Source organism: Leptolyngbya sp. BL0902 (assembly GCF_016403105.1).
In the GTDB taxonomy this organism is placed as follows: Bacteria; Cyanobacteriota; Cyanobacteriia; order Phormidesmidales; family Phormidesmidaceae; genus Nodosilinea.
Genome location: NZ_CP046155.1, coordinates 3,725,322 through 3,956,007 on the forward strand (window position 1 = coordinate 3,725,322; position 230,686 = coordinate 3,956,007).

The window sequence follows — 230,686 nt, forward strand, 5'->3', positions numbered from 1 at the left end:
CTTTGTGGTGCGGATGCTCACCAACCTCAAGATGATTTACCTCCAACAGCGCAACGTGCCCAAGGCACTGGATGCCATCAACCGCATTCTGCTGATCTACCCCAATGCCGTGGGGGAATGGCGAGATCGGGGCCTGATCCACTACCAGCAGGGCCACCTTGACCAAGCCTGCCTAGATTTAGAGCGCTATCTCTACGAAAGCCCCGACGCCAGCGACGCCTACGAAATCCGCCGCGTTCTCCAGCAAATTGAGCAGGTGCAGGACGACTAACGTTCCCTGGCTGGGCGTTGGGCGCATCTCGGCTAAGTGGTGTGAATTTTGCCCCTAAAACGTGTGCATTGGCAACGAAATGGATATATTAGAGGCGGATTTCCCGGATCTGGGTGCTTCCTTTGTTTTGTCATTGCTTTTCCGTTGTTACTTGAGGTGCGGCTTTGACCATGGCCAGCGCAGCGAACATTCCCTACTTCCCCGAAAGCGATCATCGCCTGGTGCAGTCGCTCCAGCACCTGAGTGATCGGGAATTGGTGAGTCTTTTTCAGCGGCACCCCGAAGCTGGGCGCTACTTTACCGCTATCTTCTGTCGCTATAGCCCCATGGTCTATAGCCTGATTCGCCACTCGGCCCGGTCTCCGGTGCAAGCAGACTACCTGTTTGCCCTCACCTGGCGACACATTCTCCACGAACTGACGGGGCTGGCTTGCCCCACCGCCGAAGCCACGGAGGACAGCCAAAAGCCCTTTACGCTGCAAAACTGGTTGATTAACGTTACGGCCCTGTGCATTAACCAGGCCGTTATCCCAGAGGTAGAGTCGATTCACTATTCCTTGGCCCAGGCATCGCCGCCCTTCTGGTGCTACCTAGAGCAAGCCCTAGATCGGTTGCCGCCCCTAGAGCGTTTGGTGCTGGTGATGGCCCTCACCTTCCGCTGGAGTGAAGCGCGGATTGTGGCCTACCTGCGGGCGGAGGGCGACCAGATTTCCGCCGCCGATGTGCGCCAAACCCTTGACCAAGCCTATCGCCGCCTAGAGGAAGCCCTGCCCGAAGACATTCGGATTATCTACCTCAACCACCAGCCTCCCCAGGAGAGCGAGGTATCCGGGGCCGATGCCCTCGATGACGACCTGCTAGAGGGCGTCTTTGACTGGCCCGACGCGGTGGCCGAGGCGCTGGCTCCCTCGCTATCTGCCCCAGCCCGACGCGAGTGAGGGGACGCTGATGAACCTTCGGCCTTTGAGCCTATGCCTTCTGATTACAACCCTGCTGGCGGGGGCTAGCCCTGGGCTGGCCTCCAACCTCAACCAACAGTTGGATATTCAGCCCCGCAACGCTACTCAGGGCGCAGCCCGCGATGTGGCCGACCAGTGGGCACAGTTGGGCCATCAACAGGCCACCGAGGGAGACCTGGCCCAGGCTACCCAATCCTGGACTGAGGCCGTCGCCATCTATGCCCTGCTGGGCGACACCCAGGCCCAAGCCCAGATCTACAGTGCCCTGGGCAATGCCTTTGTGGCCCTAGGACAATTTTCGGAGGCCGAGCGCGCCTTTCAGCGCCGGGTTGGCACCGCCCGCGTGAATAACGATGCCCTGGGGGTGGTATTTGGGCTGAACAACCTGGGTTCCCTGCACCTCAGCCTAGGTCGTTTGGAGACGGCCCAAACCTACTTTGAGGAAGCCCTGACCGTAGCCCAGCCCACCCGCGACGCCAACGCCATCGGCCTCTCCCTCAGCAATTTGGGCCTGGTGGCCCTGCGGCGCGAGCAGTGGGAACAGGCCATTGCCCTACTAGAACCTGCGACCAACTATCGCCTGTTGGGGGGCGACAATCTGGGCGAAGCCAATAGCTCCAATCACCTAGGGGAAGCCTACCTGGCCGTGGGCCGAGAGTCCAACGCCATTGGAGCCTTTCGGGTAGGGCTGCGGCTGGGGGCAGAGGCCGCAGACCGCGCCACCCAACTGCGAGCCATCGACGGCCTGCTCACCCTCTACTTTGGCCGCGAAGACTTTGCTACCGCCAAGCCCTTCCTCGACCGCCGTGCCGCCCTTACCCTCAACACCCCCAACCCCGATGCCCAAGCGGCCCTCACCCTGCGCTGGTTGGGAGACTATTACCGCGCCACCGGGGCCACAGACAACGCCAGAACGGCCTACACCCAAGGGCTAACCATTGCCCGTTCCCTCTCCCTCAAAAGTCTTGAGGCAGAATTTTCCAACCGTTTGCTCCGGCGCTAGCCCAGCCTCAGATCGAAAACCGTTTGAAAACCATCCGGGGAACCGGGGGGAGTTAAGGGGCTGGAGGCTCTAATCCTTTAGCTTTTCGCTCATCCCCAACTCAGGTGATTCATGCGAAATCCGAATAGAGCACCCCGATATAAACCGAGGCTTTGAAAAGATCAGTTTGGGTGCAATCGATTTTCAAATCGGGGGTAAACGCCTAGGATCTGGTATCAGGCCAAATCTCTATGGAGTACCCCAAAGTGGCAAGTGGTCGAAACGCAGGGGAATTTGGGTGTCGGGGCATCAGCCCAAAAAAAGCGGATGGCACAGACCACCCGCTTCCTTGCTAGCCGGAGCAAGCCCTAGGGCTAAGCTCTCATATCAGTCAACCCGGTCTTATTTGCCTTCGGGTTCCGAGAACTCAGCATCAATTACGTCATCGTCGCCGCCGGAGCTGCTAGAGGTGCCAGCATCCGCCGCGCCCGACGCATCGCCCCCGGCCTGTTGGTACAGGTTGGTGCTAATGCCGTAGAGGGTTTGCTGGAGCTGCTCGGTGAGGGTTTTGATCGTATCGAAGTTTTCGGCGGCAATGGCGTCCTTCAACTCCTTGATCTGCCCCTCGGCTTTCTCCTTATCGGCAGCGGGCACCTTGTCGCCCATGTCGGCCAGTTGCTTTTCGGCCTGGTAGGCGAGGGAGTCGGCCTGGTTCTTCAGGTCGATGCGCTCCCGACGCTCTTTGTCAGCGGCAGCGTTGACTTCAGCATCTTTGACCATTTTCTCCACATCTTTTTCATCCAGGGTGGAGGCACCGGAAATGGTGATGGTCTGCTCTTTGCCTGTCCCCTTGTCCTTGGCGGTGACGTTCAGGATGCCGTTAGCGTCGATGTCGAAGATGACCTCGATTTGGGGCACGCCACGGGGAGCGGGGGGAATGCCGGAGAGCTGGAAGTCGCCCAGCTTCTTGTTGTCGGCGGCCATTTCCCGTTCGCCCTGGAAAATCTTAATTTCCACGTTGGTTTGGCCATCCTGGGCCGTGGAGAACACCTCAGACTTCTTGGTGGGGATGGTGGTGTTGCGGGTGATCAGCTTGGTCATCACGCCGCCCAGGGTTTCCACACCGAGGGATAGGGGGGTGACATCCAGCAGCAGGATGTCCTTCACTTCCCCAGCCAGCACGCCGCCCTGAATCGCCGCACCCACGGCCACCACCTCATCGGGGTTGACGGTTTCGTTGGGTTCTTTGTCGAGGGTGCGCTTCACCACCTCTTTGATGGCAGGAATCCGGGTAGAACCGCCCACCAGCACTACTTCGTTGATGTCGCTCTTGCTTAGCTTGGCATCCTTCAGGGCTTGCTCCACGGGGATGCGGCAGCGGTCGATCAGGTCGGCGCAGAGTTCTTCAAACTTGGCGCGGGTGAGGGTCGTTTCCAGGTGCTTGGGGCCGTCCTGGGTGGCGGTGATGAAAGGCAGGTTGATTTCCGCCTGGGTAACGCTAGACAGCTCGATTTTGGCCTTTTCCGCAGCTTCGGTGAGGCGCTGGAGGGCTTGCTTGTCTTTGCGCAGGTCGATGCCTTCCATTTTCTGGAATTCGCCTGCCATGTAGTCCACGATTTTTTTGTCGAAGTCGTCGCCGCCCAGGTGGGTGTCGCCGCTGGTGGCCAGCACTTCAAACACCCCGTCGCCCACTTCTAGGATGGACACGTCGAAGGTACCGCCGCCAAGGTCAAACACCAGGATGGTTTCGTTGCTCTTGCGGTCGAGGCCGTAGGCTAGGGCGGCGGCGGTGGGCTCGTTGATTATCCGCAGCACTTCTAGACCCGCGATTTTCCCGGCGTCCTTGGTAGCTTGGCGCTGGGAGTCGTTGAAGTAGGCGGGGACGGTAATTACCGCCTGGGTGACTTTTTCGCCGAGGTACTTGCTGGCGTCGTCGGCCAGTTTCCGCAGCACCTGGGCCGAAATTTCTTCGGGGGCAAACTGCTGACCCGCCTGGGGACAGTCAATTTTCACGTTGTTGCCCACGTTCAGCACTTTGTAGGCCACTTCGGTGGATTCGGTGCCTACTTCGTCGTAGCGGCGACCGATGAAACGCTTCACCGAGTAAAAGGTGTTTTCGGGGTTCATCACCGCTTGGCGCTTGGCGATTTGGCCCACCAGGCGATCCCCATTTTTGGCATAGGCCACCACCGAGGGCGTGGTACGGAACCCTTCGGCGTTAGCAATTACGGTGGGTTTCCCCCCTTCCATCACGGCAACCACAGAGTTTGTGGTACCTAGGTCAATCCCAACAACTTTTCCCATCGTTTTTTGGCTCCGGCTTAAGAACTACATCTATAGTGCGGGGTTCCTCCATTTACCTAAAGGAGAGGATACCGAACCACCTAAGGCGGGGTTTGCGCTGTGGCCCGGTTGTGTCAGGCCAAAATGGGGTGGATAGGCACCCAGTTGGCCCGAACTAAAGTACACAAATATGGCTGCAACCCTGCCCTTGGATAGAGATGGCTTAGGATAAACCTAGGTCGCCGTCCTGTTCCCCCAATGCCGCCATGACTAGCACCCTATCCCCCAAGACGCTACTCACCTTCGAGGACTATCTGGCCTATGACGACGGCACCGACACCCGCTACGAACTGGTGGATGGAGAGCTGGTAGCCATGCCCCCAGAATCCCAGCGAAATAACGCTATTGCCAGACGACTATGGGCTGTGTTGCTTCAGCATCTTCCCTTAGAACGCTTGGCCTACAAAGATACCGAAGTGGCGGTGATGGGTCGCCGTGCCCGCTGCCGGATTCCAGACCTGCTGGTGCATTCCGAAGAGTCGCTGTTGGCGATTCAGAATCAGCCCCGCGCCACCCTCACCCATGAGATGCCGCCCCCGGCCCTGGTGGTAGAGGTGGTGAGCCCTGGGGAGGCCAACCGCAGCCGCGACTATCGCCACAAACGCACGGAATACGCCGCCCGTGGCATTGCTGAATATTGGATTGTTGACCCCGAAACTCGCCAGGTAACGATCTGCCAGTGGGTGGATGGCCAGTACGAAGATAGGGTATTTCAGGGCGATCAGGCGCTTCAATCCATCGTGGTGCCCCAAATTGCCCTCACCGCTGGTCAACTCTTCGTGCATCCATAAAGGGCAATGCCCACCCCACCCCTGTCCCCTCCTCGCTGTGCCGCTATGATCAGCACCTTATCCCCCAAGACGCTACTCACCTTCGAGGACTATCTGGCCTATGACGACGGCACCGATACCCGCTACGAACTGGTGGATGGAGAGCTGGTAGCCATGCCCCCAGAATCCCCGCAGAACCTCAAACTGGCCCGATGGTTGATGGTGCAGTTCCTAAAATATCTACCCCTAGATCGCGTGACCTACAATACCGAAGTGGCGGTGATGGGTCGCCGTGCCCGCTGCCGGATTCCAGACCTGCTGGTGCATTCCGAAGAGTCGCTGTTGGCGATTCAGAATCAGCCCCGCGCCACCCTCACCCATGAGATGCCGCCCCCGGCCCTGGTGGTAGAGGTGGTGAGCCCTGGGGAGGCCAACCGCAGCCGCGACTATCGCCACAAACGCACGGAATACGCCGCCCGTGGCATTGCCGAATATTGGATTGTTGACCCCGAAACTCGCCAGGTAACGATCTGCCAGTGGGTGGATGGCCAGTATGAAGACATCATCTTTCAGGACGCAGCCCCCATTAGCTCTACCGTGGTGCCCGAACTGACGCTCACGGTTGATCAACTGTTTTCGATGGGCGGCTGATCCAGTTTTTTCGGTGGGCGGCTGAGCGGTTTATGACACTGGCCGTTGATGAGTTGGGGCCAGCTTCGCGGAGGGAGCCATTATTGGATTGTGGGTCTGTCTGGATGATGGGTCTGTCCCTTAGCCATTGTGTTGAGCATCGTCCACCTCGCAAGCCCCAATGCTGACCCAGGTGCTAGAGAGGGTGCCGTCTGGGCCTTGATACCATTCTTTTTTCCAGATGGGGGCGTTGTGCTTGAGGGTATCAATGGCGAACTGGCAGGCGGCAAAGGCTTCGGCGCGATGGGGACAGCCGACCGCGACGAGGACACTGATTTCTCCTACGGCCAACTTTCCGGTGCGGTGGTGAATCACAACGCGGGTGGCCTCGGGCCAGGTTTGGCGAATTTGGTCGGCAATCTGGCGAAAAACCGCTAGGGCCATGGGTTCGTAGGCTTGGTATTCCAACGCCACTACCGGAAAACCGTCGGTCTGGTTACGCACCATGCCGCTCATCACCACCACCGCCCCATTGGCCGGATCGTCGGCGAGGGCATAGACCTCTTCCAGGCTGAGGGGGGCAAAAGTAATGCGAAAGGAATTGGGAGCCGAGGCCACCGGAGCAGGACTAGGGGCAGCAACCATAGACATAGACAGAGCTGGGGATGTGTTTAGGATATCCTGTCTGCCCCGGTCGCAGCTGGCCTGCACGGCTAGGGGGGATCGCGGTAGACTGAAGACCGAACCGAGACACACGACTAAGACACTTTAAGGACGGCACCACACCACACCATGGCGACTACTGGGTTAATTTTGCTGGCGGCAATTGCAATTTTAGTTTGGGGCTACCGCCGCGCCCTGCCCTACGGCACTATCGGGATTTTGGCCTGGTTGCAATCCGTGGTGTTGATGGCTCCTTGGCTGTTGTTTTTTGGCCTGTTTGCCGTTGGGGTATACATCAACCTGGCTGGGGTGTTGGTGCTGCTGCTGGTGTCCACAGGCATTTATATCTACCTGGGCCGACGACTCCGCACCCTTGGTCAAGCCGCTTTCATCGCCGAACAAACTGCCAACGCCCTCAAGGCAGACGCTGCTCCTAGCCCAGAGCCTGAGACCATCGCTGAAGCTCCGGTGGCCCCCGCCGAGGTGAAGCCAGAGGAAGCGGCCAAAATTGTGATTCCTGCCGAAGATTTAGCCAAAATTGAGGGTATTTTCGGCATCGACACCTACTTCCGCACCGAAACCATTCCCTACGACCAGGGGGCAATCTTTCGCGGCAACCTGCGCGGCAATCCGGCGGAAACCCGGGCCCGCCTGAGTGCCCTGCTGACGGAACGCCTCGGCGACCGCTACCGCCTCTTCCTGGTCGAAAGCCTGGAGAAAAAGCCTACCGTGGTGGTGCTTCCGGCCTCGATGGATCCGGCTAAAACGACGCCGACCCAGTGGGCCATTGCCGGGGTGTTGGGGCTGGCCACAGTGTTCACCAGTCTAGAGGCCGGGGCCATGCTGCAAGGCTTTGATCTAGTGCAAGAATTTTCCCGCTGGACGGCGGCGCTGCCCTTGGTGCTGGGGCTGTTGGTGGTGCTGGTCAGCCATGAAATTGGCCATTGGGTGCTGGCTCGTCGCCATGGGGTGCGCCTCAGCCCGCCCTACCTGTTGCCCACCTGGCAGATTGGTTCCTTCGGTAGCCTCACCCGGTTCGAGTCGCTGTTGGCCAACCGCAGCGTGTTGTTCGACATTGCCCTGGCGGGGCCAGCGGCGGGGGGGCTGGTGTCCTTGGGAATGCTGGTGACGGGTCTGGTTTTGTCCCATCCTGGGAGCCTGTTTCAGTTGCCTTCCACCTTTTTCCAAGGCTCTGTTCTGGTGGGCACCCTGGCCAAGGCCGTGCTGGGGTCGGCCCTGCAAGAGCCCCTGGTGGATGTGCATCCCCTCACGGTCTTTGGCTGGCTGGGTCTGGTAATCACCGCTCTCAACCTCATGCCCGCTGGTCAGTTGGATGGAGGCCGCATTGTGCAAGCCATCTATGGTCGTAAAACCGCTGGCCGCACCACGGTCATCACCCTAATTTTGCTGGCCCTCGTCACCCTGGCCAACCCCCTGGCCCTCTACTGGGCGGCGATTATTCTTATCCTCCAGCGCAACCTAGAGCGTCCCTGCCTCGACGACATTACTGAACCCGACGACGCCCGCGCTGCCCTGGGTCTGCTGGCGCTGTTTTTGGCCCTAGCGGTGCTGATGCCCCTCACCCCCAGCCTAGCCGGACGGTTGGGCATTGGCGGTTAGGGGATTTTGCCCACAGCCGGGTCAGTCCTGGGCTAGGGGTGAGCTAGGAGCCCCTCCACCACGCCCATGTGCCAACCCAAGCGCCAAACGCTGTGAGGATTGAAGCCAGATCCCAACACTCGCAGCCCCCACAGAGGAATCAGGACTAGCCGTGGTGGCAGCCCGTATAGTTTCATGCCCTGGTTTCGGTAGCGGAGATATAGCGTGGCTAGCCCATACCCCCAGTTGTGGGCTTTGCGGTAATTTGCTCGACACGTCCCCAACAGGGATGATTTTCCCTCAGCGTAGCGATAGTGCACCACCGCGTCAGGGACAAACACCAGAGGATATCCGGCCATCTGCACACGAATACAGTAGTCGGCGTCTTCTAAGTAAAGAACGCTTTCATCAAACCCACCCACTGCATCATGGATGGCTTTGCGAATGGCGAGGCCACATCCTCCCGCAAAGGGATAGAAAGGGGTTCTAAAATTTTGCAGATCGTTCGTTTGGGCCGTGTTGGTTGTGTCGTGATTGAGCTTTTCGTAGTCGAGGCGGCAGGCCAGAAAATCATGGCTCCTAAAGGCCAAATCTAGCGCCTCCATCCATCTCTTACCAACAACATCATCAGCATCACAAAAAGCCAGACAGTCGCCCGTCACTGCTATGGCTCCTCTATTGCGGGCATGGGAAGCACCCTTTACCCCCGCCGCATCAATTACCTTGAAACCTGGTAGGCGATCTCTATATTGCTCGGCTATCGCTTGACTATTATCCGTGGAGCCATTGTCAGCTACGATCACTTCATAGGGAGAAACGGTTTGCTGGGTCAGGGCTTCTAGCTGTTTATCAATCACAGATGCTCCATTGAAACAGGGAATAACGACACTGATTTTCATGGTGTAAAACTCCAAGCAGTTTTTAGATTCGTTTTTTAGATAAAGATTGAAGGTGAGCCATCTATCCAAATGAATACCAGGGAGGCTTTCAATAATTTTTTTAAGTTGCACAAACTAATTATTAGTTGCGATTTAGGTTGCAAGTCGTCTCTTGCAGAACAACCTAGATATTCTTAGGCATGAAGAAAGAGTCTCGATTTAATCTTGGCTCTCTAAGTCAAGATTTATCACAGACTGAAAACGCTGATTTAGTGGATCAGCAGAGTTTTAGGGAGAATAATTTAGATCTAGTCCTAATGCGCTTAAGGCTTGTCTAGGAAAAATGAAGCTGTGCTAGTTTATGCTGGATAGATTAAAATGCTACGCTAGCTAACACGCCGGAAACAGAAGCTCATACTTGATTTGAATGAGCTTAAGGTCTACTTTTCTGAACATCAAGTAGATATCAGGATGAGGTGTGAGAACTTGATCAGTATAGTTCAGATAATTGAAGGCTTAACTCCTCTTACGACCTTCCTTCAGATCGTAGAAGCCTTGAGATTCTGATTAAGCCTGACGCTGGATTCTCAGGGGATCATCTTGAGTTTATTATTACCTAAGACCCTTGTAGCGGAAGGATTCTCAAGGCATTTTATTCTGATTGCCCAATGTTCTAAAACCATAGGCATAACTCTTTGCCTAAGCTGTAAATCAATGGAAACGTGGTGGATTCTGATGAAGGGAATCTAAGCTGATGATGACGATTAGCCATGATTCAGTTTAATTATATCTGCGGAGAGGTGACGATTCTGGGTGCGCGATAAACCGTAACAAGATAGTTATATTCTGTAACTCAGGCTGTGTCCAAAAACCAGAATATATTGAGGCTCTTATTCGTAGGTTTTCCCTAGTGATTTTCCTAGGTTTTTGGCTCAGGCCATGGGGGAATTGTTCTAGCTGTAGCTTGTATCTCATCGCAGGCAAGCTTGGCCCGATGACAGGTATCCTAGAGCCTGCGCGGCTGGCCTTGTCTTCGGTCGTGTCCCATGGCTAGCGTGCTGGGAGACATGCCGCACTGGGCTAAGCACCTTGCTTGGTGTCTCTGGATCTGGCGGCATCCTAGGCCAAGGTGGCCTTGAGGTGATCCCCCAGGCGCAGGGCCAAAGCCACAATGGTGAGGGTGGGGTTGGCATAGCCCCCGGTGGGGAAGACAGAACTGCCTGCGACAAAGAGGTTATGCAGTCCGTGGACGCGACAGTCGGCATCGACCACGCTGGAGCGCGGATTTTCGCCCATGCGGGTGGTGCCCATCAGATGGTGGGCACCGGAGGGACGCCCCAGCACGGGCAGGCCATCTTCCTGGGCAATCTGAAACTCGCCTAGGCCAGCCTGCCGGAAGGCTTGGGCAAAAATAGCTTGGGCGCGACTAATGCGATGGGCATCGTCGGGGCTCCAGCGCCAGTGGACTTCGAGCTTGGGACAGCCGAGGGAATCACGATTTGGGCTGAGGGTGACGCGGTTTGCGGGGTCGGGAGATTGCTCAATCTGGTGAATCACCTCGAAAGTGCGAAACCGCCGATCATTTCTAGCCACCGACGACCATCCGCCCTGGGAGAAGCCCGTCAGCCAAGGCTGCTGCTGGGTTTTGACGCGATAGGCCGTTTGGATAATGTGGTCGGATCCCCGTAAGACATGGCCAAGATGACCAACCGTGGTGCCTGAAATCGGTTGGGCTTTGATCTGACTAGCCAAAGCCTGGAGGGAAATCACCGCCTGGTGCCGTCGCTGGCTAGGTCGAGGAAACAGTGAGGCACTGATGTTTAACAGCTCCTCCCGCGCTAGAACAGCCCGCGCTAGCTTGAGATGGCCCATGGCCGCCACGTTGCCTATCCAGCGCTGATCGTACAGCCCCGTTTGGTTAAACAGCGTTCGCTGTGTAGGAAGGATATGTCCACCCAAAACAAAGGGATGATCGTGGAAATAACGCCCTACCACATCGTAAAGATTGCCTAGGCCCTGGGGCTGCTGGCGATTTGAGTTCAGCAGCAGGCGGGCATTTTCAAACCCACCACAGGCCAGCACAAACTGCCGCGCCGAGACCCAATAGTCTGGTTGGCCAGGGCGAGCAACCCGCGCACGGGTGACGGTGTGGCCATCCTCAGCGGTTTCCAGTTCTACCACTGTGGCATGGTGGTGGAGGGTGAGGTTGGGCGATGCGGCGATGGCTTCTCGGTAGCCCACAAAGAAGGCGGCGCTGGGGCCAAACTGAAAGATTCCGGTCTCCACCAGGGCAGGATCGAGGGCCAGTTGAGGGGTGGCAGGGCTCGTCCAAGCATCGGCGCAATAGTTAAAGGGGCCCGATTGGCAAACCTTCTGCGCCCGATGGTAGTAGGGCAGCAGATCATCATAGGTGAGGGGCCAGCCGCTGTGGGGTAGCCCATCTCGCTGTTCAAAGTCGATGGGGTCTAGGGCGGTGTAGCGCACGCCAAGGATTCCCGGTTTGATCCGCACTACCCAGGCATTGGCATTTCCCCCCACTTGGCGGCGACAGACCTCCACCGGAGGATGGATGGGATCGCCGACGGTATCGCCTTCGGCCAAAGCCTGGGCGGCTGGGTCGGGGGCGAGGCCACCACTTTCTAGTAGGCACCCCGTGACTGAGTGATTCAAAAATTCCTGGGCTAGGCTCAGCCCCGCTGGCCCGGTACCGATAATACAAATATCCGCAACGACGGCATCGCCATCAAATTGACGACTATCAAGCAGCATTATGATCCTTTTGATTTAATCTGTAGGAGCTGAGGGTTCACCCATCATCACTAGGATGAATCTGATAGCCCTAACCACCGTCTTTGTTGATCGAAGAAATCAGTCAAACCTACCTAGGCTGGAGCCATCGACTATGACTGTTCTGCCATAGCTTGATGACTACCATGGGTATCGACAGAAAAGACCGTGGCGGCTGACGCTGCTTCGATAGAACCGGGGGGAAGCGCCGTCATGGGAGTCTTGGAATTAGAAGCTTTCCAACTCAGAAAAAACATCACAGGCGGCACGAGCAAACTGGGGTCGAAAGCAGCAGCCTTGAGTAAAAACTTCATCGCTGGGCCGGGGCGCTTAGACACCTTGAATCGCCAGTAAGCTGCTTTCCAAACATCGCGCCGAAAAACGGTTTTGGAGGTGCGGTGTAATTTCCATATCTGCCGTAGCGACAGGTCGGAGGACTGAAGCAGATGATCGACCCGCATTCGGTAGTGAGACCAGCCAAACCAAATGGCAGGCAGCGAAACAGGGGAGTGATCCTGACCTGGTACAGCAAACAACTCTAACAATCCCGTTCGCACCATTTCGGCATCGGTCACGGTTTCCGTCACCAGACAGTCAGGCAGCGTGGCAATGGATCCTAGCGTAGACAGACGCAGCACAAAGGCATTGTCGTCTAGGGGTTCATCCCGTGGGTCAATGGATAGGCTATGGAGGGCTTCACGCCGCATCAAAACCTGCGGCAGCCCGCCCGGAGCCTTATCAAAGGCATTGGGCAGATAGGTCGCCCGGTCTTCAATGGTGAAGGTGGATCGCCCCACGGCCCCTGGTTCGCCATTGCCCTCAGCGTCGCGCCGCACCACCGAGGAAGTTACGGCAATCACCTCTGGGTGAGCATCTAGCACTTGCCCCTTGCGTCGCAGGTTATCGGCCAGCATCTCCTCATCGTCATAGAGGATCGCCACGTACTGCCCTGTCGCGGCCCGTAGTGCCGTCATAAAATTTTGAACCCGGGGCACCCGGTGAGCCTGGGTGATCACCCGCGCCCGGTCATAGGGTGGGGTCGCCAATAGTGTCTGGGTGTCGTCCTCGCTGGCATTATCCACCACTACGATTTCAAGCTCACCATCGAGGGGCTGGGCCAGTACGCTATCGAGGGTGCGCCGCAGGGACTGCGACCGATTTAGCGTAGGAATAACAACCGAATACTTCACCATGATTTTCCTTCACTTTCAAAAGGTTAGAGGCTAAAAAATAACGCCTGATACTCAATCCAGATAAATCACTCTCTAAACTAATAAAGGCTTCGACAAGCTCCGCTTGAGCAAAATCAGCCCTTGAATAGAGGGTCAGCCATCAGGATTTAGGCTGAATAGACGTGATGCGTCGTCAAAATGCCCAACGATGGAGCATTAAAAATCACGATAATTTCACTAAGCAGGAAAAATCATCGACCTATAGCGATTTTCTCAGAGCTAACCTAAGAGCCATAAAGCCTAGGCTTGTCCTCTTTGTCTCCCTTCGCGATTAACACAATAACTAGAATTGCTTAGCCAATTCAGCCTTCATCACTAGCTCAGCGAACTATCCCAAAACAGTAAATTTTTGATCTTATAAAAGTGAGCATTGTGGAGTAAATCCAGCCTTCATCGGCCTTACTATATCGGTGAAAATGTGAGGATACTGTGTGCGATATCGTCTCTCTTAACCGTTGGGCTAGCGGATAGCCCATGAAAATCGTCCCCAAACCCGCTAGAATGCCCCTCAATACAGGCGTTCTGTAGGATTATGGGGTATGCCAGTGAGTCCGGCCCACATCAAAGCGCTGCTCGACCAAAAGCGAGAGGCGTTTAGCTCCTTCAACAAAGCCAAGTTTGAATTATTGACCGCCTATCACCAGGCCTGGGCGGAGTTTTCGGCCCTGACCCTACCTCAGCAGCAGGATCGTTTAGGCGGTTCCTACCCGGCAGGGGCACTGCCGTTAGAATCGCCAAAGCTGGCCCACAAGGGCGTCATTCCCTTTTTCTTTGCTGAATCTGCCCCAGCCTCAGAGCGCTGGTCAAACCGGGAGTCGAGCGCCCAGTGGGTGCAGGCGGTGCTGTCGGATGTCACCACCTTTGCGGTGGATGGCTCCCAAATTTCACCGGGGAAGGATTTGTCGATTCCCATTGCGCTGATTCAAATCGGCTGGTTTGAGAACCCCCACAGCAAAACTCGGCCCTACCAAAAGGATGTGCGGGTAGACCTGCTGACGCCCAAAGATTTGGGGCCAAACCCCGCCCAGCCCGTGGAGCGCCGGGTGAATGTTCGCCGCTTTCAAATGGAAACCGAACGCCTAGTGGAGTACATCAATGCCTGCGAGGAGCCGGAGCGCACCCTAGTCTTCTTTGATGGGGCGTTGGTTGTTACCTTTGCCGAAGCCTTTGACCCCGACAGCCAAAAAGCCTATGTTCAGGCCATGCTAGACCTGCTGCGGGCCAGCGAAGAACGGCGGGTGCCCTTGGTGGGCTATGTGGACACTTCCTATGCCCACGACCTCACCACCATGCTGCACCACGGCTGCGGCCTAGAGGCCACCGAGGGCATCCACGATGCTCAGCTCTTGGCACGGCAGATGGACTGGGGAGATCGGATTCCCCTGTTTCGCTGCGACCGAGGCGGCATCCTGGAGCAGTACGAAGAACAGCGCCACCAAATCGCCTTCACTTACCTCAAAACCACGCGGGACGGCTACCCCGTGCGCCTCGAAATGCCTCTATGGATGTGGGAAAACGGCCACCTCCCTCGCTACCTCAACTGGGTGCGCGGCGAGGTAATTGTCGGTGGCGGCTACCCCTACGGCATCGAAACCGCTGACCAAACCGCCGTGCTGCAAGGGCCAGACAAGCATCTCTTCTTCCGTGTGCTGCAAGATTGGGCCGACAAGGAAGACATTAATCTGCGCCTCTCTCGCAAAATGGTCAGCAAACAGCGGCGACGGTAGCCATGGGCAAACGGTTCGATGCGGAAGGTTTAGGGCTGTGAGCCAAAATCCTCCTTTCGACGGAAATAAGCAATTATGCTTACCGAATGCCAAGTCGCTCAAACCGCTGAAAGCCTTTCCCATCAAGGAATCAAGGCACTTATGAGAATTGATACATTGGAATAACCCCGCCATGCACATAAGTCTTGTCAATGATGATTCGTTACACAAATTGTAATTTTTTGTTACGTTGGGGATGTGAAGGCTAATTATTCATTACACGGAGGTCCCCATGACCTACACACTCAACGCTCCTGCTGCCGTCTCCGCTGGCTTGGCCGCTCCGGTATCGAACGCGATTGCTGCCTTCAAAGGCTTGACCACCGATGAGCAACTCGGCCTGCTCTGGGTGCTCTACGACAACATGGGCCGTTCCATTACCCCGGCGGCTCCGGGGGCGGCTCGTCTTCAGTTTGCCGAAGGGTTGCTGGCCCAAGTGAAAGCTCTATCCCACACCGAGCAACTTCAGTTCATGCGTGACCTGGTCAACCGCACCAGCACCTCCCTCACCCGTGCCTACGGCGTGCTGAGCAACAACACCAAGCTGGCCTTCTGGTTCCAATTGGCGGAAGAAATGCGCGGCGGCACCATCGTCCCTGTGCCCATTACCTACCAGCTCGGAGCCGCTGGCCAAGCCGTCTTCGGCCAAATCTCCAAACTTGACTTCAACCAGCAAATCACCATCATGCGTCAGGCCGTCGTCACCATGGGCGTCGATCCTCTGGCCTAGGCTAGGGAACCTGTCCAGGCCATGATGTCTAGCGAATGAACCAGGGGATGGTTATCCGGGAGCGCCCACAGCCTCTGCCAGGATACCCATCCCTTTTCCACATTTAGGCAACGTCGGTGGATATCGCCCACCCTACCCCTTGTTCCTAATCCCGGATTCCAGATCCCTAACCCCAGATCCCCAATCCCTAATCCCTAATCCCCATGGTTCAAACCCTTTCCCAAGCCGCTCTCACCCTAGATCCGTTGATAGCGCAATACTTCGAGCATTTTAACCAGGGCAACTATGCTGCTGTGGCCACGCTATTTAGCGATGAAGGGTGTCTTGTCCCGCCCTTTGAGGGGGCCATTGTGGGGCCACCCGCCATTGCCACTTATCTCGCCCAGGAAGCGGCTGGTATGCAGGCCATTCCCAAGGAAAGTCGCACCCAAGCGACGGAGCACGGTCGCCAAGTGACGGTAAAGGGTCGGGTGAAGACGCCCCTCTTTTCCGTGAATGTGCAATGGGTTTTCGATATTACCGACACCGATCAGGTTAAGCGGGCCGAAATTAAGCTGCTGGCCTCTCTGCAAGAGTTGCTGTCGTTTAACCGGGGCTAGGCCGCTTTGGCCGCAACGGGTTGGCCCCAGGCAGCGGTGAGCACCGATTGCCCCAGGCGAAGGTGTTGGGGCGCACACTGCCAATCGGGATGGGCCGTCATCAGCAGCGATTCGAGGGACTCGCGATCAAACAGGTGCCACACGGGGGCCGCAGAGTGGTCAGCAAGGGCATAGGCGTTTTCGGCAACGCAAATAATCGTCACCTGCTCGCCTAGTTCGGCGGGGAGGGTTAGTTCTTGGCCAATGTCTAGCCCTCGAAAGCCGCGAATGGCCTGCCGGAAGCTGTCAAAATCTGGGGCGCTGAGACCGGGAAGCCGCCGCACCAGGGCTTCTTCACCATTTACCATCACCCAATAGCGCCGCAGGGGGTCAATGCCCTGCAACCAGACAGACTCGTCATCGAGGCGATACCGGGGCGCTAGGGAGAGTTGGGAGAACATCGCTTTCTCAAGGAAAATACCTATCCTTAGCTTGGTCTAGGTGCCCAAGCTTTCTCAACGTAGCGCAACAAAAGTATAGAAAATCTGAACACACTGTTAACATTTCGTTATAGATAAGTGTTGCGGTGGGGCTAGCGATGACCGTCGGGATTTGGGTGCTGGGCAATCAACTCTGGGCAGAGCAGGCGGCACTGGCCAGTGTGGCAGGGCGGGATGTGCCTGTGCTGCTGGTGGAATCGACCCAATTTGCCCAGGATCGGCCCTATCACCCGCAAAAACTGATCCTAGTGTGGTCGGCCATGCGGCATTTTGCCGAAACCCTCAAGACCGAGGGGTGGCCCGTTACCTATGCCATCACTGACGACCGGGAAGCGGCCTTACACCAGTGGATTCAGCAGCACCACATCCACGAACTGCGGGTGATGGATCCGGTGGATCATCCCTTTTTGGCTTGGCTGCAAGGGCTGGATTTGCCCTGTGCGTTGACGATTGTGGAAAACAATCATTTTCTGTGGAATACTGCGGAGTTTGAAACCTGGGCCAGGGGCCGCAAGGGGCTGCTGCTGGAAAGCTTTTATCGAGAAGGGCGGCGGCGATGGGGGGTGCTGATGGCCGGAAATCAGCCGGAGGGGGGCCAGTGGAACTTTGATAAGGACAACCGCCAACCGCCCAAGGGCAGGCTCAAACCGCCCCAGCCCCGATGGTTTGAGCCGGATGGCATCACCCAGACTGTGATCGAAAAGGTCGAAAACCTAGACATCCCCACCTTTGGCCAAGCGACCCCCTTTCGCTGGGGCGTCACCCGCGACCAGGCACTCCAGGTGCTCGAAACCTTTGTGGCCGAACGCCTGGAGACCTTTGGCCCCTACCAAGATGCCATGGTGACGGGGGAGGAAACGATGTGGCACGCCCTACTGTCGCCCTACCTCAACCTGGGGCTGTTGCAGCCCATGGAGGTGATTCAGCGCGTTGAGGATGCCTATCGCAGCGGCGAGTTTCCCCTCAGCAGCGTGGAAGGATTCCTTCGCCAAGTGCTGGGCTGGCGGGAATATATGCGCGGGCTGTATCACTACTTTGGGGCCGACTATGCCCAGAGTAACGGGTTCGGCCACCATCACCCCCTGCCCGATTTCTTTTGGACGGGGGACACCCCCATGAACTGCCTGCACCAGGTCATCGACCAAACCCAGCGCACCGGATACGCCCACCACATCCAGCGGTTGATGATTCTCAGCAACTTCGCCCTAATTGCCGGACTGAACCCCCAGGAAGTGGAGTCCTGGTTCCATGCGGCGTTTATCGACGCCTACGACTGGGTCATGCAAACCAATGTGCTGGGCATGGGCCTATTTGCCGATGGCGGACGACTGGCCTCCAAACCCTATGCGGCCTCCGCCAACTACGTCAACCGCATGGGCGACTACTGCAAAGGCTGCCGCTACAACCCCAAAGAACGCACCGGGGAAAACGCCTGTCCGTTCAACTTCTTTTATTGGGATTTTCTCCATCGCCATCGCGGCACCCTACAAGCCCAGGGCCGCATGAGCTTTATTCTCAAAAACCTCGATAAAATGGGGGCGGAGGAATTAGCCGCGATTCAACACCAGGCTGAGGCTTGGTACCAGGCTGTCGAGGGGTGAATCGACCAAAACCGAGGATCTGTAGGATGGGCACTCAGCATGCTATCAAGGGCATCGGCCTGATCGTGGTGTATGCCTCCCTGAGCTGGCTCGCCTGGGGGTGCAACCCAGCGGATCAACCCCCTCGCGACAGTCATCAAGGCTTCGAGCAAAATGGTCAGCTAGCTCTCTACCAGAGCGAGGCCTTGGGCGTTAGCTTTCCCCTGCCAGAGAGCACCTACGTTCAGGCCCAGGGCCAACGGCTCACCCTCTGGACAAAGGCCGACTATCAGCGCCGGGAGGAATTTATCGAAGCAACACCGCTCTCGATAGTGGCGGAGGAAAATCCAGACCGTCTCACGGTTCAAGCCTGGGTCGCGGCCCAAGGCTATCAACTCCTAGGAGACCTTGAAGACCAAGCTGTTGGGGGGTATCCAGGGCTGCGATTTACCTGGCTAGGGATGTGGCCATACACCTCCGTCGTCGTGGCCCACCCAAACCGAGGAACCATCATTACCATCACCTGGGACAACGACAGTTTGGACTATCAAGATTGGTTTGAAGCCATCATTGCAGGGTTAGCGTTGAGGTAATGGCCCCTATGGATCTAGCCCGCCTTGGATAGCCAAGGGCGCTAGGGCAGGGTGAGGTCAATCCCGTCGGGGAGTTGTGCCTCTGTAAGATCAGCTTGGGTGAAGACAGCCCCCGTGAGGTCGGCCCCCCGCAGGTTAGCCCCTTGCAGGTTGGCCCCCGTAAAGTCGGTGTAGCTGAGGTCGGCCCCTTGCAGGTTGGCTTGGCGGAGGTCGGTTTTGGGGGCATCGGGCCGGAAGCCTTGGCCTAGGCGGGCGCGGCAGAGCTTGGCCCCTTGCAGGTTGGCCCCTGTCAGGCAGGCTCCGCTGAGGTGGGCATAGCTGAGGTTGGCCTCACTCAGGTTGGCCCCGTTCAGGTTGGTGGCTTGGTCAGAACTGGGGCGCAGATCAGCTTCGATCAGCAGGGCGCGGGAGAGATCGACTCCCTGAAAATTCACGCCGCAGAGGATGGCCTTGACTAGGTTGGCCCCCGCCAGGTTGGCCTGGGTGAATACCGCCCCGCTGAGGTCGGCGTCCCGCAGTTGGGCCTGGGGACATTGGGCCTGGGTAAAGTCGGCCCCCCACAGCAGGGCTTCACTGAAATCTGCCTGGGCAAAGGTGCTACGAGCACAATGGGCACGGCCCAACCGAGCCTGCCGGAAATCGCAGCGGCTAAAGTTGGCCTCGCAGAGGATGGCCTGAATCAGGTCAACCTCCAGCAGATTCAGCCCTGCAAAGGTGCGTTCCCCAGCCCGATACTGAGCTAAAAGCTCCCCAGCGTCCATGGTTCCCTGTGGCAAAAATACTTCAGCAGTGTACTGTATCCGCACCCTCAAGATATCAATGGTATGAATTAATCTCCTAACCACCATGGCCCCACCTCCGAAGAAGCAGGGCCATGGTATCAAGGGTAGGGGGTTCTGTATAGAAAGCTGGAAGTCTGAGGCTATAGAAGGTTCTGTCTAGGGGGTTCTACATAACGGCCCGGTGGCTTGAATTCAGAATAGGGGATGTTCCGTGAAGACGTGATAAGGCGTGGGTAAAGGTTTCCCCAAGAATGGTGGAATTCACCCAGGGGGCTGAGCCTAGCGTCTGCCACCCGCTGGAGTATCGTTACCCGCACCCCGTCATCTGCCCCTAGCGCACCAGCACCCCAGCCGTTTGTTGAATGGGCACCACGTTCAACACATCCATCTGGGCGCAGTATTTCAAATCGGCCTCGTTGTTCAACCGCAGTAACCGCTGACCATGGCTAGCGTGGTGCATCAGCTCTAGCAGTCGATCCTGCCAGTGCTGGTAGAGGCTGACCGCACCAATCACAGCATCATTACCCGCGATGTCTTTGAAGCTGTGCCCAGTGGCGTCTAGGATGCCCTGAATGATCGCCCCAGCACAGACCGTATCCTCTAGGGAATAGGTGCCTTCCCAGCCAGAACCCACTAGCCACACGGTTTCGGGCCTACGCTCCAGCAAAAAGTCCACCACGGCCTTGCGGGTAGTCAGGGCGGCAGTAATCACCGTAGGCGCGTGCTCAATGCGCTTCAGACAGCGAGTGCCATTGGTGGTAGACATAAACAGCCGTTTGCCTCCGGTCTTTTCTGCCGAGTGATCCAACGGAGAGTTACCTAGGTCACAGCCTTCCACCATGCCGCCGCCTCGCTCTCCCGCCCGCAGGCGTTGATCCCTGGGCCACTGCTCGCTCACGGTTAGAAGATCGTCAATGTTGCTAAACACCTGAATAGCTTCAGCGCCAGCCTCCAGGGCCGCCGCCATGGTGGAAGTAGCCCGCAACACGTCAATGGCAATGGCACAATCGGGCGTGGCACCCTGGGGCACTTCTTCGGGAATGTGATAGAGAAATAGCTTCACGGCAGGGAGATCTCAACTCAGTAGTTACAGCAAAACCGTCGGGATAGAGGGGATCGGGCTAGGAAATGAGAGGACTGGGATACACGAATTCAGCCATGGAGTTGTCATTCATGGTGGGCAAGCAGTATCTCAGTTTATGACGTTTCGCCCTGTGCAACAGCACAGAATTAGCATAGAAAAGCTGAGGGGCAAGCCCAAGATAAAGGACTAAAACCTAGAAAAAAGGAGCCCCACCGGGGCTCCTACCTTGTGATTCTGTCCGCAGACAAACTGACTAGGCGCTATCGACCTAGGATAACCACTCCAGCGTGGCCTCTTCCTTGGTGTTGGTACGGCGGTCGAGGGTAGTCCGGTCGAAGGTCATGTGGATGGTGCGGGTTTGCTCACCATCGGCGGCCACGGCCATGATCGGAAAGTCGAGGTTGCCGTCCTGGAAGGACATCTGGAACCGGAAAGTGCCGTCGGGGTTGAGCTTGATCGGCTTGCCGCCAATGGTGACGGTGGCGTCGGGTTCGGTGGCCCCGTAGACGATCAGCTCGGCGTCGGCAATGAGCCAGAACTTGCGGGGGCGAATGGGGGGCGCAGAGGCCGAGAAGCCCAGGCCAAAGCCCGACATGGTGAGCCCCGACATGGTGAGGGGATAGCCCGACATCGTGGGCACCGACCCCATCGGCACCGCCGCCGTGGCCCACAGGCCCGCCCCAGAGGGGAAGACGTAGGAACTCACGGCTTGTTCGGCCATCAGGGAACCGGGCACATGCTGGATGGAACCCGCCACATGGACGGCACCGCCCACCTGCTGAATAGATCCGGCGACGTGCTGCACCGAACCCGCCACGTGCTGAATGGAACCGGGCACCTGCTGAATCGAACCCGCCACATGCTGACCGGAACCAGGAACGTGCTGCATGGAACCATACAGAGAACCTGCGACTCGCTGGGCTTCGGCATCCTGGGCCATGGCATACATACGGTCGTAAACGCCCTGGGCAGCGGCTCCGGTACGGCTGGGGTGGCGCAGGGCCATCAGGGTCTTGCCGCGCAGATCGGCCTGCCAATCCACGGTCATAAAGTGGTCTTCAATCCAATCCGACGGATAGACCGGGGGAATGTGGACGGGCAGGGAACGGGCCAGCACCAGCCAGCGGCCATCGTTGCAGATATAGCCAATTTCCGCCACATAGTCGCGGTCGCTAACGGGGATGGGCAGGTACCAATCCCGCGCCATTTCGTCGCATTCGTACTGTTGCAAGCTGTGGGGGGCTTGGTAGTTGAGGTCAATGTCGGTGACATCGTAGAACCGCAGGGCCAACCGCACCCCGCCCTGGCGGCGCAGGTCGTCCTTATGCTCGGCAGGGATATCCCAATAGGCGTAGGCCCACTGGGGATCGCGGGGCATCAACACAATGCGGCTCTCGCCATAGCCGCTGGGCAAGTCGGGCAGCCCCTCATCTACCGAAGTGAGCGCCTCCAAAGGGGGCAGATCAGGGGCCATGTACTTTGACGCTTCAACCTGGGTTTGGGCCGCAGCGGCGGACGTGACCACGCTAGGGGCCGGAATTTGCCCCCGCTGGGCATCAATGCTCCGAATCGCGTCGATTAGCTCGGTTTTACGCATCCGGCTATAGCGAGACACCTCATATTCGCTGGCAACCTTGCGGAGTTGCCGCAGGGTCATGTCTTCTAAGGGAGGGCGTTGCTGGGACATAGGCCAATTTTCTCCTTAGGAAAATTATTAAAACAGAGGTCTCTGCCAATCTTGAAATCCACCCCCCTAGGAGGTGTGGCCTAGGGCAGAGCCTCCAGTCAAGGACGATGGGGATCAAGACTTGCCCGTCACTATGACAAAAAAGAAATCGGGGATCAAGCCTGTAGTAAGGCTTTTTGGGCTTTTCTAGCGACGGAATCAGGGTTTGGGGATCAACTTTGTCAAAATCTCCTGACATATTGATCCCCATAAGCACAATTACGTCATGAATTTCTGATGTTTTGATCTCCGCTGGCATCAAAACCAAGGCCGCAGGGGCACCACTTCCCCGTGCTGGCCGAACCCATCCCCACAGGTTGGAACGAGGGTATATGCTGATTGAGGTTTGTTGCGGTGGTCTATGCAGCCAGAATCCCCAGAGATAATGGATCCAATTTTCCCGGAGGAGGTAGCGTCGGAGGCGACCTCTCCAGGGGCAGGGCGAGGGGTGATTAGTCGCCTATTGCCGCCCGCCATTCGCCTGTGGCTGCACACCCAACTGGATCACATCGAAGGGCTAGAGTTTCGCCTAGAGGGCAAGGATCGGCAAATTCTGTCGGGCCACATTCCCCAGGTCAGTTTGTCGGCCCAGCAGGCGGTGTATCGGGGGCTGCACGTCAGCCAAGCGGCAGTGGCGGCCAAAGAGATTCGCGTCAACCTGGGCCAAGTGGTGCGGGGCAAACCCCTGCGGCTGCTGCAAGCTTTCCCGGTAGAAGGACGGGTCTACCTCAGCACCGAAGACGTGCGGGCCTCCCTCCATGCGCCGTTGCTAGAGCAGGGCTTGCAGGACGTGTTTCAACGGTGGGCGCAGACCTCCCCAGATTCCACCGTCGAGGACGATGTGCTGGAACACTTGACCACCCTGCCTCCCGCCACCCAACTCACCGACATCGCCCTGGGCCAGGGCACCCTCACCCTCACCTGGGCGCTGGAGGCCGACAAGCAACTCCGGCTGTGTACTCACCTCACTATGAAGGAGGGGCGCTATTTGTCCCTAGGGCAAACCGAGGTGCAGGTGGGTCAATCGGGCGTTTGGTCGGCCCCAACCTCCCTGGAAGATGTGGTGATGGATTTGGGCGCTGAGGCCCAGATTCACCATCTCGCCGTCACGCCCCAAGCCATTACCATGGAAGGTCTGGTGCGGGTGATTCCCTAGCGGGCACACTGGCCGAACACCCTTGACAGGACGAGACGGTTCTGCCCCGACGGTGCTGGGGGAAACGAGCGACACACCACGCAAATTTGGCCTGGAAGTCTCCTATTTAGGCAGCTTCTGGCGGATTTTGGTGATTACCTTTTTGAGGTAAAGACAGCGGAGGCGGGAGGGGGTAAGCCCAGGGATATCGCTGGGATGGTTGGCTCGGTGGTCGAAAAATTGGTTGAGTTCCGCCAGAATGACCCGAAGCCGGGGAATCAAGGCTTCCTCGCGGTAAGGCTGCAAATCCTCAGGAGCCATGAGTTTGGGCGTTGGGGTGGTGAGGGCGGCGAGGATGCGTTCGACATCGTAGGCCGTGGAGTAGACGCCAATTTTCTGGCAGTTGAAGCCCGGATCGAGGTAGTCGGCCAGGGCACCGTTGACGCTGGAAAACACCTGACAACCGCAGGCCATCGCTTCCATGGGCGGCAGGCCAAAGCCTTCGCTCACCCGACTGATCGCCCAGTATTCGGCGGAATCGTATAAATACACCCTGCTGCGGTTGAAGAGTTCGCCGAGGTCGTCCACAAAGCTATCCAGACAAACTACGTTGCAGTGGGGTTTGAGGGCGGGAACCAGGATGTTCAGCAGGTAGCTGGAGGACTTGCGAACCTGCACCAGCACGTCAATGTCGCGGGGGATCTGGCGGTTGGTGAAGGATTCATCAATGTGGTTGGGCAGGTAGAACAGGGGGGCATTGGCGCTGCGCTGGCCCCAATAGCCTAGGGAGTTGCGGCTAACGGTGATAATCGGCACATCCCCCGGCAGCGAGAAGCCGTAGCCGCTGCTGTGGGCGTGGTAGACCAGGTTGTGCCCCCGCAAACGCTTGGCCAACTTGGGCACATGGAAGCCCCAGCTCATCACCAAAATGTGGTTATCGAGGTCGGGCCGTTGCAGCAGGTCATCCAAAAATAGGGTGTCTGGCTCCCGCTGCTCGTAGGTCACAACCTCAGCCGTGCAGAGCTTTTGGGCCAGTTTGAGGGTTTTGAGTTCGGCAAACAGCCCGCCACAGGCGTAGCGCTTACTGGTGCCCGGTAGAAGAAAGTAGAGATGTCGCATGGGGGCATTTTAAACGGCTTGGGCGCGGCTAAATTCTCCCGTTTCTCGCAGGGCATCTAAAAAGGCGTAGAGGGCAGGAGTATGGAGGGCATCTTTGAGGATGGTGGCTCCAATGGGCCGACAAATGGGGAAGGGGAGGGAGAAAATCCGCACATCGGGGGGCACAGGTTCGGCGGCAAGGCGGGGCAAAATGGCTAGCCCCAATCCCTGCTGCACCATCGCCACCATGGAAGAATCGTGGCGAATGCAGTAGGCGAGGGTGAGGAGGTCATCCTGGGCACTCAGTTCTCGGCGAATGCGCAACCCACAACTGCTGTGGGAGGAGCCAATGAGCGGGATAGATCGCAGGTCTTCGAGGCTCAGCCGTCCGGTCTGGGGCTGGAAATCGGGGGGCAGCAGGGCCACGTAGGGATCGTCAAAAATGTGCAGGCTCTCAAATTCTTCACCCTCAATAGTTTCGGCGACGCACACATCGGCCTCCCCTTTGCGGAGGGCTTCCTTGAGTTCGTGCAGTTCATCCATTTCGATCAGGCTGATGGCAATGGCCGGATAGCGGCGGTGCAGGCGGGCCATGGCCCCCGGCAGCACATGGGTGGTACAACTGCGAAAGCTGGCAATACGCAACTGCCCCCCTTGCAGCCCCTTCGCTTGGTTGGCTTCGCTGGCGATGGTGTCTAGCAGCCCCAAAACCTCCCTAGCATGGTGGGTGATGCGTTCACCCACGGGGGTTAACCGGGCTCCATGACGGCCCCGTTGCAGCAGCAGCACCCCCAGTTCTTCCTCCAGGGTGGCAATGGCGTGGCTAATGGTGGACTGGGACAAATTGAGTTCTAGCGCGGCCTCGCTAAAGTTGCCGCAGTCGGCAATGGCCACCAGCGCCCGCAATTGAGACAGCTTAAGTTTGCCAGGGTTCATGGCATCCCCCAGAAGATGGGTGTTGAACAGGAAATACGGGAAATAGGCGTTATACCAATGCTCCTAGGCTAGCCGATGGCGCTGACGGCAACGTATCGATTTTTTGCATAGAACCTATCTATCCCATGCGTTGGCGGTTTTTGGCAGGGCCAGTACATTAAACGTATCCGCCGTTACCGATACCCAATTCCCTAGCCGCCGCGCAACGGCGGTCATCGGGTGGTCTTTGACTTCAGGTTTCTTCCTCGCCGAATCCTTGCCTTGGCTCCCTCTTGGGGGGAGTTCCGTCGGTGTTGCCTCCCTGGGGGCAGGATTTGCCAACCGAAGCATGGCCCTGAATCTCCCACAGCGCACGTTATTTTCCCGGAGGAACGATGATGAACAGCACCCAATACTCTAACTACGACCTCGAGCAGCAACGGCAACAGCTTGAAGCCCTGGTTCGGCCCCGGCCCTCCGCTCTCCTGCGCCAAACGCTACTCCGGTTAGGCCATGCCTGCCTGGGTTGGATGCTGCCTAACAACAGTCCTCGCATCCAACAGCGGTGGCAAAACGACTGTACCTACTGGACAGTCTACGATCCTGTGACCAACCGAACCCAGCGGTTCTACTCCGAAAACGACCTGCGAGTTTGGCTTGAAGGACGCTACTACGAGTGAGTGGTGCGACGGCTGGGGCCGGGGGTCTGCTACCATCCACCCGAAAGCGTGCAAGGTCTTCGGCTGAATGTCTTCGGCTAAATCGCGTTGCCCTTGCACGTCCCTTCGTTCCCCATCCCTAACATCGGACTCATGCCGAAGCCCAAGAGTTTTGGTAGGATAGTCGCAGACCTTCGGGGAATTAGCTCAGTTGGTAGAGCGCTGCGATCGCACCGCAGAGGTCAGGAGTTCGAGTCTCCTATTCTCCATGCTCTTGAACCCATGTCGCTCAAGGGCGGCATTGATCCACGGTGCAGGGACAAAACTTGAGGTAAGGGGCTGAAGGCTGGTTCCGTCTAGGGTTGACAGAATCAGGTTTGGATTGGCTCACTGCTATCGTTTGATGCGGGGTAGCCTGTCCCCGGTTCTGGGCGATGCTGAACCAGCCGGAGAACAGCCACAGCAACGAGCGCATCATGAGTATCAGCGAGTTGCAGCTTGGGCCAGCAGGACGGTAATCCGTTGGCAGAGGTGCTTCAGGTGAACGGGTTTGCGGAGATATTGGTTAGCCCCGGCAATGAGGCAGCGTTCTTCGTCGATGGGCATGGCGAGGGCGGTGAGGGCGATAATGGGCACTGCGGTTAGGGTTGGGTGTTGGCGGATTTGGCGGATGGCATCTAAGCCGTCGAGGTCAGGCATTTGGATGTCCATCAAAACCACATCTGGCTGGGCGGTGATGGCTAGGTTGACGGCTTCTAAGCCATTGCGCGCCACGATTAGTCGGTAGCCCCTAGCCTCCAGGTAGGAGGTGATGGTGCTGATGTTAGCTTCGTTATCTTCGGCAAGCAAGACCAGGGGGGCGGTGGTGGGTGCCGTTGGGGCCGGGGCGGCGATGGCGGCGACGGTATTCTGGCCTAGGGAGGCTGTGCCGGAAAGGGCGATGATGGGAAGCTGCACGGTAAAGCAACTGCCCTGACCCACATCACTGGTGAGCGTTACCTCACCGCCGTGGGCATCCACAATTCGTTTGACCAGGGCAAGCCCCAGTCCGGTGCCGTCGTGCTGACGATTAAGGGCCGCATTGATCTGAACAAAGGGTTGAAACAGCTTTTTCGCATCTTCGGGGCTAATGCCAATTCCGGTATCAGTTATGGAGAGCGACAGCACCCCCAGGGTATCTCCCTGACCAGCGTGGGGATGAATTAGGGCTGGGCTTTGGGCCTCAGTAGAGAAGGGGAGGGCGACGTAGCTGGCCGCGAGGGTGATTTGGCCTCCTTCGGGGGTAAATTTGACGGCATTGGTGAGGAGGTTAATGAGTACCTGGCGCAGGCGGCGGTCGTCGCCATAGAGGTCGGGCAAGCTATCGGGGATCAGGGTCTTGATCTGCTGGCGCTTTTTGTGGGCCTGTTGTTTCACAAAGGCGATGCTGGTCGTGCACAGTGGCCTAACGCCGATGGCGCTGAAATCTAGATCTATCTGCCCTGCTTCAATTTTGGAGAGATCCAGAATGTCGTTAATCAACGAGAGGAGGTGCTGTCCACTGCCCTGAATTGTGTCTAGGCTGCGCTGCTGGCGCTCATTCAGGGGGCCAAAAATTTCCTCTTGTAGCCCTTCGGCCATGCCCAGAATCGCGTTGAGGGGCGTCCGCAATTCGTGGCTCATGTTGGCTAGAAATTCATCCTTGAGGCGGGTGGCGCGTTCCAGTTCGGCATTGGTGCGGCGCAGGGCGGCTTCGGTAGCTTTGCGCTCTGTGATGTCTTCGACCAGTCCCTCAATGGCCAGGGGGTTGCCCTCCCGATCCCAAACGGCGTGCTGCACAACATGGAGGGTGCGCACGTCCCCGTCTGGCCGGGTGAAGGACATCTCAAATTCCTGGGAGGGCACCTTATCGGTCAGTAGTTTTTGCACTTTGGCCTGGGCCAGATCCACAGTTTCGGGGAACCAGTTGATGGTGGTTGCCCATTCTTTCCCCAACACGGCCTCTGGGGGAATGCCAAAAATAGACTGTAGTCCGCCGCTGACGTAGGTTAGCACCGTTCCGGTGTGGCTAAAGATGACAAACCGATCCCCAATATCATCCACCAGGCGCTGGAACTTGGCTCGGCTCTCCTGAACATCCTGTTCGGCTTGCTTGCGGTGGGTGATGTCTTGGTGAATCCCCACCATACGCCGGGGCTGACCTTGGCCATCGCAGTACAGCTTGGCCGTAGACAACACCCACCGTACCTGGCCATTGGGGCGGCGGATGCGAAATTCCGCATTGAAGGGAATGGCGGCCTGGAGGTCGGCCTCTAGCTGTGCCTCTACCCAGGGCAGATCGTCGGGATGAATCGCCGCCCGCCAGTCGTGGTAGGTGACGGGTCGTCCTAGATCTTGTAGTCCGTAGTCCTGATAAATTTGATCGTCCCAGAGGAGGTCGTGGCCCAGGTTCCATTCCCAAATGCCGTAGGATCCCGCTTTCAGGGCTAAGGTGAGGCGGCTGGACTGTTCCTTGAGGGCTAGTTCCGCCTGTTTGCGGACGGTGATGTCTTGGTTAATGCCAATCATGTGGATGGGCTGGCCCCGCTTATCCCGCTGCACATGGGCCGAGGACTGAATCCACCTCAGTTCGCCATCGGCCCGATAAATCCGAAACTCCGCCCCTTCGTAGGGCTCACCCTGAATGGCGGATGCCAGCAGTGCCTCTACCCGGTCGATGTCTTCCGGGTGAACCAGACTGCGCCAGGTTTGCCAGTCGGTCGTTTGCGCCGTTTCAGACAGGCCATAGATGCGGCAGAGGGAGGCATCCCAGAAGAGACCTTGGCCTAAATCCCACAGCCAAAAGCCAATGTGCCCCGCCTGCAAGGCCAAGGACAGGCGACTCGCCAAGCGCTGGAATTCTGATTCAGCGCTTTTGTGCTCGGTAATGTCTCGGCTGATCCCCACCACCCGCAGGGGCTGGCCTGCTGCATCACGCTCCACCTGGGCAAAGACTTGCACCCACCGAGGCTCCCCATCCGAGTGGCAGATGCGATAGTCTGCCCTGAAGAGGGTGTTGCCGTGATGCTCTAGCGCTTGATGGAGTTGGGCTTCTAGGGCAGGCCAATCCTCCGGGTGAACCCGGTGACACCAGTCGTCATAGGTCATGGGTTCTCCCTGGGGAAACCCGTAGATGCTGTACATCCGGCTATCCCAGGATAGATTGTTCACAAAGTCCCACTCCCAGGAACCAAAGCCCCCCGCTTCTAGGGCTAGGGTGAGACGGTTGTTGAGGGCTTGGGCAGCGGCTTCGGCTTCGGCTCGGGCTAGGCAGGGGAAGGTGCGCTGGGTGATTTCTTCAATGAGGGCAATTTCGTCCTCGCGCCACGTCCGGGGCACAGCATCGTTGACGCTCAAGAGGTAGCTCCAAGTGCCCTCGCGGTGGAAGGGTACGCTGACATAGGCTCGAATTTGAAGGGCGGCATAGCGATCAGTATCAATGCGAGGATCTTGATAGGCATCGTTCACCACAATGGTGTTGCCATCCCGTGCCGCCTGCCGAAAATCATCGGTGATGAATTCTGACAGCCGATGCACCCCAGCGACATCGGGCGTATCCACGCTGTGCCAGGTGTAGTGGATGGTGATCTGGTCGGCCACTTCGTCAATGTGGGCAAACAAACAGAGGGTCGCTTGCAGATAAGCCCCCACCTTGGTTCCCACAGTGCGCATAATGGCATCGGCGGTGGACAGGCGGGAAAGATCGCTAGTCAAGTCTGCCAAAAAGGCGAGGTTGCGTTCGGTGCGCTTGCGAGGGGTCACATCCTGGATCACGGCCAGCAACCGATAGCCTGCCCTATCCCCCACGCGGGTGAGAAATACCTCAAAGACCTTGTGCTGAGAGGCTAGGGCATGAGGGGCTTGCCCCTGACAGGCTTGGCCCTGGGGCTGGGCTTCCCACTCCAGCCGCATCGAAGCTCCGGTTTCTAGTACGCGGTCATAGTGGTTGTGCCACGCCTTAAATTCCTCTGGAAAGTGGGCGTGGATAGATTCACCACTGAGATCCGCAATGCCAAACATCGCCTGCATTGCCGGGTTCATGGCTACATAGGTGTAGTCGTGCCAACCATCGGGCCGCAGGGGGCCTCGCTCAAAGAGACACACGCCCTCCTCCATAGCCTCAAACAGGGCGCGATACAGGGTCTCGGCATCCTTCTGCGAATTGGGTTCTGGAAACATGGGGTGGGCCAATGGCATACTGAACTCCCCCTTAACCCGCTAGGGAATTCACGGAATTCTAGAAGCAATCTCCTCACTCCCATCAGGATAACCCCTTGGCTCTCTCGTCGCGGCTTTTATCGTCAAGCGAGTCAGAACGCAGGAATCGGGTCTGGACATAGGACAAAAAGCGCCCCTTTTCCAGGGGCGCACCTTGCCAATAGCCGTCTGTTAGCTTGAGTCCTAGCTTCGACAGCCGTATCCGTATCCGTAGTCGTATCCGTAGTCGTATCCGTCGCAACTAGGCTCAATCAAAACGGTCGGCATTCATTACCTTCGTCCAAGCGGATACAAAGTCTTGGACAAACTTGCCATGGCTGTCGTCCTGGGCATAGACCTCGGCGTAGGCCCGTAGGATGGCGTTAGACCCAAAAACCAGATCCACCCGGGTGGCCGTCCATTTCACCTGTCCGGTCTGGCGGTCGCAGATCTCGTACAGGTTTTTACCAGCGGGCTTCCACTCGTAGGCCATGTCCGTCAGGTTGACGAAGAAATCGTTGGTCAGCGCCCCTTCTCGGTCGGTGAACACGCCGTGCTTGGTGTTGCCGTGATTGGTACCCAAAACCCGCATTCCGCCTAGCAGTACGGTCATTTCTGGGGCGGTCAATCCCATCAGTTGGGTACGGTCGAGCAACAGTTCTTCGGGCTGCACGGCGTAGTCCTGTTTGAGCCAGTTGCGGTAGCCATCGTGGACAGGTTCCAGCGGCTCGAAGGACTCGATATCGGTCATCTCTGCCGTGGCATCGCCTCGACCCGGGGAAAAGGGCACGGTGATCTCCACCCCAGCCGCCTTAGCCGCTTGCTCAATGCCGACATTGCCCGCCAGGACAATCACATCCGCCACGCTGGCCCCGGTTTCGGCGGCGATGCCCTCCAGCACCGACAGCACCCTGGCCAGTTGATCCGGCTCGTTGCCCACCCAGTCCTTTTGGGGCGCAAGGCGAAGGCGGGCACCGTTGGCCCCTCCGCGCTTATCGGAACCCCGGAACGTCCGGGCGCTATCCCAAGCCGTACACACCATCTCGCGGATGCTGAGACCACTGGCGGCGATCCGATGCTTCACCGCTGGCACGTCGTAGTGGGCATGTCCGGCGGGCACCGGATCTTGCCAAATCAGGTCTTCCTGGGGCACGTCGGGGCCGATGTACCGCGCCTTTGGCCCCATATCCCGGTGGGTAAGCTTGAACCAAGCCCGTGCAAAGACCTCTGAGAAGTAGGCCGGATCCTGGTAGAACCGCTCGGAAATCTGGCGGTATTCCGGATCCATCTTCATCGCCATGTCGGCGTCGGTCATCACCAGGTTGCGGCGAATGCTGGGATCCTCCACATCTAAGGGCAAATCTTCCTCCTTGGGGTTGATCGGCTCCCACTGCCACGCCCCGGCGGGACTCTTCTTCAGTTCCCAGTCGTAGTTCAGCAGCATATGAAAATAGCCGTTGTCCCACTGGGTGGGGTGGGGTGTCCAAGCCCCTTCAATACCGCTGGTAACGGCATCTCGGCCAATGCCGCGCCCGTTTTTTTTGTTCCAGCCGAGGCCCTGTTCTTCGACCTCAGCCCCCTCCGGTTCTGCCCCCAGCAGCGCCGCATCGCCATTGCCGTGGCACTTGCCCACCGTATGCCCCCCAGCGGTAAGGGCCACGGTTTCCTCGTCGTTCATGGCCATGCGGGCAAAGGTGACGCGCACATCATGGGCGGTCTTCAGCGGGTCGGGGTTGCCGTCCACGCCTTCGGGGTTGACGTAGATCAGCCCCATCATCACCGCCGCCAGGGGATTGTCCAAATCCCGCTCGCCGGAATAGCGGCTGTGGGGATTGTCGCTGGGGGCCAACCATTCCTTTTCAGAACCCCAATAAATATCTTTTTCGGGATGCCAAATGTCCTCCCGACCAAAGGCAAAGCCAAAGGTTTTGAGGCCCATCGATTCGTAGGCAATCGTACCCGCATAGGCGATTAAATCGGCCCAGCTCAGTTGGTTGCCGTACTTCTTTTTGATTGGCCACAGCAGCCGACGAGCCTTATCCAAATTGGTATTATCGGGCCAAGAATTGAGCGGCGCAAACCGCTGATTTCCGGTGCCTGCCCCGCCGCGTCCGTCAGCAATCCGATACGTACCTGCCGCGTGCCAAGTAAGGCGAATCATCAGCCCGCCATAGTGGCCCCAATCCGCTGGCCACCAGGGTTGGCTATCGGTCAGCAGGGCGTGTAAATCCTGCTTAAGGGCCTCAACGTCAAGTTTCTTAACTTCCTCCCGATAGTTAAAGTTAGTGCCTAGGGGATTCGTTTTGCTATCATGCTGGCTCAAAATATCCAGATTTAGCGCCTTGGGCCACCAATCCATCTGGGCCATGCTGGGTGTAGTGACAGCACCGTGCATTATCGGGCACTTTCCACGAGAAGTGCTCATAGTTTCATCCATATTGAATATCCTCTAATGAGTGATTGATGAGTATTTTTATCGCCACCATTTTCCTATGAATAGATCCGGCAATCTTAGGTTTTAAGGAAATCATCACAGTTGAGACAAATAGGCTCTCAATTCTGCCAGAAGTTCTTACGAAAACAGCGCTTCCTCGGCAAGGAAGCGCTGTTTTGAAACACCGTCAAGGACTAAGTCACTAGAAACTAGCCGTTGATCACAGGGGCTTGGAGGGTGACGGGGGTAACTTCACCCGCAGAGGCCAGGTCGAGGGGGAAGTTATGAGCATTGCGCTCGTGCATCACTTCCATGCCCAGGTTGGCGCGGTTGATCACGTCCGCCCAGGTGCCAATCACGCGGCCTTGGCTGTCCAGGATGGACTGGTTGAAGTTGAACCCGTTCAGGTTGAAGGCCATGGTGCTGATGCCCAGGGCGGTGAACCAGATGCCAACCACGGGCCATGCGCCCAGGAAGAAGTGCAGAGAACGGCTGTTGTTGAAGCTGGCGTATTGGAAGATCAACCGACCGAAATAGCCGTGGGCGGCCACGATGTTGTAGGTCTCTTCCTCTTGGCCAAACTTGTAGCCGTAGTTCTGAGATTCGGTCTCGGTGGTTTCACGCACCAGAGAGGACGTCACCAGAGAGCCGTGCATGGCGGAGAACAAGCTGCCACCGAACACAGCCGCCACCCCCAGCATATGGAAGGGGTGCATCAGGATGTTGTGCTCTGCTTGGAACACCAGCATGAAGTTGAAGGTACCGGAAATCCCCAGGGGCATCCCGTCAGAGAAGGAGCCTTGGCCGATGGGGTAGATCAGGAACACAGCGGTGGCAGAGGCCAGGGGCGCGGAGTAGGCCACGCAAATCCAGGGGCGCATCCCCAGACGGTAGCTCAGTTCCCACTGACGACCGAGGTAGCAGAAGCAACCGATCAAAAAGTGGAAAATGATCAACTGGTAGGGGCCACCGTTGTACAGCCACTCATCCAGGGAAGCGGCTTCCCAGATGGGGTAGAAGTGTAGACCAATGGCGTTGGAAGAAGGCACAACCGCGCCAGAAATGATGTTGTTGCCAAACATCAAAGAACCCGCTACGGGCTCACGAATGCCGTCGATGTCAACCGCAGGGGCCGCGATGAAGGCGATTACAAAGCAGATGGTTGCAGTTAGCAGGGTGGGGATCATAATCACACCGAACCAGCCAATATATAGGCGGTTTTCGGTGCTGGTAATCCACTGACAAAACTGCTCCCAGATGCCCACGCTATCGCGGGAACGAAGGGAAGTCGTCATGATTAAAAAGCCAATAAATGAATAAGAGCCGAACAGGATAGAGAATGATTAAGGATGCCTATCCTGTTGGCCATCGTAAAGTTTCCCTCGCAATTTCAAAAGCCCCGATCAGAAAAGTTTATTTCGTTGTACAAAAGTAAATAGCCTGTTGTAAAACGAAATATTTTTGCGATCACAATCTGTATTTCCGTTGCAAAAGGTAACGCATCAGCCCGGTGGCCAATGCATACCCCGCCCACCCATCAGGTGAAAATGTAGGTGGAACACGGTTTGTCCGCCCTCTTCGCCAATGTTGGTAACAACCCGATAGCCCTTTTCGGTCAGCCCCTCTTGGTCAGCGATCTGCTTGATGGTGATCAAGATATGCCCCAGCACGGCTTTATCCTCGGCGGTGACATCGGCCAAACTGGGGATAGGCTGCTTGGGAATAACCAGAATATGGGTCGGGGCCTGGGGGACAATGTCTCGAAAAGCAAGGCAGAGATCGTCTTCGTAGACGATGGTGGCGGGAATTTCCCGGCGAATAATTTTGCCAAAAATGGTGTCGCCGCTCATGGAAAGCTCGATAAACAACCGTTGCCATTCTCCCACAGGACTTCCGATCCCTTGCCCTGGGGAGGCCAGAATGAGGGACACCGCTGGCCTGAAGTCTGGCATTGCTCCCACGGATTTCCTAGGGCGCGATTTTCCCAGGCCGTTCGCCTCCCCCAGCCTTCATGCCCCTAACGGGAGCCCAGATGGGATAGATCCAGGGTGCCAAAGTTGATACTAAGGGCGATGTTGACGTTTTCCAGCACTTTCACCAGCCAGTCTACCGCTTCGCTGGAGGCGGTTTCGTAGTGGTTGAAGAGGAGGGAGAAGCGGCGATCTAGGAACGGTCGCACCTTTTGGCAAATCAGCAAAATCCGCAGTAACAGCCCAGTGGTGTTGATGGGGCCGAGGTTGTTGATGAGATCGATAAAAACGTAGTGCTGCTTGCCTGCGTTGGGATCGACCACCAGGAAGTTAAATAGGTTGCTACAGGTTCGCACCCGCAAAAAGTCATCCACGGGCTTGTTGTCGCTGTCGGAGAAGGTGCCGAACAGGTGGTCATGCAGCATACTCTTAAACTGGCGCTGGCCATAACCGGGTTCCACGTCGGCCATGATGTAGTCAAATAGGTCGGCCTTGAAGTCTCGGAAAGTGCTGCCCTGGGGATGATTGGTGAGAAACCGCTGGGCCGTGTCTCGGTAGCTGAGGCTTTGCCCCGGATCCCGGTGGCGGGCAAACTGTTTGAGCGACGTCACCAGTTCTCGATCCGTCAGCAGGGTGGGATTTTGGATCACCCGCAGCCGATCAATGGCCTGAACCTGCCCCAGCCGATGGAGCTGCCGCTGGCGCATCCGGTAGGTGACGTAGTGGGAGAGGTCTACCTCAAACTGATGCTGGGCTTCGGCCTGCATCGTTCGCACAATCTGCTGGTGCTGGAGGTCGCTATCCTCGGTGACGAGGCAGTGCTCATAGAGGTAGGGGTAGCGATTGATGAGAGACCCAAGGGGAACCACAGCATCGGCTTCGTCTGGCTTGGCCTTGGCGGCTTGGCGAGACTCAATGATGCGGGCCAAACGACGGAGAGCTAGGTATTGCTCGGTTTCCCGAAATTCCTTCGCCGCTTGCCGAATTCGGCGCATAGAGCGAGAACGAGACATTTCAGAAACCCGACTGGTGGCGGCGGGCTCGGCCTCAAAGAGGTTGACGAGGTTGAGGATAGCGGGCTGAAGCTGGGGGTGGGTTTGCCAGCGGTTAATAAAAATATGGCAGCAGCGGTTGAGGACGAAGCGGAAGTATTCCTCAATTTCTGGAGACGCCAAAATATTGTCTAGAGCGGTGAGGACGTCGCGGTCGGGGTAGCCAAAGCCATCAATAAACAGCGACTGAAATCGCCCAACCAGAACGTCGGGCGATTCGGATCCAACACAACCCAGCAGATGATTGTACAGGAACTCCTCATCTGCGGTAGTGATGCGGTGGTTGTGGGTTGCTTTAGTTTTCACGGGTTTACCGCCCTTGCCTGGGGATTACGACCCTGATTGGGATCTAGAGAGACGAAAACGAGACCATGGTGGAGGACTGAGGGAAATAGGGGACAGGTGGAAGATGCACAGGATGGCAGTGGAAAACCTCTAACTCTATCTAAGCGGAAAGTAGGGAACGGCTGCGTCAGTTTTTACACCAGATCACAGAGGCATCACACTCTAGGAGATTGCGTATTTTTTCGAGCAAGGTGAGGAAAGCATCCTATCCATGACGTCAAGGTTAGCCCAACACGAGGGTGGCTAGGACGACGGGGATGGACGACACCACGGGGAGTACCTGCGGTAGGTCTAAAACTCCGGTCGTTTCTGGTGTGCCCCCGTCAAACTTAACGCCCTATTCGTCTCTACAGGGGAGAAAACACGAATTCGAGATTGAGACCGTGATAACTTTACAATTAATCTGCTTTCTTTGCTAGCAATGTAAAGCACTGTGCCTTGGTAGGGAGAATCCCTGAGGATAGGATTAGGAATGACCGACGTAGCCTCCGTGGGCAGCTTAGCAAAGATTTTACAATCCCCCCTTCACGCGCTATCTCCAGCTATCTGGGAACAGAAGGTATCTAGCATTACTACGGATACCCGCGATTTACGGAAAGGAGCGCTATTTGTCGCCCTAGGGGGGGAACGCTTTGACGGCCATGATTTCCTGGAAACCGCCATGGCCCAGGGCGCGGTGGCAGCGGTGGTGCAGGTAGGTCGGGAACGGGCAGACTTTCCCTGCCTTGCGGTACCGGATACCCTAGCGGCCTATCAACGCCTAGGCCAGTGGTGGCGCGGTCAACAACGGGCCAAAATCGTGGCGGTAACGGGCTCCGTCGGCAAAACCACCACCAAGGAACTGATTGCCGCTGCCCTGGCCACCCAAGGCTCCGTCCTCAAAACCCAGGCCAACTACAACAACGACATCGGCGTGCCCAAAACGCTGCTCCAACTTCAGCCCGACCACGACTTTGGCGTGATTGAAATGGGTATGCGGGGGCCGGGGGAAATTGCGGTGCTGGCCCAGGTGGCTCAGCCCGATGTGGCGGTGATTACCAACGTGGGGACGGCCCACATTGGGCGACTGGGCTCAGAGCAAGCGATTGCCAATGCCAAGTGTGAGCTCTTGGCGGAGTTGTCTCCCCAGGGCATCGCCGTCCTCAACCACGACAATGATCGGCTGATGGCAACGGCGGCAGCGGTCTGGCCCGGTCGTACCCTCACCTTTGGCCTGGAGGGGGGGGATGTGCGCGGCACCCTGCGGGATGGCGATGTGCTGGAGGTGGACGGCGTAGCCCTGCCCCTGCCCCTGCCGGGACGGCATAACGCCCTCAACCTGCTGGCGGCGGTGGCGGTGATGCAAGCCCTCAACCTGGATTGGCGCGTGCTTCAGCAGGGGATGACCGTTGACCTGCCCCAGGGCCGTGCCCGCAGGATTGACCTCGGAAATGACATCCTGCTGCTGGATGAAACCTACAACGCCGGGTTTGAGTCCATGACTGCTGCCCTCCATCTGCTGGCCGAAACGCCGGGACAGCGGCACATTGCGGTACTGGGCACCATGAAGGAACTGGGCGATCAGTCTGTGTCTCTCCATCGGCGCGTGGGCGAAACCGTCCAGCACCTCAAAATTGATGCCCTGATCACCCTGGCGGATCCCGATGAAACCAGCGCCCTAGGGGCCGGAGCTGACGGTGTACCCACCACAGCCTTCGCCGACCATGATGCCCTGACGACCCACCTGCGAGACGTCTTGCGCCCTGGAGATCGGGTGTTGCTGAAGGCGTCCCGTTCCGTGGCCCTCGACCGGGTGGTAACGGCCCTTACCGCCAGCGCTATCTCCGCCTAGTCCTTGACCCCAGAATAGCTAACTTTCGCCAATCTCCCAGGGACAACCGCTAACCTAGCGCCGGAAGCTATCGGCATGGTTGAGGAACCAGGCGTAGGTTTTTTCGATGCCTGTTTTGAGGTCGATCTGGGCTTGCCAACCCGCTGCCCCCAGGCGGGACACATCCAGCAGCTTGCGGGGGGTGCCATCGGGTTTGGTGGTGTCAAACACCAGTTCCCCTTCGTAGCCCACCACGGCTTGAATGGTTTTTGCGAGTTCCTGAATGGACACTTCTTGCCCAGTGCCGACGTTGATAAATTCCATGTCGTTGTAGGTGTTCATCAAAAACACCAGGGCATTGGCCAGATCATCGACATAGAGAAATTCCCGCAGGGGCGTGCCCGTGCCCCACACCGTCACCGTGGGCTGATTCTGGAGCTTGGCCTCGTGGAATTTCCGCATCAGGGCGGGGAGGACGTGGGCATTTTCTAGGTGAAAGTTGTCGTTGGGGCCATAGAGGTTGGTGGGCATAGCCGAAATAAAGTTTGCCCCATACTGGCGGCGATAGTTTTCGCAGAGCTTGAGCCCCGCAATTTTGGCGATGGCGTAGGGTTCGTTGGTGGGCTCCAAAAAGCCCGTCAGCAGGTAGTCTTCCTTCATTGGCTGGGGGCACAGTTTGGGGTAAATGCAGGACGATCCCAGAAACAGCAGCTTTTTGACCCCGTGGCGGTGGGCGCTGTGGATCACATTGGCCGCCATCATCAGATTGTCGTACAAAAACTCGGCCCGGTAGATGTTGTTGGCCTGGATGCCGCCCACTCTAGCCGCCGCCAAAAAGACGTACTCCGGCTGTTCCTGGGCAAAAAAGGTCTCCACCGCTGCCTGACTTCGCAAATCTAAATCCTGGCTGGTGGGGAGCACCAGGTTGTGATGTCCCTGGGCCTGGAGTGCCCGCACCACCGCACTGCCTACTAATCCTCGGGCTCCGGCCACGTAGATTTTGGACGAGGCATCCATGGGCGTTGGGGCAAGGGAAGACGACATCGGCACATCCAAACAATACACTTTAGTTCAACTTTAAACCTCAAGCCCTATCGCCGTCGATTCACGAAGCTGGCGCTGGTTGGGGGTGATGGGGCTGTCCGCTGCTTCAAAAAATGGGCAAACTGCCTCACTAAGGCCGGATCTCGCCAGCCCCGTTCTACCTCCTGGGCCAGGATGGCAAGGGACTCTTCGATGGAAAAGGCGGGTTTGTAGGGGCGGGCATGGGTAAGAGCATCAAAAATATCAATGAGTTGAAACACCTGGGCTAGCCGAGGGATGGCGTCTCCCGTGAGGCCATCGGGGTAGCCGCTGCCGTCCCAGCGTTCGTGGTGGTGGCGAATGATGGGCACCACGCCGCCCAGGGTGCGGAGGGGCTGGCAGATGGACTCACCGATCAAAACATGCTGCTCCATGATCGCCCGCTCAGCCGGGGTGAAGGGGCCAGCCTTCAGCAAAATGTCATCGGGAATGCCCACCTTGCCGATGTCGTGCAGATACCCCGCCCAGGCTAAATTGCGAATGTGCTGGGGCGGCAGCTTTAGATATTGGCCAAATTCCTGGGCGAGAGTCACCAGTCGTTCGCAGTGATCGCCCGTATTGGGATCGCGGCTTTCGATGGTGCGGGCAATGGAGAACAGCACCTTTTCCGCATGATCGAGGTCTTCGTTTAGGCGCTTTTGGTGAATGAGCGACCTAGCCCGTGCCGACAGTTCCAGCGCATCAAAGGGCTTAGTAATAAAGTCATCGCCGCCCGCCTCAATGCCTTTCAGTCGGGCTTCTCGATCCTCCAAGGCCGTGACAAAAATAATCGGAATCAGCCGGGTCGCGTCGTTGCGCTTCAGCCGCCGACACACCTCATAGCCGTCTAGCCCCGGCATCATCACATCCAGCACAATCAAGTCTGGAGGGCACTGGGCAATTCGGCTGAGGGCCGCGTGGCCACAGTCGGCCTGCTCTACGTGGTAGCCATCCACCGCCAACAGCGCCACTGCCGTCATCCGACTGGGAACATGATCATCGACGACAAGGACGCAGGGCGGAGAGGGATCGATGGAGTAGGGCATGGCTGAGAAGGTGGCTAGGGAGAGTCGTGGAGCGTTGGAGTGATAGATCAAGGGGACATTAGAGCCAGCGTTTGCGCCATTGAGAGGTAGGGGCCAAGCCAGACTGAGCCTGTTCCTGCTGGCGACGCTGACGAATGGCGTCGGCGCTGTCTTGCAGGCTGGGGTCTCGGTAGGGCACGGCGGCACGGGTTTGCAGGTGTTCCTGCTCTTGTTGAGAAAGGGCATCTAGGCCATCGGGCGACCAGCGCACCAGGGTTCCGGGCCAGCGACGACCCGCCGCTGCAATGGGGCCAAGGTGTAGGCCCACCTCCAAAAACGCCGCCCGCACCGCCGCCGCGCAGGAATAGGTCGCCAGTTTGCCCTGGGGGGCCAAGCAGCGGGCCACCTGGCCCATAAAGTCCACCGTCCACAGTTCGGGGCAGTGGGGCGGCGAAAAGGGATCGAAGAAAATCACATCCGCCTGAAAGCCTCCCTCGGCCAAGGTTTGAATCGTCTGACGGGCATCCCCTAGGCGCAGTTCCGCCTGTAAGGGAGGCGCATTCACCTGCCCAACCTCGGCCAGTTGAGCCAACATGGCCTGAATTTCCGGCAACCACCGATCCACCAGCCCCGCATCGACCGCCTGTTTGGGCACCCGACCATCCAGTTCTAGGCCCATCAGATGTACCCGGCACTGGGGATTCACCTGTCGTACCGTGGCCAGGGCGGCTGCGGTGTTATAGCCCAACCCGTAGCAGACATCCAAAATCCGCAGGGCGTCGGCCTGGGCGAGTTGGGTAAGATCGGTGGCCTCCACGTAGGTGGTGTAGGCTTCGGTATAGGCCCCTTCGCGGCTGTGGAACCACTCGCCAAAGTCTTCGGAAAACAGGGTAAAGGAACCGTCGGCGGTGGGCTCTGGGGTAAGGGCTCCCTGAAGCAATGGGGGTAGTGCTGGGGCGAGAATAGGGTCAGACATTTTACATGGTTGATTTCAGGAAGGCGACGACTAGATGCAAACGCCCGACGAGCAGGCATCAGGTGGGGTATAGATTAGATCATGCCATTGCTGCCATTAGCAATAGTGACCCCGCTGGCTAACGTTTTACGTCAAAATAGTTACATTAGAAACAATCCAGTTGCTAAAGGCTACAGGACTTCAGCAACCGTTACCCTGGCCCTGGGGTTTACCCCGCCCCTGGCTCCAAGGCGTCGGGCTAGGGACATAGGATAGGTTTAGTCTGGCGTGTTTAGTCGTAGGGAGAAGGTATCCATGGTTGCAGCCGTCGCAAATCCTCAACAGAAGCGCCTCACCATTGCGGTGGAAGCCATCGCCGAAGAGGTGACGACGATTCGGTCGCTGGATTGGGATCGAGATCGCTTCGACATCGAGTTTGGCCTGCAAAACGGCACCACCTACAACTCCTTCATCATTCGCGGCGACAAAACCGCCCTGGTGGATACCTCCCACGCCAAGTTTCGGGAGCTTTACCTCAAGACCCTGACCGGGGAAATTGACCCCAAAACCATTGATTACCTCGTCATCAGCCACACCGAACCCGACCACAGCGGCCTAGTGCGCGATGTGCTGGAACTGGCCCCGCAGGCCACCGTTGTAGGGGCCAAGGTCGCTATTGCCTTTTTGGAAGACCTGGTACACCGTCCCTTCGAGCGGTTGATTGTCAAAAATGGCGACACCCTAGAACTGGGCAACGGCCATACCCTGGAATTTGTCAGCGCCCCCAATCTGCACTGGCCCGACACGATTTTTACCTACGACCACAAAACAGGCATTCTCTTCACCTGCGATGCCTTCGGGATGCACTTTTGCAGCGATGCCACCTACGACGAAGACCTGGAGGTGCTGTCTCCCGATTTTCGCTTTTACTACGAGTGTTTGATGGCTCCCAACGCCCGCTCGGTGCTGGCGGCGATGAAGCGGATGGACGCCCTGCCCCCGGTAAATATGATCGCCACCGGGCACGGCCCCCTGCTGCGCTACAACGTCGCCGAACTGACCGGACGCTACCAGCGCTGGAGCCAGGAGAAAACCAAGGCCGAAGACCTGGTGGCCGTGTTCTACGTGTCGGACTACGGCTATAGCGACCGCCTCTCCCAGGCGTTAGCGCGGGGCATCACCAAAACCAGCGTGGCGGTGGAAATGATGGACATGCGCTCCGCCGACCCCCAGGAGGTGACGGAACTGGTGAACCGGGCCAAGGGCTTGGTGATTGGTCTGCCCCCCGCCTCTGGCCCCATCGCCAACGAAACCCAGGCCACCCTCGGCACCATCCTGGCGGCGGTTAACGGCAAGCAAACCGTCGGCCTGTTCGAGTCCTACGGCGGCAACGACGAACCCATCGACCCCCTGGCCAACAAGTTCCAAGACCTGGAACTTGCTGCCGCCTTTGCGCCCCTGCGGGTCAAAGACACCCCCAGCGAAGCCCTCTACCAGCGCTGCGAAGAAATGGGCACCGACCTCGGCCAAGCCCTGGCCCAGGCCGGAAAAATGAAAAAGCTCAAATCCCTCGATGCCGACCTAGAAAAAGCCCTCGGTCGCATCAGCAGCGGCCTCTACATCATCACCGCCCAAAAAGGCGAACGCTCTGGGGCCATGTTGGCCTCCTGGGTGTCCCAGGCCAGCTTCCAGCCCCTTGGTTTCACCGTGGCGGTGGCGAAGGATCGGGCCATCGAATCCCTGATGCAGGTGGGTGATACCTTTGTGCTCAACGTCCTAGAAGAGGGCAAGCACCTGCCGCTGATGAAGCATTTCCTTAAGCGCTTTGCCCCCGGTGCCGACCGTTTCGCCGGAGTCCGCACCCGCCCCGCCACCAATGGTTCCCCCATTTTGGCCGATGCCCTGGCTTACCTAGAATGCGACGTCACCAGCCGCATGGAGGTGAGCGACCACTGGATCGTCTACTGCACCGTCCAGGATGGCAAGGTGTCTCACCCCGATGGCCTCACAGCGGTTCACCATCGCAAGGTGGGCAACTATTACTAAAGCCTATAAGGGCTGTAGCCATGCGGTAAAGATCCACATATTGCCCTGGATTTCTGTCCAGTTGCCGACCACCTGGCCCGTGGTGGTGACAATGGTGCCATTGGCAAAGGTAGCGACTTTTCGATACTCTGGCTCTGGCCCCGGCCCTGAGAAGGCGTCGGCCTGGATGGAATCTCCCGCATTGACGCGCATCTGGCGGCTGACCGGGCCGGGGGGTTGGGGTTGGGTGGCGTTGTAGAGAGCTTGCCAGGTGGCGGCGTCTACAATGCCTGTCTCTGCTAAGCCGTTGACCCGCTGAAAGGTGCGTACAGCCGCCTGGGTTTCGGCGTCGTAGAACCCGCTGATGACGAAATTGGGCGGCAAATAGCCCAACTGCCTCAGCCGTCGCTGCAAATCCTGCACGTAGGGATCCGGCGTGGGCGTTGGGGTTGGGGTTGGGATGGGCGTTGGTTGGGCGGGTGGGCCTTGGCCGGGGGCAAACTGGAGAAAACTCCCATCCACCCAGGTGCCGTCCGTGAGTTCCGTCCAGTTGCCGTTGAAGCGCCCGGTAAAAGGGAGGCGGCTGCCGTGGACGTACTGCCCAACCAGGGGATAGCTTGTACCAGGGCCGCGCCGAATATTGAGGGCATAGCCCGGTGGCGTGGTCACAATGGCCACGGTTTGGCGACTGGGAAAGCTCACGCAGGCCATCCGTTCGCGAGGGGGCGTGGTTGTCACCCAGTTGTTGGCCACCCAGGTGCCGTTGGTGAGCTGTAGCCAACCCCGACGGCTGGTGCCCGATAGCTCTAGGGGACAGCCCCGCATATTCTTTTGGTGAACGCCGAAGGTTGTCCCTGGCCCCCAACGGCTATTGAGGGCATAGCCCGCTGGCGTATTGACATAGACCACGCTGCCCCAACGGCCATTGGCCCAGGCCAGGGAGGAGAGGGGCGCACCGAGGCACAATCCGCTGACCAGCACCAGAACACCGCCGCGCTGCCAGCAACCGCGCCACAGTGCCCGCCGCCGAGGAAAAGGGGAAGCGATAGACGGTTGAGACAACCCGGTTTCTGAGGGCTGTGCAGACCCCGGCATGGCCATGATCAATCGTGTACAGTGACTCCTCAATCATAGTCACGATCTCGGTTTCGGCACTAGGTTTTGGCGAGATAGAAGCCCCCGCCGCAACAGAACGGCTCAATCCGGGACTAGGAATCCTGGTTTTGGTGGACTTGAATGAAAATGGCTTGACTATTTTGGCGATGTAGAGAGCCGCTCACCTAGGCCGCTGGAATGCTAGGGGGATGCTAAACCGCTCTATCCTTGCCCCAATTGCCTCCAATAGACTGATTAAGAAGGCCCAGGCCATCCCTCGACCGCATGACCATCGTTGCTGCTGTTGGGTGCCGCTAGGATTTTCTCGCCAACTCCTGCGGAAATTTTGGTTTATAATACTATAAATATTCCATTTAACGTTGCCATGGCCTCCCCTGCTGCGCTGGCCCCACCGATGATCGTTAGCCCCCCCGACTATGGTCTGCTGACGGATCTCTATCAGCTCACCATGGTGGCCTGCTACGCGGGAGAGGGCTTAGATCAGCGGCGGGCCAGTTTCGAGCTTTTTGCCCGTCGGTTGCCGCAAAACTATGGCTACCTAGTGGCGATGGGGTTGGCCCAGGGGTTGGAATACCTCAGCCAACTGCGGTTTTCGGAGGAACAGATCGCCGCGTTGCAGCGTACGGGGCTCTTTACCCAAGCTCCAGAGGCATTTTGGGAGCTATTGCGGGCAGGGCGCTTTACGGGCGATGTCTGGGCCGTGCCAGAGGGAACGGTGGTGTTTGCCCAGGAGCCCTTCCTTCGCGTTGAAGCGCCCCTGTGGCAGGCCCAACTGGTAGAAACCTACCTCCTCAACACCCTCAACTACCAAACCCTGGTGGCCACACGGGCAGCGCGGCTGCGGGAGGTGGCGGGGCCAGCGGCGCGACTGCTAGAGTTTGGCACACGGCGGGCCTTTAGCCCCCAAGCTTCTCTGTGGGCGGCTAGGGCGGCTTTGGCGGCGGGGCTAGATGCCACCTCCAATGTGTTGGCGGCGGCGCAGTTGGGGCAGATCCCAGCGGGCACCATGGCCCATGCCCTAGTGATGGCCTTCAGCGCCCTCGAACAAGGCGAAGAGGAAGCCTTTGCGGCCTTCCATCGGTATTTTCCGGGGGCGGCGCTGCTGATCGACACCTACGACCCGGTGGTGGCGGCGGCACGGTTGGCGGCTCAGGCGCGGCCAGGTCAGCCCCCGGTGGCGGCGGTGCGGCTTGATTCGGGCGACTTGGCCAAGGTTTCCCAGGCGGTGCGCCACCATTTGCCCCAGGCGTTGATTATGGCCAGTGGGGATGTGGATGAATACGAAATTACTCGGCTGCGGCGGGCGGGCGCTACCATAGATGGCTACGGCCTGGGCACCAAGCTGGTGACGGGGGAACCTGTGAACGGCGTCTACAAACTGGTGGAACTAGACGGCACCCCTGTGATGAAAGAGGCCAGCGGCAAAGCCACCTACCCAGGCCGCAAGCAAATCTTTCGGCGCTATGAGGGCACCCAGGCCGTGGCGGATCGTTTGGGGCTGATGACGGAAGCCCCGCAGCCCGGAGAGCGGCCCCTCCTGCAACGGGTCATGCACCAAGGCCAGCCTGTGTTTGAGGTCGAGCCCCTAGGGGAGATTGCCACCCGCACGGCCCAGTCCGTTGCGGCCCTGCCCCAGGCCGTGCGCTCCATCGATCAGCCCCCGGCCTATCCTGTTGAGTTGTCCCCTGATTTACAAGCCTTGACGGATAGCACCCGTCGCCCCATGGCTCATCCTGCTCCCTCGCCCATTTCCTCCCGACGCCCATGACCTCCATTGCCCTATTTGGTACCAGCGCCGACCCACCCCACCGGGGCCATGCTGCCGTGCTCACCTGGCTGGCCGAGCGGTTTGACCATGTGGCGGTTTGGACGGCCAACAACCCCTTCAAGCCGCAACAAACGGAACTCAGCCACCGCTTTCGGATGCTGGATCTGCTGGTGAGCGACGTGGCTGCGCCCCCCGGACGGGTGCAGGTGCATCCCGAACTCAGCCACCTCCGATCCATCGTCAGCATCGAGCGGGCCAAGCAGCATTGGCCAGAGGCGCGTCTATCCCTGGTGATTGGGTCGGATTTGGTGGCGCAACTGCCCACCTGGTATCGGGCGGAGGACATCTTTGCGGCGGTGGATCTGCTGATCGTGCCGCGTCCCGGCCATCCCTGCGATGCGGCGGGGCTTGAGTTTCTGCGCCAACGCACCGGGGTAACGGTGGCCCACCTGCCCAACCCTGTGGATACGGCCTCCTCCGACTATCGCCAAACCTGTGACGACCTCGCCCTCACCCCCGCCGTGCAAGCCTACCTTGACCAACACCACCTCTACCCATGCCCGGAAAACTCCAGAAAAACGCTAATCCCCTCCTCACAAAACCTGCCCTAGCCGACTTTAAGGTGGGCGTAGACAACGTGATTTTTTCCGTTGATACCCACCAAAATCGACTGCTGGTGCTGGTGGTGATGCGCCACCAAGACCCCTACATGGGCTACTGGAGTTTGCCCGGAACCCTCGTGCGTCAGGGCGAATCCCTCGAAGCTGCCGCTTACCGGGTGCTGTCCGAAAAAATCCGGGTCAACACCCTCTACCTAGAACAGCTCTATACCTTTGGTGGCCCCCAGCGCGACCCCCGCGAGGCCCCCACGGCCTACGATGTGCGCTACCTCTCGGTGAGCCACTTTGCCCTGGTGCGGTTTGAGGACGCTGAGCTGATTGCCGATGGCGTCAGCGGCATTGCCTGGTATCCCCTGGCCCAGGTGCCCCAGCTCGCCTTCGACCACAACGAAATTCTCACCTACGGCTATCAACGCCTACGCAACAAGCTGGAATATAGCCCCATCGCCTTTGATGTGCTGCCAGAATTGTTTACCCTCGGCGATCTCTACCAACTGTATGTCACCGTGTTGGGGGAGGGGTTTTCCGATTATTCCAACTTCCGTACCCGCCTGCTCAAGCTAGGATTTCTGCAAGATACCGGACAGAAGACCTCACGGGGAGCCGGACGCCCCGCCAGTCTCTACCGCTTTAACGCCGCTGCCTTTGCCCCCCTCAAGGATAAGCCTATGGTCTTTATCTGAGCCTTGGGATTGCCACGGCGGAGGCCGATGATGCCCCGCATAGGCCGCAATCGAAGCAGTTCCCAAAGGGCCGCCGATTGGTCTTGTCCTCAGTACGGGGACAAAAGTTGCAGAGCCTGGTCGAACTCGGCAGATCGTAGGGCCAAATCGCAGCAGATGCGACGGAGGAAGTCGCACCCGTAGCGGAACAGACTCTTGGCCCTGCGGCCATGGGACTGGATAGGAATCGGGTGGTGCTGATGGTGCCAGAGCCCAGTGAGCATGGCCCAACAGAAGCCCAAGGCAAGGAGCGCGACGAGTTTACTGAGCCGCTCGGGATGGCAGAAGTGGGTGGATTCGAGGTTGAAGCCTCGGGTTTTGAGGGCGGAGAAGAGGGTCTCAATGCGCCAGCCATAATGCCCTCATAAATCGGTCATCGACTCAGTATCCGAAGATCAGTCTGGCGGGTTTACAGCGATTGGTTGACGTTGTCGCCAAAATAGAGGCAACCGAATCACCCTCAGAGGACGCTCTACCATGCCCGAGCGATACGAGCCCCCCCGTCTGCTTGCCCGCTGAATCAGAGTCGGTGGGCACGCCTGCCCCACCCAAATCGCCAACGTCTAATTTGTGTGGTCAGCCAGATGTTGGAGCAGCACCTGAGCGCCCAATCCAAGCCGGAGGTGCCTCATGACTCCTCCCACTAATCCTGGATTCGGGCTGTCAGACAAAATTCAATGGCCGCATCTCGACCGATTAGCTGTGGTGTATGTGCGCCAGTCCACGCTGCAGCAAGTGAGCGACCATCAAGAATCCACCCGTTTACAATATGGCTTAGTAACGCGAGCCGAAGCGCTGGGCTGGCCCCCTGAGCGCATCCTCACCATTGACGAAGATTTAGGGAAATCCGGCAGTAGCGCGGCAGGGCGTTCGGGCTTCCAACGACTGGTCAGCGAAGTGGGGCTGAACCACGTCGGTTTGATTCTGGGCGTTGAGATGTCGCGGTTGGCCCGCTCCTGCAAGGACTGGCATCAGCTGCTGGAAATCTGTGCCCTCTTCGGCACGTTGATAGCGGATCTCGATGGCATCTACGACCCGAGCCAGTACAACGACCGGTTGCTGTTGGGCTTAAAAGGCACCATGAGTGAAGCCGAATTACATCTCCTGAAACAACGGATGATGCAGGGAAAACGGACAAAGGCCCAACGCGGCGAGCTGGGGTTCAACGTTCCCATTGGCTACATTTGTCGTCCATCGGGGGAAGTGCAATTTGACCCGGATGAGCAGGTGCGTCAGGTGGTGCGATTAATCTTCCGCAAATTTGAGGAATTAGGCACCCTCAATGCCACCCTACGGTATTTGGTCAGTCATGACATTCAAGTGGGGGTGCGGGTGTTGTATGGCCTCGACAAAGGGGAGTTGCAGTGGCGACGTCCGAATCGCCCGACCTTACAAAATCTGCTAAAAAATCCCGCCTATGCCGGAGCCTATGCCTACGGACGTAAACAAGTCGATGCCCGCAGAAAGCAAGCCGGTCGTCCCCATACTGGCTGTGTCGTCAAACCCCCTGAAGAGTGGCTGGTCTTAATCCAAGACCACCACCCGGCCTACATTTCCTGGGAGCAGTACCAGCGGAATGGGGCTCAACTGAAAGCGAATCGGAATCGAGCGGATGAACTCGGCCATGCGCGAGAGGGAGTGGGTCTTTTGAGTGGGCTTCTGGTGTGTGGGCGATGTGGATGCCGTCTGCAGGTTCAATATCACCGGGCAGGCGGCTATCACCGCTATGTCTGCAATCGGGCGATGAGCGATTATGGGGGCCAATTTTGCCAGCACGTGTCGGGCACCTGTCTGGATGAGTATGTCACGGGACAAGTGCTGCGCGCCTTGGAGCCGGCTGCTTTAGACCTTTCCTTGGCGGCTGCCGCTCATCTGGAGCAAGACCGAGCCGAGCTTGATATTCTATGGCAACAGCGATTGGAGCGGGCTCAGTTCGAAGCCGATAGAGCCCAGCGGCATTACCAGTTCGTTGAGCCGGAAAATCGCTTAGTCGCCCGACAACTGGCTCAAGCATGGGAAGCTGCATTGCAGGCTCAGCACACCCTGCGGGACGACTACCAGCGGTTTTGTCATGACCAACCGAAAGGCCTCTCGCCTGACGAAAAGCAGCAGATTCAGCAACTCGCAGACAGCCTGCCCCTACTCTGGGCCGCGCCCACGACCACGATGGCGCAACGCAAAGACGTGATTCGACAGATGATTGACGGCATCCTCATGACCGTGGTGGGCGATACCGAACAGGTACAGGTGACGATTAAATGGGCGGGCGGCGATTCGAGTCAGGCTCAGATCACTCGCCCGGTCGCCAAATGGACTCAACTGAGTGACTACCCGCAACTGTGTCAACGGCTTGAACAACTGACCCAGGCCAATCTCACCACCCGCGACATCATTGACTGCTTGCATCAAGACGGGTTTCGCCCCCCAAAGCGTCGTCAAACCTTCAATCCAGAAATGGTGCAAACGTTAATTCGCAAGCTTGGCTTAAGATCTCACGCAGCGACTCCGGCAAAAGCACCGTTGCCGCCCCCCGAATGGTGGTTGCCGGACTTGGCTGCCAAACTGGACATGCCGACGATGACCCTCTATAACTGGGTGCAACGAGGGTGGGTGAAGGCCAGACAACCGGCAGAACCCCCTAAACACTGGATCATTTGGGCCGATGAGGCCGAACTGGAACGCCTCAGAACTCACCGTCAATGCCCCACCCGGGAGATCCTCAGGCAACGCTGGCAAGGGGAAACACCCAGCATTGCTTGTCCTCCTGACTAGACGGTTTGACCGGTATAAACTCAAATTTTTGACTGGAGAAGACCCATGGCAAAGCACACACCTTCGATTCCACCACCTCAGCATCCGCCTGAAGATGACTATGGGGGTATTGAGGCTGGAGTATCTCGATGCCCCAGCGCTGGCGGTAGTCGGCGAGGGCCGTCTGAGGGGCATGGTCGGTGGCGAGAATCAGGAGTTCGCCATCGGCGAGGCGGGTGGCGATGACGTAGACCCGTCGGCCCCAGACCCATCGTTTTCCCGATAGAATCCGAGTCTCCCCAGATCTCAGACTGGCGAAGACCCGTTCCCCCGATTGACGAGACTTTCCAGAGCGGGAACGAATCTGGTCACTATGCCGCAACCGGAGACGGAAGGGCATCGTTTTGGGCAACAGCAGATAACTGCACCACTCCTTGCCCACAAACTCCCGGTCGCCCGTCAGACACCGCACCTTGGCCTTCGGAAACACCCGCTCAAAGCGCTCCAGCAGGTCAATACGCTCGTCGCTGTTGCTGTTGCCCCGCTTGTCCAGCATCGTCCAGAACAGCGGGAAGGCCACCCCTTCATGGACAATCCCCAGCATCAAGATATTGAAATGAACCGCCCCAAACGACCAGGTCGTGCGGTCGAGGCTCAAGGTCCAGGGTTGAGGAATCTGGCTCCAACTCACCACCGCCCGCGCAATATCGTCAAAATCCACCGGAAACCCCCGCAAAAACCGCGTCAGACGCTTGTAACTCGACCCCGGTTTGGCCCGGTTGGCAAACACTGACGCCAGTTTGTCTAAGTTCACCGTCTCGACCCGGAACAACGCTACCAGAAACAGGGCCAGGAAGGTCAGTCGAGCACCATGCCACGGCAGATGAGCACGCAGGGCCCCTTGAAGTCGGTTAATCTGAGTCATGGGGAGGATCTGGCTAAGGTTGTGGTAATCCCTAGCTCACCTCCCTATTCCTGATTCTGTCAACCCCCTACGGGACAAGGCTTCAGCCCTCTCTCCTCAAGTTTTGTCCCTGTACCGTGGGTCTTGTCAGCATTGCCGAGCGAATTGTTCGAGCCCCTGGGATGGCGGTGTCTATGTCCTAGGTCATCTGCACCGAGCCGCTGTTCAGGGTTTGCTAGGAAAATACCCAGGGAGGAGGGCAAAATAGTAGGATCGAGAAACCTTAAACCTTCAATTCTGGCAATACCGATCCTATGGGCAGTACTTTTGGGCAGCTATTTCGCATTACCACCTTTGGCGAATCCCACGGTGGCGGCGTGGGCGTGGTGATTGATGGCTGTCCACCCCGGCTGGAGATCAGCGTTGAGGAAATCCAGGCGGAGCTAGATCGGCGGCGACCGGGCCAAAGCAAAATTACCACCCCCCGCAAGGAAAACGACCGCTGCGAGATTCTTTCCGGCGTGTTCCAGGGCAAAACCCTAGGGACGCCCATTTCCATCCTGGTGCGCAACCAAGACACCCGTCCCCAGGACTATAGCGAAATGGCCACCACCTATCGCCCCTCCCACGCCGACGCCACCTACGACGCCAAGTACGGCTTCCGCAACTACCAGGGCGGCGGACGATCCTCGGCGCGGGAAACCATTGGCCGAGTGGCGGCGGGGGCCGTGGCCAAGAAAATCCTTCAGCAGGTGGCCGGGGTAGAAATCATCGGCTACGTCAAGCGCATTCAGGATTTGGAGGGCACCGTTGACCCCGAAACCGTCACCCTAGAGCAGGTGGAGAGCAACATCGTGCGCTGCCCCGATGCCGAAGCCGCCGAGCACATGATCGCCCGCATCGAAGCCATCCGCGACCAAGGGGATTCCATCGGCGGCGTGGTGGAGTGTGTGGCCCGTGGCGTACCTATCGGTCTGGGGGATCCCGTGTTCGACAAACTGGAGGCCGATCTCGCCAAGGGCGTGATGTCCCTCCCGGCTAGCAAGGGCTTTGAGTTGGGTTCTGGCTTTGCGGGCACCCTGCTAACGGGTAGCGAACACAACGATGAATACTACACCGACGAAAACGGCCAGCTCCGCACCCGCACCAACCGATCCGGCGGCACCCAGGGCGGCATCTCCAACGGCGAAACCATCATTATCCGCGCCGCCTTCAAGCCCACGGCCACCATTCGCAAGGCCCAAAACACCGTCACCAACAGCGGCGAAGCCACCGTCCTCTCCGCCCGTGGTCGCCACGATCCCTGCGTGTTGCCCCGCGCTGTGCCCATGGTGGAAGCCATGATGGCCCTGGTGCTGTGCGATCATCTGCTGCGTCACCACGGCCAATGCACCCTGTTCTAAAGGATGAGGAGCACACCGCAGGCTAGGGCTGAAGGGCCGCTACATACTGGTTTACCAGGCTGTCGATACCCGTGAGGGCGGTGCCTACCACTACGGTAAAGGCCCCTGCTTCGAGGGCGGCACGGGCCATCTCCGGCGAGGCAATGCCCCCTTCACAGATCACAGGTACGGCACAGTGTTCCACCATAGCCCGCAGCAGATCCAGGCTGGGGGGTGTTTCCCCCTGGGTGGCTTCGGTATAGCCAAAGAGGGTGGTGCCCACGCAGTCGGCCCCGGCTTCGATGGCCCAGAGCGCATTATTGAGGTTGTCCACATCCGCCATCACGGGTTTGTTGAGGTGGGTGTGGATGTAGTCAATCAACTCTGCCAGGGTTTCCTGCCCCGGACGAGGCCGCTGGGTGGCATCGACGGCGATGATGTCGCTACCCGCCTCGGCCACGGCCTCGGCATGGTGGCGCTGGGGCGTAATATACACCGAAGACGGCGGCAACACCTGCTTCCACAGGCCAATAATGGGCTGATTAACCCGCTGCCGCACCGCCTCAATGTGGCTGGGAGAATCAATCCGCACCCCCACCGCGCCCTGCTGCACCGCCGCCGCCGCCATGGCCGCGATCACCTGGGGATGGTGCAACGGTGATGTAGCCGGAGCCTGACAGGACACCACCAATCCACCCCGCAGGGCCTTCAACCTTATATCCATAGGCATTGTTTGCAGGGCATCCTTCACCGTAGAACCGCCCCCATTCTATCCCCTGGGGGCAGCGTCATCCCCCTGGGCAGAAAGACCCGCCAGGAGAAACCACCTACCGGGCGGTGGCTTAGATCAGGGAAGCAATCACTCACCGCCGAAGTTCCACATCACCGGGTCGGTATCCACATAGTCGGTGACGGTGCGGCTAATGGCGTCCATATCTTCCAAGTCTTGGGGGGAGAGGTGGAGGGTGGCGGCTTTGGCGTTTTCCTGGGCCTGGAGAGCATTGCGAACCCCCACAATGGCGGTGGTTTGGGGCTGGGCCAACAGCCAGGCGAGGGCCAGATTGCCAATGGTGGTGCGGTGGCGATGGGCAATGGGGCGCAGTTCGGCCAAAGCGGCGAGGGCCGTGTTGTAAAGGGGCGGACGAAACAGCTTGTTTTTGCTGCGAATGTCGGCATCTGGAAAACGATGGGCCGCATCAAATTTGCCTGTCAGCAAACCTTGGGCCAGGGAGGAATAGGCCATGATCGTCAGGCAATGATCGATGCAGTAGGGCTGTTGATCCACTTCTACGCCGCGCCAAAAGAGGGAGTAGGGCGGCTGAAGACTGTCAATACGGCCATGCTGAGCTGCCTCCTCAAGCTGGGCTCGAGAGAAGTTGGAGACGCCGATGGCCCGAATTTTTCCCTGATCTTTTAAAGCATTGAGGGCGGCCATGGTTTCACCGATGGGCACCACCTCGCTACCAAAGGAGCCAGAGGGCCAGTGGATTTGGTAGAGGTCAATCACCTCCGTTTGTAGCCGCCGCAGGGACTGTTCGCACGCCTCCATCACCTGGTTGAACCGGAGATGGTGGGGAAATACCTTGGTCGCAATCACCACCCGCTCCCGCCGATTAGCGAGGGCCTTGCCGACGAGGGTTTCGGAGTAGCCATCTCCATAGATTTCGGCGGTGTCAAAGGTGGTGATGCCTGCCTCCAGAGCCGCCTGCATGGCGTGGATCACGGTCTCATCATCGATGTTGACCCAGCCTTTCTTCCCTGCTTGCCAGGTGCCCAAAATGATGGGGCTAATCGCGATATCTGTGGTGCCCAACAGGCGGGTTTCCATGGCAACACCTTCCTTTGGGCGTCCATTGTGTGGGGCTTATTATGCCCTGAACCGATGCGGGTCGCCAGGGGGCTGCTAGGGGGTGACGATCACGCTCATTCCCATGTGAACCTGGTCAAATAGCGCCACCACATCTTCGTTGCGCAGGCGAACACAGCCGTTGGAAGCCGCCTGCCCGATGGAGGACACCGTAGGGGTGCCGTGGAAGCCAATAATGCCGTTGTCTAGGGTCAAAAAGCCAATCCAGCGCAGCCCCAGGGCACTGTTGGGGCCAGGTTCATGGATTTCCCCCGTCCAAGGGCTTTGCCAAATGGGATCGACAATCATCTGAAAGATTTGGTACTCCCCGACGGGGGTGGGGGTGGCCGGGGCACCGATGGCTACGGGGTAGCTGTCGAGCACCGTCTCGCCGCCGTAGACATACACCCGCCGTTCTCCCAGGCGCAGAACCAGGTGGGTAGCCCCCTGTTGAGGGGCCTCAGGTAGGTGGTCTTCGGGAAGACCCAGAGGGGGCATGGAGAGGGCTGGCAGCACGGGCTCTGGAGTAGCGGCGAGGGGCAACGCCGACCGCGAGGGCTGTGCCAAGCCTGGAACTGCGCCTAAGCCTAGGCCAACGGTGGCCACCACCATGCCCAGGAGGATTCCCAGACCAGGGTTACACCATCGGGAAGCGGGCTGATGTCTGGATGCGTCAGTTGCCGTTCGGCTACGGCAGGGCCTTGTGCGATACATTGTCCCCAGGGCTGTTGTCATGGCGGCGGCTTTGCTTAACTCCCAACGCGATGGCCCCTAGGCTTCTGGCAAACCCACCACAGATCCAGGATGAATCCAGCGTGGGTTTTGTTGAGCTAGGGGCCGGGTTTGCTCTACCAAAGCCCTTGGACGGGCTCAGAAACGGTGGGGGCGGTGGTGGCCGGAGCCGTGGTCGGCGTGGGGGCTGGGGTCACAACGGCTTCTTCCACAACAGGGGTTTCGGACACTTCCGCCATCTCCGCTTCTGCCATGCGAGCCGTCAGAGCATCGACCAAACCCGCCGGGATCAGCACGGTATCGATGGCATGGATGATGCCATTGCTAGCCTCCACATCCGCCAGCACCACGTTGGCATCGTTGACGATGACTTCATCAGCGCTAGAGCGCACGCGCACGGGGCCGTTGAGGGTTTCAATCTCGCCGGGGCTAACTAGGCTGTCGGAGGTGACAATGTCGGGCACCACGTGGTAGGCCAGCACATCCGTCAGCAGATCTTGGTTTTCGGGCAGCAACAGAGCTTCTAACACCTCGGTGGGCAGGGCGGCAAAGGCGTCGTTGGTGGGAGCAAAGACGGTGAAGGGGCCTTCCCCAGACAGCACATCGACCAAATCCGCTGCTTGAACGGCGGTCACTAGGGTGCTGAAGGCGCTATTGCCAGCGGCGATATCCACGATGGTGTCGCCAGCCTGGGCCAACTGGTCGGCGACTGCCTCGGCGGCCACGGGGCTATCGGTAGCTGAGGCGGGCATCAACTCGTTAGCCAGGACTGGAGTGATCGTGAACACACCAAGGCCAGCCACGCTGAACAGGGCAGAGAGAAGCTTGTGCATCGTGGGGTAGGTCATGATTTTCAAATCGGTTATGAAGTTTTGCAAACAGACGGAATTATGGCCGATTCTAGTACACTTCCGTCAATTTAGGCAGGGTTTAGTCAGGATTTAGGTGGTCTAACCCTGACATCTTGCCCCTGTGTCCTGCTCGCTAGTGCAGCGTCACGCTAGCCCCGTGGAAGACCAAAATCGACAGAAAAAAGTCCACCACAAACAGCCCCACCCAGGTGGTGACGACGGCGGCGGTGGCGGCTCGGCCCACGGATTGGCTACAGGTGGTGGTCAGCCCCCAGGTGCAGCCTGCTAAGCCCACCATGGCTCCAAACAGCACAGATTTAACCAGTACCGCCACCAAATCTTCCAGCATGAGCAGGGTGCGGACGGACTCCAAAAATTGCTGGGCAGGCACCTGGTAGAGCTGGGCGGCAATGGCAGCTCCCGATAGAATGCCCACGACTAGGCCCAAAACCGTCAGCACGGGCAGCATGATGCAGCAGGCCACCACCCTAGGCACAACCAGGTAGTTCACGGGGCAAGTGTGCAGCATTTTCAGAGCATCGATCTGGTCTGTCACCTTCATGCAGCCAATTTCCGCCGCAAAAGCAGTGCCCACCTGCCCCGCCAATACTGCCGCCGTGAGCAGCGGGGCCAACTCCCGACAAAAGGCCAGGGCAAAGGCTCCCCCCAGGGCAAAGGTGGCCCCAAAGCGATCCAGTTCGCGGGCGGTTTGGATGGTAAAAATCATCCCCGCAAATAGGTTAATCATCAGAACGGGCATCAGGGTGCCGAGCCCCACCAGGGCCATTTGGGCCAGGGTGAGTTGACGATTAATCCGTCCCTGCAACACCCGTAGCAACACCTGGCCGCCCAGCAAGCCAGCTAGACCACAGTGGTACAGCCAGGACTTTTGCCGCAGATCCTCCGTGGGGGTGGGTTCCAGCCAGGGATCGGGCCAGGGGCGATTTGGTGAGCGGGGGCCATTTCTGACCCAGGACTTGGGAAACAGTGCTTTCACCATGGCTGAGGTCACAAGTAACGGGTTAAAAGCGGCCAGTTGAGAGATGATCCACGCAGATGGCCCGCGTAGTCGCCTATATCTTGCCATCTAGGCCATGTCTGTTTTGTCGTCTAGGGTATCCCTAGGAGGCGGGTTGCCCAGGGGGGTCAGGCTTGGGTATTGTGTCTTGGTCAATCCCACCATCTAGCGTCCGTAGGGTGCAAACCCAAGGCCATGCCTTAGACTCAACTATTTAGACTCAATTTGTGCCCGATGAGTTCGGTCGGTTCATAGATCTTTGTCCTGTCTTTGTCCTGCTGATCTCGGTAATTCGGTGATTTGGTGATGCGGAAACAACGCCAGCGGTTCGGCAATCCGAGCGCAGCCGCCCCGGTCGATGGAGCCCAAGGCCGATGCGGATCAAGCCTGCGGTGGCATGTCGGGGAGCGTAGGGCGGGCCGGGAGAGCCCCGCCTTGGGATAGTTTTGGTAAAGTGGTACTGAGTACGATTTATGTGCGTTGCCATGGATGATCCTGCCCTTTCCCACCCGCCCATCCGGTCTTTAGAAGACGCCCTAGAGCGCTGTCAGGTCTTGGGAATGCGGCTCAGTCGCCAGCGGCGCTACATCCTAGAACTCCTGTGGCAACAGCAGGGACACCTCTCTGCCCGCGACATTTATCACCGCCTCAACCAGGAGGGGCGAGAAATTGGCCACACCTCCGTTTACCAAAACCTAGACGCCCTCTCCGAGCAGGGCATCATTGAATGTGTCGAGCGGGCCGATGGCCGCCTCTATGGCCACAGCAGCCGCTCCCACAGCCACGTCAACTGTCTGGACACCGACGACATTATTGATGTGGATGTGGTGTTACCCGCCGAGTTAATTCAGCAAATTGAGGCCCAAACTGGGGTTGCGATTACCGACTATCGCATTGACTTCTTCGGCACGAAGGCCGTGTCTGCCTAAGCCTCCGAAATCCTCCCTGGGGATCGGGCACAAAACGGCCTGAACGACCTCAACCTCGGCGTAAAGATACCCTATCAGCCCTGTGCTCTGGCTCTCCATTGGCCCCTGCTCCAACCGGATTGCCCAGGCCCAGGGTGGCGCTGTTTCTGACCGCAGCCCAGGGCTGCAAGGTGGTCTATGCTACGACGGTTTTTGTCCCTAGGTGTGATGTCTGGGCTGTTGGCCTTCTCGCTGCCAGCGGCGGCTCGTCCAGAATTGGCCAGTGGCGATCAACTGCTCAACACTGACGTGGCTGGGTGTTTGGCCACCGCCGATCAATTCATCCAGAGCTTGAATATTGAGTCGTCCCAAGGCTCGATGGATCGCACCGGATACTTTGAGGATGGGGTCTTTCGCATTGTGTGCTACAGCGCAGGTGAGGATCACAGCTTGGCGGTGGTGGTTGTCAGCCATGCGGGGGATCGAGTGACCGTGGCCGATTTCGTTCAGTTTGCCCTCACCTCCCTCCATCAGATCGATACCCCCACCGAACCCATGGCTCCATCGGCCCAGGCTCTCCCCTAACCAACGGCCCCATTGATCGGTACACTACCCCCATAGTGGCGGGGAACGATCATGGAATCCAGTGCATTAACGACCCTGTTTTTACCGCTGGCGCTGTTTGCAGTCATGCTGGGTATGGGGTTGGGGCTACGGGGCGAAGACTTTAGGCGGGTCGTGGTCTATCCCAGGCCCGTAGTGGTGGGGCTGGTGGCCCAGTTGGTAATGCTGCCTCTGCTGGGGTTTGCCCTGGCCTCCAGTTTGCCCCTGCGGCCCGAACTAGCGGCGGGGCTGGTGCTGTTAACCGCCTGTCCGGGGGGGCCAACCTCTAACCTCATCACCTATCTGGCGCGGGGGAATGTGGCCCTGTCTGTCTCCCTCACGGCCTTCAGCAGCGTGGTGACGGTGTTCACCATCCCCCTGGTGGTCAATCTGGCCCTGGGACGCTTTTTGGGCACTGCCACAACCCTGCGACTGTCCTTGGTGTCCACGGTGGCGCAAATCGCCGTGATCACCCTCCTGCCCGTAGGATTGGGGATGCTGGTCAACCACTATCGCCCGCGCACCGCCGCCCAAATCGAACGGGGGGTGAAGTGGCTGTCGCTCTTTTTGCTGGGGGTGATCATTGCCGGACTGCTGATTCAACAGCGGGCGAACCTGCTGGAGTTCTTGCTTCAGGTGGGTGGGGCCATGCTGGGGCTAAACCTGTTGGCCATGGGGCTGGGCTATGGCCTAGCGCGGGTAGCGGGCCTCGATGACCCCAGTAGAACGGCCATCACCGTGGAGGTGGGCCTTCAAAACGGCACCCTAGCCATCACCCTAGCCAGTTCGCCGCTGTTTTTGAATCAGCCGGATCTGGCAATTCCCGCCGCCATCTACAGCCTGCTGATGTTTGGTACGGGCTTGGCCTTTGCCGCCTGGAAGCACCAGCGTCGCCCGGTTGCCGCCGTCTCCGTTCCCCAGTCCGATGGCGATCCGGTTAGCGAGCGCAAGTAGGGTCTGTCCGCGCCTAGGGCAGTTCCACAGACGTCGGCTTGGCGATGTGGGGCAAGCCCCAGCCCAGCTTTTCTCGCAGCACCTTAAAAAATTCGGGCGACCGCAGCCGAATGAACCGGGCTACGTAGGGAGCGCGACAGGTGCTCACCCAATCTCCTGGCATGACGTAGCATCCGGCATTGCCGTCTACAATCATCACCAAAGGATCGGTGTTGGCGGAATGGATGGCAACAGGCTCATGGTCGGGGAAGACTAGCCCCCGCGAGGCCAGGGAATGGGGACAAATGGGGATGAGCTGCGTCACCGAAACCCCAGGGGTAATCACCGGGCCACCCGCTGATAGGGCATAGGCCGTAGACCCCGTGGGGGTGGAGACGATGATGCCATCGGCGGCAATGTCTACGGGGGAATGGCGACCAATACCCACCTCGAAGTGGCACATACTGGTGAGGGGTTCGCGGTGCAGCACCATTTCGTTGAGGCAGAGGGCTTCCCAAATTAGGGTGTCTCCATGGCAGAGCTTCACTGCCAGCATGGATCGATCTTCAATTTCGTATTCCCCCGCCAGCACTTGGTCGATGGCCTGGGGCAGTTGGTTGAGGTAGGCTTCGGTGAGAAAGCCCATGTGGCCCGTGTTGATGGTAAGCAGCGGAATGCCAATGGGGGCTAACTGCCGAAACGCTGCCAGCACCGTGCCATCGCCGCCCAACACTAGGGCAAACAGCATATCGGCGTCAAAGTGGGGTGGCACCAGGCTATCTAAGGGCGTGTGGCACATGGGCCGCTCTGGGCTAGAGTAGCCCAAAATACCGCCCGCCCCGGTGGCCAGGACAACGTCTAAGCCTTTTCCCTCCAGCTTTTCCTGCCATTCCAAGGCGACCTGCTGGGCAACGGGCTTAATGTCGTTATAAATAATGCCGACCTTGGGCACAGGCAGTTTCCAGTGTTAAGCGAAGGGAAAAAGCCGCGATAGTTCGGCCTGGGGCACCCATGCGTGAGGCTGGGCACGGCAAGCCGACAGTAGGGCTTCACCCTAGGCTACCGTTTTTTCGTCGTGGATTAAACGCCTGCCCAAAATTCCGTTACCTCAGGTTGGGGCAGGTTAGGGCAAATCCAGCCTCGCCCTAACCTGGGCCTAGGGGTTATGGTACCTATGGAGCAGGCCCGTTCTGCATCATTGGTCTGCCTGCTGTCCTTGGCCTGCGGCCTGCTGTACTGTTCTGAGTCCTAAGTCCTGTGTCCAGACGCTCCTCCGAAACCACGGCCTATGTGCGCATCACCCACCAGTCCTGGAGCCAGGGCCGCATTGAAGGGGAGGTGCGGGCCAGTGACTACGAATGGCAGTTTCAATGGCGCTTTCGCCAGGGCCAATTACGCATTGAACCGTCCCTGGGGCGAGCGCTGATCTGCGAACCCCTCAGTCGGTTTTTAGAGCGCTGTGACTATCAACTGGAACCGGGCGGCGACTACTCCTTCACCATCCGCGCCAAACTTTAGCCAAACCTTAACCGACAGGGCTCAGGGATTTCCCATCAAACCATGGCGACCTAGGGTTCACCGACCCCGCCGCATCTCGGTGCGGATCGATTTGCCCTGGGTGGCCCCGGAAGTGCACAAAAGATTGGGCCAGAACCCGCCTATACTAATACTTTGGTGTTTGTGGCAAATCCGAGGAATTCCATGTCTGTCATCCGCGAACTGCATCAACAGTTGGTCAGCAAAGAGCGATCTGCGGTGGAAATCGCCCAGGGATACCTCGACCGGATGACGGCTTTAGAACCCAAGCTCCACAGCTATCTGACGGTGACGGCCGATGTGGCCCTGGCCCAGGCGGCGGCGGTGGATGCCCAAATTGCCGCCGGAGAAGCCATTGGCCCCCTCGCCGGAATTCCCATCGCCCTCAAGGACAACCTTTGCACCGAGGGTATCCGCACCACCTGCGCCTCCAAGGTGCTAGAAAATTTTGTGCCGCCCTACGAATCCACCGTCACCCAAAAGCTGAAAGACGCAGGCATGGTGGCCCTGGGCAAAACCAACCTGGACGAGTTCGCCATGGGCAGCTCCACGGAAAATTCCGCCTACCAACTGACGGGCAACCCCTGGGATGTGGAACGGGTGCCCGGTGGCTCCTCTGGCGGGTCGGCGGCGGCGGTGGCGGCGGGAGAATGCGCCGTGGCCCTGGGCTCGGATACGGGCGGTTCCATTCGTCAGCCTGCGTCCTTCTGTGGCGTGGTGGGCCTAAAGCCGACCTATGGCCTGGTGTCTCGGTTTGGGCTGGTGGCCTATGCCTCGTCGCTGGATCAAATTGGGCCGCTGACCCCCACCGTGGAAGACGCCGCCCTGCTGCTGGGGGCGATTGCGGGCCATGATCGCCGCGACTCCACCAGTTTAGATATCCCCGTACCGGACTACACCCAATACCTCAAAACCGACCTGAAGGGCCGCAAAATCGGCATCATCACCGAAACCTTTGCCGCCGAGGGCATCGACCCCGCCGTGAGATCCGCCACGGAAAAAGCCATCCAACAACTCAAAGACCTAGGGGCCGAAATCCAGGAAATTTCCTGCCCGCAGTTCCCCTACGGCCTGCCCACCTACTACATCATTGCCCCCTCGGAGGCCTCCTCTAACCTAGCCCGCTACGACGGCGTGAAATACGGTGCCCGCAAGGACAACGACAGTTTGATCACCATGTACACCAAAACCCGCGCCGAGGGCTTTGGGGACGAGGTGAAGCGGCGGATTATGATCGGCACCTATGCCCTGTCGGCGGGCTACTACGATGCCTATTATCTGAAGGCCCAAAAGGTGCGAACCCTGATTAAGCAGGACTTTGAAAAGGCCTTTGGTCAAGTGGATGTGCTGGTGTGCCCCACCGCGCCGACGACGGCCTTCAAAGCCGGGGACAAGGTGGACGACCCCCTCAGCATGTACCTGTCTGACCTGATGACGATTCCCGTCAACCTGGCGGGTCTGCCGGGGATGAGTTTGCCCTGTGGGTTCGATGATCTGGGCTTGCCCATTGGCCTGCAACTGATTGGCAACGTGCTGCGGGAAGACCTGCTGTTTGAGGTGGGCTACGCCTACGAACAGGCCACCGACTGGCACAAACAGCGGCCCCAACTCGGCTAGCCAAGGGCTAAAGATGATGATGATGTAGGTCTGCCCCAGCGGTTGTGCCCCAGCGATTGCGCCGAGAGGGAATCCGGAGGCCAAGCCGAAAGTCTATCCTCGCCGCCCCTAGATGCCCTAGAACACTAAATCTAACCCCAGATGGGCGAGGTCGAAGTTGTAGAGGCGACTGCGCTGATCATCTTCAGGAACGCTCCAAATAAACTGGCTGGGGGATCGCTGCACCATGGCGGTGGGGCAGGGCAAATGGCTGATGCGGTTAATGACTTGCCCCTCTTCATTCATCAGGGAGAGGTGGCCCTCAGCATCGAGCAGGCCATAGCCAACGGCGGTTTCAAAGATCCAGCGGGGGTGGATATCGGCCCGGTAGCGCACCATCCGCAGCGGCTTCAGATCCACCACCAGGAGCGACTGGGGTTGATCCACCTCCAGGGCCAGATAGCGGTAGGGTCGCCGGGTAGGTACCAGGTTGTGGAGAGCAACGGGCAGCGGCATTGGCCCTAGGTATTGGCCTCGCCGGGTAATCAGATGCACGAGGGTTTTCTGGGGCTGTTGCACCACTAGGCCCAGGTGGTGGCTGTCTAAGGCCAGCAGCGCAATAATGCGGCCCTCGGCGATGGGAATGGAAACCCGACAGGCGGCAGAAATTTTGACCGGGGTCTGAGGCTGGTTCCGCAGGTGGCGAATCAGCAGGTCGGCGGTGGCCGGGTGGGGTTGCTGCACCGTGGCAAACCAGCGGCCATGGGGGGCTACCGCCATCTGAATAGGGTCGGCCTCTTGGGCAATGCGGCCCAAACCGTGGGGAATAGCCAAGAGATGGAGGGAGGTGGTCGTAGCCAAAATACCGCCCTGGGGCAGCGGCACAAAGCGCTGGACTGGCCCCGGTAGGGTAAAGCCCTGGGTGGGGCCGGGAGGGGTGGGCATTCCTTGATTGGGCCAATGGTAGAACCAAACGTGATTCTCAGCGGCGGTGATGAGGAGATTGGGGGTGGCTGGTGACAGATTGGACGCCGCCGCCGGAGACCAAGCCCCATCCTTTGTGGTGGGCTTGGACGCTAGCGGCGGGGCAGCGTGCGGCAAGGTGACTAGGCCCATCACCTGAATTGGGTGGGGCATGGCGACCCAGGGCAGGTCAGGGGCTACCACCGGGTCGGGCAGTACCTTTCCCCCGAGGGGCACGGCAGCAAACTCTCCGGTGCGGCAGTCTTGGTAAATTTGCCCAATGGCTTGGCGCATGGCCTGGGCACTCTGGAAACGCTTAGGAGCCAGCTTTTGCAACGCCTTGGCCACCACGGCCCGAATTGGATCCGGCAGCTCCGCTGGAATCTCTGGGGATTGGTTCATGTGAGCCACCATCAGCTCCATGGGCGTGCCAGAAAAGGGCCGTTTCCCCAACAGCATTTCGTAGAGAATAATCCCTACCGCATAGAGATCAGAGGTGAGGGGGTGCTGGTTATAAAACCGCTCCGGGGCCATGTAGGCGGGGGAGCCAGAATGCCCCATTTCCGACTCGTTCACCTCCTGGCTAAGGCGGGCGATGCCAAAGTCAGAAATCCGCGCCACCCAGCCCCTAGGTGTGAGGGTGAGCAGAATATTTTCCGGCTTGATGTCGCAGTGAACGATGCCCTGCTGGTGGGCATGATCCAACCCCGACAGGATATCCAACACCAGCCCCAGCATTTCCTCCCAAGACAGGATGATGTCGCTTTCCAGGATGGATCGCAGGGTGCCGCCTTCGCAGTAGTCCATCACCAAGTAGCGGCCATTGGCGGAATGCTCTAGGGCTTGGCAGGTAACAATGTTGGGATGTTCTAGGCTCAGCAAAAACCGTAGTTCCCGCAGAAACTTGTGGGTCGGAAACCGATCCTTGTGCAGATATTTCAGCGCCACCAGTTCCCCCGTTTTGCGATGGATGGCGCAATAGACCTGACCAAACTGCCCATGGCCCACCAGCCCAAGCAGTCGATAGTGGGAACGTCGGATCGGTCGGCGTATAGCCACTAGGCAATCATCCCTGCTGCACTAGGGCCTGCATAATACTCTGGTGAGATTGGCCATTGGCCACCAGCGCGGTAGCCGCTTGCAGCCGCTTCCCGAGGCCAATGACAAAGCGATTAGCATCGTCGCCCCGCGTCGTGCAGCTCGTTTGCACGCACACCAGTTCGCGCCCGGTAAGCTGGCTAAAGAAAATCTCTAGGATGCCCCGCTCTAGATCGCCGGAGGGGCTTTGGCTGTCGGGGGCGGCGGCGGTAAAGGGCGAGTGGTCAATTTCGAGGCAGAGGAAGCCCTGATCCCGGTAGGTAATATCTAGGGTGATTTGGCCCCAGCCGTGGGTTTTCCAGCACTGCTGAAGGGACTGCAAGAACTCCGCCATGGAGAGGTTGGCCAGGGGCTGGCTGTAGTAGTCGGCCAGTTCTTCACAGAAGCGGGCGTAGAAGTTTTTGCCCCACCAGCGGCCACAGTTGTACAGCACCAGCTTCGAGGCTTGGCCCGTTTCCTTTTCCAGTCCGGCGTAGATGGCTTGCAGGAGGGGATTGGGAATGGCCAACAGGCGATCCCCTCGGCGATTTTCTAGCAGGCCAAGCTCGGTCGAACCGCGCACATAGAGATCCTGGGCAAAGTAGTTGCCCGGTAGACGGCCATCAACGAGTAAATCAGCAACGGAGACCATAGAGTGATGTCCTCACGGGTACGGTAGTGGGCGAAGGGAGGCCGAGGCGGGCCGAAGTATGAGTCTGGAGGGTGAGCCTGAACGGCAGGGCTAGAAGGTCAGTCTAGAGGGCAAGACGCTGTCTGGATAGAGCAGCGCTAGGCGGTATTCCTCGATTGAGCGGCCTAAAACAGGTTCGCTAAGGAATCCATCTCTGCCGCAGGGGCCGTGGGGGCGGCGGCGGTGCCCAACAGCAGATCTTTCGCCTTGGTCAGTCCCGGCTTCAGCAAGTTAAGCTGGGCCGGGGTAAAGACCTTGGCCAGTTGTTGATCCAGCAGTTGAAACAGTTGCTGATCGAGGGCTTGGGTTTCGTGGGCCTTCACCAGTTCTGGAAGCCAGCCCTGCAACCGCCCCTCCACAAAGGCGCTGTCGTCCAGCAGCATCGACATGGCCACATAGCGCAGCACCATCAGGCCATTGCGAACACTGCGCTCCACCTTGGCTTCTGGTTCTTGGGTGCGTTGTTGGAGGGCATCGGCAATGGGCTGCATGATGGCCACTTCCTGATCGCGCAGGGTGCGATAAACCGCGATGCGCTCGGGAATCGAACTCACGTACTGGCTCAGCAGGGTGAGATCGTTGGCATCGAGGTAGGGTTTATCTGCACTTTCAAACAAGCTATCGAGTTTGAAGGTCATAATCCGAATCCTTGGGAAAGCGTTGCAGGGCAGCAGAAACGGGCTACGAAGACGGTCACGGGCCTAGGCTTTTCTAGCCAAACAAGCTAGAGAAGTCGTCGAGGGTGAGATCATCGCTAGGCATATCCGTGGTAGACGACGGAGCCTCTAGGGGCGCAATGGGCACACCAATGGTGGGCTTACCCTCCCAGGACATCGTCTCAAAGAACTGGCCCACGGTCAGGTTGAGGGGCATCTCTCCACCCAGGCTGGGGTCGCCGATGGCAGTGGCGCTAGCGGCAGAACGCATCGCCACGCCGCTCCAGTTCACCCCCTCAAAAAAGGCTTGAACCGTTTCCCGCATCCAGGGCTGGTTGGCCGACTGACTGGCTGAACTGTGGCCATTGGTGGCCGATAACGTTGCGGAGATCATGCGCCACCTTCCCCGGCCCGCAGCCGTTTTTCAATGTCGCGGGCGTTGGCCCCTTCGTTCATCCAAAAGGCGGCGGCGTCAATGCGCTCCCGGCCCCCCAGCAGGAATTTGCAGTAGGTTTCGCCCATGGAGTAGCACTGAATTTCGATGCAGCTCAGTTGTTTCCGCACCATTTCGGTGAAAAATCCGGCAAACAGCCCCGCATAGAGGTGGCACACGGGCTTGCCTACGTCCCCTAGGGTACGGGCCACCGCCGAATCAAACAGGTTGATGAACATAAAGCCCTGCTTGCGGTCGCTCATGTCCACCTCCCAACGGCCCCAGCCCTGGGAGATAAAGGGCCACCACCAGGTTTCTAGCAAAAACATCAGGTTGGCGCGGCGAGGGCTCATGGAAAACTCCTTCTCAAACCAGCGCTCGAACTGGAGGGAGTCAAACTTGCCCCACTCTAGGCCCACGGTGTACATGATGGCGGCGGAGGCATCCCCCACCTCCTCCTGAAGCCCTTCCAGCAAGCCAATGATGAAGTCTTCACTGGTCAACACGTTGCGGGTGTCGTTCCAGTCGGTGATGGTGCCGCGATCCGTATTGAACTGGAAAAAATCCTTGAGGGCATAGTGGTTATGCTTCTTCGGGAACTTTTGGTGCAGGCGATGGGCGGTCTCTGGGGTCATAACCATGATCTATCAAGCCTTGACGGTTCTCACTGCTATACGTAATGTGCCCACGCCACGCCAGAATTAACCGTTTTTTTAATCATTATTGACGCTAAATTCTGGCCAGCTTGGGGCACCTATTCCCTAGGGTATCGAGGATCCGGCGATCCCGCCCTTTGGTCGGGTCTTCAAATAGACACAAAACTTATCTCAACCCACCCCAAACGGGCCACTCTTCCGGGCAGACGCTTGACCTTGACCCTCCTTGACAGACTTCCCTAGGGTTTTCTGTCCTTCAAGATCCCCTCTCCCCTGTCTGACCCAAAAGCCTGGATCCCAATCGAGCCAACGCAACAAAACTTAAACCCCGCCCCCCCACGGGAACTGTGCAGTCGTAGTAATCTGTTGAACGTGGAAGTCAACCCTATTGAGGTTCTTGCTCGGTTCTTGTTAATAGGACAAGGCCACGGAAGGGTCTGGGCCTTAATAGATTGTCATAAATACTTGGTTTTCAAGAGGGCATGATTTATGGTTCAACGCGGTTCTAAGGTTCGGATTCTCCGCAAAGAGTCCTACTGGTATCGGGATGTGGGTACCGTGGCCACCATTGACCAAAGCGGCATCAAATATCCCGCCGTGGTTCGCTTTGACAAAGTGAACTACTCTGGCATCAACACCAACAACTTTGCACTTTCTGAGCTAGAAGAAGTGGAAGCGCCCAAGGCTAAGAAGTAAGCCTATCTCCTGGACAACGCCACTTTCTGACGGTTAGCCCACACAATACCCCTGTTGCCTACACTCTACCCCATGCTTGACCGTTGGTCTCGGTGGGGCTGAGGAAGGGTAATGGGGGTGTTGTTTTTGGGAGTGGGGAGTCGGGTTAGGATCGGGCTGTATCATTCCGCTTTCTGGAGAACTCTGTGCCTGAACTGCCCGAAGTTGAAACCGTCCGCCGGGGGCTAAACCGCGTTACGCTGCATCAGGCGATTGTGGGCGGTGAGGTGTTGCTAGCCCGCACGGTGGCTCATCCTCCCAGTGCCGATGCCTTTTGGGCTGGACTCCGTCAGACTCACCTGGTCGAATGGCAGCGACGGGGCAAGTATTTGCTGGGTCAATTGGCGAACGAAGCCGATCAGCCTGCGGGCTACCTGGGGGTGCATCTGCGGATGACCGGGCAATTACTGTGGGTTGATCCTACCGAACCCGTGCAGACCCATTGCCGGGTGCGGCTTTTTTTGGAGGGTAATCGCGAACTGCGCTACGTTGACCAGCGCACCTTTGGCCGTCTGTGGTGGGTGCCCCCCGGTCAGGATCCGGCCTCAGTGATGACGGGGCTGCAATCCCTAGGGCCAGAACCCTTTGACGACGCCTTCTCTCCGGCTTACCTAAAGGAACGCCTTGCCCGCAGCCAGCGCCCCATCAAAAACGCCCTGCTGGATCAAGCCCTCGTTGCCGGAATTGGCAACATCTACGCCGACGAAGCGCTGTTCCTCAGCGGTCTGCGCCCCACCACCCTGGCCCACAGCATTAGCCTGCCCCGCCTAAAAAAGCTGCACCAGGCCATCCGCGACGTCCTCACCACCAGCATCGAATCTGGCGGTACCACCTTCAGCGACTACCGCGACATCTACGGCACCAACGGCAACTACGGCGGCGTGGCCTGGGTCTACGACCGCGAAGGTCAGCCCTGTCGAGCGTGTCAGTCCCCCATCCATCGGCTCAAGCTGGCCGGACGTTCCGCCCACTATTGCCACCAATGCCAGCGGTAGAGGCGATACAATCAGCATAGTTAACCTGTTGTTCACGAACGTCATCCACACCATGGCAGCAACCCTCAAACGCGGCGATTTGGTCAAAGCCCTGCGGGACAAATTAGAAAACAGCCTAGAAATCAAGGCCAGCGACCCCCGGCTTCCCCCCTACCTGTTTGAAACCAAAGGGGAAATTGTCGATCTTACCGATGACTATGCCCTGGTGAAATTTGGCCATGTGCCCACCCCCAACATCTGGCTGCGGCTAGATCAACTGGAGAAAGTCTAGATCCCTCACCCCGCCTAGGAGATCGGCCCACCCATGACGACGGATACTCCCTTTCCCCCCAGCCTGCTCAAGGACGACCTGTTGCGCCTCGTGCCCATCGACCTGGCCACGGCAGACTCCCTCAGCCCCATCACCGAGGTTTGGGTGGATCCTCGGCGTCATCAGGTTATTGGGGTGGGCTGCGGGGGCGGATTAGGTCGTCGCAGCCAGCGCTTCCCCTGGAGCCAAGTGGTCTCCATTGGGCACGATGGCCTCGTCCTACGAGCTTCGGAACCTCCATCGAGTCTTTCAGAAGAAAACCGTCTTCCAGAGGACAGCCCCTTTGGCGAAGGCATTGCCCTCAGCGACGTGGAGGTGTGGTCAGACTACGGGGATCGCCTCGGCACCCTCACCGACTACCGCCTTGTGCCTGCCACGGGCGAAATTGTGCAGTACCACTTCACGACCCCAACGACAACAGCTTCGACAGCACCTTCTGAGGACGCCAACAGCCTGCCGCCGGGGTGCTATGCCCTGCCGCCCCAGGCTGTCATCAGCCTAGGCCGTCGCCGCATGATGATCGCCCACGAAGCCCTCGCCCAGGCCGAACGTTTGGGAGATCCGGCTCCCCCCCGTCCCGCTGGCCCCCGGTCGGCCCTTGATGCCCTGCCCTTAGATCAAGTCTTCGACCACATCCCCGACCCCAAACAAACCTGGGACGCCACCCTAGACAAAACCCGCCAAGCCCGCACCCAGTTCTCAGAACAGTGGCAGGAGCAGGGCCAACGGTTCCAGTCTGAGGCGCAACAGCGCTTAGGCCACTGGCTGGGCGACGTGAAAAAACGCACCCGCCGCCTGCGCCATCAACTGCGGGAAACCGTTTCTGATGTCACCGCTGGTCTGCCCGAACCGCCCCAACGACGACGCCCCGAACCGCCCCCCGTCATCGACGTAGACGCCACCGAACTCTGGGGCGACGACGAGCCGCCACCGCCGCGCCGCTAAACTGATAGCTCTGCCTCAATACTAGAGCTACCTGCTCCCTTGTCCTGAGAGCAGGTCAGACGTGGGCGGTACGAGGAATGGGCCAAAGTTAGGGGGCTTACCGTGCCGTAAAGCGCCTAGACCACCACAGCAGTGCTCCATAGACCAGCACCAAGTAGGCCACAGCCAGGACGGGAATAATCAGGGTAGGGGTATCGAGGGCCATGACAGTCACAACGGGTAGGAGCGAAGGGGACGCAAAGGAAGCCGTTCAATCCTCAATCCCAAAAACGTCCCTAGGCAAAGATATAGGGGAAGGTGGGTGAGGGTCACTTCACCGCCCTGCCGGATTTTTTAGAGCCCAAAACCTTCCGGTCTTTGGGGCCAAAAACCAGCGAACGACGATAGCAATAAGGCCCATAGGCGCAGGGATTCAGCCCCAGCATTCCGGCGATAAACACCAGAACCAAGGCGACCTTGAGCAACCTACTCCTATGGGTGGCAGCGGCGTTGATTCACTTTGCACAACCCTGGCGAATCTAAGGACAGTCTGCACTGCTGCAAGACGGCCGAGACCGACGAGCACTTAGACACCGCAGCTTAAACACCACAGAGAACCTTACTAAATGATTCCCAGCCGTGGCTCTATGCCAAACCAGAGGCAACGGAAAAGTGAAAAATAAGAGACCTTGGCCGCTTACCTGAGAAAAGTCTTAGCTGTATCCTAACACGCCATTCCCTGACTGGGAGCGGCATTGAAGAATTTCATTGCAGGTATTGATCGGCCATTTCCCCCGCTGGAGAGCCCGCATCTTTGTGCCCTTTGGAAGCCCCATTGAAGTCCGTTTTTAGGTCGATTTATCTGATTTTCGAGGAAATTTATCCTAGGCTGGGACAGGTGGATCGGGTCTAAAACCGTGGGGCGATTCTGCCACATCTCCAGGGGTTAGCTTAAAATAACGGTAGACTATGTTAAAAAACGTAACCATAACTGCCTCCCTGGCTGTCCATGACTTCAGTAACCTCCCTTTTCGCGCCGGTTGAGACCGATCTTGACCTCCTCACCCAAAACCTCAAGGGGTTAGTGGGGGCACGGCATCCCATTCTGTCCGCCGCCGCTGAGCATCTCTTTGGGGCCGGGGGCAAGCGCATTCGTCCGGCCATTGTGCTGCTGCTGGCTAGGGCCACCATGCCCGATCAGGACATCTCGCCCAAGCACCGACGGCTGGCGGAGATCACCGAGATGATCCACACCGCCAGTTTGGTGCACGACGACGTGGTGGATGAGGCCAGCGTGCGCCGGGGGGTGCCCACGGTTCACAGTCGGTTTGGCAACCGCATCGCCGTCCTCGCCGGAGATTTTCTATTTGCCCAGTCCTCTTGGTACTTGGCCAACTTGGACAATCTGCGGGTGGTGAAGCTGCTGTCCCAGGTGATTATGGATCTGGCTGAAGGGGAGATTCAGCAGGGGCTGAACCGCTTTGATACTAGCCTTTCCATCGATGCCTATCTGGAAAAAAGCTACTTCAAAACGGCTTCCCTACTGGCCAACAGCGCCAAGGCTACGGGGGTGCTGAGCGATATTTCCGAAGTGACCATCAACCAGCTCTATGCCTACGGGCGCTACCTGGGGTTGGCCTTCCAAATTGTGGATGACATCCTGGACTTCACCAGTTCCGATGAGGTGTTGGGCAAGCCCGCCTGTTCCGACCTCCGCAGCGGCAACCTGACGGCCCCCGTCCTCTACGCCATGGCCGAACAGCCCTTTCTGGCCACCCTGATTGAGCGAGAGTTTTCGGAAGCGTCGGATTTTGACCAGGCCATTGAGTTGATTCACCGCAGCAACGGCATTCAAAAGTCGCGGGATTTAGCCGCCGAACAGTCGCGCCTAGCGGTGGAATGTTTGGCTTCGTTGCCCCCCTCCGCCTCCAAGCAAGCCCTCCAGGATATTGCCGACTACGTGCTGCGGCGAGTATTCTAAGCCCTAGGGTATTTTCGACCACCATTCGCCATGGCCCCACGGGTAATTTGTTTGGGCGAGGCGCTGATCGACCGCATTTTTGATCGGCGTGAGAATCAGGAGACGTCATCTTCCTTTTGGACGGATTACCCCGGCGGGGCTCCGGCTAATGTGGCCACGGCGTTGGCGAAGTTGGGCACGCCCACGGCCCTGATCGCCTGCCTGGGCAAAGACCCCCAGGGGCAACAGCTTGATTTAGCCCTCAAAGCCGCCGGAGTCGATATCACCGCCCTGCAATGGACAGCAGCCCATCCCACGCGGGTGGTGTTGGTCAACCGCGACGCCCAGGGAGAGCGCACCTTTGTGGGCTTTAGCCTGCCCGACCCCAGCCGCTTTGCCGATGCTCACCTGGAGGCGGATCAGATTGAGTTGACCCAGTTTGAATCTGCTCAATACTTGGTGATGGGCACGCTGGGGCTGGCCTATGATGCCCTAGGCCGAAGTATGCGATCCGCTAGGGAATGGGCACACCAGCACGGGCTAACGACGGTGGTTGACCTCAACTGGCGGCCTAGGTTTTGGCCTCAACCAGAGCAGGCGATTCCCATCATTCAAGACTTTTTGGCCCAGATAGACGTTCTTAAACTCAATCGTGAGGAAGCCATCGCGCTTTTTGACACCAGCGCCGCCGCCGCCATTCGGGAGAAACTATCGGCTTGCCTAGTGCTGCTGACCGATGGGGATAAGGGTTGCGATTACGCGACCGCTGACTTCCAGGGACACGTGCCTGCCTTTGTCGTCGATTGCGAAGACAGCACCGGGGCCGGGGATAGCTTCCTGGCCGGGTTTCTGCACCAGTTGGATCGCCAGGGCTTAGACCTCTTGGCGCACGAGGATTCCTTGCAGAGTGCGGTGCAGTATGCCAGTGCCGCCGGAGCCCTCACCGCCACGCAGCCCGGAGCCATGACCGCCCAGCCCGACGCGAGGGCCGTGGAGGCGTTTTTGTATTTACACAATCAGTTGATGTCCTAGGGGCCAGGTATCCCAGGGGCCAGGTATCCCAGGGGCCATGCGTCCTAGGGGGAGCCTGCTCCGTGGCCGTCGGGACGGGGCTCTTGTCAGCGTTCTATCATCGACGTCCCATAATGGAGAGGAACACGGTGGGAGAACCTCATGGGGCAGGAGATTGAGCGCAAGTTTCTGGTCACGAATGATCGCTGGCGCAGTGAAGACCCAGGTCAGCGGCTGTGCCAGGGATATATTCCCACCCAGGATGCCCGGACGGTGCGGGTGCGGGTGGCAGGAGACCAGGGCTACCTCACCCTAAAGGGGCCAGCGGTGGGGCTGGTGCGTCCAGAGTTTGAGTACGCCATTCCCCTAGAGGACGCGGAGACCCTGCTGTCTACGCTCTGTCAGCCGCCCCTGATTGAGAAAATTCGCTACCGGATTCCCATCGACGATGTGGTGTGGGAGGTGGACGAATTTTTTGGCGCAAACGCAGGGCTGATTCTGGCGGAAGTTGAGCTGACGACGCCCAATCAGCCCGTCAACTTGCCTGATTGGGTGGGGGAAGAAGTGACCTACGATCTGCGCTACAGCAACTCTAACCTGGCGCTCCATCCCTTCACGGCATGGAGCTAATCGCGGAGGGGTGTTCATCCTGGGCGTCACCCATCGTCAGTGGCGTCATCCTTCTGGGGGGTTGCCGGGGGCGGGCGTTGGCGATGACGGGCGAGAGAACCAGCGCCGTACCCAGCGGTAAGGCCACCGGAGGACAGATCGAACGCGCCGCCGAAGATAAGCCCCCAGTCCCTTCGAGATTTTTTCAAATCGATAGTCAAACAAGATGGCCACCACTTCTTCCAGGGAGAAGGGGGCGAGGTAAGTGACCACCTTATCCACCAGGCGATCACTGTCGGCGAGATATTTTTTCAGGGCCAAACGTTCTGAAATCGTCCAAGGGGCCAAAAACTGGCGGTGCATGGCGTCTCGATAGCCAGAGAAATCTGTCCGAGTGCCTTTCAACCGCTCAACAATAAACCTCTGGGCAATCTCAGCGCTGACCATGGCATGGCGAATGCCCTCCCCTCCCAGGAAGTTTACGGTGGAGACCGTATCGCCGATGGCAATCACCCGACCGTCGGCATAGCGGTCGCGCAGCCCCAACCGATAGCGCAGGGTTTCCCCGTGCACATCCAGCACTTCGTAGTGGCTGGGCTGGAGGTAGTCCCGAATCAACAGCTCGACGTAATACTTTAGGGGCTCTACCGTAGCAACCACCTGATGTGCCCGGTTCACCACCCCCGCCCCTACCTTGAGCTGGCCGTCGCCCATGGGAAACACCCAGGAATAGCCCCTCGGAATCCAGCGATGGCCCAATAGGAAGACCAGCGATTCGGCGCAGCGTTGATAGGTGTCATCATCCACGCGGATCAGGTACTCAATTCCCGTACCCGTCAGCAGATTAGCGTCTTTTTTGCCCAGTTGGCCCGGTTCCATCACCGCCCGCGCAGGCCCGGTGGCATCCACCAAAACCTGAGCCTGCACCACCCGCTGCCGCTGCCCCAGGTTGTCTTTGAGGGTGATCACCACGCCGCCGTCGGTCTCGTGATGGCTGACGTAGCGACATCCCATCCAGACCGTTCCCCCCAGGCGCGTCACCTCATCGGCTAAAAACTGCCGCAATCGGGCGAAATCTAGCACCGCCCCCTGGGTCTGCGTGGATGTCCAGCGGCCATGCTTTTGAGAGGTGACGATTTCGAGCTGCCGCCACCAGCTACCCACTACCGTTTCGGGCAAATCAAAGCGGCGCAGGGTTTCTAGGGGGGTGCCGCCGCTCGAAAAATTGTTGCGATAAAAGTCTCGAAACCGCTCGATCAGCAACACCCGGTAGCCTTGCTGGGCCAACACCCGACCGCATTGCCCCCCCGCTGGGCCAGCCCCCACAATGACCACATCAAAGGTCTCCTCTGGGGCCATCTCGGTCGCTGAGGTTGAAGCTTGGAGGGGGATGTCTTCAGTGGGCATGGGCGTCATGGAAGGTCTCGGTGGGGAATCAGCACAATCACGTCCACCCCAGGGTATCGCGCTCTGTAGACCGATGCGATGAAGCACCGCGCCATCACGATCCAGGGGCAGGATATTGTCGTCCGCGCCACTGGGTTGGGCGTTGCCATGCCGATTTAGCAATGCGATACACCGCCGCCAAATCCGCTAAGGGCGAGAGCCAAAACGCCCATTGGCCCTGAGCTTGGCTGAGATCATAGGCGGACAGAACAGCGGCCTGCATCCCCACCCGCATCAATAGCAAAACGCCATTCATCACCAGCAGCAGTTGCAACGCCAGCGACCATTCCCCTAGGTTCAGAAATTGGAGGCCCAACAGCAGCGGCGTCAGCAGCCACGGGAGACCTTGCACCAAGGCCAAAAAGGCCACATCCCACCAGGTTTGTTCTGGGGTGGCGGCGTCTTTGAGATCGAGGGATCGGCCCCATTCTTTCCAGGTTTCGGCAATGCCTTCGTACATCCGCACCTTCAGCAGGCGACTGCCATCCCAGAAGCCCACCTTGGCCCCCTGAAGCGCCGCATTGCGGGCGAGGGTGACGTCATCACAAAAGGACGACCGGGCAGAGGTGTAGCCGTCCAGAGACTCCAGCAGCGACCGCCGCACCATGAAGCATTGCCCGTTGGCCATCACCCGCTGGGGCTGGGCACCGCGATTGCCAGCGGGGCCAAAGCGGTAGATCAGGGTCATCAGCAGGGCGGGCTGGAGCCACAGTTCCCCAGGGGTTTTGAGGATGAATCGGGGCGCGAGGGACACCAGATCGTAGCCCTCCCGCTCCATGGTTTGTACTAGGGCGGCGATGAGTCCGGGCTGGGGCTGGGTGTCGGCGTCAATGCCCAAGACCCAGGTGCTGGCGGGGGAGGTTTGGCGAAAGCCGTAGTCCAAGGCCCAGGGCCGCCCCACCCATCCCGGCGGCAGTGGATCGTCGGTGAGTACCCGAATCCGAGGATCCTGTCGCTGGTAGGTGGCCACCACGTCGGGGGTGCCATCGGTGGAGCGGCTGTCCACCACCAGCACCTCCCGCAGCTCGTAGCCCTGGCGAGTGAGCCCTTCCATACAGGGGACAATGCGCTGGGCTTCGTTGAGGGTGGGCACCACCACGGAGACTGTCCCCAACTCCTTCAGCGTGGCGGAGTGGGGGGCCAAGGGCGGACGACGTAGGGGACCAGTGATTAGCCGCGACAGCAGCACCGCCACCATCGGCAGTTGAAGAACGAGGATTAGCAGAACCAGTCCGCTCAGCCAGGGAAAGGACGACAGCAACGAAGACAATAGACCAAACTCCTGGCAGATTTACTTGAGGGCCGCATTGGCCGGGGGTGCAACGGCGGGAGCGATAGTCGAGGCCCCATCGCTGTCGGCATCAATGGTGCCCTGGTTGGCAGTACGCCAGCAGAGAATGGCAGGAATCAGTCCCGTGATCAGCCCCATCGCAATAGGCACATAGAAGCCTGCACCCAAGCTCATCACCGTGGCAAAGGCAAAGTTGCCGATGTAGACAATCAGGGGCATCGTCACGGATTTGGGGGGTTCGGTGCCCACACCCAGGACGCGCCACAGACCCAAGCCCACGGACATAAAGACAACCCCAGTACCAAACCAGCCCGCAAAGTTTTGGTAAGGCATCCCAAAGAACGCACCAGGCTCATGCCAATACCAGAAGGGCAGGTCGGTTTGGCTCATGGCTGGGTCGAGTACAAAATCCCAGGAGGTGAGCAGCACAGAGCCCAGACAGATGGCCCCCAGGGTACGCAGCCAGCCGTAGCTGGATTCCGCTTGGGCCGATTGAGACCCCGTGGCCTTCAAGCCGCTGCGGGCCAGCAGGTAGGAGGACAGCCCCAGGTAAAACCAGGAAAGGGGAATGGTAAACGGCACCAGGCCCGCAATTTTGTAGCCCAAACCGTTCAGGTAGCTGTAGTGGCCGAAGGGAAAGCCCGTGCTGGTGCCCAGCAATTCGCTGGAGAGGGAGACGCCAATGGCCGCTGCGGCAAAGGCTAGCACCGCCTTCAGGCCCAGGGTGCGATAGCCGTAGAACGCCATCGCCAAGGTGCCCAGCAGAATGTAGCCGACGCCACCCCCGGCCATGCTCCAGCGGAACATGGTGTGTCCGGCGGGGAGGTAGTCGAGAATTCCAGGGTGCGGCACCACCCAGAGTAATCCGGCCAGCCCAAAGGCCATGGCCACCAAATGTCCGTATAGGCAATAGCGTTCAATCGTCAAAAGGCGTCTCATGGTGAATCTCAGATACCGCTTGCAGGATGGGAATGGAGCTGTTGGGGCAACGAACTCGGTGTGACCGACCATTTCTAGCGGTCAACGATAAGTTTGGGGCCAAAACCTGTAACCGACGATGACGTTGGGTCTAATGATGAAATCGTGCCTTAAATTATAAGTTTTGTAAACGGTTGCGGCCACGAACTCAGTCTAGAGCAATTTCCTGGATCACCCTTGGGCAAACCCCAGCGCTGGGCAAAATGCCTTTCCTGCCTTTGCGCTCATGGCTGTGGAAATCTAGAAAAACGGCTAAGATAGGCGGGTAAACTGGTCTCCTACGGTCTTGGCTATGGCCCGCATGATGACAACAGGCCCAATGCTTACGGTGCGGCCCTTGCAGTATCGAGATCTCGACGATCTCATGCAGTGGCACCCCGAAGATCTGGATGCCGGAGACGATAACCTTTCATCGTCGTCGGTGATGTCTTGGCTGGATCATCAGCGCCGCTGGTATGCCCCCCTCAAGCTGCTGAGCTGGATGCCCAGCCCGGTATCCCCGGCCTCGCTAACCTTTGTGGCCGAGCGGCAGGGGTGTTTGGTGGGGTTCATCCAGGTCATGCCCTTCAACCGCACCCGCAGCACCTGGCAGGTAGAACGAGTGGTCGTGAATCGGGCCGTAGCTGCCAAATTAATGATTACGGGCTACATGGATGTGGGGTCGCGGCTGTTGCGCCACTGCTTTGAGGCCGTGTGGGAGGCCCGCACCTGGATGTTAGAGGTGAACGTTAACCACAAGACGGCGCTCTCCCTCTATCGCTTCAACGGGTTTCAGCCCTTGGCTCAGACCACCTACTGGTCGCTGCCCTCGGAGGCCATCGCCACCCTGGCCCAGCGGGAGCCGGATTTACCCAACCTGCTGCCCGTCAGTAACGCCGATGCCCAGTTGCTTTATCAGTTGAATACGGCTTCCATGCCGCCCCTGGTGCGCCAGGTGTTTGACCACCAAATTCAAGACTTTAAAAGCGGCGTGGTGGGCACCGTCAATGCCACTATGGATCGACTGGTAAACAACCTCGAAACCGTCAGCGCCTACGTGTTTGAGCAGCAGCGCAAAGCCGCCATTGGTCAATTTCAGCTCACCATTTGCCGCGATGGTCGCCAGCCCCACACCGCTGACCTGACGGTGCATCCGGCCTACACCTGGCTCTACCCAGAGCTGATGATCCAGATGGCGAAGATTCTGCAACCCTTCCCGGCCCAGCCCCTCCACCTCACCTCGCGGGACTACCAGCCCGAGCGAGAGGAATGCCTCACCCAAATGGAGGCCGTGCCAGACTCTCACACGCTATTGATGTCTCGTTCCGTGTGGCACAAGGTGCGGGAGAGCAAGCCCATTTCCCTGGAGGGACTGCAACTGTCCGATGTCTTCACGGGGTTGCAACCCGCCAGCAAGCCCATCCCCGGACGCATGACCTGGGCCACCGAACTACCGCCTAAGCTGTCCCCCGACGCTGCCGACCCTCCCACCCCCCGACCCCAACCCACCGAGGGTGCCGAAGGCTAGGGAGACATATTGCCTTGAATCGGTCTTCAACTCTGCACGCTAACCCAGGCATTGCCGCCCTTGGTCTGGATATTGGCCGCAAACGCATCGGTGTGGCGGGGTGCGACCGCCTGGGGCTGATGGCATCGGGGCTAACCACCATCTATCGTCAGTCCTTTAATCAGGTTGTAGCGGAGTTGGCGGAACTGGTGCAGGAACGCCAAGCCGAGGTGTTGGTCATCGGTCTTCCCCTCACCGTGGCGGGGGAGGAAGGGGCTCAGGCCAAACAGGTGCGGCGCATGGCTACAGGGCTTTCTAAGGCCCTGAACCTGCCCGTGGTCTACATTGATGAGCGGTTTACCTCCCTGGAGGCCGAGGAGCTGATTCGGAACCAGGGAGGATCCGTCCAGGCGGATAAAGGTTTGGTGGATCGCAAGGCGGCGGCCCTAATTTTGCAGCGCTGGCTGGATGAACGGCCAAGGACGGAACAGGATGGGATATTCTGATAAGACCGTTTTTGAACGCCCTAGCTCCATTTTTCGCAATTTGTCCATCCAAACTATGTAGAGTAGCCTCCATGGCGGATGATACCCAAGCCTTTGACGATTCAGCCGTTGTCCTTACGGATGATGTAGGCCGCTTTTTACCTTGCCAGGTAGAGCAGCGCTTTGACCTCAACGGTCGCGAGTATTTACTGCTGTTGCCCATTGATTCTCCCATTGAAATCTTTGTGTGGCAGGAGGAAGACGACGATGATGATGGCGTGCTGATGGACATTGAGGACGAGGATATTGATCTCGTCTTTCCCACCGCCAAGGCCGTCCTCGCGGAGCATAATCTGACCCTTCAGCGCACCGCCATCACGCTCACCGCCGCTGGCGAGCTACCGGAGGCCGATGAAGAAAGCTGCCTCATCCTAGATCTCGATGACGTGGACGAAGCCGGAGAACCGATGACGGAGGAGTTTCAAGTTCTGGCGAACTGTTTCCACAACGAGCAGGAATACGTCCTCTGCACCCCTATGGAACCCCTGCTGATTTTTGCCTATCGCACCGCTGAGGGCACGTTGGCTATCGTTACCCCCGAGGAATTTCAGGCCATTCGCGGTAGCCTAGAGGAAAAGCTGTTTGACTTGGATGATGAGGAGTAACTCATTTCCGGGTCAGTGATGGCTTCGGTTGTTGATGACCTATGGCGTTGATGACGTATAGCAACGTAGTCCCAAGGCAATGACGAAAGGTTCTAAGTGGGCAAGGTGGGGATTTCTGGGCCTGGTGGTTCCCGTGGCCGCAGGGGTCGCGGCTTGGCAGGGCTGGGCCTGGTGGAGTTGGGCCACGAGCCCCGTGGTCGCAGACGCCACCGAGCAGAGCGCCGACCAAACCATCCAAATTCAAATTCCCCCCGGCACACCGGGGCAGCAAATTGGCCAAGACCTAGAGGCGGCGGGGTTGATTCGGTCGGCCCTGGCGTGGCGGTTGTGGTCTCGCTGGCAGGCCCGCCAGACTGACGGGGGATTTCAGGCGGGCACCTATGCCCTGGCTCCCACCAGTTCCATGACCAACATTGCCGAAGCCATTTGGACGGGGCAGGTGGTGCAGACCTCCTTCACCATCCCCGAAGGCTGGAATCTGCGCCAAATGGCCGCCTACTTTGAGCAGGAAGGCTTCTTCCCCGCTGCCGAGTTTATGGCTGTTACCGAGGAAATTCCCCGGGATCGGTTCCCCTGGTTGCCCGATGGGCTGCCTCACCTCGAAGGCTTCTTGTTCCCCAGCACCTATCGACTGCCCGCCGAGGGCATCACGGCTACCCAGGTGCGAGACATTATGCTCAAGCAGTTTGAAACCACGGCCCTGCCCCTCTACGACCCCAACGCCATCAGCCTATCTCTACTAGATTGGGTGACGCTCAGCAGCATCGTCGAAAAGGAATCCGTCGTCGAGGAAGAGCGCGGCACCATTGCCGGGGTGTTTACCAACCGCCTAGAGCAAAATATCCCCCTAGGGGCCGACCCCACCGTGGAATATGGTTTGGGCATTACCCAAACCCCCGAACAGCCCCTCACCTGGGCGCAGGTGGGTACGCCCTCCCCCTACAATACCTACATCAACCCTGGCTTGCCGCCCACCCCCATCGCCAGTCCGGGCGTAGCCAGTCTGGAGGCTGTTCTTAACCCAGAGGCCACGGACTATCTCTTTTTTGTCGCTCGCTACGACGGCACCCACGTCTTCAGCCGGACGCTGGCGGAGCACGAAGCCGCAACCAGAGCGATTCGTGCCACCTTCAACAACTAGGCGCAGGGAGGCAGAACCGATGGCAGTTGGGCCAGTCTACAGGGGATCGCACAGGGGCCATCATGCCCCCTCAGTAGCTTAGGGAAGAGGTTTTGGCGATGGTGTGGTCTAGCCTGGTGCAGCCTAATTTAGTGCTGGGGGGGAGTGTCTTTGATCTATCCCCCGACCTCCTACATCGCCACAACCTTAAAGGGGTGATTTTGGATGTGGACGATACCCTGGTGCCCCTGCGCCAGGTAGAAAGCGACCCTGACTTGATCGCCTGGATGACGGGCATCAAAGCGGTGGGGAAGGTTTGGCTCGTTAGCAACAACGTCAACGGCAGCCGCATTAAACGCATCGCCAACGCCCTAGAAGTTCCCTACCTCACCAGTGCCGGAAAGCCCTCCCGCCGCAAGCTGAAACAAGCCCTGGAGGCCATGGATCTGCCCCCGGAACAGGTGGCCATGGTGGGCGACAGGCTGCTCACCGATGTATTAGCAGGCAATCGTCTGGGGCTGTTTACCATTCTGGTCGATCCGATGCCCAATCTCGATCAGGATCAGCCCCGGTTTTCGCTGCTGCGTACCCTCGAAGTGGCGCTGCTGCGAGCCATGGGCATTTCCCTCAGCGCCCCACCGCCGCCGTCTCAGCCCTAACCTGAGGGGCCAACCGGGTCGTCTTGAAAGGGATGCAGGGTAGTGATTCCGGCGATTCCCCAGGGCTGTACCGTAGCCCCTGGGGGGATCAAGTATGTCGTTTTGCAACGGAATCCCAAGAACCCTAACGATGCCGGGGGAAACGTTAGGTTGGGAAACATAAAGAAAAGATTACGGATTCCTGCCCCGCCCCAATGTGCCGTGATAATTGAGAAAGATAAATAAAGGTCACACCAAATAAAGACCTTTCGGTTCAATATTTTCTTTAATAAACTCTTTTTGGGTGTCGGTTGCGTAGCGATTGGCACCCAAATTTTAATTTAAATCGCTGGACTGGCTGCCATCTCCATCGGCCCTGGCCGCAAGACAGACGAGTTAAAGGCGTAGTATCGAAAGGGAGATGCGCAAAAGGAATCTATGGCGGTGAGTGCGGCACAAACCTTGGTCGTCAAAATTGGGACATCCAGCTTGGCGGGGCCGGGGCTGGGGCAGTTTGCCCTGTCTACCCTAGCGAATTTGGTGGAAACTCTCTGTCTGCTGCGAAACCAGGGTCATCAGGTGGTGCTGGTCTCATCGGGGGCGGTGGGAATTGGCTGTCGGCGGTTGGATATGGCCGAGCGGCCCAAGACCCTGGCCATGAAGCAAGCGGTGGCGGCGGTGGGCCAAGGGCGGCTGATGCGGATCTACGACGACCTGTTTTCGGCCCTGAACCAGCCCATTGCCCAGGTGTTGCTCACCCGCAGCGACTTGGCCCAGCGTTCTCGCTACGTCAACAGCTACCGCACCTTTCGCCAACTGCTGGCTCTGGGGGTGATCCCCATCGTCAACGAAAACGACACCGTGGCGGTGGAGGAACTGAAGTTTGGCGACAATGACACCCTTTCCGCCCTGGTGGCCAGCCTGATTGGGGCTGATTGGCTGTTTATTCTCACCGATGTGGATCGGATCTATTCCGCCGATCCCCGCTCTAACCCCGATGCCCAACCCATTCCCCTGATTGAAGACCTCGATACCCTGAAGGCCCTGAAGGGAGCAGCAGGGGGCCAAGGCACCACCTGGGGCACGGGCGGCATGGTGACGAAGCTGGAAGCCGCCCAAATTGCCACCACCGCCGGGGTGCGGACGGTGATTACCAACGGCAAACAGCCGGGAAATCTGCTGCGGGTGTTGCAGGGCGAGGCTGTGGGCACCCAGATTATCCCTCAGCCCAAGCCCAGCCGGGGCCGCAAGCGATGGATTGCCGCCAGTTTGCCCCCCGCCGGACGGCTGCGGGTGGATGAGGGTGCCGCTAAGGCCATCCTAAAGCGGGGCAAGTCGCTGCTGGCAGCAGGCATTATCGAAGTGTCTGGAGAGTTTCAACCCCAGGAGGCGGTGCAGCTCTGCGCCCCCGATGGCGAAGAAATTGCGCGGGGCATTGTCAACTACAGTGATCAAGACCTCAAGCGGATCATGGGCCGACATTCCGACGACATTCCCGCCATTTTGGGCTATGTTGGGGCCGATACCGTCATCCACCGAGATAACCTGGTTGTCCTCAAGCCCTAGGACAATCTGCGCCTAGATTCACCTAGATTCGCTGAAATTAGCTTAATTTGGCTGCTCTCCCCAGCTTTGCCCCTCTCACACGCCCCCTATGAACGCCATGCCATCCGCTCCAAAATCTGGCTTTGGGTTAGCCATTGCCACCATCGTCGCCATTGTGGCCACCTTGGCCGTGAATACCCTCTCCAACCTGTACCCACCAGGGGGGCAAAACGTGGGGGAAATTTCCAACACCGTCCTCGCCGGAGTGCTGATTACCCCGGCTAACTACGCCTTCATTATTTGGGGCGTGATTTACCTGGGATTGCTGGCCTATGCGGTGTATCAGTTTCATCCAGAACGGCGCACCGATCCCCAGATTCAGCGGGTCAACCAAGGGCTCATTCTGGCCTGTGTAGCCCAGGTGATTTGGATTTTTCTCTTCACCTTCCAATGGTTTGCGGCGTCCATCCTGGCCATGCTGGTGATTTTGGCCTCGCTGATTCAGATCTACCGCACCCTTGATATTGGTCGCTCCCGCGCCTCCCGCCAGCGCCGTTGGATGGCCCACATTCCCTTTAGCCTCTACCTGGGCTGGATTGCCGTGGCCACCATCGTCAACATTGCCGCCAGCCTCTATGCCGCTGGGTGGGGGGGCTGGGGCATCTCCCCCGTGGCGTGGACGGTGGTGATGATGGTCGTGGCGATCCTTCTGGGGGCGGTCGTTCTCTGGCAGCGGCGGGATGTCACCTTCGCCCTCGTCTTTGTGTGGGCACTAGGGGCCATCGCCCAACGTCACTCAGATCAGGCCGCCCTGTGGATCGCCGCCCTGGGAGGAATGGTGCTATTGGGGCTGGGCAGTCTCTGGAGTTTGCGCTCCGCCCGTCTGGGCAACGCCTAGGGGCTGGGGTTATGGTTGCCGGATGGGTTATCCATGGAAAACCCACGCAATTTTCACACATAACTCACGACTTCCTCTCCATCATCCATTACCCATAGGAATACGCGCCTGGGAGAAACCCAATGGGATCACGACTCGCCGCCATTGCCACCGCCTTCGACAACGTCTATAGCGGCTGGATTTTGTGGAACTTGTTTTTGGCCTTTGTGCCGCTGCTGCTCAGTTTTTGGTTGTTTCGCCCCCGTACCATTCCCCGCCGCTGGCTTCAGGTGGCCCTCGGCGGAGTGGTATCCATCGGCGTCATTGGGCTTTGGGCCAGAAGACCCGGGGTCTTGATGGACTGGGGCCGCACCCTTGTAGATGCCCTCACCGGAGACGTCAGTGCCCTGCTGCGGCTGAGTTGGCTAGTGCTGGTGCTGGCGGTGGTGATCGGGCTGTGGCAGTGGGGGCTGAGCCCTAGGAAGACGCGCCGTCCTTGGCTGTGGTGGCTGGGATTTGTGGTCTTCATGGCCTTTTTGCCCAATGCCCCCTACGTCCTCACCGACATCATTCACCTGATTCGCGGCACCCGCAGCGACACTATTCCCGCCTGGGTGATTGCCCTCGTCTTTGTGCCTATCCACATCACAGCCATTGCCCTAGGGTTTGAAGCCTACGTGATTTCTATCCTCAACGTGGCCTACTACCTGAAACAGCAAGGAGCCAGGGCCTTCATTTTGCCCATGGAGCTAACCATCCACGCCCTCTGCGCCGTTGGCATTTACCTGGGCCGATTCATCCGCTTCAATAGCTGGGACTTAGTGACGGATCCCCTCGACGTGCTCACCGACACCCTGAATATCCTCACCTCCCGGCGACCGCTGGCCGTCGTGATCGTCACCTTTGGGGTTTTGACCGTGCTCTACTGGCTAATGAAGCAAATCACCCTCGGCCTCAAACTACGCATCCACTACGCCCGTCAAGGCATGGATGCCCTCGACTAGGATTTTGGATCAAGGGCAACCGTCCTAGCCCAAACTGTCCTAGCCCAAAACCTGATTGACTGACCAAACTGGCTAAAACCCACATCTGTCAAAGGGTCAGGAGACCTGACCCCTACATGAACCCAGGACTGTAGGGGCGCAGTTTTCGCGCCCGCCGCAGAATCTTTTGTCAGTCAATCAGGCCCAAAACTGCCCTGGCACAAAAAAGCCAGGAGTTTCCCCCTGGCGAATAATCGTTTAAGTTGCTTAGCCGTTGATCGGCTATCCCGTCATAGGAGACACCTACAACAAGCTTGTTTAGCCCCCAGCCACAGCGGGGACAATGCTGACTTCGTCACCATCGTTCAGGACAGTTTCTTTGCCGTCCAAGAACCGAATATCTTCGCTGTTGACGTAGAAATTTACAAAGCGGCGCAGCTCACCGGAATCGTCGCAGAGGCGGGCTTTGATGCCGGGATAGGTGCTGTCTAGAGCATCCATCAGTTCCACAATGTTGCCGCCTGTACATTCGATGGTGGCTTCATTGTTGGTGAACTTTTGCAGCGGGGTGGGAATCAGAACTTTAATGGCCATGTCACTAAACTAAATTGAGCAAACTTGAATCAACAAAAATGAACCTGTAGGGGAAGCATCCCACTGGTACAGGCTTAGCCCTCATCCCCTGTCCCCTTCTCCCAAACTGAAAGAAGGGGGGCGATTTCAAAGTCCCTCTCCCCACGGGAGAGGGATTTAGGGTGTAGCTTGCTTCCCGTAGGGTGGGCTTCCGAGGGCTTAGACCAGCACTTGCTGCCACTCCAGGCGATCCAGGGTGCGAGCCCGCTCCAGTGCCCGCTCGAAGCTGTCGAGCTTGGGTTCGATGGTGAGGGGTTCGCCAATGTAGCCCTGAACGGCTTCCTGGGTCTTGAGGCCGTTTCCGGTGATGTAGGCCACGGTGCACTCGTCGGGATTGATTTTGCCAGCTTCGGCCAGCTTCTTCAGCACGGCGATGGTGGTGCCGCCAGCGGTTTCGGTGAAGATGCCTTCGGTTTCCGCCAGCAACTTCATCCCTTCTACGATTTCCGCATCGGTCACAGATTCGATGTTCCCGTTGGTTTTGCGGGCAATGTCGAGGGCGTAGATGCCGTCAGCGGGGTTGCCGATGGCGATGGATTTAGCGATGGTGCTGGGCTTCACCGGAGAAACGAAGTCGCGACCGTCCCGGAAGGCTTGGGCGATGGGGGAGCAACCTTCGGCCTGGGCACCGCTGAAGCGGACATCCTTGCCTTCTACCAAGCCGACCTTGGTGAACTCTTGGAAGCCCTTGTAGATTTTGGTGAACAGGGAGCCAGAGGCCAGGGGAGCCACCACATGGTCGGGCAAGCGCCAGCCCAGTTGTTCCGCCACCTCAAAGCCGAGGGTCTTGGAGCCTTCGGAATAGTAGGGGCGCAGGTTGATATTGACGAAGCCCCAGCCGTAGGAGTTGGCCACCTCGGAGCAGAGGCGGTTGACTTGGTCGTAGTTACCGTGGACGGCCATCACCGTGGGGCCGTAGATCAGGGTACCCAGGACTTTGCCCGCTTCCAGGTCGGAGGGGATGAACACGCAGCAGTCGAGACCCGCGTGGGCGGCGATGGCGGCGGTGGAGTTGGCCAGGTTTCCGGTGCTGGCGCAGGAGACTGTGGTAAAGCCCAGTTCGCGGGCACGGGTCAATGCCACAGAGACCACCCGATCCTTGAAGCTGAGGGTGGGCATGTTGACGGCGTCGTTTTTAATGTAAAGCTCTTTCAGGCCCAGGCGACGCGCCAGACGGTTGGCCCGCACCAGGGGGGTCATCCCGGTGCCCACGTCGATCACATCATCGGTGCTGACAGGCAGAAACTCTTTGTAGCGCCAGATCGACAGAGGGCCAGCCTGAATGCTGCTGCGAGACACCCGCTGACGAATGGCGTCGTAGTCGTAGGCGACTTCCAGGGGGCCAAAGCACACATCTTCGCAAACGTGCTTAGCGGTGGCTTCATACATTTCGCCGCACTCGCGACACTTCAGCCCGGTGAAGGTGGGGGCGTGGGTCTTGGCGGACTGGGTGACAAGGCGTTCGAGGGACTGCGTCATGGGAATAGAAACCTGTAACTGCAACAACTTAAACGATGGAAACGCCTGGGGAATGGGTTACTCAGACCTTCATTGCGTTTCGTTGAGCGAACTGTAGCACGACCACCAAATCGTTACCAACTATACCCGACCAAAAAAGTCGGATATCCCTGAAACCCTTGTGTTAAGGCTGGTTGAGATAGGTTGACCGGGTGTTTTTCAGAGGATATTCTGCCTTGAGGCGCAAAAAAAAGTTGAAAATTTTGTGGCTTTGGCTGCAAAAAATAGCTGGCGAGGGCCAAAAAGTAATCCACTATACAAACGCGTCCCAGGTAGTTAAGGTTAAGTGTTCTAAAGTCATGGAACGCTTGCATTACTCTGTGCCCCATGCTAGAAGGGCTGTCCATCCATTGACGTCGCAGCATCCCTCGATTTCTAGGTGGACAAGGATTTGAAGAGTCCTGGGATCCCAGGAATAGCTGAAGTTTCCGTGATGGCCTTAGCAAAACGTTATGGTAGTGACCCAAGATAAACCGCTTGCCAATGTCTTTCGCCAGCTTTCGGGCGGGGCTTTCCCTCCAGTCGTAGAGTCTTACGAGCGCGGCAAAACGATTTTCTTCCCTGGAGATCCGGCGGAGCGGGTATACTTTCTGCTGAAAGGAGCCGTCAAGCTATCGCGGGTCTACGAAGCGGGTGAAGAAATTACCGTGGCCCTGCTGCGGGAAAACAGCGTATTCGGCGTCCTCTCCCTGATTACCGGAAACCGCTCCGACCGCTTCTACCATTCCGTCGCCTTCACCCCGGTTGAGCTGCTATCGGTGCCCATCGAACAGGTGGAGCAAGCCCTAGAGGAAAACCCCGAACTGGCCATGGTGATGCTGCGAGGGCTGTCCTCCCGCATCCTGCAAACGGAAATGATGATCGAAACCCTGGCCCATCGGGATATGGGATCTCGCCTGGTCAGCTTTTTGCTGATTCTCTGCCGCGACTTTGGCGTGCCCAGCCAAGACGGCATCACCATCGACCTCAAACTCTCTCACCAGGCCATCGCCGAAGCCATCGGCTCCACCCGCGTCACCGTCACCCGCCTGCTGGGGGATCTACGCCAGGAAGGGATGATTTCCATCTACAAAAAGAAAATCACCGTCCACGACCCTGTGAATCTCAGCCAGCAGTTTACCTAGGTCGGTCGTCTATTCAAAGATCAGTATCAGTAAATGAACCTTGGCTGTTTTGGGTCAGGGCTGACTGCGCTTAGACTGATAGTGAGCGTTTAGCCGTTAGGCCAGTGCTATGTTGACTAATAATTCTAAGTCGCAGCCCTCCCGGCGTTCCGATAGCCCCGATCTCGCGCTAAAGGCCATCGCTTACAGCCTTGACTGCCTAATTCCTGGGTTTTATCTGTGGCTGGGGCCAATTAAGCTGCGTCTGGGCGGCAGCTTGCCAGAAAAAGACGATCCCGGCATTATTCACAGCAAAGCTGGTGTTGCAGTTGTTTTGCCGGGGTATCGCCTTTTCAGCACCTATCAGGGCACCTATGACCCTTGATGGTGCTAGTTCCTCAGTGGTGCATTGCTCCGCGAATGCACTCTACCAAACTTGATTCCATCCTCCTATTACCGTAGGGTGGGCATTGCCCACCGTTAATCCTGCCGTTATGGCTGGGCTTGTGGGTGTTGGGTTGTGCGTTGTGGCCCCTAACCTACGGGCTTTGTGTGAGGGGGGAACTGTGCGGGGTAAGTTATGCGGGGAAAGCTAATTGTATTTGAGGGGGTGGAGGGCTGCGGCAAGTCTACCCAGCTTCAGCAGTTGCGGGAAAGTTTGGCGCAGAGTGCGGCTTTTCAAGCGCTACAAAACCAGGGGATTATCCCCGAATTACTGACGACCCGCGAACCCGGTGGCACAGACCTAGGGATAGGGCTGCGGCGGCTCTTGTTGGAAGATTATGGGGAGGTGGCCATTGCTCCACGGGCGGAACTGTTGCTCTACGCCGCCGACCGGGCGCAGCATATCGAAGAAATGATTCTGCCCACGCTGGAGGCCGGAAGTTGGGTGTTGTGTGATCGCTTCACCGATTCCACCGTGGCCTACCAGGGCTATGGTCGGGGGTTAGATTTGGGGCTGATTCAGGAACTCAATCAGGTAGCGACGGCGGGATTGGTGCCAGATTTGACGATTTGGCTGAAGCTCGATGTGGAGCAGGGACTCGCCAGGGCGCAGCGGCGGGGGGCGCAGGATCGCATGGAGCAGGCGGAATTGGCCTTCCATCAACGGGTGCAGCAGGGGTTTGAAACCCTGGCCCAGCAATTTCCAGACCAACGGGCTACCATTGACGGGGCACAGTCTGCCGATGCGGTGGCGGCGGCGATTCATACCGTGGTTCAGGACTATTTGGCGGAATGGTACAAGCCCTTTTTGGCGATTTAGTCGGTCAAGAAACGGCCATTGCTCTGCTGGCGAGGGCGGTGGATCAGCGGCGGGTGGCTCCGGCCTACCTGTTTGCGGGGCCAAATGGCGTGGGGCGGCGGCTAGCAGCGGAACGCTTTGCCGAAGTGCTGTTTGCCCCCGATTCCAACCTACTGACAGGCCCAGATCCCACCCCCAACCAACGCCGCCGCATTGCCCAGCGCAACCACCCCGACCTGCTTTGGGTGGAGCCCACCTATCTGCACCAGGGCAACCTGGTCTCCGCCTCTGCCGCCGCCGAACAGGGCATTACCCGCAAAAGTGCGCCCCAAATTCGCCTAGAGCAGGTGCGGCAAATTGCCCAATTCCTCAGCCGTCCGCCGCTGGAATCGCCCCGCTGTGTGGTGGTGCTGGAATCCGCCGAAACCATGGCCGAAGGTGCTGCCAACGGGCTGCTGAAAACCCTGGAAGAACCGGGACAGGCCACGATTATCCTGCTGGCCCCTGGCCCCCAAGCCCTGCTGCCCACCCTGGTGTCTCGCTGCCAAACCATTCCCTTTCAGCGGTTAAACGGGGACGACTTGACCACGGTGCTGCAACGGGTGGGCCAAACCGAAGTTCTCAACCAGCCCCAGGTGCTGGCCATGGCCCAGGGCAGTCCCGGACAGGCCATTGCCGCCTATGAGCAATTACAAGCCATCCCCACCGAACTCCTGCAAGCTCTGCACCAGCCCCCCCGCAGTCTCCGTGCCGCCCTCGACCAGGGCCGTCAAGTGGCCAAAACCCTGGATACCGAGTCTCAACTGTGGCTGCTGGATTATCTGCTGAACTGGTATTGGCAAACCTATCCCGTAGAAAGCGCCCAGTGGTTGCCCCACTTGGAAAAGGCCAAGGGCTACCTGCGCCGTTTCGTGCAGCCCCGCCTGGTGTGGGAAGTCATGTTTATGGAACTCGCCAATCTAGGCCACTAGCCTGCCTTTTAAGCTCACAACAACTCCCGATGAAAAACCGTTATAAACATAGAGAGGCTTTGGGGAATTAGGGATGAATATTTATCGGCTGCGAGCCTTTCGGGACAACTACATTTTTGTGCTCCACGATCCCAACACCCGTCAATCGGCGGTGGTCGATCCAGGGGATGCGGCTCCCGTTTTGCACTGGTTGGATCAGCATGGCGCAAATCTCATCGCCATTTTCAACACCCACCATCACAGCGATCATGTGGGTGGAAATCAGCGGTTACTCAGCCGTTTTCCAGAGGCCAAAGTCTATGGCGGTGCTGAGGATCGGGGCCGAATCCCAGGGCAAACGGTCTTTTTGCAGGAAGGGGATCGGGTTTCCTTGGGAGATCGCACCGGAGAGGTTATCTTTGTCCCTGGCCACACCCGTGCCCATATCGCCTACTACTTCCCTCCAAATCGGGGTGAAGATTGGGGCGAGTTATTCTGTGGAGATACCCTATTTGCCGGGGGCTGCGGGCGTTTGTTTGAAGGCACCCCCGCCCAAATGGTCGATTCCCTCACCAAATTACGCCAACTGCCCGACACCACACGGGTCTGGTGCGCCCACGAATACACCCTCAATAATTTACGCTTTGCCATCACTGTAGACGCCCACAATTCCGCACTTAGTCAGCGCTTGCGGCAGGTAGAAATTTCTCGCCAACAAGATCAGGAAACCGTACCTTCAGAACTGGGATTAGAAAAGCAAACCAATCCCTTTTTGCGGTGGGATGATCCGGCTATTCGAGCCGCCGTGGAGGGCCAAGATGCTGCCCAAACCTTTGCTCGTTTGCGCGGCAAAAAAGATTTATTTTAGCCACCATAGAATGTTGGCTCGCGTGTAATACTAAATCTGGCTCGTTTGCCCCCGGTATCATTAGCGGGCGAGGAGACCTCACCCCTACCGTTGGCGGGGTTAGGAATCGGGGGGTACTAACTCGAATTAGGCATAAAGTACTCTGGCTAAGGGATGACAAACTTCAGTGGCAAGAAAATCAACTCTTCACTGATTTAGCCATCCATGCTGCTAATTTCCACGGGCTTTTCCCAGCCAATCAGCACAATGCACCCCTCTGGGCTGGCCACCTGATGCTGGCTACCGGGGGGATTAATGGTGAGCGTTCCCGCCGAATAGCGCCCGTGATCATCCTCCTGAGCCCCCCACAGGACGAGGATATGCTCAAACCCTGGATGACGATGGCGGGGCACCGAAGCTCCTGGCTGATAGCGCAATAGGGCCAGTTGGGCCGGGGTATCTTGCCCTTGGCAGAGGGGGTAAATTTCCACCCCAGGCCGGAAGGGTTGCCAGGGTAGCTGGTCTTGGTGCTGGCCGATATTAAACAAGTCTGCAAGGATGGTCTGGCTGGGAATCATAGGGCTGGGTTCCTAAAGGACGGGCTCGTTGCCTGGGATGATCTGGATTATAGGGACAGGGTTGGGCGAGGGGATGGACAGGGCCACTGGCAGACGGATTGGAAGGACAGCCTGGAAGATAGGCTGAAAGGATGATTGGCGGCGGATGAGGCACCTAATCCACCGCAGCAAAGGGGTAAGATAAACGGGTTAGGCGGGGCATCCCATGCCGTTTAGGAACCTTGGTGTTCGTAGGCGTGGTTAGTCTGAGCGAGTCGGCAAAATAGGTTAATGGCAACACTACACATTGGTTGGTTTCCGCAGGCACAGCAGTTTTTCCTTTGGGGGGAAGCCTGGAAGCCATTGCCCCAGGAGGGGTTTGCCGCCTGGGAACAGGTACACCTCCACCCCTACGCCATCGACCAAGCCGAACTCAATGCGCTGTTGACCCGGCTCCAGCAGGCCATCCTTGGCAAAGGCGAAGGGACGCTATTGCCTGCGGCCCTTACCGCTGGGGGCACCCGCCGCAAAGCCATGACCAGCAGCGGAAAACGCACCGCCAAATCAACGCGCAAGGGTTCTGAACCCAGTTGGGGGCAGTGCGTCCTGCATTTGCCGTCGCATTTAGATATTCCTAGCCAAACCGATACCGATAATCAGGGCAGCCACAGCCAGACCGATCACGACCTCGACAATCCGGCTGTATATAGCGCCATTCACCCCATTCATTCCGCCTATGGAGGGGCAGAGGATCCTGATAATGGGCCTAGTGACGGGGCTGAGATTCCGGCGGTGAAGGTGCTGCACCCGTGGCAACTTCAGGGCTGGTGGCTGTCGGCCTCCGATGCCTTGCCGCTGCTCTTGGCGCTGCCTTTGGGACAGGGGGTGGAACTGGGGGCCGATACTCTTGGGGCCGATACCCGCTTTTGGGGGCACATCGCCCGCTGGGGGCTGAGTTTGCTGGCGCGGGGCAAGGTACTGCCGACGATTGAACTCACTAGCCAAACCCTAGCGGCGGGCTGGCGACCGTTGTTTGACAGTGCTGCCGATCAGGAGCGCCTGCGGAATTTTTCCCACACCATACCTGCGTTGTGCCGAAGTTATTTGGCCCTGGGCAAGGCGGAACCCAGCCTTAGTTGCATGGCCCCATGGACGGCACCCCAGGAACTTTTGGTTAGCCTGCTAACGGCCCAGGTGGATCATCAGATGCGCCAAGCGGCCCAGGAGCAACCCCTCAGCCTCAGCAACCTGGGTCAAGAACTGCCCCTCCAGCCCTGGCTTCAGGCGTTGACGCAGGCCCGCAATACCCTAGAAGCGCCCCCGGTGGCGGCGAAGCGGCTCCAGGAAGCCCTCACCACCTGGACAACTCCCCTACAAACCCTGGCGGCGGATCCGGCCTACCAGTTTCGGCTGCGGCTGGTGTTGCAGCCTCCGGATACCCTAGAAAATCCCTGGGAACTGCGCTACCACCTGCAATCCGTGGCGGTGCCCGACTGGCAACCCAGCGCCGAATACATCTGGCAGCATCCCGTGGCGGAACTGCGGCACCAGGGGGCGATCCTGCAAGATCCCCAGGAAACCCTGCTGGCTGGCCTAGGCCGCGCCGCCCGATTTTATGACCCCATCCGCGACAGCCTACACCAGCCCCATCCCACCCACTGCACCCTCGACCCGATCCAGGCGTACCAGTTCATCAAAGCCTCGGCCTGGGTACTCCAGGACAACGGCGTGGAGGTGGCCTTTCCCCCCGGTTTGGCCCCTTCGATGGATGACACCCGCAGCCGTTTGGGGCTGAAAGTCCAGGCGGAAGTACCCCCCAGCCAGCAGCGGCAGCGCTTGGGCCTCAAGAGTCTGCTGAATTTCAAGTGGGAACTGTCCCTGGCCGGGGAAACCCTCAGCGCCAAGGAGTTCCAGCAGCTCATTCGCCAAGGGTCGCCCCTGGTGGAAATTAACGGCAAATGGGTAGAACTGCGGCCCCAGGATGTGAAGGCGGCTCAGCGATTTTTGGAGGGCCAGAAAACGGCGGCTCCCCTGTCGGTGGAGGATGCCCTGCGGATCAGCACCGGGGACACGCAACTGATCGACAAGCTGCCCGTCGTCAGCTTCGAGGCATCGGGATCTCTACAACAACTGATCGACACCCTGACCACCGGGAACCAAACCCTGGCGGAAATGGCGGAACCGCCGGGATTCAAGGGCAAACTGCGTCCCTACCAAGCCCGTGGCGTCTCCTGGCTGGCCTTTTTGGAACAGTGGGGTCTGGGGGCCTGCCTTGCGGACGACATGGGTTTGGGCAAAACCATCCAACTGATCGCCTTTTTGCTGCACCTGCAAGCCAACGACTGGCTAGAGTCTCCGGTGCTGCTGGTGTGCCCCACCTCGGTGCTGGGCAACTGGGCCAAGGAGGTGCAGCGCTTTGCCCCCAAGCTCAAAACCCTGGTCTACCACGGCGACAAACGCCCCAAGGGCAGCACCTTCGCCAAACTTGCCACCACCAAGTCCCTGGTTATCACCAGCTATGCCCTGATGCATCGCGACCTCAAATCCCTGCAAGCGGTGGACTGGCAGTGCCTGGTGCTGGATGAGGCCCAGAACATCAAAAACGCCGAGGCCAAACAGTCCAAGGCCGTCCGCCAGATCGAGGCCCAGTTTCGCATTGCCCTGACCGGAACCCCGGTGGAAAACCGCCTGACCGAGCTGTGGTCGATTATGGATTTCCTCAATCCGGGCTATTTGGGGCCAAAAAACTTCTTCCAGCGTCGCTTTGCCACCCCCATCGAGCGTTACGGCGATGTGGCCTCCCTCAAGACCCTGAAATCCCTGGTGCAGCCCTTCATTCTGCGCCGCCTGAAGACCGACCGTACCATCATCCAAGACTTGCCCGAAAAGCAGGAAATGACCGTCTTCTGCGGCCTCTCCGCCGAACAGGCCAACCTCTACCAACAAACCGTCGATGCCGCCCTGGCCAGTATCGACGACACTAGCGGCGTGCAGCGCAAGGGGCAAATCCTGGCTCTGCTAACCCGGCTCAAACAAATCTGCAACCACCCGGCCCTATTTTTGCAGGAATCCGGCCTGGGCCTGAAGGGTCGCTCTGTGAAGCTGCAACGGCTGGATGAAATGGTGGAAGAACTCGTCGCCGCCGGAGATCGCGCCCTGATTTTCACCCAGTTTGCCGAGTGGGGCAAACTGCTGCAAAAGCATTTCAACTCCCACCTGGGCCACGAATCGCTGTTCCTCTACGGCAGCACCAGCCAAACCCAGCGCTCGGCCATGGTAGACCGCTTCCAAAATGACCCCGCCGCCCCCCGCCTGTTCATCCTCTCCCTCAAGGCCGGAGGGGTGGGCCTCAACCTCACCCGCGCCAACCACGTTTTCCACTTCGACCGCTGGTGGAACCCCGCCGTAGAAAACCAAGCCACCGACCGCGCCTTCCGCATTGGCCAAACTCGCAATGTGCAAGTCCATAAGTTCGTCTGCTCCGGCACCCTAGAGGAACGCATCCACGAGATGATCGAAAGCAAGAAAGCTCTCTCGGAGCAGGTGGTCAGCGCTGGCGAAAACTGGCTGACGGAACTCGACACCGACCAACTGAGAACGTTGCTATTATTAGATCGCGGTGCGGTGATTGATGAGGGGGATTAGATTACTCGATAGATTACGACGCATTGAGAGTTACTCTAGCTAGTTAACTAACTGAATCTCAAGGGTCAAGTCGTAAATCGTTAAGTTTGCTAATAGAAAATCTAAGATAGAAGAATCACTCATGGCACTCAACGATTTTAGATCTGTATTTTTCCCTTACTGCTTAGAAAAGCAACCTGACGGACGATATGTAGTCCTCAACAGAGAATATAAACCACTTGGCTTCAAGACTAGAAAATATATCACCTATGAAGAATATCCCATTTGTGTTGAGCTGAAAGGGCTAGGGCCAGCAAGAGCAGAAAAGCTATCTTGTCACGGTGATCCCAACATGGATGTGATTTATCTATACGATGATAGTTGTGTGCCAACAAAGAGTGCTGAACACATGAATAACTATCTTGAGCGACTAAAGATATTGGCCAAGTTAAAAGTCCAGTAAGTAGGATGGGCATTGTCCACTACCTAACTCTATTAAATCTATGCCCTTAGCTATCGCCCTTGAATCTGCGACCATAGAAACCGACTCCCATAGCCAGGAACAGTCTATGTTGTCACCAGAACTCAAAGCACAAGTCCTTAGCTTGCCGCCCGATGATCGGCTTACGCTGATTGCTGTAATTGTTGAATCCCTCAAAAATAGGACGATTACTCAATCTGACCGCTCTAGCACTATTCAACGGATGAGGGGATTGTTAAAAACCGATCAGCCTGCACCAACTGACGAAGAAGTGGCAGCAATGCTAGAAGAGCGGAGAGTAACAAACGCATTTTAGCAAGTAGCTGCACCACTGCTAACTACACCTACACAGTGAAAATCATCTGCGCTATCAAATCATCCTTATCTCTACTAAAGTCATTTATTTGGAGTAATCGTAATGGTTTCAATAGAACTGATTTCGACCTTAAGAGAGCTAAGTCGTTCAGATAAATTCTATATCATGCAACTGCTAATCTCAGAACTTGCCCAGCAGGAAACCGACCTGATTCAGCCAGATCAAGCTTATCCCGTGTGGTCGCCCTATGATGCAGACGAAGCCGCAGATACGATGTTAAAAGCTTTACAATCTGCCAAAGCTCAAAACCATGGTTAATACTGAGCGATATCCATTTCTTTCCGGCGACCCAGCATTAGGAGAAGCGAGTTTTCGCCCATATTTGCCCTTCACCCTAGAGTATAAAGAGAAGACCATCACTTCAACGGGGCTACTCGATACTGGGGCCAGCGTAAACGTACTGCCCTATTCACTAGGAATCGACCTTGGCTACGAGTGGGAAAGACAAACCACAGCCCTAAGTTTGACAGGAAATTTAGCCCAGTATGAGGCGCGTGTCGTCATCGGTCAAGTAACCGTTGGACAGTTTGAGCCCGTACAACTCGTATTCGCCTGGACACAAGCCACCAACGTGCCACTTATCCTAGGACAGGTCAATTTCTTTATGGAATTCGATGTTTGTTTCTACCGTTCGCAGCTAGAGTTTGCCGTTAGTCCAAAATCTTCTGCCGCATCGTAAGCTCATTATCCTGATTAAATCCATGCCCCTAGCCATTGCCCTTGAACCCGCGCCCATAGAAACCGATCCCCAAGGGGTTGTACGAGTCGCCAAAACTCGCGTCACCCTGGATACCGTTGTAACGGCTTTCCTTGAAGGATGCACCCCAGAGGCAATCGGAGAGCAGTACCCATCCTTACCAATTTCAGATATTTACCTTGTCATCGGTTACTACCTCAGACATCGAGATGAGGTACATACTTACCTTGCAGAACGCCAACAGCGGGCCGAATTAATCCAACAAGAAGCTGAGCAACGTTTTAGCCCTGAGGGCATACGTGCTCGACTCCTAGCTAGGCGAAATGCGGCTAGGTAGCCAAGATGATTAAATTCCTGGCTGACGAAAATTTTAATAACCAGATTGTACGTGGGATTCTTCGCCAAGCTCCCGCCATTGATATTGTTCGCGTTCAGGATGTTAATCTCTCTGGAGTAGATGATCCTACGGTTTTGGCTTGGGCTGCTGACGCAGGACGCATTGTTCTAACCCACGATGTTGCTACGATGATGACCTTTGCCTACCAACGTATTCAAGATGGATTATCCATGCCTGGATTATTTGAAGTGAGTCGTCGTGTTCCAATAGGTTTGGCCATAGAAGAGATTATCTTAATCGCTGAATGTAGTCTCGATGACGAGTGGGAAGGCCAAGTTAGGTTTCTTCCTTTGCGATAGATAAGAATCACAATTCCTGAAAACTTTGAGTTATGAAAACCTTCACAGCAATTATCGAACGAGACACCGACACCAACCTCTACGTTGGCTATGTTCCAGGCTTCCCTGGCGCACACTCCCAAGGAGAGACCCTAGCCGAATTACACGAAAATCTGCGCGAAGTCATCGAAATGCTTTTGGAAGATGAGGAAATAGCGCACAATTACGTTTAGAACGATATGGCCATGCAAGATCGTCAAGTAATAAATACACAAATTCCCATCGACTACGAGAAAATTTCTGAATTTTGCCAGCGCTGGAACATTACCGAGCTAGCACTATTTGGCTCTGTCCTACGCGATGATTTTCAGCCAGAAAATAGCGACATTGACGTACTGGTCTCCTTTACCCAGGATGCCCACTGGACACTGTTTGATTTAGTAGACATGGAAGAAGATATTCAAGCCATCTTTCAACGAAAAGTCGATTTGGTCAGTCGTCGCGGTATTGAACGTAGTCAAAACCATCTCCGCCGCCAAGCCATCCTTACCTCAGCCAAAGTTATCTATGCTGCCGCGTGAACTCGATTATCTACAAGATATGCTGAATGCAGCAAGGCTAGCCCAAGACTTTGTAGCTGGGATCGATTGGCAAACCTTTGAGCTTGATTTAATGCGCTAAGCGGCGGTCACTCGTCAATTTGAAATTATTGGGGAAGCAGCCCATAGAATCTCCTCTGAAACTCAAGCCTCACTTCCAACTATTCCCTGGCCTAAAATTATTGGGATGCGAAATCGTTTAATCCATGAATATGATGCAGTCGATATTGAAACTATTTGGAACACAATTCATATGGCCTTGCCTGATTTAATCTCTGTATTAAAAGCTATCAGCTCTACTGAAGAAGCGTAAGGTTTTAAGTGAGTCAATTAAGCAGATCTTTTAGCTACTTAATTAAATGAAAAGCGTCGCCTGTCATATACTTTCAGAGGGCGTTTGAAAAGCCGGATAGTCAGTAAAAAAGCTCACACGGTATAGGCTGTACATACAAACGTTCAACCCCGTGAGAGCCATGAGTAAAGCCTACACCAGCAACTTAACCCGCGACCAGTATGAGTTGATTGAACCCCTCTTGCCCCCAGCTAAGCCCGGTGGTCGCCCTCGAACGGTCTGCCTCTGGGCGGTGCTGAACGCCATCTTCTACCTGGTCAAACAGGGGTATACGTGGCGCGACCTGCCGAGCGACTTTCCGGCGTGGCAAACGGTCTACACGTACTATCGAACCTGGGTGAAAGACGGCACCTGGGATGCGATTCACGACCGATTACGGGCCTGGGTGCGGGTCTCGGAAGGCCGACCGGAAAGCCCATCGGAGGTGATTTTGGACAGTCAAAGCGTCGCTACTGCGCCGATGGTGCATCGAGCCGTGGGCTTTGATGCGGCCAAAAAGACGAAGGGACGGAAGCGGCATGGCGTGGTTGATACCTTGGGCTTGGTGATGGCGGTGGTGGCCACGGCAGCCAGCGTCAGCGAGCGAGACGGTGGGAAACTAGCATTGCACAAACTTGCATCAGATGGGAGCGGCCATGGCCTGCATTTATTTGGTGTGGGTGGATGGGGGCTACAGCGGGTTTAAGTTTCTCCAGTGGACGATGGACACCTTGGGCTGGATTGTTGAAGTGGTGTTGCGCCCGAAGGAGGCCAAGGGGTTTGTTCTCGTCAAAAAACGTTGGATTGTGGAGCGCACCTTTGGCTGGTTGCGCTGGTCACGACGACTGGTGCAGGACTACGAGCAACTTCCCGAAAATGCCGAGGCCATGCTCAAAATCGCCATGATCCGGATCATGGTGCGGCGTCTAGCGTAATTCGCTACACCCTACCCCCTTTTCAAACGCCCCCTTAACCCAAATCTTACCCAGCCTGAAACCGCTCCATCAACCACCGCATTAGCGTCCCGTCATCCTCCGTTTGGGAACGGTCTAGGGCTTCCATCACCACCGCCATATCCAAACCGGGCAACACCTCTGATACGGCAATTTCGCCACTGCGCCGAGCCGCCACCGAAAACGCAATCACCCGCCGCGCTGCGACATGAACCACCCAATATTCCGCCACTCCCAACCGCTCGCAGAGTAGCCGCTTTGCCCCTAAATCGTCCCGAAAGGAACTGGCCCCCACTTCAATTACCAGGGTCGGCGGGCCATAGCGGTTAACGTCGATAGGCGCGTTGTCCTGGGGAGGCAAACAAAAGCCCTCTCCCAGGTAAAAGGCCACATCTGGCTGACACCCCTGCTCCCCGGCCTTGTAGAAACTGCAATTGGTAAACCCCGCTACACGCAGCCCCTTGACCAGCGCAAATAGGTTAACCACATTGGTAATCACCGTATTCTGCCGTCCGTGCCCCGACCCCAAAGTCGCCATCTCCACCCTCATCTCGCCATGGTCAAAATAGCCACGCCCATCGCGGTATGGGGGAGCATCCATGGTGACGACAAAATCTTCCCAGGTGGCCGCCATCCAAGCATCCGTCTGGATTGGCAGTGTCGAGAGAACCATACAACGATTGCTCTAGAAACAAAGGAAGCTAAGACGTATTATAGCGATTTTCCTGAACCGCCCTTAGCCTGTGGGATATAGGTGGTGCATGCGCCCAGGCATTGGGTCTGCAAAGACCTCAAAATCCTTTTTGCCAGAAAAATGGCCAAAAAAAAGGAGAGCCGTTCAGCTCTCCCTACCATCAGGGTGCATCTAATATCATATTAACCCAAAAAGAGCATGAGGGGTGAGACCCCCTATTAATTTTTTCTAAGGTTGATTCAGGGCTGATTTTGGCAAAGGAGCACGACGGCAGAGCGGGCGCTGACGGGGTAGAGGTAGCTATCGACGGGGGGAGCACTTTCAGGGTAGCAAAAGTCGTCGGGGGGGAAGAGCGCGGTATCCACAATGCGGTGCCAGCGGTGGGGCCAATCGAGGTGGGGCAGGTCAAAGACCAGCACCTCCCAGTAGGCGTTGAGCATAACGTGGATTTGTTCTTTGGTGGCGGGGTGGCGCAGGGTGAAGGCGAGGCTGTGGGAGCTGTCTGACCAGTCAGGCTGGTGCAGGCGGCACCCGTGCCAAACGATGTGCGGTTCGGGATGCCAGGTGTTGGTAACGCGCAATAGTTGCTCGACCTGAAGGATTTTCAGGTTTTGGGTAAAGTGGATGATGCCTTGGGTGAAGCGCAGCAGGTCGCGTTCTTTTTCCACGTCGTCCCAGTTGAACCAGCTCAGGGCGTTGTTTTGGCAGTAGGCGTTGTTGTTGCCCCGTTGGCTGCGGCGGATTTCGTCGCCCATCAGCAGCATGGGGGTGCCCTGGGCCATAAACAGCAGGGTGAGGAAGTTGCGAATCTGCCGTTGCCGCAGGTGTTCGATGGCGGGGGTATCGGTGGGGCCTTCTTCGCCGCAGTTCCAGCTATAGTTGGCGTCGGTGCCGTCGCGGTTATTTTCCTGGTTGGCCTCGTTATATTTTTGGTTGTAGGAAACGAGGTCGTTGAGGGTAAACCCATCGTGGCAGGTGACGAAGTGGATGCTGCGGTTGGGTTCGCGGTTGGGTTTTTGGTAAATGTCGGGGCTACCCAGCAGGCGGGCGGCCAGATCGGGTACGGCTCCACGGTCGCCTTTGACAAACTGGCGCACATGGTCGCGATAGGGGCCGTTCCACTCGGCAAAGCGGTCGCCAATGAACGTTCCCACCTGGTAAAGTCCGGCGGCGTCCCAGGCTTCGGCAATCAGCTTGGTTCCGGCCAAAATCGGGTCAGATTCAATGCTCCACAGAATCGGCGGATCTTCTAGGGGGTTGCCTGCCAAATCCCGCGACAGCACCGAGGCCAGGTCAAACCGAAAGCCATCGACGTGCATTTGAGACACCCAGTAGCGCAGGCTGTCCAAAATCAGTCGCCCCACCACTGCATGGCTGGCCTTGAGGGTGTTGCCACAGCCTGTGTAGTTGGAGTAGTGGGCCAGGTCGTTGTCTTCTAGGAGGTAGTAGGTTTCGTTGTCGATGCCCTTGAAGCTGAGGGTGGGGCCTTCGTGGTTGCCCTCGGCGGAGTGGTTAAACACCACATCCAAAATCACCTCAATGCCCGCCCGGTGCAGGGCTTTCACCATATCCCGAAATTCGTTGACGGGGCCGAGGGGGTCTTTACGGGAGCTATAGCCTCGGTGGGGGGCAAAGAAACCCAGGGTGCTGTAGCCCCAGTAGTTTTGCAGGCCGGGCTGCACATCCTGGGGGTCGAACTGGTGGATGGGCAGCAGTTCGACGGCGGTGATGCCAAGGTCTTGGAGGTAGGGAATTTTGTCGATAATGCCCGAAAAGGTACCCCGTTCCTCTTCGGGCAACCCAGAGGAGGGGTGCTGGGTGAAGCCGCCGACGTGCATTTCATAGATCACGCTTTTGGCGTAGGGAATCCGCAGCATCCGGTCTCCCTCCCAGTCGTAGCTGCGGTTGTCTACCACGACTCCTTTTAGGGCAGTGGCGCAGTTGTCCCCCGGCAGAATCGCCGCCTTGCGGTCGTAGATATCATCCCCCACCACGGCGCGGGCGTAGGGATCGAGCAGCACCTTTTGGGGATCAAACCGATGGCCGCTCTCTGGATCAAAGGGGCCATGCACCCGGTAGGCATAGATTTGCCCTACCTTCAACCCAGGCACAAAGACGTGCCAATAGTAGGAGGTGCGGTTCCACTGGGGGTCGAGGGCAATGACCCGGCTGGGATGGACGATGTTCTCTGAGTCGAACAGCAATAGCTCGACCCCCGTGGCGTGTTTGGAATAGAGACAAAAGTTAATCCCAATGGCGTAGACGGTGGCCCCAAGGGGATAGCTTTGCCCAGGCAGAACGGTGGACGGCATAGGGGCACTCTCAACAACCAGCAGGATACAGAACGCCGAAGTGGCTCTTGAGATTCTACCGGACAGCCCCCAACGGCCCCAACTCCGCGCTAGCCCAAGACCCAATCCCGCACCGCCAAAGCCGTGGCCGGGGCGAGGAGCACGCCGTTGCGATAGTGTCCGGTGGCCAGCATCCCATTGGCGCAGCCTTCTAGGGGTTTGAGGACGGGGGCGGCTTGGCCCTGGGGGCGGGGGCGCAGGCCAAACCAGCGGTCGGTGATGGTGCCCTGGGCGAGGGCGGGGCAGTAGGCGATGGCTCCCTGAAGCACCTCGTCTAGGAGGCTGGGATCGGGGGGATGGGAGAGAAAGTCGGCGATGGCCGCCGCCGGATCGTCGGGATGGGCCGGAAATTCTACGGTGGCCCCAATCCAGTAATCCCCACCGCCCAGGGGGACGAGGTGAATATCGTTGCCGTTAATCACTAGGGGAGAGGACGGATTGCCCAAGGGTTGCGCCAGATGAAGCCGCAAGCCCTGGCCCAACACTGGCCCCAGCACCGTCGGCTGCGGTAGCGAAGCGGTGAGGGGCGTACTGCCCAGCCCCGCCGCCACAATGACCCTATCGGTGGGGAAGGTTTGACCAGCGGTTTGCACCCCAGTACAGATAGTCGTAGCGCCGGAGGTAGCGGTTTCAAATCCAATCACAGCCTCCCCAAACTGAAAGGAGACCCCTCGCTGACGGGCCGCTGTCACCAAAGCCTGGGTCAGTTCCGTGGGGTTAACCTGGATATCCTGGGGAGAGTACACCCCCACCACAGCACGGCTCACGTCTAAATAGGGGCAGCGCTCTAGGATTTGCTCCGGTGTCCAAAGCTCTAACGAATACCCTTGGGCCTGACGGATAGCCTGAAGCGATTGCCACCGGGGCAGGTCTTCGATATCAAAACAAATCTTGAGAATACCCTGATTGCGCTGGATGAGCTGGCCCGTGGCGGCCTCCAGCTCAGCCAAGAGGGTGGGGTAGCGGCGCAGGCTTTGTTCCCGCAGCCGCCAGTTGCGCCCTTTCGCCTTTTGGCTAATCACCGCCATTGCCACGCCCAAGGCCGCTCCGGTGGAACCGCTGGCGGGGGCATGGGCGTCGATGACGGTGATATGTAAATCGGGGCTTTGGCTGAGTTCGTAGGCGATGGTGGCCCCGATCACGCCACAGCCCACAATCACCACACGGTTCAAGGGCAAGGACAACCTACTGGAAGGTGGGCACGAGGCTGAGGAAGCTATCGAAATCGTCCAGGGCGTTGCGGTACTCCTGGCCAGCAATCACCTGTTGGCGATTGGCGGCGGCTTCATCCAAGCGTTCTAGGTGAACATAGAGTTCTTGGGCCAGTGCTTGGGCCTTTTCCTTATCTTTGGGCAGCAGGGTGGCGGCGAGGCGATTCACCCGCGCCCGCAGTTCGCCCATGGGGCCGTGAATGAAGCTCTGCACGTTCACCCAATCTTCTTTTTGGATGTAGCCCGCCAGTTCGGGGAAGCGATCCCGCAGGTTGGCTACCCCAGGGCTATAGAGTTCGACCTGTTGCAGCACTGCCGGGGTATAGGTCGGGGGTGCTTTGCTGGCGGGGCCACCGCCACAGGCCACCAGCGTGGTCGCAATCACAGCCAGCAGAATTCCGAGCAGAGGTCTAAACCGTCCCATCATCATGGTGTCTACGTCTCTCAAAACAGGATACATACGCCCCCAGTTGGGCCTTTGGGCAAATGCCCTATGTATTTTACGCCCCTAGGTGGGGGTTTATGTGAGGATGCAGCAGAACGTTATGCAGGATAGGCCATAGACGAGGAACAAAGCCCAGCCCCGGTCAAACCGGGCTTAGTTTCTGACAAATCCGCCCACATCGGGGCGATAGCGGGCCACAAAGCCACCCTGGCTGTCGTAGATGGCCACCTGGCGGTTGACCTGGTGGCTGAGGGTTGTCACCTGTTCAATCAGCGATTGGGTTTGGGGGGTCAGCGTCTGGGTAAAGCCAAAGGTGCCATCGGCGGCGACGGGGGTAATGGCTTGGCGCAGAGCCTCGGCATGGGGAGTGGCCAGGGTAATCTTCACCTGGGTGGGATCTTCTCGCACGGTGCAGGATCCCCCCACCTCCGAGCAAATCGTACCTAGGGTCGTGGTGAGACTTTGAATGGCCACCGCTCCCCGCAGCCGCCCTTGAGCATTCAGCAGAGCGGGCTCATAGGTTTCGAGCAGCAGCGCCCCCTCTTCGGCCAAGACAGTACCCAAAGGAATTTGCTGGGCACTGGCCACCGCCCGCTGCCAGTGGTTTACCGCCAAAGACCATTGGCCCTGGGCCTCGTAGGCGGCGGCGGCGCGGGCGGCGCGGATGGCTTGGTCGTAGTTGTGGGCGCTGGCATTTTCCAACTGGCCCTGGTGGGTGGTGCGGTGCAGGTGTTGTTGATACTCCCGCATTTGGGCCTGGGCCTGCTCATAGATCAGCGTGCCCTGGGGAATGAGGGACAGCCCCTTAATCGCGGCCTGCCACTCCTTGATGGCCAGTTGCCAGCCCGCCAGGGAACTCGCTGTTTCCATGCGCTGCTGGGCCAAGATTCCGGTTTGGATGGCGGTATTAAAGTTGGCCTCGGCCTCCTCTTCCGCTACGATACGACGGCCAATAGCGCTGTGATTGGTGCGGTACTCACTGCGTTTCTTTTGGGCATAGTCGTAGGCAGGGCTGGTGTCGGGCACCGTTTCGAGCTGGTCGATGGCCTGCCGCCACAGTTGATGGATCGTCACCCAGCGCTCCACAGTGTGGGGCGGGTTTTGGCTGAGGTCGGCGGCTCTAGCGGCGGTGGTCTTGGCTTGAAGGATGGCCTGCACCGCCCGCAGTTCCTGGCGATAGCGCTGCAAATCGACCTGGGCGGCTTCGTAGGCCCCTGACCAGGAGGGAATGGGGGCAAGACGGTCAATGGCCCGCTGCAAGTCTCCCTGCGCCGCGTTCAAATCTGTGGCGCTGGGAGAAAACGCCAGGGTTTCCTGGGCTTGCCCATAGTAGGCTTGGGCCTCCGCCAAACGTTCGCACCGCCCCACCACGCAGGGCCGAGTTAGCGCCACCGCAAACAGCCCGCTAGACACCAAAATCACCCCCGCCACGCCATAGCTCCAGTAATCGCGCAGCCCCTGGGAGAGGAGGCCCAGGATGTCTGGCCCTGGGGGATCGGGCTCCCCTAGCGGCTCATCGTTAGGATCGCCCCACAGCGCTAGGGCCAGGGAGGTAGCGCCCAGGCCAACCCCATCGGATTCAGGGCACGGTTCATCGGGTTCTTGGCCCCAGTGCTGAACCATCTGGGGAGCGGAGGACGGATCATCAACCGCTGCCTCCCCAGGGTTGACCTGGGCGATACCGCCAGCCGCGTCACCATCGGCAGAACCATAGGCGGAGACCTCGGTGGCAGACGGATTCGTAGTCGTCCAATGGGGCAATTCTGAAGGGCTCGTTGCCGGGTGGATGGGGTTGTCCGTAGCGAGGTTGTCTGTAGCGGGGTTGTCCGTAGCGGGGGTGTTTGTAACAGGAAACAGCACCGCAGCGGTATCGGCCAGTCGCCAGGTGAGGGTGTGCATGGCGTAGGGACGGTGCGCCGCCCTCAGCTTCAGGAACAGCCGCACCGCAATCATCGACTGATCCTCCCAGGGTGATCCCTCCAGGCTGACGGTAGCTAGGGCGGCGTAGAGGCATCGCCCTAGGGCCTGGAACAGGGCGGCGGGGTCTTTCACTTCCGGGGTGCGGTGCTGGCCCAGCACCAGCAGGCGTCCCTGGTGCTCTAGGCAGGTGACGGCTAGGCCGGGGTGGAGGCTCTGTTGGCGCAGGTGGATGGCCATGGCCTGGTTAAGGCTGGCCAAGCTGGTTAGGTCAGAAACGGGGGTGGAGACCATAGCATCACCGAAGGATCGAAGGATTGATCATAGTTCACACCAAAGGAATCGCTCTAGGTGGCAGCGGTTCCCGGCATCGTGTGGCTCCATGGACGGCACTTGCCCTCTAAGTATGCTAATGCTAGTTCAAGGCCACCATTCTGAGACAATCAATTCAGATCAAAGCGGCCACCCAGGCCGGAGGGGGATGGGATGTTGATTTTGATTGTGGAGGACGAAGCGGATATTGCTCGCCTGATTCGCCTATATCTAGAAAAAGAGGGCTTTGCCTGCGAGGTGTGTGAAGACGGCGAAACCGCCCTGCGCTACCAGCAAACCCTCCAGCCAGACCTGATGATTTTAGACGTGATGATCCCCAAACTGGACGGCCTGGAGGTCTGTGCCCGCGTCCGTCAGGGGCCAGGGGCCAAGGATCCCTACATCCTTATGCTGACCGCCCGAGGCGAAGAACTAGATCGCATCATTGGTCTCTCCACCGGGGCCGACGACTACATGGTAAAGCCCTTCAGCCCCAGGGAACTGGTGGCCAGGGTGCGGGCCTTGCTGCGCCGTAGTTTGCGCCACGGAGCCGAAACCACGGGCCAAACCTACCAAACTACCCACTTCACCGTCGATCTCACCCAGCGCGTGGCCCAGCGCCATCTCGCCGATGGAGACTCCGAAACCCTCGACCTCACCCCCCTCGAATTTGACCTGCTGGCCACGTTTATGAGCTATCCAGGCCGCGTCTGGAGCCGCCAACACCTCATTGAAAAACTCTGGGGCGACGATTTCTTCGGCGATGAGCGGGTGGTGGATACCCACATTGCTCGGCTGCGAAAGAAAATTGAACCCGACTCCTCCCAGCCCGTCCATGTCAAAACCGTGACGGGGGTGGGCTATCGGTTTGAGGACACGCCCCAACCCTAACCGCATCCCAAGGCTGCTGTACCCGCCATGAAACGACCGACCGACCGATTCTTCAACACCATCTACGCCATCGATCCAGCCACCAATGCCTACATGATTGAAGCCGCCCTCGATGACTATGGCGACATTTTCAACGAGTGGGATCCGGCCCCCTTCAAACGGCGCGAACTCGATCCCGACCTTCAGATTTACCTAGAGGGCAGTTCCGACGAAATTTCCTTCCGCTACCCCGTGGAGCTGATCTTTACCCTGCCCGCCGAAAAACGTTGCGAAGCCACTGAACAAGAGGTACGAGTGGGTTTGAGAAACAGCTTTACCTTCAAGCTCTACGTGCTACGGAAGGAGATTCGCACCATTAATCTGCTCACCCTGCGCTATGTGCTGATGGGGCTAGGTACCCTCTGGGCCGCCCGTCTGATCTCGGTTCCTGCCGAAGCCTATGCCATTACCAGCGTTCTCACCGAGGGCTTATTTATCGGGGGATGGGTGTTTTTGTGGGAGGCCGTTTCCCTCTTTTTCTTTTCCAACCGCGATATCTACCAGCGCTACCGCACCTATACTCGCCTGCGCGATGCCCTGGTTATCTTCCAGGAATCCGCCTAGCCGCCTCTGGAGTACCCACCGCGTCCATGGTTGTCGCCACTGCCGGATCCACGACAACCCATACGTCCTTCTCGACAGGGCGCAGATAGAGGGTAAAGGGGCGGGTTTGGCGCTGTTGGCCCCAGCCGATGCCGCCGCCCCTGAGGTGATAGGTGCCGCTGACGGCCACAGCGGGCTGCGGTTCCAGGGCGATCCAGTGGTGTTCTGTGATGCGAATGCCGCTGGCCTGGGGCACCGCCCTTGCCTCACCATCGGCCCCTAGGCCCAACTGCCGCTGAAGATCGGCCTGGGTTTGGGCCACCTTTTGGGCCACCGCCTCGGCTACCACCGACCGAGGAGGAGCCGGATTCACCCAGCCACAGCCCCACAGCACCCCGCACAGCGCCAACCCCAGCCCGCCTCGCAGCACCGGGCGCAGGGGCTTGAGCACCAGCCGCTGGACAGCCCCAGAGAACAGGCGAGACAGCACAGGAAGGGAGATAGCAGTGCCCATGGCTAAGGTATCCAAACGTAGGAGGCAAGACGACGAAAACGCCGACCGAGGAAGCCCAGTCAAAACGCCAAACTAGCACCATAGTAGGCGACACTCGCCTTCCTAGCCCAGCACTCCCTGGGGGCACACGGACTTTTCTTGATGCGCTACTATTAGCGGTGTTTCGTTCCTTGGCCCTCCCTGTGACTCCTCTCTCCTCCCATGGCACGCCTCTTGCACCCCAGCCTCGGCGGCGGATAAAACGCCGCAAAAAACGCCAAAAGGGCAACGCACTGCCCCTCGTGCTCTTGGGGGTGGCGCTCCTGGGCTGGGTAGGATTGCGGGCGATTCCGACCCCCTCCCTGCGCAAAATTCAAGAGGTGGTGTGGGTCAGCCATCCCCAACCCCTGGCCATGGAGGGCGGCGATCCCTACATCCGTGCCCTGATGCGAACCATCTCGGCGGCAGAGTCCAATACCAGCCGTCCCTACACGGTGCTTTACGGCGGCGAATCCTTCTCTCCGGCCAACCGCCATCCCAACCTTTGCGTACCCATCACCGCTGGGCCTAACACCGGGAACTGCACCACCGCTGCCGGACGCTACCAGTTCCTCACCCAAACCTGGGAGGAAAAGGCCGAAAAATATCACCCTCGCCCCCCTGCGTGGTACACCGTTTGGGGCGAATACAGCTTCGACCCAGAGTACCAAGACATGGTGGTCTACCGCTGGCTCAAAGACAACAACGCCTGGGGGTTTGACCTGTCTGTAGCTCTGCGGGAGGGGCGATTGGATGATGTATTGCGCCGCCTCTCCGGCACCTGGACGAGCCTAGGCTACGGCATCGAGTCCAACACGATGACCGCCCGCCTGCCCCGCATCTACCGCAATTTGCTGGAGGAGGAACTGCAAAATGCCCCCGCTGGCTCCTACGTCAACCCCACGGCTAGCCCGTTGTAGGGGGGTGCTTGCCCGGAGTTCAGCCTCGCCAGCATTTGGTTCCCGCCGTCTAGGCTGATGGGAGAGGGGCCGCAACCTCAATGGTGGTGCGATCCGTGAGGATTTCGTAGCCCGTTTCGCTGACCAGCACCGTATGCTCGAACTGGGCGGAGAGGGATCGATCCACCGTCACCACCGTCCACTGATCTTTGAGGGTGCGGGTTTGCTTCGATCCAGCATTCAGGATGGGCTCAATGGCTAGGGTCATGCCCGGTTGCAGGGTGACATTGGGCAACTGGCGAGTCCGGAAATTGAACACCGAGGGGGCTTCGTGCAGGTTGCGGCCCACCCCGTGCCCGGTGAAATCTTCCACCACGCTGAAGCCGTAGCTGTTGACGCAATCCTCCACGGCTCCGGCAATGTCGAGCAGGGTATTACCGGGCTTGACTTGGCTAATTCCGGCGTAGAGAGCAGCTTCCGCCGCTTCCTTGAGCCGCTGCGCCTTGGCAGACACCTCCCCCACGGCAAGGGTGATGCAGGAGTCGCCATGGAAGCCGTTGTAGTAGGCTCCGGTGTCTACCTTCAGCAAGTCACCCCGCCGGATAATGTGCCGCTTGTGGGGAATACCATGTACCACCTCATCGTTAAGGCAGGCGCAAATCGAGGCCGGAAAGCCATGATAGCCCTTAAAACTGGGGGTAGCCCCCATCTCGCGGATGCGCTTCTCGGCGTGGGCATCAAGGTCGGCGGTAGACATTCCCGGCTCCACCATCGCCTCAATTTCCTTGAGCACCGTCGCCACAATGCGGGCCGACTGGCGCATAATCGCAATCTCCGCTTCCGACTTCAACTCCACCCCCCGGACTCGACGGCTGCGCTTGGGCAGGGTGGGCGTGGCGCTGTGGCCAGACATGAGCTTAGTCAAAAAGTTCATAGCGGAGAGGGGAGAGGGGTTAGGGATTGGGGGTTAGGCGTAGGGTGCACAACGCCAAGGCGAGACTGCGTCAACGCGAAGCAAGGCACCATCCCAACAAATCCGTTACAGGAAACCATGCATCCCAACGAATCCATTACAGGAAACCATGCACGACCCTGCCCAGAGATGGGCTGGCATCACCCCTTACCTAGTGTAAGGGCACTGCGGGGGCAGAGCGCAGATCCAGCTTCAGCGTTTGCCCAACTTTGGGCTGCATCACCTGAGTACCCAAGCCCTTAGCTTGCAGGGCCGTTTGCAGCGCCTCCGCCCCGCCCATCGCCTTCAGCAGGGAGATGAGCAGGCCGCTGTACTGCACTTCTCCAGCATCGGCGGTGGGCAAAATTACCTGGGGTTGCAGCCAGTCTGCCAGTTCTAGGGCACCCTTTTGGCCGCGAATGATGGGGCCAACCAGGGGCAGGGCCAAATCTAGCACGGGGGTGATGACGACATCAATCGGGCCTTCATCTTTGAGGCTGGGGGCATGGAAGCCGTGGGGTTCGTAGAACAACGCATGACCTGTCGCTGTTTCCCGCAGGATGTAGCCGTTTTCTGTGGTGGTGGGGCCTATGGGAGAGCCAGGAACCGCCTGGATCGTCACGCTATCGGCCAGGGTAAACCGCTCGCCGTGGGCCAGGGCTGTGACTTGGGTAAACCCCAAAGCCTGGGCCACCTTGGCCGCACTGGCAGAACCAACCACGGGAATCGCCTTATCTAGGGCTTTTAGAGTGGGCGGATGGGCGTGGTCTTCTAGCCCCTGACTCAGCAAAATGAGATCAATATTGTCGGGCAGGGCGCGGGGCTGGGGATGCGATCCTTTAAACAGCCACGCCTGCTGGCCAAAGACCAACTCTCCCACCAGCCAGGGGTCGATGAGGATACGCCGCCCCCCCAATTCAATCAGCCAAGAATTACTATCTAGCCAGGTTGCATCCATCGCCGTTGCCCGCGCTCCTAGGTAGCTTTGAGCTAATTGTAAACGAATCTTAAGAAGCTGAGGACGCGCCCCCCGGATCGCACGGGCCAGACACCCTTGCCCCAGCACGGCACAAAAACCATTAGATGGCGAATCTAGGCATCATCCTGGGGACTGGTGGTTGATCTGGGGCCTGCCTGCTTAGTGTTCCTCGCCGTGCCCTCCTGGGCTGGCCGGATCTGCACCACGGGGTTGTGTCCTTGGGCCAAGATAGCCACCTGCCGAGTTTGGGGCTGAAGCACAACAATTTGATGATCCCCAAGCTGAAAGACGGCCAGATCTCCGGCCAGGTGGGTCGCATAGCGGACAGGCCAAGATAGCACCGGGGTTTCGAGAGCCAACGCCAGCTGTTGGTGAGTGGTAAGATGCTGCGCCACCAGACCCGGTCGCGGCACATTCAGCCCATAGCGCCATGCGCTGGTGTGGGGCGATCCCCCCGGCGGGTGCAGTTCTGGAACGGGGCCAAACCTGTCAATTCTCTGAGGTTCTAGGGCTGCAAAAGCCGCTGAGGCAATTGGCTCTGCCCCAGAACCATCTAGGTTCATTTGCATGGGCTGATCGGCCAAACTTTTGAAGTACAGCACGTAGTCTGCGCTGGGCTGCAACTGCGAGACAGGCACCACGGTCACTTGGGTCAGCAGGGTTGCTTGGCTGCTAAGGGCATACCATCCCACCAGCACCAAGTAGCTAACGCTGTGAATCAGCGCATTGGCCTTCAGCGCCGTTGTCGCCGACCGGGGCCGCTGCCGCAATAGCGCCCATACAAAGGGATACTCAATCACCAGCGTTATCCCCAAAGCTAGGCCCACAGCCCCCCAGAGCCAACCCCAGGCCGTGGCCAAAGTAACGGCTGGATGGTGGGACAACCACCCCGGCAACAGCCTCAACCCCACCAAGGTCGAGGCTAAGTTGGCCAGCACCATCACCCCAAAAGACCGCCACCGAGGGGTATGAAAGACCCTGGTCAGAATCCCAGATTCCAGATAACCAATCCCCAGGTTGCCCAGCAACAGGGGCAAGCCACCCGCCCACAGGAGGGCACTGCCACTGTTAGCTTGGGCAGGATAGGGCCAGAGGGCAAGGGCTAGACCGATCAGCAGCCAAGGCAGGTATATCATGGGCTAACGGTTGTCAGGAAATTCAACATCTTCGTAGAGGGCGGTCAGGGGGGCGGAGAAGTTCAGGCTGGCGAGGGCAAAGTCGCCTTCGGTGTAATAGTGCAGTACCCAAAGTCCTGCCTCATTGCGCTGAAAGGACTCTACTCGTTGATGGCGAGTGTTAACCAGCACATATTCTTCTAGGGTTTCTAAGGTTTGATAGTCGGCAAACTTATCCCCTCGATCAAAGGCTTCCGTAGACTCTGACAGCACTTCAATCATTAACTTAGGAAAGCATTTGTAGGTGTTGTTTGCCCGATCTCGCTCGTCACACGTCACCATCACATCGGGATAGTAAAAACAATTGCGCGTCTCAATGCGGGCCTTCATATCGGCAATGTAAACCCGACAACCACTACCTCGAACGTGGTTACGCAGCAAGGCTGCCAGGTTAACGGTAATGGTGACATGGGCATCGCTGGCCCCAGCCATGGCGTAGGCTTCGCCGTCGATAAACTCATGTTTGGCAGGGCTTTCGGCTTCTAATTGCAAATATTCTTGGGCGGTGAGGGAAGGCTGGGGAGAGGCCACCATAGGACGTATTTACCAACTCTGGGGCTGAAAGCGGTCATCATTCAGAATAACAACGCCATCTCCCGATTGCGCCATCACAAACAGCCCCTTGCGATAGGCATAGCGGGCTACCTCATCAGGCACGACCATTCCGGCCACGGCTCCCATGGCTTGCACATCGCCATAGCGAGGCATCAGGCGCTTAAATTTGCTCAAGCGTTCTAGGTGTTCATCCACATCGGTCTGGGTAAGTTTGCTTTTCACTTCCACCAAAACCGCCTCTGTCGTGTTGACCACCAACAGGTCAATTTCGATGCCCTCGTCACCACGCTGCACGGCAATGCCATCGTGGAACTCGTGGACAGCAATACCCCGTTCTTGAAACAGACGCACCACCGCAGGACGCACCTGCCACTCCACAAACTCGCCGAGGCGGTTGCCCAGTTTCCCCAGTTGCTCGTTGAATTGCTGGTTTTGTTGTCGCAACAGCCGCTCGGTTTCCTGGAATCGTCGCTCGGTTTCCTGGAATCGCCGTTCGGTTTCTTGAGCTTGGCGTTTGGTTTCTTTTTGCGCTTCGGCGAGTTCGCCCAAAATGCGCCAGACTTCTTCGGAGGTGGTGGCCATGGTGGTTGATCGCCTTTAATCGGCTAAAGCAGTTAGGATCTATAGTAGCTGAGCCACCAAGCACCCTACGGAGCTTCATCATCATTAGCCTGTAAGCCAAAGCCTGAAAGGAAGAAGCCGATGACGGGTTCATCTGATTCCAATTTACCTCGGCAAAATTTATCGAAACCACCCTTGGTCGATCAAAACTATATCGACTACTGGCGGCAACAGTCTGTCAGGCAATCGGAACAACAGCGGCAGGCGATGGATCAGGCGTGGCAGGAGGTGCGGCAGATGGCGCAATGTTTGCGGCAGGAGTTTGGAGCGCAGCGGATCGTGGTGTTTGGCTCTCTGGTACGAGGTCGTTTTACCCCCGATTCTGACATTGATTTAGCCGCCGATCATATTCCCCCCGCCCGATATTTTGAGGCGGTGGCCAGGGTGAATGATCTCAGCGCCCGCTGGGTGGATCTCAAGCCGCTAGAGGCGCTGACGGGCTATTTTCGCGAGAGAGTGTTGGCGACGGGGGTAGATATTGATGAAAGCCATTAGTGCTGCGGCGATGCGTGAACTTGCGGCGGATTTGGTTGGAAATTATCCTGCGGTTTGGGGCAATGTACAAACCGATGTCAGAGCCTTTGTAGATTGGCTAAGGGCCTTGGCCACTGAGATATCTTAGAACGTAGGGTGCATTCGCGGCTTTAGTCATGTTTGGCAACGCCTTGATCGCTTGGATGAGCCGCAATGCACCACCGGGGAATTGGAGATAGCCAATTAAGATTTGATAGGAGATATCTTAGGCAGAGGCTAGGGTAGGCCATGCTTACCCTACGCCTACTCTATCTAACCTGAGTTCGGGATAAGCCAGGGGCTTCAATCGTTAAAAACTCGCTTCCGGCTCCGACGCTGGCCCTCACCCTAAATCCCTCTCCCTTGGGGAGAGGGACTTTGAAACTCTAGCTCCCCCTCTCCCCGTGGGCTACTACGTACACATAAGTCATCGATGCTGAGCTTGCCAGGGATGGATCCCCCCTAGCCCCCCTTACCAAGGGGGGAACCGGATTCAAAGTCCCCCTTTTCAAGGGGGATTTAGGGGGATCTGCCAGCATTTGGCGAGTGACAACGAGATCTGTGTACGTAGTAGCTCCCCGTGGGAGAGGGGGCTGGGGGGTGAGGGCTGACTGGGCATTGGGCCACGGAGCTTAATCCGAACTGAGGTTATCTACGCCATTTGTTCGGGCAAAACGTAGAGGAAAACCTCTAGTTTGCCGAGGGCATCGGCAACTTGTTGGGCGGCGGCTTCTGGGGTGATGGGTTCTAGGGTAAGGAGGTTGACCGGGTGGGTTTGCTGCCAGAAATTTACCAGTGCCGCAAAGGGTTGGGGGCCATTCCACAGTTGCAGCAAGAGGGCGGCGACGTCGTAGCTAATGGTGACGGGGCTGAGGGTGGGCAAGCTTAAAAAGGTGCTGATGATAAATGGCCCATTTTGCTGAATGGCCTCTAGGGCGGCTTCTTTGACGGCCTCCGTTCGCAGTTGAGGGTGCAGCGTGATCCGTGAATTGAGCCAGTCTCCTAAGCTCCATTCGGCTACGGGTAGCGGTTCTGGGCCTTGGCGAGGATGGGTACACCAAAAGTCTAGAAGCCGATGGGCGGGGTTGAGCAGTTCATAAATGGTCAGCATGGTTTCGGGCGTACTTTCTGATAGCCCCATGGCCAAATAGCTGGGTAAATTATCAGGCTCTCTGAAAAGATCGGTCAGGTTCCAGCGCCGCCATTCCACCATGCTGAGGAACTCTAAATCAGCCCGCCGCAGCCCATCAAACATATCGCTAATGCGATAGCCCTTATCTCCTTTAAGCAACTGATTGGCCAGTAAAAATTCTTTGTTACCATCCTGATCCGGATCTTCCAGTTTAGGATTCCAGGTCATTTTCTTGAGGAAAACCTCTGGCTTTAGCTCTTTCATGATGTCGATCACGATAGGAACTGCCATTTCTTCGGCTTCTTCTTCCATCAGCCCCATTAAGTTAAAGAGTTCTTGGGCTTGAAAGAAGGTTTGTCGTTGCAGGGCACTGTGTAAATTGGCACGAATAATCCCTTCCGGCTTGAGGACAGACTTAAACGCGGCTAGCCCCTCGGCAATGTCATCAAAGAAGTACAGGGTTTCATCGCAGTTGATATAGTCAAACTGGATGCCAAGCTGAGCAATATCTTCAATAGAAAGCACATGAAACTCAGCACAGTTTTCATAACCATGGTAGGCTACCCGTTGCTGAGCCAGTTCGATGGATCGGGGGGAAAGATCGATGCCAATCACCTTAGCGCCAGGATTGGCCTTGGCCATGGCGAGAGCTTTATACCCGGTACCGCAACCTGCATCTAAAACTACTTTATCTGCCGTTTCTACCACACGGCGTTTTTGCAGGTAAGCAGGAGTGGTTAGGTTCAAGTAAAATAGCTCGTTGCCCACCTCCCTGGGCACCATATCGATGGGATAGCGGGGATAGGGGCCAAAATCAAACTGTCGCCGCATCCGTTCTAAAAATTCTGCATGGGATTCGGAGGAGGGAATAGTCATGGCTCAGATAATAATCAACGTTGCTCTATTGTATTCACCAATGCTGAAAGGTTGAACCTCATCGTCATTAAGCATAACGACGACGCTAACTCTACCTTTTGCCATAGCAAACCACCCTTAGCAGATAGTCGCTTTTATAGCCGTTTCAAACATTATAAAAAAGGCCACTCGAAACACGAGTAGCCTTTTTATAGTGTTGCTAACTAACCCAAAAGGTCAGGTTCGCTAACCTCTTACTAAGCTCTACTTACAATCAGGCCGTTTTGCGAGGGGAGCAGTAACCTCAGCGTTTGCCAAACCTTCATTGGCAATCTGAGCAACAGGAACGACGCCAGGAGCACCGCCGATGCAGAACAGAGCAGTGGTGGTGGAGTTGCCGCCGCTGTCTTGCAGAGTGTAGGAAACGCCCGTGTAGGCTAGCAGAACGGGGTCAATGGGTTTAGCACTTACAAAAGCAGACTTAGGCAGGGTGCCACCAGTGGGGGCAGCTAGAGTATTGGCGGTAGTACCATCACCATAGGTGTAGAACTGGGTGGTGGTTTGGATACCTAGACCTAGCAGGTCAATCCGGTTAGCGAAGGTGGGGTTTTCTAGGCGGTAAGCTTGTTGGCCACGGTTGATGGAACCCACGTAGGAGGTGGCTTCAGACTGACGGGCGCGGTTGGCTTGGTTGAGGAACGCGGGCAGAGCGATAGCAGCCAGAATACCGATGATGATGATAACCACCAGTAGTTCAATCAAAGTGAAGCCGCCGTCTTCTTTCTTTTGGATGAGGTGTTGCAGCAGCTTGAAGTTCCAAGTGGATTTCATAATGGGGTGTCTCCTTGAGAAGCAGGTATAGTTTGTTCGCTTCTTGGACTAACTTACCCACTTGGCTCAGGTTTCATATCACCTCCGGCAAAATTTCTTTTTGCAGGCCGGAGTCTGCACCTTAGAAAGGCGCGAAAAGCTTGCTGAATGGGGCTTCTGGAAATTTGTGTGATTTTGTAACATTCCCCGGATGGAGCGATAGGCGCTTCGCTGACGGTGTGGGTATTGCCTGGGGCACGGGGGTAAGCCGTTGTCGAATGGGCACGACCTACCCCACCTAGGGCGATTGGGTTGGCCACCTTACCCCTGGCAACCGCAGCAATGGGCTACAGTTCGCCCTACTCCTGCAAAAACTGGATGAAATCGGCTATGGCTGCTTCGACTCCGGCACTGGGGTTGAGTAAATACCGTGCTTGGAGAAGGATCCATCGATTTTGGATTCGAGCTCGGCGAGCCGCTCGTTCTCCTTCCTCAAGGCTTCGTTGCTTTGCTTCAGCTCGTTCATTCGCAGTGCGTGCTGCTTCTCGATTTCGACGGTCCCATTCAACGCAAAAACCAACCAGCGCCACCACGAGGGCGGCCACGGTACATCGGTTGCTCCAGGTGCGGGCGTTGGCGACGTATCCGAGGAGGGTGAAGTCGGTTTCATCGTAAAACCTCAGAAAGGCGATGCTGATGATCAGGAGCGTGAGCAGGGTGCCCGGAAGCAGCGAGAGAAAATTAACCCAGCGGTTCATGCCAAACGGGGGGCGTGCCGATTGACCCCATTATACGGGGCATCCTTGAGGGCAGGCCGAGGCTACAGTTCGCCATACTCCTGCAAAAACTGCACAAAATCCGCTATGGCTGCTTCGACTTCGGTACTGGGGTTGAGTAAATACCGTGCTTGGAGAACGATCCATCGATTTTGGATTCGAGCTCGGCGAGCCGCTCGTTCTCTTTCCTCAAGGCTTCGTTGCCTTTCCTCAGCTCGTTCATTCGCTGCTCGTGCTGCGTCCTCCTCTCTTCGCTTTCTTTCCTCAGCTCGTTCATTCGCTGCTCGTGCTGCGTCCTCCTCTCTTCGTCGAGCCTCTTCCTCTCTTCGTCGAGCCTCTTCCTCTCTTTGCTCTCTTGCCTCAGCTCGTTCATTCGCAATGCGTGCTGCTTCTCGATTTCGACGGTCCCATTCAGTGCAAAAACCAACCAGCGCCACCACGAGGGCGGCCACGGTACATCGGTTGCTCCAGGTGCGGGCGTTGGCGACGTATCCGAGGAGGGTGAAGTCGGTTTCATCGTAGAACCTCAGAAAGGCGATGCTGATGATCAGGAGCGTGAGCAGGGTGCCCGGAAGCAGCGAGAGAAAATTAACCCAGCGGTTCATGCCAAACGGGGGGCGTACCGATTGACCCCATTATACGGGGCATCCTGAAGGGCAGGCCGGGGCTACAGTTCGCCGTACTCCTGCAAAAACTGAATGAAATCGGCTATGGCTGCTTCGACTTCGGTACTGGGGTTGAGTAAATACCGTGCTTGAAGAACGATCCATCGATTTTGGATTCGAGCTCGGCGAGCCGCTCGTTCTCTTTCCTCAAGGCTTCGTTGCCTTTCCTCAGCTCGTTCATTCGCTGCTCGTGCTGCGTCCTCCTCTCTTCGTCGAGCCTCTTCCTCTCTTCGTCGAGCCTCTTCCTCTCTTTGCTCTCTTGCCTCAGCTCGTTCATTCGCAATGCGTGCTGCTTCTCGATTTCGACGGTCCCATTCAGTGCAAAAACCAACCAGCGCCACCACGAGGGCGGCCACGGTACATCGGTTGCTCCAGGTGCGGGCGTTGGTGACGTATCCGAGGAGGGTGAAGTCGGTTTCATCGTAAAACCTCAGAAAGGCGATGCTGATAATCAGGATCGTGAGCAGGGTGCCCGGAAGCAGTGAGAGAAAATTAACCCAGCGGTTCATGCCAAACGGGGGGCGTGCCGATTGACCTCATTATACGAGCCATCCTTGAGGGCAGGCTGAGGCTACAGTTCACCATACTCCTGCAAAAACTGAATGAAATCGGCTATGGCTGCTTCGCCTTCGGCGCTGGGGTTGAGTAAATACCGTGCTTGGAGAAGGATCCATCGATTTTGGATTCGAGCTCGGCGAGCCGCTCGTTCGTTTTCCTCAGTTCGCTCATTCGCTGCTCGTGCTTCTGCTGATTCTCTTCGTCGAGCCTCCTCCTCTCTTCGCGCTCTTTCCTCATCTCGTTCATTCGCAGTGCGTGCTGCTTCTCGATTTCGACGGTCCCATTCAGTGCAAAAACCAACCAGCGCCACCACGAGGGCGGCCACGGTACATCGGTTGCTCCAGGTGCGGGTGTTGGCGACGTATCCGAGGAGGGTGAAGTCGGTTTCATCGTAAAACCTCAGAAAGGCGATGCTGATAATCAGGATCGTGAGCAGGGTGCCCGGAAGCAGTGAGAGAAAATTAACCCAGCGGTTCATGCCAAACGGGGGGCGTGCCGATTGACCTCATTATACGAGCCATCCTTGAGGGCAGGCTGAGGCTACAGTTCACCATACTCCTGCAAAAACTGAATGAAATCGGCTATGGCTGCTTCGCCTTCGGCGCTGGGGTTGAGTAAATACCGTGCTTGGAGAAGGATCCATCGATTTTGGATTCGAGCTCGGCGAGCCGCTCGTTCGTTTTCCTCAGTTCGCTCATTCGCTGCTCGTGCTTCTGCTGATTCTCTTCGTCGAGCCTCCTCCTCTCTTCGCGCTCTTTCCTCATCTCGTTCATTCGCAGTGCGTGCTGCTTCTCGATTTCGACGGTCCCATTCAGTGCAAAAACCAACCAGCGCCACCACGAGGGCGGCCACGGTACATCGGTTGCTCCAGGTGCGGGTGTTGGCGACGTATCCGAGGAGGGTGAAGTCGGTTTCATCGTAGAACCTCAGAAAGGCGATGCTGATAATCAGGATCGTGAGCAGGGTGCCCGGAAGCAGTGAGAGAAAGTTAACCCAGCGGTTCATGCCAAGGAAAAACGCCGAATACGTCCATTATACGGGGCACCTTTGGGGCGTGTTAATGTGCCGTCAGAACGCCCAAGTCGCCGCTGGGAGCATCGCTCGATGGATGGGGCTAGATGGGTTAGGGTGATGGGGAACTCAACCGCCTCCTTGGCCGACATGGGGAGGAAGATCGATCCGCCGCCCAACGCCTGAAAAGAGAGCCTGCCATGGTACGCAACACGATGAAACGTGCGAAACGTTTTTTGGCCTTCACCTTGGCGGCCTATGGGCTGGCCTTGGGGGCCAATTTCGCCTACGGAATGAGCAGCCCAACTTGGGCGACAGACCCAACGGCGGCGGCGGTTGCGGCGGAGAATCCTCTAGAACGGCGGACTCAACACCAGGATATACAGGATACAGAGGAGTCTGCGGACGGGGTGGAGGCGGTGGTAGAGTCCCGTCCTACCCTGGAAGCGATGGACGCACCCGACCCAGAAGCAATCTCAGAACCCGGGGCAGCGACAGAAACGGAGTGGGAACTGGGAGTAGAGTGGGAGTCTGAAACGCCTTGGCCCTTGGGCAATCGCAACCCGGCTGAGGCAGAGGCCCAGAATGCTGTTGGCCCTGGGGAAGCTGTTGCGGAGGACGGGCCAGACGCGGAGACCGAGGCCGCAGCGGAGCAGCCTTCAACAACAGAAGCGTCCTCGGCAGGGGAGTCCTCAGAGGTAGAAGCTTCAGATGCAGAGTCCCCAGGAGCAGAGTCCCCAGAAGCAGAGTCCTCAGAGGCCGCCTCATCGATAGATCGGGCGCGGTTATTCATCGGGCTTTCGGAGGATCAAGTTAAGCGCAGTCAGCTTTTGATGGAGGCAGATCAGCATTTTCTGGCGGGAGATCGGGCGGCGGCGAATGCGCTCTATCGTCAGGCGAAGGAGGCCAAATGGCTGGCGGAAATGACCAGCGGTGAAGTCATTGTGCCCATCACCGACCCCGAAGATCTGTCTCCGGCGGGTCGGGTGTATTGGCGCGAAGCCCAGGCCGGATTGGATTCTGGCTTTCCCAACCGGGTGTTGGTACCGCTAGAACTGTTGGTACGAGACTATCCTGACTTTTTGCCCGCCCAGTCTCTCTATGGGCGCTACTTGATCCAGCAGGGGCGCACGGAGGAGGCGCGGCAACTCCTAGAGTCCTTGGCGCTGCGGTTTCCCTACCATCCCGATGTGCTGAACGCCCAAATTCAGCTTCAGATGGCTCAGGAGCAGTGGATTGAAGCGGCGATCACCGCCAACCAGTTTGCCCTGCTTAACCCCGAACACCCCGATGCCGGAGCCATGGAGCAACTGGCCCAGGAGAACTTCAACCGCTTCCGAGGCCAGATCAACGCTAACCTCACCCGCAACCTGGTAGGCAACATCATCACGGGCGCGGCCAGCTACTTCCTCACCGGGGGGCTGTTTGGCCCCTTCACTGCCCTCAACTCCGGCATTTTGATGATGCAGGGGGAAAGCGTGCTGGGGCAGCAGGTGGCGGATCAGGTCAAGCGTCAGTTGCCCATCGTCACCGACCCGGAGGTGCGGGACTACGTCAACGAGATTGGCCACAAACTCGCCGCCCTGGCCGGACGGGATGAGTTTAACTACAGCTTTGAGGTGGTGATGGATGAGAATCTCAACGCCTTTGCCCTGCCGGGAGGAAAGATCTTCATCAACGCCGGAGCCATCACCAATAGCTATTCCGAAGCAGAACTGGCCGGACTGCTGGGCCACGAAATTTCCCATGCGGTGCTATCCCATGGATTCCAAATGGTGACTCAGGGCAACCTCACCGCCAGCCTTGCGGCCTTTATCCCCGTGCCCCAGGTGGCCAACATCGCCGCCAACCTGTTGGTAGCCAGCTATTCCCGCGATATGGAGCGTCAGTCCGACATTTTGGGCACTAAGCTCCTCGCCACCGGGAACTATGCCGCCGACGGCCTCCACAACCTGATGACCACCCTCGAAGCCGAACACGGCAATCGCGGCGTCACCTGGTTTGCCTCCCACCCCAACCCTGGGGAGCGGGTGAGCTACATCAAACAACTCATCGACCAAGGCGGCTTCGACCGCTACACCTACGAAGGCGTGGAAAAGCACCTGACTGTGCGCCTCAAAACCCTCCAGCTCATCAACGAGTACAAACTGGAGAACAGCCGCCAGGATAAGCTTCCCCGCCGTTAGGCTGGCCATCGCGGTTCCCTCGCCTACGGGGGAACTGCGGTGGAAGGACGATTAAAGAAATAAGAGGCCTTGCTCAGCCCCTTGCGCGTCATACACTGACCCCCAAATGACTGTACGCCGTACAACCATCTATGCCGTGCCGCGTCGGATCAACGGTGAATTAATATGGGCAGAGCGAGACTCGAACTCGCACGACCGAAGTCGCCACATTTTGAGTGTGGTGCGTCTACCAATTTCGCCATCCGCCCTTGGATGAATCCCCATTATACTCAATGGCGCGGTTTTTCACCAGGGCACCGTAGGCCGGACTGCTGGCCCAGCGATCAATCTCCCTGGCCCGCAGCACCGGAACGGGGTGGGTAAGCCCTTGGGTACGCAGTTGCTTGAGGGCGTCGCCGAGGGCGTCCTGGCTCAGATCGTCGTAGGCGCGGGCTTGATCGATAAAGGCGTCCACACTCAGTTCAGAAACGAGGGACGGAGAGCCGCCGCAGAGCTTCATCAGCAACGACGCCACAATGCGCGGATCCTGAGCCACCAGCAGGGCGGCCCGGTCGCAGGTAAACTCGGCACAGCGCACCCATTCCATCAGCCGATTTTGCAGCCCCTGGGACATTTCCGCCCCAAAGGGAAGCTGGCTGGCGGCGAGGGTAATCAGGTTAGCCACCGTCAGGTAAAGGCTGTGGTCGCACTTGAGATGGCCCAGTTCGTGGGCGATCACTGCCTGAGTTTCCGCTGGGGTCAACAGTTCGATCAGGGCGGTATGGATGACGATGAAGGGTCGCTCGCCCCGCATGGCAAAGGTGTAGGCATTGGGAACGGGGTTCTGCCGCACGTAGAGCTGAGGCACGTCTAAATCGAGAATTTGGCAGGCTTCTACCAAAGCCCCATGGAGGCTGGGCAGTTGTCGCTCACTGACCTGAATGCCCGACGCCAGGTTTTCTAAATGAAAAAACGATTCCGCCAGAGGAGCCACCACCATCCGCACCAGCACATCCAATCCCGGTAGTTGTTGTAGGGCGCGGGTGGCTTCGAGATCGAGGGGATGGCGAAACTGATTGGCTTGGAGACCAGTCAGCAGAGTTTTACCAGGCATAGGCGGGCCAAGGGTAGGATGATCAGGGCGCAAGGCTCCTTCCCCTAGGGTAATACAGGCCCCCAAGGACGGGTAGCGCTGGCCCAGTGGCTCAGGCTTTTCGGTATCCCCGGCGACCCCCTAGGCTTGCTCAGCCTGGTGGACTGGCAAAACCTGCTAGAACCCACGCCTGTGGAAGGGGCAGGAGACCTGACCCCTACATGAACCCAATGCGGTAGAGGCGCAATTCTCACGTCCGCCCCAGAATCCTTTGTCAGCCAGTCTCTAGCAGGATTTCGTATGGCCCCCATCCAAGACCGTCATGAAATCTACGACTCAGCCTGGGATTCAGAGTTTACACAGGTCAAAAACCCTTCCTGATTTGTCAGGTTTAAGGCGGGCTGAAAGCCGGGATAGCACCGTACCAGCACCGTATCGCTGCTGCGGGTGACATACAGAACATGGATGGGGTTGCCATTAAGGATGGCGGGCACTAGGCGCGGCGGCAGAGGAGCCGTGGCCCAGGTGGGCACCCAGAGCCCCAAGCCCACAACGCCCAACGCCGTGAGTAGACCTAGGGCAAGAAACCCCAAAATTGCCCAGCGCCCAAGGCGGAGGGGTTTCAGCAAGGTTTTTATGGCCATAACAAAAACTCGGCAGTATGAGGATGCTTTGATCCTCCACCACCGAGCCTTATAAACAGCGATAGCTTAAGCAAGTTGTAAGGTTCGCTGGCTCTAAATATCTAGCCCCAGGGCACCGAGAATAAACTTGAGCAGGGAGCTCACGATAGCCAAGGCAATGGCCCCCATGATGGCACTCCAGATGCCCCAGCGCAGGCGGAAACCGTCAACTAACCAGGCCGCAAGGCCAAACACAATGATGGAGCCCAAGAGCGGGACAATTCCTAGGGTTAAAATGAAAACGCCCGTGCGAAATGCAGACGGGAAAAATCCCCAAAAGCCATCAAAGGCTCCAATAATAGCCCCACCTAGAAGCGCTTTAATCGGACTATCAATCTCAACCCCAACGGGAGGAATTTTTGAAATGATTAGCAAGCCAACCGCTAGGACAATAACACTAATCAAAAAGTAAATGATTGGGCTCATTGGGGATACTCCTCACACAGGGTTTCTTAACAATCTATAAATTATCGGTAGGGGCAGATCGGCAGACTAGGGCCTTGGGGAAGGGCCTAGCCGTCTCTCCTGATCTCCTATACGGGAGATAGCTTCGCTGCCCACTTCGGAATTTTACCCCAGAAGGAAACGGCTTTTCCTCAAGTGTTAAGGATCATGATGGGCCGCTAGGATGGTGGGGCAGACCTCTAAGCTGTGAGGCCCAGGGCTTCAGCAAGGGCCTTGAGGACATCAGCCTCTCGTTCGCTAATTCGGCTACCACCAATGCCTAGAAAGCTACTTTCCCGCTGAGATTCGGCCACCCGCTGAGCAATGGACATCAGCCAAGTCTTAAATTCCGTCGCCTGGGCTCCAGTTACTTTTTGATCTAGAATGGCCGAAATCACCTGGAAACTCTCCACAGCCCGATCTCGAGCATCCTTAGACTTCTTAAAGGTTTGAATAATCCCTAGCAGTTCAAACTGCTTTTTAAGAATTAGTTGTTCTCCCGTGAGGGATTCTTTAGCGTCCTTTTCAGCCAGGGCCGCTACCAGGGCTGGCATAAGATCCCCCGACAGATCCGTACGCCTTAAATCTTCGGTGACAATTGTTACGCCAGCGATGAGTTCTTGGAGAAAGGAAATAGGGTCAACCTTATCAGCCAAACATACCGCCATCACCGCTTCCATCGGAGCTTGCAGAAGCGCTGTCCACTCTTCTTCCGTAAAGTTTTGCCGCATAACCTTTCTCAAACCACAACACAGACATGCTTAGGCATACCATACGCCATTAACAATAGGGGCTAAACCTATGAAATGTATAGGTTTCCCTCGGTTGGTCAAAGTTTTGCTAGGCTAGCTTCACCTTGGCGCAAGGTTTGGAGGGCTACAACCGTGACGTGGATCACAGTTTTCAGGGGCAACCTTGGGGTACCTGTGAGCTTAGGGCATCGGTGAGAGGTGGCCCGGATCGATCAACCGTTGTTCACGATGGAACATGAGCCGCTATGTCGTTTTCTCCTGAGACCTGTGGGCCGTTCTGGATGGGTGCTGCCGACGTGGTGGGCGATGCTCCTACGGGTATGGCACTAGACCCCCAGGCCAAATCCCAGTCCGCTGACCCAGGGCCAGAGGAAACCCTTTTGTTTGAAGGTCGCTATGCCGGACAGATGGATATGGCGGCAGACGTGGGCACCGTGGGACAGTATCTCAACGGCCATCGCTGTTGGTTCCCTCGCTGTGCTCATCCCATGCAGGTTTCGCCCATTTCAGATCATGGCTACGCCTTAGTCGTCGGGCGTTTTTCAGTACTAGGCTATGAGGTAGAGCCCCAGGTGGGCCTTTACCTTTCGCCCCTTGATCATGGCATTTATCGCATTGATACGATGCCCATTCCAGGCTACGTGCCACCGGGCTATGACGTGAATTTTCAGTCGGTGTTGACCCTCCGCGAAGAACACCCCCAGGGGGCTCCCCTCACCCAGGTAGACTGGACGCTCACCCTCACCGTCGGTATCCATAAGCCCCGATTTCTCAACGCGCTGCCCCAAGCCTTGGTCAAGGCATCAGGCGATAAACTCCTTAACCAGGTGGTGCGTCAGGTATCCAAACGCTTGACCCGCAAGGTGCAGGAGGACTTTCATCACACCCGCTGTCTGCCCTTACCTGAGAGCTACCACCGTCACCATTTTTGGTCTCACTGGGGCAAAACCCCTAACCGCCAAGACGTTGAGACGTGAACCCAAAACCAAAGCCTGCGGCGGAGAAAAGATCTCAACCACAGGCTCTGGTTCGGTATCTAGGCGAGGGGCCGCAATCAGGCCAACCTACAGGTTAGACAGCAGTCGTTGGACGATTTGCACCCCCGTCAGCGCCTGCCAGCCAAATAAGCCCACCAGAATCACATTGAGGGAAATGTGGCTGAGGCGGGCGGTTTCGCTACCCTTTTGCATGAAGGGAACTAGGGCAGCGGAGGTGGTAATGAGTCCGGCCATCCCTAAGCCCACCAGTAGGTGCGGCCCCACAAACAGCTTGCCGCTTTCGAGGTAGGTGGCTCCCATGCCGCCGATGGTGCCCAACACCATAAACGCCATCAGCACAGAGCCCACCTTGTGGTGCTTGAGGGCAAACTTGCCTTTGATCAGTTCCTTGCGGGTTTCGGCATCGGCGAGGCGGGTGCGACGGGCCTGAATACCCAAATACATCGCATAGAGGGTAGCGGCCAACAACACCCACATCAAGACAGGGTGAACAAAATTAAGCCAGGGCTGGAAGGTGTCTGCGGTCATAGTGAGGGGTGAAAAGCTTAAGGTTTCTTAAATGATTATACGGTCACGCTTCTGGCCTTGGCAAAGCGGAAACCGCGTTCTAATCCCTTGGGGTGGGGAAGGGGGAGCAGGTTTGATCGACACAGGCAGGGTAGGCAGGTTGATAGAGATCGGCCCGTTGGCCAAAGAGTTGATAGCGGTGGTCGCGAATGTAGGCATAGACCTGATCCCCCGTAGATTTGGCACCGGGTAAAGCTCGATAAGCCGCCACCAGCCCTTGCAGAATGGGCATTTGGCGACCAATCTCCTCAGCCGCATCGCTGCCTTGCCAGCGGCGGCTAGGTTGGGCCAAGTCAATCACAATCATGCCCGCTTCCCCATCGGCAGGGGTCAGGCCAAAGGGAGCTAGGGCCGCGTTATCCTGCATGGGCACATACTGAAAGCGCTGCCCTTGGTCTACGGTTTCTAGCACCCGCACCAGGTTGACACAGAGATTGCAGTGGCCGTCGTAGATGATGCAGTACATGGGGGTTATCGACGATTGGTGACAAAACAGCGTGACGAAGCCGCGTGACGAGGCAGCGCGAACAAACCGGGTAAAAAAATCCCAGGATTCTTCTGGAACCCTGGGATAAGGAGAATCAACGTTAGGTTACGGCCTAGGCGATAGACGCCATCCGCACATCGCTGGTGGCCAGCAATTGCTGGAGCTCGTCGGCATCGACGGTTTCCTTATCCACCAGCATCCGGGCCAGTTGGTCGAGGATGTGGCGGTTGCCGACCAGCACATCCTTGGCGCGGCGGTAGGCTTCGTCCACCAGGGAACGCACTTCAGAATCGATGGTGGCGGCGGTTTCTTCAGAGAAATCGCGCTCGGCGGCAATGTCGCGGCCCAGGAACATGTTGCCCTGCTGGCGACCGAGGGCCACGGGGCCGAGTTTGTCGCTCATGCCGAAGCGAGTCACCATTTGGCGGGCCACGCGGGCCACCTGTTGCAGGTCGTTGGATGCCCCGGTGGTGACTTCCTCTTCGCCAAAGATGATTTCCTCAGCGATGCGGCCACCGAGGGCCACGGCCATCTGGTTTTGCAGGTAGGAGCGGGAATAGAGGCCCGATTCCAGGCGATCTTCGCTGGGGGTAAACCAGGTGAGACCACCCGCCCGACCGCGAGGGATGATGCTGATTTTCTGCACGGGGTCGTAGTCCGGCATCAGGGCACCGACGAGGGCGTGACCCGCTTCGTGGTAAGCGACCAGTTCCTTGCGGCGTTCGCTCATGACGCGGTCTTTCTTCTCAGGGCCAGCCAGCACCCGGTCGATGGCGTCGTTCACCTCATCCATGGAGATTTCGGTGAGGTTGCGACGGGCGGCGAGGATGGCGGCCTCGTTCAGCAGGTTGGACAGGTCGGCCCCGGTGAAGCCAGGGGTACGACGGGCGATCTTTTGCAGATCCACATCCTTGGAGAAGGTTTTGCCACGGGCGTGGACGTTGAGGATTTCCAAGCGTCCGGCGTAGTCGGGCCGATCCACCACCACCTGGCGGTCAAAGCGACCGGGGCGCAGTAGGGCGGCATCCAGCACGTCGGGGCGGTTGGTAGCGGCGATGATGATGATCCCGGTGTTGCCCTCAAAGCCGTCCATTTCGGTCAGCAGTTGGTTGAGGGTTTGTTCCCGTTCGTCGTTGCCGCCGCCGAGACCTGCACCCCGCTGACGACCCACGGCGTCAATCTCGTCGATGAACACGATACAGGGCGCGTTGGCCTTGGCCTGTTCAAACAGGTCGCGGACGCGGGAGGCACCGACCCCGACGAACATCTCCACAAACTCAGAACCGGAGATGGAGAAGAAGGGTACCCCCGCTTCGCCCGCAACGGCCTTGGCCAGCAGGGTTTTACCCGTCCCCGGAGGCCCAACCAGCAGCACGCCCTTAGGAATTTTGGCCCCCACGGCGGTGAAGCGGTCGGCGTTCTTGAGGAAGTCCACCACTTCGGTGAGTTCCAGCTTGGCCTGCTCAATGCCAGCCACATCGCCAAAGGTGACTTGGGTTTGGGGCTCCATCTGCACGCGGGCCTTGGACTTGCCAAAGTTCATGGCTTGGCTACCGGGGCCATTTTGGGCGCGGCGCAGCACAAAGAACAGCACCACCAGCAGCAGCACCGGAATCAACAGGGTACTAAAGGCGCGAACCCAAACGCTGTCGTCGCTTTGGGGCAGCACCACAATGTCCACATTGTTGGTTTCTAGGGTGCTGATCAGTTCGGGATCGTTGGGCAGGTTGACGATGATTTGGCCGTTGCCCGCCGGATCCGTGAACCGGGCGCGGGTGCGGTCAGAGCTGATGCTGACCCGCTCGATTTGATTGCCTTGCACAGCGTCTAGGAACTTGCTGTAGCGCCAAGTCTGGGTTTCTACCCCAGAGCCATCAAAGATGGCCGTGGCCAGGGCGATGACCACCACCACCAGCAGTGCGTATAGACCTGCATTTCTCCACCGTTTATTCACCGGGGTAATGCCTCCACTAATGTGTTGAACGTGTTGTTGAACGGGAACCGTGTTGTGTCAGAAACAGGGTTATCTCAGATTGGGTTTCGAGTAAACCGTTTAATTAGAAGATTATTAACTAATGTTAACGTTATCTGCCGGAATGGGCCATCTTCTAGCCGAATTCTGTTCTGAGTTTAGCCTTCGGCGACCTCGAAGAGAGCCCGTAACTCCCGCAGGCCATCGGCTTGGGGGTTAAACACCAGTCTACTGTGATTGGCTATCACCGTGTGAATTGGGATGATCTGCACCACCGCATTGGTATAGGCCAATCCTTCGAGCTGCGAGACCACCGCTGGCCCCCAAGGATCTTGGCAAACGGGGAGGCCCTGATTCTGTAAATGGGCTAACATCTGCTGCCTTGCGATCCCGGGCAGGAGACCATCCGCTAGGGGCGGCGTCCACCATTGCCCCTGACCCCAGCCCCAGAGGTTGCCCGTGCTGGTCTCCAGCCAGTGACCTGCGGCGTCGGTCAAAATGGCCTCGGCGGCTCCCTGGCATTGGGCTTGGTGGAGCGCCAGCCAACTGCCCAGGTAGTTCCCGGTTTTGTGGTTGGGGATCGCTCGCTGGTAGGGTTCACCCATGGCTACCCAGGCGGTGATGCCATGGCGCTGCTTTTGGGACAAATCGACAGGTAAGGGGCGTCCGGTAATCAACTCCCGCCCGTCGGGGAAGCAGGTGATCCGCAGGACGGGAAAGGTCTGCTGCACCCAGTTCGCTCCCTGGCGCACCCGATCCCAATCTGGTGCTGACCACTGAAAGGTTTCTATCGTACGGCGTAGGCGCTGAAGGTGATCATCCCACCCCGTGAGGGGATGATCGAGGTGGTGCTGATAAATTCGCAGGGTCGTAAAGGCGGTTGCCCCGTAGAGAAACGCAGGGTCGTTGACGGCAAGGGAAATGGTGTCCCCTTCCATGGGTTGGCCATTGAACCAGTAGACCATCGGGCGAGTTCATCTAAGGTAGCGGCTGGGGACAGAATGACCGGGGGTTAGCTGCCGCGATAGGTGCTGTAGGACCAGGGAGAGACCAGCAGCGGCACATGATAGTGACTGGTGGGATCGGCCACGGTGAAGCGGATGGGGATTTGATCCAAAAAGGGTGGCTCGGAGAGGGCGGCTCCGGTGGTGGCAAAGTAGGCCGCCACATCAAAGGTAATTTCGTAGGTGCCCTTCAGGAGTTCATCGCCGTCTAACAGGGGTTCGCTGGTGCGGCCATCGCTGTTGGTTTCCACGGTTTTCAGTGCCGTTTTGATGTCGGCATCATTATTGATGGCCCAGACTGTGAGCCGCAACGAAGCGGCGGGTTTACCCAGGGCTGTATCAAGGACGTGGGTGGTAAGTCGGCCCATTGTGAAGGTGCAGGTTTCTAGTCGTACAGTCAAAGCATATAGTAAGACGCTCGCTGGAGGGCGGCTCTACGGAAAGATTTCATGCTAGGGCTGGCCTGGGTCATCGGCCACCGCTAATCCTTGGGCGTTTGGGCCATGCAGATTCGGCCAGCCCCAGGGTAAACGGTCTCATTACCCCAACGCGATGGAAATCGGGTCTATCATGCAGACAGTAGGCACCGCTTGAAGCCAATCCTAGAGTATTTCCACCATGCCCCATCCCACAGGCCCCCAGGAACAGCGCCAGCCCCCTGCCTCCCGACGGCGATCCTTTCTGAAATACCTCGTCGGCGGCAGTATGGGAGCCATTGCCCTAGGGTTGCTCCGTCCCAATGACGGCTCAGCCCAGGATTTGGAACAACTGTGTTCCACCTTTCCCCACAATTCCCGCTGCCAAGACTATTTACCCGGAGTGCCCGCCCTAGATGTCGATGGCACTCCCCTAGCGGTTGATACCTGGTTGCCCTCGACGACTCCCGGCGAACCCGTAGCGGTGACGGGGATCCCCAACCAAATCACCTACCTCGTCATCCTCGATGGGCCAAGCCTTGCCCCCTACGGCCTCAATCCCCGCTGTCCTCACCTAGGCTGCACAGTGGATTGGAACACCGATCAGCAGCGCTTTATCTGCCCCTGCCATGGATCTCAGTTTGATGGGGTTGGCCAAGTGGTGCGCGGCCCTGCCAACCAACCGCTGCCCCTAGTCACTGTGATAGAACGACAAAATCAAGTGAGGCTGGTGGCTCAAGCCCCTATTCTGGATCCTCGCTAAGGCGGGTTCTCGTCCAGGCGGTCAGCGGAGGAACCCAGATCAACCCCAAATATCTCCCAGAAATATCCCCTAGGAGGATGACGTTCTAAAGGATGGCGATAATCTGGCTGCAAAGCGGTTTCCCGTCTAGTGGAACTATGGTCGATAATAGAAAGCCCATGCCGTCATACGTTCACCCTAGCGCCCCATGACTCACGCTTTCCTTGATCGCCTCCACAGCCCAGAGCGTCCCGTCCTTGTGTTTGACGGAGCCATGGGCACGAACTTGCAGGTGCAAAACCTGACGGCAGAGGATTTTGGTGGCCCAGAGTACGAAGGCTGCAATGAATACCTGGTCGCCACCAAGCCCGAAGCCGTGGCCCAAGTGCATCGCGCCTTTTTGGAGGCCGGGGCCGATGTGATTGAAACCGACACCTTCGGCGGCACCAGTATCGTGCTGGCGGAGTACGACCTGGCGGATCGGGCCTACGAACTGAACAAAACCGCTGCGGAGTTAGCCCGTCGGGTGGCGGATGAGTTTTCCACACCGGACAAGCCCCGCTTTGTCGCGGGTTCCATGGGGCCGGGGACAAAGCTGCCCACCCTGGGCCACATCGACTTCGACACCCTCAAGGATGCCTACGTGGAGCAGGCCCGTGGGCTCATCGACGGCGGGGTAGACCTGATGCTGGTGGAAACCTGTCAGGACGTGCTGCAAATTAAAGCCGCCCTCAACGGCATCGAAGAAGCCTTTGCCCAACTGGGCAAGCGCCTGCCTTTGATGGTGTCGGTGACGATGGAGCAGCAGGGCACCATGCTGGTGGGCACCGAAATGGCGGCGGCTCTGGCGATTCTGGAACCCTACCCCATCGACATCCTCGGCCTCAACTGCGCCACCGGGCCAGATTTGATGAAGGATCACATCAAACATTTGGCTGAACAGTCGCCCTTTGCTATTTCCTGTATCCCCAATGCGGGACTGCCGGAAAACGTGGGAGGCCACGCGGTCTATCGCCTCACCCCGATGGAACTACGGATGTCGCTGATGCACTTTGTCGAGGACTTGGGCGTGCAGGTCATCGGCGGCTGTTGTGGCACCCGTCCTGAACACATTGCCCAACTGGCAGAATTGGCGAAGGATCTGCGGCCCAAGGAACGGCCTGTGCGGTCAATTCAAAGTGCAGAAGGCAAAGTTCAAAATTCTGATCCCCGTCCGGCGCTTAACTATGTGCCCTCAGCGGCCTCGATCTACAGCACTCAGCCCTACGAGCAGGACAATTCTTTCCTGATTGTGGGGGAACGGCTGAATGCCAGCGGCTCGAAAAAGTGTCGGGAAATGCTGAACGCCGAGGACTGGGATGGTCTGGTGGCCCTGGCGCGGGAACAGGTCAAAGAAGGTGCCCACGTCCTCGATGTCAACGTGGACTATGTGGGCCGCGACGGCGAGCGGGATATGCACGAGCTGGTCTCTCGCCTGGTGACGAACGTCACCCTGCCGCTAATGCTGGACTCCACCGAGTGGCAAAAAATGGAGGCGGGGCTAAAGGTGGCCGGGGGCAAGTGCATCCTCAACTCCACCAACTACGAGGACGGCGACGAGCGCTTCTTTAAGGTGCTAGAACTGGCCAAGAAGTACGGGGCCGGAATTGTGGTCGGCACCATCGACGAAGACGGCATGGCCCGCACGGCGGAGAAGAAATTCCAAATCGCCCAACGCGCCTACCGGGACGCCCTGGAATACGGCATTCCCGCCCACGAAATTTTCTTCGATACCCTGGCCCTGCCCATTTCCACCGGGATTGAAGAAGACCGCGTCAACGGCAAAGAAACCCTCGAATCGATTCGGATGATTACCGAAAACCTGCCCGGTTGCCACATCATGCTGGGGGTATCGAACGTGTCCTTTGGCCTTAATCCCGCCGCCCGTGTCACTTTGAACTCGGTGTTCCTCCATGAGGCGATGCAGGTTGGGCTGGATGGCGCGATTGTGAGTGCCGCCAAGATTTTGCCCCTGGCCAAAATTGAGCCGGATCATCAGCAGGTCTGCCGAGATTTGATCTACGACCGCCGCGAATTTGACGGCGACATCGTCACCTACGATCCCCTCACCAAGCTCACCACCCTGTTTGAAGGCAAGAGCCTGAAGAAAAAAGAGGCCATTGCCAAAGATCTGCCCATTGATGAACAGCTCAAGCAGCACATCATCGACGGCGAGCGCATCGGCCTAGAAGATGCCCTGGCCAAGGCCCTGGAAACCTACCCGCCGCTGGAAATCATCAACACCTTCCTGCTGGACGGCATGAAGGTGGTCGGCGAACTGTTCGGCTCTGGCCAGATGCAGTTGCCCTTTGTGCTGCAATCGGCCCAAACCATGAAAGCCGCCGTGGCCTACCTCGAACCCTTCATGGAAAAGGCCGATAGCGACGGCTCCGGCAAGGGCACCTTCATCATCGCCACGGTGAAGGGCGACGTCCACGACATCGGCAAAAACCTGGTGGACATCATCCTGTCCAACAACGGTTACAAGGTGGTTAACCTCGGCATCAAACAGCCTGTGGAAGCCATCATCCAAGCCTACCGGGAACACCACGCCGACTGCATCGCCATGAGCGGCCTGCTGGTGAAATCCACGGCCTTCATGAAGGACAACCTAGAAACCTTCAACCAAGAGGGCATCACCGTCCCCGTTATCCTCGGCGGCGCGGCGCTGACCCCCAAATTTGTCAACGATGACTGCCAAAAAACCTATAAGGGCAAGGTGGTCTACGGCAAAGACGCCTTCTCCGACCTGCACTTTATGGACAAGCTCATGCCCGCCAAGGCCGAGGGTAAGTGGGATGACCTGAAGGGCTTTTTGGATGAGGAGTTGGTAGAAGGCGAGGAAGTTCAAAATTCAAAAGGCAAAGTTCAAAGTTCGGATGCGGAAACGGACTCCACCACCGCCGAGGCCCCTGTTGAGATTGACATCGACACTACTCGCTCCGATGCCGTCGATCCTACTATCCCCCGCCCCACGCCGCCCTTCTGGGGAACCAAGGTACTGACTCCGGCGGATATTGACCTGGAGGAAGTCTTTGACTACCTGGACTTGCAGGCGCTTTTCGTGGGCCAGTGGCAGTTCCGCAAACCCCAGGAGCAATCCCGCGAGGAATACGATGCCTTCCTGCAAGAAACGGTGCATCCGATTCTGGACAACTGGAAACAGCGGATTTTGGCGGAAAACCTGCTCCATCCTCAGATTGTCTACGGTTACTTCCCCTGCTTGGCGGAAGGGAATAGTCTGCACATCTACGATCCCGTTGTGGTTGAGGAAATGCAAAATGCAAAATGCAAAATGCAAGATTTCCCGGAACCCATCGCTACTTTCACCTTCCCGCGCCAAAAATCCCTGCGGCGGCTCTGCATTGCCGACTTCTTCTTGCCGAAGGAGATGGCTAAACCAGGGGAATTTGACGTGTTCCCCATGCAGGCGGTGACGGTGGGCGAAATTGCCACGGAATTTGCCCAAAAGCTCTTCCAAGCCGACCAATACACCGACTATCTCTACTACTACGGCCTATCGGTACAGGTGGCGGAGGCATTGGCAGAATGGTGCCACGCCCGCGTGCGACGGGAACTGGGCTTTGGCGATTTGGAACCCGAAACCCTGCGGGAAATCCTGCAACAGCGCTACCAAGGATCTCGCTATAGCTTTGGCTATCCCGCCTGCCCCAACATGGCCGACCAGCCGATTCAACTGGACTTGCTCCAGACGGATCGCATCGGCATGACCATCGACGAAAGCGAGCAGCTCTATCCCGAGCAATCTACCACGGCGATCATCGCCTACCACCCCACGGCCAAGTACTTTAGTGCTTAGGGTATAGCCCCTGTGCAGTCGGGGATGCCTAGCCTGGGCAGGGGAGGTATCGGCCCCGGTGCGGAGTGAGGCGGATGCATCTTCCGGCCTCTGAGGCATCGGTCTTGGGGCGCACTGGGATGTCGCCGGCCTATCCGGCCTTGAAACTGTCCTGGTTTCGCCCACACTCTGAGAACGAAGGGGCTACGGTAGACCTACGTTTTGCCACCGTGATCTACCCTCGTGATCTACCCTATGGCCTCCTCTCCCTCACCTATCGCTTCCCCGCTCCTCCCTATGTCGTCTTCAGACAGTTCTGAATCCCAGCCGCTGTCGGTTGTTCCCTCGCCCCAGTCCCGTTGTTCGCCATGGCTCACCCCCATCGCCTACGGGCTAGGGCAATATCTGGTACTGCCCAGCTACTTTGGCCCCATCACCATCACCGGGCAGGCACACATCCCCACCCATGGCCCCGTCATTTTGGCCCCCACCCACCGCGCCCGCTGGGATTCCATTGTGCTGCCCTTGGCCGCAGGGCGTCCGGCGACGGGGCGAGATTTGCGCTTTATGGTCACGGATGATGAGGTGAAGGGGATGCAGGGCTGGTTTATTCGGCGTTTGGGCGGGTTTCCGGTGAATGTGCGTCGCCCTAGCGTGGCCAGCCTGCGCCACGGTCGCGATTTGTTGCTTAACCAAGAAATGCTCGTCATCTACCCCGAAGGCGGCATTCGGCGCGAGGATCGGGTGCATCCCCTCAAACCCGGTCTAGCCCGCCTTGCGGTGCAGGCCGAAGCCGCCCAAGCCAACCTCAATGTTCACATCCTGCCCGTGGATATTTTCTATGGCGAAGCCTATCCCCGGTGGCGCTGCCCGGTGCAAATCCACATCGGCGCACCCCTCATGGTTCAGGCTTATCTCCAGGGTGGCACCGCTCCCGATGCCCTCAAAACGGCGGCTCAGCAGATTACCACTGACCTAAAAAAACAGCTCGTGGCCCTGGTGGCGCAACGGCAGACTCTCGCCACAACCGCCGATTAGTCGCCCCCTTCTCCTGGCCACAGCAAGCGCACCGCCAGCAGCCCAAAGCCCACGGCGGCCACGGCCTTCACCAAGCGTTCTGGCAAAATCTGGGACGTGCCTTCCCCAATCACCACGCCCAAAAAGCTGGCAAGCAGCAAAGCCGCTGCTGTGCCTAGAAAAACCGCTTTGGGGTGCTTGGAACTTCCCCCTAGGGCAATGGCCGCCAGTTGGCTTTTGTCGCCTAACTCTGAGATAAACACGGCGGTGAAGCTGAGGGCAAGAAGGTTCCAGTCCATGGGGTTGGGTGAGAGGGTTGGATGGGCGACGATGGGGAAAGGGGAAATCGGCTTGGGCTTGGGATGAGTCGAATAAAACTGAGTCGAATAAAATTGAGTTGAATAAAACTGAGTCGAATAAAGATAAGTCGGATAAGACTGAGGCAAACCTTGGGGCATTGACGGTGCCCTCACAGGGGAACCAACGCCCCCCTACAGGTGGGTAATATCCCACAGCAGCCAGACGGTGATGCCCAGCAACAAGGCTCCGGCAGCGGTATCGAGGGCCTGGGGGGGCACCCGGCGAGCCAGCCATTGCCCCAGCAGCACCCCAATGAGGCTGGTGGCAATTAGGGCAGAACCAGCCCCCAAAAAGACAATCCAGGGGGCTTCCGCCTGGGCACTCATTAAAAGCGTCGTTACCTGGGTTTTGTCGCCCAGTTCCGCCAAAAAGATGGTGACAAAGGTGGATAAAAACACCCGCCGAAACGAAACGCGGGCCGAGGTATCTGGGGGCGAAACCGTTGACGAAGAGGGCGGCGAGGAGGGAGTCACAGCGCTAGGGCCAGAAAGAAACAGCAGCAATCCGTGGAGCCGTGAACACAGGGTTTCGGGTAAACCACGCAAGTTTATGTTTTCATTATTTCTTCATTATCTGCAACGATTGGCCCCACGGCAACCTCTGCAACGCCTGATCCTACGGCAACAGGCCCCACGGCAACTCACCGACGACAGCGCCGCTCTCACGCCGCACAGACCAGGGTACCCTAGGCTGAGAAATCGCCCGCGCTACTCCGAGAGGTCGGGGTCAATCCAGCCCACGGCTTGGTTAAAGCGTTCCATTTCGGGGCTGCTTTCGCCATACTGATCTTCGATGTGCTGCTGGCAACAGTCGATGGCAAACTCATTGAGGTCGTCGGGGGCGATGCCAAACATGGTTTCAAAGGTGTGGGGCGTCACCCGACAAAACTCTGGGCGGGTGTCGTAGATGGAACAGTTGCGGGCCTCGGCATTGTAGTGAATACACCAGCCATCGTCCCCCACCAGGCTGAGGTATTGCTGAAGCTGATCGGGGGTGAGGTAGTCCTCTAGGTCGGGGCGCTCGCTGGGGTCGAGGAAGCAGCAGGCTCCGCATTGGGCTACGCATTGCCAGGTGGTCATAGCAGGTTATGTCCTTGGGAGAATGGCCGAGGGTCGATGCCGAAGGGCAACACCGCCTTAGAATTTTGTTAAGTTATCTAAAATAGACGGGCCGTAAGCGGGTAAAATAAGCCACAAGCAATTTGCCGGCTTTCATTCTAGTAGGTCTGTGTTGGGAGGATCCATGAGCTTTTTGAGTAGCATCAACTTCGAGCTAATTGCCCAGTTAGCCATGTTGGCCATGATTGTTATCGCTGGCCCCACCATCGTCTTTTTGCTATTTCTGCGCGGCGGCGACCTGTAAGGCTTCAGGACGCCAACCAGAAAAAATGCGGGGGTGTCCGACGGGGCCCCCCTCTTTTATGGGCTGAGCCAGTCTAGGCCAGCACTTTGGCCGGGGAGAGCGTCAGGACTTCTACGCCCATTTTGGTGACGGCGACGGTGTGCTCAAACTGGGCGGAGAGTTGACGATCTACGGTGAGGGCCGTCCAGCCGTCCTCCAGAATTTCGGCTTCGTGGGAGCCGATGTTGATCATGGGCTCGATGGTAAACACCATGCCGGGGCGCAGTTTTTTGCCTTTGCCGCGCACGCCATAGTGGGGCACCTGGGGAGCGGTATGGAAGATGCGATGGACGCCGTGGCCGACGAAATCGCGCACCACCGAAAAGCCCTCGGCTTCGGCATATTCCTGAATGGCAGCCCCAATGTCGCCGATGCGAGCACCGGGTTTGACCTCACGGATGCCGCGCCACATACATTCTTCGGTGACTTCCACCAGCTTGCGGACTTTGGGGGCCACATCGCCCACCAAGAAGGTGCGGGAGGTGTCGCCGTGGTAGCCATCCACAATGGGAGTGACGTCGATGTTGATGATGTCGCCATTGCGCAGGATTTCGTCGGCGCTGGGGATGCCGTGGCAAATCACCTCATTGACGCTGGTGCAGATGGATTTTGGGAAAGGCATAACGCTACCTTCATAGCCGAGGGGGGCGCTGATGGCTCCCCGCTTTTGAGTCCAGGCTTCGGCTAGGTCGTTGAGTTCGAGGGTACTGATGCCCGGTTTGACGTAGGGGGTTAGGTAATCTAAGAGCTGTGCCGCCGTTTGGCAAGCTTTTCGCATTTTCTCCAGTTCGCGGCTGGAGAGCAGGGTGATCACATCGGGGGAGGTTTTTTGTTCTTCCACGGTCGGTTTTAGGGGATGGATAGGGACTTGGGGGATGGCAGGAATCGCCCCTGGGACAGCCGGGGCAACGGGTTCTATGGTAAAGAAAAATTCGCCCGTTCGGGGTAGGGACGGGCTCGGTTGCCGAACTCCAACCCCGACAGCGCCGCTTGGGCTAGGGCGTGACGGGCTGTTTGGCCTCAAACTTCAGCTTGGAGCGCTTGAAGGGTTCTGGAATGTCCACCGGATATTTCCCGGTGAAGCAGGCGGAGCAGAAACTGCCGGGTTCTTGGTAGGTGGCCTCTAGCATCCCTTCCCAACTGAGGTAGGCGAGGGAATCGACCTCAATTTGCTTGGCGATCTCTTCGGTGGATTTGGTAGCGGCGATCAGCTGATCCTGGCTGTCGGTGTCGATGCCGTAGAAGCAGGGATGGGTGACGGGGGGAGACGAAATCCGCATGTGAACTTCCGTGGCTCCAGCGTCCCGAAGTGCCTGGGCAATCTTGCGGCTGGTGGTGCCCCGCACAATGGAGTCATCCACGATCAGCACCCGCTTACCTTCGAGGACGTCCCGCAGGGGGTTGAGCTTCATGCGAATGCCCACCTCCCGCATGGATTGTGTGGGCTGAATGAAGGTACGCCCCACGTAGCGATTTTTGATCAGCCCTTCGGCGTAGGGAATGCCGGACTGCTGGGAGAAGCCAATGGCGGCAGGCACCCCAGAGTCGGGCACGGCCATGATCAAATCCACATCGGCGGGGGATTCCTTGGCCAGTTGGTGCCCCAGCCGCCGCCGATAGCTGTAGAGGCTTTCACCATTCACAATGCTGTCGGGGCGAGAGAAGTAGATCATCTCAAAGACGCAGAGCTTGCGCTGGGTGGCCTCGGCCCAATGCAGAGAGCGCAGCCCTTGCTCCGTAATCCACACCAGTTCTCCAGGTAGGATATCCCGCACGTAGGTGGCCCCAATGATGTCTAGGGCGCAGGTTTCTGAGGCCAGTACGTACTGAGCCGAACGGCCCTCAGCGGGGATCTCGGTGCCCAATACGCCCAAAACGAGGGGACGAATACCCTGGTGGTCGCGGGCTCCAAGAATGCCGTCGGGGGTGGCGATGACAAGGCTAAAGGCTCCCTGGCAGCGGTTGAAGGCTTTGGCGGCAGCGTCTACCCAGCCCAGCCCATCATTCACGGCCTCCGCCAGGGCAAAGGCGATCATCTCAGAATCGGTAGTGGTGATCAGGTCGTGGTGGCGCTCCAGCAGTTCTACCCGCAGGTTGGCGGCATTCACCAAGTTGCCGTTGTGGGCTAGGGCCAAATCCCCCAGGCGAGTCGGCACAATGGCGGGCTGGGCATTGCACACATGGCTAGACCCCGTGGTGGAGTAGCGGGTGTGGCCGACGGAAATCTGCCCCGGCAAGTCCTTCAAAATGTGGTCGTCAAACACCTGAGACACGAGGCCCATGTCCTTGTGGCAGTGGCTCGTAGCGCCGTCAAAGGTGGCAATCCCCGCCGACTCTTGGCCCCGATGCTGGAGCGCAAACAGCCCAAAATAGGCCAGCCGCGCCACATCCTCCCCAGGGCCGTAGAGGCCAAACACACCACAGGCTTCTTCGGGCTTGTCGGGACGCTCTGGGGAACCTCCCCTAGGGCTGGGAGACTCGTCGGAATGGGCCAAGGATTCTGAGGGAAAGGTCATTGCAATGGTGGGGTAAGGGATCGGCGGGAGGGGCAACGGTGATAATCCTGTCTTGGGGGAGGGACAGGCCGGGGCAGCGGCAGGACGCGGAAATGGCAGCACAAAGAACCTGCTGATCAACCGGGGGAAAGGTCAATCAGGAGCTAATGTCACCCAGGTCGCCACTGGGGAATATTTCATCCGTGGCGCACAGGGTTAAGGGAGGTTTAATCATCCATCCTCGCCCGATCTTATCAAATCATAGGAACGGCTGGCCCTAGGTTGATCTAGGGCAGCCATTGAACGCCTACCAGAATAGGCCCTAGCGCACGCTCAGCTCAGGGCTGGCCTTGCCGCTGACGATGGCGGGGTCGATGGCGAAATCTTCCGCAATCAGCCGCGCCGTCATTTTGGCGGACATCATCACGCTGGGGGTGCCTGCGCCCGGTTGGGTGCCTGCGCCGACCAGGTAGAGGTTGCTGATGTCTTCGCTGCGGTTGTGGCCCCGGAAAAAGGCAGACTGCACCAGCAGCGGCTCTGGGCCAAAGGCGTTGCCCTTATAGGCGTTGAGGGTGCCCTCGAAGTAGTCGGGGGTGATGTAGCTCTTGCACACCAGCCGCTCCCGCAGGTTGGGCAGATAGCCCCGGTCTTCCAGGTAGCTGAAGACGGCCTCACAGAGCTGTTCCCCGGCTTCGTCCCAGTTGATGCCGGAGTAGTTATTCGGCACGGGCACCAGGGTATAGGCGGCGTGGTGTCCGGGGGGCGCGAGGGAGGGATCGGTCAGGGTGGGCAGGTGCAGGTATTGGGAGAAGTCCTTGGAGAGCACCTTGCGGCCAAAGATATTTTTCAGCAAGCCCTCGTAGCGGGGGCCGAGGAGGATGGTGTGGTGGCAGAGCTTGTCGGACTCGGTGCCGTCGGCCTTGAAGCCAAAGTAGATCACAAACACCGACATGGATTGCTGGGTCAGCTTCACCCGCAGATCGCTGTTCCAGAAGCGGTACTGGGGTTCGATCAGCTTACTGTAGGTGTTGGCCCAGTCGCCGTTGGAAATCACTACATCCGCGTTGATCACGGTGCCGTCGGCGAGGGTAATGCCCGTGGCCACCTTCTTGCCGCCCTGCTGGGTGACATTGATTTTGGTGACTTCCGTGTTGTAGCGCATCTGGCCGCCCAGATCCTCAAACTTTTTCACGAAGCCCTGCACCAGCGCCCCGGTGCCGCCCATGGCAAAGTGGATGCCCCAGGTTTTTTCCACGAAGTGAATCATGGCGTAGATGGCAGGGACAGAAAGGGGATTGCCGCCCACCAGCAGCGGCTCGAAGGTGAAGACCTGGCGCAGTTTGTGGCTTTTGAAGTAGCGGCTGCTGAAGCGGAACAGGTTACGCACCGCATCCAGGCGCAGCAGGTCGGGGGCGACTTTGAGCATATCGCCGACGGTGCCGAAGTGGGTGTAGCCGAGCTGCAAAAAGCCCCGCTCAAAAATGGCCTTGGACTGGGCCTGGAACTGCTCGTAGCCCTCTAGATCGCCCGGTTCACCGAGGGCTTGGATTTGTTGGCGGGTGTGGGCATCGTCGCCGTCGTAGTCGAAATAGGTGCCGTCGTCGAAATAAATCCGGTAGAAGGGCAGGATGGGGATGAGTTGGACGTAGCGGCTGGTGCTGGGGCCACCGGAGATGCCTTCCTTAATGCGCTTGTTTTCGTCCACGATGGTGGAAGGGAAATCTTCGGAGGTAAGATCCGCCTGGTCGCGCTCTAGGGAGAAGAGTTCTTCGATGAAGTGGGGCACCGTAATCACCGTTGGCCCCATATCAAAGGTGAAGCCCTCCATGCGGCGCACGTAGGCCCGACCACCGGGGGCGTCTAGCTTTTCCACGATGGTGGTGTCAAACCCTAGGCTTTGCAGGCGAATCCCGGCGGATAGCCCCCCAACCCCCGACCCGATGATGATGGCTTGCTTGCGGCCCATGTGCGACTCCTGCCCAAACGGTTTACAAAGGTTTACACGTTGTTCATATCTTACTACCCTTGCTACCCCTGCGCCCGCACGGCAGGTTGCGGAACGGGGCCAAGGGGCTGGTTTCGCAGGGTGGTGGTGATGGCTTCGGCGGGGGCAGGCTTAGCAAAGAAAAAGCCCTGGCCTAGTTCACAGCCTAGTTTTTTTAACGCCTGAAGCTGGTCTTGGGTTTCGATACCTTCGGCCACCACCGCCAAGTCCAACTGGTTGCTGAGGGTGATGATGGTTTCCACCACCTGGTAGTTGCGGTGGCTGCGATGCATATCGCGCACAAAGGATCGGTCAATTTTCAGGACGTCTAGGGGAAAGCGGTGGAGGTAGCCCAGGGAGGAATAGCCCGTGCCAAAGTCGTCAATGCTGATTTGGATTCGACGTTCCCGCAGTGCGTCCATCAGCACTGAGGCGGCCTCAGCATTTTCCATGATGGCGCTTTCGGTAATTTCTAGCTTTAGGTAGGCGGGGTTAGCTCCGGTTTCTGCCAGCACTTGGTCAATGTCGGCCAGCAGGGTGGGGCTGGCAAACTGCCGCACCGAGAGGTTCACGGCCACCGTCAGGGTTGTCCAGCCCTGTTCGTGCCAGTCTCGCAGTTGTTGGCACGCTTGGCGCAGGACGACTAGCCCTGCCCGCACCACCAGCCCCGTCTCCTCTAGGCAGGGAATGAATTCTCCTGGCGGCACAAGGCCCCGCTCGGGGTGCTGCCACCGCACGAGGGCCTCTAGGCCCATCACCCGATGGGTCGCCAGACAGATGATGGGCTGGTAATAAACCACCAACTCTCCGTAGCTAAGGGCGTGCTGGAGGTCATTTTCGAGGGTGAGGCGGTGCAGCGTGGCGGCGTGCAGTTGGGGATTGAACCACTGATGACAGCCCTTGCCTTGGCGCTTGGCGCGATACATGGCGGTGTCGGCAGCCTGAAGCAGGGCTTCGGGGTCGGTGGTGGTGCTATCCCCCAGGGCCAGCCCCAGGCAGGCGGTCATAAAAATTTCGCAGTGGGAGGTTTGGAAGGGAGCATGGAAGGATTGGAGTACCGCTTCAATCCAGGTGGGCAGGGAAAAATCAGGCGGTAGGGCGGTCAGCAGGAAGCAAAACTCATCTTCGCCCACGCGGGCCAGCACATCGCCAGGGCGCAGGTGCTGCTGTAGGCGTTCGGCGATGGCCTGGAGCAACTGGTTGCCCACGGTGTAGCCAAAGGCCCCATTGACCAGTTTAAATTGGTCGCAGTCGAGGTAGGCGAGGGCAAAGTCTGTGCGCTGTTCAGCTTGCAGCAGCCCAACGCGCTCTAGGAGGTTGATGCGGCTGGGTAATTGGGTGAGGCTGTCTTGGTAGAGCAACGTTTGCAGTTCGGCGGTGCGCTGGGCCACCTTAGCCTCAAGCTGGGCATTAAAGCTGTTGAGCTGCTGGTACTGCTGCCGAATCCGCAGCATAGACCGCACCCGCGCCGTTAGTTCCATGCGGTTGATGGGTTTGCTCACAAAGTCATCGGCCCCAGCTTCTAAACATTGGGCCAGCGTATGTTTGGAGGCCAAGGCCGTCACCATAATAATGGGCACCGACTGCCATAGGCTCATCGCCTTGATCTGCTTGCAAAGGGCTAAACCGTCTATTCCTGGCATCATCACATCCATCAGGATTAGGTCGGGCTGCTGGATAGGCAGCGTTGCCAAGGCTTTCTCACCACTTTCGACGTAGTGTAGATGATAGTCATCGCTGCTCAGGAAAGCCTCGATAACGTCGAAATTATCCGGTTCATCATCAACAATTAAAATAGAGAATGTCATAGGGAATGGGCCTGATTGTTGAGGAGTTTCCGAACCGTTGCAGCCAGATCTTTGAGCTTAATGGGCTTGCTAATGTAGTCATTCATGCCCATGGCGAGGCAGCGCTCTCGGTCTTGGGGCATGGCGAAGGCGGTGAGCGCCACAATGAGGGTGTGGGCCAGGTTGGGATCGGCCCGGATTTGCCGAGTTGTCTCTAGGCCGTCTATATCGGGCATCTGAATATCCATCAAGATTAGGTCAGGACAATGATGCCTAGCCATGGCCAGCGCCTCGCGCCCCGTTTTGGCCACCTCTAGACGATAGCCCTTGGCCCCCAAATAGCTAGAAACCGTCTGAAGGTTGGCCTCGTTGTCATCCACTAAAAGCAGCAGCGGCGGGTCAGCCGAGGCGGTAGGTGTGTCTGGATCTGGGCTGGGGGCTAGGGCCAATCGGGGGGGGCCGGAAAAGGCGTGGGTGGGCAAGGTGGGCAAATCAATGGCGAACTGGCTGCCTACCCCCACCTCGCTACTCACCCGCACTTGTCCGCCATGGAGATCAACCATGCGCTGCACCAGGGCTAGCCCCAGCCCGGTGCCGCTGTATTGACGGTTGAGGGTGCTGTCGATCTGCACAAAGGGCTGGAAAAGTTTATCCAAGTCCTCCGGGGCAATGCCGATGCCCGTGTCGCTGACGGTGATCCGTAACCAGGGAGCTGCTCCAGGGGTGAGGGGATCAAGGAGTTGGGTCGCGAGGACAACGGTGCCCCCAGCAGGCGTAAATTTCACGGCGTTGTTGAGTAGATTAATCAACACTTGGCGCAGGCGACGCTCGTCGGCGAACACCTCAGGCAGGTGATCGGGTACCTCCACCCTCAGGGTAATCTGCTTTTCCTGGGCCTGGGATTGCACAAAGGGCACACTGGAGGAGCACAGGTAGGCCATCGACACAGAGGTTGGGTCAAGGGTCATCTGCCCCGCCTCAATTTTGGCCAGATCCAGAATGTCGTTGATCAGCTCTAGCAGGTGGTCGCCGCTGTTGGCAATGGTGCGGAGGGCGTTGTGCTGACGATCATTGAGGGGGCCAAACATCTCATCCTGTAGCCCTTCGGCCATGCCCAGAACGGCATTCAGGGGGGTGCGTAGCTCATGGCTCATATTGGCCAAGAACTCGTCCTTCATCCGGGTGGCACGGGCCAGTTCTCGGTTGGTTTGATGGAGGGCCATTTCCACCTGTTTGCGATTGCTGATATCGGTCACGCGCACCAGTTTGAGCCGCTGCCCAGCCACCGTAATCAGTCGGGTGGCAATGTTGCCCCAAAAGGTCTTCCCTGTGAACGTGCGATACTCAATTTCATGGCTCCAAACGCCCTGTTGATCAATGATGGCGTAGATCTCCTGGAGTTCCTCCTCCGTGAAGGGCTGCACCTGAAGTCGGTGGCCTGCAATGTTGACGAGCTGGTGTTTGGCCGAGGCTTCAAAGAGATCAACGGCCCGCTGATTGCAGTCTATGGTGCGCTGTGTTTGAGGATCGACCAAGAACAGGGCATCGGTAGACTCATTAAAAATTGCCTCCCGCAAATCCCGGCTGCGAATCAGCTCCAGTTCTGTGCGCTTGCGGTGGCTGATATCGCGGATAAAGAAGACGACCTCCCCTTGCCCACAGGGAGCCACTCGCACCTCCTCATAGCGGAGCCCCCCGTGAATAGGAACAGTCTGTTCGTAGCACTGCACCGTTTGGGTCTCGAGGGCTTTGTGAATGGCCTCTAGTTTTTGGGCGAGGTGGTGCCGAGAAGCCCCTGGGGGCAGCGCCTCCGAAAGATGCTTCCCAACGGCCCCCTGGGGATCGACGAGGTTGCCCGCAGGGGGAGAGGCCATAAACTCACGGTAAATCCCCTCCCGATTAACCCGGAAGATGAGGTCTGGTAAGGCCAGTAGGGTAGCGCGGGTGCGTTCCTCGCTGCGCTGAAGGATGGTTTGCATCACCCAGCGATCACTCACATCCATGGCAATGCCAAATAGGCGGCTGCGCTCCTCTGGGGCCGCCGCATTGAGGGCCACCTTGACAAACAAACAGCCCTGGGTGCCGTCTAACCGGGTAATAGGCAGGTCGGCGGTGCAGGGAATGCCCGTCGCTAGGGCCTGGTCAATTAAGTCCCGGAATTGATCCCAAGTGGCAGCAGAAACGTAGGGTCGAAGATCCCCGCTGCCCTGGGTGTCATCCGCTTCATCGGTGTCCCCCAACAGCGCCATCACCTCCTTAGACCAGGTAATTTGCCGGGTGGACACTTCCATCTCCCACCAGCCCAGCCGCGCCACCTGCTGGGCTTCCTTCAGGCGGGCTTCGCTGCGTTGCAGTGCCTTAGTGCGCTGGGCTACCCGGTCTTCTAGTTCCCGGTTGAGTTGGGCCAGGGCACGGATGGCCTGGTCTTGCTCGAGGGCCACCTTAGCCAGGTTAGCCGCCACCTGGAGAGTATCCAACTCATGGGGATAGGGCTGACGGGGCTGCGGAAAGTACACCGCCAAGGTGCCCAACACCGGGCCATCGCTGGCAAAGATAGGAATCGACCAACAGGCCCGCAGACCATGGGCCAAGGCCAAATCCCGAAAGTTGGCCCAGAGGGGATCGGTGGCAATATCTCCCACAATGACGGGCTGACGGCGCAGGGCAGCGGTGCCGCAGGATCCCATCGCCTCGCCCACGGCAGTCCCTCGCAGGGCTTCGCTATAGGCGGCGGGCAGGTTGGGAGCCACGCCGGGATAGAGGCGGTTATCCTCAGCGCAAAAGAGAAAGGAACAGCGACTCTCAGTCAGGTGATCCTCCAAGGCCAACACGAGGTCTGTGAGAATATCAGGCAGCGGTTCGGTGCGGGCAATGCTGGCCAAAATGCTGCTTTGTAAGGCAAGGCGCTGCTCCGTGCGATTGCGCTCGGTCACATCAATGGCCACCCCAGCGGCCAGGGTTTTTCGATGGGGCTGGGGGAGCGGAAACTTAAAGCACAAAAACTCCCCAGGACTGCCATCGGGTCGCTGCCCCGGCTCCACCACCTCCAGCACGTCACCATGGTCTACAACCCAGCGATTGTGTTTGGCATAAAGGGTCGCCGCCGCATCCCCAAACACATCAAACAAGGACTGACCTTCTAGGTCTTCCAACGAGGTGTGGGGCGGTAGGGCAAAGTTGCGGTACCAGCCCTGGCTGGCATACTCCAGGGTGTGGGTATCAGGATCATTAATCCAGGCCACCACGGGGCTGTTGTCCATAAAGGTGCGAAAGCGAATTTCACTGGCCCGCAGCGCTAGCTCCGCCTGCTTGAGATCGTCAATATCGGTGTGAGTGCCCAACATTCGCAGCGGACGGCCCGCCTCATTCCAGGCGACGATTTTGCCCAAGGACAGCACCCACTTCCATCCCCCGGCCTGGGTTTTCAGCCGAAACTCCAGTCTATAGTCTGGGATCGCCCCGGCCACGTAGGCATCGTAGGTTGCGAGGGCCACCTCCCGATCCTCCGGGTGCAGCATCTGCCGCCAACGGGCTTCGGTTTCGTGGAAGGTGGCCGGATCGTAGCCCAGCATGGTGGCGTATTCTGGGCTCACCAGCACCTCACCCGTAGTCAAATCGACATCGTAGAGGCCCTGGTTCGTTGCACTGAGGGCAAGGCGGAGACGTTCTTCGCTTTCCTGAAGTTGGCGCTCGTCCTCTAGCCGCTGCTGGGTCGCTACCATCATTTTCCCAAGCACCTGCAAGAGCTGGATCGTTTCCGCCAACCACCAGGCAACGGGCTGACGAGCCACCAACCCAATGACCCCCACCATCGTTGCTTTATGCACCAGCGGTAGGCTCAATACGGCTCCGATGCCCTGCCGCCGCCATTGGGCTTGGTCTAGGGCCGCCGCCGCTGGCACATCGGCCACATTGGGGACGTAGACCATGTGTTCTCGCTGCAACAGGCGGTAACTCCAGGGCAACTGGTCTTCATTGGGAATCAGCGCTGGATCGACCTTGCCCTCCACCCAGGTCTGGGCTGAGACGGTGGCAGAGCTAGGACACAGGGTGAGATAGACCCCGTCTACCCGCGTGGCGTCGCGCACCAAGTGCAGGACATGGCGGATTTCCGATTCGAGATCGGCAGCACTGATATCGACAAAACGGCTGATGATGACGGTGATCAAATGGCTGTAGTTGCGCTGGGTATACAACGTTTGGTGCAGCCGCTGCCCCCCGTGAGCCCAACCCCGAACACCCAACCCGGTGATGACCATCACCCCCAACAGTTGCCCCTGGTGGCCCGTCACCAGCAGGTAGGGATGATCTTGCTGGCTAGCCAGTTCCGAGACCGTGGGCAGGGCGGATCTGGGAAGCAGAGACAGGGCCTCAGTCATCACATCGGCGGCGGTCAGGGTACTGAGGTCTTTTCCCTGGGCACAGGCCCGCACCACCTCGGTAGGCGTAACTACCCCCAAGGGCCGCACCCACCCCAGATCTGGTCGCTCCTCCGTCGGCTCCTCTGTCGGCCCGCCTCTCACCCCATCCATCGACCCATCCATGGGGCTGGCCACCACCACCACCCCAGACAGCGATTCCGTGAGGCGCTGGGCAAGATCCGGGATCCCTGTGGTGGGGTGTACCCAAACCACCCCCCCCTCGGTCAAATCTAAATTCGGCCAAGGGCAGGGGTTATCTTCAGTCGATGATGCACTCGTGGGGGTCATGTGTGGTCTCTCACCCGCTCCATGAGGTTTACGGGCCTGACAGGGAAGCTATATTCGTTATCCATGACTAGCCTAGAGAGGGAGAATGGATGAAATCAACGACCTAGACCTAGGATCATGCTCCTACGCCCAACGGCCCCCGACCTGAACATGGGGTCAACAGCGGTTTGCTGCCCCAGGGCGTCTGCCGCAGCACCAACCACTCTTCCACCTAGACCAACTAACCTAGACCAACTAACCTAGACCAACCAACCTGTCTTGACTACGGGCTTTCCCCGCTTGACGCCTGAGATTGCGAGTGCCCTCAGGCTAGAAAGTTACATGATGAACTTAAGATGCCCAACTGCGAGAAAAATTTGATCTGCTCAATCAAGACTTAATACTTTTGCGCCCCTTTCGCTAACGTTGTTGATCATGCTAAGTCGCCTTTGCTCAAAGTGGCACCTTTTACGGTAAAGAAGCCTGAATCCTGTCCGCCGATAGAGCCGTGAAGATGGCTGAATCCTTTCGGCACAGCTCAGCCTTTTGGCGGACAGACTTTTCGCAAGTGGGATCTTGCAAGACTTCAGCGCCCCCAGGATCGCTACCTTGTGCCTACCCTTCACTAATCATCCGCAGTAGTTCATCAGTGGAGATCTTGCCGCTCATGTCGGTGCCCTCTAGGAGGCTGTCGGCCAGGTCGCGTTTTTGTTTGTGCAAGTCCACGATTTTTTCTTCGATGGTGTGTTGGGCCACCAGACGATAGATGGTGACGGGGCGCTGTTGGCCCATGCGGTGGGCGCGGTCGCTGGCCTGGTCTTCCACAGCGGGGTTCCACCAGGGATCCATGTGGATGACGTAATCCGCTGCGGTCAGATTAAGCCCGGTGCCCCCGGCCTTGAGGCTAATCAAAAACACATCGCCCTGGCCGGATTGGAAGGCATCCACCCGTTTTTTGCGCTCCTTGGCAGGGGTGCTGCCATCGAGGTATTGGTAGTGAACCTTCTGTTTATCCAGGAATTCCTTCAGGATGGCGAGGTGATCCACAAACTGGCTAAAAACCAGGGCTTTGTGGTTATTTTCCAGCAGTTCTTCGAGAATTTCCCCAAAGGCTTCCAGTTTGGCGCTGGGGAGTTTGGGTTCGGCCTTCACCAGGCGGGTGTTGCAGCAGGCGCGGCGCAGTTTCATAATTTCCGCCAGCACTTGCAGGTGTTTAGCCCCGCCCTCGGCCCCTGGTTCCGAGAGTTTGGCGATGGCTTCGCGGCGTAGGGCTTCGTAGAAGGCCATTTCCTGGGTGCTGAGTTCCACCTGGAGGGTGATTTCGGTGCGGGCGGGCAGTTCCTCCAGCACTTCGGTTTTGGTGCGGCGCAGGATGAAGGGCTGGATTAGCTTTTTCAGGCGGTTGCGGGCCTGTTTGTCCTGGTTGCGTTCGATGGCGTTGGCAAAGCGCTGGTTGAACTGCTCCTGGGAACCCAACAGGCCGGGGTTGATGAACCGAAACAGGTTCCACAGTTCCCCTAGGTGGTTTTCGATGGGGGTACCCGTGGTGAGGATTTTGAAGCCGCCCTGGAGCTTCATCGCCGCCTGGGATCGTTTGGTGGCGGAGTTTTTGATCGCCTGGGCCTCATCCAGCACGATGGTTTGCCACTGCACTTCCGCCAGCATTTTGGCGACTTCTTCCTGTTGCAGCAGGCCGTAGCTGCACACCAGCAGGTCGAAGGGTTGCAGGTCGTCTAAGACCTTTTGACGGTCGCCGCTGCCAAATTGGATGGGGTTGAGGGTGGGGGCAAACTTTTCGGCCTCGCTCAGCCAGTTCATGCAAACGGAAGTGGGCGCAACGATCAGGGTTGGCCCCTCCGGCGCACGGGTGAGGATCACCGCCAGGGCTTGCAGGGTTTTGCCCAGGCCCATGTCGTCCGCAAGGCAAGCCCCCACGCCCCAGTGGGCCAGCCGTGCCAGCCAGTTGAAGCCCTCGATCTGGTAATCCCGCAGCTCCGCTTGCAGGGTAGAGGGAAGTTCGGGCTGGAGATCCTGGGCTTCCTTTAGGCGCTTAACGTGGTCTTTCCAGTGCTTATCGGTCTTAAGCTGGCCCACCTCGTCGATCCAGTCTTCCATGGCCAGGGAGGCGAGGGGATGGAAGCGCACCCCCTTGCCGCTGGTTTCCGAGAAGGCCCGCAGTTCATCGAGGCGCTTGCGAAATTCTTGGGTCAGCGCCACAAATTCCCCATCGGCCAGCTTAATGAACCGACCGGGGGAGGCTTCCAGCAGCGCCATGAGTCGCTGCATATCGAGCACCTGGTCGTCGCTGACGGACAGTTCGCCACTGGCGGCAAACCAGTCTCGCTGGCGCTGGATCTGCACCTTGAAGCTGCCCAGACCCACCTGGTTGACCACCCGCATTTTCTCGCCTTCGGGCCATTCCACCACCGCCTGGTCGCCCAAGCCCTGAAGCTCTATCAGCAGTTCTAGGCAGTCCTCCGGGTCTTCGATCAGCCATTCCCCAGATTTATCCTCCAGCCGTTGCAGGGTGGGGGTGGCTTTTTCCACGGCACGGGCCAGCTTTTTCTCTTCCTTCAGGTCGCGATGGGTTTGCAGCCGTTTGCCGCCCACCTCCGCCAATACCATTTCGCCACCGCTGCCCGGTCGATAGTAGGGGCCATCGTCGCCAAAGGGGCGAGTTAGCAGCGAGACCTTGAGGCCAGACCCCGCAGGCAGCAGGTGCAGGTGGGGAATGGTCTGGGCGGGTACTTCCTCCGCATCGGTGATGCCGCCGCCAATATCGGAATGCACCGTCACTAGGCTGACGATGGCGTTGAGGGTTTCCAGCACCTTGTCCTTGGCGATTTCCGGCACCTCCAGGGCGTTTTTGGGGCCAAGGATAGCGGCGATGCGCTGGTGTTCCTTGGTAAATTCCACCACCTTGATGCGGGTGGGGGTTTCTTTGATCAGGGCGATGGCCTGCTTTTCGTAGGGCGGCGTTAGAGACAGGGTGAGCATCCCGTTTTTGCCCTGTTTCACGGTGAGGGCGGGTTCTCCCTTCACAATTTCGACGGGCGTGGTGGGGGCGTCGTCCCAAAATACGAGGGGATGCCCCACCAGCGCCAGCATCGACTGGGCCTGCAAGCTGTAGCTGTTGCCGTAGGAGCCATACTCTGCCACGATATGGCCGCAGATTTCTCGATCCTGGGGGGTGAGGTAGGGAAAGTTTCTGATTTCATGCTTGAGGCGATGCAGGGCCACCACGCGGCCCCGGCTCCAGCCGCCCTTGGTGCTAATTTTCTGCTCTTTGGGTTGCAGCATCCAGGTATTGGCGGAATACATCGTCAAAAACCAGGTCATCCGATACTCGCTTTCTACCGCCGCCACCTCGGGCTTTGCCAGGTCAGGGTTGAGGCCCATCAGGGCCGCCAGAGCCAGTTCCCAGGCTTCCTTGGGGGCAATAATGTCGGTGATCGGTACAATCCCGGTTTTTTCGCGCAGGGCGGGGGCTTCTTTGCCGTAGGTGCTGCGAGGGTTCAGCCGCGCTAGGAGGGTGGCGGCTTCTAGGGCAAACCAGTCAAACCCAGCGGCCTTGGCGTCTCGGTAGATGTCCTTAACGGAGTCTGGTACGCGCTTGCGGGCCATGTCCACATTCACCCAATATAGACAGAGGGCATCGATCAACGCCTCAAAACTGTGGGCATCGGCCAGGGTGCTGAGGGGGGTATTGGTGAGGTACGCCTTGGCGTTAGTGTTGCCCTGGAGCGCTTGGGCCACCTTTTCTAAGGACCCGTGGGTAATGGCCAGCCAGTGACCATAGGTTTGCTCGGCAATGGGGTGGGCATACTCTTCGGCGGTGCGCAAGCTGGCGGCACTGCCCTCCTGCAATAGGGCCAACACCGGGAAAATCCCCGGTACCGTATCAAAATAAATTTTGCGCTTGCCCGTGGCCTTTTTCAGCATTTTGAGCGCCATCTGCCCCGATTCAATGCTCACGGCATAGTCGCCCCGCAAGCAACTGAGCCAGCCCAGCAATAGTAGTGATTCCTCTGGGGCATCCTGGGCCAAATCGTTGATCGCCGCCTCCGCCTCCGCCAGCCGCCCTTGCAGCAGCAGGTGTTGAATCCAAATATTTCGCAGTTGATTCGAGGCAACGGAATCCTCCCGCTGGCAGTCCTCTTGCAGCAGGGCAAAGGCGTCCTCGGCTGGGGTGAGGTGCAGCATGGAATTGACGCACAGATTACCCAGGGCCGCTTCGTACAAATCCAGATCGGTTTTGAGGGAGACGAACCACTCCCGGTCGAAGGGGTTATTGCAAATCAGCTCAAACACCTGGGCCATGGAAATGCGGCTGGTGGCAAAGGCATGATTGTAGTAGGTTTCTATCTGGGCTTCGATGTAATCCCAATCGGCCCGATAGAGGCCAATGCGAACCTCCCGTAAAAACTGATCCTCGCTCTGAAACGACCGCTGATTGCGCTTCCAGCTCAGGGTGGGCACGGGCAGCGTCTCCTGCACTGCCTTCACCATGGCCTCAAAGTTACCCTGCCGCAAGGCATCGCGGGTAGCCACCTCCACCAGCAGCGGGTGACACCGAGAACCATAGTTCTTTTCCTCCACCAGCAGCTCATGACTCGTCAGCCGCCGGAGGTGGGCGTGCAATTCCGCCTGATCGTAGGTATTGTTTTGGCCGCTGTGGCGCAGGTAGCTATTGACGCAAGGCAACACCTTGCCATTGGCCACGGGGGCGTAGAGGATCGAGAACAACTGCACCAATTCTTGCTCGAAGGTCGGCAACTGTCGGTAGCGAGCCGTCAGATGTGCCCGTAGTACTTCTGGAGATACCTGCGCTTTAGCCATAGCTAATGCCCTACTCACCTTATGGATACACGCGACTGAGCGTACTAAGTGTGAGTGTATCGGTTTACCGAGGTGTTGCCGACAGATAGATAGGCAGATTACCTCGATACAGTGCCCCTTGCCTTAGATCCGCTCAGTCCTTCTGCCTGTTCGGCATTTTGGGCGATGCGCCTAAGAATACAAGGAACCCCCGCCTCCTAGCTGTCGTCAGGCTAACCCTAGCGCCTCCAGCCGTTGTCTAGATTTATCCGTGGAGCCCAAGACATCTCTAGAGCCACTATGATATACATAGACAGGGCTGGTATAGATCAGGTCGATGCCGTTAATGCCGCACCGAAGCAAAATTTAACATTGTGATGGTCTATCCATCCGGGCTAGGGTGCCAGTTAACGATGACGTGACGGTTTAACCAAAAGGTTTCTATGGCTCGTTATACCCATTTGTTAACCCTCTCTGAACCCGCAACAATCCCAAACCTAGGGGATTCCATCGTCAAAACCTTGGAAGACTGCGGGTTGAGTATGGTCTACGCCAACAAAGATTACTTTGTGGCCAAGGAAAAACCAGGGCAGGTCGCCCTCGCCCAACTCACGACCATTGAGGTGATGATTAATCAGCCTACCTCCATGGCGCAGACAGCCCGAGTGAACCTAGTCGTCAAAAACGAAGAGCTGCCGCTCCAGCGCAACAACCATTGTCAGCGAGTGTTTGAGGCTGTTAGTCGAGCCATTGGAGCCATGCTCTAGGGTAAGCCGATGACGTCCCTAGGGTCGGTGCATTCCTAGGCCAAGTCCTCCTGTCCTTCCTCCCCCTCTTCCACCATGTTGGGGCTGATGAGGGTGATATCAAACTCATCGGGGGGTAGGGTAGACTGGCTGTCGCGCTTGAGCTGGTAGTAGATGGCTCGGGCTTGGGGGCCAAAGACAATCTCGTCTTCATTTTTAAGATCGTGGGCCAAGAGCTTGCGGCCATTGATCAGCATTCCGTTGGCGCTGGGTTTGCCCTTCAGGTTGCCGTCCACAATCCGGTAGTAGAAGGTATTGTCGTCTTTGGGCAGTTGCACCAGGGTGGCATGGTGTCTAGAGACAAACTGGGAGGACAGCCGAATGTCACACTTGGGATCGCGCCCGATGGAATAGACAGACCCTTCAAGGGCAATTTCTTTGCGGCCTGTGCTGTCTTCAATGATCAGAATGTTACTCAGTTTATTAGGTGGTGCCATATTCGCAAACTACGCAGGGACTTAGGCTTCAGGACTCGGGCGAGTCGTAGAGTAAGGTGAAAAACGCTGGGCTAGGAACAACGATATTTTAGAATTCTAGAGAACTTTAGACCGTCAGGAACGAGGCTAGTTCAAGAGCGATGGCGCTCTAGCTCGGCCCCCCAATCCTCATCCCCCTCTCCTAGGTTGGGCCTAATCACGGTGTCGTCCCCCTCATCAGAGGGCAGGGTCACTTGGCTGTCGAGCTTCAGTTGGTAGTAGACAGCCCCCGCTTGAGGCCCAAAGACAATCTCATCTTCGTTTTTGAGGTCGTGGGCGAGAAGTTTGCGACCGTTGATCAGCATCCCATTGGCGCTAGGTCGGCCCTTGAGGTTGCCATCCACAATTCGGTAATAGAAGGTGTCATCGTCCTTGGGAAGCTGCACAAGGGTGGCGTGGTGCCTCGAAACAAACTGAGACGAGAGGCGAATGTCGCACATCGGATCGCGCCCAATGGAGTAGACCGACCTACTTAGGACAATTTCTCGGCGACCCTTGCTGTCATCCACAATCAGAATGTTGCTCAGTTTGTCAGGTGGTGCCATATTCGCAAACTACATCGTGACTTGGGCCTCAGGAGTTGAGCGATCCACAGAGCGGTTTTCGGAACGACTGTTCTCCAGTGTACCTCTAGATTTTGATCGAGATGGGGGTAGGCCCAAGTTCTCCCGGTTCCCCTGTCGTTACAGGCCGACCGCTGAGATCAGCTAGTCGCCTGAAGTCAGATCGCCATCGAGATCGCTGAGGGCTTCCCAGGGGTTAGATCGGGTGTCGCGCAAGCGTTTGAGCAGCCAGTCAAAGCGGAGGTTGCCCATGGAGAGCAAGTCACCCATTTCATTGACGATGGTGGTTTCGTCGCTCATGCTGACGGGCCGCCAATGCTCCCCTTGCAGGTGCCGAACGGTACTGCGTAGCCGACTAGACAGCAAGATGGATAGGGCTTTGTAGAAGCGGGAGGCAAACCAGGTGTCCTGCTGCAACTTTTCGCTGAGGTCAGTCCAGGAGATGCCAAGCACCACCGTAGGCTCTAGGGCAGTGACGGTGGCGGAGGGGGGCAAGCCATCGACAAAGGACATTTCACCCACCACTTCGCCACTGGCCAGTTGGGCAATGGGTTGCTGGGTGAGGGCTTGGACAGAGATCTCTAGACGCCCCGCCAAAATGATGTAGAGGTGGTGGCAGGGCTGTCCCTCACAAATCAGCGCCTCTCCGGGCTGGATCTCCCGTCGCTGCCCAATGGAAACCAGCCAGTCAACATCGTCATCCTCAAGAACGCCCAGAATAAATACAATCCGCTTCATTGGTATGGCCCCATGGTGTGAAAGGTGAGCGACCTTGAGAGTCGCGGGGAGGCCGATGCCTGCCCCCTCCGGTGGTATTTACCAAGGGCCAGCGGGCGATCAATGGGTTGATATCCTCGATCTATGGAGATGAGAATCCCGCACCACCCCTAACCTGCCTAGGGCAGAGAAGGGTCGCTGAATGGACTAAACAGGCCATCGCCCCAGAGGGGACTTAGACAGCTTCGTACTTGCCCACTAAGGACGGTGTGCCCCACCGTCGTCATGAGAATGAGCTATTCCGTTGTCAGGTGCCTCAGGTGCGGACTGACCGTAAACCCTTGGCTCTTTCCCTCTTGCTGCTTCAGGTTCGGGTTTAACACCCACAAGGGTGTGCCTCTCGATGGCAGAGGTGGGGATTTCAACCAGTTAAATTTTACCGGAAAGCCGCCCTAAAAGGACGGGGCTGGCATCCCGTGGATGGTCAGGTTAATTTCCTGGAGCCCTTCGCTGGCTTCTGTCAGGGTGACAGTGGCGGGCTGGGCTGGGCTACCGTTCACGCGTAGTTGATAGGTGCCTGTCCGCAGGTTCCCCAGGAAGTAGATACCCGCCTGGTTGGTCACGGAGAGAAGAGGCGTACCGTCGCTGGCGGAGATGGCTTCGACGCGGGCTCCGGCGACGGGGTTGCCCGCTGGGTCAAGCACCCGTCCGGCCACGGTGTAAGCGCGGGTGATGGGAATGGGAACGGGCGTGTAGCTGCCAGCGGTGACTTCGACAGCGTAGGCGGTTTGGGCAGGTTGGCCATCGATGGGGAAACCCGCCGGGTCGAGGTCGAGACGGTGGAGGCCGGGGGGCAGACGCAGAAAGATGCCGTTGGCTTGGCGCTCAAACTGGTTGGGCCGCAGGGGGCGATTATTCACGGCGATCAGCAGTTCAGCGTTGTCGAGGTAGAGGGGGTCGTCATCGTCGCGCTGGCCGTTACCGTTGCGGTCTAGGAAGGGCTGCACCCACAGGCCCCCCTCCTGGCGCAGATAGTCGAAGCGCGAATCCCGCGACAGCACCCTCGCCTGGGTATTGACGAAGGGCACTAGCTCAATGCGGTAGCTATCATTGCTGCTGAGGACAGAGGTTCCGGCATACCGGGCGCGAAGCATCACACCGGGCAAAATGGCTGTGCCTACCGAGGCCACCAGCCCATTGCCTTGGCTGCCCAGGCCATAGCCCAAATCCATTTCCCAGAGGTAGCGGCCATCAATGGCGCGGCCCGGAGAACGATAGCGCCAGCCCACGGTGGTAAGTTCGTTGTTGCCAGCGGCTTGGGTTTCGTAGCCCACCCGCAAAAAGTGGCCTTGGCTAAAGTCTCGACTTTCATTGAGCTTGACGTTGAGTTCGCTGTTGCTGCTCAGTTCGTTGCCAAAGCTTCGCAGTTCCGCCCGATCTAGCCGCGAGAGCAAACTCCAGCGAAAGTTGTTATTGGTGGTGTAGTCTACGTTGCCGTTGACGTTGAAGTTGGGGACGCTATAGAAAAACGAGGCCCCGGCAATGAGGGCATTTTCTCGACTGTTGCCCCCCACCCGCAGCCGCAGCCCAGGCATAGCCTGCCAGCTGGCCTGGAACCGCGAGGTGATGGGGTCGGTGTTGAGGTCGAGACGGAATCGGGTGGAGGGTTCGTAGGTGAGGGCAGTATTGACAGCGACTTGGTCAGCCCCGCCCGCTAGGGTAGCTGCCATCCGCACAGGCACCCCCTCCGGCTCGTAGAAGATTTCCCCCAGGCCAAAAAGCGCCCCATCCTGCACCACCCCCGCCCCCAGGGTGAGTTCATCCGACACCCCATAGCGATAGGCAACCCCCGCCATTACATTGTCAAAGCTGCCCAAAAACTCGTTGGGGGGCAACACCCGCCCCGCCCCCACCGAGGCCACCAGGGTCGATGTTCCCGCTGCCAGTCGGCTGGGCAAGGTGGAGAAGGTGGCCGGACGCACCTCCGGTTCGGCAGTGAGCTGGCCGTTGGGAAACAGCAGCACCTCGTAGCGCCCCCCCTGGGCAGGGACATCCTCAAAGCGATAGACACCGCTGGAATCTACCAGGGTTTCGGCAATCACATTGCTACGAAAGTTGAGGGTGAGCTGCACCAGGGTATTGGGCGGAGCTTCTCCGGTGATGGTGCGCCCCACCACATCCGCCTGACGCCGCAAACTGGGGTTAAAGCCGCCGCCACTAGAGAAAAAGGCCGGATCGTAGCCAAACCGCTGAATGGTAGTCACACCCCAAAACGGGTTGCCACTGGTGCCGTTGACGCTGGGCCAAAAGGTAGGCTGAGACCCCACGGCATAGTCGGCTTCATCGGATTGGTTGAGGTATTGCAGCTCCGACAGGCTCCAGGTGCCGCTATCGAACAGATCCTGCTGGTTCATGCGGACAAACCAACTTCCGCCCAACAATCCGCCCAGAGCAGTGAGCTGTCCTTGGTTATCGTTGACGCCATTGCCGCCAAAGAAATCCATCCGTTGAGCCACGGTGGTGGCGGTGAAGGGCTCTGAAGGCACCACGGGCAGGCCGTCCGTCACCACAGGTAGCTCGGCAAAACGCCCCCGCTGAAACTGCCCCGCCCAGGGCGGATCTAACCGCAGGGCATAGTTGGCAATGTCAAAACTGGTGGGCACCCCCAGCCGCTGCTCAATCTCCGCCACCGAGATGGCTAGTCCTAAGCCTGGATCGGCAATCAATTCAGCAGGATCCAAACGGATCACCAAACCGGGCGACCGTAACTCCCACTCACCACTCTCCAAGACCGTGCGCTGAAGCTGAAGCGCCTGGGCCACCGCATCAAAGGGCACCAGCCAGTTTTCCAAATCCACCGCTTCCACGCCGTTTTCGGCCCCACGCACCAAAACCCCCACCCTCTGCGCCCGGTCGCCCACCTGAATCCCCACCGGAAACACCTCCAATTCCGCCGAAGGAGTGGCCATCGGCTCCAGAATCACCGGGTCGGCAAAGGCATCCTCTGCATTGATAGCCTCTGCATTCTCCAAGTCCTCTAATGCTGGGGATTCTGCATTGATATCGGCTAAATCCTCAAAACCCTCTGAAGCAGCAACAGGGCTTGGCTCCATGATGACTGGATTCGGGAAGGCATCTTCTAACGTCAAGTTGTGATCGGCTTCTATCGCTTCAGCAGGCTCAATCGCTACGGGCGTGATGACTTCAGCAGGGTCAACAACTTCAGGGGTGATGACTTCAGGCGTGATGACTTCAGGTGCGACAACTTCAGGCGTGATGACTTCAGGCTGAATTGCTGCGGGTTCAATGACTTCAGGTGCGACGACTTCAGGCGTAATGACTTCAGGCTGAATTGCTGCGGGTTCAATGACTTCGGGCGCAACGACTGGGGGGGCCGTCACCGCCACAGGGGCCGCTGGCATCGTGGGGGCAAAGGCAGGAGCCTCTGGGATAACGGGTGCTGCCAGGTCTGCGGCAGTGCCCAGCGTCCCAAAGTCTTCTATGGTGCTGGGAACGGCTGTGCCCGGAGCTTCGGCTAATTCAGGCACCCTGGTGATGACGGGTTCTGGGGCCATCATCGGCACCTCTGGAATCACCGGGATTTCTGAAAACACGGGTTGGGCCGTGGTTCTGGGTTGCGCCGCTGCCAGATCAGACGGGGCTTCGGGCTGGGCAGATGGGGCAATGGTGGGGGGCTCCATGGCCTCAGGCTGAGCCACCAGGGCATTGGGGTCAGTTTGATCGGTATCCACTGGCTCCATGGCCAGGGCCGGATCAGACAGGGTGGCCTGCCCCAGGGAGACTACACTCCCCAAACAGGGCACGACTAAAACCAGGCGAGAGGGGCGTGACATAGGCGTTTCAGAAACTTGGGCAACATGTCGGTCAAGGCGCTGGCAATGGGGGCCGTTGGGGGGAATATCTGCGGTAGTCGCCCCTCGTTCTGCGCCATACCCCCCCGCGTAGAGCCGTGGCCTAGGAGTGGCAGCGGTTCACTCCTGGGCCGTGGGGCGCATGGGATAGCGATCCCTAGGGGGCTGAGAAGGTTACAGGAATGCTAAAGGGCAGAGTTTCTTGGCGACCGTTGACAAACCAAGTCAGGGTGCCGCTGAGGGTGTAGGTACCCGGCGTCAGCGCCGTAGCGGGGGCAATCATCAGGTTGCGATCTCCGCCTGCAATCACCGTCGTGGCGTTGTGCCTGCCGCTGGCTACAGTGGTGCCCTCCCGCGACAGCGCCCAGTCGGTGATGGGGCGGGCAGTGGCATCCCCTGCGTTGGCCACCAGCAGGGCAATCCTGCCCTCTGCGGGGCGGGCGGTGGCGGAAAGCACATCCAGGCTGGGCAACACTTGGCCCTGGCGCACATAGACGGTGACACCGATGCGTGGCCTTACGCCAATGGTCATCCGCCCTGGAGTATCGGTGGGGGTAGCATTGAGGGGCTCGGTAAACACAACGGCGCGAAATTCGCCCTCGCCCAGGCTGGGCAACAACTGAGACACCAGCCGCACCCGCCGCGTTTGGCCCGGTTCAATCACTAACTCGCGGGGAGAAAATAGAAGGTAAGGGGTCAGATCCTGCTCTGAGGTCGCGCCCAGTTCCACACCATCTCGTCCGTAGGTAAACGGCATCGCGTAAATCCTCACCCGCTCTGGCGTTTGCCCCGTATTCGACAGGGTAATCACCGCCTGGGCTTGGCCCTGGGTAGCCGCTTCTTCAATCACCATAGGACTGACCGACAACCGTGCTAGGGCCGGAGCTTCAACGGCTCCTAAAACCAGCGCAGCCAGGGCCAACGGACGCAAGGCAACAGCCAACCAACGAGGGCTAGACATCATGATTCATCCCAATTCAAAACATCAATGTGAACGAACAATCCACCTCAGCTTGGCCCCGGTGTCTGTGCTGCCGTTAGCGATGGAACAGCCCTGCTGTCAACAGCCACCGACCCCGCCAGGGCTTGCCTAGGGCGGCGTAGTAGTCACGGTGATCATCACCTGATAGCTGTAGGTACCAGGAGCAAAAATACTGCCAGCAGGGCGTTCCACCACCATCGACACCGACAACTCCGTGGTTCCGGTTGGCAGCGGCACAGGGCCACCTGCGCTGGTGGCAGTGCCGCCAGGAAAAGTAACGGTCGCGGTTCTCTCCGTTCCACCCGGATCTAAATTTGGCCCTCCTTCAAAGGTGGGAGTGTCTACCATCACCGTGGCACTGACAAACTCTGGCACCTCAATGGTGAGGGTGGTTGGGGCATCCGTTTCTAGGCGGTTAAAGCTGCCAACGGGCTGCACCAGGGGGCTAGACAGGGGGTCAGAAAACGTAACAGGTTGGGCTAGGGCCGAGGGCGCAAACAACACCCCTACCCCCGCCAAAGCGGTAGTAGCCAGGAGGCGACGCATGATAACACTCAAGAAACGGCAGGGTATCGAGCCTATTGGGGCAACGCCGTAACATCTACCTCATAGGAGTAGAACCCATCGGCCAAAGGCAGAAGCCCGGTAGCCGTCATGGAAACGGAAACAAGTTCATTCAGGAGTGGGCCAGTTACATCAGCAACAATGGGGCCAACGGACAGGGCCGTTTGGCCCGCTAGCGTCGCTGTCGCGGTCCGAACAGGAGTGGCGGTTTGTACGATAATTTCCCTAGGCTCCGCAACACTGAGATCCACGTCGCCATTGCAGGTGATGGGAACAGAACCCTCCGTATCTGTAATGAGCTGAGTCGGCAGGAGCGGATCAAGGATTAACCGCCCAGGGACAATCGCCGCTACATCAAAGACGCAGGTAGAAACAACCGTGCCGTTGAAGGGAACCGAAACCGTTTGGGCCTGGGCTATGCTAACTGTCCCTAGGCAGCTAGCAACAGCCAGAGATGACGCGATGGTAGTAGTTTTGAGCCAGTGCATGATAAGGTCAACCTTTGGAAAAGAAGCCGTGGATGGGTAATGTCATCGGTTCAAGGAATCGTCTAAGCCAAGAAAAATCCGCAAGGCGAATGGTTAGATATAACAGGGCTTTTAGGTGCTTTAGAAGAATCGACTATACTGCTTTTACATAGTCAGTCTGGCCAATCCGGAAGAGCTGAAAAATTAGGTTGATCAAGTGACCACAGATATCTTCTGTCTTGCTCTCTGGGAAAATTTCTTGTCGTTGCTATGCAAGTATTTGACGACACAGAGGTCATTAATAACAGGTCAAGCATGGCCTGATTTTCCGAGAGGTGAGCCCTTATCTCTATCGATTCTCACCGCAGCCCTAGGCCAACCTGAGTTCGGGATAAGCCAGAAGCTTCAGATGGCCTAAACGGGGGCCGAGTGCCCATTACACCCCACCCCCGTTTATCTAGCAGCCTAGGGCCGTTTGGCCTATTGCGGCACAGCGGTTACGTCTACGGTGTAGGCGTAGTCACCTTGGGCCAAGATGCCGCCCCCCGTGGCAGTCATGGTAACTTCCACATCTTCGGCGTCAATAGGCCCTGCGACAATCGTAGCGACTAAGCCAGCCGAATCAGCCGTCTCACCCAGCAACGTAGCCTCCGAGGCCACCGTGAGCGTGGCGGTTGGGTTTGCGGGATCTGCCACAGGAGCAGCGACAGTCAACTCAACGCCGCCGTTGCAAGTAATCGGGACAGAACCGGGGGTGGTGGTGGTCAACAGCGTAAGGTCAGCGGCATCAACCGCTAGCACCCCATCCGTAACGGCCCCAAAAGCACAGGTTGCGTTAATGGTGCCGTTGAAGGGTACCGATACCGTTTGGGCTTTGGCCATGCCAGCGCCCATAACGAAACTAGCGGCCACGAGCGATGACATGATGGTAGTTGTTTTGAGCAAATTCATTACAATCTCAACCTTATGGAGAAGAAACAGTTGGATCTTGTGAAAAGAGACAAAGCTCTTTCGGATTCATCGCTGATCAGCCATGCAAATGCTGGAGCAACGCAAGACTTTCAGGATGGATAGAGGCACAAACTAACTACTAATACACAGCTTGAATGGCCCATCCGGAAGAGTTGAAAAATTAGGCTGGTAGCGGATTAGTCTGGACACATGCCTGATCGTGCTTCGATATCCGTCATTACTTTTGGATATCGATTTGATGCAAAAAGTTTGCTGCCCGTGGGCTGCATTTGATCAGCGAATCTTTGCAACCTATGGGCTACATTGATTCAACAAAATTGTCCAGAATACTTGTAGATGTCTCTGCCCCTGAAAAGAAAAGAGATCGGTACTGGTGAAAGGTAGGTGCTACCAGTTGGAAGCCAGAATAACACTTTTCAGACCTACTCCGTTCAATGAAAATACGGAAAAATCCTGAAGCCTCTGAACACATCTCCCCAAAGCGTTAGCGGAGAGGCCCCTTGATCGGCAGTGATGACAGCCTATTGATTATGAGCGAGGCTAGCCGTCGGTTGAGGCCCCTCTGTCCCCACTTCAACGCCCGAAAGGCTGACGTTAACCGCCCCCTGCTGAAGTGTCAGCCCGCCGTTAGCAAGGCTTGCGCCAGTTCCAAGGAGAAATAATAGGCGTCCTTGGCCTCGCCCCAGAGGACTTCAAAGGGCTGGCTGGGTTCGCCCAGGTGGCTAATCACCAAGCTGGCCCCAGGCATGGGTTGGTTGCGGGTGTAGTCGTTGATCGTCACCACCGTCGGCAATCCAGCGGCCACGGAAGAGAGGACACCCTGCTGACTGTCTTCCAATACCAGGCAGCGTTCACGGGGCAAGTCCATCGTTTCGACAACGAGGTGATAGATATCTGGGGCGGGTTTTTTGGCGGGCACCATGTCTCCAGCGGCAATCATCTCAAACCAACCGGGGGACTCTGGCCCTAGGAGCTGTTCTAGCAGGGGCAGCACCGAATCCTTGGCGCTGGTGGTGGCAATGGCGAGGCGCACATTTTGCTGACGGGCTTCGTCCAGCAATCGCCGTACTCCGGGCCGCAGGGGGATAACGTTGGCCATGAGCAAGTCTTTAAAATGTCGCCCCTTGGCTTGGTGCAAGGCGGTGATCAAATCCGTAGGATCGCCGTCTGGCAAGCCCTTGGGCTGGTAACGCTCGATGTAGTAGCGGATACGTTCCTTACCACCCGCCACTCGCAGCAGTTGGCCGTATAGACCCACTGGCCACTGCCAGGGCAAACCCATTTCCTCGAAGGCGCGGTTAAAAGCGACCCGGTGGCCATCGCGCTCGGTTTCGGCTAGGGTGCCATCCACATCAAAAATTAGTGCAGCGGGAAGGGTCATCGCATCAAAGACCGTAGGGGCGAGGTTTCCTCGCCCGTGGACACCGACGGAACAGCCGCCAGATTGAGGTTCCGATCCGCATCGGCAGTTCCCCAAGGACAGTGACCCAGAGGGGCAAAGGACAGGCAAAAGCACCCTGATTCTAGCCGAGAAGCCGCCCATTTCGCCGTAGGATGAAAAGGCAGCCTACCCGCCTGTTAAGGGTTTAGAACCTAGGGCTGGGTTAGGGCTCTGTTGTCAACGGCGACCACTGGAATGGACATCAAACGCGGCTTTGTCGATACGATTGGAAACACCCCGCTCATCCGCCTCAACAGCGTTAGTGAGGCGACGGGCTGTGAGATTTTGGGCAAGGCAGAATTCCTCAATCCGGGCGGTTCGGTGAAGGATCGGGCGGCGCTCTACATCATCGAAGACGCCGAGAAAAAAGGCCTGCTCAAACCCGGTGGTACGGTGGTGGAAGGCACCGCTGGCAACACGGGCATCGGTCTGGCCCATATCTGCAATGCCAAGGGCTACCGCTGCCTAATCGTCATCCCCGAAACCCAGTCCCAGGAAAAAATTGATCTGCTGCGTACCCTAGGGGCCGAAGTTCGCACCGTGCCCGCCGTGCCCTACCGCGACCCCAACAACTACGTCAAACTGTCCGGTCGCTTAGCCGAAGAGTTGGACAACGCCATCTGGGCCAACCAGTTCGATAACCTGGCCAACCGCCAAGCCCACTACGCCACCACTGGCCCCGAAATTTGGCAGCAAACCGAGGGCACCGTCGATGCCTGGGTGGCCGCCACGGGCACCGGGGGCACCTACGCCGGAACCGCCCTATTTTTGAAAGAGAAAAATCCCAACATCCAGTGCGTCGTCGCCGACCCCATGGGCAGCGGCCTCTATAGCTTCATCAAAACCGGGGAAGTCAACATCCAGGGCAACTCCATCACCGAGGGCATCGGCAACAGCCGCATCACCGCCAACATGGAGGACGTTCCCATCGACGACGCCGTTCAAATCAGCGACCCCGAAGCCCTCAAGGTGCTCTACCAAATGCTGTACAAGGACGGCCTGTTCATGGGCGGATCCGTGGGCATCAACGTTGCCGCCGCTGTGCAACTGGCCCAACGCCTCGGCCCCGGCCACCGCATTGTCACCGTCCTCTGCGATGGCGGATCCCGCTACCAGTCCCGCATCTACAGCCGCCCCTGGCTAGAGGAAAAAGGACTGTGGAGTGACGATCTCCTGCCTAGCTAAGGGAGGGTAGTCGTCTTGGTGGTGGAAAAGTAGTCTGTCTGCATCCTGACTTTTCAGGCGATCAGAACTGACTGGATCCCAAAACATCTCAGGCAACTTTCTCCCATTGCTAACATCTATAGGTATGATCGAAACACCGTTCCGGGTGGGCTGTCTCCCCGATCCGGTGACTCGGTTGTGGGATCGTGCTGGTTCGCGATTCCCTCGCCTGTCGTTGTCCAAGGATCGCTGCTGTGTCCGACGTGCCTAAGCCCATCCCGCCAAAATCCGATTCATCCCCTGATCCAGCGTTGTCCAATTCTCCCGATAAAAAACCAGCCGCCGCGCCCAATCCTTGGGTGGAAGTCTTGCAAACCATTGGCCTTAGCGTCGTGTTGGCCTTTGGCATTCGTCATTTTGTAGCCGAGGCCCGCTACATTCCCTCCGGCTCTATGCTGCCCACCCTGGAGGTAAACGACCGCCTGGTGGTGGAAAAAATCAGCTACCGTTTTAATCCGCCAGAACGGGGCGATATCGTTGTGTTTTGGCCTCCCGACAGCCTCACCCCTCCCGGCAGACGGCGGGACGCCTTCATTAAACGGGTGATCGGCCTACCGGGGGAAGAAGTCACCATCCGCGACGGCCAGGTCTTCATCAACGGCGAAGTCCTAGAGGAAAACTACATTCAATCTCCGCCCGACTACCAGTGGGGGCCAGAACAGGTGCCCGACGATCACTATCTGGTGCTAGGCGACAACCGCAACAGCAGCTACGACAGCCACGCCTGGGGCTTTTTGCCCGGTGAAAACATTATTGGCCGTGCCGCCGTCCGCTTTTGGCCCCTAGATCGAATCGGCTGGCTGGATTCGGAATAACCTTGGCTAGAAATCCCTAGGCGCTGGGCCTTCGCGGGTGGGCGGGTACTGAATTTTGACTGGACCTAGGGGGTAGGATCGGAGCCAAACTTGCGGCCAATCCAGCCCATCACGCCGCTGGCGATGGCTCCGGCCATCAAGACACTAATGGCAGGTAAAATCAGCGGATTCCAGAGGGAATACCACAGGTCTAGGCCCAAATTGAGGTTCATGCTGCGCCCTACAACGGCGGCCATAAACCAGGCAAAGGCCGCAAGCACTAGCCCTAGGTCTACGACTAAAATCCAGCTAATGGTGCGCGAAATCATGTCCTTCATGGCAATGTGGGCAGGATGTCAACAGTGTTCCTAGTTTATCTGTAAACGTCTGACCGTGATCTAGGGTGCCCATGCCTTCTATGCCTTCCATGCCCGACGATTTGCTTCCCTTTCTCGCAGGGGTGGCCCTGTTTGTGGTCTATCTCTGCTGGTCTGCCGCCACCGAGATGGGGACACGCTGGCCTGGGCGAAGGAAGTAGCGTCAGCCCACCAAGCCCTCACCTTCTGTCCAGGGTTTCCGGCTACGGGATTCTCAAGCCACCGTCGCCAGGCAAATTGGCTGGCCCGTGGGGAGAACCAGCCAATTGAGGCATACACAGCTTTTTCAACAGTCAATCATCTCTGGGGGATAAGACCCTAAGACTATTTCGATAATGCTTGACAACGTTGGAATCATGGTTGGATCACAATCGACGGGACAAACCCTCAAAGAAATAAGTATTTATTCTCAGAGAATTAATGCCTAGCCGACCTAGATCAGAGGCTCAGCAAGGCTAGTTTAGTCCTGTTCCTGGGAGATGAGCAGATTGTCAGGATCAACGTAGTGACAAACGGCGTCATCTACGCAGATCAAGGCCCATCCAGAGGCATCAATACTCACCAGATTGTAGTCTCCATCCTGGACAAAGAACCCCTTGTGGTTGCGGGTATCGGGCTTGATGGCAACAAAGTTGTCAGACATAGCTACACACTCCAGAAACAACGACTAGCAATAATGAAGAAAAGCTTATGGCTTAATTACGAAAATCCTATCATCTCCTTCATGGGATTTTTATTAAGTAATTTAATGGAATGTATCGAGACAAGGCAGGCTGGGGCTTTGAGGAGCCCAAGAACCGACTAAAAAGCCTTTGCAACCGTGATATAGCCTAGATCGGCGGGAAAATTCTGTCGCCAAGGAAAGATTAATTTAAGCAATGTAAACTTTGTGATCTACCCCTCTCAGATAAGGATGATCGGCATAAATACTCATTTTTCTATCGGTCTTGCAATGCTGAGATGAAGGAAAGAGAAAAAACCTAGTATTAATCAAAAGCTTGAAGCGTATAAATACTCATCTTTCAGGGTGAGTATTTATGCACAAATACTCAATTTATTGAGCCTGTTTTATCAGCATAAATGCTCATTTCCAGTGTTGAATGATTAGTATAAATACTCATCCTTGTTCATATTCTGAACTTATCTGATGCGCTGCCGGATCAATTCCCAGTAGCCCTTCATCGGCTTAAGATCCCTGATTCACTGACAAAACTTGCTAAAACCCGCATTCGTCAAAGGGTCAGGAGACCTGCCCCCTACATGAACCCAATGCTGTAGGGGCGCGGTTTTCGCGCCCGATGCAGAATCCTTTGTTAGTCAACCAGTTAAGACTCATCGTGGATGATGGGCGACCCCCTGCCTAATTTAGTGACAGTTGGCCCTATTGACCAAGAATTGCGATGGGCCACCCTGGATTTTTTCAATCCTGAGTCGTTGCGCCGCTGCCTGAATGCGAGCCAGCCTTGCTAGGATCAGCACAGTTCATCTATATGCTGCCCTATGACCGTCATGCCATCCCCTGTTACCCGTTCGTGGGCTCCCATTCTGGAGGCGTTTACCGCTGCCCTGGGGCCGGATAAGGTGGTGCGACGCAAGGAGGAACTGCTGGTCTATGAATGTGACGGTCTCACCAGCTATCGCCAGCGTCCGGCGGTGGTGGTGCTGCCCAATTCCACCGAGGAAGTGGCGGCGGCGGTGAAAATTTGCGACCAGTTTCAGGTGCCCTTTGTGGCGCGGGGGGCGGGAACGGGCCTGTCGGGCGGGGCGCTGCCCATCGAGGATTCTGTCCTCATTGTCATGGCCACCATGCGAAATATTTTGGAGGTTGACCTCGAAAATCAGCGGGTGGTGGTGCAGCCCGGAGTGGTGAACAACTGGGTGACGCAGGCGGTGAGTGGGGCGGGGTTTTACTACGCACCAGATCCCTCCAGCCAGTCGGTGTGTTCGGTAGGGGGGAATGTGGCGGAAAACTCCGGCGGTGTCCACTGCCTCAAGTATGGCGTGACCACCAACCACGTTCTGGGGCTGAAGGTGGTGACACCCAAGGGCGACATTGTGGATTTGGGTAGCCCGGTGGCCGAAACGCCGGGGTATGACCTGACTGGGGTGTTCGTTGGTTCCGAGGGCACCCTGGGCATCGCCACAGAAATTACGCTGCGGATTCTCAAAGCGCCGGAATCGATCCAGGTTCTCCTAGCGGACTTTACCTCCGTGGAAGCCGCAGGGGAGGCTGTTTCGGCCATTACCAGCGCCGGGATTATCCCCGCCGGGATGGAGATGATGGATAACTTCAGCCTCAACGCTGTGGAGGATGTGGTGGCGACAAACTGCTATCCCAGGGACGCAGCAGCGATTTTGCTCATCGAAATCGACGGCCTTCCCGCCGAAGTGAAGGCTACCGGGGAGCGCATCGACCAACTGTGCCGCCAAAACGGTGCCCGCAGTATCACCATCGCCACCGACCCCGAAGAACGCCTGCGCCTGTGGAAGGGCCGCAAAGCCGCCTTCGCTGCCATGGGCAAACTCAGCCCCGACTACTACGTGCAGGATGGCGTTATTCCTCGCACCCAACTGCCCTACGTGCTGAAGGAAATCGAAGCCCTTGGTGCCCACCACGGCTATCGGGTGGCCAATGTGTTCCACGCTGGAGACGGCAACCTGCACCCGCTGATTCTCTACAACAACTCGATTCCTGGACAACTCGAACAGGTAGAGGAACTGGGGGGCGACATCCTCAAACTCTGCATCAAAGTGGGGGGCAGCATCTCCGGCGAACACGGCATTGGGGCCGACAAACGCTGCTATATGCCCGATATGTTCTCCGAAACTGACCTAGACACCATGGCCTGGGTGCGCCAAGCCTTTAACCCCAGCGGTTTGGCCAACCCCACCAAACTGCTGCCCACCCCCCGCACCTGTGGCGAAGCGGCTCGTCACCAAGGCGCGGCGTTTGCGGATGTGGAACGGTTTTAGGCGGGGATGACCTGAGCTAGAGGTCATCTGAGATGGGGATGATTTGAGGTGGGGATTACCTGGGGTGAGGATGATCTGAGGGTCAGAATTACCCTAAGTCCACCGCTGGGGCATATTTTTGCCAAATGTCGCCATAGACGATGGCGGGGTTTTTCCAGGGCTTGTGGTGGCCACCGCTCCAGTGGATGACGTTAATTTGGTCGAGGGGTTTTTTCAGCGCCTTTGCCACAACCTGCATATTGCCGTAGCCGCAGCGGTTCCAACTGCGGTCAAGCTGAATGTAGTCCTTAAACATCACATTCAGCAGCGTTTCATCGCCGCGATTTAGCATCCCATACTTACAGGAGGCATCCCAGTCTAAGTAGTAGTGAAAGATGCGGTCTGTGGCGTCGTTCCAGTAGGTGTAATCGGTAAATAAAACACCGCTATTAAAGGATTGCTTGAAGGCCAACATTTCCCGCAGGGCTTTGAAGGGATTGCCAAACTGAAAAATCGCTGGATAAAAGTGGGGCACTGCCGCAAAGTAGCGTTCGGGGCTAAATTGCACCGTTTCAAATAGCGTGGCCACATCGCCAATCACCACCACATCGGCATCTAGGTACAGCACCTTGCTGACGTCGGGGAAAATGTCTTTGAGAAACATCCGGGCATACTGCATATAGCGCGACACCCGCCGAGTCGGCGTCATGGGCTCATACTTGGCATGGATGTAGTCTGCCATAAACTTGGGTGGCGTGAAGGGATACACCCGCCATGCAAATTTTGGATCTGGAAAAACAGTGGAGATTTTTTCCTTAAAAAAGTCCACTTCATCCGGTGGAACGGTAATGTTAAATCGTAGATTTTCTGGAGTGGCTGTGTTGCTCACCACGGAGTTCATGGCGGTGAGTAGCGCCACCACAATTCCTTGATTCAGGGCAAAAGCGATATCGTAAATCATGAACTATCCTGGCCGTTATATGGTGAGCCAGCGCAGGAACCTAATCCAGCGCCAAACCGGAGGGACGCCATGGAAAACAGACATCCACACCCAGCACCCAGCGATGATACCAGGTTGATGATTCCCTTAGCCGATCATCGCGCCGCTAGTCCAGTTGTCACAGAACATCAGGATCTAGACCTAATTGCCGCAAGCGCTCAGCCAAACGTTCAGCCCGCTCCCGCTCTTGCTCGGCCCGTTCCCGTTCAAAATTGGCGCGTTCTCGTTCTTGTTCTGCCCGCTCTCGTTCAAAATTGGCCCGCTGCTGCTCCAGGGTGGCCCGTTCGTCGCCGCTGAGCAGTAGGTTGCCCTGATCATCCCACCAGCGCAGCCAAGGGAGCGTTTGGTTGAGGTAGGATCCTTGCCAAATGCCCAGTTCCACTCCCATGGGCGGAATGGCGTAGTGGCCGCGCTCGTTGGGGGGGCAGGGCTGGTAATGGCTACCGACCAATTCGTAAACCTCCACCGCCGCCTTTTCCACCTCATAGATGGCGTAGAAGGGGACGCGAATGGCCTGCTCGTAGACCCAGAATTTGCCTGCTTTGGCGGTGGGGTCGGCCAGGGGTGAGGTGGCATCGCGTTCTTCGGAGCCATCGCCAGAGACAAACTCGATCACCAGCAGCGGCGCAACAATTTCCTTCCACAGCACGTAGGATCGGCGGGTTTTGCCCTCCAGCAGGGGCGGCACATGGGGCACATAGAACCAGTCCGGCGCTTCGGCCCCGCGCTCTGGGGGATCGGTCAAGCGCCAATAAATGCCGCTATCTTGGCCAATGGCATACTGGCCATCGGGATGCAGCGATTCTAACGCGGGACGAATGGAATCGGTCAGCAACACGCTTTGGGGATGTTCCTGAAAGTTTTTCACAAAGGTGCCGTCGGTTTCCGGCAGTTGCGTGTGATCCGGCAGCGATAGCGCCGATGGGGAACCAGCAATCACCATGGGCCTTGACCGTGGGGGACGGATTTCGCTAATAATACACCATTACTACGAAAGGCTACCACTACGACAAACAGCCGCTGTCAGAAAACAACGGCTGTTGAAATTTCTTGGGCTTGCTTGAGACGTTTCGCGTGAGCTTCCGCTGTGGATAAGCTGCGGAGTTTCCAGGGTTTTGACAGGCTTGGCCTAGAAACCTTGGCGAGAGACGAGCTTTTCAATGTCGGCTTGGGTTTGGTGCAGCAGGTTGTGGCGGCTGTCGCTGCTGCTGGAGAGAGAGGGCACCAAATTGCGGGCCTGAAGCGCCATGTGCAGTTGCAGATGGGCAACGTACTCGGAAAAGTCTTCGCGGGTTTCGGTCAGCACGGGAGCTTTTTCTGACAGGGCCACGGGAACAACCTCGTTGTTACGGAACATCAAAACAAAGGCAACGCTAACGAAGTTAACATAGGCGCTGCACCACCCCTAGGCTGTGCAACGAAGCTTAACGGTCTGTCACATTGATCACTGTCGTTTGGGTGCTATCGCCGCCGCTCTTGGAGTTTGCGGTACACGTCTTTGATATCTACCCCGTGGTGGGCGAGGGCGACGAGGGTGTGGTAGAACAGGTCGGCCACTTCTCCAGCGATGGCGGTGGGGTCGTCGTCTTTGCAGGCCATCACCACTTCGGCGGCTTCTTCGCCAATTTTCTTGAGGATTTTGTTGTCGCCCCCGGCCAGCAGTTTGCAGGTGTAGGAATCGGGGTTGGGGTTGTCCCGCCGATCACACACGACGCCAAACACCTGGGACAGCATATCCGCCGGAGGAGCCACCTTGCCCTCACCAACCTGGTGGAAGCAACTCCGTTCCCCCGTGTGGCAGGCTACATCGCCGACTTGATCCACCGTCACCAAGAGAGCATCGCTGTCGCAGTCGTAGCGGATAGACTGCACCCGCTGCACATGGCCAGAGGTGGCCCCTTTGTGCCAAAATTCCTGCCGCGAACGGCTCCAGAACCAGGTTTCGCCCGTTTCCAGGGTTTTTTGCAGCGATTCCGCATTCATCCAGGCCATCATCAATACCGTGCCGTCCAAATGGTCTTGCACAATGGCAGGCACCAAGCCCTGATCGTTGTAGCGAATTTGATCGATGGGCACAGCGTTGGACAGGGACGACGGAGAAGAAGCCATGGTACAGGGGTGAGCGGGGTGACTGGAAGTTACTGATCCACTTTAGTACGGTGGGGGAGTTGGGAGTCGGGAATCGGGAGTCGGGAGTCGAGAATCGGGAGTCGGGCACGTAGGGTGCATTCGCGAAGCAATGCACCAATGCCGAGAGTCGAGAGTCGGGAGTCGGGAGTCGGGAAATAACTTTTTGGGAGAGGAACCCAGAACCATAGGGCGCTTGGGTTAGGATGGAATGCGGGCAAAGCTTGGATAACGGTATCCTGTGGCCCTCACCTGCCCCTGTTAAAACGCCGCCATGAAAGAGTTTTTTGAGAACGTTTTTCGCTATCCGCGCTACCTGATCTCCTTTTCCTTGGGGATTCTCTACAATGCCGTGCAGCCGCTCGTGCCATTGTTCCAGCGTCCGACCACGGCGGTGGCGTTGGTGGGGGCCGTGGTGGCGGGGTTCTTGTTCCTCACCTTTACCCTGCGGGCCATGCTGGGCTTGGGTGCCGCCTAGGGGGTAAACCCCGTCGAGAAGATTGTTTAGCACGTTGGAGAACGGGGCGATGGCCAATAATCGTCGAGTGGAGCGGGTGGCGTCGTTGATTAAGCGCGAAGTCAGCCACATGCTGATGGGCGACATTAAGGACGACCGGGTGGGCGCTGGCATGGTCAGCGTTACCGATGTGGATGTGTCGGGGGATTTGCAGCACGCCAAGGTGTTTGTCAGCATCTATGGCACCGAGGAAGCCCGCGCCGAAACCATGGAAGGGCTGAAGGCGGCCACGGGCTTTGTGCGGAGCGAACTGGGCCAGCGCATCCGGCTGCGGCGCACCCCAGAAATTTTGTTCAAAGAAGACACCTCCATGGAGCGGGGCACGCGGGTGCTGTCCCTGATCAACCAGCTCAGCCAGGAGCGGGAGGAAAAGGGCATGGATGACGCCTGGTTTGAGGCGGGGGAAGAGGACGAATCCGATGAAGCCCCCCTCGATGAGGCTATTCCCAGTGCCGAGGACGCCGAGGACGATCTGGCGTGAGGACGGCCCCCAGTGCCATCATGCCCTCCCCCGATGCGCTGTCCCTGGAGGAACAGGTAGCGCAGATGGTGGTGGTGCGTACCTCCGGCCATTTGTTTGACCACGAAATTCGCTACCCCGCCTGGGAAGCCGACCGAGCCACCTTGCACCACTACATTGCCGACCTCGGCGTGGGCGGGGTGATTTTGCTGGGGGGCAGTGCCGCCGAAGTGGGCCTCAAAACCCAGGAGTTGCAAACCCTGGCCTCGGTGCCCCTGCTCATTGCGGCGGACATCGAGGAAGGCGTGGGTCAGCGGTTCAGTGGAGCCACCTGGTTTCCGCCCCCCATGGCCCTGGCGGAAATCGCTAAGCGAGACTTACCCCAGGCCGAAGCCTACGCCGAAGCGATGGGTGCCGTCACCGCCGAAGAAGCCCTGGCCATTGGCCTAAACTGGGTGCTGGCTCCGGTGGCCGACGTCAACAACAACCCTGAAAACCCCGTGATCAACGTGCGGGCCTTTGGGGATACCCCGGAAATCGTCGCCGCTCTGACCACGGCCTTTGTGCGCGGTGCCCAGCGTCAGGGTGCTCTCACCACCGCCAAGCATTTCCCTGGCCACGGTGATACGGCGGTGGATTCTCACCTGGAATTGCCGATTTTGCCCCACGATAGCCAACGGCTTCAGCAGGTAGAATTGCCGCCCTTCCAAGCGTTGATTGAGGCTGGGGTAGATACGGTGATGACCGCCCACCTGATGATTCCGGCCCTGGATCTGCAATATCCCGCCACCCTGTCTGACCGCACCTTGACGGGGTTGCTACGGGAAAAAATGGGCTTTACGGGGCTGATTGTCACCGATGCGCTGGTTATGGGAGCCATTGCCCGCACCTACGGCCCCTACGAAGCGGCGGTGCTGGCGGTGGAAGCCGGGGCGGATATTTTGCTGATGCCCCAGGATCCCGAAGGCTGCATCAAGGCCGTTGTCGAGGCCGTCACCACTGGGCGCATTCCCCCCGAGCGCATCGCCGAGTCCGTAGAACGCCTGTGGCGGGCCAAGCAGCGGGTGGCCTCCAGGCTGTCGGTGCCGCCAGAATCTTGCCACGCCTGGGAGCACATTCCGCCCCCGCCCATTCAGCTCGATCCCTTTCTGCGGCCAGAATCCCAGCGTCTCGTGGCCGATATTCTGGCCCATTCTATGACCGTGGCGGGTCAGGTGCCATCCTGCGACCCTCAGCATCCTGGCGACAATCTGATCCTGGTGGATAGCGTGGTGGATTGTCCGTTTTTGAACCGCACCGCCCCCGCCATTGCCCTGCCTGCCCAGGCCCACTACCAGCTTCAGCTTGTCGATCACCAGGGCTGCCAGCGCTGGCCCCAGGTCGATAGCCTGCGCCCAACGTTGATGCAAATCTTTCTGCGGGGTAATCCCTTCCGGGGTTCGGCGACAGTGTCTCCTCTGATTCAAGCTTGGATTGAGGCCCTCTTACAGGCGCAATATCTTAATGGGCTGGTCATTTACGGCAGTCCCTACGCCCTGGATTACCTCAAAACGCACTATCTGAACTCAGCCGCCCGCCCGTCCGCAGATAACGCCATTCCGGCCAGTCCAGACACGCCCTACGGGTTCAGCTATGGCCAAATGATCGCGGCCCAAGCTGGGTTGCTCACACCCCTGGGGTTGGGGGTGCCTAATGCCCCCGGTGCCAGACCGCAGATCTCCGCTTTCACGGATTAGGTCGAGGGTGACTTATCCTATCTCTGGCGAAAAACAGAACTTTTACAACCGTATTTGTGCTGACTAAAGCCCACTAAAAAGACTCGTAAATCTGAGGGGCAGGATAGAATATAGCTACCCTAGAGGAAGCATTGAGCTTCATAAAGCTTCATGCTTCGGGTTATCCCAAGGCTGAGCAGATTGAGTCTGCCTGATTGTGAGGCCTGGAAAGCAATTTAGGCCATAATTAGGCATTTTTCCTGCTTTTCCCTCCATATTCTTGGTGAACAGTCGGCATTTTGTACCAGGGTCGTCTTCAAGGAGTTAACGATGTTTTACACTCTCCCTCCGGTTCCCCCTCCCCTGATTCATGTAGCAATAACTCCAGCCCAAAATGGTGCTCGGATAGCTGCATTGGACTGTAAACGGGGAAGCCGCGATTGTTTTCCGACGGATCGAGTAGGCTACCAACTCAGCCAGAGCGGAGTGGTGATAGCGCAAGAGGACAACCGCGCCTAACGCCAGATAGCCAAGTCTGGAGCTAAGCCCTTGGCCACCCAGCCATGAAGGACTCTGAAGCGTGCCCCATCGCTGAGGCGTAGATTCAAGCTTGGATGAGGCACAGTCTGCGTTTCTGGCTGGGTCTGGGGTGTAGGCCACGGCTACCCAGGCTTTTGGCCTAGGGCCAGCCCTGCGATGAAAATATCTCCCCCATGAAAAACCTCCTCGCCGCTGGGGCCAGGAGGTCTGAATCAGGGTGCATCTACCGTTCTAATCTTCTTGGGTTGGCGGGCCATTCCGGGAGTTTTGCTGAAGTTCATCAAGCTTTGGGGCAAACTCGATATGATCCAGACTGCTGTGTAAAATTTGGCCCGCTGCTGATGCCTAGTTCGCCCCTTGCCGTTAGAGTTCAATCCGCACCGTTGTCGGTGCCGGGACAGGCCCTTGTGCCCGCTGTTTATTTGGTGGGTGCTGGCCCTGGCGATCCTGAATTGCTGACCATCAAAGCCCAGCGCATTATCAGTCAGGCCGATGTCATCCTCTATGCCAATTCCCTAGTTCCGACCCAAATTTTAGACTGGGCCAGACCCGACGCTGAACGGCTGGGCACCGCCAATCTCACCCTAGAAAGCATTTTGCCGCTGATGATTGAGCGGGTGCGGGCAGGGCAGTCTGTGGTGCGCATTCAGTCCGGCGATCCGAGTCTCTATAGCGCCATCCACGAGCAAATCCAGGCCCTGACCGAGGCGGAGGTGCCCTTTGAGGTAGTGCCCGGAATTAGTGCCTACCAGGCCGCAGCGGCCAAGCTCAACGCCGAACTCACGATTCCGGGGCTAGTACAGTCCATCATTTTGACTCGCATCAGTGGTCGCACCCAGGTGCCCGCCAGCGAAGACCTCGCCAGCATGGCCGCCCACAAAACCAGCCTGTGTTTGTACCTCAGCGCCCGCCATGTGGAAGCCGCCCAGGAACAACTGATGCAGCACTATGAGGCCGATACTCCGGTGGCGATCTGCTTCCGCCTAGGCTGGCCCGATGAGCAAATTTGGCTGGTGCCCCTGTCTGAGATGGCCACTGCCACCCACGAGCACGATCTGATTCGCACTACCCTATACCTGATTAGCCCTGCCCTGCGGGGTGGCCAAGTTCGATCCCGTCTCTACAGCCCCGACCACACCCATCTGTTCCGCCCCCGGCCCCAGGGTGAGGCAAACGGATAACCTCGCTCCCGCCTAGGTGTATCCCTAGAATGCGGCCGTGCGGGAACTGAGTCCGCGAGGCTTCAGTTCGCGAAGATTCAGGCGGCAAGGATTCAGGTTGGGAAGATAGGGTCAGCGAGGATTCAGGCCGCCAAGATCGGATCGACCAGGATGCAGTCAGCGAGGATTCAGTCCGCGAAGATTTTGCCTTGAAGACTTGGCCTTTAGGATTCGGCGACGGTGGGGCGGGCTTGCTGCACTAGGTCTCGACAAGCGGCCACAGAGGCCCGTTCAGTCATAGCGTTGACGAGGGCATCAAAGGTGTCTCGGTGGGTTTCGAGCAGGGTTTTGGCCTGGAGGGTGGCCCAGCGCTGCTTGATGGTGGTCTCTAGGTCAGACTTGCCCAGCCCTCGCCAAAGCTGCCGTAGGGCCTGCACGTCGCCATCGCCGCCCAGGGCATCGCCGTAGATCATTTGCTCTGCCGCCAGCCCTGCCATCCATACCTGGCTATAGCGGTCGAGCCATTGCGGGGTGAGGGGGATGGGCGGTTGGTCACGGGGTTGATCGGCGCTGGATGGGTGGCTCAGATCGTCCTTCAGCGGATGTTCCATGTCATCGCCCAGCCCAAAGATAACGCCGCCCTGCCCCGGTAGCCCGCGCCGCCAAGCTTCCCAGGTGGTGAGGGTGTAGTCTTGGACGGGAATGTCTAGGAGCAGCGCCGTTAACAAATGCCCCGCTTCGTGGTGAATCACCCGCTGCCGATGTTCGGGCGAAAACCAGGCTAGGGCGTCGGTAATCAGGTTGCCAATGCGCCCCTGAAGATTGAGCTGATCGACCGTGAAGATCCCCAACCCCGTTGCGGCTACCCCGGCCACCAAGGCGGGTGACAGGTGGATGAGGGGGCCAAGCAAACTGGCCATGGTCATGCCAAAAATGACGACGGCAATGGCGTTGAGGGTGGTATCGCGCATGGGGTTAGGGCTGGCTAGAGTTCTAGGAAGATTGAGGCGCGCAAACTGGGCGCAGCGTATATCATTATCGTCAAGTTTAGGGGTGCCGACAAACGCTCTCTAGGCCCTAGTATTCCCCAGGTAGGCTCCGACGGGTTGGGCCTGGGATCGGTTGATTTGGGAGAGGCGACATGCCGCAGGCAATGCAAGGCATAGTGATTGGGCTGCTGATCAGCCTGCTGTTGGGTGGGGTCATAGGCTTTTATCTGCGCCAAGGTCAGGTGGCCAAACTAGCGGCGACCCTCAAGGCAAGTCAGGAGCGGGAAAGCCGCTTGCAGCAAGAGCATGACACCCGTCTACGTGCCGCCACGGCCCAGCTTCAGCAGGACTATGCCGCCCAACTGGCAGACAACATCGAGCATTATCAGCGCCAGTACGAAGCCCAGCGTCAACAGTTAGAAGCAGAGTATGAAGCCCGCCAGAATTTGATGCCGGGGGGCGAACCACCCAACCCCAATGCCGACCCTGGTGAGGGTTGGGAGACGGCCCCTGCCAGCGAATACGAAGTCCGTCTGCGGCAACAATACGAGGCAAGGCTCAAGGAAGCAGCTCAGAAAATCCAGCACGCCTACGAACAACACCTGCGCGAAACCCTGGCCAACGAGCGCGAAGCCCAGCAGCAGGAGTATGACCAGCGCCTTGCCGAAGCCATTGCCCGCGCCCAAGACGAGGCTGAGGCCCGCCTTGCCGCCGCCCTCACAGAACAGGAAGCGATGGCCCAGATCGGTGGTGCGGGGTTAGCCACGGGATGGGTAGACGAAACCCAAGTGCAGGAACAACTGGCCACCCTAGAGGCGGAACTGCGCAGCAGCTATGATCGGCGGCTGGCAGAGCGCATCGAGCAATATCAAGACGAGATGTCCCAACGCATTGCCCAGATGGAGCAGGAATTTGCTGCCCGCCTGCAAATGGCCCAGGCCAACCAGCCCGCTGAGGAGCCACCCCAAATTGCGGAATTGCCCGCCACTGCCGATCTAGAAGCCCGCTTTCAGGCTGAGTACAACCAGCGCTTGGCGGCTGCGGTGGCCCGCCACCAAGACGAACTCACGGAACGCCTTCAGGCCCTTACCGAAGAGTATGAGGCTCGCCTCCATGGGGCAAAGGGTGGCAACGAGGCAGGAGAGGTAGATGCCGCTGCCCTAGAAACCGCCCTGCGTCAGGAGATTGAAGCCGAACTGCGGGCCGAATATGACCTACAACTAGCGGAAAAACTAGAGCAGTTCCAGGCCGATTTTGGCCAACGCGCCCAGGATTTTGAAGCCGGATTGATTGCCACCTTAGATCCCTTCGAGGACGCCGCCATTCAGGCAGAATCCCTAGAGGACGAAGGCTTTGAGGCCGATCCATTTCCCGACTTCGATGCCTTCCAGGCCGCCACCTTGGCCGAAGACGCCCCGCCCACCCTAGGAGAACCCGCCCAGTTCGCCGACGCCGCTGTTCCACCAGAAGCCACCGCCGCCCAGGCCAGTGCCAACCGCTGGGAGGTGGAGGAGGAAGCCATAACAGAAGAAGACTGGAGCCAGGATGAGGCAGGGACAGCGGCTCGTGAAGACACTGACGAAGATGACTTCGGCCTAGGAGAGCCCCCCTGGGAAGGCGCAGGCGTGGTAGATACCGATCTAGATTTAGAATTGGGTGACGCTGACCCCGACGCCGTGGCCTTTGACACCCTCGATGCGGCGGCCTTTAACACCTCAGATTTATCTGACCTATCGGAGTTTGATGGCGCTGACAGTGGCGCTGATGGCGGTGCTGACCTAGCAGCCCTGGAGACGCCCCTCCACGAGGACGAAGCCGCCTTAGATTTCGATGCTGACTTCAACCTAGACGACCTTGCTCTCTCGGTCATCCCCAACGACGAAACCCCAGACCAGGAGGATGAAGAGGATATTTTTAACCTCGAAGTCCTCGCCCAGCGGGCCGGAGTGGATTTGAACGAACTCAATAACCTCCTCAACCAAACGGATAGGCCACCCACCACCGAGGACGACATCTCCGACTTTAGTGAGGAGGACTGGGGCAACCTCAGTTAGCGCCAGCCTCGCTAGATACCCTGACGGGCTGGGCAGAATGCGTTCAGAGAGGCCGAGGCAGAAATTGCTAGAGGACACCCCAGCCAGATCGCTACAATGGGGATCGCTGTCTTTGCGCCTGCCCCCAGAATGTTCGAGAGCCTTCAGCTTTATCTGTACGACCTCAGCCAGTGGGCCAACCAGTTGGTGAATGCCCAGCTTACCCACGTTTCGCCCCTTAGCTTAACGGTGGTCGCCGTAGCGGGGTTGCTCACCAGTTTGTCCCCCTGCTTGCTCTCCATGCTGCCGATTATGGTGGGCTACATGGGCGGCTACGACAGCGACACCCGCCAAGAATCCGTCCTGCGCTCCCTCGGTTTTGCGCTAGGACTGGCGACCACTTTGGCGATTTTGGGCCTGGTGGCGGGGCTGTTTGGCTATGTCTACGGCCAGGTAGCCATTGGCTTGCCCATTGTGGTCAGCGCCGTTGCCATTGTGATGGGCCTCAATTTGCTGGGAGTCTTACCCCTCACCCTGCCCAGCCTCGGCAATCTGGACGCCAGCCAGTGGAACCTGCCCCCCTGGCTGAAAGCCTACGCCCTGGGGCTGACCTTTGGCATTGTGGCCTCTCCATGCAGCACCCCCGTTTTGGCAACGCTCCTCGCCTGGATTTCCGCCACCCAAAATCCCCTCCTGGGCAGCGCCTTTCTGCTGGCCTACGCCCTGGGCTATGTCACGCCCCTAGTGTTGGCGGGCACCTTCACCTCCACGGTCAAACGGCTGCTCTCCCTACGCCAATGGTCAAGCTGGATCACCCCCGCCAGCGGTGTTCTGCTCCTCGTCTTCGGCGTCTTTTCGTTGCTGAATCGCCTGGTACCGTCGAGCTTGGTGTAGGTGGGCAGTGCCTACCCTACGAACCTAATACCCCCAGCTATAGGGATCTTTGGCGGCGGTAGCCAGTTTCTGCTACTACGTCGCTACAGTGTCAACCTAATATTGAGCTTTTGCCAAACCTTGCAAAGCCATTTTTGTCAGCCATCGCGGTTGCTGCTGCCGAAATAGAACCCGAGAGCCGTGCCTAGAGCGCTAAAGTTAGCCGTTATCAGCAGCGTCATCAAAGCATGAGAGGCTTGGGCCTGTTCTTTCTTAAGTTCTAACAGCTTATCCACCGTTTCCGGTCTAGGTTCCCCTTGAACCATCAGATCATCAAGGGTTTGGTACAGACGCCATCTGTTCAAAAAGTCCAGTCCCAGAATCAAATACATCAAAACACCAATACCGATAGCAATGCCCAGCGCTAGCCGGGATCGGGTCTGTTCCTGTCTGTCCGCTTTAGATAGCTGGGTTCTGATAACCTCACGTCCATCAGGACTTTCTGGGGCGGAGCTAGTGGCACTGTTGAGTAGAGGCGCAAGGGGCTCATTCGCGGCCTGCTCATCGGTTTGTGCAGCGACAGAAGCATTCTCAGCGGACTGGCGAACCACTTCGTCGATACTGAGAGCCTGCTCCTCAGGGGAAAGGTCTGACTCAAGCTCTAGTGGCGAATCGGCTTCAGACGGCATTAGCTTCAGACTTGAGCGACTTCAGAAAGCATTGATAGGCCAGATGCAAGCAGCAGCACTAATGATTTTTGGAAAACTGTCTGGCAAATTCCCTGGGAGTCAACCACTCGACTTCGTAGCGCTTCTTATCTCGTTCTAACAGCAAAGAAGACCCATCGGCCCGCTCACTGTAGAGATAGGCCGTGGTTGAAATAGCGTACCGAAGCGCCGTCGTGGCATCGACATTAAGCTGATCCGCCAGTTTAGCCAACTCCGCAATCACATCCTTAGGCATACGGACAACAATGTCTTCACGTTCTTCGGGTTGAAGGAGTAGCGACCCATCCTTAGACACTGAAGCAGATTCAGATGACATATCCACAAACCTTAAAGTACTATTCCTAGCCAGGAACACCCAAGGGGATCAACAGAGCCTTGCCAGCAGGATGACCTAATCATACTGGTGCCCAGCATATCCCATAACTTCCTGAGACTTCCACCCTATGGGGCCAGACCTTCATACTATCCTGACTTACCTGGATTATGTATATTTATATACTGATTTTAAGCTTTTCCGTTATCAAGAAATAAGCTGACTAAGGTTGCTAGGGTGCTTACTCCTTGAGATATAGCCCTTGTATTGCCCCCTTCTCCAGGCTAGAACCACCCCCATCTTGACTTTCTGTCCAACGCTGCACCGCCTCATTCAAGGTTGGGATGGTTAATAGACCCTCCCATCGATACGTACAGGCTATCTCCAGCAGGCAAGAGGCCGAGTCCATCACGGCCAAGACAATATCCCAATCGTCTAAGGGGGTAGGAAGATTGCAATGGAGATAGAAGGGGCACGCCATAGCTGAGACCTCATCGGATTAGTTCGCCACAATCGTAAGAATTTGGGGTAGATACACAGCCGCATCATCATGGAGTTCAGTTCAAAGAAACCTCAAGGCTTGTTAGCTGACGAGCTAAGAAAAAATCAGCTTAGTTCCCTTACGACCATGGATAATAACCTCCTCCATTGGCGTAAAGATGCGCTGAGCGGAAGGAATACCCCGCCAGCGAGCACCGCGATAACTCAGCCAGTAGATTTGATCAACTTGTTCGATGAAGTAAGCCCCTTCTCCAGGCACTACCACATCAAACAGATTGTTGTCTTCGGGTTTAGGGGTAGGGAAAAGTGCAAACAACATGATTTTTCTCCTGATAGTTAAGATGTCTGACTCATTTATTGCGCGTGAATGATTAACTCTAAATATCGTTCGCTACCAACACGTTAACATCTCATCTCTGTTCCTATACGGGGATAAGACACTATCAGACTTTATTTCTTTTTATTGCCAGATAAATTTCAACATATCCTCTTAAACTGTAGAGCCAGACTAACTGATTAATCTGGCTCTTATGGGTTCATATTACTGAGACAGTCGTATGTGCCTTCTACCAAGAAATAGGAATCTCCGTGAGATAGCAGGCCATGGCAATAAACAAAACGTTCAATGCCATACCAGTGGCGAGAATTGCAACGACCATGAAGCGCTCCTTTGTAGACTGAGAAACGTATGTGTTATGCTCATCTTCTAGAGGTGATTGGATAAATTGAGTTAGCATGGTGAGATGCCTATCCTCTTGCTATGGGTTATCTGTCTTCCATTATTACTAAGCTAATCCATCAGTGTCAGGTTTCTTATCCGGCAGAAAACGCTTTAAAATACGGAAATTTACGGTCATTCTTGCCTTCGATCTTAGGCTTATGCCAAAACATTGCGAGACTAGGTAGCCCCTAAAATCCTGAAAGTCTTGACTGATGAGTCTTTGCAACCCCAGGTGTGTTCATACTCATAGCCGATTGGCATTAACCCCATCCAGCCCATAGCTTTAACAAAACGTCAGGCTAAAATAGCCCATGTCAAATTCTGGCAAATGCGCTAATCTGTATTAAAGACAACATAACGACAAGGATTAGCGTCAAAAGAAATGTCCTGAAATAAACGGAATTAAAGATAAAAAATAAAGAAATATAGAGAAAATAAAAAAGCGTGCGATCTGGCACAGAGATAACCATTTATTTTAGACAAGGGCAAGATTCATACATGGCATCTACTATCTGTAAATTTGCTTTCGCGTAGGTGACAGTCCTGAAAGAAACATCCTAGATGAGCGAGAAAGAGTTCATGTAACAAATGTAGTTCGCCCAAACCATATTCGACAGACTAGTGATATCAAAGGCAAAATCTATGGCACGAACCTCCGTTGAAGTTGACGAACTGGTGTACCAACGGCTTGGGGATATCTATAACAAGCGATACGGTCAGTCTCCTACCGCTTTGGTTGATGCTTTGAACCAAAAATTTCCGGATGCATGGCAGGCCAGCAAGAAAGGTAAGCCCCACAGCCAAAAAGATTTAATTTCAGATCGAACTATTCGCCAGTTCTTTAATAGTACTAATCAGCCTAGGCTGAGCTTAGTGAATCTCAACTATCTCTGCCGCCTAATGCTAGGTAGAAGTTATCAAGACATCCTGGATGGCACTCTTTCTAAAGAGAGAGCAGAGCAGGCAAGAGCGTATTCACCTGATTTTTCTGGCGTTATGAGAACCAAGGAAGTCAGGACAGATGCTTGTATCCCGTCGCTAGAAGATTGGCTTCCCGACTATCAGAATCAGGTGAGGCGACAACATGGATTTGTTCGGATTCCCTATATGAATAAGGCAAAGTCTTTGGACAGCCTGTATATTAATGCCGCTCTGTCTAAGGATTTAAGGATTCGCAAGAAAAAGACGATTAGTCAGCTTCTTCAAGAAATGGAGGGTAAACTAGAGAGCCACTATCAAATTTTGGCTGCTAAAGATGTTTTAGATGAGTCATCTAAGGTCATGATCTGGGGTCGTGCAGGCTCTGGCAAGACGACATTACTCAAGGATCTAGTTTGTGATAGCACTTTTTTGACAGAGACGATTCCTGTCTTTATTTCATTGGCTGAGTATGCTAAGGAGATTGCATCAGGCGAAGGCGATCTTCTCATCGAGACGATTGAAAAGTATATGAAACGTCTGCTTCGTAAGTGTACACATACCCTGTCACGAGAAGCGATAGAGCATTATTTTGTGGAAGGACGATTCTTTATCGCCCTCGATGGGTTAGATGAAGTACCTAACCAATATGTTCACCAGGTAGAAGATAAGATTAGTCATTTAGCAAAAACCTATCCTGAAAATCATTATGTTGTCACCTGCCGATTTGGCTCCGATCATTCAGTGCCGGAAACCTTTACTGAAGTAGAAATCGCTGATTGGAGCCAAGCTCAGATCTATGGCTTTGTGAAAAAGTGGTTTTATGAGTCTAAGGAAAAAGAAGTCGCGAGGATTTTTATTCAAGAATTGGAATCTAATGCCGTTATCTCTGATGTGGCTCGTAATCCTCTTTTGCTAACCTTGTTATGTCAGCTCTATGAAGATGGCTACGAATTTCCTCGTGATCAAGCCGAATTGATCGAGGATGCGGTTGAACTCTATATCCGAAAGTGGGACTCGGCTCGACGGATTAGGCGTGATCCTGATTTTGAGAAAAAACTATCTCGGCAACACCGCAAGGATTTATTTGCAGAAATTGCCTATATTAGTATGATTGAAGATCGCCCTTTCTGGCAGCGTTGGGATCTAGAGGAGGAAACTAGGCATTTCATTGAAAATATACCAGGCGTTACAGACGCCACCTTGGAGCAAGATACGATGACTATTCTCCATGCCTTGGAAGCCGAGCACGGTTTACTAGTGCGAGTTTCTAAGGAGAATTACGCCTTTTCTCATCGCTCATTTCAGGAGTTTTTTGCATTTCTCTATATTTTTTCCCAGTACGGGCAAAATACGGACGCGATTCAGCAATTCCTTGAAAAATATCTTCTAGAGCGGCGTTTCAAGTCAGTGGTGATTATGCTGATTGATCGTCAGCGCGATGCAGAATCATTATTGACCTTTATTCACCAGAAAATGCAGGCACTTGTGAAAAAGCATCCCACAGTGCAAGAATGGCTGACCTGGTTAGAGGCCGTCACCCGTGAGGCTGAGGTGCCTACCGCAGCTTGGCGAGCCTGCATTGCTACCTTTGACCTAGAAACGCCAATGCACTTTGTGGCCAACCCCGCGATTGATCGCATTCGTGCCCAGCGATTGGCTGAAAATCTACGCAGCTTTAATCAAAAGCATAATCGCATCACGAAGACTACACCCCGAATCCGCTTAGTAAGCCGTTTAGCCGTCATTTATAAGCTGGCTATGGATAGGGCGCTAGGCAAGACCGTTGATCTTGAGTTCTTAGGTAAGTTTGACCCAATTTATCAAAATTTTCAGGCGCAACTCAGAAATGTCTTTGTTGATTTAATTGATCTTTGTGATGAAGCGGGATTATCTGAGTTATCCGACGGATTACAGGTATTGTTGAAGGATTTTCCAGAAGAGACTAGCTCAGAGCAGGATTGGGCAACCTGGGCCAAAAAACTACAGAAGGAATTGCAGGGACACCTCAATGAAGGGTATGGCCATCCGGTGACACCAGAGGATGAAGCAGCAGTAGATGATTATATTTACTTGGCTGGGCTGCTAACGGAAGCCATCCTGGGCGATGCTCGCTGCCCCTTTAGCGTGAGGGAAACCTTGCTAGAGTCTCTATTTTTGCCGATTCCCACAGAAGAACTCGTAAACGAGAACTCATCCAAGGTGTAGTCTACGGAAACAGGGGGCACTCGGATCCGGGGACTGAAGCTAGGGTTGTTCGGTGCGACTGAAGACAATCAGCTCTTGCCTTAATGTTTTTTAATTTCCGGCTATTTCCGTTTACTTCCGAGTAGGTCTATAATTTCCCCATCACTAGGTCAAGGGTGGTTCTACATGGATCTATTACCGTGGACGGATTGGCTGCTGGCGGCGGATGAGGTGGATTGCCACCGCAAGCTTGGTTTAGCTTGGGCGGATGGCTGTTGTCGGCATCGGCGGGGGCGATTGGCTCGGCTAAGGTTAGCCTTGTGGTTGCGTTTGGCAGAACTGGGGTATTCGTAAGCCAAAGCCGTCCCGCAAGTATTTCACGAAAAATATTTCACGAAAAAGCCACCAACATCCAGTTCGACAGAGCTCTTTATCCCACATACGACCAGTGCTGGGGCATAAAGCTGAAGCCCCCCTCAATGCTAGCGAACACGATTATTCCTTAATTCAGCCCCAAATTATTGACCAGGGCATCATAAACGACGACCTCAAGGACAGTACGGCTAGGCTCAGATCGTTGTCTATGATAGATAGGCGTGATGTGGGCATAGGGTTGTATGACATCTTCTGAGGCTTCCCCCACGGGGTTGTGGCACGGGGTTCGGCAGTATTTCAAGCAGGATTTGCTGCCCCTGCTAGCGGATTTGCGGCTGGCGATTCTGTTGCTGCTGGCCATTGCCCTGTTCAGTATTTCGGGTACGGTGCTAGAGCAGGGCCAAACCCTAGACTTTTACCAAACCAACTACCCAGAGGATCCGGCCCTGTTCGGCTTCCTCAGTTGGAAGGTGATTTTGACCATCGGGCTAGACCATGTCTATCGCACTTGGTGGTTTTTGGCGCTGCTGATCGTCTTTGGGGCCAGCCTCACCGCCTGCACCTTTACTCGCCAACTGCCCGCCCTAGGGGCCGCCCAAGGTTGGAAATACTACACCCAGCCCCGCCAGTTCCAAAAGCTGGCCCTCAGCACCACCCTCACCGATGCGGATTTGGCCACGCTGTCCAGCCATCTCAGCAAACGCCGCTACCGAGTGTTCCAGGAGGGTACTTCCCTCTACGGACGCAAGGGCATCGTGGGGCGGATTGGGCCGATCATCGTCCACGCCAGCATGATTTTGATTTTGCTGGGGGCCATCTTAGGTGCCATGACCGGATTTTTTGCCCAGGAGATCGTGCCCAGCGGCGACACCTTTCGGATCCAAAACATTTTTGATGCGGGGCCATGGGCTAGGGCGCAAATTCCCACCGATTGGGCGGTTCGGGTCAACCGCTTTTGGATCGACTACACCCCCGACGGCAACATCGACCAGTTCTATTCCGACCTCTCGGTGGTGGATGCGGCGGGGACGGAACTAGACCGCAAAACCATCCACGTCAACGAACCCCTGCGCTACCGAGGCGTCACCCTTTACCAGGCCGATTGGGGCATTGCGGCGGTGCAAATTCAGCTCAACCAAAGCCCCGTCCTACAACTGCCGATGAAACTTTTAGACACCGACGGCCCCCGATTCTGGGGAACCTGGGTGCCCACCCAACCCGACCTCAGTGCTGGCGTTACGTTGTTAGCCCGCGACCTGCAAGGCACGGCGCTGATCTACGACAACGACGGCCAACTTGCCGCCACCCTGCGCTCCGGCATGGCCACCACAGTCAACGGCGTCACCCTGCGGCTGGTGGATGTGATCGGCAGCACCGGACTACAAATCAAAGCCGACCCCGGCATTCCCCTAGTCTATGCAGGCTTTGGGCTGTTGATGCTGGGCGTGATGATGAGCTACGTGTCCCACTCCCAGGTGTGGGCCTTGGCCCAGGATGGCATTCTGTACGTGGGAGGTCGCACCAACCGCGCCCAGGTCGCCTTCGAGCGCGAACTACTCACCCTGCTCGAAACCCTGCCCACCCCGGAAGCCCCGCTCACCCTGGAAGCCCTCACCCTAAATCCCTCTCCCAAGGCGGGAGAGGGACTTTGAGAAACTTCCGGCTCCCCTCTCCCTACCTGGAAGAACGCCTTTACAAAACTTCCGGCTCCCCTCTCCTCCCTGGGAGAGGGGCTGGGGGTGAGGGCTAATCCCGTCAGGCAAGATGCCTAACCTACAATGGCGGTTGTTCTGATTATTAATGTCATCCCTGTTTCCGCTCTCACCCTAGCGACGGCTCTATGGATCTCCTGCGTTCTCTGCCCATCGGTCTTTATTTAGAACAGCCCGTCACCTGGCTGCATCGGTTGGATCCGAGGGTCAAGATGGTTTGGCTGATGAGCATTTTGGTAACGCCCATTTTGGCTAATGCCCAGTGGCGCTTTGCTTTGGTGGGGTTACTGCTGGTGTTAACCCTTTCCGCCCGCATTCCCTATCGCGTGTGGCGGCAACAGTTGGGCTGGCTGGCGCTGTTGAGTTTGGCCGTCATGCTGCTCACCTTTGTCATGCCCGACGGCCTTGAGGTGAGCCAACCCGACCGCACTCCGCCCCCGGAAGTCCTCAACCCGGCACCATCGGCACCGCCATCGGGGACAGAATCGGGCAATCCCACGCAGGCAGAAGCAGAATCCCAGGTGGAGGCTCAGTCTGGGGATCAGCCTAGCCCCACAGAATCCGCCCCAGCTTTGCCCCAGCCCACCGCCTATCGCTACGTGGTGTTTCAATGGGGGCCGATCACCGTTACCCGCCGCTCAATGGATTTGGGCATTCGGGTCGGCACTCTATTATTTACGCTGATCTACGGCACCAACCTTTACCTGCTCACCACCGCCCCCGAAGAAATCACCCTGGCCCTAGAAGCCCTGATGAAGCCCCTGCGCTGGTTCCGGCTCCCGGTCACAGAAATTGCCCTAACGGTAACGCTCTCCCTGCGGTTCATTCCGCTGGTATTAGAAGAAGTGCAAAACCTGGTGCGCTCGGTGCAAACGCGAGCCATCAACTGGCAAAAGCTGGGGGTACGCGGCTCGGCCCAGGTGTGGCTGGCCGTGGTAGAACGCCTGCTGGAAAACCTGCTGCTGCGGGCCGAACAAATCGCCGCTGCCATGGAAGTCCGTGGCTTTACCAGCCCCGACCAACACCAAGTCCGCTGGTATCAGCTCATCCTCCGCCGCTGGGATTGGTTCGCCCTCGGTCTGCTCGTTGTCCTCTGGTGGCTCCGCCTATCCTGGGGACAAAGCACCGTCTAACCCCCTGATCGAAATCCTAGACGTAGAGACTCTAGCTTTTTTGCCTAATCTCTTGGACGGGGAAACCCCGCCCCTACCCATTCCCGCCTCCCCGCATCCTTGCATCTCCGACTCCCGACTCCCGATTCCCAACTCCCAACTCTCTACAGCCTTGACCCCAACCATCCCCGATCCCCAACCCTGGCACCTGCGCTCTCTTCCCCTCAACCAGCGCACGGGCACCGAAATCTTCCAGGCTCTCTACGGTTCTCTATTAAATGAGATCCCCAGTTTGGAAACCGTAGCGGTGCTGCTGGAAAGTCCGCACCCATTACCAGAGTTGGCCCAACCCCACCAGGCCCATAGCCGCTATTCCATTTGTGCTGGCCCGCCCCGGTTTTGGGATGGCCAGCCCCAGCTATGGACGCCAGATTTGGGCGAGATTTTGCCAACCTTGGCCCAGCGGTTGCAGGGGGGATCGTCCTTAACCCTGGTGGGCGACGAAGCTGACCTAGCGATGCAAACCCTTCCGTTTACGGGCGGTTGGCTGGGCTGGTTGGGCTACGATCTGGCCTGGGAAATTGAGCGACTACCAAGCCAGAATCTTGATCCCCTCCCCTTTCCTGTGGCGTTGTGGTATGAACCTGACACGTTTGCCGTGCTGGATCACACGGAACAGCGCCTTTGGTTAGCCGCCACTGACCCCTCCGATCTCGACCGTCTGGTTGATGGCGTAGAGAATCTGGCAACTCAGCGATCCCAGGATTTCCAGGATTCCCACAGTCCCCAGGATGCTCAGGATTCCCAAACTTTCCAAACTTCTCAGGACTCGCAAAATTCCCAGGATGCCAACCCGTCCCAGCGCCCTGATCCCCAGCAATCCCAGGCTTCAGAGTCCCCCCTAACCTTGGGTATGACGGCTGAGGATTACCAAGCTGCTGTCGTCAAAGCCAAGCAGCACATCCAGGCGGGGGATGTCTTCCAGGTCAACCTCTCCCTGCGGTTTTCCACCCAAACCACCGCCCCAAGCTGGGATCTCTACCGCCAGCTCCACCGCATCAATCCCTCACCCTTTGCCTGCTACTGGCATACCCCCTGGGGCGATGTGATTAGCTGTTCCCCAGAGCGACTGATTCAGGTGCGTGGGGATCAGGCCCAGACGCGCCCCATTGCCGGAACCCGTCCGCGAGGCAGCACCCCCGCCGAAGACACCGCCTACGCCGAAACCCTGCTCAGCAACCCCAAGGAGCGAGCCGAACACATCATGCTGGTGGATTTGGAGCGCAACGATCTAGGCCGCGTTTGCCGTTGGGGCACGGTGCGGGTGGATGAGCTGCTGACAGTGGAGTACTACAGCCATGTGATGCACCTAGTCAGCAACGTGGTAGGGCAGTTGTTGCCCGATAAAACGGCGGTGGATTTGATTCGGGCCGCGTTTCCAGGAGGCACCATCACCGGATGCCCCAAGGTGCGCTGTATGGAAATCATCGAAGACCTAGAGCCCGTCCGCCGCAGCCTGTTCTATGGCTCCTGTGGCTATCTAGATCGACGGGGCTATCTGGATTTGAACATTCTCATTCGCACCCTGCTGTATGGTCACGGCGAGGGTCACGGCGAGGGCCAGGGGGAAGCCGCTACTGTATGGGGTCAAGTGGGTGCAGGCATTGTGGCCGACAGCCAGCCCGACCGAGAATGGCGCGAATCGCTGCAAAAGGCGAAGGCTCAGCTTCTGGCGCTGGGGATCACCCTGACGGAGGATTTGGCGTGAGCAGGTGAGGGGATGGGTGAGGAGACCTCACCCCTACGGTCTTCGCAACGGTAGGGGCAGGGTTGCCCTGCCCAGCCAACCTGGGGTGTCATCCAGGATTTCGTCTCAGGGTTAGATGCGGGGAAGCAGCATGATCATTAACAATGGCGCGAATTAAGTAGGGATTAAAACCTAAAAGGTCTAGAATGCCGAACAGGTTTTAAAATGGTTGTTGCCATTTTGACTGATCATCGTGGCTTTTCCCTGTAGAGACCTCCATCGTCGTTCCTAACTTGAATGAGCACAGAAACCTATCTCAATCACCCTAACTTCGGCCTGCTCTTCAGGGTCTGCATGGTCGAGGACGGGCAGGAGTTGTTTGCCACCCTCTATGCCCAACGCTTGTTTTTTCTGGTCACAAACGCAGGGACAGAGGGCATTGTCTTTCAGCCCCTAGGCCGGAGCAATGCCCGTCAAATGCTGGAAAACCGGATGCGGCTGTTGCGCCGAGCAGGTCAACAGGCCGACTACGACAAGCTTCAGCACACCTACAAGCAAACCTTTCAGTAACCCTTCAGGCATGGCAACTCCATGATAGCAACGGCCTCCGATCAGCAGATCACCGAGCGGATTCGGGACTTGCAAGCCAGTTTGCCTCCTACGGTCACGTTGGTTGCCGTAACCAAGCTCTTGCCTGTGGAGGTGATCCGGATCGCCTACAATGCTGGGGTGCGCCACTTTGGCGAAAGTCGGGTGCAGGAAGCCATCGCCAAACAAGCAGATCTTCAGGACTATCCCGACATTACTTGGCACCTGATCGGCCATCTGCAAACCAACAAAGCCCGCAAGGCAGTGGAGCATTTTCAATGGATCCACTCCATCGACAGTCTGAAACTGGCAGAACGGCTCAACCAGGTGGCAGCGGAGCTGGGCAAATGCCCCCACGGCTGTCTTCAGGTGAAAATGGTGCCCGATCCACCGAAAACGGGGTTTGACCTGGCCGAACTGGATACGGCCCTGCCCGCCCTCAATCAGCTTACCCACCTCAATATTTGTGGGCTGATGGCCATCCCGCCCCAAGCTTCCAGCCCAGACGACATTCAGCGAATCTTTGAGGGAGCCAAGCAACTAGCGGATCGCATTAACCAATCCAACTTTGCCCACCTGAAGATTCATCAGCTTTCCCTCGGCATGTCTGGCGACTACCCCCTTGCCATTGCCGCTGGATCCACCATGATTCGATTGGGCACCACCCTCTTTGGGCCTCGGCCTAGCCTCGCGCCCTAGGCCACAGGCCAAGCACCAGTTTTGGAGCGCAAGGCACAGGACTAGAGATCAAGACAGGTATGGCCCCGATGCGCTGCCCTGAGTCGGCCAAGGGCTTGGCAGAAGAAAGATTCAGGCACAGGGCTGGGCGACCATGACCGAAGGATCTCGGCCCCTAGGACACCGTGGACTGGGCGAATTTTTAACTAAATGTGAATCCTCCATCCAACTTAAAAAATTCGTGTATACTGTGGCTCAATATTCTGCAAGCAGGATATTTGCAAGGTCTATGCGCCTTCCGTCTGCGTTAAGTCGGGTGATGGGAAGCGCCAGCGGTGATCTCCTTTACAACCCAAATTCGGCTGCCATTCTGAGGGTGGAACTGACTGGATTGGGGGCAAGGCCCTTCATCGGGTTTGGCGCTTACTGAGAGAATCCAACCTAGCGTTCTCAGGTTCTCAAGCCCTTCTGTCCATCGATTTCGATAATTTTTAAAAAAATCGTTGGCAAATTGATATTAGGCGCTATCATGGCCATCGGATAACCAAAGGGTGCGTAATCCCTTGAATTCTCGGACTGATTCATCGGATTCCCCAGCCTAAGAGAGTGATAGTCATCGTGGAGTGTAAGTTGTGAGCAATGTCTTCGCTAAACTGCGGGATTTCGTTGGCCTCAACGACCCGGCAGATTATGAGTACGAATACGAAGAAATGGATGGTGAGGAGTACCAAAACCTGTATCAGGAAGAGAATCCTCAGCCCCCGGTTCAGCCCATGCCCGAAGAACCTCGTCGCAGCAGCCGTCGTCTGCGCGAGCGTGCAATGACCTCTGATACAGGAATGACCCCCATGGCCAGCAATGTAATTGGTATGCCCGGTGCGATGAACGGCACCTCTGAAGTGGTGGTAATGGAACCTCGCTCCTTCGAGGAAATGCCCATGGCCATCCAAGCCCTGCGCGAGCGCAAGTCCGTGGTGCTCAACCTCACCATCATGGATCCCGATCAGGCTCAACGCGCTGTGGACTTTGTGGCGGGCGGCACCTACGCCATCGACGGGCACCAAGAACGCATTGGCGAAAGCATTTTCCTGTTCACCCCCAACTGCGTGCAGGTGAGCACCCCCACCGAGTACGAAGAAGAAACCTTCGTGGGTCAGCCCCAATCCATGCCCATGGCTGGCCAAATGCCCCCCGCCCCCGCCTGGGGCACCGAGCAGATCGCTCGTATGGCCTAGGGTTAGTGGTCGCCTAGAAAACGCCCCGCCAGGGTTTGTTTTCCATACTTAGGCTTTGCGCAAGACAGTTGCGCTCAAACTTAGGCTATCCACTGGCATGACTGCTCTCACGATCTGAGCGGATTCCTGACGGGAGTCCGCTCAGGTTGTTTTGTTTGGGCCAGTTTGGTCTGGGTCAGTTTAGTCTGGGTCAGTATTGTAACGTCGGGAATAACGGTTGAATTTCACCATGGCAAGCGGAAATTTAGGGGTAATTGGCGGCGGCGTGATGGGGGAAGCGCTCCTGTCGCGGTTGATTGACCAGGGCATCTTTGAGGCATCGCAGATTGTCGTCAGCGATCCTCAATCCGCCCGTCGCGAGTTTTTAGAGCAGACCTACGGGGTTAGCACCACAACGGATAACGCCGAAGTCGTGGCCAAGGCGGCAACGATTTTGCTGGCTATCAAGCCCCAAATGCTAGACGCCGTGGCCCAAGACCTTGATGCCCGTGGCCCCCAGGATGCTGCACCACTGGGGCTGTCGATTTTGGCGGGGATTCCCCTCGCTCGTTTAGAGGCCGCCTTTCCCGGTTGGGCCATGGTGCGGGCCATGCCCAATACTCCGGCCACCGTGGGCGCAGGCGTCACTGCCCTGGCCACCGGAATCCGTACCACCGCCGATCAATTTGCCTGGGCCAAGACGATTTTTGCCAGCGTAGGCGAGGTGGTGGAAGTGCCCGAATCCTCCATGGATGCCGTGACGGCCCTCTCTGGATCGGGGCCGGGGTATGTGGCGCTAATGGTAGAAGCCTTGGCCGATGGGGGCGTTGCGGTTGGGTTGCCACGGGCCACCGCCATGCAGTTGGCCATCCAAACCCTGAAGGGCACCGCCGAACTCCTGCAACAAAGCCAGATGCACCCCGGCGTGCTGAAGGATCGCGTCACCAGTCCGGGCGGGACAACGATTGCCGGAATTGCCCAACTAGAGTCAGCGGGGCTACGATCTGCCCTGATTGAGGCAGTGCGGGCAGCCCATCGACGTTCGGTAGAACTGGGGCAGTAGGCGCAAGGTAGCGAAGGGGTGAACGAACCTGAGCTCTACGATAGGAAACCTAACCGATTTGGGTACGATACAAAGGAGAGCTACCATTCCGTTTGGTGTATAGGGTCGTTGTGCTATGGATACGCTCACCCGTTTGCTGGTTCAGGTGTTAATTGCGGTGATTTGCGCCGTTTTGGCCAATTTTCTGGTGCCTCGGCGCATTCCGGGCAAAGCGGTCGGACTGGTCATTATCGGCCTAACCGGGGTGTTTTTGGGGGAATGGGTGCTCAACAACATCCTCCGCCAGTACAACATCACTTTTCCCTGGCTCACTTGGTCCTTTATGGGAGTGCCGATTTTACCCTCCGTCGTGGGGTCAATGGTTGTGCTGTACCTCGTGTCCGCCTTTCTGAGCTGGGGGCGCTACGGCAATCGATAGGTGGCCCCCGTTGTGGGTGGCCAACGCCGTTTCCGCCGACCCTGGGGCAATGATATAGCGATTGCGGCCCTGCTGCTTGGCTTGGTAGAGGGCTTGATCGGCCTGGTCAATGAGAGTATGGGGAGACTGAAGCGCGGTGGGTTGGGTTGTGGCAATCCCTAGGCTCACAGTGACATAGGGCTGATTGGGGATGCCGCCGTGGGGCAGATGCGCCTGGGCAATGGTCTGGCGCACTCGCTCTGCTGCGCGAACTGCCCCCGCCAGATCGGTGTTGGGCAGAATGATGGCAAACTCTTCTCCCCCGTAGCGAGCGGCCAGGTTAGCGGGGCGTTGGATAGATCGCCGAATCGCCATCGCCACCTGTTCAATACAGTCATCTCCCGCCAGGTGTCCGTGGGTGTCGTTATAGCGTTTGAAATGGTCGATATCGAGGAGCACCAAACTCAGGGGAGTGCGCTCATGGGTCAGGCGCTGCCACACTTGGTCTAGGTAATCGTCAAAATAGCGGCGATTGGCTAGCCCGGTGAGTTTGTCATGGGTGGCCAGGTGTTGAAGTTCTTGGTTGACCTGCTGCACCTGTTCATAGAGTTCCGACTTTTGGATGGCAATGGCGAGCTGATTCGCCAACTGGCTGAGCGTTTCCACCTCTAGGTCGCTCCAGGATCGGGGCGCATCACACTGATGACACACCAGCAGCCCCCACAAAGTTGCTCCTTGCAGGATGGGCAATCCGAGGTTAGCCCGCACCCCTAGCTGGGTCAACATCGCCCTATAGCAGGGCGACAGCCCAGAGGACTGAACATCGGCAACGCGGTGGATGCGCCCCTGGCGGTAGGCTTGAACGGCGGGGCTACTCACCGCAAAACATCGATCCTCCACCTGTACCTGGCGCAGGGAATAGGTCGGCTGACTCACGGCCTCGGCGATTACTCGGCCACCGCCCTCGGATCCATCAAAGCGGTAGACCATCACTCGGCTAGCCTGCATCATGGCCCGCAGTTCCGTCACCGCCGTATTCAAGACCTCTTGGAGATCGAGGGATTGGGAAATGTGCTGGGTCACTTCGGCCAACACCCGATCCCGCTGGGCCTGCTGCCGAAAGAGGTTAGTCTGTTCCTCCAGCTTGCGCTCGGCTTCGGCAATGGCGGTGATGTCTCGCACGATGACAAGTACCTCGCCGTCGTTCATGGGGATGACGCGCACCTCCTCATGGCAGAGTTGGCCCGCCACCTCAATATCCTGGCGATAGATCTGGCGCGTTTGGGTCGCTAGGGCTTGCTGGGTATAGTGCAGCCGCTTTTTGGCTAGGGGATAGGGCAGCAAGTCATAAATCGAAGCCCGCTGGCGAGGATCCAGATCCCGCCACAGCACCACGTCACTCCCCTGCCCTAGATATAGGCACTGCCCCTCTCGCGTCATCCGCATTAGCAAGTCTGGGATGGCGCTGAGGATAGCCTGCTGATGGCTATCCTCTTCCGCTGATCCTTGGCCTTCTAGCAACAATCCGGTTTGCCCATTGGCCAACACCACCGTTGAGCCCAGGCAGCACAGCGGTTTGCCCTGCGCCGAAGACACTATGGGGCGCAATCCCTCTATTGATTGCCCCGCTTCCATCGCCTGACGATAGCCGATCAGGAGATTGTGCCACCCCGCCCCGGCCCCCTGCATCCAAGCCGCCGCCCCCTCCACCGAGGCGAGGCCCATCCAGTCGAGCGCAGCTGCATTGGCCCACAACAGGTCTAGGGAACTTAGCCCATACAACCACACGGGAGTTTGGAGGCACCCTAGCAGTACAGACGGCAAGGTCTCCGTACTGCCCTGGAGATCAGCGGTGTCACCACCATGGCGCTGTTTATCCACCTCTGCTGTCACTCCGCCTCCACGAATACACTCCAGTCTGGCCATAGTCCCCAGTGCCAACGGGCGTGGCGTGGGCGTTCACGGCGCTAGCAGAGGACTGGAGCTTGCCAGCACAATATCCATACTTTAATGATATTCAGCCTCAACCTTTACCTAATCTAAACAATTCCCCGTCACTCTGTTGAGGATTGACCATAGATATTTACCCCGGGTGCTGTCCAGAACGGCAGCGTAGGCAAAGCCCATCTGGGCATCAACAGACACCCAGGGAATCGTTGCCCCCCCACGGGGGGCTAGGTCAAGACCTGCTTCAGGGCATGCAGCAAGGTATCCACAAGGCGCGGATCGCTATTGTGGCCCATTAGGCCAATGCGCCATACCCGACCCGCCAGTTCGCCCAAGCCGCCGCCGATTTCAATGTGGTGATCGGTCAACAGTTGCCGTCCTACGGCCTTAGCATCCACGCCATCGGGCACGCGCACGGTGGTGAGGGTGGGCAAGCGGAACTCCTGGGGCACATGGCAAGACAGACCCAACTCCGCCAGCCCCGCCCAGAGGTATTCTGCGGTGGCTTGGTGGCGCTGCCAGCGGGCCTCTAGCCCTTCCTCCGCCAGCAATCGCAGGGCCTCCCGTAGGGCGTAGGTGAGGTTGATGGGGGCGGTGTGATGGTACACCCGGCTGCTGCCCCAATACTGCCGCAGCAGGGCCGCATCCAAGTACCAGTTGGCCACGGGCTTGGCGCGACGTTCCAGCTTTTCTACCGCCCGTGGCCCCATGGTGAAAGGGGAAATACCAGGAGCGCAGCTCAACCCCTTTTGGCTACAGCTATAGGCCAAATCCACCTGCCATTCATCCAGGAAAATCGGCACGCCGCCCATACTGGTCACGGTATCCACCACCAGCAGGCAACCCTGGGCACGGCAGGCTTCACCCACCCCCTCCAAGGGTTGTCGCACCCCAGTGGAGGTCTCAGCGTGGACGATGGCCATCAAATCCGGCTGGTGGGTCTGGAGGGCGGCGGTGATTTCCTCTAGGGTGAAGGCTTCGCCCCAGGGCTTTTGGATGGTGACGACCTCGGCCCCGTAGCGCTGGGCCATGTTGACCAACCGATGGCCAAAGTATCCCTTCACCGCCACCAAGACGCGATCTCCGGGTTCAATGGCGTTGGCTAGGGTGGCTTCCATCGCCGCCGACCCGGTGCCCGCAATGGCATAGGTGAGATCGTTATCGGTTTGCCAGGTGTAGCGCAGCAGCTCTTGCACCTCATCCATCATCGCCAGATAGTCGGGATCCAAGTGGCCAAGGGGCTGGTGGTTCATGGCCGCAATCACCTGGGGGTGGGCGTTGGATGGCCCCGGCCCCAACAACAGCCGTTCTGGCACCACTAGGGGATTGAGGGACGTCCGATGGGTATCGCGGACGGTGGGAGACGCAACAGCGGGGGTCGTGACCATGGCAAAGCCTCGCATCTAAAACCAATGGGTTGAGTAGTGTTATTGTCCTACGGAAGGGGCTAGGCTGGGAGCCAAGTTTACCGCTGACGATAGAGGCTGTACACCATAGTGCAAAAACACTTCATCGGCCACAGTTTGGCAGCCCATGAGGGTCAGGCGTGGCGCAAGTTCGGCGAGAAATCCCTCGCCATCGACGGGAGTGGGGGCCGCTGCACCGCCAATGAGCAGAGGGCAGAGGGTAAGGTAGACCTCATCGATCAGGCCGTGGCGCAACAGTTCGGAGGTGAGCAATCCACCCCCCAGCAAGGCGAGGGACTGAATCCCCTGGGCTGACAACCGATCCAGCAGATCGGGCCAGTCCCAGGTGTGGGCTAGATCGTCGGGTATTGTCCACAGATGATCAAAATAGGCCTTTTCTTGCCAAGCCTTTGCCCCGGTGACGGTGGTGATCAACCCCCGAGGAACGGGCTGCTGAAAAAAACGGTACTGCGGATCTAAACGACCCGAGGGCGACCAAACAATGTGGATCGGCTGATCGGTCTGGCCCCGCTGGCGACGAGCTTCAATCAATGGAGGACTGCGAACGCTGAGGGTGGTGCCGTAGGCCCGCAGGGTGCCGCCCCCAAACAAAACACCATCCGCCTCCGCCACCCTGGCCTCTAGGTGGTCTAAATCCGCCTGGGAAGAAAACCGCGCCGCCCGCCGTTGGGCATCAGCGATTTTCCCATCCAGGCTCATGGCCAAAACGAGGGTGGTGCGGGGCCGAATCATAGGTAGTGCCAATGGAGGTGATTGCTGATGGACGGGATTGCTGATCCCAAGTGTTGTCCTGGGTGGGATCACAATTCGCCATAATGACAGTATGGCTACTTTTCTACGACCCCTCAGCTACCGCCATCAGTGGTTATACGATGGTATTTCTCGCACCGCCGCCCTCACCGTAGGCGGCGAGCGCCGATTTCGCACCCTGGCCCTGCAAGACCTCGCCCTCACCCCGGCGGCGTCGGTGCTAGATCTCTGCTGCGGAAGCGGCCAAACCACAGCCTTTTTGGTGAACCACAGCCAGCGGGTCACGGGCCTCGATGCCTCGCCCAAGTCCATCGAGCGGGCTAGGCGCAACGTGCCCCAAGCCACCTTTGTGGAGGGCTGGGCCGAGACCATGCCCTTTGAGGACAACTGCTTTGATCTGATCCACAGCAGCGCCGCCCTGCACGAGATGGAACCCGGACAGCGGCAACAAATCTTTGCAGAAATCTTGCGGGTTCTACGGCCTGGGGGCATAGTGGCAGTGGTAGATTTCCACAGCCCCCATAATCCGGTCTACTGGCCGGGGTTAGCGACGTTCCTATGGTTGTTTGAAACCCACACCGCCTGGGCCATGCTCAAGGCTGATCTTCCCCAAGAACTCCGCGACCTTGGCTTTCAAGCGATGGCCCATCGGCTCTATGCTGGCGGCAGTCTTCAGGTGGTGCAGGCCCAGAAGCCCACAGCCTCCCCGATTCAGCGGACTGAAGACGACCCAAGATAGAAAAGATACCCGAAATATCTGATCCATCTTTTTCGACCTTCAGTATGATTTGGAGCAGGTTAGGCGCGGCAACTGATCCAAGTCATGGGCTGTACTAACTCAGTAGAGCTACGTTAAGGAGTGCTGCCTTATCAACGGTTACTTTTTGAGTCTTCAGTATAAATGCTGAAATTCTTAAGAAATCGGCAAAATCCGATGGGCTAAGCCATCGATACGTCGGCATTGGAAATACATCATTGGATGGTTAAAAGATGACTGGGATCTGATGGTTAGTCTAGAGACCTAGCGACAAACGTTCGTTATCTCTGTTCGGGATATCTGGGAAGAAGAGTCTCAGGACTCAGCCTTAATTTAGCTGAGGATATTTTCATCCTTGGGTAACTTTAATGATCTTTCCTACACTATTCCTAGAATTGGGTTTTAGTATGGAGACTGAGTAAACGATACATGTCTGCAAGTCCTAATCAATCTAGCTTTGTGAGTTCAGATCTAGATAGCTAGTTTGCTTCTCATCTGGGCAGAACAGCCCTTATATCGCCCTTCTACGGGGCTCTACCCTAGCAAGCCTGCCTCCCTTAGGCTTGGACTAGAAATATCTATTGCGGATTCCGTTGAGAATCTTGAGTTGTCGTACCATTTGACGGCTATCTTGACATTTTTGTTCATAAAATTCATTAAAAAATGTCAACAAACGCAGGGATATATGAACTGTGAAATTTTCATGGGGCAGATAGGGAATGTTAATTGATAGCGCTATTTCTAATCTAGGAAAGTTTGACAAGCATTGTCCTGCATTCATCCCTGGCATCGTGTTACTCCCTGGCATCAATGTGTTAGCATCCACCTCCCCTCTGAACTGGATTGGCAGCAGCCCACACCGTCGCAGAACAAAGACGGTGTGGGCTTGGGTGATGCTGAGCGTCCCGTGGCTAATGCACCGCCAATCAAGGCCATTCCTTTGGCGCTGTTAATGGCTGGCCCCCACAAAAGTCTTTAGTCCTTATCTACCATCCCCCGTCGTCTATTCCCCGAAGTTCAGGAACTTCCCACCATGGCAAACTATCCTAGCTCCCTAATCGTTGTTGATTCTCAGGTAGATGAGTACTGGCGCTTGGTCGATCATCTCGGTCGCCAGGGAACGAGCCGCGTCATCCAAGCCAACGAGGATGGGGTAGCGGTCATTACGGACGTTCTCCGCCAATATCCCACGGTAAACACCCTCGTGGTGATCGCCCACGGAGCACCGGGGCAGATGTTCCTAGGGCGCACAAGCCTCGACCTAGATAGCCTAGAGCAGTACAGCACAACTCTGGGGCAGTGGTTTGGGGAATCTGTGACCTCACCACAAATTCATCTCTATGGGTGCCAGGTGGCGGCGGGGGATGCCGGATCGGAGTTCCTATCCAAACTGCATGCCCTAACGGGGGCGGGGATTGCCGCTTCGCCTCGGTGGGTGGGCCATGCCGACCTAGGAGGCGACTGGAACCTAGACGCCACTGTGGGAGCGGTGACGGCGGTAAACACCGTAGATCATGGTTTTGCCGCTAGCTATCGGGCCGTTTTGGGGAGCGACAATTTTGGGATGACGGCCCCGCTTCTGACGGCAGGCGTGACCAGCGTGGGGAGCAACGTGGGAGCCACCCATCAAGCGGGCGAACCCATCCATGATCCCAATGTGGCCATCTTGCCCCAGGTCACTCAAGAAAGCCTGAATAACTCGATTTGGTGGCAATGGACGGCCACCACCACGGGGCTGATTACGGTGGATACCCTGGGCAGCAGCATCGATACGGTGCTGGCGGTGTATACGGGCGGGGCCGTCAACAGCCTGAACCAGATCGCCTTTAACGACAACATCAGCGGCAGTAACCTGCAAAGCCGAACGACCTTTACCGCTGTGATGGGAACCACCTACTACTTTGCGGTGGATGGCGTGGGCAGCGCCACGGGGGATGTGCGGATCACCCTGAACACGGCCCCACAAATTGCCCCAAATCAGATTTTTAGCATTGCCGAAAACTCTGCCAACGGAACGACGGTGGGCACGGTGGCGGTCAATGAGCCCGTGACTTGGTCGATTGTGTCGGGCAACCCCGACAACGACAACGACGGCAATCGGGCCTTTTTGATCAATCCGGTGACAGGGATCATCACCGTTAACGATTCGGGCGATCTCGACTTTGAATCCTTTGCCACCGCCTATAACCTGCTAGTGCGGGCCACCGATGGCGGCGGACTCTTCGACGAGAAATTCGTCACCATCAACCTGCTAGACGTCAATGAAGCTCCGGTCATCCTGAGTTTAGCCCCAACCCAGAGCAGCATTAACGAGGGCGGCCAGATTACCTTGGTAGGCAGCTTTAGGGATCTCGATGCCAACGATCTGCACACCGTTACCATCAACTGGGGCGATGGCACCAGTGACGTGATCGGCAGCGCCAACCTAGACCGGGATGCCAACGGCAATTTTGTCTTCTCCAACCTGCGCCACATCTACCAAGACAACGGCACCTACGTCATTACGATGACGGTGCGAGACGCTGGTGGCCTGGAGGCTACCCCTCGCACCACCAATGTGGTGGTGAATAATGTGCCGCCCACCATCACCCAGGGGGCCACCCTAGCGGTGACGGTGAACGAAGACAGCCCCACCACCTTTACCCTGAACGCCACCGACCCAGGGCGGCAGGATGTCTTGACCTGGAACATTCTGAATCAGCCCAGCAACGGTACGGCCACCGTATCGGGCACCCCTGGCACGAACCAGGTTATTTCCTATACCCCCAACCCTGACTTTGCAGGCACCGATACCTTTGAGGTGCAGGTGGCCGATGGCGACGGCGGCTTTGACACCATTCTGGTGACGGTAACGGTGGTGCCCCAGCCCGACCCACCGAGGGGGCTGAACATCCAGAGCGAAGTGTCTACCATCAACGAAGGGGACACCTTTACCCTCACAGGTACTTTCTCAGATCCAGATGTTGGCGACACCTTTACCGTCACCATCAACTGGGGCGATGGCACCCCGGCCACGGTACTGTCCAACAGCAACATCGTGAGCCTGGGCAACGGCAACTATCGCTTTACCACCAGCCACACCTACCGAGTCGATAGCGGCGCGGGCAGTTTCTCTATCAGCGCCATTGTGCGGGATTCTGCTGGGCTCACCGTGAGCGATACCCTGGCCGTGACCGTGGTGAATGTGCCGCCCACCATTGTGCAGGGATCTTTCCTGCCGCTGATCACCAACGAAGACACGCCCATCACCTTCGACTTGAGCGCTACGGATCCGGCAGATACCAACTTCCAGTGGTCGATTGTGGCCCAGCCCCCCAACGGCACCGTCACCTTTGTGACGAACCCCAACGGATCGGCGAACCAAACCCTGCGCTACACCCCCAACGCCAACTTTGACCAGAACAATGAGTTCAGCATCCGGGTGAGCGACGGCAACGGTGGAGTCAGCACCATCACAGTATTTGTGAATGTGGTGCCCGTCAACGATGCCCCCACCACCCTCACCCTCACCGGGCTCCCCACCGCTCCCATCAACGAAGGGGGCTCCGTTACCCTCGGTGGCAGCTTCATTGACGTTGACCGCATCGACAGCCACACCGTCACCATTAACTGGGGCGATGGCACCACCACCACCCTCACGGCAGCGGATTTGACCCGGACGCCTCCGGTCACGGGCACTACCTATACCCTGCCAGCCAGCACCCACGTCTACGCCGATGACGGTAACTTCACCGTCACGGTCACGGTCACGGACGCCGCCGGGGCTACCACCACCCGCACCCAGACGGTGACAGTCAACAACGTGGCTCCCACCATCCTCAACGAGGCCGGAGCCGATCCAGGCGGTTTACTCCCGACCATCAACGGTCTCGAAGATACGCCCCTGACCTTTGGCCTGCGGGCGTTTGATCCGGGGGTGACGGATATCTTGAGCTGGAGTATTTCGAGCCCGCCCAGCCGGGGGACAGTGACGATTCTGCCCCCTGTGGATGGGGAACCCCAGCAGTTCCGCTACACCCCTAACCCCGATGTCTCCGGCCCAGACACCTTTACCATTCGGCTCAGCGATGGCGATGGCGGTTTTGACACGGTGGTCGTAACCGTCAACATCGTGGAGGTGAACGACCTCCCCGTCATTACGACCAACCAGTTCACCATCACTGAGGGACAACCCCTACGCCTGACCCAGGCCAACCTCAGCGCCACCGACGTAGAAACCTTTGACCCCAACCTACTCTTCTTCATTGAGAACCTGGCTCCCGGCAATGGATCAACCATTCCGGCGGAGCGCTTTGAGGTGGACGGCATAACCCGCAACTTCTTCACGCTGCAAGAGGTGATCGAAGGTCGTGTGACCTTTGTGGACAACGGCGATGGCGTCGCGCCAGCCTTCACAATTAGGGTGCAGGACGGGAACGGCGGGACGGTAACGGTTCCAGCCAACGTCACGTTCATTGAGGTCAATGATGCTCCGGTGATCGTCAACGCTGGCTTTACCGTCACCCAGGGCCAAACGGTGTTGCTCACCAGCGCCAACTTTAGCGCCACCGACGAAGAATCCGACGATGCCACCCTGCGCTATGACTTCAGCCGGATTACAGGCGGCGTAATTCGGGTCAATGGCGTGGTCAGCACCTCCTTTACCCAGGCCGACATTAACGGTGGCCGGGTCTCCTTTGTGCACGACAACAGCGAAACCGTGCCCATCCTGGAATACACCGTCAGCGATGGCTTGCTCTCTACCCCCCGTACCGCCGTGGTTAACTTCATTAACGTCAACGACCCGCCCCGGATTTTGGCCAACCGCCTCACCCTCACCGAAGGCGATATCGTTACCATCACCCTCCAACATATCGATGCCACCGACCCCGACAACGACGACAACACCCTCGTCTTTGAGGTGACGGGCCTGCCTACAGATCCCACTGCGCCCACCTATCCCGGCACCTTTGAGCGATTTGCAGGGGGTATGTGGATCCCGACCACCTTCTTCACCCGGCAAGATCTTGTTGATGGCAACGTGCGGTTCAACCACTCCGGCAACGAAGTCGCCCCGGCCTACACCCTCATTGTGCGCGATAGCGGGGCTCCGGTGCTGTCGGATAGCAGCGCTGCGACGGTCAACTTTACGGCGGTCAATGATCCACCCATCTTTAGCCGCAACCTCCTAACCATTGCGGAGGGGGCTACGGTGGTGCTGACGTCCACCGACATTCTGGCCACGGATGAGGAAACCCCGGCCAGCGGGCTCACCTTTACCGTCAGCGACCTAGTGGGCGGACGGTTTGAGCTCGTCGCGAATCCGGGCACGGCCATCACCAGCTTCACCCAAGCCGATATCAACAGTGGCCGGGTGCAGTTTGTCCACGATGGCGCAGAACGCCCACCCACCTACGTCCTCACCGTCAGTGATGGGGTAAACGAGGTGGATAGCGAGGTCGCGGTGATCTTCACCCTAGTCAACGATGCGCCGATTCTGATCAACAATCGCCTCACCATCACCGAGGGCCAATCTCGGCTGATTACCACCGCCGACATCAACGCCAGCGATGAGGAGGACAACGACAACACCCTCACCTTTACCGTGGGCCGCATTGTGGGCGGGGTGTTTGTGCCCGATGCCACCTTTGCCGGGGGACGGTTTGTGTTTGTCTCGGCCATTGATGTGGCCATCACCAGCTTTACCCGCGATGACATCATTAACCAGCGGGTGCGGTTTATTCACGACGGCACCGAAACCAGTCCCAACTACGCCATTCGCGTTACCGATAGCGGCGGAGCCAGCACCTTCAGGAATGCGGATGTCACCTTCACCCCAGTGAATGATCTGCCCGTGGTGCAGCGCAATCGGCTCATCGTTGAGCAGGGGGGAGTCTTTGTCTTCAACCGCAATCTGGCCGATCCAGACCTGCGGACAACTGACGAAGAAACCACCGACCCCAGCCGCATTGTCTATACCGTGACCGCTGTAGCGGGGGGGCAGTTTGAAAACGTCTCTGCTAGCGGGGTTGCCATCACCGAGTTTACCCAGGCTGATCTGGATGCCGGGAATATTCGCTTTGTCCATGACAACAGCGAAACCGTGCCCAGCTATACCCTCAGCGTCAGCGACAGCACGGGCGGGGTTGTCACTAGCAACGGCAACATTTTCTACACCAACATCAACGATGCCCCCAGGTTCCTGGCCAACAGCTTCTCGCTGATTGAGGGCGGCACCGTGGTGCTCACCACCGCCAATATCAATGCTGTTGACCCAGAAACTCCGGCTATCGAGCTGCGCTTCCGCATTGAATCCGTTGTGGGAGGCTTCTTTGCGCGGGCGAGCGACCCCACCGTGGCCATCACGGAGTTCACCCTCGATGACATCCTGCGGGAGGACATTCTCTTTGTTCAGCCTCCGGCCCTCAAGGAAATTGTTCCCAGCTACACCATCTCCGTCATTGACACCGACCCCGATCCCGCCAATGTCAACACCGTGACGGAAAACGGCACGATTAACTTCACGCCCATCAACGATCCTCCCGAAATCCTCGTCAACACCCTGACGGTGACGGAAGGCAGCACCGTGGTCTTTGGCGATGGGCTGGGCACGGCGGTTACGGGCGGGGTACTGCGGGCAACGGATCCCGAAACTCCGGCGGCGCAGTTGATCTACACCGTCTCTGGGGTTCTGGGCGGGCGGTTTGAGCTGGTCAATGGCTCTGGCGTGTGGTCTCCCACCTTGACCTTCACCCAGGCCCAAATTACGGCCAACCAGGTGCGCTTTGTGCAGGATGGCACCAGCGTGAGGCCCAGCTATACCGTCACTGTTCGGGATCCCGAAGGTCTGACGGCCACCGGGACGCCCACCGTGAACTTCACGGATGTGAACGACCCACCGGAAATTACCCGCAACGTGTTGACCATCACCGAAGGCGACACAGTCATCCTCAGCAGCAACAACCTTCAGTACACCGACGAAGAATCTGGCCCCGACCAAGTCACCTACACCGTGATCACCGTGGTGGGGGGCCAGTTTGAGCGGGTCGCGGCGGCAGGGACGGCCATTACCAGCTTTACCCAAGCAGATGTCAACGCTGGGGCCATCCAGTTCGTCCACGACGGTACCGAAACCGTGCCCAGCTACAGCCTAACGCTGAGGGACAGCGGTTCGGCGAATGGCGCACCGATCACCGTCGGCCCCAGCCTCGTTACCGTCAACTGGACGCGGGTGAATGACGTGCCCGAGTTCCGGGTTAACACGCTCACCCTCAATGAGGGCGACACCGTTATCCTGGGCGATACCAACCTGTTGGCTGAAGATGAGGAATCTGGCCCTGCCGACCTCACCTACCAGGTGCAAAGCGTGACCAATGGGCGATTTGCGCTGGTGAGCGCCCCCACGGTTGCCATTACCAGCTTTACCCAGGCCCAGGTGAACGCCGGACAGGTGCAGTTTGTCCACGATGGCGGCGAACTCGCTCCCACCTACACCCTGGTGGTGAGCGACGGTGAAGGGGCCACAGCAACTATCCCCAGCAGCATCAACTTCACCAACGTCAATGATGCCCCCACCTTCCTGTTCCGCAATGTCGCCATTACGGAAGGGGCGACTGTCACCCTGGGGCTGAACAACATTACGGCGACGGATCCTGACCATCCCGACGATCAGATTCTCTACGGCGTCTCCAACGTGGTGGGCGGCAGTTTCTTCCGCAATGGCACCCTGCTGACGCCCTGGGATGCGGCGAATCCACGGGATCCTAACGCCACCTTTAGCGCGGTGGATCTATCCCTAGGACGGATCACCTTCGTGGATAATGGCGACAACAGCCCGCCCAGCTTTAGCTTTGTGGCGGTTGATCCAGACAATGCGGCCACGACGGTACCTGCGATCATCAGCTTTACCCCCGTCAATGACCCGCCAGTGCTGCGGGTGAACCAGTTCAGCATCACCGAAGGTCAGCCCTTGGTGATTACAGCACTCAACTTAGCGGCTGAGGACGAAGAAACCACCAACCCAGCGCAGCTCAGGTATCAAGTCCGCAACGTGGTGGGAGGCAGCTTTATTTCCCTCGCGACGAGCAATATCCTCTTCAGCTTCACCCAGGCCGAGGTGAACGCTGGCAACGATATCGTGTTCATCCACGACGGCACCGAAACCGTGCCCTCCTTCACGATTGAAGTGACGGATCCCGATGGCGGTACCACGGGGCAAATCGCCGCCATCATTGACTACATTCCGGTCAATGATGCGCCGATCTTCAGCCGCAACAGCCTGACCATTGCCGAAGGGCAAACGGTGGTGCTGTCTACGACCAATATCTTGGTCAACGATGTGGATACGCCCCTGAGCTTGCTCGATTTTCGGATCGATACCGTGCAAAATGGCTTCTTCAGTCGCCTCAATACCGACGGTACGACAGTACAGCTCAATGCCGGAGATACCTTCACCCGTACCGACCTGGTGCTGGGGCGCATCTCCTTCACCGCCAGCGATGACGGTAGCGCCCCTGCCTACACCCTCACCGTGCGCGACAACGATCCCCTCGGATCGCGGGAGACCCAGCGGGTGGCGTCCATCGCCTTCACCCCCATCAACGATCTGCCTGTCATTACAGCCAACAACTTTCAGATCACCGAGGGGGCCGATCTAGTCCTGACCACCACGAACCTCAATGCGACGGATGAGGAAACCCTGGATCGCAATCTGCTGGTCTACACCATGTCGGGGGTGCAGGGAGGCACCTTCATCAACATCGGGACGCCAACGCCGACCAACGTCACCACCTTCACTCAACGGGATGTGGATCAAGGGCTCATCCTCTTCCGCCACAACGGCAGCGAAACCCCCGCCGCCTTCACCATTGCCCTCTCCGACTCCACGGGCGGGGTCACGACGGTTCCTGGGAACGTCATCTTTACCAACGTCAACGATCCGCCAGTGATCACGGCGAACAACTTCCCAATCACCGAAGGCGGTACCCTGAGGCTGACAACGGCCAACCTCAATGCCACCGACCCCGACAACACCCCAGCCCAGCTGGTCTATACGGTAGGCGGTTTGGCCCGTGGGCAGTTTAGTCGCGACACCGACCTCAACGGTGTTCCCGACCAACCTGGTATCACGACCTTCACCCAGCAGGAGGTGCTGAATGGGGCCATCTTCTTCATCCATGATGGTAGCGAGAACGCCCCGACCTTTACCCTGACCCTGAGCGACGGGCAGGCCACGTTACCCACAGTTCCGGGCGGGATCGTCTTTACCAACGTCAACGATCCACCGGAAGCTGTGACCCTAGCCCTGAGCAACACCACCATCAACGAGGGTAGTGGTGTAGTCCTCAACGTCACCTTTAGGGATGTGGACTCTACCAGCCACACCGTTACGATTGACTGGGGCGATGGCACCACCACCACCGTTCCCGCCGGCCAAATCCTCAATGAGGGCGGCGGCAACTTCCGGGTACCCACCCTCAACCGCACGTACCCCGGCGATGGTGTCTTTACCATCACGGCTAGCGTCAACGATGGACAGGCCACCACCCGCGCCACGGCGGCTCTCACCGTCAACGATGTGCCGCCCATTGTCCCCCTGACGGGGTCTGGCCCCATTCGGGCTGGTCAACGGTATACCCTGAACATTGGTACCCCCATCGATCCAGGGAATGACCAATACGTGGCCTTCCGCATTAACTGGGGCGATGGCACCACCACCACGGTGAACAATCCTGGCGATGTCACGAAGGTGTACAAGGTGTTTGGCGACTACACCATCTCCGTCACCGCCATTGATACCAATAATCGGGAGTTTACGGGCTTTACCCAAACTGCCAACATCCTCTTCCCCACCACCGATTTCTCGGGGAATGGCCTCACCGACCTCTTCTGGCGCACGGGCGTCACGAACAGGCTGTGGTCCCTCAATGCCGCAGGGAATTTTGGCCAGTCCCAGAACGTTCAGAACCTCGACAGCAACTTCGTTGTGCAGTCAGTGGCTGACTTTGACAACGACGGTAAGGTGGATGTCTTCTGGCGCAATACGACGACAGGTGAGATTCGCCTTTGGTTCATGGACGGCACCAACGTGACTTCGGCGACAACCCCCCCAGCCCCAACGGCGGCTTGGAGGACGGCTGGATTCGCAGATTTCAACAACGATGGCAACATCGATGTGCTGTGGCGTAATACCGACGGCAGGAATTCAATCTGGACGCTCAACAACGGCACTCGGATCCAGGGGCTGACACTGCCCTCCCAACCCGTTGGCTTTGAGGTCGCAGGGCTCACGGATGTGAACCAAGATGGTTTTGACGACATTATTTGGCGCAATGCAAGCACCGGACAAAACCTGGCGTGGATCATGGATGGTACGACCTTTAGTGGACGCACCATCACCCTGCCCAGCGCGTCCAGTCAATGGAGTCTAGTGGGTATCGCTGACTTTAACAACGACAAAATTGAGGACTTCGTGTGGCGGACAACGACCGGACGCACCTCGATTTGGGAAATGGGGGCCAATGGTACGCGAATCAGGGGCACAGGCTTGCCAGATCTCGATCCAGGTTATCAACTGCGGGGTGCGACCGACCTCAACAGTGATAGCCAACCCGATCTGCTCTGGCGCAATTCCACCACAGGCGACACCCTGGCTTGGATCATGAACGGCACAGCGGTTGCTGGAACCATCAACTACCCGACCCTATCCAGCGATTGGCAAGTGTTCGTGTAGAGAATTGAGTTGCGCGTCATAACTTGAATGTGCAGGGGGCAGGTCGCTGTCCCCTTTTTTCTTGTTTATGGACAGACGGGGACAAGGTCGCAGTCTTGCCATTGCCAAAAGCTGTCACGGTAGCCATTGCGTAGGGGCCATGGATGGAGGGCAAAGTAAGCCGCCATACCCACAGGGTGATCTGGGCAGATGTCTAGGCCAGGAACTTGCGGAGGGGCTGGCTGGACTAGAGACGGCGCAGCAGGTAAACGCTATAGCCGTAGGCATCGCTATGACGCTCAAACAGGTCGATTTCTGCCTCGGTGTCTTGAATCACGGCCTGCATCACGGGGTCAGGGGAATTGCCCAACAATTGCATTTTGGCCTTGAGGGGAGGGTAGTAGTTTTGCCACCAAGCCTCAGCGGGAAGACGCTCTACGCCCAACACCTCAAACCCTTGAGAAAGGGCCGTTTGGATGTTGTCGGCCTCGCTGGCCATGGCGGGATAGGCCTGTTGCCAGTAGGCTTCGGCTGGGGCGGGAATGTCCTCGGTAAACCAGCTCAGTTCTGAAATAACCGCCAGACCACCGGGCTTTAACAAAGGCTTCCAAGCCGCCAAGGCTCCGGCAAAGGTGAGGTTATAGGCGGCCCCTTCCGACCACAGCAGATCCAGTTCTCCGGGGAGCCAGTCTAACGCGCCAAAGTCGGCCTCAATCCACTGAATCTGATTTTGTAGCCCCCGTTGTTCCGCCCGCTGAGCCGCTTCGATTAAGAAGTCGGAGGCAAAATCCACCGCCCGCACGGTTGTTTTAAACCAGTCGGCTAACAGGACGGCGCTGGCCCCGGTACCGCAGCCCAGATCGGCAATGGTGGGCTGCGGCGGCAAGGGGGGCAACTGGGCGAGAATCCGCCGCGACACTGCTTCATCCCCTGGCCCCTGGCGGTCTAGGCCACGGTGCAGTTCAATCAGCGCGGCAATGACTGGGTCAAGGTGGGGGGCTGGCTGGGGTTCCGTCATGGTCTCTTAGTTCCTAGGGGCAGTTCACCCGTCAACGTACACAGGCCAGTTCACTCAGCCAGTCGCCAAGGTCAATTCGCCAAGGTTAATTCACAAAGTAGGTGCCATACATCATGTACTCATCCCGCTGGGCCTGGGCTTCATCTTCATAGAAGGCGACTTCTACGGTGGTGACGGTGCCCGATGCGTCGGTGTTGGGGATCAGCTTCACGAAGGGATGGTTGGTGTCGTAGAACTGGGGGTTGGCCTCTAGTTTCAGCAAAAAGCCGCCCTCGGTGCTAATCAGCGTGTAGGGGCTGGTTTGGCCGCTGCCCCAGGTGATGTCGCCGCTGGTGATGGTCATGGGGCCAAAGGCGAGGAGGACGTTGCTCATGGGCTCCCACTGTTTGACGAGGGCATCGGGGAGCGGGTCGCGCTGGACAGGGGACGTGGTGCTGGGAGCCTGGGGAACAGGATTGTCTGGGCTGGGGGCTGGCGTTGGGGGTGGTTCAACCGGGGGAGCAGGCTCGGTGGGGGGGGGTGACGTGGGGGGGGGTGACGTGGCTTGTTCGGGCAAAGGGGCAGTACGGCAACTGGCCACCATTAGGCCCAGCAGCAGGCTCAACCCAACGCGCCGCCACCTTAGTCCCATCGATCTAGCGGTGCGGCCACCCTCGGCGGCAATTTTGGCAATGGTGAGTACGGGTTGAATAGACATACCTAGCCCTTCTTCGAGAACCCCTGATCGGAGCCATGCGCCGACATCGGCAAAACGCCGAGAGTATAGCGTTAATGCTTCCTATTATGACCATTGGATTTTGGAACAATGACGGCCAAGCCTGATTCTGGCTGGGCTTGACTGCTCAAAAGCCCCCTCAGTGCCCCCCCAGGGCATTGAAGTTTTAGGACGGGCAGGGTTAAGTAGACAGGAGATTGCAGGCCCACCGTTAACCTATCTTCACCTTCGGTTGGTGGCCCTGTCCGACGTATTCAACGGATATTCCATGCCCCATTTTCTAAAACTGGCCGCTAGTGGCGTTGCCCTCGCCACGCTGGTGGCCCTCCAAGCCTGCGGTGGCGCTTCTACCACAACGGAAGAGCCCAGCGCTGCGCCCCAAGCCGCTGGCGATGCTGCCGAAACAGGTACTCTGGCCATTCGCGCCAATGGGGAAGACTTTGTGCGTCAGGGTTTCACCAGTCGCGATGGCTGGAAAATTACCTTTGACCATGTGTATGTTTCCCTATCCGACATCACCGCCTCTCAAACCGATCCGCCCTTTAACCCAGAGGCCGGGGAAGAACTCCAGGCTAAGGCCCAAGTGGTGGTAGACAGCCCGAAGGTGGTGGATTTGGCCGAGGGCGACGACAGCGCTGATCCCGTGTTAGTCACCGAATTGGAGGCTCCGGCGGGACGGTTCAACGCCCTGGCCTGGACGATGGTTCCGGCGGCGGATGGCCCTTCGGCGGGCTATTCCCTCTGGCTGCAAGGCACGGCCACGAAGGACGGCCAAACCCTGCCCTTTACTCTGAGACTTTCTGAAGCCTTGGCCTTTACCTGCGGCGATTTCGTCGGCGACGAGCGCAAGGGCATCCTAGAAGCCAACGGCACGGCGGATCTAGAGGCCACCTTCCACTTCGACCACCTGTTTGGCGATGGCGATGCCCCCGCCGATGACGACATCAATACCGGAGCCCTAGGGTTTGATCCCCTGGCAGCCCTGGCCGAAAATGGCGAAGTCAACCTCGATAGCGCCGCCCTCGAAGCGGGTCTTTCGGCGGAAGACTACGCAACCTTCCTCAACATTCTGCCCAGCCTGGGCCATGTGGGCGAAGGCCATTGTGAAGAAATTCAGTTAACGGCCTCATGAAATATTCCCTGGCTTTACTGTTAGCAGGATGGAGCGGCTTGGTTGCAGCCGTCCCGGTCTTTGCCCACGGAGCCAAAATTGAGTACCAACCCATCAACGGCATCGAAGTTCAAGCCCGCTATGATTCGGGGGAACCGATGAGGGCCGCACAGGTGAATGTCTACGCCCCCGACAACCCCAGCGAACCCTGGCAAACGGGCGTCACAGACGACGACGGGCGCTTCGTCTTCTCCCCCGACCCTAGCCGACCCGGTAACTGGGAGGTGATGGTGCGCCAAGCGGGCCACGGGGATGTGGTGGCGATTCCGGTGGGGGAAGCCCCGGCAGCGGCGAATGCCTCGACGACGGGGGACTCGGCGGCATCAGGTTCCAGTGCCACCGATGGCACCACTGAGGTCGCTGACAACGCGAATCGTCCCGCTGTGTTGGCGAATGCCGGATCACCCCGTGCCGCCGGAGTGCCCCTGTGGGTGAGCATGGCGGCGATGGTGTGGGGCTTCGTGGGCACCGCCCTATTTTTTGCGAGGGGTAAGCGCTAGTGCACATTCCCGACGGTATTGTTTCGGCCCAGGTGTGCGCCGCTGGCTATGCCCTCACGGGGCTGGCGACCTGGTATTCCCTGCGCCAAATCAACCGCAAGCCTGACCCCAGTGCGGAAATCCCCAAGGCATCGTTGCTGACAGCGGCGTTTTTTGTGGCCTCGTCCATCTATATCCCCGTGCCGCCCACCAGTGTGCATTTGATTTTGAACGGCCTGCTAGGGGTGGTGCTGGGCTACTTTGCCTTTCCGGCCATTTTGATTGGCCTGTTTTTTCAAGCGTTGGTGATCGGCCACGGCGGGTTAACCACGCTGGGGGTGAATGCCGCGATGATGGGCATTCCGGCGTTGCTGGCCTACCACATTTTCCAGGGGCGACAATCCATCGGCAAGGTGCTGCCGGAGCCTGCCCGAACCGGGGTGTTTGCCTTTTTGGGCGGTGCCCTGGGCTTGGGCATCGCGGCGCTGATTTTTCTGGCCCTGGTAATTCTCAACATTCCCGCCGATGTGGATGCTAATGCCGAGCGGGCCGCGATTCTCACCCTGTCCATCGCCCACATTCCGTTGATGATGGTGGAAGGAACCTTCACCGCCATGCTGGTGCTGTTTTTGCAGCGGGTCAAGCCCGAATTGCTGGAGGGCTAGGCATGGGAGCGTTGCGGTCTGAAACCTACATCCACCGCGAGTCGGTGATTCATCGCTGGGCACCCCGGCTGAAGCTGGTGAGCTTGCTGGCGCTGATGTTTGCCTTTGCCACGGTGCGTCAGTTGGTGCTGGTGCCCTGGATGCTGGCCTTGGCCCTATTGCTCTATGCCCTGTCGGAACTGCCCTTTTCCTTTTTGCGCCAACGGTTGAGCTATCCCGGCCTATTTATTTTGGCGGTAGTGGTGCTGTTACCGCTGACGGTGGGCGAAACGGTGCTGGCCCATTGGGGGTGGTTCACCCTGCGCCAGGAAGGTTTACAGGCCACGGGGCTAATTTTGGGCCGTTTTCTGTCGATTTTAACCCTCGGCTTCATTTTGCTGGGCACCACGCCGTTTTTGACGATTTTGAACACCATGCGCCGCCTGGGCCTGCCCGTCATTTTGGCGGATATGACCCTCCTCGCCTACCGCTACCTCTACGAAATTGCCGACACCCTAGCGACCATGCAGCAGGCCATGCGGCTGCGGGGCTTTGGCCAAACTCGGCAGCGCTGGTTTCGCATCAATGGACAGGCCATGCAACAGCGGGCCATGCTGGCGGGTAATTTGCTGATTCGCAGCTACGAACAGTCGGAACGAGTTTACAAGGCTATGCGGCTGCGGGGCTATGGCTACGGCGTGGCCTCAACGGTTAGCACCGGGACAGCCACCCCAGCCCCCGGCCTGAGCTGGCTGCTGACGGGGGCCGTCCTGCTGGCGGCGGCGGGGATTGTGATTGCAGAAGGACTGTTGCGCCGATGATGGATTCCGTTTCCACCAGCCTCAACTCCATGACCACTCCCGGACAGCGGCCCGTGGCCATCGCCGCCCAATCCCTCTCCTTTTCCTACCCTGACCAGCCCGGTGTGCTGTGCGGCCTTGATTTGGCGGTACACGAAGGGGAACGGCTGGGCATTATTGGCCACAACGGCTGCGGCAAAACCACCCTATTCATGCTGCTTTGCGGCGTCCTCACCCCCAGCACCGGGGAGATTGCCCTGTTTGGCGAACCCCTCAAGCCGGGACAATTTCGGCCAGAGGTGGGGCTGTTGTTCCAAGACCCCGACGACCAACTCTTTTCCGCCTCCGTGCGCGACGATATTGCCTTTGGCCCCCAAAACATGGGCTTAGATCCGGCTGAAGTCGAAGCCCGTGTCGCCCAGGCCGCCGAAATGACGGGCATCACCCCCCTGCTGCCCCGCCTGCCCCACCACCTCTCTGGCGGCGAAAAGCAAATGGTCGCCATTGCCGGACTGCTGGCCATGACCCCCAAAATTCTCCTCTGCGACGAACCCACCGCCAGCCTCGACCTCCGCACCCGTCGCCGCCTGATCCGCTTCCTCAAAAACTCCACCGAAACCCTGCTGATCTCCTCCCACGATTTGGAGTTTGTCCTAGAAGTTTGTGATCGCGTCCTGCTGATCGACGAAGGCCGCATCATCGCCGACGGCTGCCCCAGGGTGGTGATGGGCGATCAAGCCCTGATGGAAAAACATGGGTTGGAAAAACCTCATTCGCTGATTCCGCACCAAGATGCCCACCACGGCTAGGCTCCCATTGCCCAGAGGCTGCTCCAGCCCTTCCAGAAAAAGACGGTGCCAAATAGGAGCGAAACCACGAGGCCAATTATTCGCTGGTTCTTGGTCAGCCACTCGTTCGCCATTCGCAGGAAACCACTGGCAGGGCCAGGAACGGCGGCATAGAACAGCAGGGGCAAAATCAAAAGCGACTGCGCCCCCAGGATGTACACCAGATATGCCTGAAGGGCGGCGGCACGGTCTAAATTGGCCTCGCGAATGATCCCCAGGGCGGCGAGGGTAAACACCCACAACTTGGGGGCGATAGTGGTGAGCATTAGGCCCATGCCCAGCAACTTGAGGGGTTTGGCCTGGTCAATCTGTTGAAACAACTTGGGGGGCGGCGCATCGGGGTCGGGGGCATGGATGAGAGACTTGCAGGCCGAAATCAGCAGCATCAACCCCAGGGCCATCAGCAATAGTGCCATCACCAGCTGGGGCGCGTTGGATTCTGAAAATACCTCAGCCTGCCCCAAGACCATGCCAAACAGCCAGCCCTGAAACAGCCGCACCAGGGTAATGCCCAGCACAAAGGCGATGGCCTTCCCCAAGCCGCGCCGACTCTGCAAAATCAACAACACAATAACGAGCCACAGGGGAGCCAACGCCGCCCCCAGCATCAACGGCAGCAGGTCAAGGAATAGAGTTGTCGGCAACATCAATGGCACCAGCAATCAGCATCAACAGGGGTGAGTGGGCAGACCCTCGGCCTCGCTAGCCTCTCACCTCGCTAGCATCTACGGTTATCTACCCACGGGTTGAGTATGATAAAACCATGTCATCAATGGTGACATTTCTTTACAACCTTCCCCCTTGCCCTTCTCCCCAGATTTCCCCCCATTATGGTTGCAGAACTGACGATTGCCGCCCTCGAAACCCGCACCTGGCGCTGGCAAGATCACCGCATTACCTACACCGTGCAGGGGCATGGTCAGCCCTTGGTGCTCATTCACGGGTTTGGGGCGTCCTTGGGCCACTGGCGCAAAAATATTCCTGTGCTGGCGGAGGCTGGATACCAGGTCTATGCCCTGGATTTGCTAGGATTTGGGGCGTCGGATCAGCCTGTGTTGGACTACAGCTTGGATCTGTGGCAAGCTCTGTTGTACGACTTTTGGGCCGAATTTATTCAAACCCCAGCAATCTACGTCGGCAACTCCATCGGCGGATTGCTGACCCTGATGATGCTGGCCAACCACCCCGAAACTGCCCAGGCCGGGGCCGTTCTGAACTGTGCGGGCGGGCTGAATCACCGTCCCGAAGAAATGTACCCGCCCCTCAGTTGGGTGATGGAAGCCTTTACCTGGCTGGTGAGTTCTGACACCGTGGGGCCAGTGGTGTTTAACCAGGTGCGCCGCAAGGGGCGGATTCGTAGTTCCCTAAAGCAGGTCTACCGCAACCGCGCCGCCATCACCGACGAACTGGTGGAGATGATCTACGCCCCCGCCTGTCAGCCCAACGCCCAAAAGGTGTTTGCCTCCATCGTCACCGCGCCCCCAGGGCCAAAACCCAGCGACCTGCTGCCTGCCATCGCCCAACCCCTCCTCGTCCTCTGGGGCGAAAATGACCCCTGGACGCCCATCCAAGGGGCCAAGCTCTATCGTCAACGGGCCGATGACCCCACCCAAGCCGTTACCTTCCACAGCATCCCCAACACCGGACACTGCCCCCACGACGAACGGCCCGACGTGGTGAACCCCCTGCTGATTGACTGGCTGGGAACCCTAGATTCCGCCATCCGTTAAGCATCCTGACCCATCGCTGCCCAAAGGCCACTATGGACAGCCTTGTTCGACTGTATACAATGGACGGTATGCAAAATGAAATCCGGTTAGGATCAGAGAATTTCCAACGACTACAAACCCTCTCGATGGCGGCGACTTAGCCATCACCCCCAGCCTCTCTCCCAGGGGGAGAGGGGAGCCGGAAATGCCCTCAACATCCTTCACTGTCCCTCTCCTACCCTTACCCCAAACCCCTATGACCACCGTGCCCACCCTCCAGTCCCAAGGTCAACCTTCCCCCGATCAGGCCGTTCATGGTCAGCCCGTGCTGCGGGTGAACGGCAAGCGCCTCAACCAAAGCCTGGACGACCTCGCGGCCATTGGCCAGATGGACAACGGCGGCATTTGTCGGCTGGCCTTTAGCCCGGAGGATGTGCAGGGGCGTGAACTGGTGCGCCGCTGGATGATTGAAGCCGGGATGACCGTGCGGCTCGATACGGCGGGTAACATGATCGGACGATTGCCGGGACAACTGGATCTTCCGGCCCTGGCCACGGGTTCCCACATTGACACGGTGCCCTGCGGTGGCAAGTTTGATGGCTGTTTGGGGGTGTTGGCGGGCATTGAAGTGGCCCGCACCCTACAAGAGCACAGCCTTCAGTTGGATCACCCCTTTGAGGTGATTGTGTTTGCTGACGAAGAAGATACCATGATCGGCAGTCGCGCCATGGCCGGAACGGCGTCCTTGGACGTGACCGACTATCGCCGCAAGGATGGCCACCCCATCGACCAGTGCATTCAACAGGTGGGGGGCGACTGGAGCCGCCTTGCCCTGGCCCGCCGCACCCGGGGCGAGGTCTGCGCCTTTGTGGAACTGCACGTAGAGCAGGGGGGCGTGCTGGAAACCGCCAAGGCCCAAATCGGTGTGGTGCAAGGGGTGGTAGGGATGCAGCGCTACCAAATTCAAATTACCGGACGCCCCAACCACGCCGGAACCACCCCCATGGATCTGCGCCAGGATGCCCTCGTGGCCGCTGCTCAGGTGGTGCTAGCGGTAAATCAACTGGCTACGGAACCACCGGGGCAGCGGGTGGCCACCGTGGGCGCGTTGCAGGTGTCGCCCAACGCCGCCAACATTGTGCCCGGTAAAGTCGTCGCTAGTCTCGATGTGCGGGATCTCGATCAAGACGTGATCGATAAACTGGTGAACGACCTCAAAATCGAGCTGGTCGCCATTGCCCAGCGCACCCACACCCACATCGAAATCCTGCCCCAGCTCAATGTGGCCCCCAGCCCCGCCGCCCCCCACATTCAGTCCACCATTGCGGAAGTCTGCACCACCCTGGGTCTGAGTTCCATGTCCATGCCCAGCCGCGCCGGACACGACGCCCTCGAAATTGGCCGCTTCACCGACATGGGCATGATTTTTGTGCCCAGCGAAGGCGGCTTCAGCCACTCCGAAGTGGAATACACCTCCCCCGACCAATGCACCCAGGGGGCCAACGTGCTGCTCGAAACCTTGCTGCGGCTGGATCAGCACTACAGCTAAGCCCGGTCAGCCTAGGCCATCCACCGAGAGCCATGGGCTCGGGAGCCATGGGCTAGCGTTGGCCGTGCCGCCCGTCCTGAAGTCAGGGTTGTTCTTCGTCCTGCGGTCTTCTGCTGTTGGCCAAGGATGGGGGCGCTAGCGAGGGGCGAGGTACTGACGGAAAAACTGAATTTGGAGCTGGGCGGCAAGGCGCTGTAACTGTGGATCCGCGATGCCGTGACCTTCTCCCTCAAACTGGTAGAGGGTAATGGGGGCTCCGGCAGCTTCGAGGGTGTCGTGGAAATTGCGGGCCACATCGATCTGAAGGAAATCCTCGGTGCCGTGGAACATGAGGGTGGGGGTGGTGATGGCCGTGGCCCCGTAGAGGGGGGACGCCGCGAGGTAGGCGGCAGGGTCTTCCATGGGGGCTTGGCCCACCAAGTAGGACAGCAGAGCCGAATAGCCCAGTTGCCACTCCGTGATGGTGTCGAGCAGGGAGCATTGGGGGTTGGCCGCCGCAAACAGCCCCGGAAACAGACGCAGGCTTTGGGCCGCAAAGTAGCCCCCATAGGAACACCCGCTAACGCCGACTTGGTTAGCCCTTGCCCAGCCCTGCTGCACAATTTGTTGAATGATGTCTCGTCCCTCCGCGAGGTCAATGTAGCCAAAGTTTTGCGCTTCGGCTTGGCGACGGTAGAAGGCTGGCCCAAAGCCCTCCCGTCCGGTGAGGGGCACCACCAGAACGGCAAGGCCAAAATTGGGTAACAGATTAAGGGGAGCTTCCACCCCCGTGCTAAAGGCATTGGCCATGGAAAACCCTGGCCCACCCTCCTGCCAAAAAACCATGGGTACCCCCTGGGGCGGGAAGACTTGGCCCGCAGGCTGCACCAAGAAGCCCTCACGGGAGCCGTGGTCGGTATTAAATTGCACGGGCTGGTACTGCACCCGATTGGCTTGTTGTAAATCAGTGTTGATCTGGGTGAGGGCCTCGGGCAGGTCTGAGGTATTTGGGCGCAGGCGGAACAGTTCCGGCGGCTGGGTCACGGAGGAAAAGCCGTAGATGATGGTGTCGCCGTTGGGACTGAGCGCCAGGGCCGTTGGATCCACAGCGCCCGGAGGTAGGGGGAGTTTACGCAGGGGGGAGGATTCGGCGTTACGGTACGGGGATGGACTCAGGGCCGTCGGGGGTGCCGCCGCTAGGTCGTATACCCACAGGGGCCGATGGTGGCCCGCCGTCGCCCAAAACAGCAGTTGATCTGGCCCCAAAAACCAGCCGTGGGAATCCTGCGGCCCTTGCAGGGCAGGGTCGTCGATGGTGTGGAGGAGGGTGCCCTTGAGGTCGTAGACCTGGTGGTAGGCCGAGTCGGGAAAGAGGTAGGAGGGATGGGGTCGGCCCGCAAGGCGCGCGGGGCGGTAGCGTTTGACCAACAGGCGACGACCGTCGGGGCTCAGCAGGACATCGGCAAAGCCATCCCCCCAGTCCCGAGGATCTGCCGAGGGCTCGGTTAAGGGTTGCCCCTCCGGCAAGGCCACCGTGTCATCGCCATGGCCCTGATCGGATCGCAACTCCACAGGCTGCGGATTGGGCTGGGACAGATCAAACACCCGTACCCAGTTGTGTCGGCGGAAGGGATTATCCTCCGGGGGCATCCGCCCCAGGGCATCCTGCACGGCGGTGCTGGCCAAACTGGGGCTCGTTGGGCTGCGGTCGTAGAGTTGCTGAGCCTCCGTAGCGGCGGCAACCATGGCCATCTGCTGACCATTGGCCGACCAGGTGATAGTCTGAATCGCAAATTCCTGGGGGAGGCGAGCCACTTCCAAGCGATGTAGGGTATCTAGGGCTACCAGGAAAATCACGTCCTCCTCTGGCCCATAGACGCGAATGGCCAAACGGGAGAAATCCGGCGATACCCCTAGCACTTCCCCCAATTCCTCTCCCACGGGCGCAATCTGGAGCCGTGAGACCACTCCGGTGGCTCGGTTCAGGGTGACAATTTCCCATGGGCCAAAGGGGTTTCGCTGCAAAAAACGGAGGGTGTCGTTGCCCAACCAGCGCACTAACCCCACGGGATTGACGATGTCATACTGGAGATCCGGAGCCTCCGTGAGATCGCCCGTGGTGAGGTCGAGGAAATGTAGGGTACGGCCATCGGGGGCCGCAGACGCAGCCAAGGCCACCAGCAGGGTGCGACCGTCGGGGCTGAGGGTACTGAGAATTTCAGGACGCTGTACCCCTTGCAGCAGGGCCAGCAGGTCTTGCTCCTCGTCAGACAGGGTGGAAAAGGATGGATCCGCTGCCGCCTCTAGCCCCACGGTGACAATGGCAGCGGTGGCGATCTCTGGGGCCCAGGCTAGCCCCACGGTGCCCAGCAGGGCCGCCCAGCCCCACCGAGCCCAGTGCCCCCCCATTGGGTAGGGAAATTGCGGTGATCGCGGGAACCACCGGGATGCTTTACCGTGGAAGAAGCGGGAACCGCTGCGGGGTAAAAAAATGGATCTAACTCCCGGAATCAGCCCCACCAGGGGCGAAAAGCCTATTTATCATACCTGTCCCTTGTGGCCCGTCCTGGGTTTGCAAGCCTTTATTAAGAGTTGGCCTTAGTGATTCAAGAGTTCCACATCTCGATCACGCCCATGATGGGGCCAGATACCTATCTGCTGCGCACCGAGGCCGTGGCAGCGGGGGTGCCCCTGGCAGAAGCCCAAGTCACCTGGCCCGTGGCCGACTGGCTGGATCGGGCTAAGCGGCTCCTGCAAGACCCGCTGCACCAACTCCTCAGCGAGGCCGCCGCTGATCGGCCCCAGGGTTCTGAACCAGAAGCCGCCATTCGTCTGGGGCAAGACCTCTATCAGCACCTGTTCCAGGGGCGTATGCGGGATAGCTGGCTGGCCGCCCAGGGCGTGGCCCAGCACCTCAAGCAGCCCCTGCGGTTGCGGTTGGGCTTTAAAGATAATCGTCTGCAAGGCGTCCCCTGGGAACTGCTCTACGGCGAGGATCGGCCCCTGGCCACGGGCATGGATATCACCCTCTGCCGCTACTACCAAGGGCCGAATACCGTCGATTTGGCCGCCCTACCGCCCCTGGCCCCCGACTCCGAGCCCCTGCGTGTGCTGATGGTCGTCTCCGCCCCCAGCGACCAGCACCGCCTTGCCCTCACCCAGGAAATTAAGCCGCTGCTGGCTAACCTACAAGCCGCCCCCAGTCGCCCTAGCTTCCCTAGCCATCCGGGCGTCCGCCTGCGCCAGCCCCTAGAGATTCAGATCACCCTCCTAGAGCAGCCCGGACGGGCCGAACTGGTGCAAGCCCTAGAACAGGGAAACTTCCAGGTGCTCCACTATGCCGGACACAGTGACGCCAGCGCTGACCCTGGCCCCAGCGCTGGGAGGGATGGCGGCGGCGGCGATCTATTTTTGGTGAATCGCCACAATGGCCTGACCGAGAACCTCAGCGGCAAAGAACTGGCCGGACTGCTGGTGAATAACGGCATCTGGCTGGCGGTGTTCAACTCCTGCCGAGGGGCCTATACCCCCGACACCGAAGCCCAGGCCGACTGGCATTTGCCCAACCTGGTGCAGGCCCTGGTGACGCGGGGGGTTCCCGGCGTCATTGCCATGGCCGACCGCATCCCCGATGATGTGGCCATCACCTTCACCCAACTGCTCTACCGCAACCTGCGCCAGGGCTATCCGGCGGATGTCTGTCTGAGCCGAGTGCGCCAGGGGTTGATGACCGCCCACGGTTCTCGCCAGCCCCTCTGGATGCTGCCCATCCTCTACCTGCGGCCTGGGTTTGATGGCTATTTGTGTGCCACCCCAGAGGCCCAGAGTACCGACTGGCTAGGGCCGTTGTCCCTGACAGACATGGCCCTCGATCCGGGGCTGATTCCCCCAGACTACAGCGCCGATCCCGACATCTCTAGCTTGGCCCAGGAGGTTTTCGCCAGCTCTGGGGCCTTGTCCTCAGACGCGCCATCCGCCACCGTTCTGCCCGACTGGCTCACCGACTGGGATGCTGCCACCGAGCCCGAGGCAGACCCCGTGGCCCACTTGGTTCAGCAACTCACAGCGACCCGTCCCGGCGATGCCGTCGCCGCTGAACCAGCATCGCCATCCCCTGTCCCAGCAACCTCCGCTGAGCCCCCCGCCGGATCGCCCCAGGGATCATCCATCGACTCAGGTCTAGCCGCCCTCACTCCACCCCAGCCCCCCCTGCCTTCCCCCGCCGTTGCTCCCCCTGCGGCCCAACCTCCACCTCGCCGGGTGGTGGTAGGGGGTAGTCCTAGCGCCGAGGTGGCTTCGTCCCGTCCGGTGGCCCCAAGGCGGGGGGCGTTCTATCAGGCGTTATCTACCCTGCCCTTGGCTTGGCGCTGGGGGCTGGCAGGCGGGCTAGCCCTAGGAGCAGCGGCGGTTGTAGGGCTGTTCCTGCGCCCAACGGCCCCACCAGCCCCACCCCAGCCCGCCCCTGCCCCCGGAGGCTGGACGACCCCCTCCCCGGAGGGGCCACTCTCCAGCAGCGGTAATGGGGTGGTAGTGCTGCAAGCCATCCAACACCTGACCACAGGCCGACCTGCCCAAGCCCGCCGCTCCATTGAGCACCTGCTAGATCAGCGCGATTTAGCCGCTGCCCAATCGGTGCTGGCCGCCGCCGATGCCGACCAGCTCTTGGAGGCCGACTTGGCCTTTGTGCGGGGGCGCTTGCTGTGGCAGCAGGCCATGATTGGCGACCAGGGGGCCACTCCCTACGATGCCCGTCGGGCGTGGGATCAGGCTATTCAAGATCGGGAGGACTTCCTAGAAGCCTGGGTGGCCCTTGGCTTTGCCCACTATGTGCTCGCTGACAATGATTTGGCCATTGCCGCCTGGGAGACGGCCCTGCGCCTCGACCAAGCCCAACTGCGGGATCGCAACCCCGATGGCCCGTCTCAGGTGTCCTCTAGCTTCACCACCAACGCCATGGCGGGGTTGGCCCTGGCCTATGCCCGCCGAGGGGAACAAACCACCGACCCCGCTGAACGCCAAGCCGCCCTGGCCCAGGCCAACACCTACCTCCTGATGGTGGTCAACCTCGACCCCACCATCCTCGACCCCAGAGTTCTGGGCCTGCGCTGGATTTGGACGCCCGCCCTGATCGACACCTGGCGCACCACCGTCAGCCGTCTGGCTACCCTAGCCCCCGATCCAGAGGCCCTCCCACCGGAGGCTGCCGACTAGACCTAGGGCAACGATGGCCCATGGGCGGCGGCATAGCGGTCGATGGCATCAAACAGGGCAACGATGTGGTCTGGCGTGGTGAAGGGATTCAGCAGCACCGCCTTCAGCCACCGTTGCCCTTGCCACAGCGGCAGCGACAGAAACACTTCGGCCTCCGTCAGCAAAAAGTGTTGCAGTCCGGTATTCCAGGCGTCCCAGGTATCTTCGGGCTGGTCGGGCGGGCAGCCCCGAAAGCACAGGACGTTCATCTCCGGTTCCGTCGCAAGAGCCAGGTAGGGTCGCTGATGAATATGATCCACCATCAGCGCCGCCAGGTGGTAGCCGTGGTCTACCAGGGCTGCACAACCCGCCTTGCCCAGGTGCTGCAACGACAGCCACAGCTTCAGCACATCGGGATGACGGGTGCCCTGCACCGAAATTTCCCCCAGGTTGACCCAGTCGGCATCGGTGTTCATGTAGGGGGCCGGGATGCGGAAATGGCTCTGGAGGAGGCCCATTTCCCGAAACAGCACCGAGGCACAGGTTTTGGTAACATACAGCCACTTCTGAGGATTAAAGGTGACAGAGTCAGCCACCTCAATTCCCGCCAGCCGATGACGATGCTGGGGCGAAAAGGCTAGGGCTCCACCATAGGCCGCATCCACATGGAACCAGAGGTCGTGGGCCTGGGCGATCTGGTGAATAGCAGGCAGGGGATCAATATTGCCCGTCACGGTGGTTCCCGCCGTGGCAACTACTGCAAAGGGCTGCTGGCCCTGGGCCTGAGCCTGGGCAATGGCCTGCTCCAGGGCTGCCACATCCATCCGGCCCTGGCTACTTGGAATGAGGATCACCCCTTCTAGCCCCAACCCCAGCACCATCGCGGCCTTTTGAATGGAGGTGTGGGCCATATCAGAGGCAAACATCACCGGAGCCGCCTGTCCGGCGATGCCCCCGCCCAGACAGCCCAACTTCACATTGCGAGCCACCGTCAACGCCTGCAAATTAGCCAGAGTGCCTCCACTGACCAAAAGCCCCCCAGATCGTTCTCCCAGCCCAAACATCTGGGCAATTTCCGCCATCAACAACGGCTCTAGCCGCGACAGCAAGGGCGACATTTCCACACTCAGCATGTTGTTGTTCAGGGCCGCTGTCACCCAATCCCCCAGGATGGAGACCGTGGTAGGCAAGGGATCCATATGGCCCAAATAGCTGGGATGAGCCGGGTTCATCGCCCCTGCCATCACCTCCTTCAAACCATCCACCAGCTCAGCCAAACTCCCCGACTGGTCAGGAATCGTGCGATAGATACTCCCTTCAGCTAAGGGCATTGGCCCCTGCTGTCCAGCCACCGCCAGGTAGTCCGTAATATCTTCGGCCACCCTCTGCATCACCGCCACCATCGCATCCCGGTTTTGGCCTAGGGGATGAACAAAGGCATGGACAGGCAAACCAGCAGGAACCATAGCAGACCTAAGGGCAAAGAGCATCCTCTATTATCGATCACCGCTGGGATCGGGCGGCGTGAAAATCTGCACTAAGTTACTTTTCAGCAATGAGTTGCCACAGCAGGGAGATCGTAACGAAAGTCCTCTAGAAAGTTAAGCAAAGTTTTACTTTATAGATCTCTCCAAATGCAGCCGCTAAACTTAAAAAATAGGCTATCTTGTCGGCTTCGATGGTGCTCTACTTGGCAGGATAAAGAGACTATGAAGATTTTATTTTTGGCCGCAAATCCACGCGGAACAGATCAACTTCAACTTGATCAGGAAGCTAAGAAAATTGAAGATGGCTTAGAGCGCTCTAAATTAAGAGAGCAATTTACCTTAGTTACCAAATGGGCTGTTGACGCCGAAAGTCTGCGTCGAGCCATGCTGAAAGAGCAGCCTGACATTGTCCACTTTTCTGGCCATGGTGCTGGCGATACAGGTCTTGTGCTTGTCGGACAAGATGGAAGTCCTAAGCCTGCAACTGCTGAAGCTTTATCTGGGCTTTTTCAGATCTTCCATGATGTTAAATGTGTTCTTCTGAATGCCTGCTTTGCCGAGATACAAGCAAAGGCTATCGTTGAACATATTGATTATGTTATTGGCATGAAGCGAGCAGTAAAAGATAGTACTGCTATTGCTTTTGCGACAGGCTTTTATGATGGCCTAGGTTATGGTCTAGATATTGAAGATGCTTTTAAACTGGGACGTAATGCCATCCAATTCGAGGTAGCCAGTTTTCCAAACCATCGCCAGGTAAGTCAAGACAGCAGGGATATCGAACTTCCCGATGTTGAGCCGTATGAAGCTGTCGATATTAGCGAAGATCTTAATCCCACCCTACTGAAAAAAGATAGATTAGCTAAAACCGACTTAGGTTCTGTTGTCGCCTCTGAATCTTTAGCCGAAAAGCTAAGGGCGGCTGAAACCATGAATACGACTGAAGCGATTGATCAGTATCGTAGTCGAGTCAGGGACTTTTTGGCTGACCAAAAGCTTAATCCTATTGAGGAGTTTCAGCTAGCTACTCTAGCGAAGGTTCTAGGGATTTCAGACCTGATGGCAAATCAAGTCCTCAAAGAGGAGCAACAGGTTATCGATGCTGCCCGCAAGAACTACCGGGCCGTCTTCCAAGAAACCATCAGCAAGGGCTACTATCCCTTTAGCTCTCAGATTAACCAAGAGCTCAAAGAGCTACAATCTCAGCTTGGATTGAGCAACGCTGATGTTGAAGAAATTACCCTGCCTATCATTCTCAGCTATGAAAAAAATCGCCGCACTTCTGGGCCTCGAACAACTCATCCCACCCCAATTAGCTACTCGCCTGGCCCAGTTCGTCCCTTTATTTCCAGCCGCAATTTTATCCTTGGGGCCCTGCTTGCGGCCTCTGGCATCGTGTCCACGTTACTGATTATCAACTTGCCCAATCCATCCCCCCTGCCTGATATGCCGGAGACGCCGCCTTCTCAAGCCCAAGAACCTCACCCAATGGGAGCAACTCCAGAATCGGATGAAGTACCTGCTGTCATCTCGCCAGGAGCTCAGTCGGTGAATATCCGCGCTGGACGGAGCGCCAATACTGATGTAGTTGCTATTCTTTCCCGTGGTGAGGTCTTCTACACGTTGCCCGAGAACGGCGACTGGTGGCCTGTGCGGAACACGAGTGGCAGCTTAGGCTACGTCCGCAGTAGCTGGATTAGCCTAGATTCAGTCGATAGTTCTAGCACCCCTCAACCTTCAAGATCCACTGCTGTTCAGCCAACGCCAGAGCCTCACCCCATGGGGCTAACTCCAGGCCCTAATGAGGTTCCAGCCGTCATCCAGAATGCTCAGGCTGTGAACATCCGGTCTGGACGCAGTAATGACGCCTCGGTAGTAGGTACGTTGAGCCAAGGAGAGGTTTTTCAAACGATTCCGCAGGGGCAGGTAGGATGGTGGCCCGTGCGGAAGGCGAACGGCACTTTAGGTTATGTTTACAGCACCCGGATTAGACTGGCTTCTGACAATTCAGCTAACTTTCACCCCCTAGACCCTCGTAATCCTAGCGCTCCCACGGCTGTGCAGAGAGCGACGATTCAAACCAACGATGGGTTTCTGGTGGTAAGGACGGATAAGACACCTCAATCCCCCGAGGTGGATCGGATCGTGACTGGGGAAGTATTTGAGACCATTCCTCAGAGTGATACTTGGTGGCCAGTGCGGACGGCAGATGGCAGCCTAGGGTATAGCAATAGCGCCTATATCAGGCTTGCTGAGTAAGTTTTTAGGGTTGATGGTTGACTCCTAAATACTGGCGGCCAGGATGTGGCGCTGGATGAACTGGCGCAGGTGGTGGTCAAAGTCGGCCCCTGCTTGGGAAATGAGGTCGTTGTGGTCGGCGTTGGGCACCAGCCAGAGTTCCTTGGGGGCGGGGGTGGCCTGGTAGAGGGCTTGGCCCATGGTGGCGGGCACCGAGGCATCGGCCAGCCCATGAATGTAGAGGGTGGGCATGGTTAGGTGGGGCACCTTGGCCAGCGACTCAAAATGCTGGGTGAGGATCGTCCGCACCGGAAACCAGTTCTGGTAAGCAGATCGTTCGGCCATATCGCCCATGGAGGTAAAGGTTCCCTCCACCACCACCCCCGCCAGAGAGGAAGCGTGGATGGCAAGATTAATCGCAAGGGCACCGCCGAGGGAGTGACCGTAGACGATCAGATGATGGGGGTCAACGGCTTTTTCGCGAATTAGGAAATTGTACGCAGCCATGGCATCGGCGTAGAGACGGGCCTCGTTGGGGAAAGGCCCAGAACTACGGCCATAGCCTCGGTAGTCTACGGTGAGCACAGAGACGCCTAGGAGGCGCAGACGCTGAACCTGGCTGATGTTGCTAGCAATGCTGCCGGAGTTGCCGTGCAGATAGAGAACCGTCAGCCCAGGGGAAGCTTCGGCAGGTAGCCACCAACCATGGAGTTGCCCCGCTGCGCCATCGGCCTCCACTGGAATCCAAACCTCGTCGTAGTCGATGCCCCAATCCGCTGGCGTTAGCGGGTCGAGAGCCGTGGGAAGGTACATCATTCGCCGCTGTATCAGCCAAAGCCACCCACACAGCGCCCCGTACACTAGACCAGAAACACCCAGAAGGCCAAGCAGAAGTTTGAGGAAGGTCATAGCCAGGGCCAGGTAGATGCGGCAAGGAGTCTTATCATTGATGCCCATTATGGCGGAGGCCCGAAATTCCCCCTGCCGCGACTGTGACGCTTTTTCTCTAGATAGGATGGTGGCACTTATGCTAGGCCACCCTAGTCTCTAGGCTACTCTGGGTCTCCCAGTGGTCTGGGCCTAGGGCAACCGGTAGTGGATTAACGTAAAAGATAGAGAAAATAAGCCATCGTCGTCGCATTTCTAGCTTCTGAGGGCGTAGGCCCTATGACCATCAAGATGACCTGTCCAACCTGTGGGTCTCACGATATCTCCAAGAACGGCACCACTCGGTGTGGTAAGCAAAACTACAAGTGCCAAGACTGCAACCGCCAATTCGTTGAGGATCTCCCGTGGAAGCCGAAAGACAAGAATGCACGGGCTTTCGTCAATCTACTACTGTTGGAGAACATACTGTCCTTTTCCAAAACGCTAGAGAATCACATTGGTGCGACTGGTACAGATTAGATTTAATGATGAGTATTGTCCACCCTACCTTCTAGGTTTACCAATGATTAAATCTGTTGCATCTTGAGAATAGGTGCACTGCGCTGACCCCGTGGCGCTAGGGTTTTCATAACAATACGGTATTAGAAATCTACGAGGGGGAGGATCTTTGCTACCTGGTTGAGTTCGCAGATTTGGAAGGTTGTGAATACGCGATGGCAGTGTTGATGCCGGATGAAATCCTGCCCCTGCGTTAGAAACAGCGCGTTAGAAGTGGCCGTTAACTGGCTGAAAACGCTACTCAATAGAATGGGCTGGCA

General features: G+C 57.8%; 195 protein-coding genes, 2 tRNA genes and 4 pseudogenes (1 of these 201 running past the window's edge). 97 read left to right on the top strand and 104 right to left on the bottom strand.

Annotation, left to right across the window (positions count from 1 at the left end; translation table 11 throughout):
* From GFS31_RS16545 to GFS31_RS16555, 3 genes are all read left to right on the top strand, one after another.
* Positions 1-271 carry the end of a SirB1 family protein gene (locus GFS31_RS16545; RefSeq protein WP_198805864.1) on the top strand. It extends 563 nt beyond the left edge of the window, so 271 of the gene's 834 nt are visible here — the last part of the coding sequence; its start codon lies off the left edge, out of view; its stop codon occupies positions 269-271.
* Between the two features lie 170 nt (positions 272-441).
* Complete coding sequence (locus tag GFS31_RS16550) at positions 442-1,209, top strand: RNA polymerase sigma factor (RefSeq protein ID WP_198805865.1); 768 nt, start codon at positions 442-444, stop codon at positions 1,207-1,209.
* A 10-nt stretch (positions 1,210-1,219) separates the two neighbouring features.
* The gene (locus tag GFS31_RS16555) at positions 1,220-2,233 is read left to right on the top strand and encodes a tetratricopeptide repeat protein (protein ID WP_198805866.1); all 1,014 of its coding nucleotides are present in this window, start codon (positions 1,220-1,222) and stop codon (positions 2,231-2,233) included.
* Between the two features lie 381 nt (positions 2,234-2,614).
* Here the strand turns inward: GFS31_RS16555 and dnaK are convergent, their stop codons facing one another.
* Positions 2,615-4,516 carry a molecular chaperone DnaK gene (dnaK, locus tag GFS31_RS16560; RefSeq protein WP_198805867.1) on the bottom strand — a complete coding sequence of 634 codons (1,902 nt, stop codon included), beginning with the start codon at positions 4,514-4,516 and terminating at the stop codon, positions 2,615-2,617.
* 245 nt (positions 4,517-4,761) lie between these two features.
* Between dnaK and GFS31_RS16565 the strand changes: the two genes are divergently transcribed.
* Positions 4,762-5,346 (top strand): Uma2 family endonuclease, encoded by a 585-nt coding sequence (locus tag GFS31_RS16565; RefSeq protein ID WP_198805868.1) that lies wholly within the window; start codon positions 4,762-4,764, stop codon positions 5,344-5,346.
* Between the two features lie 45 nt (positions 5,347-5,391).
* Positions 5,392-5,976, top strand: coding sequence for a Uma2 family endonuclease (locus GFS31_RS16570; RefSeq protein WP_198805869.1), 585 nt, complete (start codon positions 5,392-5,394; stop codon positions 5,974-5,976).
* A gap of 120 nt (positions 5,977-6,096) precedes the next feature.
* On the opposite strand, the gene GFS31_RS16575 is transcribed toward GFS31_RS16570, so the two are convergent.
* Positions 6,097-6,606, bottom strand: a complete 510-nt coding sequence (locus GFS31_RS16575; protein ID WP_317135043.1) for a molybdenum cofactor biosynthesis protein MoaE — start codon at positions 6,604-6,606, stop codon at positions 6,097-6,099.
* A 141-nt stretch (positions 6,607-6,747) separates the two neighbouring features.
* On the opposite strand from GFS31_RS16575, the gene GFS31_RS16580 reads away from it, so the two are divergent.
* Positions 6,748-8,238: a site-2 protease family protein gene (locus tag GFS31_RS16580; protein WP_198805870.1), complete on the top strand. Its 1,491-nt coding sequence runs from the start codon at positions 6,748-6,750 to the stop codon at positions 8,236-8,238.
* Between the two features lie 32 nt (positions 8,239-8,270).
* On the opposite strand, the gene GFS31_RS16585 is transcribed toward GFS31_RS16580, so the two are convergent.
* From GFS31_RS16585 to GFS31_RS16595, 3 genes are all read right to left on the bottom strand, one after another.
* On the bottom strand, positions 8,271-9,116 hold the full coding sequence (locus GFS31_RS16585) for a glycosyltransferase family 2 protein (RefSeq protein ID WP_198805871.1): 846 nt from the start codon (positions 9,114-9,116) through the stop codon (positions 8,271-8,273).
* Positions 9,117-10,214: 1,098 nt separating this feature from the next.
* Positions 10,215-11,864, bottom strand: a complete 1,650-nt coding sequence (locus tag GFS31_RS16590; RefSeq protein WP_198805872.1) for a GMC oxidoreductase — start codon at positions 11,862-11,864, stop codon at positions 10,215-10,217.
* A gap of 131 nt (positions 11,865-11,995) precedes the next feature.
* Positions 11,996-13,075 (bottom strand): glycosyltransferase family 2 protein, encoded by a 1,080-nt coding sequence (locus GFS31_RS16595; RefSeq protein ID WP_198805873.1) that lies wholly within the window; start codon positions 13,073-13,075, stop codon positions 11,996-11,998.
* 578 nt (positions 13,076-13,653) lie between these two features.
* Between GFS31_RS16595 and GFS31_RS16600 the strand changes: the two genes are divergently transcribed.
* The 3 genes from GFS31_RS16600 to GFS31_RS16610 all read left to right on the top strand — a co-directional run bounded on the left by GFS31_RS16600 (position 13,654) and on the right by GFS31_RS16610 (position 16,209).
* Positions 13,654-14,841, top strand: coding sequence for a DNA double-strand break repair nuclease NurA (locus GFS31_RS16600; protein ID WP_198805874.1), 1,188 nt, complete (start codon positions 13,654-13,656; stop codon positions 14,839-14,841).
* A gap of 271 nt (positions 14,842-15,112) precedes the next feature.
* A complete protein-coding gene (locus GFS31_RS16605; protein WP_198805875.1) occupies positions 15,113-15,610 on the top strand; it encodes an orange carotenoid protein N-terminal domain-containing protein in 498 nt (165 codons plus the stop codon).
* 203 nt (positions 15,611-15,813) lie between these two features.
* Complete coding sequence (locus GFS31_RS16610; RefSeq protein WP_198805876.1) at positions 15,814-16,209, top strand: nuclear transport factor 2 family protein; 396 nt, start codon at positions 15,814-15,816, stop codon at positions 16,207-16,209.
* On the opposite strand, the gene GFS31_RS16615 is transcribed toward GFS31_RS16610, so the two are convergent.
* Positions 16,206-16,649: a hypothetical protein gene (locus tag GFS31_RS16615; RefSeq protein ID WP_198805877.1), complete on the bottom strand. Its 444-nt coding sequence runs from the start codon at positions 16,647-16,649 to the stop codon at positions 16,206-16,208. The two genes, GFS31_RS16610 and GFS31_RS16615, sit on opposite strands and share 4 nt — an antisense overlap.
* 137 nt (positions 16,650-16,786) lie before the next feature.
* Between GFS31_RS16615 and GFS31_RS16620 the strand changes: the two genes are divergently transcribed.
* The gene (locus tag GFS31_RS16620) at positions 16,787-18,289 is read left to right on the top strand and encodes a cryptochrome/photolyase family protein (RefSeq protein WP_198805878.1); all 1,503 of its coding nucleotides are present in this window, start codon (positions 16,787-16,789) and stop codon (positions 18,287-18,289) included.
* A gap of 26 nt (positions 18,290-18,315) precedes the next feature.
* On the top strand, positions 18,316-18,861 hold the full coding sequence (locus GFS31_RS16625) for a hypothetical protein (RefSeq protein WP_198805879.1): 546 nt from the start codon (positions 18,316-18,318) through the stop codon (positions 18,859-18,861).
* 41 nt (positions 18,862-18,902) lie between these two features.
* Here the strand turns inward: GFS31_RS16625 and hetL are convergent, their stop codons facing one another.
* From hetL to GFS31_RS21095, 3 genes are all read right to left on the bottom strand, one after another.
* Positions 18,903-19,622 carry a heterocyst differentiation pentapeptide repeat protein HetL gene (gene hetL / locus GFS31_RS16630; RefSeq protein WP_198805880.1) on the bottom strand — a complete coding sequence of 240 codons (720 nt, stop codon included), beginning with the start codon at positions 19,620-19,622 and terminating at the stop codon, positions 18,903-18,905.
* Positions 19,623-19,974: 352 nt separating this feature from the next.
* A complete protein-coding gene (locus tag GFS31_RS16635; protein ID WP_198805881.1) occupies positions 19,975-20,706 on the bottom strand; it encodes a 2-phosphosulfolactate phosphatase family protein in 732 nt (243 codons plus the stop codon).
* Positions 20,707-20,995: 289 nt separating this feature from the next.
* On the bottom strand, positions 20,996-22,414 hold the full coding sequence (locus tag GFS31_RS21095; RefSeq protein WP_225907467.1) for a DUF4912 domain-containing protein: 1,419 nt from the start codon (positions 22,412-22,414) through the stop codon (positions 20,996-20,998).
* A 424-nt stretch (positions 22,415-22,838) separates the two neighbouring features.
* On the opposite strand from GFS31_RS21095, the gene GFS31_RS16650 reads away from it, so the two are divergent.
* Positions 22,839-23,609, top strand: a complete 771-nt coding sequence (locus GFS31_RS16650) for a DUF2993 domain-containing protein (RefSeq protein WP_198805882.1) — start codon at positions 22,839-22,841, stop codon at positions 23,607-23,609.
* 102 nt (positions 23,610-23,711) lie between these two features.
* On the opposite strand, the gene GFS31_RS16655 is transcribed toward GFS31_RS16650, so the two are convergent.
* Together GFS31_RS16655 and GFS31_RS16660 are read right to left on the bottom strand one after the other, a co-directional pair.
* The gene (locus tag GFS31_RS16655; RefSeq protein ID WP_198805883.1) at positions 23,712-24,707 is read right to left on the bottom strand and encodes a glycosyltransferase; all 996 of its coding nucleotides are present in this window, start codon (positions 24,705-24,707) and stop codon (positions 23,712-23,714) included.
* Between the two features lie 9 nt (positions 24,708-24,716).
* Entirely contained in the window at positions 24,717-25,622 is a 906-nt protein-coding gene (locus tag GFS31_RS16660; protein WP_198805884.1) for a LysR family transcriptional regulator, read from the bottom strand.
* A 374-nt stretch (positions 25,623-25,996) separates the two neighbouring features.
* Here GFS31_RS16660 and GFS31_RS16665 point away from each other — a divergent pair, with 374 nt between their 5' ends.
* Positions 25,997-26,281 carry a hypothetical protein gene (locus GFS31_RS16665; protein WP_198805885.1) on the top strand — a complete coding sequence of 95 codons (285 nt, stop codon included), beginning with the start codon at positions 25,997-25,999 and terminating at the stop codon, positions 26,279-26,281.
* Positions 26,282-26,456: 175 nt separating this feature from the next.
* A tRNA-Ala gene (locus tag GFS31_RS16670) sits at positions 26,457-26,529 on the top strand.
* Positions 26,530-26,743: 214 nt separating this feature from the next.
* Here GFS31_RS16670 and GFS31_RS16675 read toward each other — a convergent pair.
* The 5 genes from GFS31_RS16675 to GFS31_RS16695 form a co-directional block, all read right to left on the bottom strand.
* The gene (locus GFS31_RS16675) at positions 26,744-30,457 is read right to left on the bottom strand and encodes a PAS domain-containing protein (RefSeq protein WP_198805886.1); all 3,714 of its coding nucleotides are present in this window, start codon (positions 30,455-30,457) and stop codon (positions 26,744-26,746) included.
* Between the two features lie 286 nt (positions 30,458-30,743).
* On the bottom strand, positions 30,744-32,900 hold the full coding sequence (gene katG / locus GFS31_RS16680; RefSeq protein WP_198805887.1) for a catalase/peroxidase HPI: 2,157 nt from the start codon (positions 32,898-32,900) through the stop codon (positions 30,744-30,746).
* A 218-nt stretch (positions 32,901-33,118) separates the two neighbouring features.
* Complete coding sequence (gene psbA / locus GFS31_RS16685; protein WP_198805888.1) at positions 33,119-34,204, bottom strand: photosystem II q(b) protein; 1,086 nt, start codon at positions 34,202-34,204, stop codon at positions 33,119-33,121.
* Between the two features lie 207 nt (positions 34,205-34,411).
* The gene (locus tag GFS31_RS16690; protein ID WP_198808275.1) at positions 34,412-34,759 is read right to left on the bottom strand and encodes a histidine triad nucleotide-binding protein; all 348 of its coding nucleotides are present in this window, start codon (positions 34,757-34,759) and stop codon (positions 34,412-34,414) included.
* A gap of 167 nt (positions 34,760-34,926) precedes the next feature.
* The gene (locus GFS31_RS16695) at positions 34,927-36,237 is read right to left on the bottom strand and encodes a hypothetical protein (protein WP_198805889.1); all 1,311 of its coding nucleotides are present in this window, start codon (positions 36,235-36,237) and stop codon (positions 34,927-34,929) included.
* A 511-nt stretch (positions 36,238-36,748) separates the two neighbouring features.
* On the opposite strand from GFS31_RS16695, the gene GFS31_RS16700 reads away from it, so the two are divergent.
* Positions 36,749-38,107: a UDP-N-acetylmuramoyl-tripeptide--D-alanyl-D-alanine ligase gene (locus GFS31_RS16700; RefSeq protein ID WP_198805890.1), complete on the top strand. Its 1,359-nt coding sequence runs from the start codon at positions 36,749-36,751 to the stop codon at positions 38,105-38,107.
* A gap of 54 nt (positions 38,108-38,161) precedes the next feature.
* Here GFS31_RS16700 and GFS31_RS16705 read toward each other — a convergent pair whose 3' ends face one another.
* The 3 genes from GFS31_RS16705 to GFS31_RS16715 are packed head-to-tail and all read right to left on the bottom strand — an operon-like array spanning position 38,162 to position 41,149.
* Complete coding sequence (locus GFS31_RS16705) at positions 38,162-39,130, bottom strand: GDP-L-fucose synthase family protein (protein ID WP_317135044.1); 969 nt, start codon at positions 39,128-39,130, stop codon at positions 38,162-38,164.
* A gap of 47 nt (positions 39,131-39,177) precedes the next feature.
* Positions 39,178-40,194, bottom strand: a complete 1,017-nt coding sequence (locus tag GFS31_RS16710; RefSeq protein WP_198805891.1) for an HD domain-containing phosphohydrolase — start codon at positions 40,192-40,194, stop codon at positions 39,178-39,180.
* 58 nt (positions 40,195-40,252) lie between these two features.
* Positions 40,253-41,149 carry a tRNA (5-methylaminomethyl-2-thiouridine)(34)-methyltransferase MnmD gene (locus GFS31_RS16715; protein ID WP_198805892.1) on the bottom strand — a complete coding sequence of 299 codons (897 nt, stop codon included), beginning with the start codon at positions 41,147-41,149 and terminating at the stop codon, positions 40,253-40,255.
* 294 nt (positions 41,150-41,443) lie between these two features.
* Here GFS31_RS16715 and GFS31_RS16720 point away from each other — a divergent pair, with 294 nt between their 5' ends.
* Positions 41,444-43,174 carry a diflavin flavoprotein gene (locus GFS31_RS16720; RefSeq protein ID WP_198805893.1) on the top strand — a complete coding sequence of 577 codons (1,731 nt, stop codon included), beginning with the start codon at positions 41,444-41,446 and terminating at the stop codon, positions 43,172-43,174.
* A 3-nt stretch (positions 43,175-43,177) separates the two neighbouring features.
* Here the strand turns inward: GFS31_RS16720 and GFS31_RS16725 are convergent, their stop codons facing one another.
* Positions 43,178-44,248 carry a peptidoglycan-binding protein gene (locus GFS31_RS16725; RefSeq protein WP_198805894.1) on the bottom strand — a complete coding sequence of 357 codons (1,071 nt, stop codon included), beginning with the start codon at positions 44,246-44,248 and terminating at the stop codon, positions 43,178-43,180.
* Positions 44,249-44,633: 385 nt separating this feature from the next.
* Here GFS31_RS16725 and GFS31_RS16730 point away from each other — a divergent pair, with 385 nt between their 5' ends.
* The 3 genes from GFS31_RS16730 to GFS31_RS16740 are packed head-to-tail and all read left to right on the top strand — an operon-like array spanning position 44,634 to position 47,340.
* On the top strand, positions 44,634-46,037 hold the full coding sequence (locus tag GFS31_RS16730) for a nicotinate phosphoribosyltransferase (protein WP_198805895.1): 1,404 nt from the start codon (positions 44,634-44,636) through the stop codon (positions 46,035-46,037).
* On the top strand, positions 46,034-46,648 hold the full coding sequence (locus GFS31_RS16735; protein ID WP_198805896.1) for a nicotinate-nucleotide adenylyltransferase: 615 nt from the start codon (positions 46,034-46,036) through the stop codon (positions 46,646-46,648). Before GFS31_RS16730 ends, GFS31_RS16735 begins: the two co-directional genes overlap by 4 nt.
* Positions 46,594-47,340, top strand: a complete 747-nt coding sequence (locus GFS31_RS16740; RefSeq protein WP_198805897.1) for an NUDIX hydrolase — start codon at positions 46,594-46,596, stop codon at positions 47,338-47,340. The genes GFS31_RS16735 and GFS31_RS16740 overlap by 55 nt, the downstream gene beginning before the upstream one ends.
* 89 nt (positions 47,341-47,429) lie before the next feature.
* Here GFS31_RS16740 and GFS31_RS21100 read toward each other — a convergent pair.
* A pseudogene (locus tag GFS31_RS21100) lies at positions 47,430-47,729 on the bottom strand (IS4 family transposase); the annotation flags it as partial.
* 280 nt (positions 47,730-48,009) lie between these two features.
* On the opposite strand from GFS31_RS21100, the gene GFS31_RS16745 reads away from it, so the two are divergent.
* The gene (locus tag GFS31_RS16745; protein WP_198805898.1) at positions 48,010-50,151 is read left to right on the top strand and encodes a recombinase family protein; all 2,142 of its coding nucleotides are present in this window, start codon (positions 48,010-48,012) and stop codon (positions 50,149-50,151) included.
* Positions 50,152-50,269: 118 nt separating this feature from the next.
* Here GFS31_RS16745 and GFS31_RS16750 read toward each other — a convergent pair.
* Positions 50,270-51,055, bottom strand: a pseudogene (locus GFS31_RS16750) (IS4 family transposase); the annotation flags it as partial.
* Positions 51,056-51,348: 293 nt separating this feature from the next.
* Here GFS31_RS16750 and aroC point away from each other — a divergent pair.
* On the top strand, positions 51,349-52,437 hold the full coding sequence (aroC, locus tag GFS31_RS16755; RefSeq protein WP_198805900.1) for a chorismate synthase: 1,089 nt from the start codon (positions 51,349-51,351) through the stop codon (positions 52,435-52,437).
* Between the two features lie 22 nt (positions 52,438-52,459).
* Here the strand turns inward: aroC and GFS31_RS16760 are convergent, their stop codons facing one another.
* The 5 genes from GFS31_RS16760 to GFS31_RS16780 form a co-directional block, all read right to left on the bottom strand.
* Positions 52,460-53,140: an N-acetylmannosamine-6-phosphate 2-epimerase gene (locus tag GFS31_RS16760; protein WP_198805901.1), complete on the bottom strand. Its 681-nt coding sequence runs from the start codon at positions 53,138-53,140 to the stop codon at positions 52,460-52,462.
* A 135-nt stretch (positions 53,141-53,275) separates the two neighbouring features.
* Positions 53,276-54,244, bottom strand: coding sequence for an aldo/keto reductase (locus GFS31_RS16765; RefSeq protein WP_198805902.1), 969 nt, complete (start codon positions 54,242-54,244; stop codon positions 53,276-53,278).
* A 75-nt stretch (positions 54,245-54,319) separates the two neighbouring features.
* Positions 54,320-54,829 (bottom strand): L,D-transpeptidase, encoded by a 510-nt coding sequence (locus GFS31_RS16770; protein ID WP_225907469.1) that lies wholly within the window; start codon positions 54,827-54,829, stop codon positions 54,320-54,322.
* Positions 54,830-55,110: 281 nt separating this feature from the next.
* Positions 55,111-55,842, bottom strand: a complete 732-nt coding sequence (locus GFS31_RS16775; RefSeq protein ID WP_225907470.1) for a fasciclin domain-containing protein — start codon at positions 55,840-55,842, stop codon at positions 55,111-55,113.
* 136 nt (positions 55,843-55,978) lie between these two features.
* On the bottom strand, positions 55,979-56,845 hold the full coding sequence (locus GFS31_RS16780; protein WP_198805903.1) for an MlaE family lipid ABC transporter permease subunit: 867 nt from the start codon (positions 56,843-56,845) through the stop codon (positions 55,979-55,981).
* A 503-nt stretch (positions 56,846-57,348) separates the two neighbouring features.
* Here GFS31_RS16780 and GFS31_RS16785 point away from each other — a divergent pair.
* From GFS31_RS16785 to GFS31_RS16795, 3 genes are all read left to right on the top strand, one after another.
* Positions 57,349-57,792, top strand: coding sequence for a Fur family transcriptional regulator (locus GFS31_RS16785; protein WP_198805904.1), 444 nt, complete (start codon positions 57,349-57,351; stop codon positions 57,790-57,792).
* Between the two features lie 177 nt (positions 57,793-57,969).
* Positions 57,970-58,356, top strand: a complete 387-nt coding sequence (locus GFS31_RS16790; protein ID WP_198805905.1) for a hypothetical protein — start codon at positions 57,970-57,972, stop codon at positions 58,354-58,356.
* Positions 58,357-58,407: 51 nt separating this feature from the next.
* Positions 58,408-59,328, top strand: a complete 921-nt coding sequence (locus GFS31_RS16795; protein ID WP_198805906.1) for a bile acid:sodium symporter family protein — start codon at positions 58,408-58,410, stop codon at positions 59,326-59,328.
* A gap of 13 nt (positions 59,329-59,341) precedes the next feature.
* On the opposite strand, the gene GFS31_RS16800 is transcribed toward GFS31_RS16795, so the two are convergent.
* Positions 59,342-60,259 (bottom strand): NAD(+) kinase, encoded by a 918-nt coding sequence (locus tag GFS31_RS16800; protein WP_198805907.1) that lies wholly within the window; start codon positions 60,257-60,259, stop codon positions 59,342-59,344.
* Positions 60,260-60,564: 305 nt separating this feature from the next.
* Here GFS31_RS16800 and GFS31_RS16805 point away from each other — a divergent pair, with 305 nt between their 5' ends.
* Positions 60,565-60,825, top strand: coding sequence for a DUF3146 family protein (locus GFS31_RS16805; RefSeq protein ID WP_198805908.1), 261 nt, complete (start codon positions 60,565-60,567; stop codon positions 60,823-60,825).
* A gap of 183 nt (positions 60,826-61,008) precedes the next feature.
* Entirely contained in the window at positions 61,009-62,460 is a 1,452-nt protein-coding gene (gatA, locus tag GFS31_RS16810) for an Asp-tRNA(Asn)/Glu-tRNA(Gln) amidotransferase subunit GatA (protein WP_198805909.1), read from the top strand.
* A gap of 117 nt (positions 62,461-62,577) precedes the next feature.
* Here the strand turns inward: gatA and GFS31_RS16815 are convergent, their stop codons facing one another.
* The 5 genes from GFS31_RS16815 to GFS31_RS16835 all read right to left on the bottom strand — a co-directional run bounded on the left by GFS31_RS16815 (position 62,578) and on the right by GFS31_RS16835 (position 66,894).
* Positions 62,578-64,461, bottom strand: a complete 1,884-nt coding sequence (locus GFS31_RS16815; RefSeq protein WP_198805910.1) for a serine/threonine-protein kinase — start codon at positions 64,459-64,461, stop codon at positions 62,578-62,580.
* 7 nt (positions 64,462-64,468) lie between these two features.
* On the bottom strand, positions 64,469-65,131 hold the full coding sequence (locus GFS31_RS16820) for a V4R domain-containing protein (protein WP_198805911.1): 663 nt from the start codon (positions 65,129-65,131) through the stop codon (positions 64,469-64,471).
* Between the two features lie 164 nt (positions 65,132-65,295).
* Positions 65,296-65,808, bottom strand: coding sequence for a hypothetical protein (locus GFS31_RS16825; RefSeq protein WP_198805912.1), 513 nt, complete (start codon positions 65,806-65,808; stop codon positions 65,296-65,298).
* A 73-nt stretch (positions 65,809-65,881) separates the two neighbouring features.
* On the bottom strand, positions 65,882-66,220 hold the full coding sequence (locus GFS31_RS16830) for a hypothetical protein (RefSeq protein WP_198805913.1): 339 nt from the start codon (positions 66,218-66,220) through the stop codon (positions 65,882-65,884).
* Entirely contained in the window at positions 66,217-66,894 is a 678-nt protein-coding gene (locus GFS31_RS16835) for a V4R domain-containing protein (protein WP_198805914.1), read from the bottom strand. Before GFS31_RS16835 ends, GFS31_RS16830 begins: the two co-directional genes overlap by 4 nt.
* Positions 66,895-67,404: 510 nt before the next feature.
* Here GFS31_RS16835 and GFS31_RS16840 point away from each other — a divergent pair.
* From GFS31_RS16840 to GFS31_RS16870, 7 genes are all read left to right on the top strand, one after another.
* Positions 67,405-67,611, top strand: coding sequence for a photosystem I reaction center subunit IV (locus GFS31_RS16840; RefSeq protein ID WP_198805915.1), 207 nt, complete (start codon positions 67,405-67,407; stop codon positions 67,609-67,611).
* A 185-nt stretch (positions 67,612-67,796) separates the two neighbouring features.
* Complete coding sequence (locus GFS31_RS16845) at positions 67,797-68,645, top strand: DNA-formamidopyrimidine glycosylase (protein ID WP_198805916.1); 849 nt, start codon at positions 67,797-67,799, stop codon at positions 68,643-68,645.
* A gap of 52 nt (positions 68,646-68,697) precedes the next feature.
* On the top strand, positions 68,698-68,916 hold the full coding sequence (locus GFS31_RS16850; RefSeq protein ID WP_198805917.1) for an NAD(P)H-quinone oxidoreductase subunit O: 219 nt from the start codon (positions 68,698-68,700) through the stop codon (positions 68,914-68,916).
* 33 nt (positions 68,917-68,949) lie between these two features.
* Entirely contained in the window at positions 68,950-69,900 is a 951-nt protein-coding gene (locus GFS31_RS16855; RefSeq protein ID WP_198805918.1) for a hypothetical protein, read from the top strand.
* 988 nt (positions 69,901-70,888) lie between these two features.
* A complete protein-coding gene (sds, locus tag GFS31_RS16860) occupies positions 70,889-71,860 on the top strand; it encodes a solanesyl diphosphate synthase (protein ID WP_198805919.1) in 972 nt (323 codons plus the stop codon).
* A 30-nt stretch (positions 71,861-71,890) separates the two neighbouring features.
* Complete coding sequence (locus GFS31_RS16865; protein ID WP_198805920.1) at positions 71,891-72,871, top strand: carbohydrate kinase family protein; 981 nt, start codon at positions 71,891-71,893, stop codon at positions 72,869-72,871.
* Positions 72,872-73,012: 141 nt separating this feature from the next.
* On the top strand, positions 73,013-73,480 hold the full coding sequence (locus tag GFS31_RS16870) for a CYTH domain-containing protein (protein WP_198805921.1): 468 nt from the start codon (positions 73,013-73,015) through the stop codon (positions 73,478-73,480).
* Positions 73,481-73,525: 45 nt separating this feature from the next.
* On the opposite strand, the gene GFS31_RS16875 is transcribed toward GFS31_RS16870, so the two are convergent.
* The 3 genes from GFS31_RS16875 to cruF form a co-directional block, all read right to left on the bottom strand.
* Positions 73,526-74,875, bottom strand: coding sequence for an NAD(P)/FAD-dependent oxidoreductase (locus GFS31_RS16875; RefSeq protein WP_198805922.1), 1,350 nt, complete (start codon positions 74,873-74,875; stop codon positions 73,526-73,528).
* 85 nt (positions 74,876-74,960) lie between these two features.
* The gene (gene cruG / locus GFS31_RS16880) at positions 74,961-76,175 is read right to left on the bottom strand and encodes a 2'-O-glycosyltransferase CruG (RefSeq protein ID WP_263974860.1); all 1,215 of its coding nucleotides are present in this window, start codon (positions 76,173-76,175) and stop codon (positions 74,961-74,963) included.
* A gap of 21 nt (positions 76,176-76,196) precedes the next feature.
* Entirely contained in the window at positions 76,197-77,135 is a 939-nt protein-coding gene (gene cruF / locus GFS31_RS16885) for a gamma-carotene 1'-hydroxylase CruF (protein WP_198805923.1), read from the bottom strand.
* Between the two features lie 331 nt (positions 77,136-77,466).
* Between cruF and GFS31_RS16890 the strand changes: the two genes are divergently transcribed.
* The 8 genes from GFS31_RS16890 to GFS31_RS16925 all read left to right on the top strand — a co-directional run bounded on the left by GFS31_RS16890 (position 77,467) and on the right by GFS31_RS16925 (position 84,994).
* Positions 77,467-78,681, top strand: a complete 1,215-nt coding sequence (locus GFS31_RS16890; RefSeq protein ID WP_198805924.1) for a GNAT family N-acetyltransferase — start codon at positions 77,467-77,469, stop codon at positions 78,679-78,681.
* Between the two features lie 14 nt (positions 78,682-78,695).
* Complete coding sequence (ruvX, locus tag GFS31_RS16895; RefSeq protein ID WP_225907471.1) at positions 78,696-79,166, top strand: Holliday junction resolvase RuvX; 471 nt, start codon at positions 78,696-78,698, stop codon at positions 79,164-79,166.
* A gap of 71 nt (positions 79,167-79,237) precedes the next feature.
* Positions 79,238-79,810 carry a DUF3727 domain-containing protein gene (locus GFS31_RS16900; protein WP_198805925.1) on the top strand — a complete coding sequence of 191 codons (573 nt, stop codon included), beginning with the start codon at positions 79,238-79,240 and terminating at the stop codon, positions 79,808-79,810.
* Positions 79,811-79,889: 79 nt separating this feature from the next.
* Positions 79,890-80,951: an endolytic transglycosylase MltG gene (gene mltG / locus GFS31_RS16905; protein ID WP_198805926.1), complete on the top strand. Its 1,062-nt coding sequence runs from the start codon at positions 79,890-79,892 to the stop codon at positions 80,949-80,951.
* Positions 80,952-81,049: 98 nt separating this feature from the next.
* Positions 81,050-81,589 carry a YqeG family HAD IIIA-type phosphatase gene (locus tag GFS31_RS16910; protein WP_198805927.1) on the top strand — a complete coding sequence of 180 codons (540 nt, stop codon included), beginning with the start codon at positions 81,050-81,052 and terminating at the stop codon, positions 81,587-81,589.
* Between the two features lie 417 nt (positions 81,590-82,006).
* Complete coding sequence (proB, locus tag GFS31_RS16915) at positions 82,007-83,134, top strand: glutamate 5-kinase (protein ID WP_198805928.1); 1,128 nt, start codon at positions 82,007-82,009, stop codon at positions 83,132-83,134.
* 97 nt (positions 83,135-83,231) lie between these two features.
* Positions 83,232-84,011, top strand: a complete 780-nt coding sequence (locus GFS31_RS16920) for a tryptophan-rich sensory protein (protein WP_225907472.1) — start codon at positions 83,232-83,234, stop codon at positions 84,009-84,011.
* A gap of 122 nt (positions 84,012-84,133) precedes the next feature.
* Positions 84,134-84,994, top strand: coding sequence for a DUF1361 domain-containing protein (locus GFS31_RS16925; protein ID WP_198805929.1), 861 nt, complete (start codon positions 84,134-84,136; stop codon positions 84,992-84,994).
* Between the two features lie 297 nt (positions 84,995-85,291).
* Here GFS31_RS16925 and GFS31_RS16930 read toward each other — a convergent pair whose 3' ends face one another.
* Positions 85,292-85,567, bottom strand: coding sequence for a MoaD/ThiS family protein (locus GFS31_RS16930; protein WP_198805930.1), 276 nt, complete (start codon positions 85,565-85,567; stop codon positions 85,292-85,294).
* A gap of 198 nt (positions 85,568-85,765) precedes the next feature.
* Entirely contained in the window at positions 85,766-87,085 is a 1,320-nt protein-coding gene (gene thrC / locus GFS31_RS16935; RefSeq protein ID WP_198805931.1) for a threonine synthase, read from the bottom strand.
* Positions 87,086-87,576: 491 nt separating this feature from the next.
* Between thrC and ntcA the strand changes: the two genes are divergently transcribed.
* The 5 genes from ntcA to gloB all read left to right on the top strand — a co-directional run bounded on the left by ntcA (position 87,577) and on the right by gloB (position 91,288).
* Positions 87,577-88,248 (top strand): global nitrogen regulator NtcA, encoded by a 672-nt coding sequence (gene ntcA / locus GFS31_RS16940; protein WP_190500291.1) that lies wholly within the window; start codon positions 87,577-87,579, stop codon positions 88,246-88,248.
* 109 nt (positions 88,249-88,357) lie between these two features.
* On the top strand, positions 88,358-88,612 hold the full coding sequence (locus GFS31_RS16945; RefSeq protein WP_198805932.1) for a hypothetical protein: 255 nt from the start codon (positions 88,358-88,360) through the stop codon (positions 88,610-88,612).
* 195 nt (positions 88,613-88,807) lie between these two features.
* Complete coding sequence (gene tmk, locus GFS31_RS16950) at positions 88,808-89,491, top strand: dTMP kinase (protein ID WP_198805933.1); 684 nt, start codon at positions 88,808-88,810, stop codon at positions 89,489-89,491.
* Positions 89,464-90,441 carry a DNA polymerase III subunit delta' gene (holB, locus tag GFS31_RS16955; protein ID WP_198805934.1) on the top strand — a complete coding sequence of 326 codons (978 nt, stop codon included), beginning with the start codon at positions 89,464-89,466 and terminating at the stop codon, positions 90,439-90,441. The genes tmk and holB overlap by 28 nt, the downstream gene beginning before the upstream one ends.
* Before the next feature lie 73 nt (positions 90,442-90,514).
* Positions 90,515-91,288: a hydroxyacylglutathione hydrolase gene (gene gloB / locus GFS31_RS16960; RefSeq protein WP_198805935.1), complete on the top strand. Its 774-nt coding sequence runs from the start codon at positions 90,515-90,517 to the stop codon at positions 91,286-91,288.
* Between the two features lie 194 nt (positions 91,289-91,482).
* Here gloB and GFS31_RS16965 read toward each other — a convergent pair whose 3' ends face one another.
* Complete coding sequence (locus tag GFS31_RS16965) at positions 91,483-91,845, bottom strand: cupin domain-containing protein (RefSeq protein WP_198805936.1); 363 nt, start codon at positions 91,843-91,845, stop codon at positions 91,483-91,485.
* 270 nt (positions 91,846-92,115) lie between these two features.
* Between GFS31_RS16965 and GFS31_RS16970 the strand changes: the two genes are divergently transcribed.
* The 11 genes and pseudogenes from GFS31_RS16970 (at position 92,116) to GFS31_RS17020 (ending at position 99,542) form a co-directional block, all read left to right on the top strand.
* On the top strand, positions 92,116-95,469 hold the full coding sequence (locus tag GFS31_RS16970) for a DEAD/DEAH box helicase (protein ID WP_198805937.1): 3,354 nt from the start codon (positions 92,116-92,118) through the stop codon (positions 95,467-95,469).
* 121 nt (positions 95,470-95,590) lie between these two features.
* Positions 95,591-95,911 carry a hypothetical protein gene (locus GFS31_RS16975; RefSeq protein WP_198805938.1) on the top strand — a complete coding sequence of 107 codons (321 nt, stop codon included), beginning with the start codon at positions 95,591-95,593 and terminating at the stop codon, positions 95,909-95,911.
* A 40-nt stretch (positions 95,912-95,951) separates the two neighbouring features.
* Positions 95,952-96,245 carry a hypothetical protein gene (locus tag GFS31_RS16980; protein ID WP_263974861.1) on the top strand — a complete coding sequence of 98 codons (294 nt, stop codon included), beginning with the start codon at positions 95,952-95,954 and terminating at the stop codon, positions 96,243-96,245.
* A 102-nt stretch (positions 96,246-96,347) separates the two neighbouring features.
* Positions 96,348-96,563, top strand: coding sequence for a hypothetical protein (locus GFS31_RS16985; RefSeq protein WP_198805939.1), 216 nt, complete (start codon positions 96,348-96,350; stop codon positions 96,561-96,563).
* The gene (locus GFS31_RS16990) at positions 96,556-96,984 is read left to right on the top strand and encodes an aspartyl protease family protein (RefSeq protein WP_198805940.1); all 429 of its coding nucleotides are present in this window, start codon (positions 96,556-96,558) and stop codon (positions 96,982-96,984) included. Before GFS31_RS16985 ends, GFS31_RS16990 begins: the two co-directional genes overlap by 8 nt.
* Before the next feature lie 22 nt (positions 96,985-97,006).
* On the top strand, positions 97,007-97,339 hold the full coding sequence (locus GFS31_RS16995; RefSeq protein ID WP_198805941.1) for a DUF433 domain-containing protein: 333 nt from the start codon (positions 97,007-97,009) through the stop codon (positions 97,337-97,339).
* A gap of 5 nt (positions 97,340-97,344) precedes the next feature.
* Positions 97,345-97,698 carry a DUF5615 family PIN-like protein gene (locus GFS31_RS17000; RefSeq protein ID WP_198805942.1) on the top strand — a complete coding sequence of 118 codons (354 nt, stop codon included), beginning with the start codon at positions 97,345-97,347 and terminating at the stop codon, positions 97,696-97,698.
* A 32-nt stretch (positions 97,699-97,730) separates the two neighbouring features.
* Entirely contained in the window at positions 97,731-97,910 is a 180-nt protein-coding gene (locus GFS31_RS17005; protein ID WP_198805943.1) for a type II toxin-antitoxin system HicB family antitoxin, read from the top strand.
* A gap of 12 nt (positions 97,911-97,922) precedes the next feature.
* On the top strand, positions 97,923-98,258 hold the full coding sequence (locus tag GFS31_RS17010) for a nucleotidyltransferase family protein (RefSeq protein WP_198805944.1): 336 nt from the start codon (positions 97,923-97,925) through the stop codon (positions 98,256-98,258).
* A 115-nt stretch (positions 98,259-98,373) separates the two neighbouring features.
* A pseudogene (locus GFS31_RS21705) lies at positions 98,374-98,589 on the top strand (DUF86 domain-containing protein); the annotation flags it as partial.
* A 160-nt stretch (positions 98,590-98,749) separates the two neighbouring features.
* Positions 98,750-99,542 (top strand): annotated as a pseudogene (locus GFS31_RS17020) (IS5 family transposase).
* Between the two features lie 46 nt (positions 99,543-99,588).
* Here the strand turns inward: GFS31_RS17020 and GFS31_RS17025 are convergent.
* The 5 genes from GFS31_RS17025 to GFS31_RS17045 form a co-directional block, all read right to left on the bottom strand.
* The gene (locus GFS31_RS17025; protein WP_225907473.1) at positions 99,589-100,194 is read right to left on the bottom strand and encodes a Uma2 family endonuclease; all 606 of its coding nucleotides are present in this window, start codon (positions 100,192-100,194) and stop codon (positions 99,589-99,591) included.
* 299 nt (positions 100,195-100,493) lie between these two features.
* A complete protein-coding gene (gene glgX / locus GFS31_RS17030) occupies positions 100,494-102,566 on the bottom strand; it encodes a glycogen debranching protein GlgX (protein ID WP_198805946.1) in 2,073 nt (690 codons plus the stop codon).
* An 89-nt stretch (positions 102,567-102,655) separates the two neighbouring features.
* A complete protein-coding gene (locus tag GFS31_RS17035) occupies positions 102,656-103,783 on the bottom strand; it encodes an NAD(P)/FAD-dependent oxidoreductase (RefSeq protein ID WP_263974862.1) in 1,128 nt (375 codons plus the stop codon).
* 7 nt (positions 103,784-103,790) lie between these two features.
* Positions 103,791-104,276 carry a photosystem II protein PsbQ gene (psbQ, locus tag GFS31_RS17040; protein ID WP_315865623.1) on the bottom strand — a complete coding sequence of 162 codons (486 nt, stop codon included), beginning with the start codon at positions 104,274-104,276 and terminating at the stop codon, positions 103,791-103,793.
* A 138-nt stretch (positions 104,277-104,414) separates the two neighbouring features.
* The gene (locus GFS31_RS17045) at positions 104,415-106,472 is read right to left on the bottom strand and encodes a hypothetical protein (protein WP_198805947.1); all 2,058 of its coding nucleotides are present in this window, start codon (positions 106,470-106,472) and stop codon (positions 104,415-104,417) included.
* A gap of 192 nt (positions 106,473-106,664) precedes the next feature.
* On the opposite strand from GFS31_RS17045, the gene GFS31_RS17050 reads away from it, so the two are divergent.
* On the top strand, positions 106,665-107,381 hold the full coding sequence (locus GFS31_RS17050; RefSeq protein WP_198805948.1) for a response regulator transcription factor: 717 nt from the start codon (positions 106,665-106,667) through the stop codon (positions 107,379-107,381).
* A gap of 27 nt (positions 107,382-107,408) precedes the next feature.
* The gene (locus tag GFS31_RS17055) at positions 107,409-107,984 is read left to right on the top strand and encodes a hypothetical protein (RefSeq protein WP_198805949.1); all 576 of its coding nucleotides are present in this window, start codon (positions 107,409-107,411) and stop codon (positions 107,982-107,984) included.
* Here GFS31_RS17055 and GFS31_RS17060 read toward each other — a convergent pair.
* A complete protein-coding gene (locus tag GFS31_RS17060; RefSeq protein WP_198805950.1) occupies positions 107,962-108,477 on the bottom strand; it encodes a hypothetical protein in 516 nt (171 codons plus the stop codon). The genes GFS31_RS17055 and GFS31_RS17060 overlap by 23 nt on opposite strands.
* 182 nt (positions 108,478-108,659) lie before the next feature.
* Between GFS31_RS17060 and GFS31_RS17065 the strand changes: the two genes are divergently transcribed.
* The gene (locus GFS31_RS17065) at positions 108,660-109,415 is read left to right on the top strand and encodes a glycoside hydrolase family protein (RefSeq protein WP_225907474.1); all 756 of its coding nucleotides are present in this window, start codon (positions 108,660-108,662) and stop codon (positions 109,413-109,415) included.
* A gap of 49 nt (positions 109,416-109,464) precedes the next feature.
* Here GFS31_RS17065 and map (GFS31_RS17070) read toward each other — a convergent pair whose 3' ends face one another.
* From map (GFS31_RS17070) to GFS31_RS17090, 5 genes are all read right to left on the bottom strand, one after another.
* The gene (gene map, locus GFS31_RS17070) at positions 109,465-110,328 is read right to left on the bottom strand and encodes a type I methionyl aminopeptidase (protein ID WP_198805951.1); all 864 of its coding nucleotides are present in this window, start codon (positions 110,326-110,328) and stop codon (positions 109,465-109,467) included.
* 190 nt (positions 110,329-110,518) lie between these two features.
* The gene (locus GFS31_RS17075; protein ID WP_198805952.1) at positions 110,519-111,304 is read right to left on the bottom strand and encodes an MBL fold metallo-hydrolase; all 786 of its coding nucleotides are present in this window, start codon (positions 111,302-111,304) and stop codon (positions 110,519-110,521) included.
* A gap of 134 nt (positions 111,305-111,438) precedes the next feature.
* Positions 111,439-112,461 (bottom strand): hypothetical protein, encoded by a 1,023-nt coding sequence (locus tag GFS31_RS17080; RefSeq protein WP_198805953.1) that lies wholly within the window; start codon positions 112,459-112,461, stop codon positions 111,439-111,441.
* A 3-nt stretch (positions 112,462-112,464) separates the two neighbouring features.
* Positions 112,465-113,034, bottom strand: coding sequence for a Uma2 family endonuclease (locus tag GFS31_RS17085; RefSeq protein WP_198805954.1), 570 nt, complete (start codon positions 113,032-113,034; stop codon positions 112,465-112,467).
* A gap of 9 nt (positions 113,035-113,043) precedes the next feature.
* Positions 113,044-113,637 (bottom strand): DUF3782 domain-containing protein, encoded by a 594-nt coding sequence (locus GFS31_RS17090; protein ID WP_198805955.1) that lies wholly within the window; start codon positions 113,635-113,637, stop codon positions 113,044-113,046.
* Positions 113,638-113,811: 174 nt separating this feature from the next.
* Between GFS31_RS17090 and GFS31_RS17095 the strand changes: the two genes are divergently transcribed.
* Entirely contained in the window at positions 113,812-114,171 is a 360-nt protein-coding gene (locus tag GFS31_RS17095) for a nucleotidyltransferase family protein (protein ID WP_198805956.1), read from the top strand.
* Between the two features lie 670 nt (positions 114,172-114,841).
* Here GFS31_RS17095 and GFS31_RS17100 read toward each other — a convergent pair.
* The 7 genes from GFS31_RS17100 to GFS31_RS17130 form a co-directional block, all read right to left on the bottom strand.
* Positions 114,842-116,197 (bottom strand): class I SAM-dependent methyltransferase, encoded by a 1,356-nt coding sequence (locus GFS31_RS17100; RefSeq protein WP_198805957.1) that lies wholly within the window; start codon positions 116,195-116,197, stop codon positions 114,842-114,844.
* Positions 116,198-116,440: 243 nt separating this feature from the next.
* Positions 116,441-117,007 (bottom strand): type IV pilin-like G/H family protein, encoded by a 567-nt coding sequence (locus tag GFS31_RS17105; RefSeq protein WP_198805958.1) that lies wholly within the window; start codon positions 117,005-117,007, stop codon positions 116,441-116,443.
* Between the two features lie 338 nt (positions 117,008-117,345).
* Positions 117,346-117,744, bottom strand: a complete 399-nt coding sequence (locus GFS31_RS17110) for a hypothetical protein (protein ID WP_198805959.1) — start codon at positions 117,742-117,744, stop codon at positions 117,346-117,348.
* A gap of 103 nt (positions 117,745-117,847) precedes the next feature.
* Positions 117,848-118,189: a hypothetical protein gene (locus GFS31_RS21350; RefSeq protein WP_198805960.1), complete on the bottom strand. Its 342-nt coding sequence runs from the start codon at positions 118,187-118,189 to the stop codon at positions 117,848-117,850.
* A gap of 281 nt (positions 118,190-118,470) precedes the next feature.
* Positions 118,471-118,758, bottom strand: coding sequence for a hypothetical protein (locus tag GFS31_RS21355; protein WP_198805961.1), 288 nt, complete (start codon positions 118,756-118,758; stop codon positions 118,471-118,473).
* A 240-nt stretch (positions 118,759-118,998) separates the two neighbouring features.
* Complete coding sequence (locus tag GFS31_RS17125) at positions 118,999-119,463, bottom strand: hypothetical protein (RefSeq protein ID WP_198805962.1); 465 nt, start codon at positions 119,461-119,463, stop codon at positions 118,999-119,001.
* A 62-nt stretch (positions 119,464-119,525) separates the two neighbouring features.
* Complete coding sequence (locus GFS31_RS17130) at positions 119,526-119,990, bottom strand: hypothetical protein (protein WP_198805962.1); 465 nt, start codon at positions 119,988-119,990, stop codon at positions 119,526-119,528.
* Positions 119,991-120,211: 221 nt separating this feature from the next.
* On the opposite strand from GFS31_RS17130, the gene GFS31_RS17135 reads away from it, so the two are divergent.
* Positions 120,212-122,182 carry a M48 family metalloprotease gene (locus tag GFS31_RS17135; RefSeq protein ID WP_225907477.1) on the top strand — a complete coding sequence of 657 codons (1,971 nt, stop codon included), beginning with the start codon at positions 120,212-120,214 and terminating at the stop codon, positions 122,180-122,182.
* A 166-nt stretch (positions 122,183-122,348) separates the two neighbouring features.
* Here GFS31_RS17135 and GFS31_RS17140 read toward each other — a convergent pair.
* The 5 genes from GFS31_RS17140 to GFS31_RS17160 form a co-directional block, all read right to left on the bottom strand.
* Positions 122,349-122,430: transfer RNA gene (locus tag GFS31_RS17140), tRNA-Leu, on the bottom strand.
* Positions 122,409-123,275 (bottom strand): M48 family metallopeptidase, encoded by an 867-nt coding sequence (locus tag GFS31_RS17145; protein ID WP_198805963.1) that lies wholly within the window; start codon positions 123,273-123,275, stop codon positions 122,409-122,411. Before GFS31_RS17145 ends, GFS31_RS17140 begins: the two co-directional genes overlap by 22 nt.
* 308 nt (positions 123,276-123,583) lie before the next feature.
* A complete protein-coding gene (locus tag GFS31_RS17150) occupies positions 123,584-123,898 on the bottom strand; it encodes a hypothetical protein (RefSeq protein ID WP_198805964.1) in 315 nt (104 codons plus the stop codon).
* A gap of 93 nt (positions 123,899-123,991) precedes the next feature.
* Positions 123,992-124,363 (bottom strand): phage holin family protein, encoded by a 372-nt coding sequence (locus tag GFS31_RS17155; protein ID WP_198805965.1) that lies wholly within the window; start codon positions 124,361-124,363, stop codon positions 123,992-123,994.
* Positions 124,364-124,581: 218 nt separating this feature from the next.
* Positions 124,582-125,112 (bottom strand): hypothetical protein, encoded by a 531-nt coding sequence (locus GFS31_RS17160; protein WP_198805966.1) that lies wholly within the window; start codon positions 125,110-125,112, stop codon positions 124,582-124,584.
* Positions 125,113-125,378: 266 nt separating this feature from the next.
* Between GFS31_RS17160 and GFS31_RS17165 the strand changes: the two genes are divergently transcribed.
* On the top strand, positions 125,379-126,110 hold the full coding sequence (locus tag GFS31_RS17165) for a DUF1997 domain-containing protein (RefSeq protein WP_225907478.1): 732 nt from the start codon (positions 125,379-125,381) through the stop codon (positions 126,108-126,110).
* Between the two features lie 87 nt (positions 126,111-126,197).
* On the opposite strand, the gene GFS31_RS17170 is transcribed toward GFS31_RS17165, so the two are convergent.
* The 5 genes from GFS31_RS17170 to uraH all read right to left on the bottom strand — a co-directional run bounded on the left by GFS31_RS17170 (position 126,198) and on the right by uraH (position 130,562).
* The gene (locus tag GFS31_RS17170) at positions 126,198-126,659 is read right to left on the bottom strand and encodes a DUF4079 domain-containing protein (RefSeq protein WP_198805967.1); all 462 of its coding nucleotides are present in this window, start codon (positions 126,657-126,659) and stop codon (positions 126,198-126,200) included.
* Positions 126,660-126,738: 79 nt separating this feature from the next.
* Positions 126,739-127,164 (bottom strand): thiol-disulfide oxidoreductase DCC family protein, encoded by a 426-nt coding sequence (locus tag GFS31_RS17175; RefSeq protein ID WP_198805968.1) that lies wholly within the window; start codon positions 127,162-127,164, stop codon positions 126,739-126,741.
* Between the two features lie 133 nt (positions 127,165-127,297).
* Positions 127,298-129,139: an ATP-dependent zinc metalloprotease FtsH3 gene (ftsH3, locus tag GFS31_RS17180; protein WP_315865624.1), complete on the bottom strand. Its 1,842-nt coding sequence runs from the start codon at positions 129,137-129,139 to the stop codon at positions 127,298-127,300.
* Between the two features lie 176 nt (positions 129,140-129,315).
* On the bottom strand, positions 129,316-130,122 hold the full coding sequence (locus GFS31_RS17185; RefSeq protein ID WP_198805969.1) for an aminotransferase class IV: 807 nt from the start codon (positions 130,120-130,122) through the stop codon (positions 129,316-129,318).
* A 47-nt stretch (positions 130,123-130,169) separates the two neighbouring features.
* The gene (gene uraH / locus GFS31_RS17190; RefSeq protein WP_317135045.1) at positions 130,170-130,562 is read right to left on the bottom strand and encodes a hydroxyisourate hydrolase; all 393 of its coding nucleotides are present in this window, start codon (positions 130,560-130,562) and stop codon (positions 130,170-130,172) included.
* A 217-nt stretch (positions 130,563-130,779) separates the two neighbouring features.
* Between uraH and GFS31_RS17195 the strand changes: the two genes are divergently transcribed.
* The 3 genes from GFS31_RS17195 (at position 130,780) to GFS31_RS17205 (ending at position 136,195) form a co-directional block, all read left to right on the top strand.
* Positions 130,780-131,340 (top strand): Rieske 2Fe-2S domain-containing protein, encoded by a 561-nt coding sequence (locus tag GFS31_RS17195; protein ID WP_225907479.1) that lies wholly within the window; start codon positions 130,780-130,782, stop codon positions 131,338-131,340.
* Between the two features lie 187 nt (positions 131,341-131,527).
* A complete protein-coding gene (gene metH, locus GFS31_RS17200; protein ID WP_198805970.1) occupies positions 131,528-135,178 on the top strand; it encodes a methionine synthase in 3,651 nt (1,216 codons plus the stop codon).
* Positions 135,179-135,454: 276 nt separating this feature from the next.
* Positions 135,455-136,195 carry a lysophospholipid acyltransferase family protein gene (locus GFS31_RS17205; RefSeq protein WP_225907480.1) on the top strand — a complete coding sequence of 247 codons (741 nt, stop codon included), beginning with the start codon at positions 135,455-135,457 and terminating at the stop codon, positions 136,193-136,195.
* Here GFS31_RS17205 and GFS31_RS17210 read toward each other — a convergent pair.
* The 3 genes from GFS31_RS17210 to GFS31_RS17220 form a co-directional block, all read right to left on the bottom strand.
* Complete coding sequence (locus tag GFS31_RS17210; protein WP_198805971.1) at positions 136,192-136,473, bottom strand: TMEM165/GDT1 family protein; 282 nt, start codon at positions 136,471-136,473, stop codon at positions 136,192-136,194. The genes GFS31_RS17205 and GFS31_RS17210 overlap by 4 nt on opposite strands.
* 192 nt (positions 136,474-136,665) lie before the next feature.
* Positions 136,666-137,007 carry a TMEM165/GDT1 family protein gene (locus GFS31_RS17215; protein WP_198805972.1) on the bottom strand — a complete coding sequence of 114 codons (342 nt, stop codon included), beginning with the start codon at positions 137,005-137,007 and terminating at the stop codon, positions 136,666-136,668.
* A gap of 234 nt (positions 137,008-137,241) precedes the next feature.
* Entirely contained in the window at positions 137,242-137,613 is a 372-nt protein-coding gene (locus GFS31_RS17220; RefSeq protein ID WP_198805973.1) for a YkgJ family cysteine cluster protein, read from the bottom strand.
* A gap of 163 nt (positions 137,614-137,776) precedes the next feature.
* Between GFS31_RS17220 and psb30 the strand changes: the two genes are divergently transcribed.
* Positions 137,777-137,896, top strand: a complete 120-nt coding sequence (gene psb30 / locus GFS31_RS17225) for a photosystem II reaction center protein Ycf12/Psb30 (protein ID WP_190494683.1) — start codon at positions 137,777-137,779, stop codon at positions 137,894-137,896.
* Positions 137,897-137,969: 73 nt separating this feature from the next.
* On the opposite strand, the gene map (GFS31_RS17230) is transcribed toward psb30, so the two are convergent.
* From map (GFS31_RS17230) to GFS31_RS17255, 6 genes are all read right to left on the bottom strand, one after another.
* Complete coding sequence (gene map, locus GFS31_RS17230; protein WP_198805974.1) at positions 137,970-138,776, bottom strand: type I methionyl aminopeptidase; 807 nt, start codon at positions 138,774-138,776, stop codon at positions 137,970-137,972.
* 154 nt (positions 138,777-138,930) lie between these two features.
* Positions 138,931-140,451, bottom strand: a complete 1,521-nt coding sequence (gene purF, locus GFS31_RS17235; protein ID WP_198805975.1) for an amidophosphoribosyltransferase — start codon at positions 140,449-140,451, stop codon at positions 138,931-138,933.
* Between the two features lie 301 nt (positions 140,452-140,752).
* Positions 140,753-142,396: a phytoene desaturase family protein gene (gene crtI, locus GFS31_RS17240; protein ID WP_198805976.1), complete on the bottom strand. Its 1,644-nt coding sequence runs from the start codon at positions 142,394-142,396 to the stop codon at positions 140,753-140,755.
* Between the two features lie 62 nt (positions 142,397-142,458).
* Positions 142,459-144,222, bottom strand: coding sequence for an EAL domain-containing protein (locus tag GFS31_RS17245; RefSeq protein ID WP_198805977.1), 1,764 nt, complete (start codon positions 144,220-144,222; stop codon positions 142,459-142,461).
* Positions 144,219-148,910, bottom strand: coding sequence for a PAS domain S-box protein (locus GFS31_RS17250; protein ID WP_198805978.1), 4,692 nt, complete (start codon positions 148,908-148,910; stop codon positions 144,219-144,221). Before GFS31_RS17250 ends, GFS31_RS17245 begins: the two co-directional genes overlap by 4 nt.
* 594 nt (positions 148,911-149,504) lie before the next feature.
* Entirely contained in the window at positions 149,505-153,728 is a 4,224-nt protein-coding gene (locus tag GFS31_RS17255; protein ID WP_198805979.1) for a DEAD/DEAH box helicase, read from the bottom strand.
* Between the two features lie 422 nt (positions 153,729-154,150).
* On the opposite strand from GFS31_RS17255, the gene GFS31_RS17260 reads away from it, so the two are divergent.
* Complete coding sequence (locus GFS31_RS17260) at positions 154,151-154,474, top strand: hypothetical protein (RefSeq protein ID WP_225907481.1); 324 nt, start codon at positions 154,151-154,153, stop codon at positions 154,472-154,474.
* A 35-nt stretch (positions 154,475-154,509) separates the two neighbouring features.
* Here the strand turns inward: GFS31_RS17260 and GFS31_RS17265 are convergent, their stop codons facing one another.
* The 9 genes from GFS31_RS17265 to GFS31_RS17305 all read right to left on the bottom strand — a co-directional run bounded on the left by GFS31_RS17265 (position 154,510) and on the right by GFS31_RS17305 (position 164,507).
* On the bottom strand, positions 154,510-154,950 hold the full coding sequence (locus GFS31_RS17265) for an FHA domain-containing protein (RefSeq protein WP_198805980.1): 441 nt from the start codon (positions 154,948-154,950) through the stop codon (positions 154,510-154,512).
* A 131-nt stretch (positions 154,951-155,081) separates the two neighbouring features.
* Positions 155,082-155,534 carry an FHA domain-containing protein gene (locus GFS31_RS17270; protein ID WP_198805981.1) on the bottom strand — a complete coding sequence of 151 codons (453 nt, stop codon included), beginning with the start codon at positions 155,532-155,534 and terminating at the stop codon, positions 155,082-155,084.
* A 162-nt stretch (positions 155,535-155,696) separates the two neighbouring features.
* Positions 155,697-156,290: a cyclic nucleotide-binding domain-containing protein gene (locus tag GFS31_RS17275; protein WP_198805982.1), complete on the bottom strand. Its 594-nt coding sequence runs from the start codon at positions 156,288-156,290 to the stop codon at positions 155,697-155,699.
* A 431-nt stretch (positions 156,291-156,721) separates the two neighbouring features.
* Positions 156,722-160,123 carry a carboxypeptidase-like regulatory domain-containing protein gene (locus GFS31_RS17280; RefSeq protein ID WP_198805983.1) on the bottom strand — a complete coding sequence of 1,134 codons (3,402 nt, stop codon included), beginning with the start codon at positions 160,121-160,123 and terminating at the stop codon, positions 156,722-156,724.
* Positions 160,124-160,298: 175 nt separating this feature from the next.
* Positions 160,299-161,105, bottom strand: coding sequence for a hypothetical protein (locus tag GFS31_RS17285; RefSeq protein WP_198805984.1), 807 nt, complete (start codon positions 161,103-161,105; stop codon positions 160,299-160,301).
* Positions 161,106-161,231: 126 nt separating this feature from the next.
* Positions 161,232-161,669 carry a hypothetical protein gene (locus GFS31_RS17290; RefSeq protein WP_198805985.1) on the bottom strand — a complete coding sequence of 146 codons (438 nt, stop codon included), beginning with the start codon at positions 161,667-161,669 and terminating at the stop codon, positions 161,232-161,234.
* Positions 161,670-161,701: 32 nt separating this feature from the next.
* Entirely contained in the window at positions 161,702-162,175 is a 474-nt protein-coding gene (locus tag GFS31_RS17295) for a hypothetical protein (protein ID WP_198805986.1), read from the bottom strand.
* A 459-nt stretch (positions 162,176-162,634) separates the two neighbouring features.
* Positions 162,635-163,078, bottom strand: a complete 444-nt coding sequence (locus tag GFS31_RS17300; RefSeq protein ID WP_198805987.1) for a hypothetical protein — start codon at positions 163,076-163,078, stop codon at positions 162,635-162,637.
* A 664-nt stretch (positions 163,079-163,742) separates the two neighbouring features.
* Positions 163,743-164,507 carry an HAD-IA family hydrolase gene (locus tag GFS31_RS17305; protein ID WP_198805988.1) on the bottom strand — a complete coding sequence of 255 codons (765 nt, stop codon included), beginning with the start codon at positions 164,505-164,507 and terminating at the stop codon, positions 163,743-163,745.
* 255 nt (positions 164,508-164,762) lie between these two features.
* Between GFS31_RS17305 and GFS31_RS17310 the strand changes: the two genes are divergently transcribed.
* Together GFS31_RS17310 and lepB are read left to right on the top strand one after the other, a co-directional pair.
* A complete protein-coding gene (locus GFS31_RS17310; RefSeq protein WP_198805989.1) occupies positions 164,763-165,752 on the top strand; it encodes a cysteine synthase A in 990 nt (329 codons plus the stop codon).
* Positions 165,753-166,042: 290 nt separating this feature from the next.
* The gene (gene lepB / locus GFS31_RS17315; protein WP_225907704.1) at positions 166,043-166,606 is read left to right on the top strand and encodes a signal peptidase I; all 564 of its coding nucleotides are present in this window, start codon (positions 166,043-166,045) and stop codon (positions 166,604-166,606) included.
* Positions 166,607-166,671: 65 nt separating this feature from the next.
* Here lepB and GFS31_RS17320 read toward each other — a convergent pair whose 3' ends face one another.
* Both GFS31_RS17320 and GFS31_RS17325 read right to left on the bottom strand, forming a co-directional pair.
* A complete protein-coding gene (locus GFS31_RS17320) occupies positions 166,672-166,923 on the bottom strand; it encodes a hypothetical protein (RefSeq protein WP_198805990.1) in 252 nt (83 codons plus the stop codon).
* A 499-nt stretch (positions 166,924-167,422) separates the two neighbouring features.
* Positions 167,423-167,605 carry a hypothetical protein gene (locus GFS31_RS17325; protein ID WP_198805991.1) on the bottom strand — a complete coding sequence of 61 codons (183 nt, stop codon included), beginning with the start codon at positions 167,603-167,605 and terminating at the stop codon, positions 167,423-167,425.
* A gap of 857 nt (positions 167,606-168,462) precedes the next feature.
* Here GFS31_RS17325 and glcD point away from each other — a divergent pair.
* Positions 168,463-169,935 carry a glycolate oxidase subunit GlcD gene (gene glcD, locus GFS31_RS17330; RefSeq protein WP_198805992.1) on the top strand — a complete coding sequence of 491 codons (1,473 nt, stop codon included), beginning with the start codon at positions 168,463-168,465 and terminating at the stop codon, positions 169,933-169,935.
* 88 nt (positions 169,936-170,023) lie between these two features.
* Here the strand turns inward: glcD and GFS31_RS17335 are convergent, their stop codons facing one another.
* The 4 genes from GFS31_RS17335 to hisIE form a co-directional block, all read right to left on the bottom strand.
* Positions 170,024-170,875 carry a glycosyltransferase family 8 protein gene (locus GFS31_RS17335; RefSeq protein ID WP_198805993.1) on the bottom strand — a complete coding sequence of 284 codons (852 nt, stop codon included), beginning with the start codon at positions 170,873-170,875 and terminating at the stop codon, positions 170,024-170,026.
* Between the two features lie 157 nt (positions 170,876-171,032).
* A complete protein-coding gene (locus tag GFS31_RS17340) occupies positions 171,033-171,857 on the bottom strand; it encodes a Uma2 family endonuclease (RefSeq protein ID WP_198805994.1) in 825 nt (274 codons plus the stop codon).
* 186 nt (positions 171,858-172,043) lie between these two features.
* Positions 172,044-172,244 (bottom strand): hypothetical protein, encoded by a 201-nt coding sequence (locus GFS31_RS17345; protein ID WP_225907482.1) that lies wholly within the window; start codon positions 172,242-172,244, stop codon positions 172,044-172,046.
* A gap of 131 nt (positions 172,245-172,375) precedes the next feature.
* Positions 172,376-173,023: a bifunctional phosphoribosyl-AMP cyclohydrolase/phosphoribosyl-ATP diphosphatase HisIE gene (gene hisIE / locus GFS31_RS17350; protein ID WP_198805995.1), complete on the bottom strand. Its 648-nt coding sequence runs from the start codon at positions 173,021-173,023 to the stop codon at positions 172,376-172,378.
* 292 nt (positions 173,024-173,315) lie between these two features.
* On the opposite strand from hisIE, the gene GFS31_RS17355 reads away from it, so the two are divergent.
* The 4 genes from GFS31_RS17355 to cobM all read left to right on the top strand — a co-directional run bounded on the left by GFS31_RS17355 (position 173,316) and on the right by cobM (position 177,454).
* A complete protein-coding gene (locus tag GFS31_RS17355; protein ID WP_198805996.1) occupies positions 173,316-173,519 on the top strand; it encodes a DUF751 family protein in 204 nt (67 codons plus the stop codon).
* A 49-nt stretch (positions 173,520-173,568) separates the two neighbouring features.
* Positions 173,569-174,039 (top strand): 30S ribosome-binding factor RbfA, encoded by a 471-nt coding sequence (gene rbfA / locus GFS31_RS17360; RefSeq protein WP_198805997.1) that lies wholly within the window; start codon positions 173,569-173,571, stop codon positions 174,037-174,039.
* Between the two features lie 20 nt (positions 174,040-174,059).
* Positions 174,060-175,754: a glycoside hydrolase family 3 N-terminal domain-containing protein gene (locus tag GFS31_RS17365; RefSeq protein WP_198805998.1), complete on the top strand. Its 1,695-nt coding sequence runs from the start codon at positions 174,060-174,062 to the stop codon at positions 175,752-175,754.
* 860 nt (positions 175,755-176,614) lie between these two features.
* Entirely contained in the window at positions 176,615-177,454 is an 840-nt protein-coding gene (gene cobM / locus GFS31_RS17370; protein WP_198805999.1) for a precorrin-4 C(11)-methyltransferase, read from the top strand.
* A 203-nt stretch (positions 177,455-177,657) separates the two neighbouring features.
* Here the strand turns inward: cobM and GFS31_RS17375 are convergent, their stop codons facing one another.
* Positions 177,658-178,404 (bottom strand): ATP-dependent Zn protease, encoded by a 747-nt coding sequence (locus tag GFS31_RS17375; RefSeq protein ID WP_198806000.1) that lies wholly within the window; start codon positions 178,402-178,404, stop codon positions 177,658-177,660.
* Positions 178,405-178,574: 170 nt separating this feature from the next.
* Here GFS31_RS17375 and GFS31_RS17380 point away from each other — a divergent pair, with 170 nt between their 5' ends.
* Positions 178,575-180,476, top strand: a complete 1,902-nt coding sequence (locus tag GFS31_RS17380; RefSeq protein ID WP_198806001.1) for a hypothetical protein — start codon at positions 178,575-178,577, stop codon at positions 180,474-180,476.
* 129 nt (positions 180,477-180,605) lie between these two features.
* Positions 180,606-181,349 (top strand): cytochrome c biogenesis protein CcdA, encoded by a 744-nt coding sequence (locus GFS31_RS17385; RefSeq protein ID WP_198806002.1) that lies wholly within the window; start codon positions 180,606-180,608, stop codon positions 181,347-181,349.
* Positions 181,350-181,486: 137 nt separating this feature from the next.
* Here the strand turns inward: GFS31_RS17385 and GFS31_RS17390 are convergent, their stop codons facing one another.
* The 3 genes from GFS31_RS17390 to GFS31_RS17400 form a co-directional block, all read right to left on the bottom strand.
* Complete coding sequence (locus GFS31_RS17390) at positions 181,487-182,017, bottom strand: hypothetical protein (RefSeq protein ID WP_198806003.1); 531 nt, start codon at positions 182,015-182,017, stop codon at positions 181,487-181,489.
* 58 nt (positions 182,018-182,075) lie between these two features.
* Entirely contained in the window at positions 182,076-182,372 is a 297-nt protein-coding gene (locus tag GFS31_RS17395; RefSeq protein WP_198806004.1) for a hypothetical protein, read from the bottom strand.
* A 592-nt stretch (positions 182,373-182,964) separates the two neighbouring features.
* On the bottom strand, positions 182,965-183,189 hold the full coding sequence (locus GFS31_RS17400) for a hypothetical protein (RefSeq protein ID WP_198806005.1): 225 nt from the start codon (positions 183,187-183,189) through the stop codon (positions 182,965-182,967).
* A gap of 1,044 nt (positions 183,190-184,233) precedes the next feature.
* Here GFS31_RS17400 and GFS31_RS17405 point away from each other — a divergent pair.
* From GFS31_RS17405 to GFS31_RS17445, 9 genes are all read left to right on the top strand, one after another.
* Positions 184,234-186,717: an NACHT domain-containing protein gene (locus GFS31_RS17405; RefSeq protein ID WP_198806006.1), complete on the top strand. Its 2,484-nt coding sequence runs from the start codon at positions 184,234-184,236 to the stop codon at positions 186,715-186,717.
* Between the two features lie 596 nt (positions 186,718-187,313).
* A complete protein-coding gene (locus GFS31_RS17410) occupies positions 187,314-188,723 on the top strand; it encodes a cytochrome c biogenesis protein (protein ID WP_198806007.1) in 1,410 nt (469 codons plus the stop codon).
* A gap of 188 nt (positions 188,724-188,911) precedes the next feature.
* Positions 188,912-189,916, top strand: coding sequence for an energy-coupling factor transporter transmembrane component T family protein (locus GFS31_RS17415; RefSeq protein ID WP_198806008.1), 1,005 nt, complete (start codon positions 188,912-188,914; stop codon positions 189,914-189,916).
* Positions 189,917-190,067: 151 nt separating this feature from the next.
* Positions 190,068-191,663 carry a chorismate-binding protein gene (locus tag GFS31_RS17420; protein ID WP_225907483.1) on the top strand — a complete coding sequence of 532 codons (1,596 nt, stop codon included), beginning with the start codon at positions 190,068-190,070 and terminating at the stop codon, positions 191,661-191,663.
* 276 nt (positions 191,664-191,939) lie between these two features.
* Complete coding sequence (gene pipX, locus GFS31_RS17425; protein WP_198806009.1) at positions 191,940-192,212, top strand: transcriptional coactivator PipX; 273 nt, start codon at positions 191,940-191,942, stop codon at positions 192,210-192,212.
* Between the two features lie 21 nt (positions 192,213-192,233).
* The gene (locus GFS31_RS17430) at positions 192,234-192,929 is read left to right on the top strand and encodes a YggS family pyridoxal phosphate-dependent enzyme (protein ID WP_198806010.1); all 696 of its coding nucleotides are present in this window, start codon (positions 192,234-192,236) and stop codon (positions 192,927-192,929) included.
* Positions 192,930-193,540: 611 nt separating this feature from the next.
* Entirely contained in the window at positions 193,541-194,143 is a 603-nt protein-coding gene (locus tag GFS31_RS17435) for a cell division protein SepF (protein ID WP_198806011.1), read from the top strand.
* A gap of 229 nt (positions 194,144-194,372) precedes the next feature.
* Positions 194,373-195,185 (top strand): pyrroline-5-carboxylate reductase, encoded by an 813-nt coding sequence (gene proC / locus GFS31_RS17440; protein WP_198806012.1) that lies wholly within the window; start codon positions 194,373-194,375, stop codon positions 195,183-195,185.
* A gap of 115 nt (positions 195,186-195,300) precedes the next feature.
* A complete protein-coding gene (locus GFS31_RS17445; RefSeq protein ID WP_198806013.1) occupies positions 195,301-195,603 on the top strand; it encodes a GlsB/YeaQ/YmgE family stress response membrane protein in 303 nt (100 codons plus the stop codon).
* Here the strand turns inward: GFS31_RS17445 and GFS31_RS17450 are convergent.
* From GFS31_RS17450 to GFS31_RS17460, 3 genes are all read right to left on the bottom strand, one after another.
* Positions 195,541-197,508 carry a sensor domain-containing diguanylate cyclase gene (locus GFS31_RS17450; RefSeq protein ID WP_198806014.1) on the bottom strand — a complete coding sequence of 656 codons (1,968 nt, stop codon included), beginning with the start codon at positions 197,506-197,508 and terminating at the stop codon, positions 195,541-195,543. The genes GFS31_RS17445 and GFS31_RS17450 overlap by 63 nt on opposite strands.
* 248 nt (positions 197,509-197,756) lie before the next feature.
* Positions 197,757-198,917, bottom strand: coding sequence for a pyridoxal-phosphate-dependent aminotransferase family protein (locus GFS31_RS17455; RefSeq protein ID WP_198806015.1), 1,161 nt, complete (start codon positions 198,915-198,917; stop codon positions 197,757-197,759).
* A gap of 39 nt (positions 198,918-198,956) precedes the next feature.
* Positions 198,957-199,688 (bottom strand): RibD family protein, encoded by a 732-nt coding sequence (locus tag GFS31_RS17460; RefSeq protein WP_198806016.1) that lies wholly within the window; start codon positions 199,686-199,688, stop codon positions 198,957-198,959.
* Between the two features lie 91 nt (positions 199,689-199,779).
* Between GFS31_RS17460 and GFS31_RS17465 the strand changes: the two genes are divergently transcribed.
* Both GFS31_RS17465 and GFS31_RS17470 read left to right on the top strand, forming a co-directional pair.
* Complete coding sequence (locus GFS31_RS17465; RefSeq protein WP_198806017.1) at positions 199,780-200,445, top strand: class I SAM-dependent methyltransferase; 666 nt, start codon at positions 199,780-199,782, stop codon at positions 200,443-200,445.
* A gap of 1,051 nt (positions 200,446-201,496) precedes the next feature.
* Entirely contained in the window at positions 201,497-211,174 is a 9,678-nt protein-coding gene (locus GFS31_RS17470; protein WP_198806018.1) for a cadherin-like domain-containing protein, read from the top strand.
* Between the two features lie 226 nt (positions 211,175-211,400).
* Here GFS31_RS17470 and GFS31_RS17475 read toward each other — a convergent pair whose 3' ends face one another.
* Both GFS31_RS17475 and GFS31_RS17480 read right to left on the bottom strand, forming a co-directional pair.
* Positions 211,401-212,171: a class I SAM-dependent methyltransferase gene (locus tag GFS31_RS17475; RefSeq protein ID WP_198806019.1), complete on the bottom strand. Its 771-nt coding sequence runs from the start codon at positions 212,169-212,171 to the stop codon at positions 211,401-211,403.
* Between the two features lie 85 nt (positions 212,172-212,256).
* Complete coding sequence (locus GFS31_RS17480; RefSeq protein ID WP_198806020.1) at positions 212,257-212,868, bottom strand: hypothetical protein; 612 nt, start codon at positions 212,866-212,868, stop codon at positions 212,257-212,259.
* A gap of 286 nt (positions 212,869-213,154) precedes the next feature.
* Between GFS31_RS17480 and GFS31_RS17485 the strand changes: the two genes are divergently transcribed.
* From GFS31_RS17485 to GFS31_RS17505, 5 genes are read left to right on the top strand one after another with little or no spacing between them, the layout of a single operon-like run.
* The gene (locus tag GFS31_RS17485; protein WP_198806021.1) at positions 213,155-214,018 is read left to right on the top strand and encodes a DUF4382 domain-containing protein; all 864 of its coding nucleotides are present in this window, start codon (positions 213,155-213,157) and stop codon (positions 214,016-214,018) included.
* 38 nt (positions 214,019-214,056) lie between these two features.
* The gene (locus tag GFS31_RS17490; protein WP_198806022.1) at positions 214,057-214,557 is read left to right on the top strand and encodes a carboxypeptidase-like regulatory domain-containing protein; all 501 of its coding nucleotides are present in this window, start codon (positions 214,057-214,059) and stop codon (positions 214,555-214,557) included.
* The gene (gene cbiM / locus GFS31_RS17495) at positions 214,557-215,201 is read left to right on the top strand and encodes a cobalt transporter CbiM (protein WP_198806023.1); all 645 of its coding nucleotides are present in this window, start codon (positions 214,557-214,559) and stop codon (positions 215,199-215,201) included. The genes GFS31_RS17490 and cbiM overlap by 1 nt, the downstream gene beginning before the upstream one ends.
* Before the next feature lie 2 nt (positions 215,202-215,203).
* Positions 215,204-216,001 carry a cobalt ECF transporter T component CbiQ gene (cbiQ, locus tag GFS31_RS17500; protein WP_198806024.1) on the top strand — a complete coding sequence of 266 codons (798 nt, stop codon included), beginning with the start codon at positions 215,204-215,206 and terminating at the stop codon, positions 215,999-216,001.
* Complete coding sequence (locus GFS31_RS17505) at positions 215,998-216,789, top strand: energy-coupling factor ABC transporter ATP-binding protein (RefSeq protein WP_198806025.1); 792 nt, start codon at positions 215,998-216,000, stop codon at positions 216,787-216,789. Before cbiQ ends, GFS31_RS17505 begins: the two co-directional genes overlap by 4 nt.
* Here the strand turns inward: GFS31_RS17505 and GFS31_RS17510 are convergent.
* Positions 216,786-217,475 carry a GAP family protein gene (locus tag GFS31_RS17510; RefSeq protein WP_198806026.1) on the bottom strand — a complete coding sequence of 230 codons (690 nt, stop codon included), beginning with the start codon at positions 217,473-217,475 and terminating at the stop codon, positions 216,786-216,788. The genes GFS31_RS17505 and GFS31_RS17510 overlap by 4 nt on opposite strands.
* Positions 217,476-217,658: 183 nt before the next feature.
* Here GFS31_RS17510 and GFS31_RS17515 point away from each other — a divergent pair, with 183 nt between their 5' ends.
* Both GFS31_RS17515 and GFS31_RS17520 read left to right on the top strand, forming a co-directional pair.
* Positions 217,659-218,558, top strand: coding sequence for an alpha/beta fold hydrolase (locus GFS31_RS17515; protein ID WP_198806027.1), 900 nt, complete (start codon positions 217,659-217,661; stop codon positions 218,556-218,558).
* Between the two features lie 235 nt (positions 218,559-218,793).
* On the top strand, positions 218,794-220,086 hold the full coding sequence (locus GFS31_RS17520) for a Zn-dependent hydrolase (protein ID WP_198806028.1): 1,293 nt from the start codon (positions 218,794-218,796) through the stop codon (positions 220,084-220,086).
* 135 nt (positions 220,087-220,221) lie between these two features.
* Here the strand turns inward: GFS31_RS17520 and GFS31_RS17525 are convergent, their stop codons facing one another.
* Positions 220,222-222,474, bottom strand: coding sequence for an alpha/beta hydrolase family protein (locus GFS31_RS17525; protein ID WP_198806029.1), 2,253 nt, complete (start codon positions 222,472-222,474; stop codon positions 220,222-220,224).
* A gap of 192 nt (positions 222,475-222,666) precedes the next feature.
* Between GFS31_RS17525 and GFS31_RS17530 the strand changes: the two genes are divergently transcribed.
* The gene (locus tag GFS31_RS17530; protein ID WP_198806030.1) at positions 222,667-225,276 is read left to right on the top strand and encodes a CHAT domain-containing protein; all 2,610 of its coding nucleotides are present in this window, start codon (positions 222,667-222,669) and stop codon (positions 225,274-225,276) included.
* A 2-nt stretch (positions 225,277-225,278) separates the two neighbouring features.
* On the opposite strand, the gene GFS31_RS17535 is transcribed toward GFS31_RS17530, so the two are convergent.
* Positions 225,279-226,721, bottom strand: coding sequence for a pyridoxal phosphate-dependent decarboxylase family protein (locus tag GFS31_RS17535; RefSeq protein ID WP_198806031.1), 1,443 nt, complete (start codon positions 226,719-226,721; stop codon positions 225,279-225,281).
* 243 nt (positions 226,722-226,964) lie between these two features.
* On the opposite strand from GFS31_RS17535, the gene GFS31_RS17540 reads away from it, so the two are divergent.
* The gene (locus tag GFS31_RS17540; RefSeq protein WP_198806032.1) at positions 226,965-229,001 is read left to right on the top strand and encodes an SH3 domain-containing protein; all 2,037 of its coding nucleotides are present in this window, start codon (positions 226,965-226,967) and stop codon (positions 228,999-229,001) included.
* A gap of 24 nt (positions 229,002-229,025) precedes the next feature.
* Here GFS31_RS17540 and GFS31_RS17545 read toward each other — a convergent pair whose 3' ends face one another.
* Positions 229,026-229,796: an alpha/beta hydrolase gene (locus GFS31_RS17545; RefSeq protein WP_225907484.1), complete on the bottom strand. Its 771-nt coding sequence runs from the start codon at positions 229,794-229,796 to the stop codon at positions 229,026-229,028.
* Positions 229,797-230,686: the final 890 nt, after the last annotated feature.

Bases quoted from the DNA above. Each gene is read 5' to 3' on its own strand.
- GFS31_RS16550 (WP_198805865.1), top strand. From the start codon at position 442: ATGGCCAGCGCAGCGAACATTCCCTACTTCCCCGAAAGCGATCATCGC.
- GFS31_RS16555 (WP_198805866.1), top strand. From the start codon at position 1,220: ATGAACCTTCGGCCTTTGAGCCTATGCCTTCTGATTACAACCCTGCTG.
- dnaK (WP_198805867.1), bottom strand. From the start codon at position 4,516: ATGGGAAAAGTTGTTGGGATTGACCTAGGTACCACAAACTCTGTGGTT.
- GFS31_RS16565 (WP_198805868.1), top strand. From the start codon at position 4,762: ATGACTAGCACCCTATCCCCCAAGACGCTACTCACCTTCGAGGACTAT.
- GFS31_RS16570 (WP_198805869.1), top strand. From the start codon at position 5,392: ATGATCAGCACCTTATCCCCCAAGACGCTACTCACCTTCGAGGACTAT.
- GFS31_RS16575 (WP_317135043.1), bottom strand. From the start codon at position 6,606: ATGTCTATGGTTGCTGCCCCTAGTCCTGCTCCGGTGGCCTCGGCTCCC.
- GFS31_RS16580 (WP_198805870.1), top strand. From the start codon at position 6,748: ATGGCGACTACTGGGTTAATTTTGCTGGCGGCAATTGCAATTTTAGTT.
- GFS31_RS16585 (WP_198805871.1), bottom strand. From the start codon at position 9,116: ATGAAAATCAGTGTCGTTATTCCCTGTTTCAATGGAGCATCTGTGATT.
- GFS31_RS16590 (WP_198805872.1), bottom strand. From the start codon at position 11,864: ATGCTGCTTGATAGTCGTCAATTTGATGGCGATGCCGTCGTTGCGGAT.
- GFS31_RS16595 (WP_198805873.1), bottom strand. From the start codon at position 13,075: ATGGTGAAGTATTCGGTTGTTATTCCTACGCTAAATCGGTCGCAGTCC.
- GFS31_RS16600 (WP_198805874.1), top strand. From the start codon at position 13,654: ATGCCAGTGAGTCCGGCCCACATCAAAGCGCTGCTCGACCAAAAGCGA.
- GFS31_RS16605 (WP_198805875.1), top strand. From the start codon at position 15,113: ATGACCTACACACTCAACGCTCCTGCTGCCGTCTCCGCTGGCTTGGCC.
- GFS31_RS16610 (WP_198805876.1), top strand. From the start codon at position 15,814: ATGGTTCAAACCCTTTCCCAAGCCGCTCTCACCCTAGATCCGTTGATA.
- GFS31_RS16615 (WP_198805877.1), bottom strand. From the start codon at position 16,649: ATGTTCTCCCAACTCTCCCTAGCGCCCCGGTATCGCCTCGATGACGAG.
- GFS31_RS16620 (WP_198805878.1), top strand. From the start codon at position 16,787: ATGACCGTCGGGATTTGGGTGCTGGGCAATCAACTCTGGGCAGAGCAG.
- GFS31_RS16625 (WP_198805879.1), top strand. From the start codon at position 18,316: ATGGGCACTCAGCATGCTATCAAGGGCATCGGCCTGATCGTGGTGTAT.
- hetL (WP_198805880.1), bottom strand. From the start codon at position 19,622: ATGGACGCTGGGGAGCTTTTAGCTCAGTATCGGGCTGGGGAACGCACC.
- GFS31_RS21095 (WP_225907467.1), bottom strand. From the start codon at position 22,414: ATGTCCCAGCAACGCCCTCCCTTAGAAGACATGACCCTGCGGCAACTC.
- GFS31_RS16650 (WP_198805882.1), top strand. From the start codon at position 22,839: ATGGATCCAATTTTCCCGGAGGAGGTAGCGTCGGAGGCGACCTCTCCA.
- GFS31_RS16655 (WP_198805883.1), bottom strand. From the start codon at position 24,707: ATGCGACATCTCTACTTTCTTCTACCGGGCACCAGTAAGCGCTACGCC.
- GFS31_RS16660 (WP_198805884.1), bottom strand. From the start codon at position 25,622: ATGAACCCTGGCAAACTTAAGCTGTCTCAATTGCGGGCGCTGGTGGCC.
- GFS31_RS16665 (WP_198805885.1), top strand. From the start codon at position 25,997: ATGATGAACAGCACCCAATACTCTAACTACGACCTCGAGCAGCAACGG.
- GFS31_RS16675 (WP_198805886.1), bottom strand. From the start codon at position 30,457: ATGTTTCCAGAACCCAATTCGCAGAAGGATGCCGAGACCCTGTATCGC.
- katG (WP_198805887.1), bottom strand. From the start codon at position 32,900: ATGAGCACTTCTCGTGGAAAGTGCCCGATAATGCACGGTGCTGTCACT.
- psbA (WP_198805888.1), bottom strand. From the start codon at position 34,204: ATGACGACTTCCCTTCGTTCCCGCGATAGCGTGGGCATCTGGGAGCAG.
- GFS31_RS16690 (WP_198808275.1), bottom strand. From the start codon at position 34,759: ATGAGCGGCGACACCATTTTTGGCAAAATTATTCGCCGGGAAATTCCC.
- GFS31_RS16700 (WP_198805890.1), top strand. From the start codon at position 36,749: ATGACCGACGTAGCCTCCGTGGGCAGCTTAGCAAAGATTTTACAATCC.
- GFS31_RS16705 (WP_317135044.1), bottom strand. From the start codon at position 39,130: ATGTCGTCTTCCCTTGCCCCAACGCCCATGGATGCCTCGTCCAAAATC.
- GFS31_RS16710 (WP_198805891.1), bottom strand. From the start codon at position 40,194: ATGCCCTACTCCATCGATCCCTCTCCGCCCTGCGTCCTTGTCGTCGAT.
- GFS31_RS16715 (WP_198805892.1), bottom strand. From the start codon at position 41,149: ATGTCTGACCCTATTCTCGCCCCAGCACTACCCCCATTGCTTCAGGGA.
- GFS31_RS16720 (WP_198805893.1), top strand. From the start codon at position 41,444: ATGGTTGCAGCCGTCGCAAATCCTCAACAGAAGCGCCTCACCATTGCG.
- GFS31_RS16725 (WP_198805894.1), bottom strand. From the start codon at position 44,248: ATGCCGGGGTCTGCACAGCCCTCAGAAACCGGGTTGTCTCAACCGTCT.
- GFS31_RS16730 (WP_198805895.1), top strand. From the start codon at position 44,634: ATGGCCTCCCCTGCTGCGCTGGCCCCACCGATGATCGTTAGCCCCCCC.
- GFS31_RS16735 (WP_198805896.1), top strand. From the start codon at position 46,034: ATGACCTCCATTGCCCTATTTGGTACCAGCGCCGACCCACCCCACCGG.
- GFS31_RS16740 (WP_198805897.1), top strand. From the start codon at position 46,594: ATGCCCGGAAAACTCCAGAAAAACGCTAATCCCCTCCTCACAAAACCT.
- GFS31_RS16745 (WP_198805898.1), top strand. From the start codon at position 48,010: ATGACTCCTCCCACTAATCCTGGATTCGGGCTGTCAGACAAAATTCAA.
- aroC (WP_198805900.1), top strand. From the start codon at position 51,349: ATGGGCAGTACTTTTGGGCAGCTATTTCGCATTACCACCTTTGGCGAA.
- GFS31_RS16760 (WP_198805901.1), bottom strand. From the start codon at position 53,140: ATGGATATAAGGTTGAAGGCCCTGCGGGGTGGATTGGTGGTGTCCTGT.
- GFS31_RS16765 (WP_198805902.1), bottom strand. From the start codon at position 54,244: ATGGAAACCCGCCTGTTGGGCACCACAGATATCGCGATTAGCCCCATC.
- GFS31_RS16775 (WP_225907470.1), bottom strand. From the start codon at position 55,842: ATGACCTACCCCACGATGCACAAGCTTCTCTCTGCCCTGTTCAGCGTG.
- GFS31_RS16780 (WP_198805903.1), bottom strand. From the start codon at position 56,845: ATGGTGAAAGCACTGTTTCCCAAGTCCTGGGTCAGAAATGGCCCCCGC.
- GFS31_RS16785 (WP_198805904.1), top strand. From the start codon at position 57,349: ATGGATGATCCTGCCCTTTCCCACCCGCCCATCCGGTCTTTAGAAGAC.
- GFS31_RS16790 (WP_198805905.1), top strand. From the start codon at position 57,970: ATGCTACGACGGTTTTTGTCCCTAGGTGTGATGTCTGGGCTGTTGGCC.
- GFS31_RS16795 (WP_198805906.1), top strand. From the start codon at position 58,408: ATGGAATCCAGTGCATTAACGACCCTGTTTTTACCGCTGGCGCTGTTT.
- gatA (WP_198805909.1), top strand. From the start codon at position 61,009: ATGTCTGTCATCCGCGAACTGCATCAACAGTTGGTCAGCAAAGAGCGA.
- GFS31_RS16820 (WP_198805911.1), bottom strand. From the start codon at position 65,131: ATGGTCTCCGTTGCTGATTTACTCGTTGATGGCCGTCTACCGGGCAAC.
- GFS31_RS16825 (WP_198805912.1), bottom strand. From the start codon at position 65,808: ATGACCTTCAAACTCGATAGCTTGTTTGAAAGTGCAGATAAACCCTAC.
- GFS31_RS16830 (WP_198805913.1), bottom strand. From the start codon at position 66,220: ATGATCTCCGCAACGTTATCGGCCACCAATGGCCACAGTTCAGCCAGT.
- GFS31_RS16835 (WP_198805914.1), bottom strand. From the start codon at position 66,894: ATGACCCCAGAGACCGCCCATCGCCTGCACCAAAAGTTCCCGAAGAAG.
- GFS31_RS16840 (WP_198805915.1), top strand. From the start codon at position 67,405: ATGGTTCAACGCGGTTCTAAGGTTCGGATTCTCCGCAAAGAGTCCTAC.
- GFS31_RS16850 (WP_198805917.1), top strand. From the start codon at position 68,698: ATGGCAGCAACCCTCAAACGCGGCGATTTGGTCAAAGCCCTGCGGGAC.
- GFS31_RS16855 (WP_198805918.1), top strand. From the start codon at position 68,950: ATGACGACGGATACTCCCTTTCCCCCCAGCCTGCTCAAGGACGACCTG.
- sds (WP_198805919.1), top strand. From the start codon at position 70,889: ATGACTTCAGTAACCTCCCTTTTCGCGCCGGTTGAGACCGATCTTGAC.
- GFS31_RS16865 (WP_198805920.1), top strand. From the start codon at position 71,891: ATGGCCCCACGGGTAATTTGTTTGGGCGAGGCGCTGATCGACCGCATT.
- GFS31_RS16870 (WP_198805921.1), top strand. From the start codon at position 73,013: ATGGGGCAGGAGATTGAGCGCAAGTTTCTGGTCACGAATGATCGCTGG.
- GFS31_RS16875 (WP_198805922.1), bottom strand. From the start codon at position 74,875: ATGACGCCCATGCCCACTGAAGACATCCCCCTCCAAGCTTCAACCTCA.
- cruF (WP_198805923.1), bottom strand. From the start codon at position 77,135: ATGAGACGCCTTTTGACGATTGAACGCTATTGCCTATACGGACATTTG.
- GFS31_RS16890 (WP_198805924.1), top strand. From the start codon at position 77,467: ATGGCCCGCATGATGACAACAGGCCCAATGCTTACGGTGCGGCCCTTG.
- GFS31_RS16900 (WP_198805925.1), top strand. From the start codon at position 79,238: ATGGCGGATGATACCCAAGCCTTTGACGATTCAGCCGTTGTCCTTACG.
- mltG (WP_198805926.1), top strand. From the start codon at position 79,890: ATGACGAAAGGTTCTAAGTGGGCAAGGTGGGGATTTCTGGGCCTGGTG.
- GFS31_RS16910 (WP_198805927.1), top strand. From the start codon at position 81,050: ATGGTGTGGTCTAGCCTGGTGCAGCCTAATTTAGTGCTGGGGGGGAGT.
- proB (WP_198805928.1), top strand. From the start codon at position 82,007: ATGGCGGTGAGTGCGGCACAAACCTTGGTCGTCAAAATTGGGACATCC.
- GFS31_RS16920 (WP_225907472.1), top strand. From the start codon at position 83,232: ATGCCATCCGCTCCAAAATCTGGCTTTGGGTTAGCCATTGCCACCATC.
- GFS31_RS16925 (WP_198805929.1), top strand. From the start codon at position 84,134: ATGGGATCACGACTCGCCGCCATTGCCACCGCCTTCGACAACGTCTAT.
- GFS31_RS16930 (WP_198805930.1), bottom strand. From the start codon at position 85,567: ATGGCCATTAAAGTTCTGATTCCCACCCCGCTGCAAAAGTTCACCAAC.
- thrC (WP_198805931.1), bottom strand. From the start codon at position 87,085: ATGACGCAGTCCCTCGAACGCCTTGTCACCCAGTCCGCCAAGACCCAC.
- ntcA (WP_190500291.1), top strand. From the start codon at position 87,577: ATGGTAGTGACCCAAGATAAACCGCTTGCCAATGTCTTTCGCCAGCTT.
- GFS31_RS16945 (WP_198805932.1), top strand. From the start codon at position 88,358: ATGTTGACTAATAATTCTAAGTCGCAGCCCTCCCGGCGTTCCGATAGC.
- tmk (WP_198805933.1), top strand. From the start codon at position 88,808: ATGCGGGGAAAGCTAATTGTATTTGAGGGGGTGGAGGGCTGCGGCAAG.
- holB (WP_198805934.1), top strand. From the start codon at position 89,464: ATGGTACAAGCCCTTTTTGGCGATTTAGTCGGTCAAGAAACGGCCATT.
- gloB (WP_198805935.1), top strand. From the start codon at position 90,515: ATGAATATTTATCGGCTGCGAGCCTTTCGGGACAACTACATTTTTGTG.
- GFS31_RS16965 (WP_198805936.1), bottom strand. From the start codon at position 91,845: ATGATTCCCAGCCAGACCATCCTTGCAGACTTGTTTAATATCGGCCAG.
- GFS31_RS16970 (WP_198805937.1), top strand. From the start codon at position 92,116: ATGGCAACACTACACATTGGTTGGTTTCCGCAGGCACAGCAGTTTTTC.
- GFS31_RS16975 (WP_198805938.1), top strand. From the start codon at position 95,591: ATGGCACTCAACGATTTTAGATCTGTATTTTTCCCTTACTGCTTAGAA.
- GFS31_RS16980 (WP_263974861.1), top strand. From the start codon at position 95,952: ATGCCCTTAGCTATCGCCCTTGAATCTGCGACCATAGAAACCGACTCC.
- GFS31_RS16985 (WP_198805939.1), top strand. From the start codon at position 96,348: ATGGTTTCAATAGAACTGATTTCGACCTTAAGAGAGCTAAGTCGTTCA.
- GFS31_RS16990 (WP_198805940.1), top strand. From the start codon at position 96,556: ATGGTTAATACTGAGCGATATCCATTTCTTTCCGGCGACCCAGCATTA.
- GFS31_RS16995 (WP_198805941.1), top strand. From the start codon at position 97,007: ATGCCCCTAGCCATTGCCCTTGAACCCGCGCCCATAGAAACCGATCCC.
- GFS31_RS17000 (WP_198805942.1), top strand. From the start codon at position 97,345: ATGATTAAATTCCTGGCTGACGAAAATTTTAATAACCAGATTGTACGT.
- GFS31_RS17005 (WP_198805943.1), top strand. From the start codon at position 97,731: ATGAAAACCTTCACAGCAATTATCGAACGAGACACCGACACCAACCTC.
- GFS31_RS17010 (WP_198805944.1), top strand. From the start codon at position 97,923: ATGCAAGATCGTCAAGTAATAAATACACAAATTCCCATCGACTACGAG.
- GFS31_RS17025 (WP_225907473.1), bottom strand. From the start codon at position 100,194: ATGGCGGCCACCTGGGAAGATTTTGTCGTCACCATGGATGCTCCCCCA.
- glgX (WP_198805946.1), bottom strand. From the start codon at position 102,566: ATGCCGTCCACCGTTCTGCCTGGGCAAAGCTATCCCCTTGGGGCCACC.
- psbQ (WP_315865623.1), bottom strand. From the start codon at position 104,276: ATGTATCCTGTTTTGAGAGACGTAGACACCATGATGATGGGACGGTTT.
- GFS31_RS17045 (WP_198805947.1), bottom strand. From the start codon at position 106,472: ATGGTCTCCACCCCCGTTTCTGACCTAACCAGCTTGGCCAGCCTTAAC.
- GFS31_RS17050 (WP_198805948.1), top strand. From the start codon at position 106,665: ATGTTGATTTTGATTGTGGAGGACGAAGCGGATATTGCTCGCCTGATT.
- GFS31_RS17055 (WP_198805949.1), top strand. From the start codon at position 107,409: ATGAAACGACCGACCGACCGATTCTTCAACACCATCTACGCCATCGAT.
- GFS31_RS17060 (WP_198805950.1), bottom strand. From the start codon at position 108,477: ATGGGCACTGCTATCTCCCTTCCTGTGCTGTCTCGCCTGTTCTCTGGG.
- map (WP_198805951.1), bottom strand. From the start codon at position 110,328: ATGAACTTTTTGACTAAGCTCATGTCTGGCCACAGCGCCACGCCCACC.
- GFS31_RS17075 (WP_198805952.1), bottom strand. From the start codon at position 111,304: ATGGATGCAACCTGGCTAGATAGTAATTCTTGGCTGATTGAATTGGGG.
- GFS31_RS17080 (WP_198805953.1), bottom strand. From the start codon at position 112,461: ATGATATACCTGCCTTGGCTGCTGATCGGTCTAGCCCTTGCCCTCTGG.
- GFS31_RS17085 (WP_198805954.1), bottom strand. From the start codon at position 113,034: ATGGTGGCCTCTCCCCAGCCTTCCCTCACCGCCCAAGAATATTTGCAA.
- GFS31_RS17090 (WP_198805955.1), bottom strand. From the start codon at position 113,637: ATGGCCACCACCTCCGAAGAAGTCTGGCGCATTTTGGGCGAACTCGCC.
- GFS31_RS17100 (WP_198805957.1), bottom strand. From the start codon at position 116,197: ATGACTATTCCCTCCTCCGAATCCCATGCAGAATTTTTAGAACGGATG.
- GFS31_RS17105 (WP_198805958.1), bottom strand. From the start codon at position 117,007: ATGAAATCCACTTGGAACTTCAAGCTGCTGCAACACCTCATCCAAAAG.
- GFS31_RS17110 (WP_198805959.1), bottom strand. From the start codon at position 117,744: ATGAACCGCTGGGTTAATTTTCTCTCGCTGCTTCCGGGCACCCTGCTC.
- GFS31_RS17125 (WP_198805962.1), bottom strand. From the start codon at position 119,463: ATGAACCGCTGGGTTAATTTTCTCTCACTGCTTCCGGGCACCCTGCTC.
- GFS31_RS17130 (WP_198805962.1), bottom strand. From the start codon at position 119,990: ATGAACCGCTGGGTTAACTTTCTCTCACTGCTTCCGGGCACCCTGCTC.
- GFS31_RS17135 (WP_225907477.1), top strand. From the start codon at position 120,212: ATGAAACGTGCGAAACGTTTTTTGGCCTTCACCTTGGCGGCCTATGGG.
- GFS31_RS17145 (WP_198805963.1), bottom strand. From the start codon at position 123,275: ATGCCTGGTAAAACTCTGCTGACTGGTCTCCAAGCCAATCAGTTTCGC.
- GFS31_RS17150 (WP_198805964.1), bottom strand. From the start codon at position 123,898: ATGGCCATAAAAACCTTGCTGAAACCCCTCCGCCTTGGGCGCTGGGCA.
- GFS31_RS17155 (WP_198805965.1), bottom strand. From the start codon at position 124,363: ATGAGCCCAATCATTTACTTTTTGATTAGTGTTATTGTCCTAGCGGTT.
- GFS31_RS17160 (WP_198805966.1), bottom strand. From the start codon at position 125,112: ATGCGGCAAAACTTTACGGAAGAAGAGTGGACAGCGCTTCTGCAAGCT.
- GFS31_RS17165 (WP_225907478.1), top strand. From the start codon at position 125,379: ATGTCGTTTTCTCCTGAGACCTGTGGGCCGTTCTGGATGGGTGCTGCC.
- GFS31_RS17170 (WP_198805967.1), bottom strand. From the start codon at position 126,659: ATGACCGCAGACACCTTCCAGCCCTGGCTTAATTTTGTTCACCCTGTC.
- GFS31_RS17175 (WP_198805968.1), bottom strand. From the start codon at position 127,164: ATGTACTGCATCATCTACGACGGCCACTGCAATCTCTGTGTCAACCTG.
- GFS31_RS17185 (WP_198805969.1), bottom strand. From the start codon at position 130,122: ATGGTCTACTGGTTCAATGGCCAACCCATGGAAGGGGACACCATTTCC.
- GFS31_RS17195 (WP_225907479.1), top strand. From the start codon at position 130,780: ATGCCCCATCCCACAGGCCCCCAGGAACAGCGCCAGCCCCCTGCCTCC.
- metH (WP_198805970.1), top strand. From the start codon at position 131,528: ATGACTCACGCTTTCCTTGATCGCCTCCACAGCCCAGAGCGTCCCGTC.
- GFS31_RS17205 (WP_225907480.1), top strand. From the start codon at position 135,455: ATGTCGTCTTCAGACAGTTCTGAATCCCAGCCGCTGTCGGTTGTTCCC.
- GFS31_RS17210 (WP_198805971.1), bottom strand. From the start codon at position 136,473: ATGGACTGGAACCTTCTTGCCCTCAGCTTCACCGCCGTGTTTATCTCA.
- GFS31_RS17220 (WP_198805973.1), bottom strand. From the start codon at position 137,613: ATGACCACCTGGCAATGCGTAGCCCAATGCGGAGCCTGCTGCTTCCTC.
- psb30 (WP_190494683.1), top strand. From the start codon at position 137,777: ATGAGCTTTTTGAGTAGCATCAACTTCGAGCTAATTGCCCAGTTAGCC.
- purF (WP_198805975.1), bottom strand. From the start codon at position 140,451: ATGACCTTTCCCTCAGAATCCTTGGCCCATTCCGACGAGTCTCCCAGC.
- crtI (WP_198805976.1), bottom strand. From the start codon at position 142,396: ATGGGCCGCAAGCAAGCCATCATCATCGGGTCGGGGGTTGGGGGGCTA.
- GFS31_RS17245 (WP_198805977.1), bottom strand. From the start codon at position 144,222: ATGACATTCTCTATTTTAATTGTTGATGATGAACCGGATAATTTCGAC.
- GFS31_RS17250 (WP_198805978.1), bottom strand. From the start codon at position 148,910: ATGACCCCCACGAGTGCATCATCGACTGAAGATAACCCCTGCCCTTGG.
- GFS31_RS17255 (WP_198805979.1), bottom strand. From the start codon at position 153,728: ATGGCTAAAGCGCAGGTATCTCCAGAAGTACTACGGGCACATCTGACG.
- GFS31_RS17260 (WP_225907481.1), top strand. From the start codon at position 154,151: ATGGCTCGTTATACCCATTTGTTAACCCTCTCTGAACCCGCAACAATC.
- GFS31_RS17265 (WP_198805980.1), bottom strand. From the start codon at position 154,950: ATGGCACCACCTAATAAACTGAGTAACATTCTGATCATTGAAGACAGC.
- GFS31_RS17270 (WP_198805981.1), bottom strand. From the start codon at position 155,534: ATGGCACCACCTGACAAACTGAGCAACATTCTGATTGTGGATGACAGC.
- GFS31_RS17275 (WP_198805982.1), bottom strand. From the start codon at position 156,290: ATGAAGCGGATTGTATTTATTCTGGGCGTTCTTGAGGATGACGATGTT.
- GFS31_RS17280 (WP_198805983.1), bottom strand. From the start codon at position 160,123: ATGTCACGCCCCTCTCGCCTGGTTTTAGTCGTGCCCTGTTTGGGGAGT.
- GFS31_RS17285 (WP_198805984.1), bottom strand. From the start codon at position 161,105: ATGATGTCTAGCCCTCGTTGGTTGGCTGTTGCCTTGCGTCCGTTGGCC.
- GFS31_RS17290 (WP_198805985.1), bottom strand. From the start codon at position 161,669: ATGCGTCGCCTCCTGGCTACTACCGCTTTGGCGGGGGTAGGGGTGTTG.
- GFS31_RS17295 (WP_198805986.1), bottom strand. From the start codon at position 162,175: ATGCACTGGCTCAAAACTACTACCATCGCGTCATCTCTGGCTGTTGCT.
- GFS31_RS17300 (WP_198805987.1), bottom strand. From the start codon at position 163,078: ATGTCATCGCTCGTGGCCGCTAGTTTCGTTATGGGCGCTGGCATGGCC.
- GFS31_RS17305 (WP_198805988.1), bottom strand. From the start codon at position 164,507: ATGACCCTTCCCGCTGCACTAATTTTTGATGTGGATGGCACCCTAGCC.
- GFS31_RS17310 (WP_198805989.1), top strand. From the start codon at position 164,763: ATGGACATCAAACGCGGCTTTGTCGATACGATTGGAAACACCCCGCTC.
- GFS31_RS17320 (WP_198805990.1), bottom strand. From the start codon at position 166,923: ATGAAGGACATGATTTCGCGCACCATTAGCTGGATTTTAGTCGTAGAC.
- GFS31_RS17325 (WP_198805991.1), bottom strand. From the start codon at position 167,605: ATGTCTGACAACTTTGTTGCCATCAAGCCCGATACCCGCAACCACAAG.
- glcD (WP_198805992.1), top strand. From the start codon at position 168,463: ATGACCGTCATGCCATCCCCTGTTACCCGTTCGTGGGCTCCCATTCTG.
- GFS31_RS17335 (WP_198805993.1), bottom strand. From the start codon at position 170,875: ATGATTTACGATATCGCTTTTGCCCTGAATCAAGGAATTGTGGTGGCG.
- GFS31_RS17340 (WP_198805994.1), bottom strand. From the start codon at position 171,857: ATGGTGATTGCTGGTTCCCCATCGGCGCTATCGCTGCCGGATCACACG.
- hisIE (WP_198805995.1), bottom strand. From the start codon at position 173,023: ATGGCTTCTTCTCCGTCGTCCCTGTCCAACGCTGTGCCCATCGATCAA.
- GFS31_RS17355 (WP_198805996.1), top strand. From the start codon at position 173,316: ATGAAAGAGTTTTTTGAGAACGTTTTTCGCTATCCGCGCTACCTGATC.
- rbfA (WP_198805997.1), top strand. From the start codon at position 173,569: ATGGCCAATAATCGTCGAGTGGAGCGGGTGGCGTCGTTGATTAAGCGC.
- GFS31_RS17365 (WP_198805998.1), top strand. From the start codon at position 174,060: ATGCCCTCCCCCGATGCGCTGTCCCTGGAGGAACAGGTAGCGCAGATG.
- cobM (WP_198805999.1), top strand. From the start codon at position 176,615: ATGCCTAGTTCGCCCCTTGCCGTTAGAGTTCAATCCGCACCGTTGTCG.
- GFS31_RS17375 (WP_198806000.1), bottom strand. From the start codon at position 178,404: ATGCGCGATACCACCCTCAACGCCATTGCCGTCGTCATTTTTGGCATG.
- GFS31_RS17380 (WP_198806001.1), top strand. From the start codon at position 178,575: ATGCCGCAGGCAATGCAAGGCATAGTGATTGGGCTGCTGATCAGCCTG.
- GFS31_RS17385 (WP_198806002.1), top strand. From the start codon at position 180,606: ATGTTCGAGAGCCTTCAGCTTTATCTGTACGACCTCAGCCAGTGGGCC.
- GFS31_RS17390 (WP_198806003.1), bottom strand. From the start codon at position 182,017: ATGCCGTCTGAAGCCGATTCGCCACTAGAGCTTGAGTCAGACCTTTCC.
- GFS31_RS17395 (WP_198806004.1), bottom strand. From the start codon at position 182,372: ATGTCATCTGAATCTGCTTCAGTGTCTAAGGATGGGTCGCTACTCCTT.
- GFS31_RS17400 (WP_198806005.1), bottom strand. From the start codon at position 183,189: ATGTTGTTTGCACTTTTCCCTACCCCTAAACCCGAAGACAACAATCTG.
- GFS31_RS17405 (WP_198806006.1), top strand. From the start codon at position 184,234: ATGGCACGAACCTCCGTTGAAGTTGACGAACTGGTGTACCAACGGCTT.
- GFS31_RS17410 (WP_198806007.1), top strand. From the start codon at position 187,314: ATGACATCTTCTGAGGCTTCCCCCACGGGGTTGTGGCACGGGGTTCGG.
- GFS31_RS17415 (WP_198806008.1), top strand. From the start codon at position 188,912: ATGGATCTCCTGCGTTCTCTGCCCATCGGTCTTTATTTAGAACAGCCC.
- pipX (WP_198806009.1), top strand. From the start codon at position 191,940: ATGAGCACAGAAACCTATCTCAATCACCCTAACTTCGGCCTGCTCTTC.
- GFS31_RS17430 (WP_198806010.1), top strand. From the start codon at position 192,234: ATGATAGCAACGGCCTCCGATCAGCAGATCACCGAGCGGATTCGGGAC.
- proC (WP_198806012.1), top strand. From the start codon at position 194,373: ATGGCAAGCGGAAATTTAGGGGTAATTGGCGGCGGCGTGATGGGGGAA.
- GFS31_RS17445 (WP_198806013.1), top strand. From the start codon at position 195,301: ATGGATACGCTCACCCGTTTGCTGGTTCAGGTGTTAATTGCGGTGATT.
- GFS31_RS17450 (WP_198806014.1), bottom strand. From the start codon at position 197,508: ATGGCCAGACTGGAGTGTATTCGTGGAGGCGGAGTGACAGCAGAGGTG.
- GFS31_RS17455 (WP_198806015.1), bottom strand. From the start codon at position 198,917: ATGGTCACGACCCCCGCTGTTGCGTCTCCCACCGTCCGCGATACCCAT.
- GFS31_RS17460 (WP_198806016.1), bottom strand. From the start codon at position 199,688: ATGATTCGGCCCCGCACCACCCTCGTTTTGGCCATGAGCCTGGATGGG.
- GFS31_RS17465 (WP_198806017.1), top strand. From the start codon at position 199,780: ATGGCTACTTTTCTACGACCCCTCAGCTACCGCCATCAGTGGTTATAC.
- GFS31_RS17470 (WP_198806018.1), top strand. From the start codon at position 201,497: ATGGCAAACTATCCTAGCTCCCTAATCGTTGTTGATTCTCAGGTAGAT.
- GFS31_RS17475 (WP_198806019.1), bottom strand. From the start codon at position 212,171: ATGACGGAACCCCAGCCAGCCCCCCACCTTGACCCAGTCATTGCCGCG.
- GFS31_RS17480 (WP_198806020.1), bottom strand. From the start codon at position 212,868: ATGTCTATTCAACCCGTACTCACCATTGCCAAAATTGCCGCCGAGGGT.
- GFS31_RS17485 (WP_198806021.1), top strand. From the start codon at position 213,155: ATGCCCCATTTTCTAAAACTGGCCGCTAGTGGCGTTGCCCTCGCCACG.
- cbiQ (WP_198806024.1), top strand. From the start codon at position 215,204: ATGGGAGCGTTGCGGTCTGAAACCTACATCCACCGCGAGTCGGTGATT.
- GFS31_RS17505 (WP_198806025.1), top strand. From the start codon at position 215,998: ATGATGGATTCCGTTTCCACCAGCCTCAACTCCATGACCACTCCCGGA.
- GFS31_RS17510 (WP_198806026.1), bottom strand. From the start codon at position 217,475: ATGTTGCCGACAACTCTATTCCTTGACCTGCTGCCGTTGATGCTGGGG.
- GFS31_RS17515 (WP_198806027.1), top strand. From the start codon at position 217,659: ATGGTTGCAGAACTGACGATTGCCGCCCTCGAAACCCGCACCTGGCGC.
- GFS31_RS17520 (WP_198806028.1), top strand. From the start codon at position 218,794: ATGACCACCGTGCCCACCCTCCAGTCCCAAGGTCAACCTTCCCCCGAT.
- GFS31_RS17525 (WP_198806029.1), bottom strand. From the start codon at position 222,474: ATGGGGGGGCACTGGGCTCGGTGGGGCTGGGCGGCCCTGCTGGGCACC.
- GFS31_RS17535 (WP_198806031.1), bottom strand. From the start codon at position 226,721: ATGGTTCCTGCTGGTTTGCCTGTCCATGCCTTTGTTCATCCCCTAGGC.
- GFS31_RS17540 (WP_198806032.1), top strand. From the start codon at position 226,965: ATGAAGATTTTATTTTTGGCCGCAAATCCACGCGGAACAGATCAACTT.
- GFS31_RS17545 (WP_225907484.1), bottom strand. From the start codon at position 229,796: ATGATGTACCTTCCCACGGCTCTCGACCCGCTAACGCCAGCGGATTGG.